Raw genomic sequence first — 230,686 nt, 5'->3', positions numbered from 1 at the left:
TTAGAATAACAAGAGTATATTTTTATTGTGGGGGCAAAATTTTGGATGTAAAGCAGTTAAAACAAGATATCATTGATTATGCGCATACTATTGGTATCGACAGTATAGGTTTTACTACTGCCGATCCTTTTGACGAATTAAAACAAAAACTAGAAGACTATCATGCTAAGGGATATGCATCTGGTTTTGAAGAGTCTGACATTGCACTAAGGACTGAACCCAAATTAAGTTTACCAACTGCAAGATCCATTATTGCAATTGCTGTAGGCTATCCAAATAAACTTAAAGGTGCACCTAAAAGTGTTCGTGGTGATAGACGTGGTATGTTTGCAAGAGCTTCTTGGGGACAAGACTACCATACAATTATGAGAAAGCGACTCGATCAACTAAGTGAGTATATAAGATCAGTTGTTCCAGATGTTGAGATTCAATCTATGGTAGATACTGGTGTATTATCTGATAGAGCGGTTGCAGAACGAGCTGGTTTAGGATTTGTAGGACGAAATGGATTTGTAATTAATCCAGATTTAGGTACGTGGACTTATTTAGGAGAAATGCTTGTTAGTATTCCATTTGAACCTGATGATCCATTAATTGATAGTTGTGGTGACTGTACTATTTGTGTTGATAGATGTCCCACTGAAGCATTAGTAGGTAATGGTCAATTAAATAGTCAAAAATGTATTAGCTTCTTAACGCAAACAAAAGGGTATTTAGATGATCAATATAGATATAAAATAGGTAATCGCTTATATGGTTGTGACACATGCCAACAAGTTTGTCCAAAAAATAAAGGAATCAATACGCAACATGATGATATAGTTTTAGAACCAGAAATATTGAAACCTCGATTAATACCATTATTACAAATGAGTAATAAAGAATTTAAAGCAACATATGGGCATTTAGCTGGTGCTTGGAGAGGAAAAAAACCAATTCAACGTAATGCTATTTTAGCTTTAGCACATTTTAATGAAGAAAGTGCTATACCTGAGTTAAAAGAAGTAGCATTAAATGATCCAAGACCTATGATAAGAGGAACAGCATTTTGGGCAATTGGACAAATTGATGGTGAAAATGCGCGTGAATTTATTCAAACACATTATCATGATGAATTAGAAGAAGTCCAAGTTGAAATGAAGAAAGGCTTGGAAATGAGGAGAGAAAAATAAATGACAAATCACATTGTTTTATTTCAACCTGAAATACCTGCCAATACTGGCAATATTGCTAGAACGTGTGCAGGTACCAATACACATTTACATTTAATTAAACCTTTAGGGTTTAGTACTGACGATAAAATGTTAAAAAGAGCAGGATTAGATTATTGGGAACATGTTAATATTACATACCATGAAAATATAGAATCATTTTTTGATGAAACTGAAGGAGATTATTATTTACTTACTAAATTTGGTAAACAAACATATAGTGATTTTGATTTTTCAAATACAAGTCACGATCATTACTTTATTTTCGGAAGAGAAACAACTGGGTTACCGGATTGGGTTAAAGAAAAATATCAAGAAACAGCATTACGTATACCTATGAGTGATAAAATTAGATCATTAAATCTTTCTAACACGGCAGCATTACTTATTTATGAAGCTTTAAGACAACAATCTTTCCCTGATTTATCTTAAAAAATGATAGATTAAGTTCAAAGTAGATGAAGGATATTATATCAACATGTTATATTTATTGATGAGAAAATAATATTCAATAAACATAGGTTAGTTTAACCTAAATATAATAAGGGTATAAATGAATTAATATTAACCATACTATTCTATGTATAGTAAACTAAGAGGAGTGTATTTTAATATGGCAATGAACTTTAAAGTATTCGAAGATAAACAAAGAGTAGCTGAATATACAGCAGACATTTTGAGAAAACAGTTTAACAACAATCCTATGACTATCGCTGGTGTTCACTTAACTAAAGACCATGCACCTGTATTAGATGAACTTAAAAAGAACGTTGAGTTACATGCAGTTGATTTTAGTCAAATCAACATTTTAGATTATGATGAAAATAATTCATACTATGAAGCTTTAGGCGTACCTCAAAGCCAAATTTATTCATTATCTTATAATCAAGATGCTAATGAATTTATTTCTGATAAAATTAAAACAAAAGAAAATAAAGGTAAATTAGTGTTACAAGTAGTTTCTATTGATGAGAATGGCAACCTTGATGTAAGCGTAAGACAAGGATTATTAGAAGCGCGTGAAATTTTCTTAGTTGTTACTGGTAGCAATAAACGCGAAGTAGTTGAAAAATTATATAATGAAAATGGTAAGTCTAATTATGAACCAGCAGATTTAAAAGCTCATCGCATGGTTAACGTTATTTTAGATAAAGAAGCAGCGGCTGGATTACCTGAAGATGTTAAAGAATACTTCACTGCTCGCTTTGCTTAATTACTAAGTGAAAAAGAGGTTCTATGTATGACACAAAATAAAGATTCTAAAACTAATTATCATGAAGAAGAAAATGCTATGGTAACTGATTTAGATGATTTAAAAGATTTAGGTAAAGAAATGGAACAAATTTCTGAGGAAAATGATGAAGATAAATTAAACCAATCACATGATTCAGATGTTCGTTCTGATTTAGAAGAATAATCATTAATCAAGCGCTTGTATTAGCATAGTCTACTACAAGCGCTTTTATTAATTGTATGATATTTTTACAATTTGTATTTCAAAAATGCATAAAATATCTACTTATATTATGATATGATATTGAATAGTCATATATATAAGGAGAACGTGTATGTTAGGAAAGTATTGGAAACATTTAATGATAGCTACGGTCATTATAAGTTTAATATCAATTAAAGCATTTCCATTAGCACTTGGCGCATTATATTTACCATTATTATTCAAAATCGTGCAATTGCAATTGAATCTTTCAAATGGCTTAATTGATGATGTCAATGCGCAAACTTTTATTAAGAGTAATCAATCTGGAATCATTATAAGTGTAATTTGTTGTTTAGCTATAACTGGAATTTTATACTACACATTAAATGATTTTTATAATGGTTTAACAGGCTTCTTGAGAATTTTAATTCAAATAAGTCCAGTTACAGTTATTTTAAGTGCGATATTGTATATTTTAACTGCAATTGCTACTGTTCAAGCAACAAAACAAAAATTTCAATAAAAAATAATAGAGTCTAGTTTCAACAGTTAAATAAAATTGTTGAAGCTAGATTTTTTTGTAAAATTTTATTATGTAAACGGTTTAGTTCTAAATTGATAAGGTAATTTAAATAGTGATATACTGGTATCAAACAATATAAATAAGGGGAGAATAAAATGTCAGTACGTATTGAACATGATACATTTGGAGAAATTGAAGTACCTGCAGATAAATATTGGGGTGCGCAAACAGAAAGAAGTAAACGTAATTTCCCAGTAGGTAAAGAAAAAATGCCTATTGAAGTAGTTTATGGTTTTGCACAATTAAAAAGAGGTGCTGCATTAGCTAATAAAGAATTAGGTAAACTTAGTGATGCTAAAAAAGACGCAATCGTATATGCATGCGATAAAATTTTAAATGGTGAGTTGGACGAACACTTTCCATTAGTAGTATGGCAAACAGGAAGCGGTACTCAAAGTAATATGAACGTTAACGAAGTCGTAAGTTATGTAGCTAATGAATATTTAAAAGAACATAATAGTGATGAATCAATTCATCCTAATGACGATGTTAATAAATCACAAAGTTCTAATGATACATTTCCAACTGCAATGCATGTCGCTTTGTATCACGAAGTTGAAACTAAATTAGAACCTGCATTAAAAAATTTACGTCAAACATTCAAACAAAAAGAAGATGAATTTGAATCTATCATAAAAATCGGACGTACACATTTACAAGATGCTACACCAATTAAATTAGGCCAAGAAATTAGCGGTTGGAGATACATGTTAGATAAATGTGAAACATTACTAAGTGAATCTAAAAAACATATATTAAACTTAGCTATTGGTGGTACAGCAGTAGGTACAGGAATTAATGCACATCCAGAATTTGGAGATAAAGTTGCTAAATTTATTTCAAAAAATACTGGTTATGAATTCGTATCTTCTGAAAATAAATTCCATGCTTTAACAGCACACGATGAAGTTGTCCAATTACATGGAACACTTAAAGCATTAGCAGCAGATTTAATGAAAATAGCTAATGACGTTAGATGGTTAGCTTCAGGTCCAAGAGCTGGTTTAGCTGAAATTTCTATACCAGAAAACGAACCAGGTTCTTCAATTATGCCGGGTAAAGTTAATCCAACACAATGTGAAATGTTAACTATGGTAGCTGTTCAAGTCATGGGTAATGATACTGCAGTCGGAATTGCAAGTTCTCAAGGTAACTTTGAATTAAATGTATTTAAACCCGTTATTTTACACAATACTTTACAATCAATTTATCTACTTGCAGATGGTATGCAAACATTTAATGATAATTGTGCAGTTGGAATTGAACCTATCGAAGAAAACATTAAAAATTATTTAAATCAATCATTAATGTTAGTTACTGCATTAAATCCTCATATTGGTTATGAAAAAGCAGCTCAAATTGCTAAAAAAGCACATAAAGAAGGATTAACGCTTAAAGAATCAGCAATACAGTCAGGCCATGTAACTGAAGAACAATTTGAAGAATGGATTAAACCAGAAGATATGGTAGATCCACATTAGAGGTATAAAAATTTCAAAAAGCTAGGTTGAATTATATTAATAATCAACCTAGCTTTTATTTATGAGATATCGTCATCTAAACTAACTGAAATGAATTCCTTAGTAAAAGGATGTTGCAGCTCAATTTTGTAGCTGTGTAATTCCAATTGTCTTAAAGTTGAATCACCATATAATGGATCACCAATAACAGGATGTCCAATTTCAGCCAAATGAACACGAATTTGATGAGTTCGACCAGTATCTAATTTAATTTCTAATTCACAAACATTTTCTTTAATCATATTTGATGAAAGTATATGAGTAATAGCACGTTGTCCAGTATTAGAAATACGTTTCTTATTTGGATGGAATTTGTCTTTACCGATTGGTTTATCGATAGTTTGTGGTTTAACTGGTAATAACGCTTTAACATGCGCTTTATAAATTCGTGTGATTTGATTTTCTTCAAGCATTCTATCTAGTATTTTCTTCATTATAGGATTTTTAGCTACAATTAATAAACCAACCGTTTCTTGGTCCAATCTATGAATAGGTTCAACATATTCGCTGTCAATCGTATATATAACATGATTCATTAATGTATTACTTTCTTTTAAGTCATTAGGATGTGTTTTGACACCTTTAGGTTTTAGGACGATTGCAAAATCATCATTTTCATAAAAAACTTGTGCATAACGATAACTAGGTAAATAATTACTTTTCTCATCAGGCGTAGGTATAAATATATGATCACCTGTATGTACTTTATTAGATAATTGGCTAGCTTTGTCATTAATGGTGATTTCTTTAGACATATTTAATAAATGTAAGTCCTTCTTAGGTAACTTCAAATCTTGGAAAATCTCTCTCAATGTATATTGATCATAATTTTCAGGTATTGTAAATTTCATAAAATCCTCCTATAGTTACTATTTATCATATCACAAAATATATGACAGCAATATAAAATTAATTGAAATCACAGTCCTTTAACTAATTGATAATTTAAAGAGTTTGGTGATATGTTTGTTTATATAATCTTAAACGCTATAATAGAATAGATATATATAAATTAAAATCGGAGGTAACTATGGAAAAACCAACACGTTTAGCACTCCTTAAAGAAATTGCTGAATTTTTAAATGAAGAAACAGAAGTGTATAGTATGATGCAAGGAGCAATTCAATATTTAATTGAGGGCAGCGATTTTACAACGGGTTGGATTTTCTTTATTGATGAAGCAGGTAATCACGAATTAGTATCGAGCGTAAATTTACCTGGGGCATTATCAAATAATCAATGTCACTATATGACAAACGGTTCATGTTGGTGTGTGAGATCTTATCATAATGGAAAATTAACAAAAGCATCTAATATTATTAATTGTTCTAGAATTAATTTAGCGAATCGTGCACACCATGAAGAAACAGATGGTATCACACATCACGCGACTGTACCACTAAGATCTGGGGAAGAACAATTTGGTTTATTAAACGTTGCGACACCACATAAAGTCCATTACAACGAAGAAGATTTAGCATTACTAGAATCTGTTGCTTTTCAAATAGGCTCAGCAATAAAACGAATTATGCTTACTGATAGAGAGAAAGAAAATGCTCGAATAAATGAAAGAAATAGATTAGCTCGAGATTTACATGATTCGGTAAATCAAATGTTATTTTCATTAAAATTAACTGCCCATGCAGCTTATGAGATATCAAATGAAGAAATATCTAAAAAAGCGTTTAAAACGATTGAAGAAACGAGTCAAAATGCCGTAAATGAAATGCGTGCCCTCATATGGCAATTAAAACCGGTCGGATTAGAACAAGGTATGTTACAAGCTTTGAATCAATATAGTAATGTACTACAACTTAATTTAACTGTACATGTGGACGGATTAGTAGATGTATCTAATCTAGTAGAGGAAAATGTATATCGCATGGTACAGGAATGCTTAAATAATGTAAGAAAACATGCTAATACTAAAGATGTCGAATTAATATTAAAACAAACTAAAGAAACGCTTATTGTAATTGTTCAAGATGAAGGCAAAGGCTTTGATAATAATCATCAATCCAAAGACAATTCAAATGGTCTTAAGCATCTTCAACAACGAACTGATTTATTAAAAGGACAATTACAAATAGAATCAAAAATAAATAAAGGTACGCGTATTAAAATTGAAATACCTTTGAACTAAGTTTTTAAGGGAGTATAACTATGCATAAAATTATATTAGTTGATGATCATCATATTGTGAGACAAGGTTTAGAATTTTTATTATCTACTGTAGATGATATTGAAGTAATTCAAGGATTTGCTGAAGGAAAATCATTTATACATTATTTAGAGAAAAATGAATTACCAGATATCGTTTTACTAGATTTAGTAATGCCTGATATGAATGGTATTGAAATTACAGAATATTTAAAGAAACATTATCCCAATATTAAAATTTTAGTGTTAACAAGCTATGTAGATGATGAACACGTGATATCAGCATTAGAAAAAGGTGCGGATGGTTATGAAATGAAGGATGTAGAACCTCAGAAACTTATTGAAACAATTCATAAAGTGCTTGACGGAGAAAAAATCATTCATCCCAATGCTAAACGTGTCATCGATACTATGAGTACAAAACCACATTTTACTAATAAGTTATCTAAGAGGGAAACTGAAGTATTAAAAGAAATGGTCAAAGGAAAAACAAATAAAGAAATCGCGAATACATTGTTTGTATCAGAAAAGACTATAAAAACCCATGTTAGTCACATATTTAGTAAATTACAAGTGAGCGATCGTACACAAGCAGCAATATATGCTATGGAAAATAAATTGATTTAATAAATGTAGTTTTAACCACTAAAAATCAAGCTCAATTTTTAATGTAAAAATAACTTTCTAACTATCAATAATGTTAAAAGTTTAATTATTTTGATAATTTTGCCTTTAATAAAAATACCGATAAAACAAAATTGACTCTTTTATTTTCTTTAAAAATATATTAAGATGTAATTTGTGTTTCAAGAAATGTGTATAATTGCAATTTCTTGTGTCCGGATATAAATTCTTTTCAAGAAAGGTAGATAATAGAATGGATAGACAGAGTTTTACAGATTTAATTCAAACAAAATTTAAAATGGTTCGTATAGAAGCAGGATATACACAAGATACAATGGCTCAAACAATTGGACTATCAAAGAAAACATTAGTTCAAATAGAAAAAGAACGCGTATTACCTAATTGGACAACATGTGTTTCTATTTGTGCTTTGTTTAGAGATTCTGATGTATTGAATAGTACATTTGGTTGTGATCCTTTAGAAATCGTACAAACTATTTCTAGAAACCACTGTGCTTACCCAAATCACTCAACTACTAGTGATATTTATTGGAATACAATCGAAACTAGAAGCGGTTATATTCTACAAAGTAATAAAGTAAGCAATATTTATCGTGTGTTAAATCCTGAAAAACAACCTATTTTTGGTACTTCAAAAATGAGAGAAGCAGAAACTTATTTCAATAGAAATGCTAAAGAAGAGTTAGTTCATATTTAATTTCTGTAAAAGTGACAGTAGAATCTTAAAACGATTTAATCACTTTTAAATAGTTAGAAGATGTTTTAGTTATTCGTTATACATATTAGCCTAGGTCATCGATTATGAAGACTTAGGCTTTTATTTATATAACCTGTAAGTTTTTAATAATTTTAATTATCTCTAATTAAATCAGTAACATGCTATAATGAATCATGATTTTTAAAAAGAAGGGAGTCTTTGTCATGCATGCTTTATTTATCATCTTATTTATGATGGTAGTCGGTGCTATTATTGGTGGTATAACTAATGTGATTGCAATAAAAATGTTGTTTCATCCATTTAATCCATATTATATTTTTAAAATGCGTATTCCATTCACACCTGGTTTAATTCCAAAAAGAAGAGATGAAATTGCTAATAAAATTGGGCAAGTCATAGAAGAACATTTACTCACTGAGGAGCTTATCAGACAAAAGTTGAATGATGGACAAGCTAAAGATGCGATAAATGAAATGATTATGAATCAATTAACTCAATTGAAGTCTGATGATATGACTATTTATAATATTGCTAATAAATTTGATTTTAATATAGATGATGTCATCGATCATCAAATGCCAGCAAAAGTAGAAAAGATACTGAATCAATATTATGAATCCAATCAACAAAAAGCTATCAAAGACATTGTGCCTCAAGAATTAATTAATCTTGTTGATGAGAGGTTAGATGAAGTAGGGGATTTAATTTGTGACCGTGCACGTGTTTATTTATCATCACCTAAAGGAACTCGTGATATAAATGAAATGTTAGATACTTTCTTTAATGAAAAAGGTAAGATAATAGGCTTATTACAAATGTTCATGACACGAGAAAGCATTGCTGATCGTATTCAACAAGAATTAATTCGTTTGACAAGACATCCAAAAGCTAAAAGCATTATTGAGCAAGTTATAAAAAATGAAGTTGAAACATTCAAAAATAAACGATTAGGTGAGCTAGTAGCAAATCATCAATTTAAACAAATGGCAACAACAACCTCTACATTAATCATCACACATTTCAATTTGCATGATAAAGCAAGACAACCAATAAATGACTTGGCACCTCAATTCATTAAATATATAGAAAATGAATTGTCAGGTAAACTCACTATGATAATTATCGACCAGTTATCAAGTAACTTATCAACTATCATGCGTAAAATTAATTTAAGACAACTTATAGAAGATCAGATTAATACGTTTGATTTAGACTATATTGAAAAAATTATTATAGATATAGCTAATAAAGAGTTAAAATTAATTATGTCTCTAGGATTCATACTTGGAGGAATAATAGGTATTTTCCAAGGAATAGTCGCAATCTTTGTCTAACTAAATAATATGTGTTACATTATTGAAGAGTGTTAAAACACAAATTAACTCAAAGGAGTGCAATTAACAATGGCAGTAAATTTATATGATTATGCAAACCAATTAGAACAAGCATTAAGAGATAGTGATGAATACAAAGCTATCAAAGATGCTTACGCTAAAGTAAAAGATAATGAAGAATCAAAAAAATTATTTGATGAATTCCGTGAAACTCAAATGAGTTTCCAACAAAAACAAATGCAAGGTGAAGAAATTCCTGAGGAAGACTTACAAAAAGCTCAAGAACAAGCTCAAGCAATCGAAAAAGATGAAAACATTTCAGCTTTAATGCAAGCTGAGCAAAAAATGAGTCAAGTATTCCAAGAAATCAATCAAATCATCGTTAAACCATTAGATGAAATTTACGCTGACTAATTAATCGCGTAATGATTTATACTAGCTACAGTACTGAGATAAGGTACTGTAGCTTATTTTTATGTAATTTACTAATAACATGGTTCTGCATCGACTGTAGCGTTTCACATATGGTAAAATGAGTAGATATAAAGGAAAATTATAAATAGTTATAACTTAATAATTAAAAAGATAATTCGTTTTTATAACTTTAACTACATTTTTTAATTAATGCAGTTATAAAGTGTCTTAAATAAGGAGAATAAAGCTTATGGTCAAATTTATACATTGTGCGGATTTACATTTAGACAGTCCTTTTAAATCTAAAAGCCATTTAAGTCCTAAAATTTTTGAGGATGTACAAAAAAGCGCATATGAAAGTTTCCAACAAATTGTTGACTTAGCATTACAAGAAGAAGTGGACTTTATTATTATTGCTGGAGATTTATTTGATAAAGAAAATCGTACATTACGAGCAGAAGTATTTTTAAAAGAACAGTTTGAACGTTTACAAAAAGAACAAATTTTTGTCTATATTTGTCATGGTAATCATGATCCATTATCTACTAAAATTTCATCAAATTGGCCTAAAAATGTTTCGGTATTCTCAAATCAAGTAGAAACATATCAAGCAATTACTAAAGATGGAGAAACAATCTTTATCCATGGTTTTAGTTACCAAAATGAGGCAAGCTATGAAAATAAAATTGATAGTTTCCCATCAAGTCAAGGTCAACAAGGAATACATATAGGTGTACTTCATGGAACTTATAGTAAATCATCAGTTAAAGATAGATATACTGAATTTAGATTAGAAGATTTAAATAATAAATTATATCACTATTGGGCATTAGGTCATATTCATGAACGCCAACAGTTAAGTGATATGCCTGTAATTAATTATCCTGGTAATATTCAAGGAAGACATTTTAATGAAAAAGGTGAAAAAGGTTGTCTACTTATACAAGGGGACAATTTAAAACTAAAAACTAAATTTTATCCGACACAATATATCAAATTTGAAGAAGCTACAATTGAAACGACACAAACTACAAAGCAAGGATTATATGAAGCAATACAATCTTTTAAAGATAAAGTACGCGATGAAGGTAAAGCATTCTATAGATTAAATGTCGTTATTAAGAGTGAAACGATGTTATCTCCTCAAGATGTATTACAAGTTGAAGAAATGATTTCAGACTATGAAGAACATGAAAAAGACTTTGTCTTTATTGAAGATTTGAACATCCAATATGCAACAAATGATGAACCTCCATTAGTCAAAGAGTTTTCAAAAGACCTATTAGATGACAGTTCTGTTTTTGATAAAGCTATGTCTGATTTATATTTAAATCCACGAGCATCTAAATATTTAGATGACTATACTTCATTTGATAAAACCGAATTAGTTAATCATGCTGAAGATTTATTAAAGGCAGACATGAGAGGTGAACATAATGATAATTAAATCACTTGAAATATATGGATATGGACAATTTGTTCAACGTACAATTGAGTTTAATCAGTCATTTACTGAGATTTTTGGTGATAATGAAACTGGGAAATCTACAATTCAAGCATTTATACATTCAATTTTATTCGGTTTTCCTACTAAAAAGTCTAAAGAACCTCGTTTAGAGCCTAGGTTAGGTAATCAATATGGCGGTAAACTGAAGCTTCAGTTAGATGATAATAGTATCGTTGAAGTTGAACGTATTAAAGGAAGCGCCCAAGGTGACGTTAAAGTTTATCTAGAAGATGGTACAGTTAGAGATGAAGAATGGCTTCAAAAGAAATTGAATTATATTTCTAAGAAAACGTATCAAGGTATCTTCTCTTTTGACGTTTTAGGCTTACAAGATATTCATCGCAATTTAGATGAAAAACAATTACAAGATTATTTGTTAGAAGCGGGTGCGTTAGGCTCAACTGAATTTACAAGTATGAGAGATACAATCAGCTTAAAAAAAGACGAATTGTATAAAAAATCTGGTAAAAATCCAATTATCAATCAACAAGTCGAACAATTGAAACAATTAGAAGCACAAATACGTGAAGAAGAAGCAAAGTTAGATACTTATCATAGATTAGTAGATGAAAAAGATAAGTCATCTCGAAGACTTGATAATCTAAAACAAAACTTAAATCAACTCTCTAAAATGCATGAAGCTAAGCAGAAAGAAGTAGCTTTACATGATCAAACTCAAGAATGGAAACAACTTGAACAAGCACTTAATATAGAACCATTACATTTTCCTGAAAAAGGTATCGATCGTTATGAAACTGCTAAAGCTCATAAACAATCCTTAGTAAGAGATATTGATTTAAGAGAACAACAATTATCACAAATTGAACAAGAAAATCAATCACTTCAACCGGTAAAACAATCTGATATTGATGCGTTTAATAGTTTATATCAACAAGAAAATGAGATTAAACAAAAAGAGTATGAATTAAGATCTATTGAAAAAGAAATTTCTGATAAACAACGTGATAAAGAAAGTATGCAGTCAAATATTGGGTGGAATGAAACGCATCACCAAGTAGATAGTTCCGAAGCTATGAAGAGTCACATTAGTGACCAAGTGAAGGATAAGCAAGAACAAGTTGCATATATTCAACAATTAGAAAGAAGTCTTGAAGATAATAAAATAGATCAGAGTGCGAATACTAATGAACTTGAACAATTAGAAAGTCAACTTGTTCCCGAAGAAACATTCGAGAAGAAAAAAGAACATAAACAACAAATCGTTGAATTAAGCGAAAAAGAAAACTTATATGAAAAATTAAAAGAGACATTTGAACTCGAACAAGAAAGAAAAAGTAAACGCCAGAATATATTACGATGGGTATTTATTTTATTAGCTATTGTAGGTGCAGCGTTAACTGTCTTTGCATTTATTTCTCAAAATATGTTGTTTGGTATTATTTTTGCAATCTTAACAGTAGTATTTATCGTAGGTATTTTCTTAGTGAAATCTAAAGAAGTTGATTATAGCGAAACAATTACTCAAGAAATTGATGATTTAGAAAATCAATTACAAGAATTGGAAAAAGATTATAATTTAGACTTCGATTTAGATGAACAATTTCGTATTCGTGACCATTGGCAACACGCTTTGAAAAATAAAGACGTTTTAGCTGAGAAGTCAAGCTATATAGAAAGTTCATTATCTAAAGCACAACAACGTTTAGAAGAAATCAATAATAGTATTGAAGTAGCTAAACAAGAGTTACATTTATCACCTAAAATATCAGATAATCTTATTGTTGAAAGTATTAGCACAATGAGTCAAATTAAGTCAAATGACCAATATTTAGATGATCTTAATAGCAAACGACATCAACTAGTAAATGATATAGAAGCTTTCTACAATCATGCTGAAGCAGTAACTCAATCTCAATTTACTTATTTCAATAAGATGTCATTCTTCCATGATGTCAAACAATGGTTAAAAAATGCAGAAGAAAATAATGAGAAATGGTATAAAAATAGTGAACAGAGCAAATTACTTAAAAATGAATTAACTCAATTACGTTCACATTTAGATGAAAGTAATAATACGATTAAAGAATTATTTAATCATATAAATGTTTCAAATGAAGAAGCTTTTTATAAACATCATGAAAATTACCAAACTTATACAAATCAAATGACACGTTTTAACGATTTAACTAAATATCTAGAAAATCAAAATTATTCTTATGAATCTAGTTCACAACTAAGTGAAAAAACTAGTGCACAATTAAACGAAGAAAATCAACTATTAGCGCAACAAGTAGATCAATATAATGAACAATATCTCGATATGCAAGCTGAAGTTAGTGATTTAAATGCGCAAATTAATAATATGGAAACAGATACGACACTAACTAATTTACGTCATGAATATCATAGCTTGAAAAATAGAATGAATGATATTGCTAAAGATTGGGCAAGTTTAAGCTACTTACAAAGTTTAGTAGAAGAGCATATTAAACAAATTAAAGATAAACGTTTGCCACAAGTCATCAATGAAGCGATTATTATTTTCAAAAATCTTACTAATCATGCTTATACAAATATTTATTACTCAGAAGAGGCAATTCAAGTGAAACATGAAAATGGCCAAATTTTCCAACCTGTAGAACTAAGTCAATCTACAAAAGAATTATTATATGTTGCACTTAGAATAAGTTTAATCAAAGTTTTAAAACCATATTATCCATTCCCAATTATAGTGGACGATGCATTTGTACATTTTGATAAAGCACGTAAAGAAAGAATGTTGAACTATTTAAGAGAATTATCTCAAGATTATCAAGTCTTATACTTTACATGTACAAATGATAATATCATTCCAAATAAAGAAATGATTACTTTAAATAAATTTGAGAAAGGCGGGAAATAATGAGAAATGTAGAAAAATTAAATCCCGGTGATTCGGTTAATCACTTCTTTTTAATTCATAGAGCAACGCAAGGTGTAACAGCTCAAGGTAAAGATTATATGACACTGTTCTTGCAAGATAAGAGTGGGGACATTGAAGCTAAATTATGGACTGCGACTAAAGAAGACATGCAAACATTAAAACCTGAAGAAATAGTGCATGTTAAAGGTGATGTTATTAATTATCGTGGTCGTAAACAAATGAAAGTAAATCAAATAAGACTAGCCACGCCTGAAGAAAATATGAATACACAAGATTTTGTTGATGGCGCACCAATGACACCAGCAGAAATTCAAGAAGCTCTTTCTCATTATATGCTTGATATTGAGAATGCCAGTTTACAACGCATAACAAGACATTTAATTAAAAAATATCAAGAAAGCTTCTTTACGTATCCGGCAGCAAGTTCCCATCATCATAATTTTGCTAGTGGTTTAAGTTATCATGTATTAACGATGTTACGTGTTGCTAAATCGATATGCGATATTTATCCATTATTAAATAGAAGTCTTTTATATAGTGCTATTATTTTACATGATTTAGGAAAAGTAAAAGAGCTTAGTGGACCAGTAGCAACTACTTATACTGTAGAAGGAAACTTATTAGGCCATATTTCTATTGCAAGTGATGAAGTAGCTGAAGCAGCTAAAGAGCTTGGTATTGATGGAGAAGAGGTAATGTTGCTTAGACATATGATTCTTGCTCATCATGGTAAATTAGAATTTGGATCACCTAAAATGCCTCATTTGAAAGAGGCTGAGATTTTATTTTTCATAGATAATATTGATGCTAAAATGAATATGTTTGAAAAAGCATTTAAGAAAACTGAAAAAGGTCAATTTACAGAACGAATTTTTGGACTTGAAAATAGACAATTTTACAATCCAACACAATTAGATTAGAAGTTCAGAAAAGGTGATATAGCTCAATGAAGAGCTACATCACCTTTTTAAATTATAAATATTTGTTATTCAAAAGTAATTTAAACTAAACAGACAATCTTTATATTTAAAATGTATTTTATGATGATATAATAATCATGTCGCCTATCTCTCAGGCGTCACTTCGACGATGAGAGGGGGTGTTCATTCCATGTCTGAAATCTTTGTTCATATTATGACTACTGTTATCAGTGGTTGTATTGTTACGTTGTTTGCACATTGGCTACGGCATCGTAACGATAAGTAAATAGGCGACAATTGTAGTCACACTAAAAAATCCCGTCACTACCGCAAATAGTGAGGGGATTGGTGTTTCCATACTGAAATCTTTGTTGATTACATTATAACATGCGTTTGTACTATTGCAAAATGTTACATTTAAAAAAGATTTTAGTGAAGATATATCTTAAGAACCAGTCATTCCAGTTGCACCTTGTTGTGAACTAGCGCCACCTTGAGAAGACTGTTGTTGCTGTTGTTTTATTTTGTCTGGATCTAAAATAGTATCATCAACTGCTTTTTTAATATCTCTATCTTTATAGTCTACATTATATTCGTCTAATATATCTTTATAAGCATCAGTTAATAATTTAGGATTTTTTTGAATTTTTTGTTCTAAAATTTTAGATTTAAGGTTAGATTTTTCAGAGTTAAAGTCTGTTTCTTTATCTGCTTTAATAATATGATAACCGTAGTCTGTTTTAACTACTTTAGATACTTCGCCTTCTTTAAGTTTGAATAGTGCTTTATCGAAGCTATCCATCATTTGGCCCTTAGTTACATAACCAAGAGAACCATCTTTTTTGGCACTTGATTTATCCATAGATTCTTTTTTAGCGATTTCTCCAAATTTACTTGGATCTTTAGATACTTCTTTTTGAATTTCTTCAGCTTTTTGTTTTGCTTTTTTATCTGATAAACCTTCTTTGTCACTATCTTTAGATTTTACTTTAATCAAGATATGAGAGGCTTTTTTAGTATTGTCTTTGATTTCTTTATCTGACACTTTAACTTTATCATTCAATAGTTCTTTTTGATAAGCTGATAAACGTTTTTGTTCTTTATAATCATCCATAGACATTCCTTGTTGTTTTAAGACACTTTCAAATTGATCTTTACCGCCATATTGTTTTTCTTCTTTTTTAATATCTTTTTCGATATCTTTAGTATCCACTTTGTCTTTATATTTATCTGCAAGAATTTTATCTAATACAATACTAAAGGATTTACTAGCGATTTGGTCTTTACCAATTTTCTTCATCACATCTTCTACTTTAACATCGCCAGCTTTTGATGAAATAAGAGTATTTTCTTTAGAATCAGTTGCATCAGATCCACATGCGCCTAATAAAAGGGCACTTGCAGTTACAGGTATCATAATTTTATTAAATGCTTTCATAAGTTGTTAACTCCTTTATGTATATAATCAAGTAAAATATAACATATAAAATGAGGCGTACCAATTCATAACCCTCTCTTTAGGACTATAGTACTAGTTTTATTAAAAAACATATGAATAATTTTGTTATATAAAATAAAAATTGGACCATATGAGAGGGTCCAATTTTAATATAAAGATCATTATACTGTTGTAACAAATTTCTCTTTCTTTAATATGTGGATACCAGATCGGTGTTCCTCAATATAATTTCCATAATTAGAGAAAATAAGTATCTTTAAATACATTAAATCTAAAATAGAAAAACCAAAGTTAAGTGCCAATAAAAACATAAAATAATGTCCATATTGCGGGAACTTCACACACAAAGCGATGAACAACATTGATATTAAAATGAAAGGTAAAATCAAATTAATACAAAAATAAATTTTATGAATAGGTGTATTAACGTAAGTATTAAAATATGGAATCCATTTTCTTCGCGTTAATTTATGTACTCTAAAAGATTTATAATAAGGAATAAAAAATAACAGATGTACACTTTTATGTAGTGGATACATAAAGAATGTAATTGCTAAAACAATAAGAAAATGTTTGTCAGATAATGGTGTATCACTAAAGAAATACATGATTTCATAACTAACTAAAAACATTATAATAGTACCAACAATACTCATGAAGGCAATTCTAGGTATGCCAAAACGTTCATGAATATCAATTTGTCTTGTACATAAAAACATGAGTCATGCCTCACTTCTTAATCAATATATGATTCGTATTATCTATTGAAATTTGTATGAAGTCAATATCTATTTGCAGATTAGATTAAATGAACATTCTTAATTTAATACTTATGTTCCAAAGTTATTAATAAAATAAAAACCCCTATCCAAATAATTATTCTTGAATAGGGGGAAACATTATAGTACAAAAAATTATTTCTCTTTAGAAAATGTATTACTAATTTCTTCGCCACGATTTTGTAAATTTTCAATATGAGATTGTAATTTTTCGATATTAGGGTTGATATCAGATTTGAAGTTACCAATTAAAGTTTTGATTTCGTCACCAATTGAACTACCAAATTCAGTACCTTCATTTTTAATTTGTGAACTATAATTTAAAATATCGTTAAATGATTGTTTCATAGTTTCAAGTTCACGTTGTAACTCAGATTGAGCGCCAGTAGGTTGGCTACCATCAATAGTATTGTTCTTAACGCTTTGGTCATCACGATTTCTTAAAGATACTGCGAAACCTGCGGCAACACCTACGCCAATACCAAATAATACGCGTGTTACTTTCATTATAATTCTCCTCACTTTTATATCTCGGATAATAGTATTATTCATCTTATACCCATTTTAATACAGATTATGCATGATTATTCGAAATGGGCTTGAATTTGAGCAGCAATTTCTTTTTTAGCATCATCATTTAATTCATCTTCATGTGTTTCCCATTTATAACCGAAACCATCAATATCATTTTCATATCTAGGAATTAAGTGAAAATGTAAGTGGAATACAGATTGATCAGCAAACTCACCATTATTTTGAATAATATTAAGACCATCAGGATTAAATGCTTTTTTAATTGCATTCGCTACTTTAGGTAGCGCAACGCCAATATGTTTCATTGTTTCTTCATCAGTTTCAAAAATATTTGCAGAAGCTTTTTTAGGAATTAATAAAGTGTGTCCTTTTGTAACTTGAGAAATATCTAAAAATGCATAGACATAGTCATTTTCATATATTTTAAAGCTTGGTATTTCACCAGTAATAATTTTACTGAAAATTGTTTCAGACATTTTGATAACACTCCTCTTCGTTTCATCTTAAAATACATTATAGCATTACTTAGGAAAAAACGTCATTCTTCATAGCTAATTTTAGGAGTAAAACATAATTTTTGGTACAATAGTTTTCGTGGAGGTGCCTTATGACAGTAAAAGTAGAACATCTAACAGGTGGTTATGGAAAACGACCAGTTATTAAAGATATCAATTTTGAATTAAATAAAGGTGAGATAGTTGGATTGATAGGTTTAAATGGGGCTGGAAAGAGTACTACAATTAAACATATGTTAGGATTATTAACGCCTTCATCAGGGTCACTATCAATTTCAGAAACAAATATAAATGACAATATAGAAGAATATCGTAGAAAACTTTCATATATTCCAGAATCACCAGTAATATATGAAGAATTGACTTTACAAGAACATATAGAAATGACTGCGATGGCTTATGGTCTTACACATGAAGTAGCAATGGAAAGGGCAAAGCCTTTATTAAAAGTATTTAGACTTGAAGATGAATTAAAAGTTTTTCCAAGTCATTTTTCAAAAGGTATGAAACAAAAAGTCATGATTATATGTGCATTTATTGTGAATCCTGAATTATACATTATCGATGAACCATTTCTAGGATTGGATCCATTAGGTATACAATCAATGCTCGATTTAATGGTAGAAAAGAAAAATGAAGGACGTACAGTTCTTATGAGTACACATATTTTAGCTACTGCAGAGCGTTATTGTGATCGATTTATTATCTTAGATAAAGGTGAAGTTGTAGCATTTGGTAATTTAGAAGAGTTAAGAGAACAAACAGGATTGAAAGAACACACACTAGATGATATTTATATTCACGTCACTCAAGGTGGAAATGCCAATGATTAATGAGGCAACTACATTATTCAGGAAACGTCAGAAAGCGATTCGAAAGGAAAAGAATTATTATAATAAATTCATTTTCAATGGTCACTTTACAGTATTTTTATTAATATTATTTGGTGCTTTTATAATGGGGTATGGCGAATGGTTGAAGCATATACCTCAACATATTGATTATGCTTTGATTACAAGTATTATTATCGCCTTGTTATCATTATTTCCATTAAGAACATTATTAAAAGAAGCAGACCAAATTTTTCTATTACCATTTGAAAAATATATGAAACGATACATGACATTAAGTATTAATTATAGTTATTTCACTAGAATAATGATGTTATTACTTATTCTTATTGTTCCCTTCCCATTATTCTATCAATTAAGTGAAAGTAATATTCAATATTATATTGCATTTGCGTTAGTTGCCTTATTAACACCATATATAGTATTGCATTTAAGATGGTGTTTATATCAATTAGGTGTATCTACTTGGATAGTTAATGTGAGTTTTTTCATTATTTTAAGCCTTAATTTTTATATAATATTAGGCTTACATTCTTATTTAGGGATATTAATTACGATTGCAATGGCAGTGTTAATTGTTGTACTAAAAGGTAAGGTAGCTAAACAATTATACCCGTGGGAAAGAATGATTGCGATTGAGCAAAGACATCATACGAATTATTATAAATTCGTGAATATGTTTACAGATGTTAAACATTTAAGAGAGACAGCAGTACGTCGTAGTTATTTAGATTTTATTTTACCAGTACCAAAAGGCAAAAAATTTAATGCCAATCAAATGTACTTATATTTATTTATGAGAAGTTTTGTAAGAGGGAGAGATGCTTTTAGCATTATAATAAGATTAATGTTAATCGCAGTTGTATTAATCATATGGCTTTCTCACCCTATTGTAGGTATTTTAATAGGAAGTTTATTTATGTATATCACGCTATTGCAAATGTCACAGTTTTATACGCAACAAGCTTATGGTCTCTGGCCTCAAGTTTGGCCAGCACCAGATACTATTGTAATTAAAGGATACGAAAAATTTCTTTATAGACTTATGATAGTTATAGGTGTGGTATTCACAATAGCATTTTCAATTATGAATCCTACATTATTCTTTTTCTCAATTGTATTTTTCTTAGTAGGCTATTTGACTATTAGAAGTACAATTAAAAAACTAAAATATCAAGAAACGTTATTACGAGATTAAAAAAGTTGTCCTATTTGCGAAATTGAATTACTTCGCTATAGGACAACCTTTTTTATTATTGATGATCTACAGGATATAAGTAACGTTCGAAATAACTTGAATGTTGACCACTATATCCAAAGAATTGATTTAAAGCAGTTTTAGAAAAGTGCTCCTGGAATAAATCTGATGATTTGAAATCTTCATAAGCACTTCTATTTGCAAAACCAAAATATAATTTATAAGTATTACCTTCTAATGGTCTCAATAATCGATAACTTTTGAAACCACCAAAGTTATCAAATGGAGCACCAAAATGAAGAAGTTGTTTTTCTAATTGATTTTTATGATCTTCAGATGAAGGTATGAAGAGCGCAGAATAGAAATGTTCTTCATTAAATTCACCCACGCTATATAAAACTTCATAAGCACTTGGATGCTTCAGTACAGATTTGCCTTCAGTTTCTTCTAAAATAACAGATGTATCTGAAGCAGGATATTGAAATAGATTATGATCTGGATTATTAATTTGAATTTGATTTAAAAAACCATAAGTACCATACGATGTATATAAATTCATGATCCTTACCTCCCTTGTTTTAATTAATTATACGATTATAAATTTCTATTTTCTACCTTCAAAGTCTTAATTTTGAAATAAATGTATAAAAATGGATTGATTTTTTACAAATTAAACTAAAATTAATTGCTATTAATTTATATCATTACTATTAAATGTTTAATTATAATACTAATACACTTTAACAAAACGAAAAATTATGAGATAAGCTATGTAGATACAAATAATTTATAAAACATTTTACTATGTCTTTTTTATGACATTTAAGCACATTAAAATACGAAATAACTAAGTATATGCTATTATAGATAAGAATGATTTTAATTTAGGAGGACTATATGGTACATAGTAAGAATGATACTATTTTAAAAATGATTAAAGGTGAAAAGACCTCTCATACACCAGTCTGGTTTATGCGTCAGGCAGGGCGATCTCAACCTGAATATCGTAAATTAAAAGAGAAATATTCACTGTTTGAAATTACTCATCAACCTGAACTATGTGCTTATGTGACACATTTACCAGTTGATAATTACAATACGGATGCAGCAATTTTATATAAAGACATTATGACACCTTTAAAACCTATTGGTGTAGATGTAGAAATTAAATCTGGAATAGGTCCAGTTATTCAAAATCCAATCAAAACAGTCCAAGACGTGGAAAAGTTATCACAGATAGATCCGAAAAGAGATGTGCCATATGTTTTAGATACAATCAAACTGTTAACTGAAGAAAAATTAAATGTACCTTTAATTGGATTTACTGGCGCACCATTTACACTAGCCTCATATATGATAGAAGGTGGCCCTTCTAAAAACTATAATCAAACAAAAGCTATGATGTACAGTGATGAAGCGACTTGGTTTGCTTTAATGGATCATTTAGTAGCGGTTTCGATAGATTATGCTAATGCACAAGTAGAAGCTGGTGCTGAATTAATTCAAATTTTTGATTCATGGGTCGGCGCATTAAATGTTCAAGACTATAGAAAATATATTAAACCAGGTATGGACAAGTTAGTTAAAGGCATTAAATTAAAACATGATGTTCCAGTTATTTTGTTCGGAGTGGGTGCTAGTCATTTAATCAATGAATGGAATGATTTACCTATAGATGTATTGGGACTTGATTGGAGAACATCAATACAACAAGCACAACAGCTTGGTGTAACTAAGACGCTACAAGGTAATTTAGATCCTTCATTATTATTAGCACCATGGGATGTAATAGAAGAAAGATTAAAAGATATCTTAGATCAAGGCATGGAAAGAGGACAACATATTTTCAACCTTGGACACGGTGTGTTCCCAGAAGTTCAACCAGAAACTTTACGTAAAGTAAGCCAATTCGTTCACGACTATACACATCAGTAATTTAGCATTATGAATTTCAATAGATTAAGTAACAGCAATAGACTAAAGGGTGGTTTTATAAATGAGTAAAACAATAGGTTTATTAGTAATGGCATATGGTACACCTTATAAAGAAAGTGACATTGAGCCATATTATACTGACATTAGACATGGTAAAAAACCAACAGATGACGAGCTACAAGATTTAAAAGATCGTTATGAATTTATTGGGGGATTATCTCCATTAGCTGGAACAACAGACAGACAAGCAGAAGCATTAAGAGATGCATTAAATGAATCTTATGAAGATGTAGAGTTTAAATTATATTTAGGGCTAAAACATATTTCACCGTATATAGAAGAAGCGGTTGAATCTATGCATAAAGATGGAATTACTGAAGCGGTCACTGTTGTATTAGCACCGCATTATTCAAGTTTTTCAGTAGGATCTTATGATGAACGTGCAGAAGAAGAAGCTGAAAAATATGGTATTCAATTACATCATGTAAAACATTATTACCATCAACCTAAATTCTTAGAGTTTTGGACTAATCAAATCAATCACACATTAGAACAAATTCCTGCAGACGAACATGATGACACTGTATTAGTAGTATCAGCTCATAGCTTACCAAAAGGTTTAATTGAGAAAAATAATGATCCTTATCCAAATGAATTACATGATACTGCTGTACAATTAAAAGAGCAATCAAATATTATCCACGTAGCAGAAGGTTGGCAATCAGAAGGTAATACAGGTACACCGTGGTTAGGACCTGATGTTCAAGATTTAACAAGAGATTTATTTAATGAACATGGATATAAACATTTTATTTATACGCCAGTAGGATTTGTATGTGAACACCTTGAAGTGTTATATGACAATGACCATGAATGTAAAGTAGTATGCGATGAAATAGGTGCAAACTACTATCGTCCAGAGATGCCTAATACACATCCATTATTTATTGGTGCGATTGTAGACGAAATTAAAACAGTATTTTAATAGAAGGAAGCGTGAATGATTTTGAGTAAGAATGTAGCAATCATCGGAGCAGGTATAACCGGTTTAACAAGTGCCTACTATATGAAAAAACAAAATCCTAACTTAAATGTTACTATCTATGAGGCAAGTAATCGTCCAGGTGGTAAAATTCAAACGTATCGTAAAGATGGTTATACTATTGAATTAGGACCCGAATCATACTTAGGTAGAAAAACTATTATGACTGATATAGCTAAGGAGATTGGATTAGGCGATGATTTGATTACGAATACTACAGGTCAATCATACATTTATGCTAAAAATAAATTATATCCTATCCCAGGTGGTTCTATTATGGGAATACCTACGGATATAAAACCTTTTATAAAAACAAAATTGATTTCTCCATTAGGTAAGTTACGAGCAGGTCTAGATCTATTTAAAAAGCCTATAGAGATTGAAGATGACATTTCAGTAGGTGACTTTTTTAGACAGCGTTTAGGTGATGAAGTACTTGAAAATTTAATTGAGCCACTAATGGGTGGCATTTATGGTACAAATATTGATGATTTAAGTTTGATGAGTACTTTCCCTAATTTTAAAGAAAAAGAAGAAGCTTTTGGTAGTTTAATCAAAGGCATGAAAGATGAGAAGGAACAACGTATTAAACAACTCCAACTATATCCAGGTGCCCCTAAAGGTCAATTTAAGCAATTTAGACACGGACTTAGTTCGTTCATAGAGGCTTTAGTTGAAGCTGTAACAAAACAAGGTGTCAATATTGAATATAATACAGAGGTTGAAGATATTATTATATCTCAAACTGACTATCAAGTAATTGTCGATGGCAAAAAAGAATTTTATGATGGGGTATTAGTAACAACACCACAACAAGTCTTTATGGACTGGTTTAACCATGATCCAGCATTTGATTATTTCAATACAATGGATTCAACGACAGTAGCAACAGTGGTACTTGCATTTGATGAAAAGGATATTGAAAATACTTATGATGGAACAGGTTTCGTTATTGCTAGAACAAGTAATACAAGCATAACAGCATGTACATGGACTTCAAAAAAATGGCCATTTACAACTCCAGAAGGAAAAGTGTTAATCCGAGCTTATGTTGGTAAACCAGGAGATACAGTTGTTGATGACCATACAGATGAAGAAATTGTATCTATTGTACGTCAAGATTTACAACAGATGATGACGTTCAAAGGTGACCCAGAATTTACCATTGTTAATCGTTTGCCTAAGAGTATGCCTCAATACCATGTAGGTCATATTAAGCAAATTAGAGAAATACAACAGCATATTAAACGAACTTATCCACGTTTAAAAATTACTGGTGCACCATTTGAAGCAGTTGGACTACCAGATTGTATTCAACAAGGACATAATGCAGTTGATGAAATGCTAGAAGAATTAAAGTTGATCAATTAACAAATCAATTAAGCACTTTGAAGGGATAAATATATCTTTTTAAAGTGCTTTTATTATAAAATAAAGTAAAATGAGTCATGATTATTTTTTAAATTATATAATGTGAGGTTTGATAATAATGACAGACGTAATAATAGTTCATTCAAGTGTAGGCAATGCACATAACCATTGGTATGAATGGTTAGGACATAATTTAACATTAGAAGGTTATGAGGTTACATTATTTAATTTAGAAGCAGATACACCTGCTAATCTAGACATGTGGGTAACACAAATGCAACATCAAATAAATGTTAGGAAAAAAGATACATATTTTGTGACACATGGATTTGGAACAATCGCAAGTTTGAAATTTATTGAAAGTTTGAATCAAAATATTGAAGGTTTATTCAGTATTGCTGGATTTAGAGACGATGCTCAAGATATTGATGAAAATATAGATTTACAAGATGTAACCATAGATTATGATACTATCAAAAATAAAGTAGACTACTTTTATGGACTTTGTTCAAAGAGTGACAAGCATGTTTCGTATAAAGAAACAAAAAGACTTATGGATACACTAGAAGGTCATATTCGTGTTGTTGAAGAAGGCGGTCATTTCATGGAAGAAGATGGTTTTACGACGTTTACCGCTTTACAAGATCGTATGCAAGGACTAATGACACAATAATTTGATTAGCACAGGGGAGGAGAGGTATTTATAAAGTTTAATCAGATATAAACAATAAGAGTTTTGTTATCGGTGTTAATATAGTGCTAAAAGATAACTAAACATGAATATTAAACCAATGTTAGTAGGATTTATTTGAAGGAATGTTCCAGTAGATACGTCGCAAAATCAATAAGCTTTATTAAGAAATGTTTCTTTTTAAGATTTATAACATGTGTAAAAAGTTTAATTTGATGATGTTGGCAAGTGATTTTGTGACCATTTGCACACTTTTGTTATAAAATGATTTAACTAGTTAATTATTACACATTTTAATTGTAAATAATTATTGACTATTAGTTTTAAAATTAATATACTAATAAAGTGTTAAGCGAGAGCGATTTAAAGCTAATTTGATGTATCAAACATTTTGAAATTTAAGAGATTGTAAATTTAAATTAAAAAATGTATTGACTTTGTTAAGTTAATAATGGTACAATAATCAAGTAGTCAAAAATAATATTAACGCGGGATGGAGCAGTTCGGTAGCTCGTCGGGCTCATAACCCGAAGGTCGGTGGTTCAAATCCGCCTCCCGCAATACATAGTTTTAATAGGTCTCGTAGTGTAGCGGTTAACACGCCTGCCTGTCACGCAGGAGATCGCGGGTTCGATTCCCGTCGAGACCGCCATTATTATTGTGGTTCAGTAGCTCAGTTGGTAGAGCAATGGATTGAAGCTCCATGTGTCGGCAGTTCGACTCTGTCCTGAACCATTCGTCATTTATGGCGGTTGTGGCGAAGTGGTTAACGCATCGGATTGTGGTTCCGACATTCGAGGGTTCGATTCCCTTCAACCGCCCCATAATCGTATTACATTTCACATTTTATATGCGGGTGTAGTTTAATGGCAAAACCTCAGCCTTCCAAGCTGATGTTGTGGGTTCGATTCCCATCACCCGCTCCATAATTATTCCACAGTAGCTCAGTGGTAGAGCTATCGGCTGTTAACCGATCGGTCGTAGGTTCGAGTCCTACCTGCGGAGCCATGGCTCCTTGGTCAAGCGGTTAAGACACCGCCCTTTCACGGCGGTAACACGGGTTCGAGTCCCGTAGGAGTCATACAAACAGAAGTGAAATATCGCTTCTGTTTTTTTATTTATCATATTATATATTATGGAGAGTTGTCCGAGTTGGCCGAAGGAGCACGCCTGGAAAGTGTGTAGGCGCCACAAGCGTCTCGAGGGTTCGAATCCCTCACTCTCCGTACATACGTAAAAATCAGTGAAAATCTGATAAGCTAAAAGTAGGGGGAACGTTGTTAAATCAACGTTCTTTTTTATTTTGGTGAAAATTTGTAACAATCTGTTTTGAAATAAAACCGTCAACTAGGTCGACAACATTTCAAAAATTATTGAATATTGTCGGTTTGTTTGTCAGTTTGACCGTTAAACTCCTAGAACGATGCTAGTTTCGCATCTAAACTTTTTTCTTCTTTTTCTTTTAATTCATCTAATAAATGACTATATACTCTCCAAGTAATTTCTATATTTGAATGACCTAATCTTTTACTTACATATTGAACACTAAATCCTTTTGTTAATAACATAGATGCAATTGTATCTGTAAGTTTGAAAAAATTTAAATCTAATTTAATATTACTCTTCATCATCATCTAGTAAATCAGTTATATTTACTATGATTTCTTTCGTATTAGTATCAATCGATAGTTCATTGCTATAGCCAATAGATTTTACTTTAATGATGTCACTATCTGATTTTAAAACTAATTCAGCGTGTTGGTTTCTCTCCAAAATAAGAAAAGTTTCATTATTACTTATGATTTCATGTCTAGAATTTAAACCATTAATTATAATATTCCAATTATTGAATTTCATTAAAAAACACTCCTTTAATTTAGTTTTTTATAAAGAAAATCCTAGAATCATACCCAAAGGTAAATTCTAGGATTAATTTATATAGGTCTTACATTGTTATGTCCTTAGATGAATAAATGTAGTTTATTTATTTTCAAATAAACCTTTGAAAAATTCTACTGCTTTTTTGATGATAGCTGTGATATTTTCCATTACTATTCACCTCCTATGTAAGCTACTTTTAATATAAATCATTTTTAATTATCATAGATTATTTATTCTTATTTTATAAATTTATTTTCATAAACGTAACATTTCTCTGCGAAATTAGACAGTTATGAATTCAAATGTGTTAACAAAGAGTGATATATCTTATTATTAAATTCAAATTTCTAAATTCAAGCTTTAATCACTGATAGAATGCGTTAAAATCGTTATAATTATCTTTGTAATGATAATTGGAGGAATGACTTGTGAACTTCTGGTTAAAAGATCAATCAGTAAAAAATAAAGATAAAATAGCTGTTACAGATGGCGCACATCAAATGACATTTAAGGAATTATATGATGATGCATTTCATTTAGCACAGCAAACTACAAAACCTTAATCAAACGAGAATAGGGGTACATATAAATAATCGTATTGAATCTTTAGTATTGATACATGCATGTTGGATCGCCAATATCGAAATTGCTATGATAAATACACGATTAACAAAGAATGAAATTATTGCTCAAATGAATTCTATACAAGTGAGCACAATAGTAACGACAACTACACTCGAAATGGATCAATTTGATATATATACGCTTGAGGATATTCAAAATTTATCTCCTCAAAATATAAATTCTAATGTATTTCAATTAGAAAACATTGCTTCTATCATGTTTACATCTGGCACTACTGGTCCTCAAAAAGCTGTCCCTCAAACTTTTGAAAATCATCTCGCAAGTGCAATAGGTTGTAAGGAAAGTTTAGGTTATAATCAGCAGACGATTTGGTTATCTGTATTACCGATATATCATATATCAGGTCTGAGTGTCATTTTAAGAAGTGTTATAGAAGGATTTACAGTACGTATTTTAGAAAAGTATAATACTGATACAATGCTTCAAATTATTCAAAATGAAAATATTACGCATGTTTCTCTTGTACCACAAACTTTAAAATGGTTAATGGATGCTGGATTACAGAGTCCATATCAATTAGAAAAAATCTTATTGGGTGGTGCAAAGCTATCAGCAAATTTAATTCAACAAGCTTTAAACTACAAACTACCTATTTATAATTCATTTGGTATGACTGAAACGTGTTCACAATTTTTAACAGCAACGCCAGATATGTTAGCACAACGTTATGATACTGTAGGGGTGCCTAGTGATAATGTAGAAGTGAAAATTAAGCAGCCTAATCAAAATGGACATGGTGAATTATTAATTAAAGGAAATAACGTAATGAATGGCTATTTATATCCTGTTAATTTAACAGATACATTTGAAGATGGCTTTTTCAAAACAGGGGATATAGCTGAAATAGATGAAGATGGTTTTGTTATGATTTATGATCGACGTAAGGATTTAATTATCAGTGGTGGCGAAAATATATATCCTTATCAAATTGAATCTATAGCTAAATATTATCCAAACATTGAAGATGCTGTTTGTATTGGTCAATCAGATGATACGTGGGGACAAGTACCTATATTATATTATATTGCCGATACACAAATTAATGAAATCGAATTAAAACAATATATGTTGGATCATTTAGCAAAATACAAAGTACCAAAGTCTTTTTATCAAGTTGAAGAATTGCCATATACTTCTACAGGTAAACTCCAAAGAAATAAAATGATACAAAAGGAAGAAAAAAATGATTATTAATCAATTAAATTTTTACTTATATAATCAGCCTTTTAAATCACCAATTGTAACGCCTAAAGTAAAATTAGAAACAAGAAAAACATTAGTCATTGAATTCATTGATAATCACGGGGATGCATATTTTGGAGAATGTAATGCATTTCAAACTCAATGGTATGATAATGAAACTATTGATTCCGTAAAAGAAAACATTAAACAATGGTATGATCGTATAAAGAATAAAGAAATGTCAACTTTTAAAGAATGGCAATCATCACTCGAGCTTTTAAATGATTATCCAGCAGCAAGATGTACAATTATGATGGCTATCTATCAAAAATATTATAAACTTGAATCATTTAAAGTTCCGTATGGTGCAACTGTAAACGGTATGACTGAAATACAATTAAATCGTTTGGCTCAAACACAACCTAAGCGAATTAAATTAAAGTATTCAAATCAATTAATTTCAGACATCGATAATTTACAATCACTTAGTTTTAGTTTTGATTTGGCTATAGATGCCAATGAATCCCTTAATCTGACACAATATCAATCTATTATAGAAAATATAGACCATGATATTCTTTATATTGAAGAACCATTTCAATCATTAGATGATATCAAACGCATTAATGGAAAACCTTATCCACCTATTGCTCTTGATGAAAAGGCCACTTCCACTCAAGAAATCAAAAATATTATATCTGAATATCCAATAGAGGTAGTTATATTGAAACCATTTAGACTTGGTGGTATTGATCGAGTATTAGATGCAATACAAACCCTTCATAAAGAAGGGGTGAAAGTTGTGATTGGTGGTATGTATGAATATGGGTTAAGCCGATATTTTACTGCAATGTTAGCTCAACATGGGGATTATCCTGGAGATGTGACACCAACGGGTTATTATTTTGAAAATGATTTTGTAGAAAATGAAGGTATATTAAAAGAGGGAATGATAGAATTCAATCCCCCTGTAGTTAATCGTACAAAATTAGAATGTATTAATGATGATTGTGTTTAGCATGATGTGATTTCGATTTGTTTTTTGCAAGTGGCACTGGATCGTATCCCCCTTTGTGTAAAGGATGACATTTTAATATTCGACGTATGCCTAAGTATAATCCTTTGAATGCACCATGATATTGTATCGCTTCTCGTGTATATTCTGAACATGTTGGATAGAATCGACACGTTGGTGGCGTTAATGGCGAGATAAAACGTTGATAAAAATGTATTAAGGCAAGAAATAATTTTTTCATAATAATGCCTCCGAGCAAATTTTAGAATATAGGTATTTTAACATATTATAAAGGGATGTGATGTACATGAAGTTTTTAGATAAAGACCAAAGAGAGGTACACCTAACATATAAAACAAATAAAGATGTTCCTACGGGTAATCATGTACTTGCTATTCCAGTATTTCAACATCAATTATTGTTTACTTGTCATAAAATTAGAGGTATTGAATTTCCTGGTGGCAAAAGAGAACTCAATGAAACTAGTATTGATGCTATACGGAGAGAATTGTATGAAGAAACTGGTGCACATGCTATCGATATTAAATATATAGCACAATATAAAGTTGAAACAAATAGTAATATAGATTTTGTGAAAGATGTATATTTTATACAAGTTGATACGCTAAAAGAACAATCTGACTATCTAGAAACAGATGGTCCATGTTTATTTCAATCAGTTGAATCAATTCCTGATAATAAAAAAAGCTTTTTACTTAAAGATGATGCTATCTTGCATTGTTATGAAAGGGTGAAGGCACTTGGATTTTATTAAAGTTAAAAAAATGCCAATAGAGATGAGGACACATCATTTTGATGAAATAACCTACCAAGTTGATCATCTTAATGTCAAAGCTTTAATGATGACACCTTACAAAGAAGTAAAACGCATTGTTATCTATCTGCGTGGTGGTAAAGGACAAGTAGGGCGTGTCAGAGCTGCAAGGCTCATGCAATTCGCTAATGATGAAACTCTAGTTATAGGTCCATATTATAGAGGGAACAATGGTAGTGAAGGCAAAGATGAATTTTATCGTGGAGATTTAAATGATGTCACAGAACTTATTCGTCTACTACATTCAAAATATCCAAAAGCTTTTGTACATATGATTGGTTTTTCACGTGGTGGTTTACAAGGATTATTAACTTTTCAAGATTTACCTGTAAATAGTTATATAATATGGGGTGGAGTATCTGATGTTCATTTAATGTATGAGGAACGTGTTGATTTGAGAGGGATGTTAAGACGAATGGTTGGACATCCTATTAAAGATGCTCAAAATTATACTGATAGAGAGGCAATACATAACATTACGCCACAAAGCCCGCCAATACTTATCGTTCATGGTGGAAATGATAAGCAAGTTGGTATACATCAAGCTTATTATTTAGAACGACGCTTAAATGAGATTGGAGCATACTTTGATACTTTTTATCAAATGAAAGAAGGACATGTACCACGCCCGTTTGCTTTGAAAGAAACTCTTGAACATATTCATCAATGGATGAATCAAATTGAAAATGATAAAGATAACGAAAGCGCAACAGAATGAATTTTCTGTCGCGCTTTTTACCATTATTTATTAAATGCACCTTTATCTGAAATATGTTCTACTTCAGAGCCGAATTTTTTGAAGTTTTCTTCAAAACGTTGAATTAAGTCATTAGCTTGTGCTTTATATTTTTCAGGGTCACTCCATGCATTAATTGGATTTAAGATAGTTTTAGGAACATCTTCTACTTCCACTGGAATATTTAATCCAAATGAAGCATCTTTAGTATATTCTGCATTTTTTAATTTACCTGAAATAGCCTGGTTAACCATTTGACGTGTATAATGTAAACTTATTCTTCTACCAACGCCATATTTACCCCCTGTCCATCCTGTGTTAACAAGGTAAACGTCAACTTCATGCTTATCAATTAATTCACCTAATAAATCAGCATAAACTGTAGGATGTAATGGTAAGAATGGTGCACCAAAGCAAGTAGAGAATGATGGTTCTGGTTCAGTAACGCCACGTTCTGTACCAGCTAATTTAGATGTGAATCCACTTAAGAAGTGATACATTGCTTGGTCTTTAGTTAATTTTGAAATTGGAGGAATGACACCAAAAGCATCCGCTGTTAAAAAGATAATTGTATTAGGATGAGCTGCTTTGGAAGGTAATACAATATTATCTATATGGTGAATAGGGTATGCCGCTCTTGTGTTTTCAGTGAATTTATTATCATCAAAATCAACCGTGCCATCATTTTTGACAACAGTATTTTCTAAAATGGTACCATATTTAATTGCATCGAAAATTTGTGGTTCTTTTTCTTTTGAAAGGTTGATTGCTTTAGCGTAGCAACCTCCTTCGATATTGAACACACCATTTTTATTCCAGCCGTGTTCGTCATCTCCAATTAATTTTCTATCAGGATCAGCTGATAATGTTGTTTTACCAGTACCTGATAAACCAAAGAATAATGCTACGTCACCTTTATTACCAACATTTGCTGAGCAATGCATACTCATAATATCTTGCATTGGTAATAAATAGTTCATAACTGAGAATATACCTTTTTTCATTTCGCCAGCATATTCAGTACCACCAATTAAAATGACTTTATGTTTGAATGAAACGATAACAAAAGTTTCTGTTTTTGTACCATCGACTTCTGGGTCAGCTTTAAAATGAGGTGCTGATACAATGGTAAAGTCTGATTTGATTGATTTAGCTTCTTCTTTTGATTCAGGACGTATAAACATATTATGTGCAAAAAGATTATGCCAAGCTAATTCATTAATTACAGTTAGTTTTAAGCGTGAATCTTTGTCACTTCCAGCGTAACCATTAAATACGTATAGTTCATCTTTCTTACCTAAATAATTTAATACTTTGTTATAAAGTTTTAAAAATGTTTCTTCATCTATCGGCTGATTAACGTCTCCCCAATCAACATTATCTCTATATGAAGGTTCTGTAACGATAAACTTATCTTTAGGTGAACGCCCAGTGTATTTACCGGTACTTGCATTAATAGCGCCCAACTCAGTAAGTTCACCTTCATTATTATCTAAGATTTTATTGTAAAGTTGAGTTGTAGATAATTGAAACTGTGTAGATGGTTTTTCTAATAATTGTTTGATTTTAATAGTTTCAGAGTATGTATCGATCGACATACTTAATCCCTCCAGATAGTTGTAATGTAAGCCTTTACATTTCAATAGTATAACATATTAAGTTAATTAATCCACCGTAAATTTTCATTAAAATAACTTAATTCTAAAATTGACATTAATTCGCTAATTATGTAGTATTAATTTTAACGGATTCTCTTATCCTGAGTGGTGGAGGGACATGGACCCAATGAAACCCAGCAACCTCTTTTTTGTATAGAAAAGAAAGGTGCCAAACCGTTTGCAGACCTATATTGTCTGAACGATAAGAGCGAATGGACGTATAAGAGCCTTCTCTCTATCTAGATACTAGTTAGCAGAAGGCTCTTTTATTTAGCTCAAATAAAAGAGAATTATCGTAATAAATTTTTAAAAGGAGCAAAATATGACTAACAATAAACGATTATTCACGTCAGAATCAGTAACTGAAGGACACCCGGATAAAATAGCCGATCAAGTTTCCGATGCCATTTTAGACGAAATTCTTAAAGATGACCCTAATGCGCGTGTAGCATGTGAAACAACAGTAACTACAGGTATGGCTTTAATTTCTGGTGAAATTTCAACAACAACTTATGTTGATATCCCTAAAGTAGTAAGAGAAACAATTAAAGAAATTGGTTACACACGTGCAAAATATGGTTATGATTCACAAACAATGGCTGTATTAACAGCAATTGATGAACAATCACCAGATATTGCGCAAGGTGTAGATAAAGCATTAGAATATCGCGATGATATTACTGAAGAAGAAATTGAAGCAACAGGTGCAGGAGATCAAGGTTTAATGTTTGGTTATGCAACTAACGAAACAGATACGTATATGCCTTTACCAATTTTCTTATCACACCAGCTAGCTAAACGTTTATCAGATGTTCGTAAAGATAAAATACTAGATTATTTACGTCCAGATGGTAAAGTTCAAGTAACAGTAGAATATGATGAAAATGACAAACCAAAACGTATTGATACAATTGTTGTTTCAACACAACATGCTGAAGATAAAACATTAGAAGATATTCAAAATGACATTAAAGAACATGTCATTTATCCTACTGTTCCAGAAAATTTACTAGATGATCAAACAAAATTCTATATCAATCCAACAGGAAGATTTGTAATTGGTGGACCTCAAGGTGATGCAGGATTAACAGGTCGTAAAATTATCGTTGACACTTATGGTGGATATGCTAGACATGGTGGAGGATGCTTCAGTGGTAAAGATCCAACTAAAGTAGACCGTTCTGCCGCATACGCAGCAAGATACGTTGCTAAAAATATTGTTGCAGCTGAATTAGCTGAACAATGTGAAGTACAACTTGCATACGCTATTGGTGTAGCTGAACCTGTGTCAATCTCAATTGATACATTTGGTACAGGTAAAGTCAGTGAAACAGAATTAGTAGAAGCAGTTAGAGAGAACTTTGACTTAAGACCTGCAGGAATTATTAAAATGTTAGAGTTGAAACAACCTATTTATAAACAAACTGCTGCGTACGGTCATTTCGGACGTACTGATGTTTTATTACCTTGGGAAAAATTAGATAAAGTCAACGTTTTGAAAGATTTAATAAACCAAGCCTAAAATAATTAAAATATTTGGGATAGGTAAAATATAATCAATTAAATTATAACGAAATGTCGAAAATATCATAGTTATGATTTATAATTGATTGTATTGATAATTTAAAAGGAGCGTTGATGTGATGAGTTTATCTTCACCCATTGGAATAGGATTAATCGTTGCAGTAGTGATTGCAATTATCTTTTTTGTGTTATTTTTAATCACGTTAAATAAAAAGAAAAAGATAAAGAAACAAACTGAAGAAGAATATCAACAAAAAGAACAGAACCTAAAAGCATCTCATGAGGAAACATTAGAAAAAGAACGTATAGAAAACAAAAAGACAGTCACTAAACAAAAAGAAGATTATGAAGCTACAGTAAGTAGTAAAGAAAGAGAAATAGATGCGTTAAAATTATTCTCTAAAAATCATAGTGAATATGTTACAGACATGAGATTAATTGGTATTCGTGAACGTCTTGTAAATGAAAAGCGTATTCGCCCAGAAGATATGCATATAATGGCAAATATTTTCTTGCCAACTAATGAATTTAATAATATTGAAAGAATTAGTCACCTAGTATTAACACGAACTGGTTTATACATCATTGATTCTCAATTATTAAAAGGTCATGTTTATAATGGTATTAGTGGCGCACAATTTTCAGAGTTACCAACTATGGAACAAGTATTTAATACTTTAGATTTAGATAAAACTACGCCACAAACATTGGTATTAGATCAAAATGATGATCAAAAATCATTATCATTTGTTAACTATTCAGATAAAATTCAGCAAATACAACAATTAGCTGGAGATTTACAAAATAAATTGAATACTAAATACACACCAACTTCTATTTTATACTTTAATCCTAAAAATGAAGATGATGTAACGATTTCAAATTATGCTCAGAATAGTAATGTAAAAGTATTAGTTGGACCTGAACAACTTAACGAATTCTTTAATAAATTTGTATTCCATGGACGTATTCAATATAACGTCGATGATTTACAAGATATTATGGATAAAATTGAATCATTTAACTAATTATTTTAGCTAGTAGGGTGTATGACACTTTACTAGCTTTTTTGTAATATTGAATTTTAATCAACGGATACGGGTATAGATAATGGATAAATATTTTTATATGTAAGGAGTGAAAATCCATGGATAAAATTAAATTTTATAATGGTCATGAAATGCCAAGAGTAGGACTAGGTACGTTTAGAGTCGAAAATAATGATGATTGTACTAAGGCTGTTAAACATGCTATAGAGAATGGTTATAGAAGCATTGATACAGCAAAAGTTTACGGTAATGAAGAAAAAGTAGGACAAGGTATTAAAGAAGGATTAGAAACTACAGGTCTAAAACGAGAAGACTTATTTATTACTTCAAAATTATGGTTAGAAGATTATGGTAGAACTAATGTAGAGGATGCGTATGAAAGTAGCTTAAAAAGATTAGGCTTAGATTATCTAGATTTATATTTAATGCACTGGCCAGGTACTAACGAAGCACTAATGATAGATACATGGCAAGGGATGGAAGATTTATATAAACAAGACCGTGTTAAAAATATCGGTGTAAGCAATTTTAATGTAGACCATTTTGAAGCACTACTAGCACAAGTATCAATAAAGCCTGTCATCAATCAAGTTGAATTTCATCCATATTTAACACAAAGTTCATTAAGACAATATATGGAAGTTCAAAATATTGTTATGGAATCATGGTCACCATTAATGAACGCACAAATTTTAGATGATGACACTGTTAATGCTATTGCAAAAGAAATTGATCAATCACCTGCACAAGTGATTATTCGTTGGAATTATCAACATGATGTAGTAGTTATCCCTAAATCAGTAACACCACATCGTATAGATGAAAATTTAGATATTCTAAACTTCAAACTTAACGAAGATCAAATGAATCGTCTTGACCAATTAAATGAAGATAGAAGAATTGGTCCTGATCCTGCAGAATTTAACGGACAATAAATTCAATTAAAGCCACGTTTCTCATAAAGAGGACGTGGCTTTAAAAGTATCTTCTTCTATTTTTTAAATAAGGTGATAAGCTAAATAACAGCTTAAGAATGATCCTATGAATTGAATAGTAGAATATACAATAAACAATGTAGGTTTGAATTTAGGTGATAACATTCCGACGAGTTCATTAGAGAGGGTAGAAAATGTAGTTAAACCTCCTAATATACCTGTGATTAAAAAAGGGTTTATCCATTGTATATGTAATGATAAACCAGATAGGGTACCAATGAATATACAACCTACAATATTAACTATAAGCGTACCTATTGGCAACACAGATTGAAACTGATTGAAATAGTTAGAAATACTAGCACGTAGAATTGCTCCAATACCTCCACCTAACATGACTAACAAAATTGTAGTAATCATAAACGTTCACCTAATTTCTTACCTAATAAACATAATAAAATACAAAGAATATAACTAATCACTGCATAAATAATTAATAACATCCAGTTTTGTTGATTGTACATTTGAACTAATTCAAATTGAAAAGTAGAAAATGTAGTTAAAGCTCCCATGAAACCTGTTGTTATAGCTTTTTTAAATAGGGGATGTGATTGAAATAATTTAATAGATAGTGCTGTGAAAAATCCCATTAAAAAAGCACCGATGATATTTGCTGTTAATGTACCTATTGGTAATTGGTGACCATGATTAAAAAATGATAATAAATATCTTAATAAAGCACCAAACGCACCACCTACAAAAATGTATAAATATTGCAAAGTAATAACTCCTTTAAAAAACATTTACTTAAATAAAAGAACCACTTCAATCTGAAATGGCTCTAACAAATAAAGTATACGTCAATAAATTTTAAGAAAGGAATCCGTAAGTATTTAATGACGACACAATATGAATAATAATCACAATAAGAATAATAAATGGTAATAGTTTACTACCAATTCTAATCCAACCTTGTTTGTCTCGTGAATGTTTAATAGATTTGTCCGCAAATATGATTGAAATGATTAGAACAATGACATTAATGACACTACATGCAATAATTAATTTGACGAAAGAACCCAACACATTATTTAAAAATGGATTATTTGTATTAAAGAAAAAGCTTATCGCTAATAATAATAAAGTTATATAAAAGTAGAGTTTAGATTTTGACATGCGTAACCTCCTCGATGGATATCATTACAATATACTACCACTTTTTAGGATATGAGAATAGTATAAATGTATAGAAAATAAAATGTAAAATACAAAAATGCTTTTATATAGGCAAATAATTCGCTTACATTTCAAAAGCATGATATAAATTATTTATAAATGATTTGTTAACGAAAATAAAAACCAAAGATAAATCATATATGAATTTGATATTCAATACATTGGAAATCCAAATTTAGTATTGAAATTGAAGGAGGAATACATAGTGAGAAAACTAAAAGTAGAAGTATTTGCGGATGGAGCAGATATTGAAGAAATGAAAGCTGCTTATAAAAATAAACAGGTTGATGGATTTACAACTAACCCTAGTTTAATGGCTAAAGCAGGCGTAACAGATTATAAAGCATTTGCGGAAGAGGCTGTTCGAGAAATTCCTGACGCTTCTATTTCATTTGAAGTGTTCGCAGATGACTTAGAGACAATGGCTAAGGAAGCGGAAATTCTTAAACAATATGGTGACAATGTTTTTGTTAAGATTCCAATTGTTACTACTAATGGTACTTCAACAATTCCATTAATCAAAGAATTATCTGCAAAACAAGTACGTTTAAATGTCACTGCAGTTTATACAATTGAACAAGTTAAAGAAATTACTGAAGCTGTCACAGAAGGCGTACCAACATATGTGTCAGTATTTGCAGGACGTATTGCAGATACTGGTGTAGATCCATTACCATTAATGAAAGAATCAGTAGAGGTAACTCATAGTAAAAAAGGTGTTAAATTGTTATGGGCAAGTTGCCGCGAACTATTTAATGTTATTCAAGCAGATGAAATTGGTGCTGACATCATTACTTGTCCAGCCGATGTAGTTAAAAAGGTTAACAATAATTTAGGTAGAGACGTTGAAGAACTATCAATTGATACTGTTAAAGGTTTTGCTAAAGATATCCAAAGTTCAGGATTATCAATTTTATAATTGCTTTAATTAGTGTCTTTATCGGATTAAATTTAAAAGCCAAGCTAGTGTCACTATTAGAATTGATTGTCTATAGTGTACACAAGGTTGGCTTTTTATTAATATAATTTGAATATTTGAATTGATTGAATTAGAAATTTCATCTATGATGTAAAGATAATCAAATAGATATGAGGGGCAATTCTAGCTATGGATAAAAATTCGTTTAGTGCTAGAGTAAAAAAGCAGTTATGGTTCTTAAATAACAAAGAGAAAGCTCAATTAAATGATGAAATTAGTAAAGTTAATCATAATGATAGTGACACGCTGAATAAACCAATAAGGTTTTCAAATCAGTTTTTAAAAGATCATGTGTATAGCCAAAAACATATTAGTTCAGCTAGTTTATTTATATTATTGATTGGAATTGTATTTACATATGTCATTTTATTAGGTGGCTTTTTATTTGGCCTTATAACAAGTTTAACAGCTGTAAATTATTTCATTCATCCCCAGGTTAACTTATCAACTGTGACTGTTGTACTCATCATTATAGGCGCTATTATATTAATGTTAATAGCGATATTCTTAATTAAGAAAGTAACTGCATTTTTTACTAAAAAATTATTAGAATATAAATTTAATAAGAAGAATACGACTGTGTAATTAAATGGCAAAGAAGTAAACTTTCTTGCCATTTTTTTAATATAGCATGATAAGGTTCATCTACTAAAAGATGAGTAGCATTTGAAAACATAATTAATGTGCCATTATTTTTGGTTTGTTTACCAGTAATATGATAAGCGTTTATGTAATATTGAATGGGAGAACGACGATGTTTAAGAGGAAATAAAATGAGTTGATCACATACATAAATAGGAATTTTTTTGTTTATATGAAGTAAGCGTTTGGCGATTTTCTTTTGAAGAGGTAGTGTTTTTTGATGTAATTCTAACATGTAGTCTAACGTATTGTTGATTGAAATAGGGAGAGATATGTCATATTGCTTATATTGCCATTTAGTGGATAGCTTATCGCTTATTTCTGTTTGTATATATAGTAAGTTAGTAGTAGTTAAATGATTCATTGTTTCATTCCTTTTTAAGAGTATAATGTAAATGTTTTGAGATTTTAGATTGCACTGACTTCTTAATTTTTTTAATAGTTGTTAAAGATAGATGCATTCTTTCTGCAATTTCATATTGTTTATATCCAGATAATTTTAGTAATAGCCATTCCTTTTCTTTTGAGTTTAATAAATAATGAATATCTTGTATTAGTAGTGATTCATTATTGATGTGTTGAGATGGTTCTATTTCACTAGAAATATAATCATCAATATCACTAGTTTTAATTTTGTTACTTTCTTTTCTGAATATATCAATAAGATAGTAGTTTAATCTGATGAATAGATAAGAGGAAAATTTGTTGGATTTTGAGGGATTATAGTTATTCGATAAGTGCCACATTTGAATTAATAGTAATTGATAAAACTCGTCATAATTATAAGTGATTTGATACCTAGTTAACAAATAATGTATGATTTTGTTATACTTTTGATAAATAATATTAAATTCCAAGATTTACTCCAGTTTTATGTACATAAAAGTGTATATTTCCGGATACATTGAATTTAAAATAGATTGGGAAAATTTTCATTTGCTAAATTATTAAAATAGGTGTTAAATAGAAGTCATAGTAAATAAATATGTATTCAAAAACAACCAAAAACATGTCGTATTATTAATATAGAGCAAAATTTAATAGGAGGTACAAATGGATTACGCACACTTAAATTTAGAACATTTTTTCGCCCGTAATGATGATTTAGATAGAATTAAAGATCGTTCAGACTTTGTGATGATTAACAATTTCACTAATGAAATGAAGTATAGAGAAGGAAGTATTGAAGGAACAATAGACTTAAATCAATATTTTTATAAGAATAGATCACAAGCTGCAAGTTTCATAATGATGGATTATAAAAATCATAATAAATAAAAATGGGATGAGATTTAGACAATTTAATTGAATAGATATTGCTAAATGACAATAGTTAACATATTCAATACAGTTGATTGAAGTGTTAATCAATCTATTTAATGGATACAAAATCATGTCTATTTCTCTTTTTTTATACTCAAAAGTTTCAATTTTATTACTTTTTATTTATGAATTTGTAACAAAGTATATATTAAATTGTGATTCATAATTAATAATGTTAAACTTTATTATCGTAATACAAATGAAAAGTATAACAACATTGACCTAAGAGGTGTGAATATGACGAAGCACAAAAAGGGATCTATAGTTGCAATTTTAGGATTGCTTATCATATTTGCAGTAGGTGCTATTATCTTTTTCTCAATGGTTTCTGACCAAATATTCTTTAAACATGTTAAAGAACAACAAAAAGTTGAGAAATTAGATGTAACATTAGATAAAGCTGCGAAGAAACAAATAGACAACTATACGAGTCAACAAGTATCTAATAAAAATAATGATGCGTGGAGAGATGCATCATCAACTGAAATTAAAACAGCTATGGATAGTAGTCAATTTATTGACAATGACAAACAAAAGTATCAATTTTTAGATTTATCTAAATATCAAGGTATTGATGAAAAAAGAATTAAAAGAATGTTAATTGATAGACCAACTTTATTAAAACACACTGATGATTTTACAAAAGCAGCTAAAGAAAAACATGTAAATGAAGTTTACTTAATTTCACATGCTTTATTAGAAACAGGTTCTGCTAAAAGTGAATTGTCTAAAGGTGTAGAAATTGATGGTAAGAAATACTATAACTTCTATGGTGTTGGCGCATTAGATAGTGACCCTGTAAAAACAGGTGCAGAATATGCGAAGAAACATGGTTGGGATACACCGCAAAAAGCAATTTATGGTGGTGCAGATTTCATTCATAATCATTTCTTAAAACACGAAGATCAAGACACATTATATAGCATGAGATGGAATCCTAAAAATCCAGGTGAACATCAATATGCTACAGATATTAAATGGGCTGAAAGTAATGCCAGTATCATTGCTGATTTTTATAAAGACATGAAAACAGAAGGTAAATACTTCAAACTTTATGTGTATAAAGATGATAAAAGTCATTTAAAAGATAATAAATAATAATCTATTTGAATGTTTAATTTTCTAATAAGAATAAAATCAAGTTTGAATTTTAAATAAAAAAGGATATGTAATTTAACCTGCGGCATTTAATTGGCGCAGGTGTTTTTTATGTGCTGATTATTTGGCTTTGTTGTTTCTTGTTACCCAAGCAAATATAATAACTGTCAGAACTATGATTTTTGCAACTAATTTCATATCAATCACCTCATAAAGAAATTTTATCACAGATGATAAAAGATTAAACTTTGCCTGATTAGGATATATAAGAAATAATGTGAAATCAATAACAACAGTTATAAAATCTATGAAATATATATGTTGTTGTAATCAAATTAGAGATATAGAAATGAAAAAAGGATGATGTCATAATGCGTGTAGCTATAATTGGTATGGGCACTGCAGGTGTTAGTGTTTTACGACAACTTGTAAAACATGAACATTTTGAAAAATTAAAAGTAGATGTCTATGATGACCGTATAAATATGGGACAAGGAGTTCCATTCCAAAATGATAGTAGTGAATTATTAATCAATTTACCTTCTAAAAAGATGAGCTTGAATTTAGACGATGAAGAAGAATTTTGGAAATGGTATCAAGATCAAAATGAATTTGTATTCGATAATCCTACATATCTACCGAGATTTGTATTTGGACATTATATGAAATCATACTTGTCTCAATTTAATAATCAATATGAAAATATTACAATCATTAACAATAAAGTTCATGAAATTTTTACAAGTTCTAAAGTTGATGAAACGAATCTAAAATATTATGTTTGTACGTCAGATGATATGAAAGAATGGAGAGAATATGATTATTTATTCTTAACTTTTGGCACTTTTGCATATCATGATCCATATCGACTAAAAGGGATAGATGGGTTTAAACCGACACCTTATCCTACATATCATTCTCTCGATGATGTTAGTGAAAATGATAGTATTGCAATTATAGGAACTGGACTGGCAAGTTTAGATGTCATCAGATATGTTTCTGCTCACCATCCTAAATTGCCTATACTAATGACAAGTCGTTCAGCAAATTTACCTAGTGTAAGAGGTAAAATGGTTGATATAGAATTTACTCATTTAACTAAACAACGATTCAATGATATACAAGCTCAAAATTATGGCAATGTGCCTTTAGATACAGCAGTTGATTTATTTTTAAAAGAATGCAAAGATTATGGCATTAATTTTGAAAAACTAGTTAATAGAAGAACTGGAGACCACATTAAAGATTTACAATTTGATTTGGAACATGAAAAGGAAATTGGCATATTTCAAAGTATCGTTGAACTGTTAAAAGAGAATTTAAATTGGATTTGGAATAGTTTAAGTATTGAAGATCAACAAGAATTTAATCGTCGTTATACAAAAATAATTCAACTTAATTCCAATCCTATGCCTCCTAGAACTGCCCGTTTACTTATAGATTTATTAGAAAACGAAGCATTAATTATTCGTAAAAATTTAAAAAACATTTATCACGACGATGGATTATTCCATTTACAATATGAAGAGGAAAAAGATATTGAAGATTTTGATGTGGTTATTAACGCTACTGGTTCTAAAACTCATTTAAATGAACTGGATGAAGATGATCAATTAATACTAAATCTTGAAAATAGACAAATTGTTCAGGCACATCCAATGGGCGGTATTCAAATCATACCAGAGACAAACCAAGTGATTAGCCCTAGATTTGGTACACTAACGAATGTTATTGCTATAGGTCAAATGACTAATGGGGTTAATAAACTTAGAAACGGTGTCAAAATGATTGTGAATCAAGTAGCCAACGCTGTTGATAGATTATATGAAACACAACAAGATTTGGATAACCTTGATAAAGAGAATCATTAATCCTTAAATATCTAATAAAATTAAATACTTATCTGGTATTTGATTATAGTTAAAAATAAAATTTGATAATTAAAATTAAATCTATCTCTTTAATTAAGTACAATGTATAGTAATTGTTTTTTTGAAATAGGTGTAGTAGAATTTGAATTGTAGTCATTGAGATTACGATACTCAATTAACCTTTAACAATTTCATATTCAATTCTTTCGGGGCAGGGTGTAATTCCCAACCGGCAGTGATAAAGCCTGCGACCTGCTAACATATGTTAGTGGCTGATCTAGTGAGAATCTAGAGCCGACAGTTAAAGTCTGGATGGGAGAAAGAATGACGATTATCGACACTGACATATATTTGTATAAGTATGTGTTTAATGAAGTATGTTTATGTTAAGTATAAATATGCTTTTATAAAGATATATAAATTGCCTTATGCCTTGAAACAACAATTTTCAATGGTATAAGGTTTTTTAATTTTAGAGGTGATATATTGAGTAATTTTATGAATTATGCCATCCAACTTGCACAAATGGTTGATGGTCAAACTGGTGTAAATCCACCTGTAGGTTCTGTAGTAGTCAAAAATGGCAGAATTGTAGGTATTGGTGCACATTTGCGTAAAGGCGATAAACACGCTGAAGTTCAAGCCTTAGACATGGCGAAATCAGAAGCAAAAGGTGCAACAATATATGTATCATTAGAACCATGTACACATCATGGCTCTACTCCTCCTTGTGTAAATAAAATTATAGAAGCAGGAATTCAAAAAGTGATTTATGCTGTTAAAGATACAACATTAATATCACAAGGTGATGACATATTACAAAATGCAGGTATTGAAGTTGAATTTCAATATAACGCTGTAGCCGCACAACTATATCAAGATTTCTTTACTGCTAAACGTAATGAGATACCAGAATTAACAGTTAAAGTCTCAGCAAGCTTAGATGGGAAACAGTCTACAGATAATGGTGAAAGTAAATGGATTACTAACAAAGATGTTAAAAAGGATGTCTATCAATTACGTCATAACCACGATGCAGTATTAACAGGAAGAAAAACGATTGAGGCAGACGATCCTTTATATACTACTCGGATTGAAGATGGTAAACATCCTGTTCGTGTCATTTTAAGTAAAAGTGGTAAGTTGGATTTTCAACAACAACTTTTCAATGATGACTCATCTCCAATTTGGATTTACACAGAGAATAAAACGTTAACAACAGAAAAAAATAATATAACTATAATATATATGAATCAATGTGATATTGAGTCAATTTTGAAAGACTTATATCAAAAAGGTATCGGGAAATTGTTAGTCGAAGCAGGTCCCGAAATTACTTCAGAATTTCTCCAATCTGATCATCTAGATCACCTAGTACTTTATTTTGCCCCGAAAATAATAGGTGGTTCTGGTAAATATCAATTTTTCAAAACTGATAAAACGATAGCACTACCAGACACTACACAATTTGAAATTGTTAATTCCACGTTAATTAATCAAAATATTAAATTAATCTTGCGAAAGAAGTGATTGCAGGTGTTTACAGGCATCATTGAAGAAGTTGGTACTGTTCAACAAGTTCGTACTCAGCAATCAGTTAGAACTTTAGTTATTGCTGCAGACAAAATATTAGAAGATGTGCATGTTGGCGATTCAATTAGTGTAAACGGTGCATGTTTGACTGTTATAGATTTTGATGAACAATCGTTTTCAGTACAAGTGATTAGAGGTACAGAAAATAAAACCTATCTTGCTGACGTACAGCGTCATACCGAAGTGAACTTAGAACGTGCTATGAGTGGAAATGGACGTTTTGGTGGCCATTTTGTTTTAGGTCATGTTGATGACTTAGGCACAATAATAAAAATTAATGAATCTGCTAATTCTATGATTATTAAAATTCAAGCATCCAAGTCATTACTTAATCAAATGGTTAAGCAAGGATCTATAACTGTCGATGGAACAAGTTTAACTATTTTTGATCTCCATTCAGATGCTTTTGATATTCATCTGATTCCTGAAACAAGACGATCTACTATTTTATCGAATAAAAAGGTAGGAGATAAAGTTCATCTAGAATCAGATGTGCTCTTTAAATATGTAGAAAATATATTTAAGCAAAATAAATCTAATTTGACTGAAGAAAAACTAAAAGCATTTGGTTTTTAGGGGGAGGAAATAAAATATGGAATTCGACAAAATTGAACATGCATTAGACGCTTTAAAAAAAGGTGACAGTATAATTGTAGTTGATGACGAAGATAGGGAAAATGAAGGAGACCTTATTGCAATTACTGAATGGATGAAAGATGAAACTATTAATTTTATGGCTAAAGAAGCAAGAGGTTTAATTTGTTCACCAATTGGTTCAAGTATCAGTGATAAGTTATCTTTAAATCCAATGGAGACAAATAATTCAGATGTATTCGGGACTAATTTTACTGTAAGTGTTGATCATATTGATACAACAACAGGTATTAGTGCTCATGAAAGAACATTAACTGCGAGAGCTTTAATTAATGATGAATCTAAAGCTGAAGACTTTAATCGACCTGGCCATTTGTTCCCATTAATTGCTAAAGACAACGGCGTACTTGAAAGAAATGGCCATACAGAAGCGGCAGTAGATCTAGCAAAAATGACAGGTGCTAAACCTGCTGGTGTTATTTGTGAAATTATGAATGAAGATGGAACAATGGCAAAAGGCGAAGATCTTCAAGCTTTTAAAGAAAAACATGGTTTGGTAATGATTACTATAGAAAGTTTAATAGAGTATCGACGTATTAATGAATCACATGTGAATTTAAATGCAAAAGTTAAAATGCCGACAGACTTTGGTACTTTTGATATGTATGGTTTTACGACTGACTTTAGTGATGAAGAAATTGTTGTAGTGACTAAAGAAGAGGTTCGTCCTCATGAAAATGTTCGTATCCATTCAGCGTGTCTTACTGGAGATATTTTCCATAGTCAAAGATGTGACTGTGGAGCACAGCTTGAAGCTTCAATGGAATATATTGAACAACATGGTGGAATGATTATTTATTTACCTCAAGAAGGTCGAGGTATAGGCTTAATGAACAAATTACGAGCATATGAATTAATAGAAAAAGGCTATGATACTGTAACGGCTAATTTAGCTTTAGGATTTGATGATGATTTACGAGATTATAATATTGCTGCACAAATTCTTAAATACTTTAACGTTGAAAAAGTAAATTTGTTAAGTAATAATCCTAAGAAATTTGAAGGCTTAACAGAATACGGTATTAATATTCAAAAACGTATAGAACTTATAGTACCAGAAACTAAATATAATCATGAGTATATGACAACTAAAAAAGAAAAAATGGGACATTTAATTTAGGAGGATATTAAAATGAATTTTGAAGGTAAATTAATAGGTAAAGATTTAAAAGTAGCTATCGTAGTTAGTAGATTTAATGATTTTATCACTGGTAGATTATTAGAAGGTGCAAAAGATACATTTATTAGACATGATGTTGATGAAAGTAATATTGATGTTGCCTATGTACCAGGTGCATTTGAAATCCCTATGGTGGCAAGAAAACTAGCTCAAAAAGGTGATTATGATGCGGTTGTTACATTAGGATGTGTAATTAGAGGTGCAACATCACACTATGACTATGTTTGTAATGAAGTAGCAAAAGGCGTTTCCAAAGCAAATGAAGTAACAGATGTACCAGTCATATTTGGTATATTAACAACTGAAAGTATTGAACAAGCTGTTGAACGTGCAGGAACTAAAGCAGGTAATAAAGGTGCAGAAGCGGCAGTAAGCGCAATCGAAATGGCTAATTTAATAAAACAATTTTAATTATAAAAACTCGGTTGTTTTCAACCGAGTTTTTGTTTTCTTATTTACGAATATACTTTGAAATTAAGCCTAAAATAGAAGCGGATCCTAGTACAATTGCTGAAAATAATCCTGCTTTTTTAAGCGTTTCTGGCGTTGCGAATTCTTTTACAGCTAATGATAAGTTTTGAGGTCTTTCAGCTAATCTTCTCATAAAGTAAGCAAACCAATCATCACCATAAGGAACATAAACAGTGAAATGATAACCTTCATTTGCAATTGATTGGGCTAGGTCAGAACGGAAACCGTATAACATTTGGAATTCCATTTGATCTTTTTCAATATGATTTTCTTTCATAAATTGTTTTACATGGCTAATGATTTCATGATCATGAGTAGCAACTGACGTAAAATTTCTTGCGTTTAAAAGACGTTTTTCGATAATTTTAATATAGTTAGCATCGATGTCTTCTTTAGTTTGGTACGCAATTGTTTCATCTTCTTTATATGCGCCTTTAACTAATCTTAATCGTAAATTAGGGTATTTATCTATCAGTTTTTCGGCATCGTATAAATAACCTTGAATAACTGTTCCTACATTTTTAAATTCACTTTTTAATTTATCTAATACTTCTACAATTTGTTGAAGACTATCATATTTTTCAGTATCAATATTAATATGCATATTGTCATATTCGTTAGCTTTTAGTAAAATTTCTCTTAAATTTTGGTATGCAAGATCTAAATCGAAATTACTTCCTAGCAAACTTAATTTAACAGACATATGCGCGTCAACATTATATTGATTTATAGCTTCCATTATTTCAAGGATTTCTTCTTTAGCTTTTTGGCTTTCTTTCTCAGTCGTAACAAATTCCCCTAAATTGTCCACAGTAACTGAAATTTTATTTTCATTTAAATATTCAATTGTTTCTATCAATTGTGGAATTGTGTTCCCAGCAACAACTTTATTAGCACCCATTCTAGGACCGACTTGCTTAGCTGCGTCATTTAAATATTTGTTATTAGACAAAGCTATAAATATATTTTTAAAAACTCCCATCGTACATACCTCCATAACCCAATAACAATCTTTGTTTAAAAATAGTGTATCATGAAACATTTATTCAAGAAAGCGTTTACATAAAGAAATTAATAAAATTTATTGCAAAATTACATCAAAAGTAAATGGTTTGATACCAAATAAATAAGTTGATTATTTAATATGGCATTCAATTGTTATGTTTTGCTATAATTATGATACTAAAGACTATTGATAAAGGAGCAATTATAGAATGTGGAAGTGGGAAACTGAAAATGACGCGAAAGGCGTTGTTGTCATTGCTCATAATATATTAGAACATACAGGTCGATATGCTTATGTCATTACGATGTTAAGAAGAAATGGTTATCATGTTATTATGGGTGATTTACCTGGACAAGGACAGACATCTCGAGCAAATAAAGGTCAAATTGAAGATTTTAATGAATATCATGAAAATGTTCTAGAGTGGATTAAGATAGCCAATGAATATAAAATTCCAACATTTGTACTTGGAGTTGGTTTAGGTGGGTTAATCTTATTAAATTTACTTGAACGTGTTGAATTACCTATTGAAGGACTAATGTTAATTTCACCACTATTAGAATTTAATCAATCAGGCAAAGGTAGAAAGAATAAATTGCTTTCTAATGTTGGTAAAGCATCTAAAGATACTCGTTTTAAAATTGGTATCACAGCGCAAGATTTAACTCGTAATGATGAGGTCATTGAAGAAACTGAAAATGATGCTTTAATGTTAAAAAAAGTGACATATCATTGGTATAACTTAGTCAGTGAAACAATGAAAGAAACAATGGAACACATTAAAGATATTAAATCACTACCGACATTAATTATGTTTGGTACAGAAGATATTATTTCTGATATTTCTGCCACAAAAGAACTAAAAGATAAGCTTGCTACTAATGAATTATATTATAAAGTATGGAATGGTCTGTATCATGAAATACATAATGAACCAGAACGTGATCAAGTCATGCGTTATGTACTTACATTTTTAAATAATAGTGTTAACACAATGGGCTTCATCGTTGAGGAAGAAGAGATAGAAGATATATAAACACCTACTTAAATAGTAGGATATTAATTCACTTTTTTATAAGGTTGATAGGCAAAAATACGTAAAATGTTTTTTAATTTGTAGTTGCAATTTTATTGTAGTATTGATATATTTTGTTTGGATAAAAAATATAATTTTAATATGTAAAGAGGCTATGTGTATTAAAGTGTTTCTAATTTTACAAAATTATATTTTTATTTATAACTATGCATATGTCTCAGCTAATCATTTCATTTATTAAGCATTCAGTTAAATTTGTACAAGCTATAAAGCATATTTTTTGATTAACCGATAGCGTCATTTCGGGGATCGGTTACTTTAGGAAATATTAATTTATACTTGTAATTTGGGAGAGTTTACTATGAATCAAAGGGAAAATGAAAGAGTTTACGGTATTTTGCAATTAGACAAACTATTATCAGATGTTAGCTCTATTTTTGAAACTATTCAACGAGAATATGATATGTCAAAAGAAGAAATTTTAATTTTATTAAACTTATGGGAAAAAGGTTCAATGACGTTAAAAGAAATGGATGAGTTTGTTGAAATTAAGCCTTATAAACGAACAAGAACTTATAACAATTTAGTGAATTCAGAATGGATTTATAAAGAGCGTCCACAAGATGATGAACGTACAGTAATTATTCATTTCAACGAGAAACTTGCTAAACAAAAAGATGGATTGCTAGATTTTATTGCTAAGACGATTACAGGCAAATCAGAACATATGCAGACAAGTTTAAATTCAATTTTATCAGTTTAACATCTGAATAGTAAAAAAAGGGTCCGAAGTAACTTCGGATCCTTTTACTATATTAAACGTTAGCACGTTTTTCTAATGCACATATAAAAGGCGCATTGTTTCTTTGATTAATGAACTGATATTGTAAAACGTGCGCTTGATTTTGATCTATTTGTACTAAATAATCCATTAAGGCATCACGTTCAATCTTACCTTCATCATGTCCATGGTATATCACTAAAATAATAATACCTTCGTTACTTAAAATATCAAAAATATTATTAATAGCACTAATAGTTGTATTAGGTGTAGTGACTATCGATTTGTCACCTTTAGGTAAATAGCCAAGATTAAATATAGCTGCATCAATTTTACCAATATGTTCAGCCTTAATATATTGTTTTACATTGTTATGACTATCTTTAATTAATTTTACATTAGAAAATGTAGCTACTTTCTGCTCTGTATTTGTGATTGCTAATTGTTGAATATCAAAACCATAAACAAAGCCGTTAGGTACATTTTGTGCAAGAAATAAGGTATCATTACCGTTGCCACAAGTAGCATCTATAACCACACTTGATTCAGTGATATGGCTTTGAATTAAACTTTTAGAAAAAGGTAATATACGTTCTAATTTCATGAATTCACCTTTTGCACAAATTTTTTTCCTTGATAAGAATCACGACGTGCTAGTTCATTATCAATTTCATTTAAAACTTCCCATTTATTAACACTCCACATTGGACCTACCATTAAATCAATAGGGCCATCACCAGTAATTCGATGAATAATCATTTCTGGAGGTAAAATTTCAAGTTGATCACATACGAGATTAGTATAATCATCTTGTGACATAAACTCTAACATACCTTTTTCATATTGTTTCACCATTGGTGTACCTTTTAATAGGTGAAGTAAATGAATTTTGATACCTTGAACATCCATTTGTGCAACTTCTCGAGCAGTTTCCATCATCATTTCATAATCTTCTCCTGGTAAACCATTAATGATATGTGTACAAACATTAATATTGTGTTTACGTAGCTTAGCTACACCTTCATAATACGTTTGCATATCATGTGCACGATTTATTAAATCAGAAGTGGATTGATGAACAGTTTGTAATCCAAGCTCTACCCATAAATAAGTTCTCTCGTTTAATTCAGCTAAATATTCTACAACATCATCTGGTAAACAATCTGGACGTGTTGCAATTGATAAACCAACAACACCTTCTTCTTTTAATACTGGCTCATACTTTTCTTTTAATACTTCTACAGGTGCATGTGTATTTGTAAATGCTTGGAAATAGGCGATATATTGACCTTCGCTCCATTTTTCATGCATACGTTCTTTAATTTGTTGGAATTGAACTTCAATTGGGTCAGCACGATTTCCTGCAAAGTCGCCACTACCTGCAGCAGAACAGAATGTGCAACCACCATGTGCTACAGTGCCATCTCTATTGGGACAGTCAAATCCACCGTCTAAAGCTACTTTGAAAATTTTGCGACCAAATTTATTTTTCAAATGATAGTTCCAAGTATGATATCTTTTATCTTCAAAAGCATACGGGAAGTAATTACCCATAAGACATTTTCCTTTCTATTTTGTATCTAAGTAAAGATTTTAACATACTTTAATGTTATAGTGTCTATTATAGATTGAGAAAAATATAAAGAGGGGACTCAATAAATGAATATACCAAAATCAGTATGGTGGCTTGTAATTGGTATGGCTCTAAATATTACGGGCGCCAGCTTTTTGTGGCCATTAAATACGATTTACATGAAAGAAGAACTTAATAAAAGTTTAACAATTGCTGGTGTAGTTTTATTAATTAATTCTTTAGGTATGGTTGTAGGCAACCTACTTGGCGGTGTATTATTTGATAAACTTGGTGGTTATAAAACAATACTTATTGGTACATTTACATGTTTATTTAGTACGACGTTATTAAATTTATTCCATGGATGGCCTTGGTACGCTGTATGGCTTGTGTTGCTTGGGTTCGGTGGCGGTATGATTATACCCGCTATATATGCCATGGCCGGCGCTGTTTGGCCTAATGGTGGTAGACAAACCTTTAACGCAATATATTTAGCTCAAAATATCGGCGTAGCATTAGGTGCAGCGTTAGGTGGATTTGTTGCTGAATTTAGTTTTAATTATATTTTTATGGCAAATTTAATTATGTATGTTCTATTTGCATTAGTTGCAATCACACAATTTAATTTAGAAATAAATGCTAAACTTAAGCGACAAGATAATATTGATTTGAAAAATCAAGAGAACGTTAGCCGATTTGTTTCATTAATTTTAGTTTGTGTTGTCTTTGCTATTTGTTGGATTGGTTATATTCAATGGGAAACAACTATAGCGTCATTCACACAATCTATCCATATTTCTATGTCGCAATATAGTGTGTTATGGACAATAAACGGTATTATGATTTTAGTTGCACAACCATTAATTAGACCAGTAATCGTTCTTTTAAAAGGTAATTTAAAAAAGCAAATGTTTGTTGGTATTATTATTTTTATGTGTTCATTTTTAGTTACTAGTTTTGCGCATCAATTTTCTATATTTGTTATAGGTATGGTTATTTTAACGTTTGGTGAAATGTTTGTATGGCCGGCTGTTCCAACGATAGCTAATCAATTAGCTCCAGAAGGCAAAGTGGGACAATATCAAGGTATAGTCAATTCAGCTTCTACAGTTGGTAAAGCACTTGGACCATTATTTGGTGGGGTGTTAGTAGATATGTTTAATATGAGAATAATGTTTTTAACAATCATTTTATTACTTGGTATTTCAATTATTATTTTAAGTTTATTTACTAAAAGTAAAGCAGCTAAAAAATATCTGGATTATTAATATATCTACATTAATTAAAAATTAGTAGTAACCTCTTGCAATCGAACGCATAATCACATACTATTAATTTGTAATAACATGTTATTAGACGCTTTTCTACAGAGAACTAGTGTGGTGAGAACTAGTGTTAAGGACTAAAATAACATTATAAAATATAACGAATTTAATTATGACATCTCTTACTATTGAATGAAGTGCGCTGAAAATGCGAAAAAGGGTGGTAACGCGGCTTAGGTCGTCCCTTTATCATTAGTGAGAGGTGTCTTTTTATTGAATAGGAGGAAACGTATTGAATTACAATCACAAAGAAATTGAGAAGAAATGGCAACAATATTGGGAAGAGAATAAAACGTTTAAAACACAGGATAATTTAGGTCAAAAGAAATTTTATGCATTAGATATGTTTCCTTATCCATCAGGTGCAGGTCTACATGTAGGTCATCCTGAAGGTTATACTGCAACTGATATTATTTCACGCTATAAACGAATGCAAGGATATAATGTGCTTCATCCGATGGGATGGGATGCATTCGGATTACCTGCTGAACAATATGCATTAGACACAGGTAATGATCCTCGCGAATTCACTCAACAAAACATTCAAACATTTAAACGTCAAATACAAGAATTAGGCTTTAGTTATGATTGGGATAGAGAAGTTAATACAACTGACCCAGAATATTATAAATGGACACAATGGATATTTATACAATTGTATAACAAAGGTTTAGCTTACGTTGATGAAGTAGCTGTAAACTGGTGCCCAGCTTTAGGTACTGTTTTATCAAATGAAGAAGTTGTGGATGGTGTATCTGAACGAGGAGGTCATCCAGTTTATAGAAAGCCTATGAAACAATGGGTACTAAAAATTACAGAATATGCGGATCGTTTATTAGAAGATTTAGAGGATTTAGATTGGCCTGAATCAATTAAAGATATGCAACGTAACTGGATTGGACGTTCAGAAGGCGCTAAAGTTTCATTTGATGTTAAAGGTATTAATGAAAAAATTGAAGTTTTTACAACTAGACCAGATACAATTTACGGAACTTCATTTTTAGTATTAAGTCCAGAGCATGAACTAGTTAATAAAATTACTAGTGATGATAAAGAAGAAGAAATCAAAGCTTATCAAAAAGAAGCTTCAAAAAAATCTGATTTAGAACGTACAGATTTAGCTAAAGGAAAGACAGGTGTGTTTACAGGCGCTTATGCAATCAATCCTATTTCTGGTGATCAACTACCAATTTGGATTGCAGATTATGTTCTATCTACGTATGGCACAGGTGCAGTTATGGCAGTACCAGGTCATGACGAACGTGATTATGAATTTGCTGAGAAATTCGAATTACCTATCATTGAAGTGATTGAAGGTGGAGATGTTCAAACTGAAGCATACACTGGCAATGGTCCACATGTTAACTCCGGTGAACTTAATGGATTATATAATGAAGAAGCAATTTCTAAAGCTATTGAATTATTAGAAAATCATCATGCAGGAGAAAAGAAAGTTAATTATAAATTACGTGATTGGTTATTTAGTAGACAACGTTATTGGGGTGAACCAATACCAATTATCCATTGGGAAGACGGTTCTATGTCTACAGTACCTGAAGAAGAACTGCCATTATTACTTCCAGAAACTGACGAAATCAAACCATCAGGTACTGGTGAATCTCCATTAGCTAATATAGATGAGTTTGTAAATGTTGTTGATGAACAGACTGGAATGAAAGGTCGTCGTGAAACGAATACTATGCCTCAGTGGGCAGGTAGTTGTTGGTATTATTTAAGATATATTGATCCTAAAAACGATAAAATGATTGCTGATCCTGAAAAATTAAAACACTGGTTACCAGTAGATTTATATATTGGTGGCGTAGAACATGCAGTATTGCATTTATTATATGCAAGATTCTGGCATAAAGTACTTTACGATTTAGGTGTTGTCCCTACAAAAGAACCATTCCAAAAATTATATAACCAAGGAATGATTTTAGGTGAAGGTAATGAAAAAATGAGTAAATCTAAAGGAAATGTTATTAACCCTGATGATATAGTGAATTCTCATGGTGCTGATACATTACGTTTATATGAAATGTTTATGGGACCATTAGATGCAGCTATAGCATGGAGTGATAAGGGACTAGATGGTTCACGTCGCTTTCTAGATAGAGTATGGCGTTTAATTGTTAAAGAAGACGGCACTTTATCTGACAAAATTGTTGACACTAATAATAAATCTTTAGATAAATCATATAACCAAACTGTTAAAAAAGTAACAGAAGATTTTGATAGCCTAGGTTTCAACACTGCTATTAGTCAATTAATGGTATTTATCAATGATTGTTACAAAGCAGAAGAAATTTACAAACCTTATATTGAAGGATTTGTAACTATGTTAGCACCAATAGCCCCTCATATCGGAGAAGAGCTATGGTCAAGATTAGGTCATACTGATACTATTACTTATCAACCTTGGCCAACTTATAATGAATCGCTACTAGTCGATGATGAAGTAGAAATCGTGGTCCAAGTTAATGGAAAATTAAGAGCAAAAATTGAAATTCCTAAAGACTTATCTAAAGAAGAAATGCAAGATTTAGCATTAGCAAATGATAATGTTAAAATGAGTATTGAAGGTAAAGAAATTAAAAAAATAATTGCTGTACCACAAAAATTAGTCAACATTGTTGCTAAATAGAATATTTTAAAAGGAGTTTTAATAATGGAATCAATTACAATTGATGAGTTGAAAGAAAAAATATTGGATTCAAATCCAATTAATATTGTAGATGTACGTAATGATAATGAAACTGCAATGGGGATTATTCCTGGTGCAAAGACTATTCCTATGAATGAAATTCCTGATAACTTAAAAGAATTCGATTCAAATCAAACTTATTATATAATTTGTGCAGCTGGCGCACGCAGTGCTAGAGTTGTTGAATATTTAGAAAATAATGATATTCATGCTGTTAATGTAGAAGGTGGCATGAATGAATGGGGAACAGAAGGATTAGAAATTAAAAACATTTAATATTGGAAAGTGATTTTTAAGAGTTAGATTTTGAATGCCTTTTATATTAAGGTATTCAAATCTAACTCTTTTTTTATGAAATCTTATTTGATAACGTTGAAATATTTACATGACAAATATGTTAAAAATAAATTAAAACGTGTACTATAATATTTAATTTATGTATACTAGAATTTGAATAAAATTGATGATAAAATCAAAGTGAATATCAATTCATTATATTGGTTAAAATAGCAAATTGATTCATTTAATACATATGCATCATAAACGCTCATTAATTATAAACAACAAAGACGATACAACTAGGAGGAACAATTAATGAATTTATTTAGGAAACAGAAATTCAGTATTAGAAAGTTTAACATAGGTATTTTTTCAACAATTATTGGTACTACACTTTTTTTAAGTCAAACTCATCAAGCATTAGCAGAAGAGAATAAATTAAATACCAATAGTGATACGCCTAATACTGCACTTACAGGTGAAACAAATACTAATGAATTAACAACTGCTAATCAAAATAATGTGACAAATAATAATGTCGCTAATACATCAGATGGTACGATAGACAATCAAGTTAATGATAATCAACGTAATGCAAATGACTTACTAGGAAATGAATCTATCTCTGAAACAAATCCTGATTTAAGTAAAGAACAGTCGACTGAATCATCAACAAATAGTAATTTTGACCCTAGCACAAACAATTCAACAAAACTTCAACTCGATAGCATAAATAATGATATTGTATTACCTGAAAATTTAGTGAATGGAGAAACTCAACAAAATCAACCTAAATTAGTAACAGAATCAAGGCCTAAAGCAGATAGACCTAAGAAAAGAAGTCGACGTGCAGTTGTTGATAATAATGCAGGTGGTACAGTTAATTCAACCACTGTGATTGATCCAAAAATAAATAATACTGGTCCTAACGCAATCAACGAGGTATTAACTTTTGATGATATTGGGGTCACTCCAAGTAAAAGTAGAAACAACCCTACAGTTACTATTGTTGAACAATTACCCGGATTTAATCTTATAAACGGAGGTAAAGTTGGTGTTATAAGTCATACTTTGGTTAGGTCTGGTATGTTTAATTCAAGTGACGAAAAAAATTACCAAGCTCAAAACAATGTCATTGTTTTAGGTAGAGCCAATGGTGCTGATCCTAATGATCATGGAGATTTTAATGGAATTGAGAAAACTTTAACAGTCAATCCAAATTCTGAATTAGTCTTTGATTTTTCTACAATGTTAACTAAAAAAAGGCAAGGTGCTGTAAATATTGTTATTAGAAATGCTGATGACGATAATATAATTGGAGAAAAAACAGTATCAACAAGAGCTCAATCGAGATTATTTAAAGTACCTGATAATGTTACACATTTAAAAATTCAATTTATACCTAATAACGATGCTATCACTGATATTGCAGGTGTTTATCAACTCAAAGATGGCTATAAATATTATGATTTTATAGATAATGTAGGTCTATTTTCTGGTTCGCATATATATGTTGAAAATAGAAATATAGAAACAAAGGCAGTAAATAATAGAGAATTCAATGTTTCAACTTCATTGAAAAACGATGGTGATTTTGCAGCCTCAATGAATACGAACGAATTTGTTTATACTATTCATTTACCAGAAGGTATAGAATATGTCGACCAATCACTTACTACAGAATTGCCATTTGGTAATGGTTCAGGAAATATGTTAAATCCGATGATTACTACATATGACCCAACAACTCGTACAATCACTATAAAAAGTAATGGAGATGAAACAAATTCAAATAACGCATCATTAATGCCTAATAAAAATTTGAACATTAACTATAAATTACGTGTTAATAATGTTCCAACACCAAGACAAGTTACTTTCCAAGATAATTTAGTATATAAAACTTTTGCTGAAGAATATTTCGATACGCCTCCAACACCGAGTGATGTCAATTTAGAACCTTATAATATAGATATTGTTATGAATAAAGATGAATTACAACGAGCTGTAGATACTAAAGTCATAGCTTCGAATTATACCATTGCTTCTGTAGATGAATATAATACGTTAAAAGCAAGAGCTCAAACCATCTTAGATGAATCTAGAAATAATGTTCCAATCAATCAGAGAATCTCTCAAGCAGACATTGATCAATTAACTTATCAATTGCAACATACTTTAATTAGTAGAGTAGAAGCGGCTCGAGCAGTTAATAACAAAGCCGATGATATGACAGATACTGTTAATCAGGATAATGAACTAACAGATGAAGAAAAAGAAGCGGCAATTAATAAAATTGAACAAGATAGAGATAATGCTATCAATAATATTGATGATCAAACAACTGATGATGGTGTGACAAATGAAAAAAATGCAGGTTTAAATATATTAAATGGAGATACAGGAACACCTATAGCAAAACCTAATGCAAGACAGGCTGTAAACGATAAAGCTACTGAACAAAGAGCATTGATTAATCAAGATACAGTTGCTACAACTGAAGAAAAAGAAGCGGCCTTAGAAGAATTAGATAATGATGTAGCTACTGCTTTAGCTAATATTGATAATGCTCAAAACAACGCACAGGTAGAAGCAGCTAAAAATAATGCAATTAATAAGATTAATACAGATAGACCAGCTGATATTTATAAAGCCAACGCAAAAGCTGAAATTAACCAAGCAACAATAGCGAAACGTCAAGAAATTAATCAAAATAATGAAGCTACTTTAGAAGAAAAAGAGGCTGCACTTAATGAACTTAATCAAACAACTAATCAAGCTATAGGTGAAATTGATAATAGTGTATCAAATAGCGACGTAGATCAAGCAAAAGATAATGGTGTAAATGCAATTAATATCATTAATCCAGTTACCATAGTTAAACAAAATGCTCGTGATGCAGTTGCTAATGTAGCACAACAAAAGAAGGATGAAATTAATGCCAATACAGATGCAACGTTAGAAGAAAGACAAGCTGCAATTCAAGCAGTTGACCAAGCTTTAACAGAAGCTAATACAAATATTACGAATGCAAATACAAATGATGAAGTTGACCAAGCTAAAAATAATTCTATAAATACAATTCAAAGCATTCAACCAGAAACACAAGTAAAAACAAATGCTAAAAATTTATTGAATTTAAAAGCACAAGAACAACTTAATATAATTGCAAATAATAACGATGCAACTATAGAAGAACAACAAGCAGCACAACAAATACTTGATACAGAACTTAATCAAGGTATTCAAAATATAGAAAACGCGGATACTAATCAAGAAGTTGAAAATGCAAAAGATACGTCTATACAAAATATTCAAAGTATTCAACCAGCCACAAAGGTAAAATCAGATGCTAGAACGGCAGTTAATGAAAAAGCAACAGAAGTAATTAATAATATTAACGCCACACCAGGTGCTACTAAGGAAGAAAGAGATGAAGCTATTGCACAAGTAAACACACTATTAAATAGAGTAATAAATGATATTAATACATCAAGTACTACACCTATGGTTGAAGCTTTAAGAGATGCAGCAATTAATGATTTAGGAAATATTCAACCACATGTTACTAAAAAGCAAGAAGCAATAGCGATATTAAACCAATTAGCTACTGATAAAAAACAAGACATAAATCAAAATATTAATGCAACTACTGAAGAAAAAGTAGCCGCAATTAATGAAGTAGATACACAACTAGCAGATGCACTTAATCATATTGATCAAGCAGACACTAACGCTCAAGTAGATGAAGCACAACAAAATGGAACGGCAGCGATTAACAATATACAAGAACAAATCGTTAAAAAACCTGATGCTCGTAATGAAATTAATCAACATTATAATGATAAATTATCTCAAATTAATCAAACACCCGATGCAACGACTGACGAGAAAGCAGCTGCAATTCAATTACTAGACGAGCAAAAGAAACAGGCTCTAGAAGCTATAAACCAAGCACAAACTAACAACGATGTAGATCAAGCCAAAGAACAAGCTATTCAAAACATAGATGCTGTTCAAGTTGATGTAGTGGTGAAACCAGATGCGAGACATTCGTTAGAGTCTGCAAAAAATGCACAACAACAAGTGATTAATGCAACACCTGATGCAACTGTTGAAGAAATTAATACAGCATTACAAAAATTAAATCAAATATTCAATCAAGCAAATAATGCTATTAATCATGCGCAAACAAATCAACAAGTAACAGATGCTATTCAGCAATCAATTGAAATGATTCATAATACATTACCTGAGACAACAGTGAAAACTAATGCAAGAAATAATATAGAAAATCAATCTAATAAACAAACTCAGCTCATTCAAAATAGTGATGAATCCACGGTTGAAGAGAAAAATGAGGCACAAGAATTGGTGAATCAAGCCAAAGAACAATCAATTAAAAATATAGATCAAGCTCATACAAATCAAGAGGTGGAAACGGCATATAATAGTGGCATACAAAGTATACAACAAATATCGCCATCTACTGCTATTAAGACTAATGCAAGACAAACTATATCTAAAGCCATTCAAGATAAAGAGAAACCAGTACTTGAAAATCAAGAAGCTACACAAGAAGAAAAAAATCAATTTATGACTAAAATGAATACGTTATTAAATGATTTGAATCAACAAATTACAAAAGACACTACAAATCAAGAAGTAGCAAATACTAAAGATAATGGATTAGTAAGTATTGAGCAGTCTGTTTTTCAACCAACTGTAAAACAAGATGCAAGAATTAAAATACAAGAATTTGCTGAAAAGCAAACGGAATTAATTAATCATAGTGAAGATGCTACAAATGAAGAAAAAAATAATGCTTTAGAAAAACTTAAAGCTACTGTTGAAAATATTATTAACCAAATCAATACTGCGACAATGAATAGTCAAGTTAATCTGGCACAAAATAATGGAGAATCTGCAATTTCTATTATTTTGCCTAAAATTGTAGTTAAAGAAGAAGCAAGAACTCAAATTAACCAAGCCATCAATAATCAAGATGAAGTTAATAGTAAAGTTCAAGATGCAACGCAAGAAGAAAAAGATGAAGCTAATGATGAAGTTAATCGTTTGGCAAATCAGGCAATCAATGACATCAACAATCTAAGAAATAATAATCAAGTAGAAGTAGCAAAAGATGAAGCTATCAATAAGATCCAACAAATATTGCCATCTACTGCAGTTAAAACTAATGCAAGACAATTATTAAATGAAACTAGTCAAAATAAGATTAAAAATATAAAAGAGACGTTAAACGCCACTACCAATGAAATTGAAGCAGCAATTTCAGAAATCGAGAAAATTTTAGAACAAGCATTAAGTCAAATTAACCAAGATATAACGACACAACAAGTAAATAAAACAAAAGAACAAGGGGTTCAAGCTATTAATGATGTTCAAGTTAAAGTGGTTAAAAAACCAGAAGCAAATGAACTTCTTTCACAAGTTGCGAATAATCAAGAACAATTAATTAACCAAATAAATGAAGCGACAAAAGAAGAGAAAGAATTGGCTATTACTAAAGTGCTAAAAGAATTAGAAAAGGCTAAAGAACTTATTAATAATGCATTGTCAAACAGTGAAGTGGATCAAGTTTATATAGATGCAGCTAAGATCATTGAATCAATTAAACCTAATATAGAAGTTAAACCTCAAGCAAATAAAGATATCAATCAAGTAGCTGATGAAGTTAAAAATCAAATTAAACTTTTAAGAAATGTTGATTCCAATGCTGTAAATAATGCTATGAGAAAAATCGCGTCAATATTAGAAGAAGCAGATATAAGAATCAAACAAGCAAAAACAAATGATGAAGTTAGCCAAATTGTTATTGAAACGATAGAAAAATTAAAAGGAATTAAAATATCGCCACTTAAATCTAATATCAAAATAGATACGGTTAGATCAATGACTAATTGTAAGAATTATATAGAAAAACAGATTTCATCATCTGGTTCTAAATTAAATAGTGAATTACCAGATACTGGCTTAAGTCAAAATCATTTACCTTTAGCTGGATTCACATTTACTTTTGGAATTTGGTTATATTTAAGAAGTTTAAAACTAAGAGATTATAAAAAATAAAAAGTTTGATACTTCATCAATTAATTTTGATAAAGATAGATAAAACATACCTAATTCTTCATGCTATAAATATTTAATTATTATTAAATAAGTATATTTTTATACTAAATTTATAATTAGGTTGATGATAAAATAATTATTAAATTTAATAGGTTGTGCATATTACAAAGTTGTGCAACCTATTTGAAATCTAAATATAATTCTAATGTTTTACATCATGAAATTACACCTAGGAGGACAATCATTATGAATTTATTTAAACAACAAAAGTTTAGTATTCGAAAATTTAATGTTGGTATTTTCTCAGCATTAATTGCTACAGTAGCATTTTTAGGCGTAAATACTAATAGTGCTGAAGCATCAGAAGTAGAGAATGGGGTTGCTAATAACCAAGTCGATAACGCTGTCGTTAATCAAGAGCAAACTAATAATGTAGACAGCCAATTCAGTGACACAAATCAAGTAGTTGACCCTAACGTTAATCAAGCTACTACTGAGAATAATAACCAAGACGCAACAACTGAAAATATTAATAATCCTGTTGTGAATAGTGGGGAAGGCGTTAGTAATCAAGATAATACTACTACAAATGATGAAGTTAATACCCCAGCCGTAGAAGTTGTACAACCTGCTGTTTCGTTAGATGACTTACAAACACCAAAATTACCAACTGAATTAAATAATGATAATCAAAATAGTAAAGTACCAACGGAAGGTTTAAACAAACCTGTCGCAACAGTAGAAACAAATCAGTCTCCTAAGAAAAGAAGTAAACGTGACGTGGGAGATAGTACAAACGATAATAATGTAGTAGCTAATAACCAAGTGGATAATGCTCAAAATCAAACATTAAATAATGCTAAACAAGTCGCTACTAATGAAATTAATCAAAAAGCTACTGAGAAAAACCAATCAATTAATACTACTGCAGAAGCCACACAAGAGGAAAAGCAAGTTGCATTAACAGACGTTGAGCACCAACAATTTAATGCTAATAATAATATTCAACAAGCTGCATCTGAAAACGATGTTACTACAGCAAAAAATAATGGTTTAACTGCTATTGATAATATTACTGTACAAACACATGCTAAAGAAGCTGCACGTAATGCGATTGTTCAAAAGGTAGCTGATCAAATCTTAAATATTAATAATAACCAAAATGCTACAAATGAAGAAAAAGCAGAAGCAGTAAACCAAGTTCATAATGTTGAACACCAGGCCTTAAAAAACATCAATGGTGCTAATACACAAGATGAAATAAATAATATTCAAAATCAAAATGTTACATCAATTGGAAAAGTTGAACCTACTACAACTGTGAAACCAACTGCTATTTCTGAAGTTAATCAAGCTGCAACTGAACATAATAGTACTATTGATGGAAATAGTGGTGCTACAACAGAAGAAAAAGCGAAGGCAAAAGAAAAAGTAAATGGATTAGCAGGGGTTACAACTTATAACATTAATCATTCTTCTTCAAATCAAGAAGTTAATCAAGCTAAAGAATTAGGTATAAATCAAATTAATGCAATTACGCCAGAAACGGCCGTAAAAGATTCGGCGAATGACGAAATTAATCAAGCAGCACAACAACAAAAAGAACATAATAATAATAACTATGCAGATGCTACGACAGAAGAAAAAACAGAAGCTAATAATTTAGTAGATAGTTTAGCCAATGAGGCACATACTGACATTGCAGCTGCTAATACAACAGACGAAGTAAATAATGTGAAAAATAATACTGTACAAGCCTTACAAAATGCTAGCACTGTTGTTGCAAAGAAACCAGCTGCAAGAGACCAAATTAATCAAGCACTAAGTGATAAAAAACAAGCGATTAATAATTCAAATCAATCAACAACAGAAGAAAAAGCTGACGCAATTAATCAATTAGATCCGAAAAAAGCTGAAATTGATAATAATATCAATCAAGCTACAACTAATGATGAAGTGTCAACTGCTGTAACAAATGGTTTAAATGAACTCAATAATATTGAACCTGCAACTGTTAAAAAGCAACAAGCAAAAACAACTATTGCTCAAGATGCAGATAATCAAAAGCAACTTATCAATCAAGATACTAATTCAACTACTGAAGAACATGATGCAGCTAACGCTAAGATAGATCAAGCAGTTGCAAAAGCCAATAATGATATTGACCAAGCAGCTACTAATAATGATGTAGATAATGCTGTTGCAACTAACCAAACAGAGATTAACCAAATACAACAAGATGCTCAAGTCAAACCTGCTGCAAAAGCAGAAATTGCTCAAAAAGTTACTGAACAAGAAACGGTTATACAAGCAACTCGAGGTACAACTACTGAAGAAATTAATGAAGCACTTCAAGCCTTACAAACAGCTAAAACTCAAGCTGACCAAGCTATAGATGCAGCACAGTCAAATGCGGATGTAGAAAATGTTAAAAATGAAGAAATAGCTAAAATAGCTTCAATTTTACCATCACAAGAATACAAAAATAATGCTATGGCTGAAATAGAAAATTTAGGTGAACAACGCAAAGTAGAACTAACTCAAAATCCTGATATGACTAGAGAAGAACGTGATGATACTGTTGATTCAGTAGATAGAGCAGTAGGTCAAGGTACTAATAATGTTTACCAAGCTTTGAGTAAACAATCCGTTGATAATGCTAAAAATGATGCGATTACTAACATCAACCAAGTTAGAGCATTTGTGAATGTAAAACAAGATGCGAGAGACGCAATCAGCCAAGTAGCTGATCAACGTAAACAAACTTTCCCTAATGATGTTCATGAACTGATGAAGAAAAACAAGAAGCTTCAAATAATGTTGATGCAATTGTTACAAAAGCAAATGAACAAATTAACCAAGCTACTACTGATGCACAGGTAGCGCAAGTTAAAAATCAAGCCATTCAAGATATAGATTTAGTAGTACCACAAAGTAATGCTAAAACGACAGCTTTATCAAATATTCAAACTAAACAGGAACAACAAACATATATTATAAACAACGAACCAAATGCTACTTCAGAGGAAAAAGCGATTGCTTTACAAGAGTTAAATCAAGTAGTTACAAACGCCAATAATGAAGTTAATGCGGCTACTACAAATGCACAAGTGGCTACAGCTGAACAAAATGGTATTACAGCTATTAGTAACACACTTCCAGCAACACAGACTAAAGGTGATGCTAAAGCTGCATTAGATCAAGCTGCTACAAATCAAAAAGCATTAGTAGGTCAAAATCAAGATGCAACTACTGAAGAAAAAGATGCGGCAAATCAATTAATCGATCGAGCTCTTAATAATGCGAAACAATCTGTTACTGATGTAGATAGTGCTATAGATGTTGAAACTAAAAAGAATGAAGGTATCGACAATATCAATCAAATAACTGCAGATACAGGTGTTAAAACTGCTGTAAAACAAGATTTACAAAATCAAGCTAATGCTAAAAAGCAAGAAATTGCTAATAGTCCTTTATCTACTGAAGAAGAAAAACAAGCAGCAAATACAAAAGTTGATAATGCATTACAACAAGGTTTAACTGATGTTACTAACGCTCAAAGTATTGTAGACGTTAATAATGCAGTTAAAACTAACGATGAAACCATTCAAGCCATTCAACCAGAAACTACAGTCAAAGATAATGCTAAAAAAGAAGCTTTAAACATCTTGAATCAACAAAAAGATACAATTTATCAAAATGCCAATGCTACTGCTGAAGAAAAGCAATTAGCTGGTGATAAATTAGATCAATTAGCTTCTAAAGTTATCAATAATATTAATCAAGCAAACACTAACAATGATGTAGATCAAGCTAAAACAAATGCAATAACAGAAATCAATCAATTTACACCATCAATTGTTAAGAAAGAAAATGCTAATGAAGAATTAACAGATGCGGCAGATTTAAAACAAGCTGAGTTAGATAAATCTCAAAATAATAGTCAAGAAGATATTGATGATGCTAAACAAACAGTACAAGCTATTTTATCTAAAGCTAAAGAACAAGTGAACCAAGCACAAACTAATCAACAAGTTGATGAAGCTAAAGCTAATGGAATTAATGCATTACAAAATGTTCAACCAATAGGTGGATTAAGACGAGATGCATTAAAAGAAGTTAATGATGTTTACAATGATAAAGTTAATGAAATACAAGATGCTGTGAATGGTACACAAGAAGAAATTACAGCTACATTGAATAATTTAAATAACATAAAAGCTCAAGATGACACAGCGATTAACCAAGCTACAAATGTACAACAATTAACAACTGCCAAAGACCAAGCTTTAAGTGATATTAATAGTTTTGAATTCACATTTACTAAAAAGTCAGATGCCATTACAGAAATTCGTGATGCTTTATCAGCTAAAGAAAATTCTATTAATGAAAATAACAAAGCAACTTCTCAAGAAAAAGATAATGCTATAAATAGTGCTAGAGAACAAGCAAATATTGCATTTATTAACATTAATAACGCTGATACAAATCAACAAGTTGATGATGCAGTGTCAAACGGTAAAGCAGAAATTGATCAGGTCACTCCAGAAGTTGTAACTAAACCAAATGCGATTGAATCTATTAATCAACTTGCTGATCAATTAAAAGAAACATTTGGACAAACATTAGGCGCTACACTTGATGAATCTGAAGAAGCTGCACAAAAAGTAGATACTATTGTTAATAACGCTAACAATGAAATTGAAAATGCAGCATCTGACATTGATGTAGCTCAAATCAAAGCGAATGCTATGAATGATTTAAATCAAGTTGTCATTAATGTTGAACAAATTTCTAATGCAGCAAAAGCATTAAGAGAAGAAGCGGATAAAGTTAAAGAAACAATTGATTCAAATGAAGATGCAGTAGAAAGTGAAAAATTAGCTGCTAAAGAAAATTTGAATAATATTTTAGAAAAAGGTTTAGCTGTATTAAATGTACAAAATACTAATGAAGAAGTAGCGAATGCAAAATCAAACTTTATAGATCAAATTAAAGCTATCAAAGTGGATACAGTTGTTAAACCTAGAGCTATATCAGAAGTAACGAAATTTGTTAATAACCAAGTTGCATTAATTCAAAGTTCAACAAAAGCTACTACTGACGAAAAAGAAGACGCAATTAATAGAGTGAAAGCAATTGAAGATGAATCATTAGCATCAATAAAAAATGCCAATAATAGTAATGACATTAACGAAGTGGTTGAAAATGCTCAATTAAAATTAGGATCAGTGAATGTTAAAGCTATAATTAAAGAAGAAACAATCAAAGCATTAGATGATAAGATTGCAGAACAAAAAGAAAAGATTAATAATTCACAAGCAAATCAAGAACAAAAAGATAAAGCATTGAGTCAATTAGGCCAGCTTACTTCTAAAATTGGTGAACAAGTAGATCAAGCCCAATCAAATGAAGATGTGTTAAAAGTTAAAGAAGAAACAATCAAACAAATTGAAGCGATTGTTCCAAAAGTAACTCAAAAATCACCTCAAAAAGATCCAAACCAAGAACCGGTAAAAACACCTCAAAAAGACAAAGATAATGATAATGATGTTCCAACTCAACAAACAACAGTCACTGGAAGCAAAACTGATGAAGATAATACTCCTATAAAAAATGGAGAAAACATCGATGAACAAGTTACTTCATCAACAGTTGAACAAAGTGAAGAGAACGACAATAACTCAACATCAGAAGCTAAACAATTACCAGAAACTGGACAAAACGATAGTCACATACCAGTGGCAGGAATTGCCTTTGCGGCTGGTGCTGCTATAGTTAGCAGACGACTAAGTCAAAAGAAAGATAAATCAGAATAAAATAGTTAAACTGTAAGTTTGATCCAATAAAATCATAAATAAAACAGAGTTTAGGTATTAATCCTAAACTCTGTTTTTATATACAAATATTTATAATAAATTATCATATTTTCCAGCATTTAAACCTGCTACGTGACCAGTAACTAATGCACTTGTAATATTATATCCACCAGTATAACCGTGGATATCTAACACTTCACCACATAAGAAAAGGCCTTTAGACAATTTCGACATCATAGTCTTAGGTTCTATCTCTTTTAAAGAAACACCGCCACCAGTTACGAACGCCTTATCAATTGGTAAAGTTCCATTAACATTAAATGAAAATCCTTTTAATAACTTAACTATTGTATTTAATTGTTGATTTGAAAGATGATGTGATGTTGTTTCATTATCAATTTCAGCTTGTTCTAAAATAAATAACAAATATCTTTCTTCAATTAACCCATGTAGACTGTTTTTAATATATTTATCAGGTTCATCTTTTAATAATTTTCTAATATGTTGTGAAAGTTCATCTTCGTTCATAGTTGGAAAGACATCAAGTGCCATTTTTATATCTTGTTTCTTTTGATTTTTTTGTTCTTTATAAACAAATTGACTACATCTTAATGCAGCTGGTCCACTGACACCAAAATGTGTAAAAATCATATCCATTTGATGACTAATTCTTTTTTTGCCATTCTTTTTTAATACGGATAATTCTACATCTTTGAGACTTAGTCCTTTCAATGTTTTATCTTTAATAAAACGTTCAGGAGAAGTGATAGGTACTTCGGTAGGGAACAATTCTGTAATAGAATGGCCTAGCGATTTTGCAAAAGTATATCCGTCACCAGTCGAACCTGTTTGGGGTACACTCGTACCACCAGTTGCTATAATTAAACTTTTAGATTTATAAGTTTGTTGTGCAGTTTCAACTGAAAAAATACCCTCATTATCTTGTGATACATTAAGAACAGTGGTTTCTTCCTTAACTGTAACATTTTGTTTATTAATCGTATCAACTAAAGTATCAACGACGTCTTGCGCTTTATTTGATACAGGGAACATGCGCCCATGATCTTCTTCTTTGAGTTTTACGCCACGACTCTCAAAAAAATGAATAATAGATTCATTATCAAAAACAGAGAAGGGACTATATAAAAATTTTCCATTTCCAGGAATGTTTTTAATAATTTCTTCATAAGGTAAGCGATTGGTTACATTGCAACGACCACCACCTGAAATTTTTAATTTTCTACCAAGTCCTTTCTTTTTTTCTAACAAGAGAACTTGGTTACTACTAGAGCTAGCGGCAACAGCAGCCATTAGTCCGCTGGGGCCACCACCGATGATGATTGTTTGATACATTTTAACTGCCTCCAATAAATATTCATCACTATTGTATCTGAATAGAAAAATATATGCTATAGAAGTTGTATAATTAGATGACAATGAATAAAATGAGAATTATAATAGGAAACTTGAAGTATCATACATAAAAATCGACTAGCTAAGATTTGAGATTGCTTTTTATTTTATCAAAAGCGTGTTTACTAATAAAAATATGATAAAATCAATTAACACAAATAGTTTTTGTGATATATTTTATATTAATGTAAGCTAATGATAATGAATAAGATATGAAGTTAAATAACTTTAATAAACTTTTAAAGATAGGAAGATAGTTAATGAGCGAAAGTAAAGAAATGGTTCGTGGGACCTTCTTAATTACATTTAGTATATTAATTACGAAAGTTCTAGGTGTTCTATTTATTATTCCGTTTAACCATTTAATTGGTGGACAAGAAAATATGGCACCGTTTACTTATGCCTATGCGCCATATAATATTGCAATAGCTGTAGCAACAGCTGGCGTACCGTTAGCAGCTTCAAAATATGTTGCTAAATACAATGCTTTAGGTGCATACAAAGTAAGTCAGAAGTTTTATAAATCAAGTTTTATAGTGATGAGTATAACTGGTATTCTAGGATTTTTACTATTATACTTCCTAGCACCATATATTTCAGAATTAACACTATCACGTAATGCATCAGATAAAAATGGTTGGTCAGTTGCTGATATTACATGGATTATTAGAATTATAAGTATGGTTGTTATATTTATACCAGTACTAGCAACTTGGAGAGGTATATTCCAAGGTTATAAATCTATGGGACCAACAGCAGTATCTGAAGTTACAGAACAGATTGCACGTGTGATTTTCATTTTAGTCGGAAGTTACTTAGTATTAAATGTCTTTAATGGTACTGTATTAATGGCTAATGGTATAGCTACGTTTGCAGCAGCTATTGGTGCGATTACAGGTATTTTCACATTATGGTATTACTGGAGAAAACGTAAGAAACATATTGATGAAATGGTTTTATCAGATAACACAGATATAAATGTATCTTACGGAAATATGTATAAAGAAATTATAAAATATAGTATTCCATTTGTAATTGTAAGTTTAAACTTCCCGTTATTTAATTTAGTCGATCAATTTACACATAATGGAGCTTTATCAATTGTAGGCGTATCTTCTCAGTTACAAGATATTTTCTTTAATATGTTGAATATGTCAACAAATAAAATAGTAATGATTCCTACGTCTTTAAGTGCTGGTTTTGCAGTAAGTTTAATACCTTATATTACTAAGACATACGAAGAAGGTCGATTGCATGAAATGCATAGACAGATAAGAACATCTATTGGAGTGCTTATGTTTATTACTGTTCCTGCTAGTATAGGAATTATGGCATTAGCTCAACCATTATTTACAGTTTTCTATGGCTACGATCCAGTTGTTCAAGGTCATGACCCTAACTTTGATGGTAGTAGATTGTTATTCATATATGCTCCAGTAGCAATTTTAATTTCATTATTAAGTGTGACGGCTTCAATGTTACAAGGTATTGATAAACAGAAGTTAACTGTATATGTGATCTTGGGTGCAGTGGCTATTAAGTTGATATTAAACTATCCTCTAATTATGTTATTACGTACACCAGGTGCAGTACTTAGTACGTCAATTGCATTATTATTCGCAATTGGTTGCAACTTCTTTATCTTAAAGAAATATGCCAAATTTAAGTTCAGCTATAGTTGGATTCATTTTGGAAAAATATTCTTGTATTCATTCATTATGATGATAGGTGTAGAACTTGTCTTCTTTATTGGTAAGCTATTCTTAGCACCAAGTAAAGTAGGATATCTAATTATTATTATTGCTGGTGTTATCGTAGGTGCTGCAATTTATGGTGGAATTACAATAAAAACAAAATTTGCTGATGAATTTTTAGGGGAAATACCTGAAAAAATTAGACGTAAAGTTGGGTTCTTACGATGAGAATTGATAAATTTTTAGCTAATATGGGTATTGGCACACGTAACGAAGTTAAACAAAACTTGAAAAAAGGTCATGTGAAAGTTAATGATAGCGTGACTAAATCACCAAAAACTCATATTAATCCTGAAGTAGATATAGTTAAAGTCAATGAGGAAGTTATTAAATATATTGATAAAATTTATATTATGTTAAATAAACCAAGTGGTGTCATTTCTGCCACTGAAGATGACAAAGATAAAACCGTCATTGATTTAATCCCTGAGTATCAACACTTGGGGATTTTCCCTGTCGGTAGATTAGATAAAGATACAGAAGGTTTATTGCTGATTACTAATGATGGGCAATTTAATCATGATTTGATGAGTCCTCATAAACACGTCCCTAAAACTTATGAAGTTGTGTCTCAAAATTCCATATCGGAAAATGATATTAAATTATTCGAAAAAGGTATAGAACTTTCTGATGGAAAGGTGAAGCCAGCTCAATTAGAAATAATTGAAAACAAGCTCTCACGTGTTACGATATATGAAGGTAAATACCACCAAGTAAAAAGAATGTTTCATGAGATAGAAAATGAGGTATTAAAATTAAAACGTATTAAAATAGCTAATTTAGAGTTAGATGAAACACTCGAATTAGGAGAATATCGTTTATTAACAGAAAATGATTTTAAATTATTGTTAAACTAAAGAAAGAGAAGGTGTAATTTATGGCAAAAGGTACAAATTTATTTAGAGTAGTTCTAGGTTTAGGCGGCGCTGCAGCAGCAGTATTATTATCTCGTAAAGAAAGTAGAGATAAATTAAAAGAACAGTATAATCAATATAAAGAAGATCCAGAATCATACAAAGCAAATGCTAAAGATTTAGCTAATCAATTAAGTACGAAAGCTAATGAAACAATTCAAGACGTGAAAAACGATCCTAAAGGTTATGCAGAAAGATTAAAAAATGACCCTAAAGCTTTCTTAGAAGAAGAAAAAACTAAATTCACAAACTTAGATGATAAAAAAGAAGACGACCTAGACGAAGGTAAGTTTGATGATGAAGGTGGCGCAACAGTAAATAATAATTTACGTGTCGTTTCAGAAGATGACTTAAAAAATAATAAAAATGCGTTAGATGATAACAAATAATATTGGTTAACTTGAAACCCTATGTACTATTTCCAATAAGAGATAGTACATAGGGTTTTATTTAGTTATAAAAATTTAGAAAATTTCGTAATATTTCTGACGTCTTACTGTAGTTTCCTTGTAACTTCATGTAAAATAGTAAATAACTTATAAAAAAGGAAGTCGAATTCGAATGTGGAAAGAAAAAGTTCAAGAATACGAAAACCAAATAATTGAAGATTTAAAAGGTTTGTTGTCGATTGAAAGTGTAAGAGATGACAGTAAAGCTAGTGATGATGCGCCTGTAGGACCTGGACCTAGAGAAGCATTAGACTATATGTATAAATTGGCTGAAAGAGATGGATTTTCTACTCATGACGTAGAGCATATTGCCGGACGTATAGAAGCGGGTAACGGTGACGATCTCTTAGGTATTCTTTGCCACGTCGACGTAGTACCTGCTGGTGACGGTTGGGATTCAAACCCATTTAACCCAGTTGTTACAGACCAGTCAATCATAGCAAGGGGTACACTAGATGATAAAGGACCTACAATAGCAGCTTATTATGCAGTTAAGATTTTAAATGATATGAAGGTCGACTGGAAGAAACGAATTCATATTATTATTGGAACTGATGAAGAATCAGATTGGAAATGTACAGACCGTTATTTCCAAACAGAGGAAATGCCTGCACTAGGATTTGCACCAGATGCTGAATTTCCTGCTATTCATGGTGAGAAAGGTATCACTACATTTGATTTAGTTCAAAATGAAATGGCTGAAGATGTAGATGAACCAGATTATGAATTAATTTCATTTAATTCTGGACAACGTTATAACATGGTACCAGATCATGCTGAAGCTAAAGTTTTAGTTAAAGAAAACATGACTGATGTTATTCAAAACTTTGAATATTTTATAGAATCAAATCAATTACAAGGTGAAAGTACAGTTGACAGTGGAATTCTTATTTTAACTGTTGAAGGTAAAGCTGTTCATGGTATGGATCCTTCATTAGGTGTAAATGCTGGCTTATATCTATTAGAATTTTTAGCTACACTAAACTTAAATAAAAGTGCTAAAGACTTTGTAAACTTCAGTAATCAATATTTACATGTATCTCATTTTGGTGAAAAAATGGGTATGAAATTCCATACTGATATTATGGGCGAAGTTACTACTAATATAGGTGTTATCAATTATGATAATGAAAATGCTGGCCGATTTGGAATAAATTTAAGATATCCGCAAGGTTTTGAATTTGAAGAAGCTATAGAACGTTTTACTAATGAAATTAAACCATTAGGATTTAGAGTAGAAATGGGTAAAGTTCAAAAACCACACTATGTAGATAAAAATGATCCTTTTGTTCAAAAATTAGTAACAGCATATAGAAACCAAACTGGAGATATGACAGAGCCATACACAATAGGTGGAGGCACATACGCCAGAAACCTAGACAAAGGTGTCGCTTTTGGGGCAATGTTTAATGATTCAGAAGACTTAATGCATCAGAAAAATGAATACATCACGAAAAAACAACTATTTAATGCAACGAGTATTTACCTCGAAGCGTTATACTCATTATGTGTGGAGGGATAATTTATGACAAAAGTTTTTATTAATGGTGAATTTTTAAATCAAGATGAAGCTAAAGTATCATACGAAGATAGAGGATATGTTTTTGGTGACGGAATTTACGAATATATTCGTGCTTACGAAGGTAAGCTATTTACTGTAAAAGAACATTTCGAGAGATTTTTAAGAAGTGCTAACGAAATTGGATTAGATCTTACTTATACAGTTGATGAATTAATTGAATTAGTTCGTAAACTCTTAGAAGTAAATGATGTTAAAAATGGCGGTATTTATATTCAAGCTACACGTGGTGTTGCACCTCGTGAACATTCATTCCCAACACCACCAGTAAAACCGGTTATCATGGCATTTACGAAAAGTTATGATAGACCATATGAAGATTTAGAAAATGGTATTTATACTATGACAACAGAAGATATTCGTTGGTTACGTTGTGATATTAAAAGTTTAAACCTATTAGGTAATGTTTTAGCTAAAGAATTTGCTGTTAAATACAATGCTAGTGAAGCGATTCAACATCGTGGAGAAACTGTAACAGAAGGTGCTTCAAGTAACGTATACGCCATTAAAGATGGAAAAATATATACACATCCTATAAATAATTTTATTTTAAACGGAATTACGAGAAGAGTCATTAAATGGATTTCTGAAGATAAAAATATTCCATTTATTGAAGAAACGTTTACTGTTGATTTCTTAAAAAATGCAGATGAAGTTATTATTTCAAGTACGTCTGCTGAAGTTATGCCAGTAGTTAAAATTGATGGGGAAGATGTCGGAGATGGTAAAGTAGGCACTGTTACGCGACAATTACAAGAAGGATTCAATCAGTATATAGAAACACATAGTATATAAGTTGAATATTTATCAAAATTTCCACAACTATCTCACTCTAAATATGTTATAATCTAATTCAAAGTAGTTTTATAAATATTTAATGAGCGGACTAGTAAAATGTGTCTTTTAGTTTCTCATTTTTAGTTGAAATATGATGGTAAAAATTATAAAATCTTCTATGAGTGATATTAAATGAGGACGCAATTTTCAAGCGTATTTTTAGGGACAAAAATATACGAAATAGCCAACTCACAAAAACTGTAAAATAAATTTTAACAAGCGTGTAGAGCGACTATACGGTTTATATAAATTAGAATATATGGCTCTTGAAAACATATTTCTGGAGCCATTTTCTAATTGAAAGTGAGGTGAACGTGTTGGAGCAGTTTTATCAGTTAGGGTGGACATTAGATTCAGCTGGAGGCGCTTCTGGAGAGGCCTATATGGCTGAACAAGATGGACAAAAGTTGTTTTTAAAACGAAATACGAATCCTTTTATTGCAGCTTTATCTGCAGAGGGTATTGTACCTAAACTTGTTTGGACAAAAAGAATAGAAACCGGCGAAGTAGTTACGGCGCAGCATTGGAAAAACGGTCGCGAATTAAGTGCGAACGAAATGCATCAACCTAGAGTAGCCAAAATATTAAAAAAAATCCACAATTCTAAACCATTACTTACAATGTTAAAAAGAATGGAAATGGAACCTATTACGCCAGAGATTATGCTTAATAAAATTAATGCCTCTTTATCTAGAGAAGTGTTAACACATCATGTTGTTAGAAAAGCATTAACATATTTAGAAGAGCATATACCAAATTTAGATTCTCGTTTCTTTACTGTCGTACATGGTGATGTTAATCATAATAATTGGTTGTTATCTGATAGAGACGAACTATTTTTAGTAGACTGGGAAGGTGCAATGATTGCAGATCCAGCTATTGATATCGGAATGCTGCTTTACAATTACGTTCCCGAGAAGAAATGGTCTAAATGGTTCGAAACTTACGGCGTACAAGAAAGTTTGAACTTGAATAAACGTATGAAATGGTACACTGTGATTCAATCAATTGGTATGGTTCAATGGTATGAAGAACAGAAACGTTTTAAAGATATGAATACATGGCTTGAATTTTTAAATGAAGTTATGAATAGTAACTTATTTATTTAAGGAGATTTGATTATGAGAGTTCGCTACAAACCATGGGCGGAAGATTATTTAAAGGACCATCCAGATTTAGTAGATATGGATGGTTCACATGCTGGACATATAGAAGAATGGTTTGATAAGAAGCAACCTATTTATATAGAAATTGGCTCCGGTATGGGACAATTTATCACTACACTTGCCGCACAACATCCAGAGATTAACTTTATTTCAATGGAACGTGAAAAGAGTGTTATGTATAAAGTGCTTGATAAAGTAAAAGAGCAAAACTTAACAAATCTCAAAATGATTTGTAATGATGCGATAGAACTTAATGAATATTTTAAAGATGGGGAAGTTTCTAGAATATATCTAAACTTTTCTGATCCTTGGCCAAAAAGACGTCATGCTAAACGTAGATTGACTTATCATACATATCTAGCGCTTTATAAACAAATTTTAATTGATGATGGTGAAATTCACTTTAAAACTGATAATAGAGGTCTTTTTGCCTTTAGTTTAGAAAGTATGTCTCAATTCGGAATGTACTTTACAAAGATGAATTTAAACCTTCACGAAGAAGACGATGAGGATAATATCCTTACCGAATACGAACAGAAGTTTTCGGATAAGGGTTCTAGAATATATCGAATGGAAGCAAAATTTCATAATAATATTCAGCCAAATACTGATAATATATGATTATAAGCCTGAGACATTTATTGATGTCTCAGGTTTTATTTTGTCCAAGTTTAATTATTCAAATTAATACTAGCGACATTATTTTAGTTATTAGGATAAATTTCATTAATATTATTTTAACTTTTTAAAAAAATTGACTTTCAAAATTTTGTAATATCTTTTCGACAAATAAGTGAATAATTTCACAAAAGTAATTGATAATGATTATTATTTAGTATAATTAAAAGTGATCAAGGGAGGAATAAAAATGATTAATAAAGATACAATTGTTGCTGACGTCGTAACTGACATGCCATTAAGTTCCGATATTTTCAGAAAATATGGTATTGATTTTTGTTGTGGAGGCAATATTTCAATTGAGCAAGCCGTTGAAAATAAAAAAGTTGATGTACAAACTATCTTAGATGAAATTAACCAGTTACCTAATGAATCACAAGGTAATATCAATGTTAAATATCTTGATGTGCCATCATTAATTCAATATATACAGTCTCGTTATCATGAAACGATGCGTGAGGAATTTAAAAATCTATCTCCATACGTTACAAAAGTAGCTAAGGTACATGGACCTAACCATCCATTTTTAATTGAATTGCAAAATTTATATCGTCAATATAGAGATGGAATGCTTGAGCATATGGATGAAGAAGATAATCACGACTTTCCAGCATTAATCAAAATTTCACGAGGGGAACACGTTGATGATGCTTCGAAAATTATAGAAAGCCTAGTTAATGACCATACACAAACTGGACAATTATTAGAGGATATGAGAGAACTAACTAATCAATATCAAGCACCTAGTGAAGCGTGCCAAACTTGGAGACTCGTATATAATCGTCTTGAAAATTTAGAGCGTGAAACACATGAACATGTTCATCTTGAAAACCATGTCTTATTTAATAAATTTTAATTAATGAAAGGGTGTTTAATATATGGTAAAAAAGTAGCAGGTCACACATTTTTAGCTCAACTCGGGAAAAAACGTTTACGTCCAGGTGGAATTTTAGCTACCAATTGGTTAATTGATAAAGGTTGTTTTTCAAATGATAAACGTGTTTTAGAAGTTGCATGTAATATGTGTACAACGTCTATTGAATTAGCTCAAAAATACCAATGCCAAATTGAAGCAGTTGACTTAAATAAAGCAGCATTACAAGTTGGCCAACAAAACGTAGATAAAAACGATTTAAATGACTATATTCATCTAACACAAGCAAATGCGATGGATTTACCTTTTGAAGATGAAAGTTTCGATATTATTTTAAACGAAGCAATGCTAACAATGTTACCTTATAAGGTTAAAGAAAAAGTATTAAAAGAATATTATCGTGTACTTAAACCTAATGGAATTGTACTTACACACGATATTGCTATTATAAATCGAGATAATGAGGACGTTATAGTTAATGAATTGAGTAAAGCAATCAATATGAAAGTGACGCCTTTAACGCCAGAAATTTGGTATAGTTTATTTAAAGATGCAGGATTTTCACAAGTTGAATCAAAAATAGGACCATTATCATTGATGTCACCAGTTGGCATGTTAAGAGATGAGGGTTTACTAGGAACTTTAAAAATTTTAAAAAATGCATTTAAAAAAGAAAACCGTCATATGTTTATAACTATGTTTAAAACAATGCGCAAACATAAATCAAATATGAATTATATTGTTCATGCTATTAAAAAATAGTTAAAATTAAAACGATTGATAACCTTAACATAGATAAAGATGTAAGGTTAAAGAAATCATTTAAAATAAGACAAAACCCATCAAAAGGGTCTTGTCTTATTTTTTACTTTTTAAGAACATCATACTTATGAATGGTATTAAATTGGACAAGATGATAATGTTATAACCTAAATTTGATGAAACAATTGACGTTGAATAAATAAGAATGAGTTCAATAATAATAAAAATTGTCGTAAACAACAGAATAATCTTATTATGTTTATATTGCATTATTGTCCTCCATATATTTAATTGCTTTAAAATGCGCAATAAGAACTTTAACATTAATTGCTATATATACGTTATTGTATTAAATTTGTTAATAAGAGTAAATTTAGTAAATGAGTGGGAAGGTGTCTTTTTATGAAATTAGGAGAATTAACTATTAACGATATTAATGGGGGTAATACTCATATTGATGGAGGTGCCATATTTGGCGTTGTACCTAAACCATTATGGACTAGAAAGTATAGTGTGAATGATAAGAATCAAGTTCATACACCAACACATCCAATTCTTATTCAACATCCTCAATATAATATTTTAATCGATGCAGGTGTAGGTAATGGTAAATTAACTGACAAACAAAAAAGAAATTATGGCGTAACTCAAGAAGGCTTTATAAAAGAAGAATTACAATATTTTGGTTTAACGCTTGATGATATTGATATTGTGTTAATGACACATTTACACTATGATCATGCTGCTGGACTAACTGATTCAAATGGAAATGCACGATTCAAAAATGCTACTCATTATATTCAACAAGATGAATGGCATGAATTCTTAGCGCCTAATATACGTAGTAAAGCGACGTATTGGGAAAAGAATCAAGGTGATTATCAGGACAATATTATTTTATTTGATAAAGAGATTGAACCGGTATCAGGAATTAAAATGATACACACTGGTGGTCATAGCTTTGGTCACTCTATAGTTACTATTGAAAGTGAAGGAGAAAAAGCTGTGCATATGGCTGACATCTTCCCAACAGTAGCACACCAAAATCCATTATGGGTTACCGCGTACGATGATTACCCAATGACTTCAATTCGTGAAAAAGAAAGACTCATACCTTATTATGTTTTAAATGATTACTGGTTCCTCTATTATCATGACGAAAACTATTTCGCAGTTAAATATAATCACAAGGATCATTCAATTACATCATCTATCAAACGTTCATATCGTCAGTATTAAGTTGAAAAAAGGTTATAGTTTAGTTCATTAAGAAAAGTGATACTATAATGAACTAACTATAACCTATCATTTTTATGTAAATTTTAATTTTATAATTCGATAATATTTAAAACTTCACCAGTATATGCATCAGCATAAAAATCATAATCTACTAATTTACCATTTTTAGTTGCGGAGATACCGCCAAGATAAATAGGTTTATTAGCATTAATATTAGGATCGTTAAGAGGTTGTTGTACAATATATGAACCTTTGACATCCATAAAGTATGTTTTGACTTCTTCTAATAACTTATCGGGATTATAAAATTTTTTCTTATTTAGGTAAACAATTACGCCAGCTGATAAAATGACTACCGTACAAGCACCTACAATTAATATATTTTTACAATTTAAACATTTCATTAATGTATCTCCCTTTTCCATGATTCATATTATTAGTTTACCATAATGAAGATGATATAATAAATTATAAGGAGTGAAACATCAAATGACTATTGAAGAGAGTAAAACATTAGAACGCATGGAACATCTGACAGAATTACATGGTGCACCAGGATTTGAAGATGATGTTAAAACATATATGAAAGAACAAATGACACCTTATGTAGATCATTTTGTAGATAATAAAATGGGTGGGTTTTATGGTGTGAAAAAATCACCTAAAGCTAATGCTAAACGTGTAATGATAGCAGCCCATATGGATGAGATTGGATTTATGATTACGCATATCACAGATAATGGTATGATCCAATTTACTAATTTAGGCGGTGTAGCAAATGATATATGGCAGGGACAAAGATTAAAAGTAAAAAATAGAAAAAACGAAGAAATCATTGGTGTCGTTGCCAATATTCCAAAACATTTTAGAACTGGTAATGAAGCAGCACCTCAAATTAAAGATTTAATGTTAGATATAGGTGCAAGTTCGAGTGAAGAAGTTAGACAAAAAGGTATTGAAATTGGCGACACAATTGTACCTGCTACGCCATTTACTCAGTTATCAGAATATAGATATAGTGCAAAAGCGTGGGATAATCGATATGGTTGTCTCATTGCTATTGAAATATTAGAATTACTGAAAGATACAGAATTAGAAGTTGATTTATATGTTGGTGCCAATGTACAAGAAGAAGTAGGCTTAAGAGGCGCTAAAGCATCAGCAGAATTAATTCAACCGGATATTGCATTTGTAGCAGACTGTTCTCCTGCAAATGATATAAAAGGTAAGCAACAATTATCTGGTGCGTTAGGGGAGGGGACATTAATTCGTATCAAAGATGGTACGATGATACTCAGACCTACTTTTAGAGATTATTTATTAAATTTAGTAAAACAATATGATATTCCGCATCAATATTATATGTCACCAGGAGGAACAGATGGCGGTGAAATCCATAAAGCAAATGATGGTATTCCTACAGCAGTAATAGGAGTATGTGCACGTTATATTCATAGTACAGATGCTGTTTTTGATATCCGTGATTATTATGCCGCTCGTCAATTATTAAAAGCATCAATTACGAATTTATATGAAGAACAAATACAACGATTACAATATCAGTAATATAGGAGTGAAAAACATGATACAACTTGAAACAGAACAACAATTTGAAGAATTAAAGCAAGGAAATACAGTTTTTGAATTTACAGCAGGATGGTGCCCCGATTGTAAGGTAATCGAACCAGAATTGCCACAATTAGAAGAGAAATATCAATCTTTTAAATTTGTATCAGTAGATAGAGACCAATTTTTAGATATTTGTATAGAAAATGGTATTATGGGTATCCCAAGTTTCTTAGTTTATAGAGACGGAGAATTACTAGGAAGTTATATTGGTAAAGAAAGAAAATCCATTGAACAAATAGATCAATTTTTAGCACAATATATTTAATTGAATAGTTGAAAAATATATTTAAAAACTTGTTTTTTTCTGTTACTATCCTTTGATTTATTGTAAACTATTAAAAGGTGCGAAATAGGAGTGATATGAATGAATGTCTTTCAAATGAGAGATAAAATTAAACAGCGTTTGAATCATTTAGATGTAAATTATAAATTCAATCGTGAAGACGAAACATTAAGAATTTATAGAAAAGACAATCATAAAGGTGTCACAATTAAATTAAACGCTATTGTCGCAAAATATGAAGAAAAAGAAGAAAAAATTGTAGATGAAATTATATATTATATAGATGAAGCAATTGCTCAAATGGCTGATCAAGGTATAGAACAACTTGATGAAATTAAAATTATGCCGGTGATTCGTGCTACAAGTTTTGATAAAAAGACTAAAGAAGGCCATGCATTCATTTATGAAAATCATACTGCTGAAACTAATATCTATTACGCATTAGATTTAGGAAAGTCATATAGACTTATTGATGCAAGTATGTTAGAAACATTGAAAATGACAGAACAACAGATTAAAGAAATGTCACTTTTTAATGTAAGAAAGCTTGACAATAAATATAGTACCGATGAAGTGAAAGGTAATATATTCTATTTTATTAATTCTAATGATGGTTATGATGCAAGTCGCATACTTAATACATCATTTTTAAATGATATACAAGATCAATGTGAAGGCGAAATGTTAGTAGCAGTGCCTCATCAAGATGTTTTAGTCATTGCTGATATACGCAACAAAACAGGCTATGATGTGATGGCTCATTTAACTATGGAGTTTTTCACAAAAGGACTTGTCCCTATTACTTCTTTATCTTTTGGATACGACAAAGGTCATCTTGAACCAATATTCATATTAGGGAAAAACAATAAACAAAAAAGAGACCCTAACGTCATACAAAGATTAGAAGCTAATCGTAAAAAATTTAATGATAAAAATAAATAATGATAAAGGAGATATATACAATGAATTTATTCTTTAATCCAAATGGTGTAGGAGATGTTGCATTCTTACAAATCGACCCTACAGAAGGCGAATTCAATTATAAAAAGAATAACGACGTAGTAGAAATAACTAACGAAGATAACGAAGTAGTTGGGTATAATTTCTTTAATATATCTACTCATATACAATTAGAAGGTAATGGACACATTAAATTAACTGAAGAAATCGTTAATCAATTACAACAAATGATTAAAAATAATGGTTTCACATATGAATTGAATGCTGATTTATCTCCAAAATTTGTTGTAGGTTATGTAGAAACAAAAGAAAAACACCCTGACGCTGATAAATTAAGTGTACTTAATGTCAATGTAGGTAATGATACATTGCAAATTGTTTGTGGCGCACCAAATGTCGAACAAGGACAAAAAGTAGTTGTAGCAAAAGTGGGCGCAGTAATGCCAAGTGGTATGGTAATCAAAGATGCAGAACTTAGAGGCGTTGCATCTAGCGGTATGATTTGTTCAATGAAAGAATTAGATTTACCAAATGCTCCTAAAGAAAAAGGTATTATGGTGCTAGATGATAGCTATGATATTGGACAAGCATTTTTTGAATAACAAAGGAAGGTCGTGAAAGTATGAGCTGGTTTGATAAATTATTTGGCGAAGATAATGATTCAAATGAAGATATATTAAGAAATAAAAATAAAAGACGCCAGGCAACTCAATCGAATGATTCTAATCATGACTCATTACTGCCACAAAATAATGATATCTATCATCGACCAAAAGGTAAATTCCGATTTCCTATTAATGGTTTTGAATCAGAAAATGTGGAGTCTGAATATACATCTGTGAATGATGGGGAACAATCTTATGTGAAAAATGATGATAATGAAACTTTAACTTCTCAAGAAAGTAAGAGACATCGTCGTAGAAGGAATCATGCCAATGACGATGAGTATGTGAACTCGTCTCGACAATCTAATTCAAATAAAACTAGAAGAAAACAAGTAACAAATCCTTATGTCACTAAATCAACTCACCGCCAAATTTCTCCTACTTCATTAGGAGATAACAAATCTAATAATGGTGCTACATCTTCAAAATCACAACCAAGAATGAAATTACAATCCGAACGTTTTAAATCAAATTATAAAACGCAACCGGAGTATACATATCACAAAAGTGATTTTAAAGCTTCAGAAGTACCATCAGCCATTTTTGGTACGATGAAAAGACGACCAATTGAAAACGGCATGATACCTCCTAAAGACAATGAAGAAGAAACTAATAATAAAATGAGTTCAAATGTTAATCATTCTAGTGACAACGATGGATACACTGCCGAAAGATCCCAAAGCAACTTTAGAAGTAATCAACAATCGAATGATGTAAAAGAAACTAGTACAAATAGTAATTCAAAACATGATGAGAATATAAATCAACAAACATCGTCAGTGGGAGATGAAAAAGCAATTAACTCAACTCCTAACCATTCAACTAAAGATAATACTATTAATATTAACAATATCTATGCATCTCAAATTGTTGAAGAAATTCGAAGAGAACGTGAACGAAAAGTGCTTCAAAAGCGTCGATTTAAAAAAGCATTGCAAGAAAAAAGACAACAAAATAAAGAGACCAATGAAGATAGTATACAAAAAGCAATTGATGAAATGTATGCCAAACAAGCACAACAATATGTTGGTGAAAGTTCATTAGATATGGAATCTCAAGATGATAGCAATGCTATGATTAACGAGCATGACAATAATGAAACAATAAATCAAACAGATGCAATTGAAAATTCAGACCTAGATCAACAAGAAACATCTCATTACAATTATGAAGAAATCGATTTATCTGATATTAAACCAAGACATCAAGTAAATGATGACGATGTTACTGTGACTGATTTAACAGAACAAGATGATGGCTCAGAAACAACTGATACTAACTATGTTTCATCTCAATCCATATATGATGATCGAACAACTACCGTCCAGAAAGACTCTGAATCTAGTCAAAGTGACTCTACAATTAGTTCAGAAAATGCAAAACATCATTACAGTGATAAAACATCAATATCAGAAAATGAAGATAATAATATAGATGATGCAGATTATCGAGAATTAGATGATAGTGAGCAACCAACAACATATTCTACTTCAGAACATACATCTTCATCTCTATATGATAGTGAGACATCAAAACTTAATGATCATAAGCACTTGAATAGAAGAAGTGGTCATAATGCAGTTACTCAAAGCGTCGATCATGAAACGGAATATGCTAAAAAGCGAAATCCACATATTCAAGATAGCAATTTAGGTAATAGTGATAAAACAATGTCAACATCAGAATCAGTATTAGAAAGTGATGAATCATTAAGTGATAGTTTCATCTCTAATAATAGTAATGAAACATCTGAATTTGTCGCTTCATCTTATGATAATACTCAAAACTTAAGTAGTTCAGAAAATAGCTATTCTGAATCTATAAATGATAATCAATCAGAAAGTTCTGATCAGAATTTTGATAAAGTTAATAGTGAAAATAAAGGCGTAGAAACTAATCAGCATCTACATTCTGGACAAACTAGCAAGCCATTAAAAGGTAGTAAGCCATTTAATGTTGTTATGACGCCTTCAGATAAAAAACGTATGATAGATAAGAAAAAATCTCGCACAGTTCATGTTCCAAATCTAACGCCTGAACGTCAATCAAATTCGACACAATCAAATAATATTAAGCAAGCATCGTCAGAGCAATACAATACATCAGAACACTCTGAATCAAATCAACAATCAAACAATATAAGTGAAAGTGAAGCGCCTTCAGCTGATCGTACAAATGAACTAAATCAAACAACATATGAAAGTGACTCAAATTCAACTGCAAGTGAACATAGCCTAAGTGCAAATGACGTTGTCAATAATGAGAATGTGCAAATGGCTCAGAGCGATTATAATGTTGGAATTAATCAAAATATGGAAGATGATAGTTCGTCTATGCAACATGCTTCCAATGATGTTAATGAAAATGATTCAGATAATCGCAATGAAGACAAACGAGAGAATACTCATGCATCTACATCTAAGGTTACATCTGGAGAAGTGGATAATAATGAAAATATTAAAGTTCAAAAGCCCACTATAAGAAAAGGTCCAAATATTAATTTACCTAGTATGGAATTGCTTGAATCACCAGAACCACATGAAGTAAATGAAGAGTGGATTGATGATAAAAAGCAAGAATTAAATGATGCATTATATTATTTCAATGTTCCTGCAGAAGTTCAAAATGTTACTGAAGGTCCAAGTGTGACCCGTTTTGAATTATCAGTTGAAAAAGGTGTTAAAGTATCAAGAATTACTGCTTTACAAGACGATATTAAAATGGCGTTAGCAGCCAAAGATATACGTATCGAAGCGCCGATACCAGGTACAAGTTTAGTAGGTATCGAGGTACCTAATCAAAACCCTGCCAAAGTCAATTTGAGATCAATTGTAGATTCAGATCAATTTAAAAATGCTGAATCTAAATTGACAGTTGCAATGGGTTATCGCATCAACAATGAACCATTACTTATGGACATTGCTAAAACACCTCATGCTTTAATTGCAGGTGCAACAGGTTCAGGTAAATCAGTGTGCATTAATAGTATTTTAATGTCGCTATTGTATAAAAATCATCCGGAAGAATTAAGATTATTATTAATTGATCCAAAAATGGTTGAATTAGCACCATATAATGATTTGCCACATCTTGTGTCACCAGTAATTACAGATGTTAAAGCAGCCACACAAAGTTTAAAATGGGCTGTTGAAGAAATGGAACGTCGATATAAATTATTTGCTCAATATCACGTTAGAAATATTACAGCATTCAATAAGAAAGCTTCTTATGAACAAAGAATGCCAAAAATTGTTATAGTAATAGATGAATTAGCCGATTTAATGATGATGGCGCCACAAGAAGTAGAACAATCCATCGCGAGAATAGCTCAAAAAGCGCGTGCTTGTGGTATTCATATGCTTGTTGCCACACAAAGACCATCAGTTAATGTTATTACCGGTTTAATTAAAGCTAATATCCCAACTAGAATTGCATTTATGGTATCATCAAGTGTAGATTCTAGAACTATTCTTGATAGCGGAGGAGCAGAACGACTATTAGGATATGGCGACATGTTATATCTTGGTGGCGGTATGAATAAACCTATCCGTGTTCAAGGTACATTTGTTTCAGATGAAGAAATTGACGACGTTGTAGATTTTATTAAACAACAGCGTGAACCTGATTATTTATTTGAAGAAAAAGAATTATTAAAGAAAACACAAACTCAAGCACAAGATGATTTATTTGATGATGTGTGTGAGTTCATGATTAATGAAGGACATATTTCTACTTCGTTAGTACAAAGACATTTCCAAATTGGGTATAATAGAGCAGCGAGAATCATAGATCAATTAGAACAACTAGGTTATATATCTGGAGCGAACGGTTCTAAACCTAGAGATGTTTATATTACTGAGGCGGATTTGAATCAAGATTAAAAATTAGTAAGGAGTTTTATAATGACACACTATCATTTTGTCGGAATTAAGGGTTCTGGCATGAGTTCATTGGCACAAATCATGCATGATCTTGGGCATGAAGTGCAAGGCTCAGATATTGAAACTTATGTTTTTACAGAAGTTGCTCTAAGAAATAAAGGTATAACTATCTTACCGTTTGATAGTAACAATATTAAAGAAGATATGGTAATTATACAGGGTAATGCTTTCCCTGATACACATGAAGAGATAGTCAAAGCACATCAACTTAAATTAGATGTGATTAGATATCATGATTTTCTTGGCCATGTAATTAACCAATATACTTCGGTAGCAGTTACTGGTGCACATGGTAAAACATCAACAACTGGATTGTTATCTCATGTGATGAATGGAGATAAAAAGACTTCATTCCTTATAGGTGACGGTACAGGAATGGGTTTACCTGGCAGTGACTATTTTGCATTCGAAGCTTGCGAATATCGACGTCACTTTTTAAGTTATGATCCTGACTATGCAATTATGACAAATATTGACTTTGACCATCCTGATTATTTCAGAGATGTTGATGACGTTTTTGATGCATTCCAAGAAATGGCTCAAAATGTAAAAAAAGCTATCATTGCATGGGGCGACGATGAATATCTTAGAAAATTAGAAGCGGATGTACCCATTTATTACTATGGTTTAAAAGAAACTGATGACGTATATGCTAAAAATATACAAATCACTGAACAAGGTACACAATTTGATGTTTATATTAATGGAGAATTTTATGATCAATTCCTATCACCACAATATGGTGACCATAATATTCTAAATACATTAGCTGTTGTAACTATTAGTTATTTAGAAAAAATGAATGTTGATAATATAAAAGAAGCATTAGAAACATTTGGTGGTGTAAAACGTCGATTTAATGAAACAAAAGTATCAAATCAAGTATTAGTAGACGATTATGCTCACCATCCAAGAGAAATTAATGCTACAATTGAAACAGCTAGAAAAAAATATCCACAAAAAGAAGTTATTGCTGTATTCCAACCACATACATTCTCAAGAACTCAAGCATTCTTAGAAGAATTTGCAACAAGTTTAAGCGCAGCTGACCATGTTTTCTTATGTGAAATTTTTGGTTCTATTAGAGAAAACACTGGTGAATTGACGATTCAAGACTTGATTGATCGTATTGATGGATCAGCATTAATTGATGAAAATAGTATAGATGTATTAGAGAAATTTGATAATGCTGTAATATTATTTATGGGCGCTGGAGATATTCAAAAAATCCAAAAAGCGTACTTAAATAAATTAGGTATAAAAAAAGATTTCTAATATGTTTATAATGATTTCTCAAGGGTATTAAATATTAATGAATTTTATAATTAGGTATTTAGGAGGCGTTTTTAATGGATTGGATTTTACCAATTGCTGGAATTATCGCTGCGATAGCGTTCTTAATTTTATGTATCGGTATCGTTGTAGTGTTAATTTCTGTTAAGAAAAATTTAGATCACGTGGCTAAAACACTTGATGGTGTTGAAGGTCAAGTACAAGGTATTACAAGAGAATCTACTGATTTACTTCATAAAGTTAACCGTTTAACTGAAGATATTCAAGGTAAAGTTGATCGTTTGAATTCTGTAGTTGATGCTGTTAAAGGTATTGGTGACTCAGTTCAAACATTAAATGGTTCAGTTGACCGTGTAACTAATTCTATTACACACAACGTATCTCAAAATGAAGATAAAATTTCTCAAGTAGTACAATGGTCAAATGTGGCAATGGAAATTGCTGACAAATGGCAAAATAGACACTACCGTCGAGGAAGTGCAAATTACAAAGCAAACACAGTAGCAAATGATACAGATCATAGCTATACTACACGTGTTGACAAATAATTAATAAGAATGAACTAAATGCACTTAAATGAGGTTGTTACTTGTTTAAGTGCATTTGTTATAGGGAGGAATAAATCATGGAACACTATAATCGTGATGATTTTGAAAGAAATAATACTGGAAATGATTTATACAGCCGTCATACTCGTATAAATAATCAAACACCACAACGTAAAGATTTTGTTGTAAGCTTTATTACCGGTGCTTTAGTAGGTTCAGCTTTAGGGTTATATTACAAATTGAAAGTTTTCGAAAAAGCTGATCAAGCGATTGCCAAAGAAAAAGAACTACGTGAAAAAGCATTAAATTACAAATCTCAAGCAGAACGACATTTTGAATCTGTTAAAAACCAAGTTGAAAACTTCAGAAATAAATCAAAAGATGGTATCTCATCTGATGAATTATCAGCACAAAAAGTCGCAATCCAAAGAGAAGTAAGCGACAATAATTTAGCAGATCAATCACCAGAAGCTAGAGATATTCAAGAAGCAAAATTAGAAGCAGAAGGAAATTCTGGATCAGATGCTTCAGCTGCAGAATTAGCAGCACAACAAAACGCAATTCAAGCTGAAACAAATAAAGATAGTTTAGCAGATCAGTTGCCACAAGCACGTGAAATACAACAAGCTAAACAAGAAACACAAAATAAAGAACAACAATCTAGTACAACACCATCAGCTACAGAATTAGCAGCACAACAAAATGCAATTCAAGCTGAAACAAATAAAGATAGCTTAGCAGACCAATCACCACAAGCACGTAAAATTCAAGAAGCTAAGGAAGAAAGTCAGAATGAGGAACAACAATCTCATATAAATAGTAATCAACACGTATCATCTGAAGAAGTTGTAATGGCAAAATCTGCTATTAAAGAAGAATCTTCACTATCTGATCCATCAAAAGAAAAAGCTAGCAAATCAACACAATCTAATGCAGATAAATTAGCAAGTGCAGCTAAAACGAAGAAAACAAAATTAGATAATGATGCTAATGTATCAGCTAATACTAAAGCTTTAACAAAAGAACAGGGTGTAGCCAAAAATAATAAACAATCTACACCAAATTTAGTAACTAAAACTGAAGAACAATCAACAAAAAATAATGATGGCTCATTTGCTAATAGACTAGCAAGTGCAGCTAAAACTAAAAAAAGTAAATTAACTAAAGGTTCTAAAGAATCTCAATTAACTAAAGCATTACTTGAAGAAGCACCAATTGCAAAATCAACGATGACTAAAGTACCTAATTTAGTTACTAAAACAACAACAAAATCTAACCAAAATAATAAATCAGCACAATCATCATCTAAACAATCTAGTACTAAGCAACCAACAAAAAAACAAAGTAAAGCACAGTTTGATAAAGGTGTCGTAACAAGACAAAATAATAATCAATCAACTAAAAAATCTAATAGTCAAGCTAAAGCAACAACAAAATCAACTAAAAAAAATAGTAATCAAACAACAGCACAAACAAAATCAACTAAGAAAACAACAAAATCATCTAATCAAAATAAAGCACAACAAGATAAAACAAAATCTACTCAACAAAAAGTAGAAAAAACAACTAGTAAAATCGAAAAACGTACTTTTAATGACTAATTAGTTTGTATTTAATATAAGTTAATATTATGATATTAATATAAGCACTCATTGGTTAGTATTTGATTTTAGTGGTTAAAATTAAATGTATAACATATTAGAGTGGAACCCATCATTCATTTACAGTAGGATGTATGACGTTCTGCTCTTTTTCTTTTTTAAAATATGTGTTCATAAATGGGAATATGATAATACTATCATATTTTTAGAAAATTTAATCAATTCCGACAATTATAACTTGAACAATAAAATGTTAATTGTTAGAATGATTCGTAAATACATTTATTTTATCGCTTTAAAGTGATACATATAATGTGCAACTAATAGTATAGAGGTGGAATGACTATGGGTAATAAATTAGATAGCTACAGACAAGAAATTGTCTCATTAAACGATCAGATTTTAGAGTTATTATCTCGACGTGGTGAACTAGCTCAAAAAATTGGAGAAGAAAAAATTAAACAGGGTACACGTGTATATGACCCTCAACGTGAAAAGGAAATGATTAACGATCTTTTAGATAAGAATAATGGTCCGTTCAATGATAATGTGATTAAACAATTATTTAAAGAAATTTTTAAAGCCTCTACAGATTTACAAAAATCAGAGAATGAAAAACATTTATACGTATCTAGAAAATTAAAACCTGAAGATACAATTGTTCATTTTGATAATGGAGGTAAATTTGGAGAAGGTTATAAATCATTTGTTTTTGGTCCATGTTCAGTAGAATCGCAAGAACAAGTAGATACAGTTGCTGCTGATTTACAAGCAAAAGGTGAGAAATTTATACGTGGTGGAGCGTTTAAACCACGTACGTCCCCATATGATTTCCAAGGTTTAGGTGTTGAAGGTCTTAAAATCTTAAAAAATGTTAAAGATAAATATAATTTAAATGTCATTAGTGAAATCGTAAATCCAAATGATTTTGAAGTTGCAGATGAATATCTTGATGTTTTCCAAATTGGTGCACGTAATATGCAAAACTTTGAACTTTTAAAAGAAGCTGGTCGTACAAATAAACCAATTTTATTAAAACGTGGATTATCAGCAACAATTGAAGAATTCACATATGCTGCAGAATATATCGCATCTCAAGGTAATAGAAATATTATCTTATGTGAGCGTGGAATTAGAACATATGAAAAAGCAACTAGAAACACATTAGATATTTCTGCTGTACCAATATTAAAACAAGGTACACATTTACCTGTGATGGTCGATGTAACACACAGTACTGGTAGAAAAGACATTATGTTACCGACTGCAAAAGCTGCACTTGCTGTAGGAGCAGATGGCGTTATGGCAGAAGTACATCCAGATCCTTCAGTAGCATTAAGTGATGCAGGACAACAAATGGATTTAAAAGAATTTAATAAATTTTATAATGAATTAAAACCACTAGCAGACTTATATAACCAAAAGAAATTAAAATAATCGATAATGAAATTAAAGCTACTTCATTGAACAAAAGGTATTTTGTAAAGAAGTAGCTATTTTTGGTTTGAATTTAATTTATTTGTACAAAATATATCTTTTAATATGCATCATTAGAAATTTTGTTTTAAAGTGAATATAATTTAAATCTACAATTTTTCTGACAGAAATGTGAACAACAAAACAAATTTATTTCACTGCATCTTTAAATATGGTAAACTTTGAAAATAATATGAAAACACGGTATAATAGCGTATAAAACGCTTGCAAGGAGGAAATTATGACAGTAACAATTTATGATGTGGCAAGAGAAGCCAGAGTGTCGATGGCAACTGTTTCTCGTGTTGTTAATGGTAACCAAAACGTAAAGCCTGAAACTCGAAATAAAGTGAATGAAGTAATTAAAAAATTAAACTATCGTCCAAATGCAGTTGCACGTGGGCTTGCTAGTAAACGAACTACGACTGTAGGTGTGATTATTCCTGATATTTCAAACGTTTATTATTCACAACTTGCACGTGGTTTAGAAGATATTGCTACAATGTATAAATATCATTCAATCATTTCAAATTCAGATAATGATCCTGAAAAAGAAAAAGAAATTTTTAACAATCTTTTAAGTAAACAAGTAGATGGTATTATATTCTTAGGAGGTACAATTTCAGAAGAAATCAAAGAATTAATCAACCAATCATCAGTACCAGTCGTTGTATCAGGTACGAATGGTAAAGATGATCATGTTGCTTCTGTTAACATTGATTTTGAAAAAGCTGCTCAAGAAGTAACACAACATTTAATTGACCAAGGTGCTAAGAAATTTGCATTAGTTGGTGGTGATTATTCTAAGAAAGCCCAAGAAGATGTTTTAGATGGTTTAAATACAGTGCTATATGATAATAATCTAATATTAGAAGATGCGCTTCATTTAACAGGGGCTGAAAGTTACAAAGAAGGCATGAAAGTTTTTGATGAAATGAAAGATAACTTACCTGATGCTGTATTATCAATCAGTGATGAACAAGCGATCGGTGTGTTACACGGCGCATTAGATTCAGGTATAAAAGTTCCTGAAGATTTACAAATCGTTAGTTTTAATAATACGCGTTTAGTAGAAATGGTTAGACCACAACTTTCAAGTGTAATACAACCATTATATGATATTGGTGCTGTTGGAATGAGATTATTAACTAAGTATATGAATGAAGAGGAAATTGAAGAACCTAATGTGATTTTACCTCATAGAATTGAATATCGTGGTACGACAAAATAATTAAATAATATACGTACTATGTAATAAACACCCCATAAATTAGACTGATAACTAATTTATGGGGTGAAATTATTTGGATGTAAAATCATACCAACTTGCTATTAAATCTGCTACACGTGCATTTTTTTCTGAAATTTCATCAGTTCTAGGTATATACGTATAATCATTCAAACGGTCTTCCCATCTTTTTGGAAGTGTCACTGAGCTATAATGTTTCCATTTATTAATCCAAGTTAATGGTAAATAACCTTTTTGAATAGGCTCATTAATTAAACTTAAATATAAATGACTCCAGGCACGAGGCACAACTCTCCATAAATTATAACCTCCGCCACCAAACATAATTATTTTATTATGAGTATATTTTTCAGCAAGTGCTTTAATTATATAAGGTAGTTGATATAAAGAATTTAAAGTACAACTTATATGTGTTAGCGGATCTCTGTAATGAATATCCACTCCATTGACGCTTAAAATGATATCAGATTTAAATGCTGCAATGACAGGTTCAACTGTAGATTTAAATGAGCGCAAGAATGATTCATCTTCTGTATAAGGTTCTAATGGTACATTGACTGAATAACCATAACCGATATCTTCACCACGTTCAGTATAATGTCCAGAACCAGGAAATAAAAACTTACCAGTTTCATGGATAGAATAGGTTAATACATCATTGCTCGTATAAAAACTCCACTGAGTACCATCTCCATGATGTGCGTCTGTATCAATAATCATTTGCACGACCTGGTAAAGCATGATGCAAGCCACCACCTAAATGACAACCATTTGTATAAGTACCGTCCATAATCTTATCTGCTAAGTTTAAAGCACCACCTACAATACGAGAACAATGACGATGCATATGTCTAAATGGAACTGTATCATCATTAAAACCATATTTTTTAGCTTCTTCAGAACTTAAGATGCCATGTGATGCATGTTTAATCGCTTGTATATAATCATAACGATGTATCAAAGCGAGTTCATCTTCTGTAGCAATTCGAGGTGTTAAAATATTTTCATTAGATAAAAACTGTGCATCTATTAAAAGTTCAGTTGTTAATTTTAAACGCATTTGATTAAAAGGATGCTCATTATTAAATCTATATTTTAAAATATCATCTGAGTATACATAACCTGTTTTATTTTTATTACTCATAAGCTCATTCCTTTCAATCTGCTAATAAAAGAAGCGGTTTTGAAATCTAATATCGTCGAAAGCATGTTGTTGATCTAAACTAATTCTTTTACCAATTCTAGCCATTAAACAATTTGCTGGATGACTTGTAATTTCTGGATCATCTGTAGCAAAGACTTCTAAACCGCCTTTTTGCATTAATTTTTGCATTAACCGTTTATATTCAAATACATCTAGTTGGGCATGTTTTAAGTCCCAATGCCAATAATATTCAGTTGTTAAGACAATATAATCTTCAAATTCATCAGCTGATAAACTGATTTGAATTAATCTCCCACCTAAATGTAAATGACGGTAACCTTTGCTTAACTCGATTGCACCAAGCTCAATTAAATAGGGGAGTTGGCCAGTAGACCATCTTTCTAATTCATCTGGATAATGATACATAACATAACCTATAATATGTTTGTCTCTCCGAATAATATAAACTCTACCTTCAGGTAACGTAGTAATTTCTAATAAAGCTTCAAATTGTTCATTGTAGGATCTAAATGCATTTAATCCATCGTTGAAAGTAAGCGTTTTCAAAAAAGAATATGAAACAGGGCCTTCTATTATAAAATGCTGATCTTCTAAGTATATATTCTCTTTAATATAAGATTTTATATGTTGCATATCTTCACCTCCTAATTAAAACCTCCTTGTTCTTTATACTTATTATACTTTTCTTGATGTAAAATGACAAAAATGATGTCAATTATAATTAAATGTTTTGAATAATGTGACAATTATATGTATAATTCACTATAAAGAAAGCGATTTCATAAATCGAAGGGGGATTTTCTTATGAAAGTTGAAGTATATAAAAGTGAACCTGGAAATTATAATTTGCAAGATTATGAACAAACGTATAATAACTTTGATTGGAAAGATGTTGAAAAGGCATTCTCTTGGAATAAGACAGGAAAAATCAACATGGCTTATGAATGTATAGATAGACATGTTGATGAGGGTAAGGGAGAAAAGATAGCATTAAACTATAAAGACGAACGTCGTCATGAATCATACACATTTGAAGAGATGAAAAAATACTCAAATAAAGCAGCCAATGTTTTAAAAAATAAAGCTAATGTTCAAAAAGGGGATAGAGTATTTATTTTCATGTCAAGAACACCAGAATTGTATTTCGCTTTCTTAGGTATTTTAAAAATTGGTGCAATTGTTGGACCACTATTTGAAGCATTTATGGAAAAAGCTGTGGCAGACAGACTTGAAAATAGTGATGCTAAAGTCATTGTTACAAATAAAGCATTATTACCACGAATTCCAAAAGATAAATTACCTAACTTGGAAACAATTGTTGTAGTAGATGACGATGTGGATGAGGCATATGTTGACTTTAATACTGAATTTAAAAAAGCTAGTGATGAGTTTGATATTGAATGGTTAAATGAAGACGATGGCTTAATTTTACATTATACATCTGGCTCTACCGGTCAACCTAAAGGTGTACTACATGTTCAAAAAGCAATGTTAGTTCACTATATTTCTGGAAAATATGTATTAGATTTACAAGAGGATGATGTTTATTGGTGTACAGCAGATCCAGGTTGGGTAACTGGAACGTCATATGGTGTCTTTGCTCCATGGTTAAATGGTGTTACAAACTGTATTGTTGGTGGTCGATTCTCTCCAGAACAATGGTACAAAATGATTCAAGACTTTAAAGTAACAATTTGGTACACTGCACCAACGGCTTTACGTATGTTAATGAGTGCTGGTGACGATATTGTAGAAAAATATGATTTGTCATCATTACGTTCAATCTTGTCTGTTGGTGAACCACTCAATCCAGAAGTTATCAAATGGTCTAAAGACGTTTTCCATAAACGTGTCTTAGATACTTGGTGGATGACTGAAACTGGTGGACATATGATTGTTAACTATCCTGCCATGGACATTAAATTAGGTTCAATGGGTAAACCATTACCTGGCATCGAAGCAGCTATAGTAGATGATGAAGGTAAAGAATTGCCACCTAATAGAATGGGTAACTTAGCAATCAAAAAAGGATGGCCATCTATGATGCATTCTATCTGGAAAAATCCAGAAAAATATGATTCTTACTTTATCGGAGATTGGTACGTTTCAGGGGATTCTGCATATAAAGATGAAGACGGATATTATTGGTTCCAAGGACGTGTAGATGATGTGATTATGACTGCTGGTGAACGTGTAGGCCCATTTGAAGTTGAATCTAAGTTAGTAGAACATGAAGCAGTGGCTGAAGCAGGTGTCATCGGTAAACCAGATCCTGTACGTGGTGAAATTATTAAAGCATTCGTAGCACTGAGACAAGGTTATGAACCAACTGATGAATTAAAAAATGATATTCGCCAATTTGTAAAAGAAGGATTGTCTGCACACTCTGCACCACGAGAAATTGAGTTTAAAGATAAACTACCTAAAACACGTTCAGGTAAGATTATGAGACGTGTATTAAAAGCTTGGGAATTAGATTTAGATGCTGGTGACTTAAGTACAATGGAAGATTAATAATTGACATTAGAAAAATGCATTTACAAAACTCTATTTTCACACATTAACGTCAATAAGTAACTAAAAGGACCTAATTATTTTTAGGTCCTTTTTATGTGTAGAATTCGATGGCGTTTTTGAAAACGCTATCAAATATTCGACATCAATAAATAAGTCGGTTATTATTAAAGATGTAAGAGCAATTGAATCATGTACATAACTGATTCTTACACTTATTTTTATAATTTTATAAATATTTATAAGGGGTTGAAATAAGTTGGCACATTTATCAGATTTAGAAATTGCAAACCAATCAAAATTAAGACCTATTAGTGAAATTGCTAATGAGGCAGGAATTTCAGATGAAGCTTTAGAACAATATGGACATTATAAAGCTAAAATTGATATAAACCAAATTAAACCTAAAGACAATAAAGGTAAGGTAGTATTAGTAACTGCAATGAGTCCAACTCCAGCTGGAGAGGGTAAATCAACAGTAACAGTAGGATTATCAGATGCTTTCCATGAACTAAAGAAAAGTGTCATGGTAGCTTTACGTGAACCTGCTTTAGGACCTACTTTTGGTATTAAAGGTGGCGCAACAGGCGGCGGTTATGCACAAGTATTACCAATGGAAGATATTAACTTACATTTTAATGGTGATTTCCATGCTATTACTACTGCAAATAATGCTTTATCTGCTTTCATAGATAACCATATACACCAAGGTAATGACTTAGGCATAGATCAACGTAGAATTGAATGGAAACGTGTTCTAGACATGAATGATCGTGCACTACGTCATGTAAACGTTGGTTTAGGTGGTCCAACTAACGGTGTGCCACGTGAAGATGGATTTAATATTACTGTTGCCTCAGAAATTATGGCTATTTTATGTTTAAGTCGTAATATTAAAGATTTAAGAGAAAAAATAAGTAAAATAACAATTGGATATACACGCGATCGTAAACCAGTTACCGTTGCAGATTTAAAAGTTGAAGGCGCATTAGCTATGATTTTAAAAGATGCAATTAAACCTAACTTAGTACAGACAATTGAAGGTACACCTGCATTAGTTCATGGTGGCCCATTCGCTAACATTGCACATGGTTGTAATTCTATTTTAGCTACAGAAACAGCGAGAGACTTAGCTGATATTGTTGTCACAGAAGCAGGCTTTGGTTCAGATTTAGGTGCTGAGAAATTTATGGATATCAAAGCCCGTGAAGCTGGTTTCGAACCTTCAGCTGTCGTCTTAGTGGCAACAGTTCGTGCTTTAAAAATGCATGGCGGAGTCACTAAGGATAACTTGAAAGAAGAAAATGTAGATGCAGTTAAAGCTGGTATTGTTAACTTAGAACGACACGTTAATAATATTAAAAAATTTGGTGTAGAACCAATTATTGCAATTAATGCATTCATTCATGATACAGATGCTGAAGTAGAATTTGTTAAATCATGGGCAAAAGAAAATGGCGTAAGAATTGCTCTAACTGAAGTTTGGGAAAAAGGTGGCAAAGGCGGAGTTGACCTCGCTAATGAAGTTCTAGAAGTTCTAGATCAACCACAAAATTTCAAACCACTTTATGAATTAGAACAACCACTAGAAGATAAAATTGAAACAATTGTTAAAGAAATTTATGGCGGTTCAAAAGTAACATTCACTAGTAAAGCTCAAAAACAATTAAAACAATTTAAAGATAATGGTTGGGATCATTACCCAATTTGTATGGCTAAAACACAATACTCATTTAGTGATGATCAAACAGCATTAGGAGCACCAAGTGATTTCGAAATCACAATCCGTGAATTAGAAGCTAAAACTGGTGCAGGATTTATCGTTGCATTGACAGGTGCAATTATGACAATGCCAGGTTTACCTAAAAAACCTGCTGCATTAAACATGGACGTAACTGATGATGGACATGCAATAGGATTATTCTAAAATATATAGTTAACCCCTTGATAATTTATTGAATATTATCAAGGGGTTATTTTTAATTTGATGATTTTTTAGGTTTAGTTAATAAATGAGTTTTAATATTATATTGTTTTGCTTTTTGATATTCTGCCTTTGTAATTTTTTCTTCTACTAGCATACGTTTTAGAACATAATGTTGTCTTTGTATGCTATATTCAATTTCATTTGCAGGTTTTAAGTTACCATTTTCGTCATAGGGTGTATAACCATATGGACTTTGTAATAACCCAATAAGATAAGCGGATTGAGCGATATTTAAATGTTCCGCTGAAACACCGAATAAACTATAAGATGCAGATGAAATACCAGTGATATTAGCACCGTTATAATCTCGTCCAAATGGAACAATATTTAAATAGGTGTAGATAATTTCCTTTTTGCTTAATATATCTTCAAGTCGTTGAGCTAGTATAATTTCATTAGCCTTACGACTATATGTTTTTTCATTAGTTAACACTTGATTTTTAACTAATTGTTGTGTAATGGTGCTGCCACCAGAACTATGTTCTTTCTGAGATAAATCTTGAAACATTGCTCTTAAAATGGCTTTTGGAAGAATGCCGTTATGCTGGAAAAATAAAGTATCTTCTGAAGACGTTAGCGCTTTAATAACATCTGGATTCACATGTTTAGGACCTACTATTAATGGATTAAGTGAATGATCATATTCATATAAGATGTCCTTGTTTTTATAATTAATTAAATCATCTCCAGCAAAGTGAATGACTTTATGTTTTAATGCATTATCACTTATTGATGATGCTTCTTTAGTTAGTTGGTGAAAATAAACTAGGGCAGCTAATAAGATAATAAGTGTAAACACTACACCGATTATAAAAACTGAAACAATGATGTGTTTAATTCGTTTATATAATTTTTCAAATCGAAACAAATTATCATGTTGCCGATGTTGTTTCATATTATCCATAGCAAACCTCCTTATTTTAGCTTATTATATCATACTCGGTAAGTTGACTTTTAAAATAATGTTAACTATAATTAGATTCAAATACATAGGTTTCAGATGAAGGACAAGTAGCTTTGTAGAGAATTTCAGAGAGTTAGTGGTTGCTGTGAACTAATATTTTCTATTTTGTGAATACACCTTTTTATTACAAGTCTGACGTTTGATTAATGAACGTATCATTAAGAGAGATATTAGGTTAAAGAATATCCAACAATTTTGGACACTTAGATAACTAAACGTTTGAGTATTATACCAAATGAATTAGTTTTAGAATTGTGGATGATTCACTTATGAAGCCTAAATTTAAGTATGGTGGTACCGTGCAAATGCGCCCTTACATTGATGAAATGTAGGGGCATTTTTTTGTTTAATTGTATATCTAATACACTTTTGATGATAGTATCTTTAAAAGTTATTGATATTTAGATATTCAGTAAAATATGATATGAACCATTTAAACTTAAAAGGCTTATCTTTCAATCACACTTACATCTAAACTTATGATAATAAAAGAATATTTTTAGGAGGAATTGAATAATGTCAAATGCATTAATTGAAGATTTAAAATGGCGTGGACTTATATATCAACAAACTGATGAAGCGGGAATTGAAGAATTATTAAATAAAGAACAAGTAGCTTTATATTGTGGTGCAGACCCAACAGCAGATAGTTTACACATTGGTCATTTGCTTCCATTTCTAACTTTAAGACGTTTTCAAGAGCATGGTCATCGTCCGATTGTATTAATCGGTGGTGGTACAGGTATGATTGGTGATCCATCTGGTAAATCAGAAGAACGTGTATTACAAACCGAAGAACAAGTAGAAGCTAATGTACAAGGTATTAGTCAACAAATGCATAAACTATTTGAGTTCGGTACAGATAAAGGTGCAACTTTAGTTAACAATAAAGATTGGTTGGGGCAAATCTCGTTAATTAGCTTTTTACGTGACTATGGTAAACATGTTGGTGTTAACTATATGCTAGGAAAAGATTCTATCCAAACAAGATTAGAACATGGTATTTCTTATACAGAGTTCACATATACTATTTTACAAGCAATTGACTTTGGTCATTTGAACCGTGAATTAAATTGTAAAATCCAAGTAGGTGGTTCAGATCAATGGGGTAATATTACAAGTGGTATCGAATTAATGAGACGTATGTATGGACAAACTGAAGCATATGGTTTAACTATTCCACTAGTAACTAAATCTGATGGTAAGAAATTTGGTAAATCAGAATCTGGTGCTGTTTGGTTAGATGCAGAAAAGACAAGTCCATACGAGTTTTATCAATTTTGGATAAACCAATCAGATGAAGATGTAATAAAATTCTTAAAATACTTTACTTTCTTAAGTAAGGAAGAGATTGATCAATTAGAACAATCAAAAGAGGAAGCACCACATAAACGTGAAGCACAAAAAGCATTAGCTGAAAATGTAACTCGTTTTATCCATGGTGAGGCTGCTTTAAACGATGCCATTAGAATTTCACAAGCATTATTTAGTGGAGATTTAAAATCATTATCAGCTAAAGAATTAAAAGAAGGTTTCAAAGATGTACCTCAAGTTGAATTATCTAAAGAAACTACAAATATTATTGAAGCGTTAATTGAAACAGGAATTGCTACTTCAAAACGTCAAGCGCGTGAAGATGTTAATAATGGCGCAATTTATATTAATGGTGAACGTCAACAAGATGTAAATTATGAACTTTCAGATCAAGACAAAATCGAAGACGAATTTACTATTATTCGTAGAGGTAAAAAGAAATACTTTATGGTTAATTACAAATAAATTATTTAAGATCTTGAATCAATTACCTAAAGATCTAAATTGGTGTGTGGGAGGTTAAAACTTGAATAAAGAAGAAGTCATCATGAGAGGGTTGCGAAACATGTTTAATAAAATTGCATGGCTAAATAAAGATGAAATGCAAGAAGCGCTAAAAGAATACAAATCAAGTGAAGTTCATTGTATTGAAGCCATACATGACTTAAAAAACCCTAATGTTAAAAGTTTAACTGAACAATTATTTATGACAAGAGGTGCCATAAGTAAATTGACAAAACGTCTTCAAACAAAATCGTTGATTGAAAGTTATCGAAGCGATAGTAATAAAAAAGAAATATATTTTCGACTTACACCAAAAGGTCAACAAGTTTATAACACACATCAGCAACTACATGCTAAGTTTGAAGCAAGAGATCGAGTGGTATTCGACAATTTATCACAAGAAGAATTTGATAGTATATATCAATTTATTGAAAGATATAATAACCATTTAGATGATGAAATTAAGAAAAATGAATTACAACTTTAAATAAATTTAGAAAGTTATAGTTTCGAGAATGAGGCATTATTGATGCCTCATTTTTATTTTTCAAATTTTTATTGTTGACAAGGAAACAAAATAGGCGTAAATTTGTTGACGTAGAAACAAAAAGGAGTCAATTTATGTCAGAATATAAAGCACAAAGTCAACAAATTCCAAAAGAAACGATGCATGCAGCATGGGCTATTGCTATAGGTGCTATCGCTCCAATGTTAGATTCAACGATGATCAACATTGGTATCAAACAATTAAACCAAACATTTCATACTAGTATTGATATTGTTCAATGGGGAATTACAGGATATATTCTAGCTTTAGCTATTGCTATTCCATTCTCTGGTTGGTTAATGAATCAATTCAATAGTAAAAATGTATTTATAATAGCAATGTCATTATTCGGTTTAACTTCATTAATGGTTGGACTTAGTAATTCAGTTAACGTATTTATTCTATTTAGAATTGTTCAAGGTTTTAGTGCACGTGTTATCACTTCTCTTATGTTTACTTTATTAGTTAAGACTGCAGGTCAAGAAAATATAGGTAAGGTAATGGCTATTGTAAGCACCCCAATGATCTTTGGACCTATATTAGGACCTACGTTAGGTGGTTTTATTATTCACTTTGCATCTTGGAGATGGATGTTTTTTATTAATATATTAGTAACTGTTATTTCGGTACCACTTATGATGAAATACGTACCATCTTTTAAACCATTTAACAAAGATAAATCGTTAGACGCTATAGGAATTGCAATGTTAGGAATTATTAGTACAAGTTTAATATATGGTATCACCGAAGCAGGAGATAAAGGTACATTTTTGGATCCTTTAGCAGTCTTTTGTATAACTGTAGGTGTGATATTTATTGTTGGTTATGTCATTTATAATTTAAGAAATCAATTTAATACGATATTACCTATTAACTTATTTAAAAGTAAAACTTACTCAGCTTCAATGTTAGGATTACTTTTGGCTAATATAGGTATTATGGGACCAATGGTTATACTGCCGTTATTCTTTCAATCTTTTAAACATTATTCTGCAATCGAAGCAGCTTTAGCATTAATACCTCAAGGGGTAGGGATGTTGATCACACGTCCATATATAGGTAAATATATTGATAGAATAGGTGCAAAATACGTTATTATGATAAGTATTGTGATTGCTATTATCGGCACTTTACCATTAGCTTTTGTAGATCAACATACATCTATCTGGTGGATATCTCTAATATTATTTATTAGAGGATGTAGCGTGGGTGGTATAAATCTTGGATTGATGGCAGATGCATATAAAGGTGTGTCAGAATCACAATTATCAGAGGCTGGTGTTGGCATCAATATGATAGAGAATGTTGGTGCTAGTTTTGGAACAGCCATTATCGCAACTGTAGTCGCTTCTAACATTTCAAAATCTGCTATGCATGATGTTATCAGTAAGCAATTAACAGGATTTCATGAAGGATTTGTGGTTTCTGTGATAGCTATTTTATTTATATTAATTCCAGCGTTATTTTTAACCAAAAATAAACAAGGTATTGATGAATCTTAATTTCATTAATACCTTGTTTTACTATTATTGTGCAAATTGACTTTGTCTTTCTGAAGATGACTGTGTAGATGTTTGTGTTTGTTTTTTTAATTTAACATCAATACTTTTAGTTTTACCATCTCGGATAACTGTTAATTTAATATGCTCTCCGGGTTTCTTATGTTCATATAAATAAGTTCTTAGATCAGTATCTTCTTTAACAGTTTTACTATCAACTTTTGTTATAATATCACCTTTTTTAAGGTTACTATCATGGCTGACTTTCGCAACATAAACACCAGATTGACTATCGGTATTCATTTCTTTTCTGTATGATTCAGGGATATCTTGTAAATTGATTAATCCTATACCAATAGATGGACGTTCGATTTTCCCATGCTTAACTAATTGCTCAATTGTAACTTTTACTTCATTACTAGGAATAGCAAATCCAATTCCTTCGACTTGTTCAGATGCAATTTTCATTGAGTTGATACCAACTAAATTACCATTAATATCTACAAGTGCACCACCAGAATTACCTGGGTTGATCGCTGCATCAGTTTGAAGTACATTTACTTTTGTATTGCCACCAGTCGTATTAGCATCAATTGTGCGTTCATTTGCAGAAATAATACCAGATGTGACTGAATTTGCAAATTCTAAACCGAGTGGGTTACCCATTGCAAACACGCTATCTCCTGTTTGAACTTTTGATGAATTTGCAAAATCGATTGATTTGATACCTTTAGTATTATCTATTTTTAATACAGCAATGTCTGTAACAGCATCTTTGCCGACAAGTTTAGCTTTAACTTGTTTTGAATTGTGTAATTGTACTTTTATCTCAGATGCACCATCAATAACATGGTTATTTGTTACGATATAAGCAGAACCGTCACTAATTTGATAAATAACACCTGAACCTATACCAGCTTCTTCTGGTTTAGAAGTTTTTCCTTTTAATAAATCATCAAGGTTATTTGATTTTTGCATATTAATAACTCCAACAATAGCTGGAGAAACATCTTTAATCATCTCATGGACAGAATCATATTTATCACTTTTTCCATCTAATTGATTACCGCCTTTACTATTTGACGCTTCATTAACCGTTGCACCATCATGATTTAATACAGTTTGATTAAGTATCTTACCAATTCCAAGAACGAGTAAGGCACCAATAATACCTGCAATTAATGCAACTAAAATGGTTTTAAACCACGGAAACTTAGGTTTATTATATCGAGATGGTTGTTGTTGAGAATCATAAGATTGATTCGATTGTGTATAATCTGACATATTTGACCTCCAATTTTAATAATCTCTACTCTTAATTATGTAATTTTTTTCACAAAAACGCTAGTCTTCTGCTATCAGACTTTAGACTTATTTAGAAGTTATCTTGTTCATATTGCAGGTAAATGATAAAATCTATATGTTAAATAGAAAACTATATAAGTAGGTGTAACGATGTATAAAGTGATAAGTAGTATTTTATATTTTATTTTAGTTAAATTAGGCAAATCACTATTTGTTATTGGTAAAGAAAACATTCCCAAAGACAATAATTATGTTGTGACTTGTACACATGAAAGTTATAACGAGGTTATAATGTTAGGTATGGCAATTTATCCAAATCAAATTAACTATATGGCTAAGAAAGAATTATTTAGTAATAAATGGGGCGGGAAATTCCTGAGCTCATTAAATGCGTTTCCTGTTGATAGAGAAAACCCAGGTCCAAGTACATTGAAACGACCAATTAAATTACTAAAAGAAAATAAAACTGTAGGCATATTCCCAACAGGTCATAGAACATCAATGGAAGGTGCACCATTAAAAAGAGGTGCAGCTACAATAGCTATGTTAGGTAAAGCACCTATTTTACCAGCTGCATATGTAGGACCTAAAGCATTACATGGATTAGTGACTGGGCAAGCTTTACTTAAATTTGGAGAGCCAATTGATACAAGTGATATTCCTAAAGAGTTAAAGAGAAATGAAAAAGTAGAATATTTAACTAAAGAAATTGAACGTAGAACAACTGCGCTTCAAAAAGAATTAAATGAAATAGCTAAAAATTTATAGTAAAACAATAAAGGTTGGATAATGATTCAAGTACGAATAAATCATTATCCAACCTTTTAATTTTCAGTGATATTAATAAAATAAATAAGTACTAACAATTGTAAAACTAAACTTATTGTTTAATTTTCTCGAATTTATCTTCACTGTCTGGTTTGTCATTAGGTGAATCTAAGGCATAGATTGCTTTCTTTCCTACTTTTAAATAGCCTGTTTCACCACTTAGATTAATCTTAGCTAAATGTTTATGTTCTTTATCATCTTTAATAGACCCTTCAAGTGACATACCACCACTAGTGACTTTGAGTGATTCACCTTTAATCGTAATGATGTCTCCATCACTATTTTGCCATTTTCCTTCAGCTTGTTTAGTAGGGCTACTAGAACATGCTACTAATAATATACTTAAAATTGAAATTAAAACTAAAAACTTTTTCACGTTGCACCATCCTCCTTAAATATTGACTTTATTTTATCAAACAAACAAAAAGTTGTGTATAATACATTTTGTATAATTTATTTTAAATGAATTAATATAAAGTTAAATATTAAGCTATTTATAGATGTATTTAATATCTTTTTTTTCGAATTAAAATGAAAGATTTCAAAAAATCACTAATTAAATATCTTGAAAAGTTCATAATTAGAGCGTATTAGCAATTTTAATTATCTTCTTATTCTGATACAATATTTAAGGATAATAATTGATGTGACGGCATTTAAGAACGCTTTCATTAAATATTAACTATAAATAACATTGAATTATATAGTTTTGGATATCAAATACATAATTGTTGTAATTCAATCGAAAAGGGGAGAATTGAATGTATAAATTTTTTCAGAACTTAGGTCGTTCATTAATGCTTCCTGTTGCTGTCTTACCTGCTGCAGCGATTATAGTAGGGATTGGTAACGCACTTAATGCATTACATGTATTACCTCAAGTAGCTCTATTTTTTGTAGCAGTGGGTACAACTATTTTAGGACAATTGGGAATACTATTTGCCATTGGTGTAGCAATTGGTATGGCTAAGAAAAATGATGGTGCCGTTGCACTTGCCGCAGCATTAGGTTTCTTTGTTGTTACACAAGTACTATCACCTAAAAATTTAGCACCTATTTTACATATGAAACAAAGTTCCATAGATTTATCATTTGAAAAAATGGATAATGCTAATGTTTTTGTAGGTATTATTATTGGTTTAATTGCAGCATATACCTATAATAAATTTAGTGACACTGAATTACCAGTTGCATTATCGTTCTTTAGTGGGAAACGTTTAGTTCCAATACTAACAGCCTTTTTCTGTACTTTCTTAGCAATTATATTATTATTTGTTTGGCCAGTTGTATATGGTGCAATCATGACATTTGGAACATGGATTGTCGGAATGGGACCTTTTGGTGCATTTATTTATGGTGTAGCGAATCGACTATTAATTCCAACTGGTCTACATCATGCATTAAACACTGTATTTTGGTTTGATACAATTGGCATTAATGATATCGGTAAATTCCAAACTGGTAAAGATGCTGTTCATGGTATAACAGGTCGATATCAAGCTGGTTTCTTCCCAATTATGATGTTTGGTATGCCAGCAGCGGCATTAGCGATGTATCATACTGCTAAAACTTCACAACAAAAGCAAGTTTATGGTTGGTTTTTAGGAAGTGCTATTGCTGCATTCTTCGTTGGTGTCACTGAACCTATTGAATTTGCGTTTATGTTTGTAGCACCTGTATTATATGTTATTCATGCTTTCTTAACAGGTCTATCACTATTTATTGCAGCACTTTTCCATTGGACAGCAGGATTCTCATTTAGCGCTGGTCTTATAGATTATCTATTATCATTAATTAATCCAGTATCTAATCATCCACTCATGTTACTAGTACAAGGTGTTGTATTCTTTATCTTATATTACGTCATCTTTAGATTTGTTATACAAGTATTTAACTTAAATACTATTGGTCGTGGAGATAATGAATTAGCTGATCCAACAGACGAAGATGCTATTGAAAAAGAAAATGATAATGGTAAACCAACTAAAACAAGTAAATATACTAAGTCAGCTTCACAAATACTGGAAGGTTTAGGTGGTAGCCAAAATATTACTACCTTAACTAATTGCGCAACAAGACTAAGACTCGAACTTAAAGACAATTCAAACATTGATGAACAAAAAATCAAGAACGCTGGAGCTGTTGGTGTAACTAAAAGTGGTCAACATTCTACGCAAGTGATTATAGGTACACATGTTCAACAAGTAGCAGATGAAATTGAAAAACAAATGGAACAATAATATTAAAGTAGAGCAAATTCATTTTTGAATTTGCTCTATTTATTTTCACCATGTATATTATATAGTATCAGAATTTTCTGAAAGGGAGTAAGATAGATGAAGTCAGTTTTATTTGATGTTGATGGTGTATTTTTAAGTGAAGAAAGATGTTTTGATGTTTCGGCATTAACAGTATATGAATTGCTAATGGATAATAATTATTTAGGTTTGGATAATAACAATAATTTAAACCATCTTGATGATGACATAATTTCAAATGTAAGGTCTAACATCTTTGTGAATGATAAAGTATTGCATCAATTAAAATCATTAGGTCTTAATTCTAATTGGGATATGCTCTATATTGTATTTTGTCTACATTTTATTAAAATCTTAAAGCTACTGCCATTAGACAAGATTGAAAATGTATTACAAACAAAGTCTATAAAACCATCGCAATTACAATTAATAGGTCAGTCTATAACCAAAGATTATCAAATTGATTATAATTTACCACTTACTTTTTTAAATTCGGTTGATAGTGGGAAAGAGAATATTTTTGCATCTTTACAGGAATTTGCTAAAAGTGAGCTTAGTGTGAGTAATGTATCACTATTTGAATTTAAAAGTTCATTATGGTATTTAACGCAATCTATATATCAAGAATGGTATTTAGGATCAACCCTATTCGAGACTGTTGAAGGTCAACCAGCATATAATAGTGATAAAACTGGCTTTATACATCAAGAAATTGTCATTCGTCCAGTTGAAGAATTGCAAAATTTGTTTAATGATTTGAAAAATGCAGGCTATCGTATTGCAATAGCAACAGGTAGATCTAGAACTGAAACGCTTGTGCCTTTTGAATCATTAGAATTATTACCATACTTCGACAATAATCACATTGTGACAGCAAGTGAAGTGATGAAGGCAGAGAATTTATATCCTAATTATAAGCCATTAGGTAAACCTAATCCTTTTAGTTATATTGCTACATTAAATGGTAATAAAGAAGAAGAATATTATAAATATGCTTCGGTACAGAATGATATTGTAAATAAAGAAGATGTTTTTATAGTAGGGGATTCTTTAGCAGATTTATTAAGTGCTAAGAAAATTGGTGCTACTTTTATAGGAACATTAACAGGATTAAAAGGTAAGCAAGCTAAATCAGAATTAGAGTCATATGAAGCGGATTATATTATTAATCATGTTGGTGAATTAAGACAAATTTTATTATAAAAATAAGCTACAGAATACATGAGTGATGTACTGGATACAACATTCATATATTTCTGTAGCTTTAATTACTTTAAGGTTTAAATCGTTAGCTTGGTACTTATAATTTTATTAAATGGTACGACTTGATTTAACTCTTCAATAATTTGTTGAGGTGCTTGTTGATCAATAGAGAGAATCATTAATGCCTGTCCACCTTCATCAGTTCTTCCTAAAGTCATTGACGCAATATTTATACCTTTAGAACCTAATAAGTTTCCAGTTTTACCTACAATGCCAGGTTGGTCATTATGACATGTAACAATTTGATATTGATTAGGCTTAAAATCTAAAGAGAAGTTATTAATTCTAACAATTCTAGGACCGAATCCGGCTAATACTGTACCACCGATTTTAATTGAATCTTTATCATTAGATAATGATAATTCTATATAATTACTGAAACCAGAATCATTTTTATTCTTTTCAATATTGTAAGATACATCTTGTTTATTTAATAAAGCAAGTGCATTTATAATATTAACTTCATCTGCAAAATCTTCTTTTAATATATGAGTAACTATAGTTCTTGTAATTAGACTTGTATCTGCTTTGGCAACATCACCGTCATACGTCATTGTAATTTTACTTGGTGCACCACTTAATAATTGTATTCCAAATTCTCCAAGTGTTGTAGCTAAAGATAAATAATCTTTAACGTTTTGATCTACGTTATTCATATCCATCTTAGGTGCATTAACGGCATTTTTGACAGTACCATTTGTAAGAATATCTTTCATTTCATTAGAAACTGATATAGCTACTTTTTCTTGAGCTTCTACCGTTGAAGCTCCTAAATGAGGTGTCACTATAATCTTATCGTGTTCAATTAGTGGTGAATCTGTAGGCGGTTCATGTTCAAAAACATCAATTGCTGCCCTAGAAATAAGTGACTGATCTAATGCATTTACAAGTGCTTGTTCATCAATAATACCGCCTCTTGCAACATTTATAATTTGTAAGTTTGGCGTAGCTTTTTTGAAAAATGCCTCACCTACAATACCTTTCGTTTTAGGTGTAAGTGGCGTATGGACTGTGACAAAGTCGGCATTTTCAGCAATTTCGTCAACTGTTGCTAATTTAATGTCTAATGTTTTTGCTTTATCTTCGGTTAAATAAGGGTCAAAAGCTAAGATATTCATACCAAAACTTTGCGCACGTTTGGCTACACCTAAACCAATACGACCTGCACCAATAACACCTAATGTTTTGTTATATAATTCAGTACCACGAAACGCTTTACGGTTCCATTCACCTGAGTTTAAAGATTGATGCGCTTGAGGAATATTTCGAGCCATAGCTAAAATCATTGCGATTGAATGTTCGGTTGCAGATATTGTATTACCGTCTGGTGCATTGATTACTAAAATCCCTTTTAAAGTAGCTGAGTCGATGTCGATATTATCTACGCCCACGCCAGCTCTTGCAATTACTTTTAAGTTTGAAGCGGCTAGAATGATTTTATTCGTAACTTGTGTTTGACTGCGTACAATTAATCCTTCATATTCGGGAATAATATTGATTAAGTCATCTTCTGATAAATCGGTTTTGATATCAACTTCAAATTGTTCATCTTCCAATAAACTCTTTATACCCTCATTTGAAATAGGGTCGGACACTAAAATTTTATGACTCATGATGAATCACCTCCATGAATTTAGATATACCTGTTCCGATATAATTAGTTTTTCTTGCTTCAGTAAGGATTAGTTCTAAAGCTGATACGACGGATAATATATCAAATGGAGAAATCTTACCCATATGTCCTATTCTTAGGATTTTCCCTTTTAAATGTCCTTGTCCTCCGGCAATTGTAATATTAAATCGGGATTTAAGTTGGTTTTTAATTAATGATAGTTCATCTTTTGTATTAGGAATGAAAGCTGTGACAGTAGGGGAAGCTACATCATCATCATCAACTAATAATTTAAGGTTTAAGGCTGTTAAAGCAGCACGGAGAGCATCTCTTATAAGATAGTGTCTTTCAATAACATGGTTGAAGCCCTCATGTTTAACCAAATCAACATATGCATTAACGCCTCTAAATAGCGCAACATTAGGTGTAAAAGGCGTTGAGTGATTATTTGCTGAATCAATATATTTATTTAAATCAAGATAGAATCTAGGTGTAGTTACTTCGTTAAATCTTTGCTTTGCTCTATCATTATAAGCTACAAATGCCAATCCAGGAGGTAGCATAATAGCTTTCTGACTACCTGAAACTAAGACATCTATATTGTCTTTGACTAAATCTACTTCAACAGCTCCAATACAGCTAACGCCATCCACTACAAAAAAGATATCTTTATCATATGTTTTAAGTGATTTTCCTAGTTTATGGATAGGGTGTAAAACGCCAGTTGATGTTTCACAAAATTGAGAGAACACAGCTGTTATTTTTACATTTAGTGATTTGATATAGTCTATAAACTGGTCAACATTAACTGATTTTCCCCAAGTAACCTCAAAGACGTGCACATTGCTATAATACGTTTCAGCTATTTGTTTGAACCGATTACCAAATGCACCTGAAACTATAATGACAATATGATCGTCAGGGTTAGCGATATTTAACATACTTGCTTCAAGTGCGCTTGTACCACTTGAAGTTAATATTATAATATCGTTTTGTGCGCCAAATATCGGTTTTAAGCCGCTAAATGCTTCTTCAGCAATCGTCTCAAAATCGGGAGAACGATGACCTACCATAGGTAATTGAATTTGAGCCATAATTTCATCAGGTACAGGGGTTGGTCCAGGTGTAAGTAAAAGGGGTTGATAATAATGCATAAAATATTCCTCCAACTGTAAGATTTAATTATTTTAACAAATATTCTGAAAATTTAAAAGATAAAATTAAAAGCTACCAGTCCGATTACTATTAATCACAAAAGAACTGATAGCTAGAATGTATTATTTAATTGTTGGTTTAATATGTACAGCAACGTTATTGCGAATTGAGTTAGAGATCATACAGTTATTGTCAGCAATTTTTAACAATTTAGGTAATCGATTTTCAAGACTTTCTCTATTATGTGGTGCAACTTCGATTTCAGGATAATGCGTAATGGAATCCATTCTGAATTTAACATTTTCAAATATAGCAGTGCCTATAGATGATTGTGTTATAGAAATATCATCGTAACCTGCTCTTTCAAGTGTAGCTGCTAATGAAATAATGTAACATGAAGAGGCAGCACTAACTAATAATTCGTCTGGATTCGTACCGACACCATTTCCGCCAAGTGTACTAGGTATAGATATTTGCTCATTAATAATATCACCTGTAACGTTGCCAACTTCATTTCTACCACCATGCCATTTTGTTTGAACTTTAAAATCATGTTGAACCATTTAAATTGACCTCCTGTGTCATTATGGTAATTTAAGTTTAGAATATATCTAAACAAATTAAAAGAAAGGTGACTTTCATGACAATTGAACGACCAAACCAATCATTCAAGTTAATCGCGCATAGAGGATTACCTAAAGATTATCCAGAAAATACATTGATTGGGTATCAACATGCGTTAGATTTACCGATTGATATGTTAGAAATTGATTTGCATTATACTAAAGATAAAAAACTAGTTGTAATTCATGATGATACAATTGATCGTACTTCTAATGGAAAGGGAAAAGTAAAAGATTATACACTAGCTGAGTTAAGACAATTTGATTTCGGATCAAATCATGATGGTCAACCGAATCATATACCCATTCCCACATTTGATGAAGTGTTACAATTACATTCAAATAGTTCTAAAACATTACTTATTGAAATTAAAAAGCCAAGTCAATACCCAGGTATTGAAACAATGATTGTAGACAAACTTAAAGAATATAAAGTTCCAACTAAAAAAGTGATTTTACAATCATTTGATTTTAATAGTGTGAAAAAACTTTCAGATATGAAAATAGAATATGAATTAGGAGTATTAATTAGTAAGAAAAAATATTGGTATAAGTTACCTAACTTTAAAGAAATCGCTCAAGTAGCCAATTATGTAAATCCTAACTTTAGTCTCGTAAATAAACATTTTATGGACAAAGCACATAGCGAATATTTAAAGGTTATGCCTTATACAGTTAATGAGACGAAAGATGCAAATCATCTTATCAACTTAAAAGTGGATGGCATTATAACAGATATACCAGATAAATTGTAAATAGAAGAGGAGAAACAAACGTAACGTTAGTTTCTCCTTTTTTAAAGATTAAAAGATATAAAAAAACACCCAATCTCCAAATGGAAATTGGGTGGAAAATATAAACCAATTATCTTGAGTAATACTCAACGATTAATTGTTCATTGATTTCAGCTGGTAACTCGCTACGTTCAGGGAAACGAACGAAAGTTCCTTTTAAGTTGTCAGCATCAAAGTTTAAATATTCAGGTACGAAGTTGTTGATTTCAACAGACTCAGTAATGATATCTAATTTTTGTGATTTTTCACGAACGCTGATTTCTTGACCAGGTTTTAATGAATATGATGGGATGTCTACGCGACGGCCATCAACTTCAATGTGACCATGGTTAACTAATTGACGTGCTTGACGACGAGTACGTGCTAAACCTAATGAATAAACTACTGCGTCTAAACGATTTGCAAGTAAAATCATGAAGTTTTCACCGTGTACACCGTATTGTTTAGCAGCGATGTCAAAAGTGTTACGGAATTGACGTTCTGTCATTCCATATAAATAACGTAATTTTTGTTTTTCACGTAATTGTAAACCATATTCTGATAATTTTTTACGTTGGTTTGGACCATGTTGTCCTGGTGCGTAAGGACGTTTTTCTAATTCTTTACCTGTACCGCTTAATGAAATACCTAAGCGACGAGATTTTTTCCAGTTTGAACCTCTGAATCGAGCCATAATAAGACTCCTCCTTTTTCTTTTTTGTTGTTATGAATAAACAAAAAAGAGTGTTATATGCTTATTAAGATATGTTGTTTTATGTGTCTTCACCTTATAGCGACAGTTACACGACACGTCCACATTGGGAACAACATAGCGCTCAATAATATACAACTGCTATTTTCGTTAATTCACACAAATTTCATTGTACCAGTTTATATAAAAGAGTCAATACTTTTATACTAAATTAGTTATATTTGATTTTCTATAATCGAAACGATTTTTTCCAATCCTATTCTATCTTGATCATTAAATCTATTTTTTATTGGCGCATCAATATCTAAAACGCCTATAATTTTGCCATCCTTATGAATTGGTACAACAATTTCTGAATTACTATTTGCATCACAAGCAATGTGACCTGGAAATTGATGGACATCTTTCACAACTTGTGTTTCATTAGTAGAGACTGCAGTTCCGCATACACCTTTTCCGATTTGAATGTGGACACAAGCAGGATGACCTTGAAAAGGACCTAAGATAAGTTCGTTTTCCTCTATTAAATAGAAGCCGACCCAATTAATTTTATCCATATTGTCATTAATAAGCGCAGAGGCATTACTTAATATAGCAATTAAATTAGTTTCATCTTCTATTAGACTAGAGAGCTGTTTTTGTAATAAGTCATAATTTGTATTTTTAATGTCTATCATAACCTGTCCCCTTAAATAATATTTTACAATAGTATAAGGTGTTTAAAATATTCTATCAATAAATACATTTTCTGATTTAATGAAACGATAAATTACGTTATAATAATGAATGATAACATAGGAGGAGAAGTACATATGGTGTTATATATCATTTTAGCAATAATTGTTATTATACTGATTGCTGTAGGTATAATGTTTTATTTGCGCTCGAACAAACGACAGCTCATTGAAAAGGCTGAAGAACGTAAAGTTGAAATTGAAACTCTACCTTTTGACCAAAACATTAAAAAATTATCAAGCTTAAACTTGAAAGGTGAAACTAAAACTAAATACGACGCAATGAAAAAAGACAACTTAGAAAATACTAATAATTACTTAGCTCCTGTTGAGGAAAAAATTCACAATGCTGAGGAGTTATTAGATAAGTTTAATTTTTCAGGTGCTCAAGCTGAAATCGATGATGCTCACGAATTAATGGATCAATATGAAGCTAGTTATAATAACCAAGTTTCACAAGTAGATGAGATTTTAGCACTACATAAAGATAATGAATCGTTATATGAAAAGTGCAAAGTTGATCATCGTGAAATGAAAAGGGATATTTTAGCTAATCGTCATCAATATGGTGAAGCTGCAAATCCATTGGAAACAGAAATTGAAAATTTTGAACCTAAATTATCTCAATATGAAGTATTAAAAGCTGATGGCAATTATGTGCAAGCACACAATCATATTTCAGCATTACATGAAGAGATGCAAAGTTTAAAAGAATATATGGAAGAAATTCCAGAATTAATCCGTGAAGCACAAAAAGAATTACCTGGTCAATTCCAAGACTTGAAATATGGTTGCAGAGATCTAAAAGTAGAAGGATACGATTTAGACCATGTCAAAGTTGATGGAACAGTTCAAAGCTTGAAAACAGAATTAAGTTTTGTTGAACCTATGATTAGTAGATTAGAATTAAACGAAGCAAATGATAAACTTGAATATATCAATGATAAATTAGATGAAATGTATGATTTAATTGAACATGAAGTTAAGGCTAAAAATGAAGTAGAAGAAACTAAAGATGTTATCACTGATGATTTATTTAAAGCCAAAGACATGAATTATACATTGAAAACAGAAATTGAATATGTTCGTGAAAATTATTATATTAATGAATCAGATGTTCAAAGCGTAAGACAATTTGAAAATGAAATTCAAAATCTTATCTCTGTATATGATGAAATTCTTAAAGAAATGTCTAAATCTGCAGTTCGCTATAGTGAAGTACAAGATAATTTACAATATCTAGAAGATCACGTGAGCGTTATTAATGAAAAACAAGATAAACTACAAAATCATTTAATTCAATTACGTGAAGATGAAGCAGAAGCTGAAGATAATTTAATTCGCGTACAATCTAAAAAAGAAGAAGTTTATCGCCGATTACTTGCTTCTAACTTGCCAAGTGTTCCGGAAAGATTCATTATTATGAAAAATGAAATAGATTATGAAGTTCGTGAAGTAGATGAACAATTTAGTGATAGACCAATACATGTAAAACAATTAAAAGACAAAGTTGCTAAAATTGTTATTCAGATGAACACATTTGAAGATGAAGCTAATGATGTATTAGTTAATGCAGTTTACGCTGAAAAACTAATCCAATACGGTAATAGATATCGTAAAGATTACCAAAGCATTGATAAAAGCTTAAACGAAGCGGAACGTTTATTTAAAAACAACCGTTACAAACGTTCAATCGAAATTTCAGAACAAGCACTTGAAAGTGTAGAACCAGGAATTACTAAGCATATTGAAGAACAAGTAATTAAAGAATAATTGATATTAATTAATAGAGACATGATTTCCATATAATTGGAAGTCATGTCTTTTATTTTTATAAAAAAATAGTATAATGCTTGAGTATGCTTATTTAGAATATTAAATGGTAAAATACCTCAATAATACATAATAATTATTAATATAAATAAACGAGATAAAACGCTATAAAAAATAGAAATGATTATCCTAAATGTTTAGATTAAACTTAAAAATTTTCAAGAAAGAGAAGTGTTATCAATGATTTATTTAGATAATGCAGCTACTACAAAAGTTGATTCAAGTGTAATGAATTCTTTTGTGAAAGTTAATGAATCACTTTATTTCAATCCCAATAGTCCTCATCAAGCAGGTCTTCAAGCTGAAAAACTATTACAACAAGCAAAAGAGCAAATCAATCAAGCACTTAAATTAAATCATTTATATGATATTATTTTCACAAGTGGTGCAACTGAATCGAACAATATGGCTTTGAAAGGTATAGCTTATCGTAAAAAAGATACTGCTAATGAAATTATCACGTCAGTATTAGAGCATCCTTCTGTATTAGAAGTTGTAAGATATTTAGCTGAAAAAGAAGGATTCATATTAAAATATGTCAATGTTAAACCTAATGGACAAATAGATATTGAACATTTCAAAGCATTGATGAATGATCGTGTAGGGCTTGTAACATGTATGTATCTGAATAATATTATGGGACAAATTCAACCTATTAAACAAATTGTAAACATATTAAAAGAATATCCGAAAGCTCATTTTCACGTTGATGCCGTACAAGCACTAGGAAAAATCCCGTTAAATATAGACGGAATTGATAGTTTAAGTTTAAGTGGGCACAAATTTAACGGACTTAAAGGGCAAGGTTTATTAATTACTAGAACAGCTCATAATCTCGAACCAATTATTCATGGCGGTGGACAAGAATTTGGTGTTCGTAGCGGCACAGTCAATTTACCGATGGCGGTATCAATGGTTAAAGCAATCAATCAAGCTGTTCAACAAACTGAACAATTAAACCAAACATTATCTTCTTATCAACAACAAATAAGAGAAATGGTTGAAACTTATCCTGGTGTGAAAATAAACTCTCCAGAAGATGCAGCGCCACAAATCATTAATATAGGTTTCCCTGGTGTAAAAGGCGAAGTATTAGTTAATGCATTTTCTAAACAAGATATAATGGTTTCTACTACGAGTGCATGTTCCTCTAAAAGAGGAAAACTGAATGAAGTATTATTAGCTATGGGAATACCGGAAAAACAAATCGAAGGCAGTATCCGATTATCAATGGGTCAAACTACCACACAAGCTGATATTGATACATTTAAAGAAAAATTTGAACTAATATATAAAGAAATCAAGGAGTTGTTGAAATAATGAAATACGACCATTTAATCGTAAGATATGGTGAGTTAACGCTTAAAGGTTCTAACCGTAAAAAGTTTGTTAACCAATTAAAAACCAATGTGACTAGAGCGTTAAAACCTCTAGAAGGATTTCATATCAAAGGTAAAAGAGACCGTATGTATATTGAATTATCAGATGAAGCTGATATTGATGAAATCATTGACCGTTTATCAAAAGTATATGGTATCAAATCAATCAGTCCAGTATTAAAAACAGAAAAAAATGATCAAGCAATTGCTGAAGTAGCTGTTCGTTTAGCACAATCATTTGAAAAAGGTTCTACATTTAAAATTGACGTCAAAAGATCTGATAAATCGTACCACAAAGACACTTATGAATTACAACGTGAAATTGGTGGCGAAGTATTAAAAAATGTTGAAGGTTTAACAGTAGATGTTAAACGTCCACAACATGAAATTCGAGTAGAAGTTCGATTAGATGCGATTTATTTATATGTAGATGTTATACAAGGATCAGGTGGTTTACCTGTAGGTACTGGTGGTAAGACGTTATTGATGCTATCAGGAGGTATAGATTCACCTGTTGCTGGTATGGAAGTTATGAAACGTGGCGTAACTATTGAAGCCATTCATTTCCATAGTCCACCATTCACAAGTGAAAAGGCTAAGGAAAAAGTCATTGAATTAACACGTATTTTATCAGAACGTGTGGGTCCAATTAAGTTGCATATTGTACCTTTTACTGAATTACAGAAGCAAATTAATAAATCAGTTCATCCAAGATATACAATGACATCTACAAGACGTTTGATGATGAGAGTGGCTGATCAATTAGTTCATAAAATTGGTGCGTTGGGTATTGTAAACGGTGAAAACTTAGGTCAAGTGGCTAGTCAAACATTAAATAGTATGTATGCCATAAACCATGTTACGTCAACACCGGTGTTACGACCATTGTTAACACTTGATAAAGAAGACATTGTTAAAAAAGCAAAAGACATTGGTACGTTTGAGGTGTCTATACAACCATATGAAGATTGTTGTACGATTTTCACACCTAAAAATCCTGTTACAGAACCTGATTTTGATAAAGTTGTAGAATATGAAAGTGTATTTAATTTCGATGATATGGTTGACGAAGCAGTTGAAAATATTGAAATGATAACTATAGATAAAAATTATAAATCTGAAAAAGATAAAACAACTGATGCTTTAATTGAAGATTTGTTTTAATAGATTAGCGTAAAGGGGTCATGTCATGGGATGGGATGTATACGTTATATTAATCATAGTTTTATTTGGCTTTTTAGCTGCATTTATTGATTCGGTTGTAGGCGGTGGAGGTTTAATTTCAACCCCTGCACTATTAGCAATAGGGCTACCACCTGCAGTTGCATTAGGTACAAATAAATTAGCTAGTTCTTTTGGAACACTAACGAGTACAATAAAATTCGTTAGGTCAGGCAATGTAGATTTAAAGATTGTAGCGAAATTATTTCCTTTTGTACTTGTGGCTTCAGTTGGCGGGGCATATTTAGCAACAATGCTTCCTGCACAATTGCTAAAACCATTAATCATAGTCGCTTTGTCATTGGTATTTATATATACGCTTGTTAAAAAGGACTGGGGATCAGTACGTACCTTTACTTCTTTTACACCTATAAAAGCAACTATGTTTGTTATTGCTTATCTCATCATTGGTTTTTATGATGGATTTATTGGTGGTGGCACAGGCTCTTTTATGTTATTTGTATTACTTATGTTTGGTTTTGATTTTTTAAGTGCTGCAGGTAATGCTAAAGTACTTAATTTTGCATCGAACATAGGTGCACTTATATTATTTATGTCATTAGGACAAGTAAATTATTTTTATGGAATGATTATGGCGATAAGTATGATAGTAGGTTCATATGTTGGAGCCCAATTTGCAATAAGTAAAGGCGTAGGTTACGTAAAAGTGTTATTTATAATCGTTACAGCAGTTTTAATTGTTAAAAATGCATATGATTATATTATACATCTGCTTACAAATTAAATAACTATAATAAAGCAAATCAAGGATGGTATTAATGCACATTGTATTAAAATATCTTTTGATTTGCTTTTTTATTTTCAATAAAATAAGTGGGGATAAGATATTCATGATTAACACACGTAATGACACGGATAAATTTTAAAAATATAAAAGTTTAAAATTGAATTTAGTCTTACTGTTATCGTATGATATAAATGTATGAAAATTATTTATAGGAGGTCATAACAATGACTGAAATTACTTTTAGTAACAATCCAGTAACATTATCAGGACAACAAGTGAATGTAGGAGATATTGCACCTGATTTTACAGTATTAGATAATGATTTAAATCAAAAATCATTAGATGACTATGCTAATAAGAAAAAATTAATTAGTGTTGTACCATCAATTGATACAGGTGTATGTGACCAACAAACTCGTAAATTCAACGAAGAAGCTTCACAAGAAGATGGTGTTGTATTAACAATTTCAGTTGACCTACCATTTGCACAAAAAAGATGGTGCGCTTCTAATGGTTTAGAAAATGTTGTTACATTAAGCGACCATAGAGACTTATCATTTGGTGAGAACTTTGGTGTAGTAATGGAAGGAATGAGATTATTAGCTCGTTCTGTATTCGTACTAGATCAAGATAATAAAGTGGTTTATAAAGAAATTGTGAGTGAAGGAACAAACTTCCCAGATTTTGATAAAGCTTTAGAAGCATATAAAAATTTATAAGAATTAAATTTTAGATACCGATTTGAATAGTAAGTGCCCATCTTTTTAAAAGTGATAAAATGATAAAATATTGATTTTCACTATCGAAATGATGGGCACTTTTTATAGAGAGGGAATTAAAATGACTGAAGAAAATACGATTATGGAAAAGTTATTCCAGCACTTAGATGAAAAAGCTAAAACTTTAAATCAAGAAAATGGGCAAAGTTTTATAGAAAATCTAGGTTTAGCTATGGAAGACGTTTATACAAGCCAACGAGAAATGTTGGAACAAGCAACATTGCAAGATCGAAGAAAAGCTTTCCAATTTGCATATTTAAGTTTAATGCAAGAGGAAAATATTCAAGCGAACCATCAAATCACACCAGATTCTATTGGACTTATTTTAGGATTCTTGGTACAACGATTTACGCAAAATAAAGAAGAGATGCATGTTGTCGATATTGCTAGTGGTGCTGGACATTTAAGTGCGGCTGTTAAAGAAGTATTAACCGATAAAACAATTATGCATCATCTTATAGAAGTGGATCCTGTATTATCAAGAGTTAGTGTGCATTTAGCAAATTATCTTGAAATCCCGTTTGATGTTTACCCACAAGACGCTATTATGCCATTACCACTAGAAGAAGCAGATATCATTATTGGTGACTTACCAATTGGGTATTATCCAGTTGACGAACGTAGTAAAGAAATGAAATTAGGTTTCGAAGAGGGACATAGTTACTCACACTATTTACTTATTGAACAAGCTGTAAATGCATTAAAAGGGGCAGGATATGCATTTTTAGTTGTTCCAAGTGAATTATTTTCAGGAGAACATGTGAAACAGTTAGAAAAATTCATTACTACAGAAACAGAGATGCAAGCATTTCTTAATTTACCATCAACATTATTTAAAAATGAGAAAGCTCGTAAATCTATATTGATTTTACAAAAGAAAGAAAATGGTGTTACAAAACCAGTTGAAGTATTTTTAGCTAATATTCCTGATTTCAAAAATCCACAACAATTCCAAGGTTTTATGTCTGAATTAAATCAGTGGATGGACACAAATCATACAAAAAAATAATCTGTAACAGTATAGAATTCAAACTGTGTTAATGATAAAATAAACTATGAAAAATATAATTAAACAAACGATGGAGGACAAAATATTATGTCAAAATTAATTTTGGCGATTAATGCTGGTAGCTCTTCTTTGAAGTTCCAGCTTATTAGAATGCCTGAAGAAAAAACAGTTACCAAAGGCGTTGTTGAAAGAATTGGTATGAAAGATTCAATTTTTACAATCTTAGTTGAAGGGGAAAAACTAACCGAAGTCAAAGATATCAAAGACCATGAAGAAGCGGTAGATATTATGTTGGCGAAATTCAAAGAACATAATATTATTCAAGATATCTATGAAATTCAAGGAACAGGACATCGAGTTGTACACGGTGGCGAAACATTTCCTTCATCAGCTGTAGTAACTGACGAAGTTGAAGAACAAATTGAGGCATTGAGTGAGCTAGCACCATTGCATAACCCAGCTAACTTGATGGGTATTAGAGCATTTAGAAAGCTTTTACCAGAAATACCACATGTAGCGGTTTTCGATACATCATTCCACCAAACTATGCCTGAACAGGCTTATTTATATAGTTTACCTTATCGTTATTATGAAGATTACGGAATTCGTAAATATGGTTTCCATGGTACTAGTCATAAATATGTTTCACGTCGTGCAGCAGAAATCTTAGGTAAACCAATTGAAGATTTACGCATTATTTCATGTCATATTGGTAATGGTGCATCAGTTGCTGCGATAGATGGAGGAGAATCAATTGATACTTCAATGGGATTCACTCCATTAGCAGGAGTAACTATGGGTACACGTTCAGGTAACCTTGACCCAGCGTTAATTCCATATATTATGGAGAAAACTGGTAAAAATGCTGATGAAGTGTTAAATATTCTTAATAAAGAGTCTGGATTATTAGGCCTAACAGGTACTTCAAGTGACTTACGTGATTTAACAGAAGAAGCTAAACATGGACGTCATAGATCACGTGTTGCATTAGATTTATTCGCTTCAAAAATCCATAAATATATCGGTTCTTATGCAGCAAGAATGCATGGCGTAGATGTAATTGTGTTTACTGCTGGTATAGGTGAAAACTCACATATCATTCGTGGTAAAGTGTTAGAAGGACTAGAGTTTATGGGCGTTTATTGGGATCCTAAGAAAAATGAAAATCTTCATGGTGAAGAAGGCGAAATCAATTACCCACATTCACCTGTTAAAGTACTCGTTGTACCAACAGATGAAGAAGTTATGATTTCAAGAGACGTAGTTAAATATGGTGGCTTATCTGTAGAAGAAGAATCATCAGAAAATGCTGAGTCAAAATAAAAAATTAAGTGTAACTAAAAATACCACTATCTAAAGTTAGATAGTGGTATTTTTTCTAACTAATGTTCTTTTTCAGCGTATTTAACTATAAAACAAATAAAAAACTCACCTTAATTAAAAGGTGAGTCTATATAACCTAAACTAATATTAATTAGAATATCTTTCACGTAATTGTGGAGTTGCAACTTGTGGTTGGAAGTCATTTGGAATTTCTTCTGTTCTTACAACTAAAACATCACAAGGTGCGTGTCTAACGATAGCTTCAGAAACAGAACCAACGATGAATCGTTCAACTGCATTAAGACCTGAAGTACCACTCATAATTAAGTCAGCACCAACTTCTGGTGCAATTTTTTTAGGGATAATCGCTTTAGGTGAACCAAATTCTAAACGCGTTTCAACGTTTGTAACACCAGCATTTGCTGCAACTTCTTTGTAACCTTTTAATAATTCTTCAGAGAAGTGTTTAGATTTTTCAGTAAATTGAGCATCATATACCTCATAAGAAGAATATGTTCTAGAGTCAATAACATTAACAATTGTAAGTTTTGCGTCGTTACGTTTAGCAACCCCAACTGCTTTGTTAAAGGCCCATTCTGCTTCGTGTGAACCGTCGACTGCGATTAAAATATTTTTGTAAGTAATCATAGTCAGTACCCCTTTCATCTTTTCTTAATTTTATTTTAACATACTTTTCAGAATTTTTAACTCGAAAAATTAACAATTTTGTGTATTTTTGTAGGCGCTTTCATTTGAGTTTTAGTAGTGTTTAGGGTTAATATGATAGTGGAGGTGTGAGGAATGAAAATAGGTATTCCTAAAGAGATAAAAAATAATGAAAACAGAGTGAGTCTATCACCAAGTGGTGTACATGCATTGGTTGAACAAGGACACACTGTATTAGTTGAAACAAATGCTGGAATGGGCTCTTACTTTGAAGACATAGATTACAAAGAAGCAGGGGCTGACATCGTTTCAGAGGCTTCTCAAGTTTGGGATGTTGATATGGTTGTTAAAGTAAAAGAACCATTAGAAGAAGAATATCAATATTTCAAAGAAGGACTCATTTTATTCACTTATCTACACTTGGCTAATGAAGAAAAATTAACAAAAGCGCTTGTAGATAACAAAGTGATTGGTATTGCGTATGAAACAGTACAATTACCTGATCGCTCATTACCTTTATTAAGTCCAATGAGTGAAGTTGCTGGAAGAATGGCAACTCAAATTGGCGCTGAATTTTTACAAAAATTTAATGGTGGTATGGGAATTTTACTTGGTGGCGTACCAGGTGTTCCTAAAGGAAAAGTAACAATTATCGGTGGCGGTCAAGCTGGCACAAATGCTGCTAAAATAGCATTAGGTTTAGGTGCAGATGTCACTGTTTTAGATGTGAATCCTAAAAGATTACAAGAATTAGACGATCAATTTAATGGTAGAATTCATACTATTATGTCTAATCCTTTAAATATTGAAACATATGTTAAGGAAAGTGATTTAGTGATTGGTGCAGTATTAATTCCAGGAGCTAAAGCACCTAATCTTGTAACTGAAGATATGATTAAAGAAATGAAAAATGGTTCAGTGATCGTTGATATTGCAATCGACCAAGGCGGAATTTTTGAAACAACTGATAAAATCTCAACTCACGATGATCCGACTTATATTAAACATGGTGTTGTTCACTATGCTGTTGCCAATATGCCAGGGGCAGTACCTCGAACATCAACTTTAGCACTTAATAATGCAACATTACCGTTTGCTCAAACATTAGCTAATAAAGGCTATAAAGAAGCATTTAAATCAAATCATGCATTATCATTAGGTTTAAACACATATAAAGGTCATGTTACACATCAAGGTGTAGCAGAAGCGTTTGATATGCCTTATACTTCTGTAGAAGATGCATTAAAATCATAATTTATAATTAAATAAAAATGATATATAAATAATCCCTCAAATGGAGAATCATTTGAGGGATTATTATTGTTATTGTGAACAATAATTATTTTGTGTAATGCGTTAAAATTTCACAACCATTTTCAGTAACTAAAATATCATCTTCGATACGCACACCGGCTACACCCGGAACATAAATACCAGGTTCAATAGTAATCACCATACCCGCTTCTAAAATATTATCATTAGTACTAGAAACATCTTGATATTCATGTTCTTCAAGTCCTAAACCATGTCCAAGACGATGAGGGAAGTACTGTCCATAACCTGCATTATCAATAATATCTCTAGCGATTTTATCTATATCTTTTAATTTAACGCCTGGACGAATTGCAGCTATCGCAGATTCCTCTGCATCTAATACAATGTTGTATATATCTAAAGCTTCTTTAGAAGGTGTTCCAAATTGTACCGTTCTAGTCATATCACTACAATAATGCTCATAAATAACGCCTAAATCGAAAAGAACAAGTTCATTCTTTTGCAGTTTACGATTACCAGGTACACCATGAGGTGATGCGGCATGATCACCAAATAAAACCATAGTATCGAAACTCATCTCATTTACACCATATTTCTTAATTTCGTTTTCAATATGGTTAACGACTTCTCTTTCGCTAATGCCTTCTTTTAAATAAGCGACACCTATTTCAATACATTTGTCCGCAAGATTAGCAGCATGTTTTATTTTCTTAATTTCATCAATAGATTTAATATTTCTTAAATCTTTAATAACTTGATCTATATCGCCATAATGCTCTATTTGAAATGCATTCGTCAATTCACGTTGACGTTTTACTGTTAAATGTTCACTTTCTATAAGTATTTGTTTAAATGATTGTTGGTATAAATCAAACGGATTTTCTGTATCTAAATATCCTATAATTTTTCCTTCATAAGGTGACTGTTTAACTTCTTCAACTTCCATTTTAGGGCAAAATAAAACAGTTTCACCATTTGATTGAATTAACAGTGCAAATAATCTTTCATGTGGTTCACTACGGTAACCAGTAAAGTAATATATATTTAAGGGTGTAGTAATCCATGCAGCATCTACATTTTCTTTTTGTAAATAATTGACGATATCATTAATTTTTGACATGAAATTGACCTCCTATACAAGATTAAGTTAATTTTATTCCAAATAATCATATATTTCAAAGTTTCATATTATTAAATACCAAACGTGTTATAAAAATGGTGAGCTAGGGTATAATAAATACATAATTATTTAGGAGGGCTATAATAATGAAACTATCATTTCATGGTCAATCAACAATTTATTTTGAAGGCAACGGTAAGAAAGTAATCGTAGATCCATTTATCTCAGGTAATGATAAATGTGATTTAGATGAACAAAGATTAGCAGTTGATTATATTATTTTAACGCATGGTCACGAAGATCATTTTGGCGATGTTGTAGAATTAGCTAATAGAAATCACGCTACAGTGATAGGTAGTGCAGAAATAGCTGGATATTTATCTACTTATTATGGTGTCGAAAATGTACGTGGAATGAACATTGGCGGTAAAGCTGAATTAGATTTCGGTAGCGTTAAATATGTTCAAGCATTCCATAGTTCTAGTTATACACATGAAAATGGTATTCCAGTATATCTTGGTATGCCAATGGGTATTGTTATTGAAGCAGAAGGTAAAACAATTTATCATACTGGTGACACAGGATTATTCAGCGATATGGAATTAATAGCTAAACGTCATCCAGTTGATGTATGTTTCGTTCCAATCGGTGACAACTTTACTATGGGTATAGATGATGCAGCATATGCAGTTAATGAATTTATTAAACCAAGTATCTCAGTTCCTGTACACTACAATACTTTCCCATTAATTGAACAAGATCCTCAACAATTTAAAGACGCTGTAAATGTTGGTGAAGTTCAAATATTAGAACCTGGTCAAGAAGTTCAATTTTAATTATAGATATAAAAACATCCTTGGTATGAATGCCAAGGATGTTTTATAGTATGACGTTATTAACTACGCATTTATATTGAAATAAATATTAGCAAATTAATACATGTTATTTAACGATAAGTACTGGGACAGTTGCACGTTTAGCAACTTTGTGACTTACGCTACCAAGTACAAATTTTTTCTTTTCTTCTGCTTTGCGGTTACTAACGACAACAATGTCATACTTACCACTGTTAGCATGTTTTACTAGTTCTTCTTTTGCATTACCACGTACAATGATTTGATCATAATCAATACCATAATCTTCTAAAATGTGACGTGTTTTTTCTAAACGTTTGCTACGTTCTTCAGTGATTTTATCCAAATGCACACCAGCTTTAATTGACGCTTGAGCATCTTGTTCATTGATGGCATTTAAAATAGTTACAACAGTATCATCACCTGCAAGTTTAGAAACAGCTTCTAAAGCTTTTTCATTTTTAATATGAGTATCTACACCTAATAATATATTTTTATACATAAGTCTATCCCTCCTTATCTCCATTCTAATAAAAATAGGGGAATATTTCCATTTAAATTAAAAGTAATTTTAATAAAATTATCTTTTCACAAAAGATGTTAATTTATAATAGAAGTTTTATAAATTCGAAAGTGCGCTTCAATGATTTTTTCTCGTTAAAAAGTTATAATAAGCATAACATTGTTCTAAGAAGAGGTAACGTTATGACTAAACATGAACAAATTTTAAAACACATTGAATCGCTAGCGATCGGTTCGAAAATTTCAGTAAGAAAAATAGCGAAAGATTTAACTGTTTCAGAGGGTACAGCTTATAGAGCTATTAAAGATGCGGGCCAACTTGGTTTAGTAACAACAATAGATAGAGTTGGTACAGTTAGAATTGAAAAGCGAAATCGTGATGAAATTGATAATTTAACATTTAATGAAATTGCTAATATTATTGAAGGTCAAATTATTGCAGGTAAAAACGGTGTTAATAAAACAGTCTCAAATTTTGCAATTGGTGCTATGGAGTTAAAGGACATATTAAGATATATTGGTCCACAAACATTACTCATTATTGGAAACCGTGAACAAGTTCAGCTTGAAGTGATGAAAAGAGGAACAGCAATATTAATTACTGGTGGATTTTATCCAAGTAAAGAAGTGATAAAATATGCTGACGAACATGATTTACCTATTCTTTCTTCTAGCTACGATACATTTTTAGTTGCAAATATTATTAACCGTGCGATGTTTAATCAAAAAATTCGTAAAGAAATCTTAGTAGTTGAAGATATTGTTAAGCCTATTAATGAGCTTTCAGTTTTAATGAACTCTATGACTTTACAAGACTATAAACAAATTGCAAATGAAACAGGACATACACGTTTTCCAGTTGTGAATAATGATTATAAACTAGTTGGTATTGTCACTAGTAGAGAAATGATAAATATGAATGAAAATGATTTAATTGAAGACGTTATGACTAAAAATCCAATTAGTGTTAAGTTATCAAATACTGTGGCTAGTTGTGCACACTTATTAATTTGGGAAGGTATTGAACTCTTACCAGTTACAGATAATAATAAAAAAGCAGTTGGTGTTATAAATAGGCAAGATGTTTTAAAATCTATGCAATTATTAGGACGACAACCTCAAATTGGTGAGACGATTAACGATCAAATTGCGAAACATATTACAATTAACCATGACAGTATTCAGACGGATGTGTCGCCGCTATTAACTAATCATTATGGCACACTAAGTAAAGCCGTATTTGTCGGTATTATAGAAGAAACTTTACGTCATGAAATGAGAAAGTATAAAAAAGGCAATGTCATGATTGAAAGTTTGAATATTATTTATTTAAAAACTGTGCCAATTGAAACTGGTATCGATGTTGAGTACGAAATGCTAGATGTGGGAAGATATTTTGCTAAATTAGAAGTTACAATGTTTTGTCAAAATGAAAAAGTTGCTAATGCATCAGTCATTTGTCAAATGTTTGAAGGATATTAATCAATGATATAAAAGAGGGGTCAATATAAATGGAAATACTAATGAATGATATTATGAAAGAAATAGAATCAACAGACAAAGTTATCATACACAGACATGTGAGACCAGATCCAGACGCATACGGTTCTCAATTAGGTTTGAAATATTATTTAAAACTTAAATTTCCTGATAAAGAAATTTATGCAGTAGGTGAAGCAGAAGAGTCACTTAATTTTATTGGAACATTTGATCAAGTTGAAGATGAAACTTATCAAGATGCACTTGTAATTGTTTGTGATACAGCCAATGCGCCTCGTATTGATGATCAACGATATGCATTAGGTGCGAGAGTGTTAAAAATTGATCATCACCCTGCTGTTGATCAATATGGAGAAATTAATTTAGTAAATACTAATGCGTCTTCTACAAGTGAGATTATTTATGATATGATCCTGCACTTTAATGACGAAAGCATCATCAATGCGGACGTTGCACGTGTGCTTTATTTAGGTATTGTAGGGGATACAGGAAGATTCTTATTTAATAATACGACACAACACACAATGGAAATTGCTGGAAGACTAATTGGATTCCCATTTGATCATAATGCTGAGCTTAATAAAATGTCTGAAAAAGACCCTAGATTAATGCCATTCCAAGGTTATGTTTTACAAAACTTTGAGTTATTTGAAGATGGCTATTGTCAAGTGCGTATAACTAAAGATGATTTAGAACAGTTTAATATTAAATCTAATGAAGCGTCACAGTTCGTCAATACCATTGCTGATATCCGTGGTCTTAAAATCTGGATGTTCGGTGTAGATGAAGGAGATCAAATTCGTTGTCGTCTACGTTCTAAAGGACAATTTGTCATAAATGATGTTGCCAGTGATTTTGGCGGTGGAGGCCATCCTAATGCTTCTGGCGTTTCTGTTTATAGTTGGGAAGAATTTGATTTGCTAGCCAAAGCTTTACGTCAAAAATTATAAGTACAATCACTTAAAGAAAGGAGTCATACAAACATGGTTGCATATTTAAATATTCATACGGCCTATGATTTATTAAACTCCAGTTTGAAAATTACAGACGCAGTTGAAAAGGCCAAAAGAGAAGGTGTAGATACACTTGCAATTACAGATACAAATGTTTTGTATGGCTATCCTAAGTTTTATGATGCTTGTATCGAAGCGGGTATTCATCCTGTATTTGGGATGACTGTATTATTAACTGATGGTTTATATCAAATAGAAACAGTATTATTAGCTCAAAATAATGATGGTTTAAAAGATTTATATCAATTATCTTCAGCGATAAAAATGAAAGAGAAAGTAGATATTTCAATTGATTGGTTAAAACGATACGAAGCAAATTTAATTATTATTTTTAAAAATGCAGAAGAACAACATCAACAATTAATTGAGTCTTTTGATTTTAAGCAACATGTTTACATAAATCAAAATTCAGTCCAAATAAACAATAGAGAGTGTGTATGGTTAAATACTGCACGTTATTTAAATAAAGAAGATGCAGATACAATAACTGCATTACAAGCAATTAAAGATAATAGTAAGCTTGATTTAGTAGGGGAACAGGAAGATTTTGACGAGCATTTTTACACTTCGGAAGAAATACATAATCTTGGTTTAGATACATCCATTTTTAGAAAAACTGATGAAATAGCTCAATTATGTACTGCAGAACTCAATTATCACCAATCACTACTACCGCAATTTGAAACACCTAATGGTGAAACTTCAAAAAAATATCTATGGATGAAGTTAGAAGAACAACTAAAAAATTGGAATCTTAATCATCCTCATTATATAGACAGATTAAAACACGAATATGCCATTATTACGAATATGGGATTTGAAGATTACTTCCTTATTGTAAGTGACTTAATTCATTATGCTAAAACACATAATGTAATGGTTGGACCTGGTCGTGGTTCATCTGCTGGTTCACTAGTAAGTTATTTATTAGGAATTACTACAATTGACCCAATAAAATTCAATTTACTTTTTGAAAGATTTTTAAATCCTGAACGTGTAACAATGCCTGATATTGATATTGACTTTGAAGATACAAGACGTGAAAAAGTTATTCAATACGTCCAAGAAAAATATGGTCAACTTCATGTTTCTGGAATAGTGACATTTGGACATTTATTAGCTAGAGCTGTGGCTAGAGATGTAGGCCGTATTATGGGATTTGATGAAATAACATTAAATGAAATTTCTAAACTCATTCCACATAAATTAGGGATAACTTTAGATGAAGCATATCAAAATGACGATTTTAAACAATTCGTTCATAGAAATTATCGACATGAACGTTGGTTTGATTTGTGTAAAAAATTAGAAGGACTCCCACGTCATACCTCAACTCATGCAGCAGGTATTATTATTAATGATCACGCACTTTATGAATATGCGCCATTGACATTAGGGGATACTGGATTGCTTACACAATGGACAATGACTGAGGCAGAACGTATTGGTCTATTGAAAATCGACTTTTTAGGACTTAGAAATCTATCAATTATACATCAAATTCTGAACCAAGTGAAAAAAGATTTGAACATTGATATAGATATTGAACAAATTCCATTTAATGATAATAAAGTGTTTGAATTATTATCCCAAGGTGATACGACAGGTATTTTCCAATTAGAATCTGATGGTGTTAGAAGTGTATTGAAAAAATTGAAGCCCGAACATTTCGAAGACATTGTTGCCGTCACATCATTATATAGACCTGGGCCGATGGAAGAGATCCCTACATACATTACACGCAGACATGATCCTTCTAAAGTTCAGTATCTACATGAAGATTTAGCACCCATTTTAAAAAGTACTTATGGCGTAATCATTTATCAAGAACAAATAATGCAAATAGCAAGTAAGTTCGCAAACTTCAGTTATGGCGAAGCAGATATTTTAAGACGTGCTATGAGTAAGAAAAATAGAGCAGTGCTAGAAAGTGAAAGACAACACTTTGTTGATGGTGCGTTACAAAATGGGTATGACGAATATATGAGTAAACAAATATTCGATTTAATATTGAAATTTGCTGACTATGGTTTCCCAAGAGCACATGCCGTTAGTTACTCTAAAATTGCATATATTATGAGTTATCTAAAAGTTCATTATCCAAATTACTTTTACGCTAATATATTGAGTAATGTTATTGGTAGTGAGAAAAAAACGTCAGCAATGATTGATGAAGCGAAGCATCAAAATATTAAGATATTGCCTCCTAATATCAATGAAAGTCATTGGTTCTATAAAGCAACATCTGACGGAATTTATTTATCGTTAGGTGCTATTAAAGGTGTTGGATATCAAAGCGTTAAACTTATTGTTGACGAACGATATCAAAACGGTGAATTTAAAGATTTCTTTGATTTTGCCAGAAGATTACCTAAACGAGTCAAAACTAGGAAATTATTAGAGTCATTGATTTTAGTAGGTGCGTTTGACACATTTGGTAAAAACCGTGCTACGTTATTACAGTCCATTGACCAAGTTATTGATCAAGTTACTGATATTGAACAAGATGATATGTTATTTGATTTCTTCACGCCTAAACAAGATTATGAAGAAAAAGATGAATTACCAGACAAACTAATCAGCGAATATGAGAAAGAATATTTAGGTTTTTATATTTCGAAACATCCAGTAGAAAAAGAATTTAATAAAAAGCAATATTTAACTATTTACAGATTGAATAACGCTCAAAATTACCATCCTATATTAGTGCAATTTGATCAAATTAAGCGTATCAGAACAAAAAATGGGCAAAATATGGCTTTTGTGACATTAAATGATGGTCTACATTTGATGGATGGAGTTATCTTCCCAGATCAATTTAAAAAATATGAACTTGAGTTGTCAGAAGAACACATTTATGTCATACAAGGGAAATTTGATAAAAGAAATGGTAAGAATCAGCTTATTATTAATGACATATACAGTGAAGAAGCGTTTGAGACACATAAACTCACACATTCAAATCAAATTATCGTAAGACATATTGAACAAGCAAAAGGATTTGAACAATATATTGACCAAGAAAAGACAAAACAAACTATTGAAGTACAAGCATATGATGATGAATCTAAGCGAATGTCACGTATAGGATTTATTAATAAAAATTCTGAAAATATGAGGGAACTAATACAGTTATTCAAACCTAGTGATATCCGATTTATATAACTTTTAACTACTATTAAATTATGATATAGTAAACTGATGATTTATATTTTAATCATCAGTTTATTTTTGTAATTGTTTTTTGTACTATTTGTTTGTAATTGTCATTATCTTATACATAAAATAATGATAAAATATGAATGATCAGCAGAAAAAATAATTATAAAAGTAACGAAGAAATGTTGATTCAAAGTTTAGCTAGTTGCTAAATTTTTGACATTTTTAAATACATTTTAAAAGTACATTGTTAATGCAATCTGTTTACAGTTAAAAATGATGGATAATTGTTTACTCAGTTAATTCTAAAAAAATAAATAGGGGTTGAATAGCATGTCTTTAAGAGATGAAGCATTAGAAATGCATAAAAAGAATCAAGGTAAATTAGAAGTAACACCTAATGTCAAAGTTACAAACAAAGATGAATTAAGTTTAGCTTATTCACCTGGTGTAGCCGAACCTTGTAAAGAAATACATGAAGATAAAAGAAAAGTTTATGACTATACTATAAAAGGTAATACAGTTGCTGTAGTAACAGATGGTACTGCTGTTTTAGGATTAGGGAATATCGGTCCGGAAGCAAGTATTCCAGTTATGGAAGGTAAAGCAGTATTATTCAAAAGTTTTGCTGGTGTTAATGGTGTTCCAATTGCGCTTAATACAACAGATACTGATGAGATTATTAATACTGTAAAATTACTTCAACCTAACTATGGAGGCATCAATTTAGAGGATATTTCAGCGCCGCGTTGTTTTGAAATTGAGGAAAGATTAAAAAAAGAAACTAATATTCCTGTTTTTCACGACGATCAACACGGTACAGCTATTGTAACTACAGCAGGCTTGATTAATGCCTTAAGAATTGTAGATAAAGATTTAGCCGACATTAAAGTTGTCCTCAACGGAGCTGGTGCAGCAGGTATTGCAATTGTAAAACTGTTATATTCATACGGTGTGAGAAATATGGTTATGTGTGATTCTAGAGGTGCCATATTTGAAGGCAGAAGTTATGGTATGAATGATACTAAAGAATATGTAGCTAAGTGGACTAATAAAGACAAAATAGAAGGCGAATTGAGTGAAGTTATTCAAGATGCAGATGTCTTCATTGGTGTTTCTATTGCAGATTTATTATCTAAAGAAATGGTAGAAAGTATGGCTAAAGATCCAATAATCTTTGCAATGGCTAACCCTAACCCAGAAATCAATCCTAATGATGCTAAAGAAGCTGGAGCTAAAGTAGTTGGAACAGGTCGTTCAGATTATCCTAACCAAATCAATAACGTATTAGCATTCCCTGGTATTTTTAGAGGTGCTTTAGATACTGAGGCAACACATATTAATGAAGAAATGAAAAAAGCTGCCGTAGAAGCTATTGCAGACTTAATTCAAAGTGATGAATTAGAGCCAAATTATTGTATTCCTGGTCCATTTGATAAACGTGTAGCGCCATCTGTAGCTAGAGAAGTTGCTAAAGCGGCTATGGAATCAGGTGTTGCTAGAATTGAAGTTGACCCACAAGATGTGTATGATAAAACAATGAAATTAACAGACTTAAAATAATTATAGTTGTAATGAGAGTGGGAGATTAATAAACATGTCATACTAAAAAAATAGTTGTATATGTTTTAAGAAAAATGTAAAACGGTATCGTTTTAACTAGGTTAAAGATGATAATATACCTAATCATATTCAAAAGTAGTTTTATATTTTTCTCTCTCACTTTTGTTATAATTTATTCATTTTATACATAACAATATAATCTACATGAAAAAATTAAGCCTAATAAGGGTCAAAGGTTTTTGGAGGTTTCCCTATGTTTAAAGATTTTTTTAATCGAACAAAGAAAAAGAAATATTTAACGGTTCAAGACTCAAAACAAAATGACGTACCAGCAGGAATCATGACTAAATGTCCAAAATGTAAAAAAATTATGTATACCAAAGAATTAGATGAAAACCTAAATGTATGCTTTAATTGTGACCATCATATTTCTTTATCTGCATATAAACGCATTGAAGCGATTTCTGATGAAGGTACATTTAATGAATTTGATAAAGGGATGACTTCTGCAAATCCATTAGATTTCCCTGGATACATTGAAAAAATTGAAAAAGATCAGAAAAAAACTGACTTAAATGAAGCTGTAGTAACAGGTACTGCCGAATTAGATGGTGTTAAGTATGGTGTGGCAGTTATGGATGCTCGTTTTAGAATGGGAAGTATGGGGTCAGTTGTTGGTGAGAAGATTTGTCGAATTATTGATTTTTGCACAGAACAACGTTTACCATTTATTTTATTCTCTGCCAGTGGTGGTGCCCGTATGCAAGAGGGTATTATTTCTTTAATGCAAATGGGTAAAACAAGTGTTTCACTAAAGAAACATTCAGATGCAGGTTTACTTTATATTTCTTATATCACTAATCCTACTACAGGTGGTGTATCTGCTAGTTTTGCATCAGTTGGTGATATCAATCTAAGTGAACCAAAAGCACTAATAGGCTTTGCAGGACGTCGAGTAATTGAACAAACAATTAATGAAAAATTACCTGAAGATTTCCAAACAGCAGAATTTTTATTAGAGCATGGTCAACTAGATAAAGTGATACATCGAAAAGATATGAGAACTACACTTGCTAATATTTTAAATCTACATCAAGAGGTGAGAAACTAATGCTTGATTTTGAAAAGCCACTTTTTGAAATAAGAAAGAAAATTGATTCATTAAAAGAATCTCAAGAAAAAAACGATGTTGATTTGCAAGAAGAAATCGATATGTTAGAAGCTTCTTTAGAACGCGAAACTAAAAAAGTGTATACAAATTTGAAACCGTGGGATAGAGTTCAAATTGCAAGGTTGCAAGAAAGACCTACGTCATTAGATTATATACCAAAGATTTTTGATTCATTTATAGAATTACATGGCGATCGTAATTTTAGAGATGACCCAGCAATGATTGGTGGTATTGGTTATTTAAATGGTAAAGCTGTTACTGTAGTTGGACAGCAAAGAGGTAAAGATACCAAAGATAATATTTATCGTAATTTTGGTATGGCACATCCAGAAGGCTATCGAAAAGCATTACGCTTGATGAAACAAGCAGAAAAATTTAACAGACCTATTTTTACATTTATTGATACTAAAGGAGCGTATCCTGGTAAAGCAGCAGAAGAAAGAGGACAAAGTGAATCAATTGCTACCAATTTGATTGAGATGGCCTCACTCAAAGTGCCTGTCATTGCAATAGTCATCGGTGAAGGTGGTAGTGGTGGTGCGCTAGGTATCGGTATTGCTAATAGAGTATTAATGCTTGAAAATAGTACATACTCTGTTATATCTCCTGAAGGAGCTGCTGCATTATTATGGAAAGATAGCAATTTAGCCAAAATAGCTGCAGAAACAATGAAAATTACGGCGAATGATTTACACCAACTTGATGTTATAGATGACGTAATTAAAGAACCTTTAGGCGGTGCGCACAAAGAAGTTGAAGAACAAGCTCAAACTATTAAAGAGGCTTTTGTGGCACATTTAGATGAATTAGAAAAACTTAATAAAGATGAATTAGCAGAAGATCGTTTTAATAAATTTAGAAATATTGGATCTTATGTAGAATAAATATTAGATAGAGTGATAGTTAAAATGAAGACTATTGCTCTATTTTTATTATTGTTAATATAAAATTCATAATTAAAAACGTTTACATCTACATAAGTACTTTCTTTTGATGGAAGAAGTAAAAAATTTATGGTAATTTAGAGTTGAAGATAAAACTAGATATAGGAAGGTATGTCGTCATGAAGAAAATTGCAGTTTTGACTAGCGGTGGAGATTCACCGGGGATGAATGCTGCTGTTAGAGCAGTTGTACGTACAGCAATTTACAATAATATTGAAGTTTATGGTGTATATCATGGTTATCAAGGTTTAGTTGAAGACGATATTCATAAACTTGAATTAGGCTCAGTTGGAGATACAATTCAACGTGGTGGGACATTCTTATTCTCAGCAAGATGTCCAGAATTCAAAGAAGAAGATGTACGTAAAGTAGCAATCGAGAATCTACGTAAAAGAGAAATTGAAGGTTTAGTAGTAATCGGTGGAGACGGAAGTTACCGTGGTGCTCAACGCATTAGCGAAGAGTGTAAAGAAATACAAACAATCGGTATTCCTGGAACGATTGATAATGATATTAACGGTACTGACTTTACTATTGGATTTGATACTGCGCTTAATACAATTATTGATTCAGTCGATAAAATTAGAGATACAGCTTCAAGTCATGCTAGAACATTTATCGTTGAAGTAATGGGACGTGATTGTGGTGACTTAGCACTTTGGGCTGGCTTATCTGTTGGTGCAGAAACAATTGTTGTACCAGAAGTTAATACAGAAATTAAAGAAGTGGCTGAGAAGATTGAACAAGGAATTAAACGAGGTAAAAAACATTCAATCGTTATGGTTGCTGAAGGTTGTATGAGCGGACAAGAATGTGCTGAAGAATTAAGTAAATATATAAATATTGATACTAGAGTGTCAGTATTGGGTCACATTCAACGTGGCGGTAGCCCATCTGGTGCTGATCGTGTATTAGCATCACGATTAGGTGGACATGCGGTTGAATTATTAATGAGTGGTGAAACAGCTAAAGGTGTTGGTATTAAACATAACCAATTAACTGCGACACCATTTGATGAAATCTTTGGTCATTCTGATCATAAATTTGATAAACAAATTTACCAACTAGCTAAAGAGTTATCTATATAAATTTCAGGAGGATTATAAAATGAGAAAAACTAAAATTGTATGTACTATTGGACCAGCATCTGAATCAGAAGAAATGATTGAAAAATTAATTAACGCTGGTATGAACGTGGCACGTTTAAACTTTTCACATGGTAGTCATGAAGAACATAAAGGTAGAATTGATACAATTCGTAAAGTGGCTAAACGTTTAAATAAAACTGTAGCTATTCTTTTAGATACTAAAGGACCAGAAATTCGTACTCATAACATGAAAGATGGCGTTATCGAATTAGAAAAAGGTAAAGAAGTTATTGTAAGTATGAGTGAAGTAGAAGGTACACCTAAAAAGTTCTCTGTAACTTACGACAACTTAATTAATGATGTACAAGTAGGATCATACATTTTATTAGACGATGGTTTAGTAGAATTACAAGTTAAAGATATTGATCATGATAATGGTGAAGTAAAATGTGACATTTTAAACACTGGTGAACTAAAAAATAAAAAAGGTGTTAACTTACCAGGTGTTAAAGTAAATTTACCAGGTATCACTGATAAAGATGCTGATGATATTAGATTCGGTATCAAAGAAGATGTAGACTTTATCGCAGCAAGCTTTGTTCGTCGTCCAAGTGACGTATTAGATATCCGTGAAATCTTAGAACAAGAAAAAGCTAATATTACAATCTTCCCTAAAATTGAAAACCAAGAAGGTATTGACAATATTGAAGAAATTCTTGAAGTATCTGATGGTTTAATGGTTGCTCGTGGTGACATGGGTGTTGAAATTCCACCTGAAAAAGTACCTATGGTTCAAAAAGATTTAATTAGAAAATGTAACAAATTAGGTAAACCAGTTATTACTGCAACACAAATGTTAGATTCAATGCAACGTAACCCACGTGCAACACGTGCAGAAGCTAGTGACGTTGCAAATGCTATTTATGATGGTACAGACGCAGTAATGTTATCTGGTGAAACAGCTGCAGGTTTATATCCTGAAGAAGCAGTTAAAACTATGAGAAACATTGCAGTATCTGCAGAAGCAGCACAAGATTATAAAAAATTATTATCTGATAGAACTAAATTAGTTGAAACTTCACTAGTAAATGCTATTGGTATTTCAGTAGCTCATACAGCTCTAAACTTAAATGTTAAAGCAATTGTAGCTGCAACAGAAAGTGGTTCAACTGCACGTACTATTTCTAAATATCGTCCACATTCAGATATTATTGCTGTTACTCCTAGTGAAAAAACAGCTCGTCAATGTGCGATTGTATGGGGTGTTTATCCTGTAGTTAAAGAAGGACGTAAGAACACAGATGCATTATTAAATAATGCAGTAGCAACTGCTGTTGAAACAGAAAGAGTACAAAATGGTGACTTAATCATTATTACTGCAGGTGTTCCAACAGGTGAAAAAGGTACAACAAATATGATGAAAATCCATTTAGTTGGTGACGAAATTGCTAAAGGGCAAGGTGTTGGCCGTGGATCAGTTGTAGGTACTGCTATTGTTGCTGATTCAGCAAGTGATTTAAAAGATGTTGATTTAAGCGACAAAATCATCGTTACAAACTCTGTAGATGAAACATTAGTACCATATGTAGACCAAGCTATCGGTTTAATTACAGAAGAAAATGGTATTACATCACCTAGTGCAATCGTTGGCCTTGAAAAAGGTATTCCAACAGTTGTAGGTGTTGAAAATGCTACTAAAGAAATTAAAAATGATATGTTAGTTACTGTAGATGCTGCAAACGGTAAAGTATTCGAAGGTTATGCTAACGTACTATAATATATAAAGTTATCGTCTAGATAATTGAAAATGCAAAAAGGATTGTAACAACTAAGTATTTTAACTTGGTAGTTACGATCCTTTTTAATATGTATAGGTAAATTAAAATAAAATAATTATACAAAAAAGTCAGTAAATGAATTTATAAAACTCATTTACTGACTCTTTTAAGTTTAAAACTCAACTCAATGATAAATTAATCATTCAGTTTTTGAGATTCTTTTTTATATCTCCAATACATGAAACCTAACAATATGAACCATAAAGGCGTTAAGTAAATTGCACGTCTAGTTGTTTCATTAACAAATAATAACCCAAATACTAAGATGAAGAATATTAAAATCACATAGCCCATATATTTACCACCAGGTAATTTATATATAGATTCTTTATGTAATTTTGGATTCTTTCTACTGTAATTAATATAAGCGACAATAATTAATGCCCATACGATTAAGAATAATACAGTCGATAAAGTAGTAACATAAGTAAATACTAATGTTGCATCTGGGAAGATATAATTTAATAATGCTGCAATTAGTAATAATGCTGATGAACCAATGATTGCTACATGAGGCACACCATTTTTATTAGTTTTACTAAAAGCAGGTGGCGCTTGCTTTTTATCTGATAAACCAAATAACATTCTACTATTTGAGAATATACCACTATTACAAGATGACGCTGCTGCAGTTAATACTACAAAGTTGATTAATCCAGCTGCAAATGGAATACCAATTAAAGTAAATAACTTAACGAATGGACTGTTATCAGGATCAACCTTATCCCAAGGAATAATTGACATGATAACAGCTAGGGCACCTACGTAAAATACTAGAATACGAATAGGTACACTATTTATTGCCTTAGGAATTGTTGATTCAGGATCTTTTGTTTCACCAGCAGTTACACCTATCATTTCTATACCAACGAAAGAGAATACTGCCATTTGGAATGACATAAAGAAGCCTGATGCACCTTTAGGGAATATTCCATGACTATATAAATTAGTTAAACTTGCATGACCAAACTGAGTTTTGTATGCAAATAAAATCATGACGGCACCTACAACAATTAAACCTAAAATAGTGACGATTTTAATGATAGAGAACCAAAATTCTAATTCTCCAAATAATTTAGCACTAAGCAAGTTAAATGACATTAGAACTAAAACGCAAAATAATGCGCTTATCCAATTGGGAACTGCAGGGAACCAAAAACTAACATATTTAGCTACAGCAGTTACTTCTGCCATACCTGTTATAATCCAACATAGCCAATAAGTCCAACCTGTAACAAATCCAGCAAATGGTCCAATGTATTTGTTAGTTACGTCTGCAAAAGATTTAAAATTAGTATTTTGAATTATAATTTCGCCTAACCCACGCATAAACATGAAAAGCATGAATCCAATAAAGATATACGTGAGTAATATTGAGGGACCCGTCATAGCAATCGTTTGTCCAGCACCCAGGAATAATCCTGTCCCAATAGCGCCACCGATGGCAATTAATTGCACATGACGATTGCTCAATTCTCTTTGTAGATTTTCAGCCATAAGACCTCTCCCTTACTTTTTATATAATTATATTATGCACTTATATTGGTTTTTATACAATTCATTTAATAAAAAAGTGTCGAAATACACTGCCTTATAATTAGAAATTTGTAATCATACACGATAACCAAATAAAAACTTTCTTATCTATTTAGAATCTCATACAAATTTATGTTTTGAAATACTGATATAAAGCCATTTCAAGAGCTATTCGACCATAGTGAAACCATTGGGCAATAGTAATTATTCATGATTTAAGAGATTTATTTGTTTCACAAAATCTTAATAATTAGCTATAATACTATTTGAAAGCCATTTCATAAAGAAATAGTAAAGGGGAAATTTATCATGGCAGAATTACAAAGAGGTTTGGAAGGGGTAATTGCAGCTGAAACTAAAATCAGTTCAATTATAGATAGCCAATTAACTTATGCAGGATATGATATTGATGATCTTGCTGAAAATGCCCAATTCGAAGAAATTATTTTTTTATTATGGAATTATAGACTTCCAAATAAAGAAGAACTACAAGAACTTAAGTCTAAATTATATGAGTATATGACTCTAAATCCAAGAGTATACAAACACTTTGAAGAATATGTAACTGATAAAGTACATCCAATGACAGCTTTACGTACTTCAGTTTCATACATTGCTCATTTTGATCCAGATGCTGAAGATGAATCTGATGATAAGAAATATGAAAGAGCTATTCGTATTCAAGCAAAAGTAGCTTCATTAGTAACTGCATTTTCACGAGTACGTGAAGGTAAAGAACCACTTAAACCAAATTCTGATTTAAGTTATGCAGCGAACTTCTTATATATGCTTAAAGGTGAACTACCTACAGATATCGAAGAAGAAGCATTTAATAAAGCATTAATCTTACATGCTGATCATGAGTTAAACGCATCTGCATTTACTGCTCGTTGTGCAGTATCTTCATTATCAGATATGTATTCTGGTATTGTTGCTGCTGTAGGTTCATTAAAAGGACCTTTACATGGTGGTGCTAATGAACGTGTAATGGCAATGTTACAAGAAGTAGGTTCTTTAGATAATGTAGACAAGTATTTAGATGAAAAATTTGCTAATAAAGAAAAAATTATGGGATTTGGTCACCGTGTATATAAAGAAGGAGATCCACGTGCCAAATATTTACGCGAAATGAGTAGAAAAATCACTGAAGAAACTGGTAAAAGTGAATTATATGAAATGTCATTAGCTATTGAAAAACGTATTAAAGAAGAAAAAGGATTAATTCCAAATGTTGACTTCTTTAGTGCTACTGTATATCACAGTATGGATATTCCACATGACTTATTCACACCAATTTTCGCAGTAAGTCGTACATCAGGCTGGATTGCGCATATCTTAGAACAATATAGAGATAATAGAATTATGCGTCCAAGAGCTAATTATATTGGTGAAACTGATCGCAAATATCTACCTATTGAAGAAAGATAATTAATCATTTATATTGTAAAATGAATTTTATTAAAATTACTTGGAGGTCAAATGTATGACAGCAGAAAAAATTACTAAAACTAACGACGGTTTAAATGTACCTAACGAACCAATTATTCCGTTTATTATTGGTGACGGAATCGGACCAGATATTTGGAATGCAGCTAGCCGCGTGATTGACGCAGCAGTTGAAAAAGCTTATAACGGTGAAAAACGTATTGAGTGGAAAGAAGTACTAGCTGGACAAAAAGCATATGACAATACTGGAGAATGGTTACCTAAAGAAACTTTAGATACAATTAAAGAATATTTAATTGCTGTTAAAGGTCCTTTAACAACTCCAATCGGCGGAGGTATTCGTTCATTAAACGTTGCTTTAAGACAAGAGTTAGATTTATTTACATGCTTACGTCCTGTACGTTGGTTCCAAGGTGTACCATCACCAGTTAAACGTCCACAAGATGTTGATATGGTTATTTTCCGTGAAAATACAGAAGATATTTATGCTGGTATTGAATTTAAAGAAGGTACTCCAGAAGTTAAAAAAGTAATTGATTTCTTACAAGACGAAATGGGCGCAACAAATATTCGTTTCCCTGAAACTTCAGGTATTGGTATTAAACCAGTTTCAAAAGAAGGTACTGAAAGATTAGTAAGAGCGGCGATTCAATACGCTATCGATAATAATCGTAAAGCAGTAACTTTAGTTCATAAAGGTAATATCATGAAATTCACTGAAGGTTCATTCAAACAATGGGGTTATGATTTAGCTCATAACGAATTTGGTGATCAAGTATTTACTTGGCAACAATATGATAAAATTGTTGAAAAAGAAGGTAAAGACGCTGCTAATGAAGCACAATCAAAAGCGGAACAAGAAGGTAAAATTATTGTTAAAGATTCAATCGCTGATATCTTCTTACAACAAATTTTAACTCGTCCTTCAGAACATGAAGTAGTTGCTACAATGAACTTAAACGGTGACTATATTTCAGATGCATTAGCTGCACAAGTTGGTGGTATTGGTATCGCACCAGGCGCTAACATTAACTATGAAACTGGTCATGCTATTTTCGAAGCAACACATGGTACTGCTCCTAAATATGCTGGATTAAATAAAGTAAATCCATCATCTGAATTATTAAGTTCAGTATTAATGTTAGAACATTTAGGTTGGCAAGAAGCTGCTGATAAGATTACAGAATCTATCGAAGCAACAATTGCTTCTAAAATTGTTACTTATGACTTTGCACGTTTAATGGATGGTGCAAAAGAAGTTTCAACTTCAGAATTTGCTGATGAATTAATTAAAAACTTAAAATAATAAGATACAAGAAAAGACGGATTGGGAAACCAATTCGTCTTTTTATTAAGATTTTGTAAATTATTAGTTTTTAATATCATTTCTTATAAAAAAATGATAGCTTAATTAATGAAAAGACAATATTTTTCATATATTAGCTTAATAAAAGCTTTGTATTAATTTAATTGTTAAGTTTATGTAAATTTGATGTATAGGTATATTATTTCTATTTAAACATCAGTTATAATAAACATGTAATTTAAACGGGGAGGCACACCATGTCACAAAAAGTATTAGTCGTTGACGATGAACAATCAATCGTTACTTTACTCAAATATAATTTAGAAACAGCCGGATACATAGTAGAAGTAGCCTATGACGGTGAAGAAGCATTACAAAAAGTTGAATCATCTCAACCGGATTTAATTGTATTAGATGTTATGTTACCTAAAAAAGATGGTATTGAGGTTTGTAAAACGATTAGATCTGATAAAAATTTAGTACCTATTCTTATGCTAACAGCTAAAGATGATGAATTTGATAGAGTGTTAGGTTTAGAACTTGGTGCTGATGATTATATGACTAAACCTTTCTCACCAAGAGAGGTAGTGGCAAGAGTGAAGGCTATTTTAAGACGCTCTCAATTTGTAAATGAAATAGAACAGAGTGAAGGCGATGAGGAAGATATCATTATCGACTCTATTCGAATTAGACCAGAATTTTTTGAAGTTTATAAAGATGATGAATTATTAGAATTAACGCCTAAAGAATTTGAGTTATTACTTTATCTGATTGAACGACAAGGACGAGTAATCACTAGAGAGCATATGTTAAATTCTGTGTGGAATTATGAGTTTGCTGGCGATTCACGTATCGTTGATGTTCATATTAGTCATTTAAGAGACAAATTAGAAGAAAACCCTAAACAACCTAAATTAATTAAAACTGTACGAGGATTAGGATATAAATTGGAGCGTCCTAAAAGATAATGTTAAAGTTTTATCATCGCATATTACTTTTAATTAGTACTATCACAATCATTAGCTTTATAGGTTTGGGTGCTATTGTCCACAACATGATTTATCAAACATTAACTCAAAGTCAGACTAAAGAACTTGAAAAAGAATCACGCAACTATATTAGTATGTATAATAGTGATAAACAGAATGAAATTAAAAATATTGCAAACAATCAAAAAAATTTAATTGTCATTAAGAAAAATGAAAAAACTATTTTTACAACTGATAAAAATAGTTCATTAGATGGACGGATAGATAACGAAGCAAATCCTTCCAATTTAATTCATAAAAATACAAAACTAGGGTTAAAATATACATTTAAAAGTCAAATTGGAGATAAAACTGTATACATAAGTGGTATTAATGATGAAATAATAGATTTACAAAAAGAAATGTGGAAGTACTTATCAATTGTAGGGATTATAGTATTAATCACTGAATATCTAGCAAGTAGAAGTATTCATCGTACATATATAAGACCTATTAATGAAGTAACCTATGCAACTTCTCTTTTAGCTGATGGCCATTATCATGTACGTGTACCAGAAAGTAACGTTAAAGAAACAAAAGCATTATTTGTTACAACAAATGAACTCGCAAGACGTTTACAAAAATTGAATAACAGACAAAAAATACAATCTAATAGACTGAAAACAACTTTAGAAAACATTCCTAGTTCTGTACTTATGATAGATAAACATGGAGATATAGTTGTAGCTAATTCAGCTTATTATGAAGTGTTTAGTCCTGAACAAAGTGTTGAAAATAAAAGTTATATTGGTTTTATTAACGATCCAATTGAGAAATTAATACTAGAAAGTTTTAGAACAGAGAAAGTTATTTATGAACAAATTGAAGTAGATATCAATAACGTACATACAAAGTATTTTGATGTTTCTTGTGTACCGATACTCTCAAAATCTAAAAAGAAACTTCAAGGTATGGTAGTTGTATTACATGATATTACTAATATCCAAAAATTGGAGAATTTGCGTCGTGAATTTGTTGCTAATGTGTCACATGAACTTAAAACGCCTATCACTTCAATTAAAGGGTTTGCAGAAACGCTAATAGAAGGCGCTAAAAATGATGAAGAATCATTAAATATGTTCCTAAATATCATTTTAAAAGAATCAAATAGAATTGAGTCACTTGTGATGGATTTACTAGACTTATCGCATATTGAGCAACAAACAGATATCGCAACCAGTTATTTAAATCTTTCTGAACTAGCTTATACAACAATTGAACATTTACAAAATCAAGCACAAAGTAAAAATATCGACATCATACCAGAAATAGAAAATGATGTTATTTTTAAAGCGAATGAAGATAAAATAGCTCAAGTTATAACTAATTTATTATCTAATGCAATTAACTATTCAACAAATGATAGTGAAGTAATTGTAAAGGTATATCGTCAAGGTAAGAAAGTAAATTTACAAATTCAAGATTTTGGTATAGGAATTACTCAGGAAGAACAAAAGCATATTTTCGAAAGATTTTATAGAGTAGATAAAGCTCGAAGTAGAGATTCTGGAGGCACTGGTTTAGGTTTATCTATAACTAAACACATTGTCGAAGCACATAATGGTAGAATTAGTGTTGATAGTCAATTAAATAAAGGGTCTACATTTAAAGTATCTTTTATTGATGAAGATTAAATCAATTATAATGAAACATCCTAATGTGGGTTAACGCTCATATTAGGATGTTTTTTAATATGTAGAAATAGCAGAAACTGAATAACGGTACTTAATATTTATTGACAGTACCTTGTTTATGATAAAATATATTTAAATATGTGCTGGAGGTTTAGATAGTGAATAAATTAGTATTAATTGATGGTAATAGTTTAAGTTTTAGAGCATTCTATGCTTTGCCATTACTTTCAAATAAGGCAGGCATACATACAAATGCAGTATATGGCTTTGCAATGTTACTAGAGAAAATTCTAAAAGAAGAACAACCCAATCACTTTTTAGTGGCGTTTGACGCAGGAAAGACAACTTTCAGACATTCTAAATATAGTGAATATAAAGGTGGAAGACAAAAAACGCCAGCAGAACTAAGTGAGCAATTCCCATACATCCGTCAATTATTGGACGCTTACCATATTAAAAGATATGAGTTAGAAAATTATGAAGTCGATGATATTATAGGAACATTGAGCCGCGAAGCTGATGAAGCTGGCTTTGAAACGATAATTATTACCGGCGATCGAGATTTAACTCAACTTGCTACTGATCATGTAACTATTTACTATACAAAAAAAGGTGTTACAGATGTTGATCATTATACTCCAGAGTTTATTGCAGAAAAATATAATGGTTTAACACCTAACCAAATTATTGATATGAAAGGTTTAATGGGTGATACATCTGATAATATACCAGGCGTGGCAGGTGTTGGTGAAAAGACAGCGATTAAGCTACTTAATCAATTTAATACTGTAGAAGGTGTATACGATCATTTAGATGATGTATCAGGTAAAAAATTAAAAGAAAAGCTCGAAAATAGTAAAGAAGACGCTTTAATGAGTAAAGATTTAGCTACAATTAATATTGAAAGTCCAATTGAAGTTAAATTAGCAGATACTAAAATGGATTCTGAAGTAGATGAATCAGATAAAATTGAGCTCTTTAAAAAGCTAGAATTTAAGCAACTACTTGCAGATATTGGAGATGTAGAGGCTACTGAGGAACAGAAAGATAAGGAATTTGATATTGAACCAAATTTTGAACATGTTGATTTTTCAAATTTAGAAGAAGCAACCATTCATTTTGAATTAGAAAATAGTAACTACTTAAGAGATAATATCCTTAAGTTTGGTTTCCATACTGGAGATTTACATGTTGTTATTGATGCAAATGAAATTTCACAATATAAAAATTTAGTACAATGGTTGGAAAATCCTAATACAAAGAAAATAGTATACGATGCTAAGAAAACTTATGTTGTTGCTCATAGATTAAACATTGACATACAAAATATTGAATTTGACGTAATGCTAGCGAGTTATATTATAGATCCATCTAGAACAATTGACGATGTGAACTCAGTAGTTACACATTACGGTCAACATTATGTTCAAGATAATATAACGATTTATGGTAAAGGTAAAAAGCATCATGTTCCTGACAATGCTATTCTTAATAAGCATGTGGCATCGATTATAGAAGCTATTTTTGCCTCTAAAACTGAAATGGAAAGTCAGTTAAAAGAATACAACCAAGTATCTCTTTTAGCAGATATAGAATTACCTTTAGCCCGTATTTTAAGCCAAATGGAAGAAATAGGTATTTATACTGATGCAAAAGATTTACAACAAATGGAAAAAGAAATTCAAGAAAAATTAGATATACTAATTAAAAACATACATGAAGCTGCTGGAGAAGAGTTTAATATCAATTCACCAAAACAGTTAGGTGTAGTATTATTCGAGACACTTCAATTACCAGTAATTAAAAAAACTAAAACAGGCTATTCAACTGCAGTTGATGTTTTAGAACAATTACAAGGGCAACATCCAATAATCGATTATATTTTAGATTATCGCCAGTTATCTAAGTTACAATCGACTTATGTTGAAGGGTTACAAAAAGTAATCAGTGATGACAAACGTATTCATACACGTTTTAATCAAACATTAGCTCAAACTGGAAGATTATCTAGTATTGATCCTAATTTACAAAATATACCAGTCCGTCTAGAAGAAGGTAGAAAAATTAGAAAAGCATTCAAACCTACGTCATCTGATAGTGTTATTTTATCTGCCGACTATTCACAAATTGAATTAAGAGTACTAGCTCATATTACTCAAGATGAAAGTATGAAAGAAGCATTTATAAATGGACATGATATTCATACAGCGACTGCTATGAAAGTGTTTGATGTAGAAGCGGACGAAGTAGACAGTCTGATGAGAAGACAAGCAAAAGCTGTTAATTTCGGAATCGTTTATGGTATTAGTGATTACGGATTGAGTCAAAGTTTAGGTATAACTCGTAAAAAAGCAAAAATCTTTATCGATGATTATTTAGATAGTTTTCCTGGTGTGAAACAATATATGTCAGATATTGTTAAAGATGCTAAAGCACAAGGCTATGTAGAAACACTATTACATCGCCGTAGATATATTCCAGATATTACAAGCCGTAACTTCAATTTAAGAAGTTTTGCGGAAAGAACTGCTATGAATACGCCAATCCAAGGTAGTGCTGCTGATATTATTAAACTTGCAATGGTTAAATTTGATGAAGAAGTACAGTCAACCAATTATCACGCAAAATTATTATTGCAAGTACACGATGAATTGATATTTGAAGTACCAAAAGAAGAAGTAGATTCATTTAGTCAATTTGTTGAAGATACTATGGAATCAGCACTTGATTTAGATGTGCCTTTAAAGGTAGATTCTAGTTATGGTGAAACTTGGTATGACGCAAAATAAAGGAAGGTATTAATATGCCAGAATTACCTGAGGTAGAACATGTTAAACGAGGTATTGAACCATACGCCATTAATACAATTATTGATAAAGTAAAATTCTCAGAAAGTGTTATTAATGGAAAAAAGAATGGTAGAGAAACCATAATCAAGGGAATCGAACTTGATAGTTTTAAACGTTTAACTGAAGGATATAAAATTATAAAAATCGACAGAAGAAGTAAATACATCGTCTTTTATATTCAACAAAATGATGAGAATCGTATTTTAATTAGTCATTTAGGTATGGCTGGTGGATTCTTCATTGTAGATGATTTAGAACAAATTACTGCACCTAATTATCGAAAACATTGGCAAGTGATATTTGAACTAAACAATGGCAAAAAATTAGTTTATTCAGATATAAGACGTTTTGGAGAGATAAGAAATGTTAGCAGTTTTGAGTCCTATCCATCATTTTTAAAAATAGCTCCAGAACCATTTGATGATGATGCATTACAACATTTTTTAGATTGTACAAATAAAAAAAGTTATATTAAAAAACCGATTAAACAGGTTATTCTAGATCATAAAGTCATTTCTGGTTGTGGAAATATTTATGCTTGTGAGGCTTTATTTAGAGCAGGTATAAAACCACATCGACTAACTCAAAGTTTAACTGACCAAGAAAAAGAAATGGTATTTTATCATGTTCGTTCAGTACTAAATGAGGGTATAAAATACGGTGGTACCAGCATTTCGGATTATCGACATGCTGATGGAAAAACAGGTGAAATGCAGCTACATCTTAATGTATACAAACAAAAATATTGCAAGGTATGTGGGCATCCAATCGAAACTGAAGTCATTGCATCAAGAAATAGTCACTATTGCCCGACTTGTCAGAAATAAAGGAAGCGTGAAAATATGTCAAAAGTAATAGGACTTACTGGTGGTATTGCATCAGGCAAATCTACTGTATCTGAATTATTAACTGCATTTGGATTTAAAGTGATTGATGCAGATACAGCTGCAAGAGAAGCAGTTGCTAAAGGTACAACAGGTTTAGAAAAGGTAAGAGAAACATTCGGAGAAGAAGCTATCGATGAAAATGGTGAAATGGATAGGAAGTATATGGGAGACTTAGTCTTTAATAATCCTGATCAACGATTAGTGCTAAATGAAATTGTACATCCGATTGTTAGAGAAATTATGGATGAAAAGAAACAACAATATATTGAAGAAGGCCATAATGTCATAATGGATATCCCGCTTCTATTTGAAAATGAATTACAAGATACTGTAGACGAAGTATGGCTTGTTTATACTTCTGAAAGTATTCAAATTGATCGTTTAATGGAGCGAAATGACTTAACCCAAGAAGAAGCAAAAGCACGTGTTTATAGTCAAATTTCTATAGATAAAAAAAGTAGAATGGCTGACCATGTCATTGATAATTTAGGAGATAAATTAGAATTAAAGCAAAATCTAGAGAAATTACTTAGCGAACAAGGTTTCATAGAAAAGTAAATTATCATTTTAAACTCAATGTCTTTTAAGGGCATTGAGTTTTTATTTTGATAATGTTTGCTTATTACATATGATTATAAAAATATTTTGTAAAGTTTAAGTAAACGCTTTCAAAATGATGTTATTATGTTATACTAATGCCATAAAGTATAACATATAAATAAATGATCAAGGGGTGATTTAAATGGCGACAAATATTGCAATTAATGGAATGGGTAGAATTGGTAGAATGGTGTTAAGAATTGCTTTACAAAATGATAACTTAAATGTAAAGGCAATTAATGCTAGTTACCCACCTGAAACAATTGCACATCTTATCAATTATGATACAACACATGGTAAATATAATGAAAAAGTAGAAGCTATTGAGGATGGTATTAGATATAAGGACCAAGACATTAAATTAGTTTCAGATAGAAATCCTGAAAATTTACCATGGAAAGACTTAGATATAGATGTTGTCATCGAAGCGACTGGTAAATTTAATCATGGTGATAAAGCAATCGCACACATTAATGCAGGTGCTAAAAAAGTATTATTAACTGGACCTTCTAAAGGTGGACATGTACAAATGATAGTTAAAGGTGTCAACGACGATAAATTAGACGTAAATGAATTTGACATCTTTAGTAATGCATCTTGTACAACAAATTGTATCGGACCAGTTGCCAAAGTTTTAAATGATGAATTTGGTATAGTAAATGGTCTAATGACTACAGTTCACGCTATTACGAATGATCAAAAAAATATTGATAACCCACATAAAGATTTACGCAGAGCGCGTTCATGTAATGAAAGTATCATTCCGACTTCAACTGGTGCAGCAAAAGCATTAAAAGAAGTGCTACCTGAAGTTGAAGGTAAATTACATGGTATGGCTTTAAGAGTACCAACTAAAAACGTATCACTTGTGGATTTAGTTGTAGATTTAGAAAAAAATGTTACTGTTGATGAAGTAAATCAAGCTTTCAAAAATGCTAATCTAGATGGTGTGTTAGATGTAGAAACTGAACCACTTGTTTCAGTAGATTTCAATACTAATCCAAACTCTGCTGTTATTGATGCACAATCAACAATGGTTATGGGAGATAATAAAGTTAAAGTAATTGCTTGGTATGATAATGAATGGGGTTACTCAAATAGAGTTGTTGAAGTAGCTGAACAAATTGGTAAATTAATTGATTCACAAAGTGCAGTAGAAGCGGTTTAAAATTGGTAAAAATAAATATATTGAAGCTGTCAATCAAATCCAAACATAAGGATTAGGTTGGCAGTTTTAATTTTTTATAGAAAGCTTTAGAATAATAATTTAGATGTTTCTATTTTCATTAGACAAATTGTTAAATGAAGAGAAATTTAAGTATATTTGTTTTCATTTTTAAGTTAATATAGCCACTTTTTAAAAATAGGTTACACATTTTGAACCATTTATCTCAAATGCGCTTTCTTTTTTAACGTATGATTTTATAGTATAATTGAGAATAATTAAAATAGAAAAGGGTGACAATTATGAAATGCCCAAAATGTAATTCAACGCATTCTAGAGTAGTCGATTCTCGTCACGCAGACGACGCAAATGCAATTCGTCGAAGAAGAGAATGCGAAAATTGTGGTACAAGATTCACAACATTTGAACATATAGAGGTAAGTCCTTTAATTGTAGTAAAAAAAGACGGAACAAGAGAACAATTTTTAAGGGAAAAAATATTAAACGGTTTGGTTAGATCATGTGAAAAACGCCCTGTAAGATATCAACAACTTGAAGATATAACTAATAAAGTTGAATGGCAACTTAAAGATGAAGGTCACACAGAAATATCATCAAGAGAAATAGGGGAACATGTTATGAATTTACTTATGCATGTTGATCAAGTATCATATGTTCGATTTGCTTCAGTATATAAAGAATTTAAAGATATAGATCAATTATTAGCTTCAATGCAAGGGATTTTGAATGATAATAAACGGAGTGATTTATAAATGGGATTACAATCCTTTGAATTTGGATTAAGACCACAAGACAGTTTTGAAGTTATACAAAATTTCCATTTAAATTCACAACATCTAGAGATACTTAATCGTCTTTTCACACCGTTAATTGGACAACAAGCCATTGGTTTATATCATTTTATGCACCAATTTTCCAATGATAATGAACAAGCTTTAACTCACTATGTAATTATGAACGAATTAAAAGAAAATTTATTAGAATTTAGAAATCAAATGGATTTACTAGAAGCGATCGGATTAATGAAATCATTTGTTAAGCATGAAGAACAACAAACTCATTTTGTTTATCAACTTGTCCAACCTCCTTCTGCATATCAATTTTTTAATGATCCTATGTTATCAGTATTTCTTTACAGTGAGGTTGATAAAAAAAGATATCAAATTTTAAAAAAGCATTTTGAACAAGAAAATAAAGATTTATCGAATTATCAACAAACGACAAGAAAATTTACAGATGTATTTCATGTTCCTAATAAAATAATAGATGTCGATACTCAAAATATACCTCAATCAGGAGAATATGCTGGTATCGATTTATCGAATGAATCATTTGATTTTGAAATGTTAAAATCCATGTTGCATAATCATTTTATTTCAAGTGAAATAGTGACTAAAGATGCTAAAGCTTTAATCATGCAACTTGCAACACTTTATGGATTAACAGTAGATGCAATGAAACATATTATTTTAAATTCGATTACTAGTGCACAACAATTATCATTTGAAGAAATGCGTAAACAAGCTCGTTCATATTATTTAATAGAACATGATAATCAATTACCTAAATTAGAACTAAATCAGAATATTAAACAAAACAATACGGCAACACAAAATAAAGAAGATAAAGATCCTGAAAATGATACAGATGCTTGGTTAGATTTATTAGAACAAACAAGTCCTATTGATATGTTAGCTTCTTGGTCAGAATCTGAACCAACTTTATCACAAAAAAATATGATTGAAGAATTAATTCATAGAGAGAAAATGAATTTTGGTGTGATTAATATCTTGCTACAATTCGTAATGCTTAAAGAAGATATGAAATTACCTAAATCGTATATTTTTGAGATTGCTTCTAATTGGAAGAAAAAAGGGATTACTACAGCCAAACAGGCTTATGAATATGCCTTGAAGGTAAACCAACCTAAACCAACATATGAATCAAAATCTAATTCCTATCAAGGATATAATAGAAAAAGTAAATTAGTCTCTAGAGAAAAAACACCTAAATGGTTAGAAGAAAGAGACAATCCAAATGCTGCAGAACATTCAAAAGATGAAACTGATGATCAATTTGAAAAAGATCGACAAGCATTTCTAGAACAATTAAATAAAGATTGGGAGGAGGATTAGATGGAAAGTTTTAAGCAAATTGTTGGGTCAAATAAAGATTTCGGAAAAAGAATTGCAAAAATACGTCAACAAGTAGTTAATGATCCTGACGTTAAGACATTTTTAAATGAACATCAATCAGAGATAACAAATGCTATTATTGATGAGGATTTAAATGTTTTACAAGAATATAAAGATCAACAAAAACATTATGACGGTCATAGTTATAACGAATGCCCAAATTTTGTTAAAGGTCATGTACCAGAATTATATGTAGAAAATGAACGTATAAAAATTCGTTATTTACCTTGTCCTTGTAAAATTAAATATGATGAAGAACGTCTTAATTCTCAATTAATTACATCACATCATATGCAACGTGATACATTAAACGCTAAAATAAAAGACATTTATACGACTGGACGTAATCGATTAGACTTAGCAATGCAAGTTAATGATATTTGTAAAAAATTGATTAATAACGAAGATGTTAAAGGTTTATATTTATATGGTCCTTTTGGTACTGGAAAATCATTTATTCTAGGTGCTATAGCTAACCAACTTAAGGCTAAAAAAGTACCATCTACTATTGTCTATCTGCCAGAATATATTAGAACATTAAAAGGTGGTTTCAAAGATGGTAGTTATGAAAGAAAATTACAAAGAATACGTGAAGCTAATATTTTAATGTTAGACGATATCGGAGCAGAAGAAGTTACGCCATGGGTTAGAGATGAAGTGATAGGACCATTGTTACATTATAGAATGGTTCATGAATTACCTACATTTTTCACTTCAAACTTAAGTTATGAAGAATTAGAGCATCATTTATCAATGACACGTGAAGGCGCTGAAAAAACTAAGGCTGCTAGAATTATTGAAAGAATTAAAACATTATCAACACCATATTTCTTAAAGGGAGAAAACTTTAGAAACAATTGATATTTTTAAATAATATTGTATAATTGACTTAAATCTAAATCGTTGAAACTGTTGAAGATAAGATAATTTAATCACTATTACACAGAAAGCCATTACTTGATGAGAATATGGTTAATATATTAAATTATTACTACTTTAATGTATGGCATTTGTAATGAATGCTCGGCTCAAGACCGTTATCTTATGTAGAGAAGACGTTGAATGTAATCTTTTGGTTATATTTTGACGTTCAACTAGGGTGGTACCACGACGATCTCGTCCCTGTATTAGGGGCGGGATTTTTTTATTTTCTCACATTCGTTACAACTTGATATTTATTCAATAAGTCAACGATATGATTTTCATATTTTAGGAGGTTATAGTATGGATCAAATTAATATTCAATTCCCAGATGGCAATTCAAAAGCATTTGATAAAGGCACTACTACAGAAGATATAGCGCAATCAATAAGTCCTGGATTACGTAAAAAAGCAGTAGCAGGAAAATTTAATGGGCAAATGGTAGATTTAACACGTCCATTAGAAACAGATGGTGAGATTGAAATTGTAACACCAGGTAGCGAAGAAGCTTTAGAAGTTTTACGTCATTCAACTGCTCATTTAATGGCACAAGCTTTAAAAAGATTATATGGTGACGTTAAATTTGGCGTAGGTCCAGTTATTGAAGGTGGATTCTACTATGATTTTGATACTGAAGAAAAAATCTCATCTGACGATTTTGAAAAAATTGAAAAAACAATGAAACAAATAGTGGATGAAAATCATAAAATAGAACGTAAAGTTGTATCAAGAGATGAAGCTAAAGATTTCTTCAAAGACGATCCATACAAGTTAGAATTAATTGATGCGATTCCAGAGGATGAAAATGTAACATTATATTCTCAAGGCGAGTTTACTGATTTATGTAGAGGTGTACATGTACCTTCTACTTCAAAAATTAAAGAATTCAAATTACTTTCTACAGCTGGTGCATATTGGCGTGGCGATAGTAACAATAAAATGTTACAACGTATCTACGGTACAGCATTTTTCGATAAAAAAGATCTAAAAGCACATCTTCAAATGTTAGAAGAACGTCGCGAACGTGATCACCGTAAAATTGGTAAAGAATTAGACTTATTCGCAAATAATCAACTTGTAGGTGCGGGTTTACCATTATGGTTACCAAATGGTGCTACAATTCGCCGTGAAATCGAGAGATATATCGTTGATAAAGAAGTAAGTATGGGCTATGACCATGTTTATACACCAGTTATCGCTAACGTAGATTTATATAAAACATCAGGTCACTGGGATCATTATCAAGAGGATATGTTTCCAACAATGAAATTAGATGAGACAGAAGAAATGGTACTACGTCCTATGAACTGCCCACACCATATGATGGTTTATAATAACAAACCACATTCTTATCGTGAATTACCAATTCGTATTGCTGAATTAGGTACTATGCATAGATATGAAGCTAGTGGTGCAGTATCTGGATTACAACGTGTAAGAGGTATGACATTAAATGACGCTCATATTTTCGTAAGACCTGACCAAATTAAAGAAGAATTTAAACGTGTTGTTAATTTAATTCAAGATGTATACAAAGATTTTGGATTTGAAGATTATACTTTCAGATTAAGTTATCGTGATCCAGAAGATAAAGAAAAATATTTCGATGATGACGAAATGTGGGTAAAAGCTGAAAAAATGATTAAAGAAGCTTCTGATGAGTTAGGACTTACTTATGAAGAAGCAATTGGCGAAGCGGCATTCTATGGTCCTAAATTAGACGTTCAAGTTAAAACAGCTATGGGTAAAGAAGAAACTTTATCAACTGCACAATTAGACTTCTTATTGCCAGAACGCTTTGAATTAACTTATATTGGCCAAGATGGAGAACAACATAGACCAGTGGTTATTCACCGTGGTGTTGTATCTACAATGGAAAGATTTGTAGCATTCTTAACAGAAGAAACAAAAGGGGCGTTCCCAACATGGTTAGCACCTAAACAAGTAGAAATCATTCCAGTAAATGTTGATTTACATTATGACTATGCTAGATTAATTCAAGACGAATTAAAATCTCAAGGTGTACGTGTAGAAATCGATGACCGTAATGAAAAAATGGGATATAAAATTCGTGAAGCACAAATGCAAAAAACCCCTTACCAAATAGTAGTGGGAGATAAAGAAGTAGAAAATAAAGAAGTAAATGTGCGTCAATATGGTTCACAAGATCAAGAAACTTTAGAAAAAGATGAATTCATTTGGAATTTAGTTGATGAAATTCGTTTGAAAAAACATAGATAAACTTGAAATTAACAGTCAGTTCATGTATATTACAAGGTAGTTAAAATAAAAGTTGAGTTAGAGGTTGCAATATTAAATAGTAGCTTGTCAGAAGTTGTATGGAACGAATGTTGAACAAGTCAAAGGTAATATTGCCGAAACAAACGTTAACCATAATAGACGTTTGTTGGGACAGTTGTCGAAAGAAACTGTACTGTCACTTAATGTGATGTGCTACCTAATATAGATAAAAGCAAAGTGGTTGCATATCTTAAAGGTATGTAGTCACTTTTTTATTTGCAATGATAAAGTTAATTATTGAATGAAACTAACAATTTTAACGAAAGTCATGCATTTAGTTTTGCTTTGAAAAAGTAACATTGAAGCCTCTAAATACAAGGAAAGGATTCTTCTATGAGTAAAAATCAAAATCAGAATGAAGGCGTTCAACGAGGTTTAAAAGATCGACATCTTTCCATGATAGCAATAGGAGGGTGTATCGGTACTGGACTATTTATGACTTCTGGTGGTGCTATTCATAGTGCTGGTGCGTTAGGTGCACTATTAGCATACGCCATTATTGGTGCCATGGTCTTTTTCTTAATGACATCATTAGGAGAAATGGCAACATATTTACCAGTTTCTGGTTCATTTAGTACATATGCAACACGTTTTGTTGATCCATCATTAGGATTCGCATTAGGTTGGAATTACTGGTTTAACTGGGTTATTACAGTAGCTGCAGACGTTACAATTGCAGCACAAGTGATTCAATATTGGTCACCAATGCAAGGTGTACCAGCATGGATTTGGAGTTGTATATTCCTTGTTATTATCTTTGCATTGAATTCACTATCGGTTAGAGTATACGGAGAAAGCGAATACTGGTTTGCATTAATTAAAGTTGTAACTGTTATCATATTTATCATTATAGGTTTATTAACTATTGTCGGAATCATGGGCGGTAAATTTGTAGGCTTTGAAACATTTACAAAAGGCGAAGGCCCAATATTAGGTGGTAATTTAGGCGGTAGTTTATTATCAATTTTAGGTGTATTCTTAGTTGCAGGGTTCTCTTTCCAAGGTACTGAGTTAATAGGAATCACAGCAGGAGAATCTGAAAATCCAGAAAGAGCTGTACCTAAAGCAATTAAACAAGTGTTTTGGAGAATATTACTATTTTACATTCTAGCGATATTTATTATAGGTATGTTAATTCCTTATGATAGCAATGCATTAATGGGAGGAGATAGCAGCGTATCAACGTCTCCATTTACATTAGTATTCCAAAATGCAGGCTTAGCATTTGCAGCATCATTTATGAATGCTGTTATATTAACTTCCGTATTATCCGCAGGTAACTCAGGTATGTACGCTTCTACAAGAATGTTATATTCTATGAGTAAAGATAAATTAGCATATGCATCATTCTCAAAAACTAATAGAAATGGTGTACCTTATATTTCTCTAGCAATCACTGGAATAATTGTAATTATTATCTTTTTATTACAACATTTAAGTGGTGATGCTTATGACTATATTGTAGCTGCTAGTGGTATGACTGGCTTTATCGCGTGGGTAGGTATTGCAGTCAGTCATTATAGATTTAGACGCGCATTTGATAAACAAAATTATGATAAGTCTAAATTGAAATATAAAGCTAAATTATTCCCATTTGGTCCAATATTTGCTGGATTCTTATGTGTTATTGTTATTTTAGGTCAAGATGTTGATTTCATTAAGACTGGTGATTTTGATATCAATAGATTTATCATTACTTATATGGGTATCCCAGTATTTTTAGCATTCTTTATTTATCATAAAGTAAGATATAAAACTAAAAAAATTCCATTAGAAAAAGTGGATTTACGTCAAGATGTGTCTATGGAAGAAGTAAGACATCATGATTAAATAAAAAAATAGTTGACGAATACATTAATAGTTGGTATGATTAGTAACGTTGAATACGAAACGAACCAAGTAGAAGCTCCCGCTTCTCACCTGTAGCGACGCTGTAAGCAGTTGGCAGGTTAATCATGTTACACAATTAATGTGTGAAGAAGAGCGGGTAGTGATACTCGCTCTTCTTTTTGCTTGGGACAATTTCGTAAAATACTGGGAGGTGTCAACCATAGCAAAAGATCAAACTCAAATTAATGAGAAAATTCGCGCGAAAGAACTTCGTTTAGTAGGTCAAGATGGTGAACAAATTGGTGTCAAATCAAAACAAGAAGCTTTAGAAATGGCTGAACGTGTTGATTTAGATTTAGTAATCGTAGCACCAAATGCTAAACCACCTGTTGCTAGAATTATGGATTACGGTAAATTCAAATTCGAACAACAGAAAAAAGAAAAAGAAATGAAGAAGAAACAAAAAACAATTAACGTTAAAGAAATTCGTTTAAGTCCAACAATTGAGGAACACGATTTCCAAACAAAATTGAAAAATGGACGTAAATTCCTTTCTAAAGGCGATAAATGTAAAGTTTCAATTCGTTTCAGAGGTCGTGCAATTACGCATAAAGAAATTGGTCAACGCCAATTAGAAAAATTTGCTGAAGAATGTAAAGACCTTGCTACTGTAGAACAGAAGCCTAAAATGGAAGGCCGTCAAATGTTCCTTATGTTAGCACCAATTAATGAAAAATAATTAAATTAATTTCTAGGAGGAAATGAATCATGCCTAAAATGAAAACTCACCGTGGAGCAGCAAAACGTGTTAAAAGAACTGGTTCAGGTCAATTAAAACGTTCAAGAGCTTTCACATCTCACTTATTCGCAAACAAAAACACTAAACAGAAACGTCAATTACGTAAAAGTAGATTAGTTTCTAAAAGTGATATGAAACGCGTAAAACAATTATTATCTTATAAAAAATAATGAAATTAACGATTATCGATTAATAACGTAGATAGAATCTAAGGAGGAATTTAATATGCCACGAGTAAAAGGTGGAACAGTAACAAGAGCACGTCGTAAAAAAACGATTAAATTAGCTAAAGGTTACTTCGGTTCAAAACATACATTATATAAAGTAGCTAAACAACAAGTCATGAAATCAGGTCAATATGCATTCCGTGACCGTCGTCAACGTAAACGTGATTTCCGTAAATTATGGATTACACGTATCAATGCAGCAGCTCGTAAACATGACATGAGCTATTCAAAATTAATGAACGGCTTGAAAAAAGCTGACATCGATATTAACCGTAAAATGTTATCTGAAATTGCTATTTCAGACGACAAAGCTTTCGGTGAATTAGTATCAAAAGCTAAAGACGCTTTAAAATAAATTAATCTTTGATAAGATAGGAAAACCTTTCTAATCTTTATCAAATTATAAAAGCTGAGACATTTTATGATGTCCCAGCTTTTATTTATATTTCTTCGACCAAATATTATATTTAACTATAATTTTATAAAACAATGAAAAGTTATAAATCGCGATTTGAAAATAAGTTTGATAGAATGAATTCATAAAAGTAAGTATAAAGGAGAAAAGTATGTCTAAATTTGATGAGCAAATTATTGTAGTACCAAGAACAACTCTTTTTGACAATGAAACAAATGCGTTTAATGGCTTTCTATCGAAAAGTGATGTAAAAGGCGATAATATTTTTAATTCATTAAGTCATTATGAAGTTAAACGTAGAGGAGATATGGAAGAAAACCCAGACTATAAACAACTTATCTCATATTGTCTTTTAGAAAACCAAAATGGCGAAATTCTCGTTTATGAACGCCTATCTGGTGGAGGAGAAGAACGTTTACATGGACAATCATCTATAGGTGTAGGTGGACACATGAATGATGTTGTCGGAGCAGATTCAATCAATGAAGTATTACGAGTCAACGCTCAAAGAGAATTAGAAGAAGAAGTAGGTCTATCTACAGAAGATTCTCAAAATATGGAATATATTGGATTCATAAATGACGATAATAACGACGTTGGCAAAGTTCACATGGGTGTTGTTTTTAAAATCACTGTGAATTCTAACGATGTAGAAGCTAAAGAAACAGACACTTTAAGAATTAAATGGATTGAAAAAGGAAAAATTGAATCTTATGATGACTTTGAGACATGGAGTGCATTAATTCTTCAAGATTTATAATAATTGAGGTGCAAAATGAATGTCAGATATCATTCCGTTTCCATTATCAGAGGGAAAATTAAAAAAAGAAATCAAACAAGCTGAGTTAACGCAAAATTTTGATGAAATGTATAATCTATTTGAACAATATGAAAGTCAATTCGATTTAGATGAAAATTTGGCTATGACAAAATGCAACATGTTATATCAAATGAATGCATTTTTAGAATTGAGAGAAGAAGCAATCATCTTATTAAAAAAAGGTTTAAACAGATATGATGATTTAATGATTTATTACGTTAAAAGTTTAAATGGATTAGAACAATACTATGAAGCTGTTGAAGTCATAAATCAAATTATAGATGAAGTGCGTGATCATAAGACAAGAATGGAGTTATTTCCTTTAAAAGAATATGCACAAGCTCAGTTACAATCTCATAAACAACAACTTTCACAATCTTTAACTGAATTTAATCACTTAAGTACCAGAGAACAAACTCATATCTTACTTCAATTAATAGATAATGGACATTTTGACTTTAAAGAATCGATAAATTATTTATTAAACAATTATTCCTTTGAAAATAATATTATAAGTTTAATGATAGAGTATTTAAGATTCGCTCAATCAGAGGAGCCTATAAGAATTGATAAATACGGTTATACATCAGAAATTAAACCAAAAGATTTAAAAGGTCTTGAACATACAACTATGAAAACTCGAATTATACCTGAAGTGATTAATCAATTAGAAGACGGTGCTTTACATATTGTAGACGAGGCGAACCACATTATGAACAATCATTCTATATTATTATATCCTCTTAATATAGAAGAAATATTTACCATTGATGAATGGACAAACGCATATGATGTTTATTTTAAAGGAATGATTGGTATAGAAAAGAATGTGGTGAAAGAAGAGGCATTAACTTTTATAAAACAATTAGAAAGTTGAATTCGAATTTAATTTCTTGCAAAAGAGAAATAAATCATTTAACGTGAAATTTAATTGAAATAAGTAGTAAATAATTTCACAAACGTTGCAATTTCAATGTTTGTGTACGTAATTGACCTATGCTATAATAGGGAAGTTGAAAAAATAAAATAGTTATTCATGGAGGTATTTATACATGACAGCAACTTGGGAAAAAAAGGAAGGTAACGAAGGATTATTAACAGTTACTGTTCCAGCAGAAAAAGTAGATAAAGCATTAGATCAAGCATTTAAAAAAGTAGTTAAACAAATTAATGTACCTGGATTCCGTAAAGGTAAAGTGCCTCGTCCAATTTTCGAACAACGTTTTGGCGTTGAAGCGTTATATCAAGACGCAGTAGACATTTTATTACCTGAAGCTTATGGTGAAGCAATTGATGAAACAGATATTAAACCTGTTGCTCAACCTGAAGTTAATGTAACTCAAATTGAAAAAGGTAAAGATTTCATTTTTGAAGCTACTGTAACTGTTGAACCAGAAGTTAAATTAGGTGACTACAAAGGTTTAGAAATTGAAAAACAAGAAACTGAATTAACTGATGAAGAATTAGAAGAATCAATTAACCATAGTTTAAGTCATATGGCTGAAATGGTTGTTAAAGAAGATGGCGCTGTTGAAAATGGCGACACTGTTAATATTGATTTCAGCGGATCAGTTGATGGTGAAGAATTTGAAGGTGGACAAGCTGAAGGTTACGACCTAGAAGTTGGTTCAGGTTCATTTATCCCAGGTTTCGAAGAGCAATTAGAAGGTATGAAAACTGGAGAAGAAAAAGATGTAGTAGTCACTTTCCCAGAAGAATACCATGCTGAAGAATTAGCTGGCAAAGAAGCTACGTTCAAAACAAAAGTAAATGAAATTAAATATAAAGAAGTACCTGAATTAGACGATGAAGTAGCTAATGAATTAGATTCTGAAGCAAATTCAGTTGATGAATACAAAGAAAATTTACGTAAACGTTTAGCTGAACAAAAAGCAACAGAAGCTGAAAACACTGAAAAAGAAGAAGCTATTAACAAAGCAACTGAAAATGCTACTATCGACATTCCTCAAGCAATGATCGATACAGAATTAGATCGTATGGTTCAAGAATTTGGCCAAAGAATTCAACAACAAGGTCTAGACTTACAAACTTACTTCCAAATTTCAGGTCAAAATGAATCTCAATTAAGAGAACAAATGAAAGACGATGCAGAACAACGTGTTAAAACAAACTTAACATTAACTGCAATTGCTGATGCTGAAAATATCGAAGTTACTGACGAAGATATCGATAAAGAATTAGAAAAAATGAGCGAACAATTTAATATCTCTGTAGAAGATATTAAAAACACATTAGGTAATACTGATATCGTGAAAAACGATGTTCGTATTCAAAAAGTAATTGACTTATTAAAAGATAATGCAAAATTAGTTGAAGGTAGTAAAGAAGACTAATTTATAGATATCCTCTACAGCAACAAACATTTAATATTATTATTCTTATATTAATAATTGGAAGGTTTAATAAGATAATCTATCTTGTGGGGTGGGGCCATGAGTTCAATCTATAACAGTTTGAATTCAGTCCCACTCTTTCCTATTTTTTAAGCAAATAAATTGAATGTTATTATGTTGCATTATAGAATGCTATCTAGTATAGTCTTTATGGAATAGGGGTGTAGAAAAGAATGTTCAAATTCAATGAAGATGAAGAAAATTTAAAATGCTCTTTCTGCGGTAAAGATCAAGATCAAGTTAAGAAATTAGTTGCAGGAAGTGGCGTGTATATTTGTAATGAGTGTATTGAACTATGCTCAGAAATCGTTGAAGAAGAATTAGCACAAAATTCTTCAGAAGAATTAACAGAATTACCAACTCCTAAAGAGATTATGGACCATTTAAATGAATATGTAATCGGTCAAGAAAAGGCTAAAAAAGCTTTATCTGTAGCTGTATATAATCACTATAAACGTATTCAACAACTAGGCCCTAATGAAGATGATGTTGAATTACAAAAAAGTAACATTGCATTAATCGGACCAACAGGTAGTGGTAAGACATTATTAGCACAAACATTAGCTAAAACATTAAATGTTCCATTTGCAATTGCAGATGCTACTAGTTTAACTGAAGCTGGCTATGTTGGTGACGACGTTGAAAATATCTTATTACGCTTAATTCAAGCAGCAGACTTTGATATAGACAAAGCTGAAAAAGGTATTATATACGTTGATGAAATTGACAAAATTGCAAGAAAATCTGAAAACACATCAATTACACGAGATGTTTCCGGTGAAGGTGTTCAACAAGCACTATTAAAAATCTTAGAAGGTACGACTGCTAGTGTACCTCCTCAAGGTGGACGTAAGCATCCGAACCAAGAATTGATTCAAATTGATACTACAAATATCTTATTCATCCTTGGTGGTGCATTTGATGGTATCGATGAAGTAATTAAACGTCGTTTAGGTGAAAAAGTAATTGGATTTGCTAGTAATGAAGCAGACAAATATGATGAAGAAGCATTACTAGAACAAATTAGACCAGAAGATTTACAGTCTTATGGTTTAATTCCAGAATTTATCGGTCGTGTTCCAATTGTAGCTAACTTAGAAACGCTAGATGTAGATGCACTTAAAAATATATTAACTCAACCTAAAAATGCATTAGTTAAACAATATACTAAAATGCTTGAATTAGATAACGTTGAATTAGTATTTAGCGATGAATCTTTATCTGCTATTAGTGAAAAAGCTATTGCACGTAAAACAGGGGCACGTGGTCTTCGTTCAATAATTGAAGAAGCACTAATTGATATTATGTACGATGTACCATCATCAGAAGATGTTACTAAAGTCGTCATTACCGAAAAAACAATCAATGATGAAGTTGAACCTGAATTATATGATTCAGAAGGTAATCTAATTAATGATAGTAAAACATCAGCATAAATAACGTTTAAATAGAGTCACATGTTTGTGGCTCTATTTTTTTGTTTAGAAAATGAGTGATTTACTTCTATTTGAAAATGTAGGATGACATTAATATAGGAGTAATGGTAAAGTGTTAATGTGAGAAATAAGTAAAGAGAGGATCACCAATGAAAATTAATCCTAATAATATAGATTTAATTATAAGTGCTGTCAAAGAAGAACAGTACCCAGAAACAGAAGTACCAGAAGTTGCATTAAGCGGACGTTCAAATGTGGGGAAATCATCATTTATTAATAGTATGATAGGTCGTAAAAACATGGCAAGAACTTCACAACAACCTGGTAAAACTCAAACATTAAATTTCTTTAATATCGATGACCAGCTTGTGTTTGTAGATGTGCCCGGTTACGGATATGCGAAAGTAAGTAAAGTACAACGTGAAAAATTCGGCAAAATGATTGAAGAATATTTAACAACACGTCAAAAATTACAACTCGTTATCCAACTTGTTGATTTGAGACATAATCCAACTGAAGATGACGTGCTCATGTATAATTATTTAAAACACTTTGATATACCGACGCTAATTATATGTACTAAAGAAGATAAAATTCCTAAAGGGAAAGTACAAAAGCATTTAATTAATATTAAACATAAATTAGATTTAGAAGATGGCGATACGATTGTAAGTTATTCTTCTGTCAAAAATAATAAACAACAACAAATTTGGGATCTTATCGAGTCTTATTTATAATTACTTTAAATATTCACAGAAACATTTCAATATATACAATATTTTTATGAGGTATAAAGAAATTAGTAACAATTTTGACAAAAAATTGAATGTAGATTAGAATCTTTCTAATTTATTTGAGCAATCGACTTAATAAAAGATTCAAATGTGTTATACTTGTGTTATTGTAAGTATATGGAGGGCGTTATAAATGCATTTTATAGCAATAAGCATTAATCATCGAACTGCTGATGTAGCACTAAGAGAGCAGGTTGCTTTTAGAGATGATGCCTTACGATTAGCCCATGAAGATTTATATGAAACTAAATCCATCTTAGAAGATGTTATTTTATCTACATGCAATCGTACTGAAGTATACGCCGTTGTTGATCAAATCCATACAGGTCGTTATTACGTCCAAAGATTTTTAGCACGTAAATTTGGATTTGAAGTAGATGATATTAAAGATATGTCAGAAGTTAAAGTGGGGGACGAAGCAGTAGAACATCTATTGCGAGTTACTTCTGGATTAGATTCTATTGTACTTGGTGAAACACAAATTCTTGGTCAAATGCGAGATGCATTTTTCTTAGCTCAAGAAACAGGTACAACAGGAACAATTTTTAATCATTTATTTAAACAGGCTATTACTTTTGCTAAAAAAGCGCATAGTGAAACTGATATTGCAGATAATGCTGTTAGTGTTTCATATGCTGCAGTTGAATTAGCTAAAAAGGTATTCGGAAAACTAAAACACAAACAAGCTGTCATTATTGGTGCAGGGGAAATGAGTGAATTATCACTCTTAAATCTTTTAGGATCAGGAATTACAGATATAACTATTGTTAATAGAACTTTGAGTAAAGCTAAAATCTTAGCTGAAAAACATCAAGTCAACTATCAATCTTTAGATGAATTACCAACTTTATTACAACATGCTGATATTGTCATCAGTTCTACAAGCTCAGAATCATATATCATTACCAACGATATGATTGAATCTATTGCTAATCATCGTAAATTAGATTCTTTATTACTCGTTGATATTGCAGTTCCACGAGACATAGAACCAGGTATTGATGCCATTAACAATATTTTCAACTACGACGTAGATGATTTAAAAGGACTCGTAGATGCGAACTTAAGAGAACGTCAGTTAGCTGCACAAACTATTGTTGAGCAAATACCTAGTGAAATTGAAACTCATAATGACTGGGTAAATATGTTAGGTGTGGTACCAGTTATTAGAGCATTACGTGAAAAAGCAATGAATATTCAATCTGAGACTATGGAAAGTATTGATAGAAAGTTACCTGATTTATCAGAAAGAGAAAGAAAAATCATTTCTAAACATACGAAAAGTATTATTAACCAAATGTTAAAAGATCCTATTAAGCAGGCTAAAGAATTAAGTAGTGATAAGAAAAGTAACGAAAAATTAGAGCTCTTTCAAAGCATTTTTGACATAGTAGCTGAAAATCCTTATGAACAAGCAAGACAGCACAAAGAAAGTAAGGCTAAAGAAATTTCGGCTCGTCGAATTTTTAGTTTTGAATAAGCATATTAATATGGTGATGATATGCAAGAAAACCTGTTTATTAGATTTCATGAAATAATATTAATTATATATTTGATAAGCATTGTTTGCTATTTTCTAGATTTTGTACGTAAAAGTCATAAGATTAGAGTATTTGGCATGTATACATTAGGGATTGTTTGGGTTTTACAAACAATCTCTTTATCTGTTTTTATTATACAAACAAAACATGTGCCATTAGGTTCTTTATTCGACGTATTTTTCTCGTTGACGTGGATTATTATTTCAATATCACTGATTTTGAATTTAATAAAAACATTAAATTTTTCTGTTTTCTTTTTAAATTTAATTGGTTTTATCCTTATGGCAATGATTACGTTTGAACCTAACAGATATCATAGCCAAGTTCAGCAAATTGCAGTAATCAATGAATTATTACTTGTTCATATAGGTTTAGCTATATTGAGTTATGCCTTTTTTGCACTAGCATTCGTAAATTGTTTACTTTATATCATTCAATATCGTAATTTAAAAGAAAAGAATTTTGATCAAAAATACTTTAGAATCGGAAGTGTAGCCACACTTGAATCTATTGTATTTTTTACAACTTTAGCAGGTTGGATTATACTCATAATTAGTATTATTTTAGGCGCTCAATGGGGTGTTTTCTCTGTAGGAGAACGAATCTTTATTGATCCTAAAGTTATCTTTTCAACTATCATTACAATATTGTATGGTATTTATTTAATATTTAGAGTGAGAAAAGTTTTCATTCAAAGATATCTTATATACTTTAATATTATTTTATTCTGTTTATGCATGATTAATTTGTTTTTTACTACTCATTTCTCATAATTAATAGTAGTTAAAATTAATAGCATTGAAATATATAATAAGATTGAGTGATTGTTTAGGAGGCAGCAAAATGCGTAAGTTAGTGGTTGGATCTCGAAGAAGTAAACTAGCCTTAACACAAAGTCAACAATTTATAGATAAATTGAAACAAGTACGACCTGACTTAGATATAGAAATTAAAGAAATAGTAACTAAAGGCGACCGTATTGTTGATAAACAGTTATCTAAAGTTGGTGGCAAAGGTTTATTTGTTAAAGAAATCCAAAACGAATTATTCAATAAAGAAATAGATATGGCTATACATTCTTTAAAAGACGTTCCAAGTATTATTCCAGAAGGACTGACATTAGGATGTATTCCTGATAGAGAAATTCCATTTGATGCATATATTTCTAAAGATCATACTCCTCTAAGAGAGTTGCCAGAAGGAAGCATCGTTGGAACAAGTTCGTTAAGAAGAGGTGCTCAAATTTTAGCCAAATATCCACATTTAGAAATAAAATGGATTAGAGGTAATATTGATACACGTCTAAAAAAATTAGAAACCGAAGATTATGATGCAATTATACTTGCCGCTGCTGGATTAAAACGTATGGGTTGGTCAGATGATATAGTGACAACTTATTTAGATAAAGATATTTTACTTCCAGCCATTGGTCAAGGTGCATTAGGTATTGAATGTAGAAGCGATGATGCTGAATTGTTAGAGCTTTTAAAAGAAGTTCATAACGAAGATGTAGAAAAATGTGTGACTGCTGAAAGAACATTTTTAGCTGAGATGGATGGTAGTTGCCAAGTTCCTATCGGTGGCTATGCTACGATTAATGGCAGTAAACAAATAGAATTCACAGGATTAATCATGACACCTGATGGTACTGAACGATATGAACATACTGCTATAGGTACTTCTCCAGTAGAACTTGGTAGAGAAGTTAGTCGTGTTTTAAAAGAACAAGGTGCTTATGAAATTATTAGGAAATTAAATGAAGAACAATAATCTTCGAGGTGACACTTAAAAATGAGACCAGTTGTAGTTATGACACAAACAAGTAAATTTCAAAGTGATTTGGTTGAGATTATTCATAAACCATTTATAGAAATACAATCACTTTATTTTGATGAAAACTTGTTAAAAAATAACTATGACTGGCTTATTTTTTCGTCTAAAAATGCAGTCAAATATTTTTTAAAATATATGAATTTGGTAAATTATCAAAAGGTAGCTGCAATAGGTAAAAAAACTGCTGAATATTGTCAATCATTAGATATATCAGTAGATTTCATTCCAATTGATTATTCACAAGAAGGATTTATAAATCAATTCTCAGAACACAATCAAAAGATACTTTTACCTTCAAGTAAACAAGCTAGACCGTATTTATATGATGAGTTATCAAAAACAAATGATGTAGTTAAAATTGATTTGTATGAACCTATACCTAATTATCAAAATATCAAAGAAGTGAAATCTCTAATCAATAATCACAAAATTGATGCTTTAACATTTTCAAGTTCGTCTTCAGTGCGTTATTATTTTAATGAAGACCCGATACCTAAGTTTGATCATTACTTTGCAATTGGTAAGCAAACGGCTGAAACACTTCATTCTTTTAATCAAACAGTAAAGATTGCAAATAAACAAACATTAGCGTCGATAATAGATAAAATATTAGAAAGTAGGGACAAAAATGAAATTTGATAGACATAGAAGATTACGTTCTTCTCGAACAATGCGAGATATGGTGCGAGAAACACATGTTAGAAAAGAAGATTTAATTTATCCTATATTTGTAGTTGAAAAAGATGACGTGAAAAGTGAAATTAAATCACTACCAGGTATATATCAAATAAGCTTGAATTTATTACACGAAGAAATAAAAGAAGCTTATGATTTAGGTATTAGAGCAATTATGTTCTTCGGTGTACCTAATGAAAAAGATGATGTTGGTTCTGGTGCATATGATCATAATGGTGTTATTCAAGAAGCAACTAGAATAGCTAAAAAAATGTACAGTGATTTATTAATCGTTGCAGACACATGTTTATGTGAATATACAGACCATGGCCATTGTGGCGTCATTGATGATCATACTCATGATGTTGATAATGATAAATCATTACCTTTATTAGTTAAAACAGCTATTTCTCAAGTAGAAGCAGGTGCAGACATCATAGCACCAAGTAATATGATGGATGGCTTTGTAGCAGAAATTAGACAAGGATTAGATGATGCAGGATATCAAAATGTACCAATTATGAGTTATGGTATTAAATATGCATCAAGTTTCTTCGGTCCGTTTAGAGATGCAGCTGATTCTGCTCCTTCATTTGGAGACCGTAAGACATATCAAATGGATCCTGCCAATCGTTTAGAAGCACTTAGAGAATTAGAAAGTGATTTAAAAGAAGGTTGTGACATGATGATTGTTAAACCAGCTTTAAGTTACTTAGATATTGTTCGCGATGTTAGAAATAATACTAATATTCCTGTTGTTGCATATAATGTAAGTGGGGAATATAGTATGACAAAAGCAGCTGCTTTAAATGGTTGGATTGATGAAGAAAAAGTAGTTATGGAACAAATGGTTTCAATGAAACGTGCTGGTGCAGATATGATTATTACTTACTTTGCTAAAGATATTTGCCAGTATTTAGATAAATAACCAAATGATTAATAAAGAGGAGGCAAATACAATGGGATATGAAAAATCAATTAAAGCAATGGAAGTTGCTGAAGACTTAATGCCAGGTGGTGTTAATAGCCCGGTTCGTGCTTTTAAATCAGTAGATACACCAGCTATTTTTATGGATCATGCAGAAGGTTCAAAAATTTACGATATAGATGGTAATGAATATATCGACTATGTACTTAGTTGGGGACCACTTATTTTAGGTCATAAAAATAAACAAGTTATTGAAAATCTTCACAAAGCTGTAGATAATGGTACGAGCTTCGGTGCTTCAACATTACAAGAAAATAAATTAGCGCAATTAGTAATTGATCGAGTTCCATCAATTGAAAAAGTTAGAATGGTATCATCAGGAACTGAAGCAACATTAGATACGTTAAGATTAGCACGTGGTTTTACAGGACGTAATAAAATAGTTAAATTTGAAGGATGCTATCATGGACATAGTGATTCATTATTAATTAAAGCAGGGTCAGGCGTTGCTACATTAGGTTTACCAGATTCACCTGGTGTTCCAGAAGGTATCGCTAAAAATACTATCACAGTTCCTTATAATGATCTTGAATCTTTACGTCTTGCTTTTGAAAAATATGGTGATGACATTGCGGGTATCATCGTTGAACCAGTAGCAGGTAATATGGGTGTTGTTCCTCCAGTTGAAGGATTTTTACAAGGTCTAAGAGATATAACTAATGAATATGGTTCTCTGTTGATATTTGATGAAGTTATGACTGGTTTTAGAGTAGGTTATAATTGTGCTCAAGGATATTTTGGTGTAACACCTGATTTAACATGTTTAGGTAAAGTTATTGGTGGAGGTTTACCAGTAGGCGCATTTGGTGGTAAAAAAGAAATAATGGATCAAATAGCTCCTGTAGGAAATATTTATCAAGCGGGTACTTTATCAGGTAATCCTTTAGCAATGACAAGTGGCTACGAAACTTTAAGTCAATTAAGACCAGAATCATATGATTATTTCAATGAATTAGGTGACTTACTTGAAAAAGGACTAAAAGAAGTGTTTGCAAAACATAATGTTCCAATTACTGTTAACCGCGCAGGTTCAATGATTGGATACTTCCTAAATGAAGGTCCAGTTACAAACTTCGAACAAGCAAATAAAAGTGACTTAAAATTATTTAGTGAGATGTATAGAGAAATGGCAAAAGAAGGCGTATTCTTACCACCATCTCAATTTGAAGGTACATTTTTATCAACTGCACACACTCAAGAAGATATTGAAAAAACAATTCAAGCCTTTGATAACTCATTAAGTCGAATTGTAAAATAACTAACTATTTAAAATAGAAATTGATGTTTTGAATTATATTAAAAGAGCCATACTTTTTGCTAAGCAAATGAGTATGGCTCGTTTAATATATAGCTAGTATTGGTATAATAAAATAACGTAATTATAATAAATCCTGATACTTTAATAAAGGTAGTGTGTGAATGAAAACAATATATATAAATAACCTGATAATATTGGTATTATCTGTGTTGATAAGTTTGCTTCTAAAAGTATCACATATCTTATTGCCATTTATGTTCGGTCCTATCATAGCCGCCATTTTATGTATTAAAGTATTTAAATTAGATATAAAATGGCCATTTTGGTTAAGCCAAATCGGATTGATTTGTTTAGGTGTACAAATTGGTTCTACTTTTACTAGAACTGTAATAAAAGATATTCAAGCAAGCTGGTTTTCAATTGTATTAGTGTCAGTATTATTATTAGTTTTAGCATTATTAATTGCTTATTTCTTTAAAAAATAGCTAAAGTTAATACTGAAACGGCTATATTGAGTGTGATTCCAGGAGCATTGAGCCAAATGTTAGTCATGGCTGAAGAAGATAAAAAAGCGAACATACTGGTAGTGAGTTTAACACAAACATCACGTATTATATTTGTAGTCATCTTAGTCCCATTAATTTCATATTTCTTTAAAAACGATCAAAGTAGTGAAGGACATATAGTTAAAGCACAACCGCTAACTCATGTACTAAATTTTTGGCAAGTTTGTATATTAATTGTCTCCATTATTTTAGTATATTGGCTAATGACAAAAATTAATTTTCCTACAAAACAGTTATTAGCAACAATTGTTGTATTAATTATATGGAATATATCTACTGATATTACTTTTGCATTAGACAACTGGTTACTCGCTTCTGCACAAGTAATCTATATGATTAGAATAGGATTACAAATTGCAAGACTACTTTCAGATTTAAAGGGAAGAATTGAGGTTGCTATTGCATTTCAAAATATAATGCTCATTATAGCTGCATTTATAATGGTATGTGTATTACATCTATTCACGCATGATTCTATTAATGAATTATTCCTAGGGGCTGCCCCAGGAGGTATGAGTCAAATAGTGTTGGTTGCTATTGAAACTGGTGCAGATGTAGCTATGATTTCAAGTTATCATATATTTAGAATCTTTTTTATATTATTTTTAATAGCGCCTTTAATCAATTATTTCCTAAAATATAGAGCTAGACAGCAATAAATTATAATAAGCGCATATAAATGGTGTGATTGTATACCAATTATATGCGCTTATATTATAGCCAGTTAATGCTTAGGTTTTTGAGGGCAGTCTTTTAAATGTGCATCATATAGACCTGCAGCTTCTAAAAATGAAAATACTGTGACTGGACCTAGAAATTTAAATCCGTATTTCTTTAAATCTTTAGAAAGTTGAGTTGCACGTTCATCAACGGTAATTCGATCTTCAGGTACTTCATATCCCAAATCTATAGGTTTACCATCAACATATGACCATAAATAGTCACTAAAGCTACCATAATCTTGTTCAATTTTTAAATAACCTTTAGCTTGGCCAATAATAGCTTCTATTTTTTTACGGTTATGAATAATATTAGGAAAATCCATTAATCTATCGACATCATCTTCAGTCATTGATGCAACTTTTTCAGGTTCAAATTGATAAAAAGCTTCCTCATACGATGCTTTCTTTTTTAATATAGTAAGCCAGGACAGTCCAGCATGTTGAGATTCTAAGGCTAATAATTTAAATAAATCTTTGCTATCATACATGGGTTGTCCCCATACTTGATCATGATATTCAATATAAATAGGATCTTTAGTACCAAAGGCACAAGGGTTCATAAAATTCCTCCTAATAGATTGACTTATGTGAATTTCCATTATACTATAATTAAGTAAATGAATATAATGTTTGGGAAGAGTAGGTTTTAATTACTTATTAGAGAGTGTATGGTTGGTGAAAATACATAGATAATTGTTACTGAAGGTAGCCCACTAAGTTCTTTTGCTGAATAATTGTATCGATAGTAGGCAAAAGCGTGTTTGAGCGTTAATCAATTCTAGAGTGCTCGAAAGTATAGGATAAGATAAAATCTTAATCTAAAATACTTTCTTGAATATAGGTGGTACCACGGAACATCCGTCCTATGATAATAGGAAGGGTGTTCTTTTTTATTTTTTGAGGAGGAAACAACAATATGGAAATGAAACCAAAATATAATCCACGCGAAGTAGAAGCGGGAAGATATGATGAATGGGTGAAAAATGGTTACTTTAAACCATCAGAAGATACAAATAAAGAAACTTACACAATAGTAATTCCACCACCTAATGTGACCGGTAAATTACATTTAGGTCATGCTTGGGATACTACATTACAAGATATTATTACACGTATGAAACGTATGCAAGGATATGACACGTTATATTTACCAGGTATGGACCATGCCGGAATTGCTACTCAAGCTAAAGTTGAAGCTAAACTTAATGAACAAGGTATTTCTCGTCATGATATCGGTCGTGAGAAATTTTTAGAACAAGCTTGGGATTGGAAAGAAGAATATGCTTCATTTATTCGCCAACAATGGTCTAAATTAGGACTTGGACTTGATTATAGTAGAGAACGTTTTACTTTAGATGATGGCTTAAGTAAAGCTGTTAAAAAAGTATTCGTAGATCTTTATAATAAAGGTATTATCTATAGAGGAGAACGTATTATTAACTGGGATCCTCAAGCGCGTACTGCATTATCTGATATTGAAGTTATCCATGAAGATGTTCAAGGTGCGTTTTATCATTTTAAATATCCATATGCAGACGGCGATGGATATATTGAAATTGCAACGACTCGACCAGAAACAATGTTAGGTGATACAGCGATTGTTGTTAACCCTAATGATGAAAGATATAAAGATGTTATAGGGAAAAAAGTTATATTACCAATTGTGGGAAGAGAACTACCTATTTTAGCAGATGAATATGTCGATATTGAATTTGGTTCTGGTGCAATGAAAGTAACACCTGCACATGATCCTAATGACTTCGAAATTGGGCAACGTCATGATTTAGAAAACATCATCGTTATGGATGAAAAAGGTCATATGAATGATAAAGCTGGAAAATATGAAGGACTTGAAAGATTCGAATGTCGTAAACAACTAGTTGAAGATTTAAAAGAGCAAGATTTAGTTATTAAAATTGAAGAGCACGAACATTCAGTAGGACATTCTGAAAGATCTGGTGCTGTAGTCGAACCATATTTATCAACACAATGGTTTGTAAAAATGAAGCCATTAGCACAACGTGCGTTAGATAATCAAAAAACTGATAATCGTATCGATTTTTATCCTCCTAGATTTGAAAATACTTTTAATCGTTGGATGGAAGAAATTCGTGATTGGACTATTTCAAGACAATTATGGTGGGGCCACCAAATTCCTGCTTGGTATCATAAAGAAACAGGTGAAATTTTTGTAGGTGAAAGTGCGCCAGAAGATATTGAGAACTGGACTCAAGATGAAGATGTTTTAGATACATGGTTCTCAAGTGCGCTATGGCCGTTTTCAACTTTAGGTTGGCCAGATACTGATGCTGATGATTTTAAACGTTATTTCCCTACCAATGCGCTTGTAACTGGTTATGATATTATTTTCTTCTGGGTAGCTCGTATGATTTTCCAAGGTCTTGAATTCACAGATCGTAGACCTTTTAATGATGTTCTATTACATGGTTTAGTTAGAGCAGAAGATGGACGCAAAATGAGTAAGTCTCTTGGTAATGGTGTAGACCCAATGGATGTTATCGATGAATATGGGGCAGACAGTTTAAGATACTTCCTAGCTACTGGTTCAGCACCAGGTCAAGATTTGCGTTATTCAACAGAAAAAGTTGAATCTGTGTGGAATTTTATTAATAAAATTTGGAATGCAGCACGATTTAGTTTAATGAATATTGGGGAAGAATTTAATGTTGAAGATATCGATTTATCTGGTAACTTATCTTTAGCAGATAAATGGATTTTAACTAGATTAAATGAAACGATTGCGACAGTGACTGATTTAAGTGATAAATATGAATTCGGTGAAGTAGGTCGTGCGTTATATAACTTCATTTGGGATGAGTTCTGTGATTGGTATATTGAAATGAGTAAAATACCAATGAATGGTGAAGATGAAGAACAAAAACAAACAACACGTTCTGTACTAAGTTATGTATTAGATCGTATTATGAGAATGTTGCATCCATTTATGCCATTTGTTACTGAAAAAATTTGGCAAAGCTTGCCTCATGAAGGAGAAACAATTGTTAATGCAGCATGGCCTACAGTAAACCAAGAATTAATGTTTGATGATAGTAAACAAACGATGCAACAACTAGTTGAGATTATTAAATCAGTAAGACAATCACGAGTTGAAGTTAATACACCTTTATCTAAAGCGATACCAATTATGATTCAAGCTAAAGATGAAAATATTAAATCAACACTTACTGAAAATGCTGATTACATTGAACGATTCTGTCATCCTAGTGAATTAAATATAGATGTGAATATCGAAATTCCTGAAAAAGCTATGACTTCTGTAGTATTAGCAGGCAAAGTCATTTTACCTTTAGAAGGATTAATTGATATGGATAAAGAAATTGCTCGTTTAGAAAAAGAATTAGATAAATTGCAAAGTGAACTTGACCGAGTAGATAAGAAATTAGCCAACGAAAACTTTGTAAATAAAGCACCCGAAAAAATTATTAATGAAGAAAAAGAAAAGCAAAAGCATTATAAAGAAAAATATGATGGTGTTAAAGCAAGAATTGAACAATTAAAATCATAGGAGTATGTGTCATGAATTACCTTGAAAGCCTTTATTGGATACATGAAAGAACGAAGTTTGGCATCAAACCAGGCGTGAAACGTATGGAATGGATGTTAGAAAAACTAAATAATCCTCAAGATAATATAAAAGGAATACATGTTGGTGGTACGAATGGCAAAGGTTCAACTGTGGCTTATTTAAGATCAGCATTGGTTGAGAATAATTATGAAGTAGGGACTTTTACTTCTCCTTATATCGAAACATTTAATGAGCGTATAAGTTTAAATGGCCAACCAATTACAAATGACGAGATTGTTGAACTTGTCTCTCGTGTAAAACCTGTAAGTGAAACTTTAGAACTAGAAACTGAGCTTGGTAATGCAACAGAATTTGAAATTATTACAACGATGATGTTTTTATATTTTGGAGAAATACACCCTGTTGATTTTGTTATTATCGAAGCGGGCTTAGGTATAAAAAATGATTCAACGAATGTATTTAATCCAATTATTTCTATTTTAACGAGTATAGGTTTAGATCATACTGATATTTTAGGAAATAGTTATTTAGATATAGCTAAAGATAAAGGTGATATCATTAAACCTAATACACCGATAATATATTCTGTGAAAAACGAAGATGCTTTGAAATATATTCGTGACTATGCAGTTGAACAAAATGCAACACCTATTGAACTGGATAGAGAAATTGTTGTAGTTTCTCAAGACGATGAATTTACTTATAGATATAAAGATTATGAATTAGAAACTATCATTTTAAATATGCTAGGTGATCATCAGAAAGAAAATGCTGCATTAGCAATAACTGCACTAATTGAATTAAATGAAGCAGGCATTATTGAATTAGACTTTAACAAAATGATAGATGGCATCGAAAATGTAAACTGGGTAGGCAGAATTGAACAAGTTAAAGATCAACCTTTAATGATTATTGATGGTGCCCATAATAATGAAAGTGTAGAAGCATTAATTGATACTATTAAATATTATTATGGCAGAGATCAAATTGATATATTATTTTCAGCAATTAAAGGTAAACCTATTAGTGACATGTTAGATAAATTGGAAGAAATTGCTTCTAAATTTTACGTGACTGATTTTAATTTTCCTAAAGCTTTAGCAAAAGAAGAAATCATCGAGAATAAAAACATTGAAAATGTTGAATTAGTTGATGATTATACGAAGTTTATTGAAAATTATAATGGACATGGTCTCGTCATTACTGGTAGTTTATATTTAATAAGTGAAGTTAAAGCTAGATTAAATTTTGAATAAATAAGTAAGTTGCAGTATTACCCTTATATTTTAAGAGGCTTTATTAAACTGTCGATACAAATTAAAAATTGTATCGACAGTTTTTTGTATATTAATTTTATAGAGGTTGGTTATGAATTATATAACAATTAAATATTATTTACTTATTTTATTGTTGTGATATAATGTATTTGAAAGGGGTGCTTAATGTTAGTTTATGCTTTTTTCTCTTCGATACTATTTAGTTTTTTATATCAGTTCTCGACGATAGATAAAGTAAAATTACAATATTTAATATCAAGATCAACATGTGATTATTGCAAAACAACTATTAAATATATTGATTTAATTCCAATTTTTAGTTTCCTCATACTTAGAGGTACTTCAAGGTGCTGCCATAAACGTTTGAAATATAATTATATAATTGGTGAGATCCTAGCACTGCTTCCCATACCATTGATTTATTACAATGTAATCCATACTAATCCCCAAATATATTTAACAATCTATCTATTTTTATTAATTATGTCTCTCAATGATATAGATTATTTCTCTATTAATATTCATTTTTTGATTACGTTCTTACTTATATTGTTCTTCACAAATCACACTTTTCCACATTCATTCTTTTTAACTTTTATCATTAGTCATATTTGCTATTTAATTATCCATCAATATATTGGATATGGTGACATTCTTCTTTTTAATATATTCTCTTTATTTTTACCTATTGAATATATATTTTACATTGTACTTTTCACTTTCATAATTGGAGGATTCATTTCAATCTTCATTAAAATCTTCTTGAATCCCAATATCACTCGCATTCCGCTTATTCCATTTATATTTTTATCATTTATTTTTGTATCTAGTTACTTTCCACTATTGAATGATTTTTTAGGAGGAATATTTATATGAAAATCAAAGAAATGGCAACATCAGAGAAACCTAGAGAACGTTTACTTACTTATGGTACTGACACTCTATCAAATTCTGAATTGTTAGCTATATTAATTAATACTGGTAGAAAAGGATTTTCAAGTATTGATATAGCAAATGAATTATTAAGTCATACATCGTCACTTAAAGATTTAAAAAAACTTTCTATTAAAGACTTAATTAAAGTGAAGGGGATAGGTTATTATAAAGCGATTACTTTGAAAGCAGCATTTGAATTAGGTGAAAGAATGAATCGTTTATCTCATCATGAATCCGTAAAAATAACTTGTCCAAGTGATGTAGCAGATTTAATGATGTCTAAATTAAAGGATTTAGAACAGGAACATTTTTATGTTTTATTGTTAAATTCAAAAAACGTGGTTATTAAGCAAAAATGTGTTTTTATAGGAACTTTGAACAGTTCTATCATACATCCTAGAGAAATATTTAATGTTGCAATTAAAGAATCGTGCAATGCTATGATAGTTGTTCATAATCATCCGTCAGGTGATGTGTTAACCATAGTATAATAAATAATAGTAGTTAAAGTAGTTTAAGAGGAGAGATTAAAGGGATATTTTACTTTAAATAAAAATTAACAAGGTTTATAATTTGTAGTAGTTAAAGTGTTTAAAGAGGTGGGAACATGTGAAGGTTCAAAGGATAGAAGTGGAGAATAAGCCGTATCCATTGTATTTATTACTAGATAAAGAATACCAGCTAATAGAACCAGTAATGAAATTTATTAAATACTTAGATAATACTGGTAAGTCTCCTAATACCATTAAAGCATACTGCTATCATTTAAAGTTGCTGTACGAGTTCATGGAACAGAGAGGTGTTATTCTTAATGATATTAACTTTGAGTTGTTAGCAGACTTCGTAGGTTGGTTGAGATATCCTTCAGCATCAAATGTAATTGATCTTCAGTCAAAAAAAGCCATAAGAGAAGAAACGACAGTGAATACAATTTTAAATGCAGTTATGAGTTTTCTTGATTATTTAAGTAGATTAGGAAAATTTAAATCAATTGATGTATTTAAACAAGCAAAGGGAAGAAATTTCAAAGGATTTTTACATCATGTTAATAAGGGTAGATACCAAAAGAATGTCTTAAAGTTAAGGGTTAAAAAGAAACAGATAAGAACATTGAGATCAGAGGAAGTTAAGCAAATTATTGATGCTTGTCATACTAAAAGAGATAAATTAATTTTTATGCTTATGTATGAGGGTGGTTTAAGAATCGGTGAAGTGTTATCGCTTAGGCTTGAAGATATTGCCACTTGGGACAATCAAATCCATTTAACACCTAGAGATGTTAATGTTAATGAAGCTTATATTAAATTAAGGAAGGAAAGAACAATACATGTGAGTAAAGAACTTATGTCACTTTATACAGATTACTTGGTATATGAGTATAGTGAGGAATTGGAGCATGATTATGTTTTTATTTCCTTAAAAGAAGGCTATTTTGGGAAACCACTAAAGTACCAAAGTGTTCTTGATCTAGTTAGAAGAATAGTTAAAAGGACTGGAATAGAATTTACATCGCATATGCTTCGCCACACTCACGCAACGCAGCTAATTAGGGAAGGATGGGATGTTGCGTTCGTTCAAAAGAGATTAGGTCACGCACATGTTCAGACAACGTTAAATACCTATGTTCATCTTTCAGATCAGGATATGAAAAATGAGTTTAATAAATACCTCGAGAGAAAGGAGCATAAGAAATGAATGCTTCTAGTAAAAGGAAAATTATTAGTCAGAGTGAGATTAGCAAAAAAATAGCTGTAATGAATGAAGAAATGCAGGGGTTTTGGGCTAATAATAGTTGGGATATAAGAAAATGTCCACATCCTTCTGCCATAGAATTAAGTAAGAATCCTGCTTTAAGGAATCGTTGGGTTCGTTTTGAACGTGTTAAAAATCTGTGGTTAAGAACAGAATTGAAATATTTTTATTTTTACCATTTAAACAATGGAATATGGAATGCAAAAACTGTCTGGATTAGAAAAGGAACAGTAATTAATAAAATGTTAGATTTCTTAGATTTAAATTATCCTAGCATTACTTCAATTACTGAAGTTCCTATTGAAAAAGCAATGACGGAGTATAGAACATATTTGACAAAACGGGGTGTTAGAATTACCACTACTAATTATAAGATTACTGCTAATCAAGAAAAAACACCTGTAAAAGCTAATTCCTACTATGTTACTAATCTAAAACAATTTATGGAGTTTTATGAGAACTTTTATTTTGATGGAGAGGAGTGGGATAAAGACGTTTGGGATAGACGTAACTTACCTTTGCCAGATGATAAGGTTAACCCAACACAATATGAATATACAATTAACTTTAAAGGGTTTCGGAATACATATTTTAAACAACTTGTAAAAAGATATTGTAAGTTGAGATTGAACATGGATAGCTTTTCCTATGTAAGTGATATTGCCCAAAGACTTAAAGAGTTCTTTAATTTTCTGGACATGAAATTTAAACAAGTTCAGAGAGTACACCAATTAACGAGAGTGGAAATTGAAGCATATTTAAGTGAACTAAACATGATGGGAATAAAACCTAGTACAATAACTGGGAGGATCTCTATATTGGAAGGACTATTTAGTACCCTTCTTAGGCTAGAATGGGATGATGTTCCTTCCAAAATATTAATTTATTCTGAGGACTATCCGAAAATACCAAGAGCAAAACCACGCTTTATAGATGAATTCGTTCTAGAGCAATTGAACAGTCATCTTGATAAATTACCCGAATATATAGCTACGATGACTATGATTGTTCAAGAATGTGGAATGAGGATAAGTGAATTGTGCACCTTGAAAAAAGGCTGTCTATTAGAGGACAAAGATGGAGATTTCTTTTTAAAGTATTATCAATGGAAAATGAAAAAGGAGCATATAGTTCCAATATCTAAAGAGGTAGCTTTACTTATTAAAGTTCGGGAAGATAAAGTTTCAGAGGAATTTCCAGATAGTGAATACCTCTTTCCAAGAAAAGATGGATCGCCATTAAAACAAGAAACATTTAGAGGTGAGTTAAATAAATTAGCTTATGAGCAAAATATAGAGGATAAATCAGGTGAGATTTATAGATTCCATGCCCATGCCTTTCGCCATACAGTAGGAACAAGAATGATTAACAACGGGGTGCCCCAGCATATTGTGCAGAAATTTTTGGGGCATGAAAGCCCAGAAATGACAAGCAGATACGCTCATATCTTTGATGAAACTCTAAAAAATGAATTTACTAAATTTCAGGAAAAACTGGTTACCAATAATGGAGATGTGCTTGATCTAGATGATGATAATGAAGTCGATGATGTAGAGCTTCAATGGTTCAAGAAAAATATAAACGCACAAGTGCTTCCAAATGGTTATTGTAGATTGCCAGTAGTAGCAGGTGGTTGTCCACATGCGAATGCATGCTTAGATTGCACTCACTTCTGTACCAGTAAGCAATTCTTACCACAGCACGAAGAACAGTTAGAGCGTACAGAAGAGTTATTAGCCATAGCTAAGGATAAACAATGGCAAAGACAAGTAGAGACTAATAGCCGTGTTAAAGAGCGTTTAGAACAAATCATTGGAAGTTTGACGGGGTAATTATCAATGGATAAACAAGTTAGAAATACAACAGAAATTGTACGTTTGGCGAAGCAGAAATCAAAAAAGACAAGGGAAAAAGTAGATAAAGCCATTTCTAAATTTTCGATTGAAGGTAAAGCTATTAATTTTAATTCAATAGCAAAGGAAGCTAATGTTTCTAAATCATGGCTTTATAAGGAACACGATATTAGGCAAAGAATCGAATCCCTTCGTGAGCGTCAAATAACATCAAATGTAGTCTCAAAACCCAAGAAAAGTTCTCGTTCGGAGGAAATCCTTATTAAAACCTTAAAAAGAAGAGTAATGGAATTAGAAAAAGAAAATAAAAAATTACAGAACCAAATTCAAAAATTATATGGAGATCTGTATAATAAAGAATAATTATTAATCTGTAGACAGATTGTGAAAGGATGTACTTAAACGCTAACGGTCAGCTTTATTGAACAGTCATTTAGGTATATGTCCAATCTAGGGTAAGTAAATTGAGTACCAATATAAACTTTATATGAACATAATCAGTTACGAGGTGAAATCATGAGCAATTTGATTAACGGAAAAATACCAAATCAAGCGATTCAAACATTAAAAATCGTAAAAGATTTATTTGGAAGTTCAATAGTTGGAGTATATCTATTTGGTTCAGCAGTAAATGGTGGTTTACGCATTAACAGCGATGTAGATGTTCTAGTCGTCGTGAATCATAGTTTACCTCAATTAACTCGAAAAAAACTAACAGAAAGACTAATGACTATATCAGGAAAGATTGGAAATACGGATTCTGTTAGACCACTTGAAGTTACGGTTATAAATAGGAGTGAAGTTGTCCCTTGGCAATATCCGCCAAAAAGAGAATTTATCTACGGTGAGTGGCTCAGGGTTGAGTTTGAGAATGGACAAAATCAGGAACCAAGCTATGATCCTGATTTGGCTATTGTTTTAGCACAAGCAAGAAAGAATAGTATTTCTCTATTTGGTCCTGATGCTTCAAATATACTTGTCCCCGTGCCTTTGACAGATATTCGAAGAGCAATTAAGGATTCTTTGCCAGAGCTGATTGAGGGGATCAAAGGTGATGAGCGTAATGTAATTTTAACCCTAGCTCGAATGTGGCAAACAGTGACTATCGGTGAAATATTCTCGAAAGATGTCGCTGCAGAATGGGCTATACCTCTTTTGCCTAAAGAGCATGCAACTTTACTGGATATAGCTAGAAAAGGCTATCGGGGAGAGTGTGATGATAAGTGGGAAGGACTAAATTCAAAGGTGAAAGCACTCGTTAAGTATATGAAGAATTCTATAGAAACTTCTCTCAATTAGGCTAATTTTATTGCAATAACAGGTGCTTACTTTTAAAACAACTGATTTATTAATAAATATTGAACATTTTTTGGGAAGAATAAAGCGTCCTCTTGTGAAATTAGAGAACGCTTTATTACTTTAATCTAGTGAAACAATTTGTAACTATTGAAAATAGAAAGAAATTGTTCCTTCGATAGTTTATTAATATTAGTGACATTTGCATGCTTCAAGGCCTGTCGGAATTGGTTTTTAGTGAAAAGAACACGATATTCACGGTTTACCCACTTATAAACAAAAGATTGATACTTTTTGTAGTCCTTCTTTGAAATCAATGGTTGATGTCGTTCAAGAACAATCAATACAGAGTCTACATTCGGTTTAGGGTGGAAATGTGCTCGTGGCACTTTTTTGAGGATTTTTATGTCCATTTCCACCATCAATAGCAAACCTAAAGCTCGTTTCGTATTTTGTAATCTATTTGCAAAACCATTCTCCACAATAAGATAACTATATTTCGACTGGCTTTCAAAAGCGATTTTTTTGACAATATCAGTACTGATGTTAAAGGGAACATTACCAAATATTTTATATTCTTTGTTTTTGGGGAAGTTAAATTTGAGAATATCCGTATGGATAACGTTTATATTCTTAAAAGGCTTCACCGCTTTTTGGGTGACTTCACACAAGCCCTCATCAATTTCTATAGAATCCACGCATCGGCTTATTTTGACAAGCTCTTTGGTAAAATGACCTTTTCCTGATCCAATTTCTATTACATTATCTTGTTTATTGATATTCGTACGATACAATATCTCTTTTACATGCTTTTTAGAAGTAATAAAATTTTGTGTGTCCTTTGGGTTTTTCTGGTTCATTATAACCTTCTCCTTACTGGTTCATTATAACCTTCTCCTTACTGGTTGATAATGAACCTTATTAATGACACATATAGAAAAAATACCCATACTTTTATCTCCTTTCCATTTTTTATTATGAATGAGATAAAGTATTATCTACTACTGCGATACTGGTGCACATAATTGAAACCTCCTTATGTAACTGAATATGATTGTATCATCTTTTCATTTTAGAATAAACCTCTATATGTAATTTTGCACTTGACACTTCAGATGGACGTTTTCTTCAAAATAATATGTTTTGAAACTTAATAAGAGAAGCCACTGTCTTTACTAAAAAGTAAAGGCTGCGATAAAGGACAGTGACTTTAATAAAGTTGCACTGTTGTATTGTCTTCGGATAAAATTGTCTAAAGGGAAGTTTTATCCCCAACGAAAAAACATCTAAAGTGGTAAGTAATGAAAGAATGTCGATAAAGTAGGAATGAGGATCTTTTTGAATACAATAGAATCACAGTTTGATAAGGTTGCAGAAGAATACGATTTCGTGAATGAGCTTTTGAATGATGATTCATTCTTTGTGTCTAATATGTCTCCAAAGAAAGGCAGAGCATTAGATATCGGATGTGGCTCGGGTTTGTTAGTGGAGAAATTAGCAAGTTATTATGATGAAGTGGTAGGGATTGATATTTCTAATCAAATGCTCGATCTTGCCAAATCTAAACGTCAACTAACAAATACGGTCTATCTGAATATGAATGCAGAACAACTTAATTTTAATGAGAAGTTTGATTTTATTGTAAGCCGAACAACCTTTCATCATTTGGATGATATAACCAGCGTAATACAGCAAATGAAGGAACTGTTGAATGAGGAAGGAAGAATAGTTATTCTTGATAATGTATCTGAAGTCGAGACACCGCCTACCTATGTTTATAAATTAGGGGCAATCCAAGAGTTTTTACCGCATTGTTTCAAATTTGGAATAAAAAATGCGATTAGAATTTATAATCACAACACATCTAAATCATGGCTTGAGCATTTAGCTTCAGATAAGTACCTATCTGAACAAAATTATTACGATTTATATGGAAAGTTGTTGCCTGGATGCCAATTCCATAAAATGGGTTGGGCAATGGGGGTTGTCTGGACAAAATAACTTAAAGCTGTGGCTTTGAAAAGTTGAATTTGTGATTGTTTTCAGAGCTATCGGGTGCTTTAGTATAAATAACAATGAATAAAAATCAGCCTGTATCTTATGTTACTATTAAGTAATTTAAGATACAGGTTTTACTATTTTTGAAATAAGTACCTTCCACTTCAAATACATGTATTCAAAGTGAAAGTATTGATTTAAATGATTCTTTTGTAATTTACTCTTGATAAGATGTTACACCTTCAGAAGAAGATATTAATACTACGTTTAGATTAAGGGAATGTGGTGTGATTTTAGGAATACATTTATTAGACCATATTATTATTGGTGATAACCAGTTCACAAGTTTAGTAGAGTTAGGGTATTTTGAAGAAGAATAAACTGTTTCTAGAATTAATTTTTAATGAATAGTATAATAAGAGAAAAGATAAGCCAGGAGGTCATTTAAATGACTATATTTCTTATAATTGGTGTATTGATTCCAATTATATTTATTATGCGATTAAATGCTAAAAACCAAGCTATGAATTTGAAATTATTTTTACACACAATTGGTTATTCTGTAGTCGGAATAGTAATTACAACAACTATCGGAACAATGGTAACGAAATCACACAACTCCATTTTACTTGTCATTATTGGATCTATTATAGTTGGTGTAATTTGGGGAGTATTACTTGCATTAAGTTATATTTTCTTTAATTTTTTATCAAATACGTTTAAAAAATAACTTAAAAAAATAAGCTATGAAGATTGAACATCACAATAAAACTGTTCATTTTCATAGCTTTTATATTATTGAATATAAGCGATTAAATTATCATAATTATCCATAAGCCATACAATACCTTGATAAACAAGATACAAACATAAAATGATAATACCAGCTGATATTAAAAATCTTAATATAGATACACCTACTCTAAAGAGTAAGATAACAAGTAATACAATCAGTATGATTGATAATAAACTCATAAAGGAAACCTCCTAACAGCATGAAACTCATATTTATATCATAATAAATTTTAATAAATAAGACATCAGTCTATAGATATATCTATGATACAACCCTAGCCCTATATATTTTTACGTTGTGATTATATATAATAGTTTAAATGGAAAGGGAGGATATATAATGAGATTCATATTTAGCATAATAAAAAACATTATAGCAGTCATTGCCATTTTAATCATTATTTATATCGCATTAAAGTATGCGCCATTTTTAAGAGATCAAGAATGGAACCCTATAAGTAATCCTCCAAATCAAACAGAAAGAAATATGGATAACCCTGTTAATAATTCTAAACAACCACAACATGGTAAGCGTTATTCACTCGAAGATAATGATATTATTAAAAACGTACCGACAAGTCAAATAAAGAATGTATTTAATATGATAGATAAAAAAGAATTTATGTCAGTATCAGGTATAGGTAGAATGGGCTACAATGATGAATATTTAGCAGGCCAAAGAGGAGACGAATTTATTATATATAAATTTGGATCTGATTCTATCAGAGTTTATAATAATGAATTTGAAATGCAACAAGATTTACATGAATTAGGTCAAAATATTGAATTGAAAAATAATCAAGCTTATTAACATTAATTGTAGTGTATGTTTGAAATCATGCTCCAAATGAGTTAGCCTTTATATATAGAGTAATAAAAAGGTTGGTGTGGACAATGGTCGAAAAATCTAAAGAACAACGTGCCAACGAACAAACTAAAGCTCAAAATCTATTTGCTCGTTGGAGAAAAGAAGAAACATTATATAGTGAAGATGAGAAAAAAGAACGTAAAGAACAAGAAAAACAAGCAAAACAACAAAAAATAATGAGTAATTAATTAGAAATAATTTGCTTTTAAGCTGCTGGCTTTAATTAAGTTAGTAGCTTTTTTATTATTTTTAACTAATAATTGGCTTGAAATATTATGTATAGAAGAAAAATGAGTTACATACCGTTTTATATACAAACTAATCAATGTTAACAAACATTAAAAAGACTAAAGCTAGAGCAAAACGCATCTTGAGAGATTTATTTTATTTTTTTAATCTTACGCATTAATAAAATTACTTTTTAATGAGAGTTAGTGCTTTATTTCATTTCAGCAGTAATATAGAATAGTAAAGAAGAATAAATTTTTAAAGTATTATAAGAGGTGTTATGGGTGCTTAAATTTTTCAAAAATAACAAACTCATTGTTGTTTTATGTGCAATAATTGTTTTTATTGCATTAATTGGTTTGTCTATTCGCTCTCAATCTCAATCACCTCCCGAGCAATATGTAGGGGATTCTGTATCTTTCGGGCAACGACTGATAAGTTATCCTGTGAATTTTGTTACTGGAGCTATTGGTAATTTTTTTAATCAGGGTGAATCAAAGGAAACGAAGAATAAAATTAAACAATTAGAAGCCAAAAATCAACAATTAGAGGCTGAAAATAAGAAGTTTAAAAAAGAACTAGATATGAAAGATATATCTAAATATGATCCGATATCTACAACAGTTATTTCTAGAAATCCGGATCAATGGATGAATACGATTGTAATTGATAAAGGATCAAAAGCTGGAATTAAAAATAACATGGCAGTTATGACTTCAGAAGGACTTGTTGGTAGAACAACTAAAGTTAACCAATTTTCTTCACAAGTAGATTTAATATCAACAAATACACGTGCTGGTAAACTATCTGTGAATATTCAACATAAATCTAAAAATGTATTTGGATTAATCGATCACTATGATGCAAAAAACGAAGAGCTAGTTATTAGTGATATCAATAATAAAGATAGTATCTCTAAGGGAGATAAAGTAGTCACTAGTGGTTTAGCCGATCAACTTCCAAGCAGTTTATACATAGGAGAAGTTACAAGTGTTGAAAATGACCAATATGGTTTAGCAAAAGAAGTAAGAGTGAAAACAGGTGCAGATTTATCTGATTTAAATCATGTATATGTTGCAAAACGTGATGCTTCAACAATTCCCGATGACGAAAGCGGGGATAACTAATGCGGGGAATTTATTATTTCTTAATTGGGATTATTTTATTCTATATAGATACAGTGATAGGAATAGTAATCCCAATACATTTCGGTAAAATTGACGTGATATTTGTGCCACACTTAACTTTAATGTATTTATTAATTTTAACGATATACCGAGGTTTTGGTGTAGCTGTTATACTTGCGATATTCTTCGGCCTTATTACTGACTTGTATTTAGGAAGCATTTACGGATTGTATATGTTTGGTTACATTTTAGCAGTAGTAATTATGGATAGACTCTTTAAAATATTTTACAGAGACACAGTGATGTTGTTCATTGTAATTCTATTAAGTACTATATTTTTAGAAATTTATGTTGCCATTATTTATGGTGTAATAGGGTTTATCCAATTTAACCTATTGGAGTTCTTATTATTAAGATTACTACCAACATTCATTCTTAATTTAATATTGTTAATTATTTTGTATCCTATTATGTTAAAGTTTATGAGAAAAATTCAAAACAAGATTGACAGTAGAATATAACTAATGGTAAGATGCAGTAGTTGAGTAGTTTCAAGCTACATACAACCGCTCAAATATAGGTTTAAGTACAAATTGATTTGAAGTGAAGTGAACGCTTTACTCAAGTTAAAAGTCATTAGAAAGAAAGCGATTGACAATCGAGGCGTTGAAATAAGTGAGAGATGAGTTTATTTAGATAAATGATTCGAATCACGAATGAAACAACGAAGAGTGCGAACGCTTTACTTAATGACAATGTCACCTATATATGGCGTGACTTATAATATAGGAGGTGCAAAGTATGTTTGCTATTATTGAAACAGGTGGAAAACAAATCAAAGTAGAAGAAGGACAAGAAATTTACGTTGAAAAATTAGACGTAAACGAAGGTGATTCTTTCACATTTGATAAAGTATTATTTGTAGGTGGAGATTCAGTTAAAGTTGGTGCGCCAACTGTTGAAGGTGCTACTGTTACAGCTACTGTTAATAAAAACGGTCGCGGTAAAAAAATCACTGTATTCACTTACAAACGTCGTAAAGACTCTAAACGTAAAAAAGGCCATCGTCAACCATATACTAAATTAACTATCGATAAAATTAACGCGTAATTATGATTACTGTTGATATTACAGTTAATGATGAAGGCAAAGTAACAGATGTCGTTATGGATGGCCATGCTGATCATGGTGAATATGGTCATGACATCGTCTGTGCTGGAGCTTCAGCAGTATTATTTGGTAGTGTTAATGCTATTATGGGATTGACTACTGAAAAGCCAGATATCGATTATGACGATGATGGTGGTCATTTTCATATAAGAAGTGTTGATACAGATAACGATGAAGCACAATTAATTCTTAAAGCAATGCTTGTATCTTTACAAACAATTGAAGAAGAATATAATGAAAATATCAGATTAAATTATAAGTGAGGTGTATCCCGATGTTAAAATTAAACTTACAGTTCTTCGCATCTAAAAAAGGGGTAAGTTCTACAAAAAACGGACGTGACTCTGAATCAAAACGTTTAGGTGCTAAACGTGCTGACGGTCAATACGTTACAGGTGGTTCAATTCTTTATCGCCAACGTGGTACTAAAATTTACCCTGGTGAAAATGTAGGTCGTGGTGGCGATGATACATTATTCGCTAAAATCGACGGCGTTGTTAAATTTGAACGCAAAGGTCGCGACAAAAAACAAGTTTCTGTATATACAGTAGCTGAATAATTTTGTCTAGATAACACCAGAAGTGAAGACTTCTGGTGTTTTATTTTGTTTAAAAAGTCAATTTTTGGTAGAACTAAAATTTTTCTACAAATACACTTAATGATATAATTAAAAAGATAATGAAAACTAATTTAAGTAAAAGAGGTGAGATATATGTTTGTCGATCAGGTCAAAATATCTCTTAAAGCAGGAGATGGCGGTAATGGTATTACTGCATATAGAAGAGAAAAATACGTACCATTGGGTGGACCAGCAGGTGGAGACGGCGGCAAAGGTGCTTCAGTAATATTTGAAGTAGATGAAGGTTTAAGAACTTTATTAGACTTTAGATATCAAACACACTTTAAAGCAAAAAAAGGTGAGAATGGTCAAAGCAGTAATATGCACGGTAGAAATGCTGAAGATTTGGTTTTAAAAGTACCACCTGGCACTATTGTTAAAAGCATAGAAACTGAAGAAGTACTTGCAGACCTTGTAGAAGATGGTCAAAGAGCAATTGTAGCTAAAGGTGGTCGTGGTGGTCGTGGGAATTCGCGATTTGCTACACCTAGAAACCCAGCACCAGACTTCAGTGAAAAAGGTGAACCTGGTGAAGAAATTGATGTAACTTTAGAACTGAAGTTACTAGCAGACGTTGGTCTAGTCGGTTTCCCTAGTGTAGGAAAATCAACATTGCTATCAATTGTATCTAAAGCTAAACCTAAAATTGGCGCGTATCATTTTACAACAATTAAACCTAATTTAGGTGTTGTATCAACACCAGATAACAGAAGTTTCGTTATGGCAGATTTACCTGGTTTAATAGAAGGTGCGTCAGACGGAGTTGGATTAGGTCATCAATTTTTACGTCATGTTGAACGAACTAAAGTTATCGTTCATATGATTGATATGAGTGGTTCGGAAGGCAGAGATCCTGTTGAGGACTATCATGTGATAAACAAAGAATTAGTTGCATATAAACAACGTTTAGAAGATAGACCACAAATTATTGTTGCTAATAAAATGGATATGCCAGATGCTGAAGATAATTTAGAGTTATTTAAAGAAGAAGTAGGTACTGAACACACGATTATCCCACTTTCAGCTGTTTCTAGAAATAACATCGATCAATTACTTTATACAATTGCTGATCAATTAGATAAAGTGAAAGATATTGATTTCTCAGTTGAAGAAGATGACAATGTCGGTGTTAACAGAGTTGTATATAAACATACTCCTTCTCAAGATACATTCACTATTACTAGAGATGATGATGGTGCTTATGTTGTTAGTGGCAATGCTATTGAAAGAACATTCAAGATGACAGACTTTAATAGTGATCCAGCCGTACGTAGATTTGCTAGACAAATGCGTTCTATGGGTATTGATGATGCACTTAGAGCAAGAGGTTGTAGTAATGGAGATATTGTAAGAATTCTTGGTGGAGAATTTGAATTTATAGAATAGGAGTGCGAAAGATGGACAATAAAGAATATAAGAAATTTTATCTTATTCGCGAAGACGTTTTACCAGAATCAGTAATTAAAACGCTGAAAATTAAAGATGCTTTGAAAAATAATTCTGAGTTGTCCATCTATGATGCTGTAAAACAATACGGTTTATCAAGAAGTGCTTTCTATAAGTATAGAGAAACTATATTTCCAGTTGATGAAAAATTATTAGATCATCGAGAATTTACATTAATTTTATATGTTAATGATATTGTTGGAATGTTGGCTCAAGTATTAAATACAATTTCTCAATTAGAATTATCAGTACTTACAATTCACCAAAGTGTACCTATGGAAGATAAAGCGACGATTACTCTATCATTAAATGCGTCTTCATCTGAACTTATGATTGATGATGTAATAAAAGCATTAAGAGAAATCGAACATGTTTCCAAAGTTGAATTGATAAGCATGAGTATGTAAATAAGGAAGTGATAAAATGTACGCGTATATTAAAGGGCAGTTAACACAGTTGTTCCCAACACATGTTGTTGTTGATGTAAACGGAGTAGGTTATGAGATTCAGACACCTAATTCATACCGTTTTCAAAAATATTTAGATAATGAAGTTCAAATATATACGTCATTAATTGTTAGAGAAGACGCTCAATTACTTTATGGTTTCATTAATGAAGAAGAGAAAGATATGTTCTTAAGTTTAATTAAGGTGACTGGTATTGGTCCTAAGTCAGCATTAGCTATACTTGCTACTAGTACGCCTAATGAAGTAAAACAAGCAATTGAAAACGAAAATGATACGTATTTAACTAAGTTTCCAGGCATTGGTAAAAAAACTGCTCGACAAATCGTGTTAGATTTAAAAGGTAAAGTTCAAATCACTGAAGAAAATAGTGAAACATTATTGAACATTACTTCTAACTCTACAGATAATGAACCTATGATTAAGGAAGCAATGTTGGCTTTAGAAGCATTAGGTTACTCAAAACGTGAATTATCTAAAGTAGAAAAGGTTTTAAAACAATCTAATATCAATTCTGTTGATGAAGCAGTTAAAATCGGTCTACAAACGTTGGTTTCTTAATTACCTAATTTAACAAATGAAAGGGGGAAATGATATGGATGAAAGAATGGTCGATCAATCTGTACATAGTGAAGAATCTGACTTCGAATTATCTTTACGACCTACGAAATTAAAACAATATATTGGTCAATCTTCTATCAAAAGTAATTTAGAGGTATTTATAAAAGCAGCTAAATTAAGAGAAGAACCTTTAGATCATGTTCTATTATATGGTCCCCCAGGATTAGGTAAAACTACGTTATCTAATATTATTGCTAATGAAATGGAAGTTAATATTAGAACGGTTTCTGGACCTTCTTTAGAACGTCCAGGGGATCTGGCTGCTATTCTTTCTGGTTTACAACCAGGAGATGTACTTTTTATAGACGAAATACATCGTTTAAGTAGTGTAGTTGAAGAAGTATTGTATCCGGCCATGGAAGATTTTTTCCTAGATATTATTATAGGAAAAGGTGATGAAGCACGTAGTATACGTATCGATTTACCGCCGTTTACACTCGTAGGTGCGACTACAAGAGCAGGTAGTTTAACAGGTCCGCTAAGAGATCGATTTGGAGTACATTTAAGATTAGAATACTATAATGAAGCAGATTTGAAGGAAATCATTATAAGAACAGCTGAGGTACTAGGAACAGACATTGATAATGAAAGTGCCATTGAATTAGCTAAGCGTTCTAGAGGTACACCTCGTGTAGCAAACCGTTTATTAAAAAGAGTAAGAGATTTCCAACAAGTTAATGAAGATGATCAAATATATATTGAAACTACAAAACGCGCATTAAAATTATTACAAGTAGATGATTATGGCTTAGATTATATTGATCATAAGATGATGAACTGTATTTTAAATCAATATAAAGGTGGACCAGTGGGCTTAGATACGATTGCTGTCTCTATTGGAGAAGAACGTATTACTATAGAAGATGTATATGAACCTTTCTTAATTCAAAAAGGATTTTTAGAACGTACACCACGCGGTAGAAAAGCAACACCTTTAGCGCATGAACATTTTAGTCATAATAATGAAATGAGGGAGTAAGTTGAATATTGAAGATTTCGACTATGATTTACCTGAATCTCTAATTGCGCAAACACCTTTAAAAAATAGAGACCAAAGTAGATTATTAGTTTTAGATAGAAATACCGGTGACATGGAACATCTTCACTTCAGAGATGTAATCAATTATTTTGAACCAGGAGATACGTTAGTATTAAACGATACTAGAGTAATGCCAGCCAGACTTTTTGGTTTGAAAGAAGAAACTGGTGCCAAAGTTGAAATGCTTATGTTAACGCAAATTGAAGATAATGATTGGGAAGTTCTATTAAAACCAGCTAAGCGTATTAAAGTTGGAAATAAACTTAACTTTGGAGAAGGCAAAATTATAGCTGAGTGTATTGAAGAGTTAGAACAAGGTGGCAGAATTATGCGCTTGCATTATGATGGCATTTTACAAGAACGATTGGATGAACTTGGTGAGATGCCTTTACCACCTTATATTAAGGAACGCTTAGATGATCCAAACAGATATCAAACTGTTTATGCTAAAGAAAGCGGTTCTGCTGCAGCGCCAACTGCCGGGTTACACTTTACTGATAGTTTATTAGAAGCTATCAAAGAAAAAGGTGTGAATATAGCATTTATCACTTTGCATGTTGGACTTGGAACATTTAGACCAGTTAGTGTAGATAATATCGATGATCACGAAATGCATAGTGAATATTATCAAATGACACAGCAAACTGCAGATTTATTAAATGAGACAAAAGCAAAAGGTCATCGAATCATTTCTGTTGGAACGACTTCAACCAGAACACTAGAAACAATACGTAGAGATCACTCTGAATTTGTAGAAAAAAGTGGTTGGACAGATATCTTTATCTATCCTGGATTTGAATACAAAGCTATAGATGGTCTGATCACTAACTTCCATTTACCAAAATCAACGCTAGTCATGTTAGTATCAGCGTTTAGTAGTAGACAGTACATTTTGAATGCATACAAAAAAGCAGTAGAAATGGAATATAGATTCTTTAGTTTTGGAGATGCAATGTTAATTATATAAAAGAATGTGAGGATATATTTTATGCCTGCAGTAACATATGAACATATTAAAACTTGTAAACAATCAGGTGCAAGATTAGGTATTGTACATACGCCACATGGCTCATTTGAAACACCTATGTTTATGCCAGTTGGTACTAAAGCTACCGTTAAAACTATGAGTCCAGAAGAATTGCGTCAAATAGAGGCTCAGATTATTTTAGGAAATACCTATCATTTGTGGTTGCAACCTGGAAATGATATCATCAAACACGCTGGGGGACTCCATAAATTCATGAATTGGAATGGTCCTATTTTAACTGATTCTGGAGGATTCCAAGTTTTTAGTTTAAGTAATTTACGTAAAATTTCAGAAGAAGGCGTTGAATTTAGACATCATACAAATGGTTCTAAATTATTTTTAAGTCCTGAAAAATCAATGCAAATTCAAAATGATTTAGGTTCAGACATCATGATGGCGTTTGATGAATGTCCACCTATGCCTTCTGAATATGAATATGTAAAAAATTCTATTGAAAGAACTACACGTTGGGCAGAAAGATGTTTAAAAGCACATGCTCGTCCTGAAGAACAATCACTTTTTGGAATTATCCAAGGTGGTGAATATAAGGATTTACGTGAACAAAGCGCTAAAGAGCTTGTCGAATTAGATTTTCCTGGATATGCAATTGGTGGCCTTTCAGTAGGAGAACCTAAGCCAGTTATGTACGAGATGGTTGAACATACAGAACAATTCATGCCTAAAGATAAACCTAGATATTTAATGGGTGTGGGATCACCAGACGCATTGATTGAATGTAGTATTCGTGGAATGGATATGTTTGACTGCGTACTACCAACTCGTATAGCTAGAAATGGTACATGTATGACTTCAAATGGACGTTTAGTTATTAAGAATGCTAAATTTGCAGATGATTTAAGACCATTAGATGAAAATTGTGATTGTTATACATGTAAAAATTATTCTAGAGCATATATAAGACACTTAATCAAAGCAGAAGAAACTTTTGGTATACGTCTTACTACTATTCATAATTTACATTTTCTGCTAAAATTAATGGAAGATATTAGACAAGCCATTCGAGAAGATAGACTTTTAGATTTTAAAGCAGAATTCTTCGAACAGTATGGATTAAATGTAGATAACCCTAAAAACTTTTAAAGAGGAGAATGTAACATGCAATTTACATCATTGATATTACCGATCTTATTATTGGCTCTAATGTATTTCTTCTTAATTAGACCACAACAAAAACGTGCTAAAGAGCATCGTGAAATGATCAGTCGTGTTGAAGCTGGCCAAAGAATTACTACAATCGGTGGAATTAAAGGTACAGTTAAAGCAGTTGACGAAACAACAGTAGTCGTAACAGTAAATGGACACGGTACTGAAATGACTTTTGAAAAACCAGCTATTAAACAAGTTGATCCTTCATAAAGTAAAATAAAAAATGTTAGTTTAATTGTTATTAATTATAAATACTGGTGCTATCAATTTAGGTAGTATCAGTATTTTTATTTTTATCCAAAATTATATATATTTTAATTCATTAAGCGAATTTTATAGTGAACTAAATAGCTTACTTTCTTTAAGTTTACAAATCAATTCCTAATAAGAAAGTATCCAATAATTTCGCTCTAAAGTGTAGTATGTTAATATGAATAGGTCGTAAAAAGTTAATCTTTTGATTCCGACTTGCAAATATTAGGATTTTTCGAGTATTCTAGTATCAAAAGTACATAATGAGGTGTTCATGTGAAGAAAAGTAGTAGACTGATTGCATTCTTACTACTGGTAGTCCTTCTGTTCGCAGGTATGGGTCTTACATACAAGAATGTAATTAAGAATGTTAACTTAGGCCTTGATTTACAAGGTGGCTTCGAGGTACTTTATCAAGTTGATCCATTACATAAGGGTGATAAAATTGATAAAAATGCGTTGCAATCAACAGCGCAAACCCTAGAAAACCGTGTTAACGTATTAGGTGTTTCTGAACCTAAAATCCAAGTTGAAGATCCTAATAGGATAAGAGTACAACTTGCAGGGGTTAAAGATCAGAAAGAAGCAAGAAAGATTTTATCATCTCAAGCTAATTTAACGATTCGTGATGCAGATGATAAAGTTAAATTAAGCGGTGCAGATATTAAACAAGGGTCTGCTAAGCAAGAATTTAAACAAAATACAAATGACCCAACAGTTACTTTTAAAGTCAAAGATAAAAACAAATTTAAGAAAGTAACTGAAGAAATATCTAAAAAGCAAAATAATGTGATGGTTGTTTGGTTAGACTTCAAAAAAGGCGATAGCTATAAAAAAGAAGCTAACAAAAAAGATCCTAAATTCGTATCAGCTGCAAATGTTGATCAACCAATTAATTCCGACAGTGTAGAAATTTCTGGTGGATTCCATGGTCAAGAAGGCGTTAAAAAAGCTAAGCAAATTTCAGAGCTATTAAATGCCGGTTCTTTACCAGTTGATCTTAAAGAAATTTATTCTAACTCAGTAGGTGCGGAATTTGGTCAAGACGCTTTAGATAAAACAATCTTTGCTTCAGTAGTTGGGGTAGCACTAATTTACCTATTTATGTTAGGTTTCTATAGATTACCAGGTTTAGTGGCAATTATTGCATTAACAACATATATTTATCTAACTCTAGTAGCATTTAACTTTATATCAGGTGTCCTTACATTACCTGGTCTAGCAGCGTTAGTATTAGGTGTCGGAATGGCAGTAGATGCTAATATCATCATGTACGAGCGGATTAAAGATGAGTTGAGAATAGGTAGGACGCTTAAACAAGCATATTCCAAAGCAAATAAAAGTTCATTCTTAACTATCTTCGATTCAAACTTAACAACTGTAATTGCCGCAGCAGTATTATTCTTCTTCGGTGAAAGCTCAGTTAAAGGTTTCGCGACAATGCTGTTACTTGGTATATTGATGATCTTCGTAACTGCAGTATTCTTATCTAGATTACTATTATCATTACTTGTTTATTCAAATCTATTTAAGAAAAAATTCTGGTTATTCGGTGTTAAGAAACAAGATAGACATGATATTAGTGAAGGTAAAGATGTGCATGATTTAAAAACTTCATTTGAAAAATGGAATTTTGTTAAATTAGCTAAACCACTCATTAGTTTAAGTATTTTAATCGTTGTTGTAGGTTTGGTTATTCTGTACATTTTCAAATTGAACTTAGGAATTGATTTCTCTGCAGGTACACGTGTTGATTTACAATCAAAAGAACCATTAACGCAATCCAAAGTTGAAAAAGTAGTGAAAGATGTCGGACTAGAAGCAGATCAAATTCAAATTAATGGATCTGGTAGTAAAAATGCGACAATTCAGTTCAAACAAGATTTATCTCAAGCCAAAGATAATCAATTAAGTGACAAAATGAAATCCGAATTTGGTGATACTCCACAAATTAATACAGTTTCACCACTTATTGGACAAGAATTAGCCAAAAATGCAATGCTTGCATTAGTTTATGCTGCATTAGGTATTATTATCTATGTGTCACTGCGATTTGAATGGAGAATGGGATTATCTTCTGTTTTAGCATTATTACATGACGTATTTATCATAGTTGCTGTATTTAGTTTATTACGTTTAGAAGTTGACTTAACGTTTATCGCAGCAATTTTAACGATAGTTGGTTATTCAATTAACGATACAATTGTTACGTTTGACCGTGTACGTGAAAACCTTCATAAAATTAAGGTCATCACTACATCAGAACAAATCGATGATATTGTTAATAGATCAATTAGACAAACAATGACACGTTCAATTAATACCGTATTAACAGTAGTCGTTGTTGTTGTGGCAATCCTTTTATTAGGAGCACCAACAATATTTAATTTCTCATTAGCATTATTAATTGGATTAATTTCAGGTGTATTCTCATCTGTATTCATTGCTGTTCCTCTATGGGGAATTATGAAAAAACGTCAATTGAAAAAATCATCTAATCATAAACTAGTTGTTTATAAAGAGAAAAAATCAAATGATGAAAAAATAGTAGTATAATTAACTAAAGGTTGAGCATAAATGTTGGATATAATCTGCAATAGATTTTCCCAACAAAGGCTCAACCTTTTTATTTTCTTCAATTTTAGATATAATGACATTTGGAAATGAGGAAGGTTACTTATGATTAAATCTAAATATAATTGGAATTTAAATAACCCAACTGAATATATAACTGATGATATTGTTAAACGATTAAAACTATCACCTATTATTAAGAAAATTTTAGAAAGTAAACATATTGTTGACGAAGAAGGCATTCAACAAACACTAAATGGTGTGGAAATAGATCATGAAACCTCTCTTTTAAGTGATATCGACAAAACAGTTGAACGAATTAATCAAGCCATCGATAAAAATGAACGCATTCTTGTGTATGGAGATTATGATGCTGATGGCGTTACTTCTACAACAATATTAGTACATACACTTCAAAAGTTAGGAGCTCAAGTAGGATGGTATATTCCAAACCGTTTTACAGAAGGATATGGACCTAATGAAATGGCCTTCCAAAATGCCTATGATGAAGGCGTATCACTAATTATTACAGTGGATAATGGTATACAAGGTCATAATGAAATTAAAATGGTACAAGATTTAGGTGTAGATGTGATTGTGACCGATCATCATGAAATAGGTCGTACCTTACCTGAAGCATATGCTATCGTACACCCAATGCATCCAGAATTTGATTATCCATTTAAATATTTATGTGGTGCAGGAGTAGCATACAAACTAGCACAAACATTGTTAGATAATGTACCAAATTATTTTAAAGCGTACGCTGCGATTGGAACAATTGCGGATTTAGTATCTTTAACAGATGAGAATCGTTCGATTGTTCAAAATGGGTTGCGAGTAATGAATGAAAGTTGTCCTATAGCAATAAAAGCGTTATTGAATCAAGCAAGTTTCAATGATGAAATTTCAGAAGAAACAATAGGATTTATTATTGGTCCAAGATTAAACGCAGTAGGAAGATTGGAAGATGCATCTTTAGCTGCTGAGCTATTGATGTCAGATAGTCCAGAAGAAGCGGAATTCTTGGCAGAACAAGTAGAGCATTTTAATCAAGAACGTAAAGATATTGTCGCTTCTATAACAGAAGAAGCACTTGCAATGGCAGAAGACTATGTTAAGCAAGGTCACCAATTTCTATTGTTAGCTAAAGAAGATTGGCACGAAGGTGTATTAGGTATCGTTGCTTCTAAAATTGTAGAAACATATAGTTTGCCAACGTTAATATTAAATATTGATTATGAACAGAATCATGCTAAAGGGTCAGCAAGATCAATTGAACAAGTATCAATGTTCGAAATATTAAGTGCGCACCAAGATTTAATTAGCAAGTTTGGTGGCCATCATATGGCTGCAGGAATGACGATGGACATTGATAATATAGATGAGTTACGCACTGGCTTAAATGATTGGATGGCGCGTTTAAGTGAAACAACATCGCTAGAGCCAAGTAAGAATGTTGATGTATTACTAGATGAATCTGATATTACAATTAAAAATATTAGAGATATTCAAAAATTAAGACCTTTTGGTACGGATTTCACTTCTCCGTTATTTGAAATAAGAGATATTGCTATTAAATCTCTTAAAGCAATAGGAAAAGAACAGAATCATTTAAAAATGACATTAGGTGAATCAAATTTAGTTTCATTGTTTTGGCAAAATGGTGCATATGCATCTCAATTAGAAATTGATCAACCTGTAAATTTAATTGGTAATCTTCAAATTAATGAGTGGAACGGTAATCAAACACCTCAATTTATGGTTCAAGATATTGCTATGGATACATTGCAAATATTGGACTACCGAAGTAAAAGTAAAAATACAGATTTCTTAAATAATGATGAAACTACTGCTTTTATGATTCAATCTAAAGCACAAAAATTAAATGAAAATGAATTTTATTATGGTGAAACTGTACCTGATCATTTTGAGAAAATGGTATTAAGAGATTTACCCATGACGCTTGATGAGCTAAAACTTACTTTACAACAAACGCAAATCTCTCAAGTTTATATCGTATTCCAACATAAAGCTTCAATTTATTTTGAAGGTATGCCTAGCAAAGAATTATTTAAAAAATGTTATAAAGCTTTAATTAATAAAAAAGAAATGAATTTAGCAAATGAAGGTATGATGTTATGCGAATTTCTCAATATTAAAGCAAATATACTAAAATTTATGTTAAAAGTATTTTTAGAATTAGGATTTATTAACGAAGATGATGGTATAATAACGATTGCGACTCAACCTAGTAAACAGGACATAGAATCAAGTCAGATGTATCAAAGTAGGTTGTCTAGAATAGAAGTTGAAAAATTATTATTATACGATGATTTTACGCATTTAAATCAATGGATAAAATCACATTTGGGAGATAATTATTAGGAGGAAATTTTAAAATGGATTTAAAACAATATGTATCTGAAGTTCCAGATTGGCCGAAACCGGGAGTTAGTTTTAAAGATATTACAACAATTATGGATAATGGTAAAGCTTATGGTTATGCCACAGACCAAATTGTAGAGTATGCAAGAGAAAAAGACGTGGACGTAGTAGTTGGACCAGAGGCTCGCGGATTTATTATTGGTTGTCCTGTAGCATATTCTATGGGTATTGGATTTGCACCAGTTCGTAAAGAAGGAAAGTTACCTCGCGAAGTTATCAAATATGAGTATAACTTAGAATATGGAACAAATGTCTTAACAATGCATAAAGATGCTATTAGACCAGGACAAAGAGTATTAATCACTGACGATTTATTAGCCACTGGTGGTACTATCGAAGCTGCTATTAAACTTGTTGAAAAATTAGGCGGCATCGTAGTTGGCATTGCATTCATTATAGAATTAAAATATTTAAACGGTATTGAAAAAATTAAAGATTATGATGTAATGAGTTTAATTTCTTACGATGAATAGTATTAATTTAAAACTTGTAAACTAAAGAATATAAGCTAGTTCTCACACTTATTAACATATTATCGTTAATAATATGATATATGAGAACTAGTTTTTTGCATTTATGGAATTAATAGATCAGTCAAATGTGTTTATATAAAAAGTGAAGATAAAATTAATGTAGGATTGCTTTACAATATAATTGAGATTCATTTATTTATTCAAAAAATTGTAGTATCATATAGCTAATATTATATTTTAATTCATGATAGATAGCTTATCAGTACCTATAAATTTTGATAAAATAAAAGCAATTCAAAATTGTTGAGTCACATGGCTATTTTGTTTTCTTTTTAAATTTGAGCCATTAGTTACATTTAATGATTATTTATTATATAAAGTCATTTAAATGTTTTTTAGATAAGCCTTCACTAAATGAGTTAGTTAAATTTAATTTGCATAAATTCTTATCATCATTTTTAATTTTAGGGCATAATACATAACAATCGATAATAAAGTTCAGAGATAGAAATATAATCAATAAGTGGGGTGTCTATATTGAATAACGAGTATCCTTATAGTGCTGACGAAGTGCTTTACAAGGCAAAGTCCTATTTAAGTGAAAGTGAATATCAATATGTTTTAAAAAGTTATCATATTGCTTATGAAGCACATCAAGGGCAATTCAGAAAAAATGGCCTGCCATATATCATGCATCCTATACAAGTAGCGGGAATTCTTACTGAAATGAGATTAGACGGACCCACGATAGTTGCAGGTTTCTTACATGATGTCATTGAAGATACGCCGTATACATTTGATGACGTCAAAAATATGTTTAATGAAGAAGTTGCAAGAATTGTAGACGGTGTTACAAAATTAAAAAAAGTAAAATATCGTTCTAAGGAAGAACAACAAGCAGAAAATCACCGTAAATTGTTTATAGCCATTGCCAAAGATGTGCGTGTTATTCTAGTTAAATTAGCAGATAGATTACATAATATGAGAACGCTTAAAGCAATGCCTAGAGAAAAACAAATTAGAATTTCTAAAGAAACCCTAGAAATTTATGCCCCATTAGCTCATAGACTAGGTATTAATACAATTAAATGGGAATTAGAAGATACTGCCTTAAGATACATTGATAGCGTGCAATATTTCCGCATCGTTAATTTAATGAAGAAAAAACGTAGTGAACGTGAAGCATATATTGAAAATGCTATTGGTCAAATTCAAGGTGAAATGGATAAAATGAGTATTGTTGGTGAAATCAACGGTCGACCAAAGCATATATATAGTATTTATAGAAAAATGATGAAACAGAAAAAGCAATTCGATCAAATATTTGATTTACTTGCTGTACGAATCATTGTTAATACTATTAATGATTGTTATGCAATTTTAGGTCTTGTACATACGTTATGGAAACCTATGCCAGGACGTTTTAAAGATTATATAGCAATGCCTAAACAAAATATGTACCAATCATTACATACAACTGTAGTTGGTCCTAATGGCGATCCGCTAGAAATACAAATTCGTACTTACGAAATGCATGAAATTGCTGAACATGGTGTAGCAGCACATTGGGCATACAAAGAAGGTAAAACTGTAAATGAGAAAACACAGGATTTTCAAAATAAATTAAATTGGTTAAAAGACTTAGCTGAAACAGACCATACGTCATCTGACGCACAAGAATTTATGGAATCTTTAAAATACGATTTACAAAGTGATAAAGTCTATGCATTTACACCTGCAAGTGATGTTATAGAATTGCCATATGGTGCGGTACCAATTGATTTTGCATATGCGATTCATAGTGAAGTAGGAAATAAAATGATTGGTGCTAAAGTAAATGGAAAAATCGTACCAATTGATTATATTCTTCAAACTGGTGATATCATTGAAATTAGAACCAGTAAACATTCTTATGGACCAAGTAGAGACTGGCTAAAAATTGTTAAATCATCAAGCGCTAAGAGTAAAATTAAAAGTTTCTTTAAAAAGCAAGACCGTTCTTCAAATATTGAAAAGGGCAAATTCATGGTTGAAGCGGAAATTAAAGAACAAGGATTTAGAGTTGATGATATTCTTACTGAAAAAAATATAGAAGTAGTAAATGAAAAATATCATTTTGCAAATGAAGATGACTTGTATGCTGCAGTTGGTTTTGGTGGTGTAACTGCAGTTCAAATTGTTAATAAATTGACTGAACGTCAAAGAATATTAGATAAACAAAAAGCACTAAACGAAGCACAAGAGGTAACTAAATCTGTACCAATAAAAGAAGATATTATCACTGATAGTGGTGTTTATGTTGAAGGACTAGAAAATGTTCTAATTAAACTATCAAAATGTTGTAATCCTATACCAGGTGATGATATTGTAGGTTATATCACCAAAGGTCACGGTATTAAAGTGCATAGAACAGATTGTCCTAATATAAAAAATGAAACAGAAAGATTAATTTCGGTTGAATGGGTTAAATCAAAAGATTCGACCCAACGTTATCAAGTTGATCTTGAAGTTACTGCATATGATCGTAATGGTCTATTAAATGAAGTGTTACAAGCAGTCAATTCAACTGCAGGTAGTTTAATAAAGGTTTCTGGCCGTTCCGATATTGATAAAAATGCAGTTATTAATATTAGTGTCATGGTTAAAAATGTAAATGATGTTTACCGTGTAGTTGAAAAGATTAAACAGTTAGGTGATGTATATACTGTTACAAGAGTATGGAACTAGAACTTAAGAGGTGCAAAGAAAAATGAGAGTAGTTGTACAAAGAGTTTCAGAAGCTTCTGTATCAAATGACAACATTCACAATTCTATTAAAAAGGGTTATTGCTTATTAGTAAGTGTTGGTAAATCATCAACAGAAGCTGATGTGCAAGCAGTTGCCAAGAAGATTGCGAATGCTAGATTATTTGAAGATGAAAATGACAAACTGAATTTTAATATTCAACAAATTGAAGGAGAAATATTATCTATTTCACAATTCACTTTATATGCTGATGTGAAAAAAGGTAATCGTCCTGGCTTTTCAAATTCTAAATCACCTGATGAAGCAAATGAATTATATGAATCGTTCAATGAGGCATTAAGATCATATGGATTAAATGTGAAAACAGGTGAATTTGGAACACATATGAATGTAGAAATTCATAATGATGGTCCTGTTACAATCATTTATGAGAGTCAGGATGGCAAAGTAATATGAACAACTTGAGTAAATGGTTAACTAAAAGTTGGCAAAATAATCGCCTTACATTTATTGTTGTCATTTGTTTTGTGTTGTTTCTAATATTATTATTTATGTTCTTAAATTATAATGATGAAGATAATGGCACAATATCTATTACTGAAAGCGCAGAGTTGAGAACAGGACCAAATGCTGCTTATCCTGTTATCTATAAAATTGAAAAAGGCGATACTTTTGAAAAGATAGGTAAATCTGGGAAATGGATAGAAGTGAAGAATAAAGCTGGAGACAAAAAAGGTTGGGTTGCTGGTTGGCATACTAACTTAAATATCCATGCCGATAATTCTAAAAAATCTAATCCATTAAAAGGGAAAACGATTGTACTTGACCCTGGTCACGGTGGACGTGATCAGGGAGCTTCAAGTAATACTTCCTCAAAAAGTTTAGAAAAAGTATATACATTAAAAACTGCAAAAGAGTTAAAAGCATTACTTGAAAAAGAAGGTGCTCATGTAAAAATGACACGTTCTGATGATACATATGTGTCTTTGGATGATAGGAATATCAAAGGAGACGCTTTTATAAGCATACATAATGACTCGCTAGATTCCCCAAACGCTAACGGTGTAACTGTATATTGGTTACAAGATAACCAAGAATCACTAGCCCAAACACTTAGTAGTAGCATCCAAAAGAAATCCCTCCTTACAAATAAAGAAGCAAGGCAACAAAACTATCAAGTATTAAGACAAACGAATATTCCTGCAGTATTGTTAGAATTAGGTTATATTAGCAATCCAACAGATGAAGTTATGGTTAGAGATAAGTTACATAGACAAATTGTTGAAGAAGCAGTTGTTGACGGTCTAAAACAATATTTCTCATCATAGAACTTGCAAATCATTAGAAAACTCGTTATCATAATAATTGAATTATAAATAATAAACCGATTGTATTCTTGAAAGAATAAACAAAAGAGGTAGTATATAAATATATACGTAGAAATGTAACCCATAAGGCTGAAAGGTTACACTGAGTAGTTTATGACTTTGAACACAAGAAGAGGTGCTTTATTCCAAAGTAAAGCCGGGTAACGTACGTTAAACGTTTTGAGTGGATTTGAGACAATTATGTCTAAATCAATTAGGGTGGCAACACGGATATTCGTCCCTTGTGTAGTATTAAATACTATGCAAGGGCTTTTTTATTTAATTTTTTAAATTTATAACGAAATAAACGTGCTCAGTATTAGTAAAGGAGATAAAATATGATTAAAATTCCAAGAGGAACACAAGATATATTACCTGAAGATTCAATCAAATGGCGTTATATTGAGAACAAACTTGATCAATTAATGGAACTATACAACTATCAAGAAATTAGAACGCCTATTTTTGAAAGCACTGAACTTTTTGCTAGAGGTGTGGGAGATTCTACCGACGTCGTTCAAAAAGAAATGTACACATTTAAAGATAAAGGTGACCGTAGTATTACATTAAGACCTGAAGGAACAGCTGGTGTAGTTCGTTCTTATATTGAACATAAAATGCAAGGTAACCCAAATCAACCTGTGAAGTTATATTATAATGGACCGATGTTCCGATATGAACGTAAACAAAAAGGTCGTTATCGTCAATTTAACCAATTTGGTGTTGAGGCAATTGGTTCAGAAAATCCAAGTATTGATGCTGAAGTATTAGCGATGGTTATGCATATATATGAATCTTTTGGTTTAAAACATTTGAAGTTAGCGATTAATAGTATTGGTGATAGTGATTCTCGTAAAGAATATAACGAAGCGTTAGTAAAACATTTCGAACCAGTTATCGGTGACTTTTGTCAAGATTGTCAATCACGATTACACTCTAACCCAATGAGAATATTGGATTGTAAAGTTGATAGAGACAAAGAGGCAGTTAAAAACGCTCCACGTATTACTGATTTTTTAAACGAGGACTCTAAAGCATATTATGAGCAAGTTAAAAAACATTTAGATGATTTAGGTATTCCTTACGTAGAAGATCCTAATTTAGTACGTGGATTAGATTATTATACTCATACCGCATTTGAATTGATGATGGATAACCCTAATTATGACGGTGCAATTACAACGCTTTGTGGCGGCGGACGTTATAATGGTCTTCTTGAATTATTAGGTGGACCAAGCCAAACAGGTATTGGGTTTGCATTAAGTATTGAAAGATTACTTCTAGCATTGGAAGAAGAAGACATTGAACTAGATGTTGAAAATGAATTTGATTTATTTGTAGTAACTATGGGAGAAGCTGCAGATCGATATGCAGTTAAGTTACTTAATCAGCTACGTAAAAATGGTGTTAAAGCAGATAAAGATTATATGAACAGAAAAATTAAAGGACAAATGAAACAAGCTGACCGATTAAATGCGAAATATACTATTGTAATTGGTGATCAAGAATTGGAAAACAATCAAATTGATATTAAAAATATGGAAACCGGTGAATCTGAATCAATACAATTAGATCAAATTGTTGATTATTTTCATAAATAGAAAGGGAGTTTTAAAATGAGTAAGCGAACAACATATTGTGGATTAGTTACAGAGAACTTATTAAACGAAAAAGTAACTTTAAAGGGATGGGTTCATAACAGACGTGACTTAGGTGGATTAATTTTTATTGATTTAAGAGATAGAGAAGGTATAGTACAAATTGTGTTTAATCCAGACTTTTCTCAAGAAGCATTAAATATTGCAGAAACTGTTAGATCAGAATATATCGTAGAAGTACAAGGTGTAGTTACTAAACGTGATGCTGAAACAGTAAACCCTAAAATAAAAACAGGTCAAGTGGAAGTGCAGGTTGAAAATATTGAAATTATCAATAAATCTGAAACACCACCATTTTCAATTAATGAAGAAAATACAAATGTAGATGAAAATATAAAATTAAAATATAGATATTTAGATTTACGTCGACAAGAACTAGCACAAACTTTTAAAATGAGACATCAAACAACACGTTCAATTCGTCAATACCTAGATGAAAGTGGATTCTATGATATTGAAACACCAGTTTTAACAAAATCAACGCCAGAAGGTGCAAGAGACTATTTAGTACCTTCTCGTGTACATGATGGTGAATTTTATGCATTACCACAATCACCACAGCTATTTAAACAATTATTAATGATTAGTGGTTTTGACAAATATTATCAAATCGTAAAATGTTTCCGTGATGAAGATTTACGTGCTGACCGTCAACCTGAGTTCACTCAAGTCGATATAGAAATGAGTTTTGTTGATCAAGAAGATGTTATGGCTATGGGTGAAGAAATGTTACGTAAAGTCGTAAAAGATGTTAAAGGTATTGATGTTGAAGGCCCATTCCCACGCATGACTTATGAAGAAGCGATGAATCGTTATGGATCAGATAAACCTGATACACGTTTTGATATGGAATTAATTAATGTTTCACAATTAGGTCATGAAATGGACTTTAAAGTATTTAAAGATACAGTTGAAAACAATGGAGAAATAAAATCTATTGTAGCTAAAGGTGCTGCAGAACAATATACTCGTAAAGATATGGATGCATTAACAGAGTTTGTTAACATATACGGTGCTAAAGGATTAGCTTGGGTTAAAGTAACGGAAGAAGGTTTAACAGGACCTATTGCACGTTTCTTTGAAGACAAAGATGCTGAATTATTAAAATCACTTACTGATGCAGAAGCTGGAGACCTAGTTATGTTTGTAGCTGACAAACCTGAAGTGGTAGCTCAAAGTTTAGGTGCATTACGTATTAAACTTGCAAAAGAATTAGGCTTGATTGATGAAACGAAATTAAACTTCTTATGGGTAACTGATTGGCCATTATTAGAATATGATGATGAAAGCAAACGTTATGTAGCAGCGCATCATCCATTCACATCACCTAAGAAAGAAGATATTGATAAATTAGATTCTGAACCTGAAAATGCCCAAGCTAATGCATATGATATTGTATTAAATGGATATGAATTAGGCGGAGGTTCTATTAGAATTCACAACGGTGAATTACAAGAAAAAATGTTTGAAGTATTAGGATTTACCAAAGAACAAGCGCAAGAACAATTTGGTTTCTTACTTGATGCATTCAAATATGGTGCACCACCACATGGCGGTATTGCGTTAGGTTTAGATAGATTAGTTATGCTATTAACTAATAGAACTAATCTTAGAGATACAATTGCTTTCCCTAAAACAGCGTCAGCTACTTGTTTATTAACAGATGCTCCGGGAGAAGTGTCAGATAAACAATTAGAAGAATTATCACTACGTATTAGACATTAATTGATAAACTATTAAGATTTATCATTTATCGTTTATGTCTAATTATTGACTTAACAAAAATGATTAAAAAAATACGAAGTTGATTAATTCCTTTATCATGAGATTTGTGGTAATATAATGACATAAGATAGTCATCTGTGATGTTCGTAAGTTTGCTTTTTATTTGGGCCTAACACTCTTTGATCAGGGAGCCCAATAGGTTTTCATGCAGCGCACACGCCTCATTTGGAGGACTTGCAAAACATGAAACAGGGCACCCACCTGTATAAAACAGGCCGAATGATCAAGCTATTTATAACTACGGCATCTACGGACTCTATCGGTACGCAAGACTTAGGTCTTGCGTATTTTTATTTTTAAATTAAAATAATATATACATAACATAAAAGTAGATTGTTTAGTTAAAGGAGATTAAAATGAAACATCAATTTTCTAGAAATGAATTAGCTGTAGGACAAGAAGGACTTGAATTATTAAAAAGTAAAACAGTAGCCGTATTAGGCGTTGGTGGAGTAGGGTCTTTCGCTGCTGAAGCATTAGCCAGAACAAATATTGGTCATATCATTTTAATTGATAAAGATGATGTTGATATTACAAATGTCAATCGTCAAATTCATGCACTTACATCTACAATTGGACAAAGTAAAGTAACACTTATGGAAGAACGAATTAAGCAAATTAATCCAGACTGTAAGGTAACTTCACTACATATGTTCTACACTGAAGAAACTTATGAAGAGATTTTTAATAATTATGATATAGATTACTTTATTGATGCGAGTGATACAATTATTTATAAAGTACATTTAATGAAAGAGTGCCTTGAAAGAGGTATCGACATGATTTCCAGCATGGGTGCGGCTAATAAAATTGATCCAACTCGTTTCCAAATAGCAGATATTTCTAAGACACATACTGATCCAATGGCAAAGGTAATTAGAAATAGATTAAAACGACTTGGGATTCGTAGTGGAATTAAAGTCGTCTTTTCAGATGAAAGTCCGATAGTTATACGTGAAGATGTAAAAGAAACAGTTGGCGATAAAAATGCAATTAATAGAAAAGGGCAAATGCCACCATCATCAAATGCATATGTACCTAGTGTAGTTGGGTTAATATGTTCAAGCTACGTTATTAACGATATTTTAAAAGATATTCCATTGAGACGTATTAAAGATAAAGGACAATACTAATAATCGTATTAGGTATAAAATAAAAAGATAGCTCATTCATACGTAATTAATACGTTGAAGAAGAGCTATCTTTTTTGTTTATTTTGACTGATTCAATAAATTTTCATAAATGGCTTTAAATTGTTGTTCGCTTTTAGAGGTAGTTTTAGGTTCATAATAAATTCGATTTTTAAGTATATCAGGTAAATACTGTTGTACAACATGACCGTTTTCATAATTGTGCGGATATTTGTATCCAGTTGCACGTCCTAATTCTTTTGCACCAGCATAATGACCATCTTTTAAGTAATCGGGGATTTGACCTACTTTACCTTGTCTAATATCACTTAATGCTTTATCAATTGCAGATATACCTGAGTTAGATTTAGGTGATAAACATAATTCAATCACAGCTTGGCTTAATGGTATTCTTGCTTCAGGAAAACCTAAACGTTCAGCTGATTGAATTGCAGCTAATGTTCGGTGACCCGCATTAGGTGAAGCAAGTCCTACATCTTCATAACTTATAACTAAAAGTCGTCTTACAATTGTTGGTAAATCACCAGCTTCAATAAGACGTGCTAGATAATGTAATGCCGCATTGACATCACTACCCCGAATAGATTTTTGAAATGCACTCATAACATCATAGTGCATATCGCCATCTTTATCACTTACAAATGCACCTTTTTGTAAACAATCTTTAGCATCTTGCAAAGTTATATGACGTGATCCGTCTTTTTCAGAAGCACTTAAAACCGCTAATTCTAATGCATTTAATGCACTTCTAACATCGCCTTGACTCTGAGTTGAAAAGTATGTCATTGCATCCTCATCTACAATAGGAGAATAAGACTTAAGGCCTCTCTCTTTATCTTCTAACGCTCTATTCAAAGCGATATGAACATCATCATCGTTCAATGGATAAAGTTCAAAAATTTGAGCTCTAGAACGTATTGCTGGATTGATGGCATGATATGGATTTGAAGTTGTAGCACCAATCAAGACAATTTTCCCATTTTCTAAATGAGGTAATAGAAAATCTTGTTTTGCTTTATCTAAACGATGGATTTCATCTAATAACAAAATCACTTGTCCAGACATTTTTGCTTCATCAACAACCATTTGCATATCTTTTTTAGTGTTTGTTACAGCATTTAATTGTCTAAATTTATATTGAGTACTACCGGCAATAGCTTTAGCAATACTTGTTTTTCCTATTCCAGGAGGACCATAAAAAATCATTGAAGAAAGTCGTTTAGTATCAACCATCCTTCTTATGATACCTGTTGGTCCAACTAAATGTTGTTGTGATATAATTTCATCTATATTAGTAGGTCTCATCCTAGACGCTAAAGGTTCAGTATTCACATTTGTCACACCTTTCTATTATAATCTTAACGTAAAAAATGGTAAAATGGGAATAAATAATTCGAATTAAGTGAGGTTATACAATGAAAATATCAACAAAAGGGAGATATGGTTTAACTTTAATGATTTCTCTTGCTAAAAGAGAAGGACAAGGGTGTGTATCATTAAAAACCATTGCGGAAGAAAATAATTTAAGTGATTTATATTTAGAACAACTTGTGGGACCCTTAAGAAATGCTGGATTAATTCGAAGCGTTCGTGGTGCTAAAGGTGGTTATCAATTAAGACTACCATCAGAAGAAATTACAGCTGGTGATATAATCAGATTGCTAGAAGGGCCTATTACTTTTGTGGAAAGTATTGAATCAGAACCACCAGCACAAAAACAATTATGGATCAGAATGAGAGATGCAGTTCGTGACGTATTAGATAATACAACACTTCAATACCTAGCGGAATACAAAGAAACCGACCAAAACCTCGACGGTTATATGTTTTATATATAGGGACCCAGCAGAGAGAAACTGACGTGTCAGTTTCAACAAGCAAAGCCAGCTGGGCAAGGGACCCTTCACAAAGAAATTGGTAAAACCAATTTCAACGAGCAAAGCAAGAAGGGCAAGGGACCCACCAAAGAATTTTTCAAAAACATACATGAAACAGTGATTACCTATACTCTATAATCCGAATGTTACTTATAAGAAACAAAATGTATAATCTGAGTTTCTTATATAATAAGTCTTATCTTTCGAACCAAAATCTAAAAAAATATAAATTTTTTGGTTTTATATGTTTAGTTCTATAAACAAGTGGTATTTATGGAATATACATCACATAAGTTGTTGAATTAATTAAATTAACAACATATAAGATGTATTTAAGTTAAAATTAAACTTTTAACAAAATACAAATTTGTTCAAAATCGAAAGGAGCTTTTATTTATGGGATTCATGGATAAAGCAAAAGACGCAGCAGAAAAATTCAAAAACAGTGATAATGAACAAGTAAACAAAGCGAAAGACACTATTAACGAGTATACTGATACTGGTAAAGGTGACAAAGATAAAAAAGAAGACAAAGACGATAAATAATCGTTTAAAATATTTTTTAGAGATAGCATTCAATGCTATCTCTTTTTTTATAGAAAAAAGGAGTAAGGCAAATCTAAAATGCCTTACTCCTTATGAATTTATATTACATTGCATCAATAATATGTTTGAATTTTTGATATGAATAATATTGTTTTTGTTGATCGTAAATATAACTTACACCCATAATTTCATCAATATCTCCATAGTAATCAATGAAATCTTTAAGTTTTTGTTTAACTGTGCTTTCAGACCCAATTAAAGAGGATTTAATTCTTTGTTTGGCCATTTCTAATTCTCTTGGTGTTAAAATTTGATCTAATTCATTTGTTGGTGGTTGAACAGGTTGCATTTTACCTCTCGTAATACTAACCATAACCTGAGCCATTGAAGTAGCTAGATACTCAGCTTCTTCATCAGTATCACCTATAATTACGTTTAATCCTATAATGACATAAGGTTCACTTAATACATCAGATGGTTCAAACAATTCTTTATAAATTTCAATAGCTTCTTTCATCTGTTGTGGTGCAAAATGACCTGCAAATACATAAGGTAATCCTCTTCTAGCTGCAACATGTGCAGAATCAGTAGATGATCCAAGTATATAAAGAGGGACATTTTTATTAACTGCTGGATAAGCACGTACATATGCTTGTTGATTTGCTGGACCAAAATATGTTTGTAATTGATCTACTTCTTCTGGAAATTGATATACGCCATTATGTTGGTCTCGACGTAGCGCGCTTGCTGTCATCATATCAGTACCCGGCGCTCTACCTAAACCTAAATCAACTCGATTTGGAAATAAAGTAGCCATCGTACCAAATTGTTCTGCGACTATGAGTGGTGCATGGTTAGGTAACATAATGCCACCAGAACCAACTTTTATAGATTGAGTATGCTCTAAAGTATGTTGGATTAATAATGCTGTGGCAGAACTTACTAAATTTGGTGCGTTATGATGTTCTGCTATCCAATAGCGTTCATAACCAAAATCTTCCAATTGTTGTGCCAATGAAATCATATCATTTAAAGCTTCTCTATCTTCTTGTCCTTCTCTGATAGGGACAAGGTTTAATGCGGAAACCTTTAAGTTATTCAAATTGATCATGCCTCCATAGTAAAAATAGTATATGAAGTATAACAATGTTTATTTGATTAAAATAATAAACTGCTCATATGTATTTTAGTCTCTTGATTTTGATTGAAAAATAGAATATTAATGATTCATAAATATCATGGGTAGTATACGTAATAATAATTTCAACTAATTATGGATAATGTTAAAATTAAAGTAACTATTAATCAAACAGATAGGTAGAAAAATAGTTTTCTAGGTGCTATTATAGGAACATTGATAATTTTGTGAGGAGTGTCAAAACATGGAAGTATATGCAGATTATGCTGCAACAACCCCAGTTAAACCTGAAGTAGTAGATTCTATGATGAACATATATCAAACTCATTATGGGAATCCATCTTCTATTCATTCAATTGGTAGAGATGCCCGTAAATATTTAGATGAGTCTCGCCGAACAGTAGCACAATGTTTAGGTGCAAAAGCTAACGAAGTGATTTTTACTAGTGGTGCAACGGAATCTAATAATACTGCAATAAAAGGGCTAGTAAAAGCTAATGAGCACATTGGTAATCATTTAATTACAACAAAAATTGAGCATCACTCCGTACTAAATGTATTTGAACAATTAGAACGAGAAGGATATGACGTAACATATTTAGACGTTGATGATACTGGTGCAATAGATTTAGATCAATTAGAAGAAGTGATTACAGATAAGACAATTCTAGTGTCTATCATGTTTGTTAACAACGAAGTAGGTACTGTTCAACAAATGTATGATATAGAAGATATTGTTACAGCTACAAATGCATTATTCCATGTAGATGCAGTTCAAGCAATCGGTCATTTAGATATTAATTTTGACGATTTTAAATTTGATACAATGAGTGTCACTGGTCATAAATTTGGTGGACCTAAAGGTGTTGGTGCGCTATTAGTTAGAGAGAATACTCCGATACAGTATAGTCAACTTGGAGGAGAACAAGAAACTAAACGTCGTGCTGGTACAGAAAACTTAGCGCAAATTGTCGGCTTTGCAAAAGCAATTGAACTTGCTGAACAACATAGAGATGAAAATAATATTCATTTAATGAATTTAAAAGAATTATTTTTAGTTAGCTTACAAGAACGTGCTATTCCATTTGAACTTAATGGTTCAATGGTAGATACAACGGGTCATATTATAAATTTATATTTTCCATTTATTGATGTTGAAACAATGTTAACTTTATTAGACTTAAGTCAGATTTATGTATCATCTGGCTCAGCTTGTACAGCAGGTTCAACTACTCCGTCACATGTATTAGCTGCAATGTACGAAGATGAAGAACGTGCTAAACATTCTGTAAGATTTAGCTTTAACGAAATGACTACCGAACAAGAAGTCAAATATATAGTTGCAGAAATTCATAAAATATACCATAAATTTAAGGAGGAATAGTAGTGACAAATAAAGATACTCGCGTAGTCGTTGGTATGTCTGGTGGCGTAGATAGTTCAGTAACAGCATATCTGTTAAAAGAACAAGGCTATGATGTTATAGGTATTTTCATGAAAAATTGGGACGATACCGATGAAAATGGTGTATGTACTGCAACAGAAGATTATAATGATGTCATTGAAGTTTGTAATCAAATTGGCATTCCATATTATGCAGTTAACTTTGAACAAGAGTATTGGGATAAAGTGTTCACCTACTTTTTAGATGAATATAAAAAAGGGCGTACACCAAATCCTGACGTTATGTGTAATAAAGAAATTAAATTCAAAGCCTTTCTAGAACATGCACTGAAATTAGGTGCAGATTATGTAGCAACAGGTCATTATGCAAGAATAAGAAGACATGACGATGGACATGTTGAAATGTTAAGAGGCGTTGATAATAATAAAGATCAAACTTATTTCTTAAATCAACTTTCACAACAACAGCTTTCAAAAGTGATGTTCCCAATAGGTGATATTGAAAAAAAACGCGTGCGTGAAATTGCTGAAGAACAAAACTTAGCTACAGCTAAAAAGAAAGATTCTACAGGAATTTGTTTTATAGGTGAAAGAAACTTCAAAACATTCTTATCACAATATTTACCAGCTCAATCAGGTGATATGGTGACATTAGATGGTAAAAAAATGGGTACGCATAGTGGATTAATGTACTACACTATCGGTCAACGACATGGTTTAGGTATCGGTGGAGACGGTGATCCATGGTTTGTAGTAGGTAAAAATTTAGAAAATAATGTCCTTTATGTAGAACAAGGATTCCATCATGAGGCATTATACAGTGACTATTTAATTGCTTCAGATGTTTCATTTGTTAATGAAAATGAAATTGATTTAGAACAAGGATTTTACTGTACTGCTAAATTTAGATACCGTCAAAAAGATACAAAAGTATTTGTACAACGTGAAAATGACGAAGCCATTAGAGTAACTTTCAATGAACCAGTTAGAGCTATCACACCTGGTCAAGCAGTTGTATTTTATAAAGAAGAAGTTTGTCTTGGTGGTGCAACAATTGATGATGTATATAAAACATCAGGTCAATTAAGTTATGTTGTGTAAAAATCAGCCATTAATTCATAGAAATGTTTCTTTGAATTAGTGGCTTTTTAATATGAATGATTATGGTAGTGTTCGACCATTTGAGAACATGACTATTCATTTATATAAAAATACATAAAGTGGTAAAATATGATTAAAATAAAAGTTTGAACTTGAAATGAAATCTTATAATACCTATATCATTATTTAAGAATTAAGGAGATGTAATTTTAAATATGATAGATCAAAAAACGATATATCAATTTATCAAAGAAGGCCAATTAGAAGAAGCATTAAAAGCTTTGTTTGATAATATAGAAGAAGATCCATCAATTACTGAAAATTATATTAATGCTGGTATTGTATTGGCAGATGTTGGTGAAATTGAGAAATCTGAGCGATTTTTTCAAAAAGCAATAACGATTGATTCAGAAAATGGAGCAATATATTATAATTTAGGTAACGTATATTACAATCAAGGTAGATATAATGAAGCGATTAAGTTATACCAACAAGCTATGAAATATGATGTGGAACCTGTAGATTGTAACTATATGATTGGAATGGCTTTTAATCAATTAAATGCTCATAAAGAGGCACTACCATTTTTAATGACAGCAGCCGAAAAAGATCAACAACACGATACAGAAGTACAGTTTCAGTATGGATTAGTATTGTGTCAGCTAGAAATGTTTGATGCTGCAATAACACAATTAAACTATGTGTTGTCATTGGATTCATCACATGTAGATGCGATTTACAATCTAGGACTGGCTACTTACATGAAGAATGAAGATATAAATGAAGCGATAGCATATTTTAAGCAAGCAGTTGAGATTGATCCAGAACATTTACTAAGTCAACATGCTTTAAAAACATTTTCAACTATGCAAGAAGAGGAGGAGTAATATGACTGACCCTACACTATTTGATTATTCAATGATAAAAGGCACTGTAGAAGCGATTTTGTTTCAAAATAGTGATAATTACTATACAGTTTTGAAGGTGGATACCATTGAGACAAACGAATCATTTGATACAATGCCAACAGTGGTAGGGTTTCTTCCTAATGTTGTTGAAGGTGATGTATATACATTTAAAGGACAAACGGTTGAGCATCCAAGATATGGTAAACAATTAAAAGCCGAAACATTCGAAAAAGAATTACCACAAACTAAAGATGCAATCATCAGTTACTTATCAAGTGATTTATTTAAAGGAATAGGTAAAAAAACAGCACAAAACATCGTAAATACTTTAGGTGAAAATGCGATTAATGACATTTTAAACGACGCTAGTGTTCTTGAAAAAGTACCTAGCTTGCCTAAGAAAAAGCAAAAGCAAATTGCTGAACAAATTGCTTCTAATCAAGAATCTGAAAAAGTCATGATTAGATTACATGATTTAGGTTTTGGTCCAAAATTAGCTAGTTCTATTTATCAATATTACGGTGCAGAAACGTTAAGTGTATTAGACAAAAATCCATATCAACTTGTCTATGATATTAAAGGCATTGGTTTTAGTAAAGCTGATCAATTAGCACAAAAAATAGGAATTAAATTTGATGACCCTGAACGTTTAAAAGCAGGTTTATTATTTACGTTAGAGGAAGAATGTATTAAACAAGGACATACTTATATACCTAATGATCAAATTATTGCAGCAACTTTTAATGTTTTAACACAAAATAATAATAATGATGATAACCAATTTAATCATGAGCATTTACAAACAATGTTATTACAACTGAATGAAGAAAAAAGATTAATTGTAGATAAAGAAAAAATATCGATTCCAAGTCTTTACTATTCAGAATTAAAAAGTGTTCAAAACTTATATAGAATTAAAACTCATACTACAAAATTAAAAGAAATTGAACAATCAGATTTACAATTACATATAGGTGATATCGAAACAAATAATGAAGTGAGCTATGCTGCTTCACAAAAAGATGCATTACAAACGGCTATAAATTCTAAAATTATGTTACTAACTGGTGGACCGGGAACAGGGAAGACAACAGTTATAAAAGGAATAGTGGAATTATATGCAGAGGTGCACGGAATATCTTTAGACTATGATGACTACCAAGAAGATGATTATCCAGTAGTACTAGCAGCACCAACAGGTAGAGCTTCAAAAAGACTACAAGAATCTACTGGATTAGAAGCCATGACGATTCATAGATTGATTGGATGGAATCAAGATACCCAACCTGAAGATATTTTGGATAATGAAATTAATGCGCGTTTGATTATAATTGATGAAATGTCAATGGTTGATACTTGGCTATTCCATCAATTCTTAAGTGCAGTGCCATTAGATGCTCAAATTATTCTTGTAGGAGATGAAGACCAACTTCCTTCTGTTGGACCTGGACAAGTCTTTAAAGATTTAATAGACTCAAATACGATTCCAAGGGTTAATTTAACTGAGGTATATAGACAACAAGATGGATCTAGTATTATAGAATTGGCACATCGCATGAAGTTAGGACAACCAATTGATATTACACAACGATTCCATGACAGAAGTTTTATTAATTGTGGTACAGAACAAATACCTAATGTAGTTGAGAAAGTCGTAAACAGTGCGGTAAATAAAGGATATGACATGAGTGATATTCAAGTACTAGCACCAATGTATAAAGGTAATGCAGGTATTAAAAGGTTAAATCAAATATTACAATCTATTCTAAATCCAAAAGAAAAAGATACTAGAGAAATCGAATTTGGCGATGTTGTCTTTAGAAAAGGAGATAAAGTTCTACAATTAGTTAATCGTCCTAATGATAATATCTTTAACGGGGACATTGGCGTAATTGTTGGTATTTTCTGGGCAAAAGAAAATGCTTTAAACAAGGATGTACTAGTCGTAGACTTTGATGGAAATGAAATTACTTTTACAAGACAGGATATGCTCGAATTAACCCATGCATACTGTACATCTATCCATAAATCTCAAGGTTCAGAATTTCCAATCGTGATTATGCCTATAGTTAAACAATATTTTAGAATGCTACAAAGACCTATTTTATATACTGGTTTAACAAGAGCGAAACAATCATTAGTATTACTAGGGGATCCCCAAGCATTTGATATCGGTCTTAACACAAACGGTCAGAAAAGATTAACGCAATTATTTACTTTATTAAAACAATACTTTACTGAAGAAAAATCCTATGATTTATCTTTAACTGAAGAGAATAATGAGTCAAATGATTCACAAGGTATACATTATGAAGATGATGTTTCAGATGAAAATGATGAAAATGATTCAGACAAGGCTATGACTATAGAATTAACTGAAGAAACAATATATCAAATTGATCCTATGATTAATATGGGAGAAACTTCACCGTATGATTTCGCTAATCGTTGACATTTGAAAACAATAAAATTAAAATAAACTTAAGTTCGCATAAAGACGAGTAAACAATTTTGAATTTTAAGAGATGTGCTGGTTGGTGGAAAGCACAATTAAAATTGTTGAACGCTACTTTGTGTCAATTTAAATATGTGACTAAAGTGATAAGTAAAGGTTAGCATGGAATAATTGATTAAAATTCATATTCTAATAAATGCAGTATTAATCCTAACCGTAATAACTTATAACTAGGGTGGTACCGCGACAACGTTCGTCCCTTTTGTGGATGAACGTTTTTTGTTTACCTTATAACACTAGTGTCCAATATAAACTTAATAAAAATGTGTATGAACTAAATATAGGGAGTGTACGTGGATGAAAAATTTAAAAGCAAGCGAAATTAGACAAAAATATTTAGACTTCTTTGTTGAAAAAGGTCATATGGTTGAACCATCTGCACCATTAGTACCTATCGATGATGATAGTTTACTTTGGATTAACTCTGGAGTTGCAACTTTAAAAAAATATTTCGATGGTCGAGAAACACCTAAGAAACCAAGAATTGTTAACTCACAAAAGGCTATTCGTACGAATGATATTGAAAATGTAGGTTTCACAGCAAGACACCATACTTTCTTTGAAATGCTAGGTAATTTCTCAATTGGTGACTATTTTAAGAAAGAAGCTATAGAATTTGCATGGGAATTTTTAACAAGCGATAAATGGATGGGTATGGAGCCAGAAAAATTATACGTCACAATACATCCAGAAGATACAGAAGCTTATAAAATTTGGAACGAACAAATTGGCTTAGAAGAAAGTCGAATTATTCGTATAGAAGGTAACTTTTGGGATATTGGTGAAGGACCTTCTGGACCTAATACTGAAATTTTCTATGATCGCGGTAATGATTTTGGCCAAGATGATCCAGAAGAGGAAATGTATCCAGGTGGAGAAAACGAACGCTATTTAGAAGTGTGGAATTTAGTGTTTAGTGAATTTAATCATAATAAAGATCATACTTATACACCACTTCCAAATAAAAATATTGATACCGGCATGGGATTAGAACGTATGACTTCTATCTCACAAAATGTACGTACAAATTATGAAACAGATTTATTTATGCCAATAATTAATGAAGTCGAAGAAGTGTCAGGTAAAAAATACCTTCAAAAAGATGAGCAAGATGTAGCGTTTAAAGTTATAGCTGACCATATTAGAACTATTTCATTTGCAATTGCTGATGGTGCTTTACCAGCAAATGAAGGACGTGGCTATGTATTACGTAGATTATTGCGTAGAGCAGTAAGATTTAGCCAAACATTAGATATCAATGAGCCATTTATGTATAAATTAGTTGATATTGTTGCGGATATCATGGAACCTTATTATCCAAATGTCAAAGATAAAAGTGATTTTATTAAACGCGTTATCAAATCAGAAGAAGAAAGATTCCATGAAACACTTGAAGAAGGTCTTTCAATTTTAAATGGATTTATTAGTAAAGCCAAAGAAACTAATAATGAAATTAATGGTAAAGATGCTTTTAAATTATATGATACGTATGGCTTCCCAATTGAACTTACTGAAGAGTTAGCAATTCAAGAAGGTTTAACTGTTGATATGGCTACATTTGAAGCAGAAATGCAACAACAACGTGATAGAGCACGTCAAGCTCGCCAAAATTCACAATCTATGCAAGTTCAAAGTGAAGTATTAAAAAATATTACTACTGAAAGTCACTTTGTTGGTTATGATACTACAGATTATCAAACAGAATTGATTCACCTTATTGAAAATGGAGAAGAAGTTGAAAAAGCAGATGCTGGTGAAACAATTTACTTCATGTTAAAAGACACACCATTTTATGCAGTGAGTGGTGGACAAGTAGCTGATAATGGTACTGTTAGTAATGAGCATTTTGAAATTTTAGTGACTGAAGTTACTAAGGCACCTAATGGTCAAAATTTACACAAAGGTGAAATTCAATTTGGTCAAGTAACAAAAGGTGCACAAGTTGATGCTAGTGTGAACAAAGATGAACGTCGTTCTATCCAAAAAAACCATAGTGCCACACACTTATTGCACGCTGCTTTAAAAGAAGTTTTAGGTGACCATGTTAACCAAGCAGGTTCATTAGTAGCACCAGACCGTTTAAGATTCGACTTCTCTCATTTTGGACAAATGACTCAAGATGAAATTGATCAGGTTGAAAGACGTGTCAATGAAGAAATCTGGAGAGGTATTTCTGTTCATATTCAAGAAATGGGAATTAATGAAGCTAAAGAAATGGGTGCAATGGCACTGTTTGGTGAAAAATATGGTGATATTGTAAGAGTCGTTAATATGGCACCATTTTCAATAGAATTATGTGGTGGTATTCACGTAGACAATACTGCTGAAATTGGTTTATTCAAAATTGTTAGTGAATCTGGTACTGGTGCAGGTGTTAGACGTATCGAAGCATTAACAGGAAAATCAGCGTTCTTATATTTAGAACATATCCAAACTCAATTCAATATTATTAAAGATCAAGTTAAAGTGAAAACAGATGATCAAGTTGTAGACAAAATTACTCAATTACAAGAAGAAGAAAAGAACTTATTAAAACGTTTAGAACAACGTGATAAAGAAATTACAAATCTTAAAATGGGTAATATCGAAGATCAAGTAGAAACAATAAATGGTTTTAAAGTATTGGCAACAGAAGTTGAAGTACCTAATGCTAAAGCAATTCGCTCAACTATGGACGACTTTAAATCAAAATTACAAGACACTATTATCGTCTTAGCAAGTAATGTAGATGGTAAAGTTTCTATTATAGCTACAGTTCCTAAAACTCATACAGATCAAATTAAAGCAGGTGACATCATTAAAAATATGGCACCAATCGTTGGTGGTAAAGGTGGTGGCCGTCCAGATATGGCTCAAGGTGGCGGTACTCAACCTGAAAATATCACAGAATCATTACGCTTTATTAAAGATTACATTAAAAATATGTAATTTTAGTTACAGTTCGTGTAGAATAAAATGGAATCAATTTATGAATTGAAGGAGTGACGAAATGGAAAACTTTGATAAAACAATGAAATTTAAATATGAAGATATTCCAGAAGAAGATGTCAAATCAGTATTAGAGAATGTCCACCGAACACTAGAAGAACGCGGATACAATGCAGTAAATCAAATCGTAGGATATTTATTATCAGGTGATCCTGCTTACATTCCACGTCAAAATGAAGCTAGAAATCAAATTCGTCACATTGATAGAGATGTGATTATGGAAGAACTCGTATCTAATTATTTAGCTGAGTCTAAAGAATAGTATCAATGTTAAAGCATAAAATACTTGGTTTAGACGTAGGTAGTAAAACAGTAGGAATAGCGATTAGTGATTTAATGGGTTGGACTGCTCAAGGTTTAGACACACTCCATATCGATGAACAAAATAATGAATTAGGCATCGAACAATTAGTTGAAATCATCAAGAAAAATGATGTCGGTACAGTTGTAATCGGTTTGCCCAAAAACATGAACAATTCTATTGGATTTCGTGGAGAGGCTTCGTTACAATACAAAGAGAAACTTCAAGAAGCATTACCATCTATTGAGATTGTCATGTGGGATGAAAGACTTAGCACGATGGCAGCTGAAAAGTCATTACTAGAAGCAGATGTTTCAAGACAAAAAAGAAAAAAAGTAATAGATAAAATGGCAGCCGTATTTATATTACAAGGCTACCTAGACTCTATTTAATAAAAGGAGAAATAAAATGACTGAACATAATCACGATGCAGAATTAAAAATTAACAATGAAGAAGAATTATTGACATTATATGATGAAGATGGAAATGAAGTTCTTTATCGTAAAATGCTTGAATTCTATCATCCTGAATTCAAAAAAGAATATGTAGTACTTGCTGAAGAAGGCGCACAATCTGATGAAGACGACATGATTGAATTAGTACCAATGATAAATGAACCTGATGAATCAGGTGACGGTGGTAAATTAGTCCCAATCGAAACAGATGAAGAATGGGATATGATTGAAGAAGTAGTTAATACTGAAATTGATGAATAATCTTAGAATAAATATTTAAATTTTACTCCTTATGTAACGATATCTATTGAATATCTGACATAAGGAGTTTTTCTATATATGATTTGTTCAAAGTTTGTTTACATACATGCTTATCATTTAGATTTATACTTATATTCACAAAGAATTTATGGTAAAATATTTGGAGTTAAATATTTTATATATCGTTATGTAACATAACGTTTAAAATACTTGTACGTAGTTACAATCAGTCAAAGCCATTGGTTACTTTACTAATCAATATTGTGACTGATTTATTTTATTACCTTTTTAAATTGTAGTTATTTTACACAAAGGAAGTCGTTGTATAATGGATAATAATGAAAGTTATATTCTCAATTTACATAAAACTAATGATAATGACATTGAACTTTTAAGAGAATATGCAAATACAAATCAAGTGCCGATCGTGGATCGTAATACACTAGAAATAATCAAACAAATTATACGTATTCATCAAACTAAACGGATTATAGAAATTGGTACGGCTATAGGATACAGTTCAATGCAATTTGCTTCAGTGTCTAAAGATATACATGTAACTACAATAGAAAGAGACCCAGAAATGATAGACCAAGCGAAACATAATATCACTTCTAATCAATTTACTAATCAAATTGAGTTAATTGAAGGTGATGCATTAGAACAATTTGATAAAGTTAAATCTCAAACGTTTGACATGTTATTTATTGATGCTGCGAAAGCACAATCGAAGAAATTTTTTGAACTATATACGCCTTTACTTAAAAAGGGTGGCATTGTTGTGACAGATAACGTTTTATATCATGGTTTTGTCTCAAATATCGATATAGTTCGTTCACGTAACGTACGTCAAATGGTTAAAAAAGTACAACAATTTAATGAATGGTTAATGCAAAATGAACAATATACAACTAACTTTTTAAATATGGACGATGGTTTAGCAATATCTATTAAAGGAGAATGACTATGACAGAATTACTAGTTACTCCTAAGTCAATAACACATATGGAAACACTAATAGAAATAGGTGCAGATGCATTTGTTATTGGTGAGCAAAAATTTGGTTTACGACTTCCAGGAGAATTTAATCGAGAAGACATGGAAAAAGCAGTAACATTAGCCCATGAGAATGATAAGAAAGTGTATGCTGCAGTTAATGGTTTGTTTCATAATTATCATTTAGCAGCAGTAGAAGATTATATTCAATTTTTACATCAAATTGGTGTGGATAGAATTATTTTTGGTGACCCAGCTGTTGTGATGTATGTTAAACAACAAAATAATCCTATTCCATTACATTGGGATGCAGAAACACTTGTTACTAACTATTTTCAGTGTAACTATTGGGGACAAAAAGGTGCTACAAGAGCAGTATTAGCGAGAGAATTAAGTCTGGAAGAAATTATAAATATAAAAGAATATGCTGACGTGGAAATAGAAGTTCAAGTTCATGGCATGACATGTATGTTTCAATCTAAAAGAATGTTATTAGGCAACTATTATACATTCCAAGATAGACAAATGAAAATTCAACGTAATGAAAATCAAAATGATTTATTATTATATGATGAAGAACGCGAAAATAAATATCCTGTTTTTGAAGATTATAATGGTACACATATTATGTCACCAAATGATATGTGCCTTATAGAAGAATTAGAACCGTTTTTTGAAGCAGGTATTGATTCATTTAAAATTGACGGCATATTACAGACAGAAGAATATATCAATGTTGTTACACAACAATACAGAGAAGCAATAGATTTATATAATGAAGATCCTGAAACTTATGAAGATGAAAAATTTATGCTTGTAGATCCTATCGAAGACATTCAACCAGAACATCGACCATTTGATGAAGGTTTCTTATTTAAGCATACGGTATATTAGGAGGCTGAATCATGAAGACATTAGAAGAAGTTAAACAAACTTCAAATACTAAAATGAAGAAGCCAGAATTACTTGCTCCAGCTGGTAACTTAGAAAAGTTAAAAATTGCTGTACATTATGGCGCAGATGCAGTTTTTTTAGGCGGACAAGAATATGGTTTAAGATCAAATGCTGATAACTTCACAATGGAAGAAATTGCTGAAGGTGTTGAGTTTGCAAACCGTTATGGTGCAAAAATTTATGTTACGACTAATATTATTGCGCATGACGATAATATGGAAGGGTTAGACGATTATCTTATTAATCTTGAAGCGACAGGTGCAACAGGTATTATTGTTGCTGACCCCCTTATTATTGAAACTTGCAAAAAGGTAGCACCAAAATTAGAAATTCATTTATCCACACAACAATCTTTATCTAATTATAAAGCAGTTGAATTTTGGAAAGAAGAAGGATTAGATCGTGTAGTTCTAGCTCGAGAAACAGGAGCTATGGAAATGAAAGAAATGAAAGAAAAAGTTGATATTGAAATAGAAGCCTTCATTCATGGTGCTATGTGTATTGCTTACTCTGGTAGATGTACATTAAGTAACCACATGACAGCACGTGATTCCAATAGAGGTGGCTGTTGTCAAAGTTGTCGTTGGGATTATGATTTACTACAAGTAGATGAAGATGGTGAACTTGATTTATTTTATGAAGATGGACAAATCGTCCCATTTGCAATGAGTCCGAAAGACTTAAAATTAATCGAATCAATCCCACAAATGATGGATTTAGGTATTGATTCGTTAAAAATAGAAGGCAGAATGAAATCAATTCATTATATAGCTACTGTTGTGTCAGTATATCGTAAAGTAATTGATGCATATGCTGAAGACCCAGACAATTTTAAAATTCAACCTGAATGGTTAATGGAATTAGATAAATGTGCTAATAGAGATACAGCACCAGCATTCTTTGAAGGTACTCCAGGATATGAGGAACAAATGTTTGGAGAACAACAATCGAAAAAGTCTCCTTATAATTTCTGTGGCTTAGTTTTAGATTATGATCAGGATACAAAAATTGCTACAATTCAACAAAGAAATCACTTTAAACCTGGACAAGAAATTGAATTTTTTGGTCCGGAAATTGAAAGTTTTAAACAAGTTGTTGATACCATTTATGATGAAGAAGGTAATGAGCTTGACGCTGCGCGCCATCCATTACAAATTGTACAAATTAAAGTTGATCGTCCAATCTATGCAAACAACTTGATGAGAAAGGAAATCGGTTAATGACACAAACGACGATTATAGGAATTGCTGGAGGCTCTGGCTCTGGTAAAACGACAGTCACAAATGAAATTATGAAAAATCTTGAAGGTCATAGTATTGCATTATTAGCGCAAGACTATTATTATAAAGACCAATCACATTTAACTTTTGAAGAACGTTTGGAGACAAACTATGATCATCCATTTGCATTTGATAACGATTTGTTAATTCAAAATCTAAGAGATTTACGAAATGGCAAAGCAGTTAAAGTACCAACATACGATTATGCTAATCATACAAGAAGCGATCAAACGATTGCATTTGAACCGAAAGATGTTATCATCGTAGAAGGTATCTTCGCTTTAGAGAATAAAACGTTACGTGATATGATGGATGTTAAAATATATGTCGACACTGATGCAGACTTAAGAATTTTACGTCGTCTTAAAAGAGACACTCATGAGCGAGGACGTTCTATGGATTCGGTTATCAATCAATACTTAAATGTGGTGCGACCTATGCACGTGCAATTTATTGAACCAACTAAGAAACATGCTGACATCATCATTCCAGAAGGTGGTAGTAACAAAGTAGCCATAGATATTATGACTACTAAGATTCAATCTTTAGTTAGTAAACAATAGTATTTAAAAGTAAAGGAAGATGACATAATGGAAAATCAAAAACAATATCCAATGACTCAAGAAGGGTACGAAAAATTAGAGCAAGAATTAGAAGAATTAAAAACAGTTAAAAGACCTGAAGTAGTTGAAAAAATTAAAGTTGCACGTTCTTTCGGCGATTTATCTGAGAACTCAGAGTATGATGCAGCTAAAGATGAACAAGGTTTTATTGAACAAGATATCCAACGTATTGAACATATGATTAGAAACGCTTTAATCATTGAAGATACAGGCGATAATAATACAGTACAAATTGGTAAAACTGTTACGTTTATCGAACTACCAGGAGACGAAGAAGAAAGTTACCAAATCGTAGGTTCAGCTGAAGCGGATGCATTTAAAGGTAAAATCTCAAACGAATCACCAATGGCGTCAGCATTAATTGGTAAAGAATTAGACGATGAAGTTCGTGTACCACTACCAAACGGTGGAGAAATCAACGTTAAAATTGTAGATATAAAATAATTAACTATTCTAAAAATAGTCGCAACAGCCTGGGACAAAAATCAGTGTCTCAGGCTACAATTATATATAGGCAGTAG

Annotated in this window: 203 protein-coding genes, 8 tRNA genes, 1 other RNA gene, 7 pseudogenes, 3 riboswitches and 3 other annotated features; of the genes and pseudogenes, 179 read left to right on the top strand and 40 right to left on the bottom strand. The window is 31.2% G+C overall.

Translation table 11 applies throughout. From position 1 onward, the window contains the following. Nucleotides 1-41 precede the first annotated feature (41 nt). The 6 genes from queG to fumC all read left to right on the top strand — a co-directional run bounded on the left by queG (nt 42) and on the right by fumC (nt 4,713). Nucleotides 42-1,172, top strand: a complete 1,131-nt coding sequence (gene queG, locus HMPREF3125_RS12280; RefSeq protein ID WP_070454067.1) for a tRNA epoxyqueuosine(34) reductase QueG — start codon at nt 42-44, stop codon at nt 1,170-1,172. Further along, complete coding sequence (gene trmL, locus HMPREF3125_RS12275) at nt 1,173-1,643, top strand: tRNA (uridine(34)/cytosine(34)/5-carboxymethylaminomethyluridine(34)-2'-O)-methyltransferase TrmL (protein WP_070454065.1); 471 nt, start codon at nt 1,173-1,175, stop codon at nt 1,641-1,643. Between the two features lie 181 nt (nt 1,644-1,824). Continuing rightward, nucleotides 1,825-2,424, top strand: a complete 600-nt coding sequence (locus HMPREF3125_RS12270) for a 6-phosphogluconolactonase (RefSeq protein ID WP_070454063.1) — start codon at nt 1,825-1,827, stop codon at nt 2,422-2,424. A 27-nt stretch (nt 2,425-2,451) separates the two neighbouring features. Next, entirely contained in the window at nt 2,452-2,628 is a 177-nt protein-coding gene (locus HMPREF3125_RS12740; protein ID WP_017638030.1) for an SAS053 family DNA gyrase inhibitor, read from the top strand. A 151-nt stretch (nt 2,629-2,779) separates the two neighbouring features. After that, a complete protein-coding gene (locus tag HMPREF3125_RS12265) occupies nt 2,780-3,172 on the top strand; it encodes a hypothetical protein (RefSeq protein WP_017638031.1) in 393 nt (130 codons plus the stop codon). A gap of 155 nt (nt 3,173-3,327) precedes the next feature. After that, a complete protein-coding gene (gene fumC, locus HMPREF3125_RS12260) occupies nt 3,328-4,713 on the top strand; it encodes a class II fumarate hydratase (protein ID WP_070454060.1) in 1,386 nt (461 codons plus the stop codon). A 59-nt stretch (nt 4,714-4,772) separates the two neighbouring features. Here fumC and HMPREF3125_RS12255 read toward each other — a convergent pair whose 3' ends face one another. Next, nucleotides 4,773-5,603: an RluA family pseudouridine synthase gene (locus tag HMPREF3125_RS12255; RefSeq protein WP_070454058.1), complete on the bottom strand. Its 831-nt coding sequence runs from the start codon at nt 5,601-5,603 to the stop codon at nt 4,773-4,775. Nucleotides 5,604-5,782: 179 nt separating this feature from the next. Between HMPREF3125_RS12255 and HMPREF3125_RS12250 the strand changes: the two genes are divergently transcribed. From HMPREF3125_RS12250 to HMPREF3125_RS12735, 9 genes are all read left to right on the top strand, one after another. Further along, complete coding sequence (locus HMPREF3125_RS12250; protein WP_029056288.1) at nt 5,783-6,895, top strand: GAF domain-containing sensor histidine kinase; 1,113 nt, start codon at nt 5,783-5,785, stop codon at nt 6,893-6,895. Nucleotides 6,896-6,915: 20 nt separating this feature from the next. After that, entirely contained in the window at nt 6,916-7,539 is a 624-nt protein-coding gene (locus HMPREF3125_RS12245; protein WP_029056287.1) for a response regulator, read from the top strand. A gap of 250 nt (nt 7,540-7,789) precedes the next feature. Next, nucleotides 7,790-8,254 (top strand): XRE family transcriptional regulator XdrA, encoded by a 465-nt coding sequence (locus HMPREF3125_RS12240; protein WP_002452105.1) that lies wholly within the window; start codon nt 7,790-7,792, stop codon nt 8,252-8,254. Between the two features lie 224 nt (nt 8,255-8,478). After that, nucleotides 8,479-9,609 (top strand): DUF445 domain-containing protein, encoded by a 1,131-nt coding sequence (locus tag HMPREF3125_RS12235; protein WP_070454055.1) that lies wholly within the window; start codon nt 8,479-8,481, stop codon nt 9,607-9,609. Between the two features lie 69 nt (nt 9,610-9,678). Beyond that, nucleotides 9,679-10,023 carry a YlbF/YmcA family competence regulator gene (locus tag HMPREF3125_RS12230; protein WP_017638037.1) on the top strand — a complete coding sequence of 115 codons (345 nt, stop codon included), beginning with the start codon at nt 9,679-9,681 and terminating at the stop codon, nt 10,021-10,023. Between the two features lie 250 nt (nt 10,024-10,273). Beyond that, nucleotides 10,274-11,470, top strand: coding sequence for a metallophosphoesterase family protein (locus HMPREF3125_RS12225; protein ID WP_017638038.1), 1,197 nt, complete (start codon nt 10,274-10,276; stop codon nt 11,468-11,470). Further along, nucleotides 11,460-14,393: an ATP-binding protein gene (locus tag HMPREF3125_RS12220; protein ID WP_070454053.1), complete on the top strand. Its 2,934-nt coding sequence runs from the start codon at nt 11,460-11,462 to the stop codon at nt 14,391-14,393. The genes HMPREF3125_RS12225 and HMPREF3125_RS12220 overlap by 11 nt, the downstream gene beginning before the upstream one ends. After that, the gene (gene yhaM / locus HMPREF3125_RS12215; protein ID WP_017638040.1) at nt 14,393-15,334 is read left to right on the top strand and encodes a 3'-5' exoribonuclease YhaM; all 942 of its coding nucleotides are present in this window, start codon (nt 14,393-14,395) and stop codon (nt 15,332-15,334) included. Before HMPREF3125_RS12220 ends, yhaM begins: the two co-directional genes overlap by 1 nt. Before the next feature lie 190 nt (nt 15,335-15,524). After that, complete coding sequence (locus tag HMPREF3125_RS12735; RefSeq protein ID WP_107999723.1) at nt 15,525-15,620, top strand: type I toxin-antitoxin system Fst family toxin; 96 nt, start codon at nt 15,525-15,527, stop codon at nt 15,618-15,620. A 159-nt stretch (nt 15,621-15,779) separates the two neighbouring features. On the opposite strand, the gene HMPREF3125_RS12210 is transcribed toward HMPREF3125_RS12735, so the two are convergent. The 4 genes from HMPREF3125_RS12210 to HMPREF3125_RS12195 all read right to left on the bottom strand — a co-directional run bounded on the left by HMPREF3125_RS12210 (nt 15,780) and on the right by HMPREF3125_RS12195 (nt 18,582). Next, a complete protein-coding gene (locus HMPREF3125_RS12210) occupies nt 15,780-16,772 on the bottom strand; it encodes a peptidylprolyl isomerase PrsA (protein ID WP_029056284.1) in 993 nt (330 codons plus the stop codon). 182 nt (nt 16,773-16,954) lie between these two features. Next, nucleotides 16,955-17,512 carry a DUF3267 domain-containing protein gene (locus HMPREF3125_RS12205; protein WP_029056283.1) on the bottom strand — a complete coding sequence of 186 codons (558 nt, stop codon included), beginning with the start codon at nt 17,510-17,512 and terminating at the stop codon, nt 16,955-16,957. A gap of 195 nt (nt 17,513-17,707) precedes the next feature. Then, nucleotides 17,708-18,079: a YtxH domain-containing protein gene (locus HMPREF3125_RS12200; protein ID WP_017638293.1), complete on the bottom strand. Its 372-nt coding sequence runs from the start codon at nt 18,077-18,079 to the stop codon at nt 17,708-17,710. A 77-nt stretch (nt 18,080-18,156) separates the two neighbouring features. Next, entirely contained in the window at nt 18,157-18,582 is a 426-nt protein-coding gene (locus HMPREF3125_RS12195; RefSeq protein WP_017638294.1) for an HIT family protein, read from the bottom strand. Nucleotides 18,583-18,713: 131 nt separating this feature from the next. Here HMPREF3125_RS12195 and HMPREF3125_RS12190 point away from each other — a divergent pair, with 131 nt between their 5' ends. Together HMPREF3125_RS12190 and HMPREF3125_RS12185 are read left to right on the top strand one after the other, a co-directional pair. Further along, the gene (locus tag HMPREF3125_RS12190; RefSeq protein WP_070454050.1) at nt 18,714-19,454 is read left to right on the top strand and encodes an ABC transporter ATP-binding protein EcsA; all 741 of its coding nucleotides are present in this window, start codon (nt 18,714-18,716) and stop codon (nt 19,452-19,454) included. Further along, nucleotides 19,447-20,670: an ABC transporter permease EcsB gene (locus HMPREF3125_RS12185; protein WP_029056282.1), complete on the top strand. Its 1,224-nt coding sequence runs from the start codon at nt 19,447-19,449 to the stop codon at nt 20,668-20,670. The genes HMPREF3125_RS12190 and HMPREF3125_RS12185 overlap by 8 nt, the downstream gene beginning before the upstream one ends. Nucleotides 20,671-20,725: 55 nt before the next feature. Here HMPREF3125_RS12185 and traP read toward each other — a convergent pair whose 3' ends face one another. Then, nucleotides 20,726-21,229 (bottom strand): signal transduction protein TRAP, encoded by a 504-nt coding sequence (gene traP, locus HMPREF3125_RS12180; protein WP_070454049.1) that lies wholly within the window; start codon nt 21,227-21,229, stop codon nt 20,726-20,728. Between the two features lie 338 nt (nt 21,230-21,567). On the opposite strand from traP, the gene hemE reads away from it, so the two are divergent. The 12 genes from hemE (at nt 21,568) to HMPREF3125_RS12120 (ending at nt 26,935) form a co-directional block, all read left to right on the top strand. Then, nucleotides 21,568-22,605, top strand: coding sequence for a uroporphyrinogen decarboxylase (gene hemE, locus HMPREF3125_RS12175; RefSeq protein ID WP_017638298.1), 1,038 nt, complete (start codon nt 21,568-21,570; stop codon nt 22,603-22,605). Nucleotides 22,606-22,666: 61 nt separating this feature from the next. Beyond that, nucleotides 22,667-23,590 (top strand): ferrochelatase, encoded by a 924-nt coding sequence (gene hemH, locus HMPREF3125_RS12170; RefSeq protein WP_070454046.1) that lies wholly within the window; start codon nt 22,667-22,669, stop codon nt 23,588-23,590. Between the two features lie 21 nt (nt 23,591-23,611). Continuing rightward, nucleotides 23,612-25,018: a protoporphyrinogen oxidase gene (hemY, locus tag HMPREF3125_RS12165; protein WP_176745298.1), complete on the top strand. Its 1,407-nt coding sequence runs from the start codon at nt 23,612-23,614 to the stop codon at nt 25,016-25,018. Nucleotides 25,019-25,136: 118 nt separating this feature from the next. Continuing rightward, the gene (locus HMPREF3125_RS12160) at nt 25,137-25,691 is read left to right on the top strand and encodes an RBBP9/YdeN family alpha/beta hydrolase (RefSeq protein ID WP_070454043.1); all 555 of its coding nucleotides are present in this window, start codon (nt 25,137-25,139) and stop codon (nt 25,689-25,691) included. A 505-nt stretch (nt 25,692-26,196) separates the two neighbouring features. Further along, nucleotides 26,197-26,270, top strand: a tRNA-Met gene (locus HMPREF3125_RS12155). A gap of 15 nt (nt 26,271-26,285) precedes the next feature. Next, nucleotides 26,286-26,361, top strand: a tRNA-Asp gene (locus tag HMPREF3125_RS12150). A 10-nt stretch (nt 26,362-26,371) separates the two neighbouring features. Then, nucleotides 26,372-26,444 (top strand) — tRNA-Phe (locus HMPREF3125_RS12145). A gap of 13 nt (nt 26,445-26,457) precedes the next feature. Next, nucleotides 26,458-26,533, top strand: a tRNA-His gene (locus HMPREF3125_RS12140). Nucleotides 26,534-26,561: 28 nt separating this feature from the next. Then, nucleotides 26,562-26,635, top strand: a tRNA-Gly gene (locus tag HMPREF3125_RS12135). A gap of 7 nt (nt 26,636-26,642) precedes the next feature. Continuing rightward, a tRNA-Asn gene (locus tag HMPREF3125_RS12130) sits at nt 26,643-26,717 on the top strand. A gap of 1 nt (nt 26,718) precedes the next feature. Then, a tRNA-Glu gene (locus HMPREF3125_RS12125) sits at nt 26,719-26,790 on the top strand. A gap of 56 nt (nt 26,791-26,846) precedes the next feature. Continuing rightward, nucleotides 26,847-26,935: transfer RNA gene (locus tag HMPREF3125_RS12120), tRNA-Ser, on the top strand. A 189-nt stretch (nt 26,936-27,124) separates the two neighbouring features. Here the strand turns inward: HMPREF3125_RS12120 and HMPREF3125_RS12115 are convergent. Together HMPREF3125_RS12115 and HMPREF3125_RS12110 are read right to left on the bottom strand one after the other, a co-directional pair. Continuing rightward, nucleotides 27,125-27,337: a tyrosine-type recombinase/integrase gene (locus HMPREF3125_RS12115; protein WP_046466845.1), complete on the bottom strand. Its 213-nt coding sequence runs from the start codon at nt 27,335-27,337 to the stop codon at nt 27,125-27,127. Further along, nucleotides 27,327-27,566 (bottom strand): hypothetical protein, encoded by a 240-nt coding sequence (locus HMPREF3125_RS12110; RefSeq protein ID WP_070454041.1) that lies wholly within the window; start codon nt 27,564-27,566, stop codon nt 27,327-27,329. The genes HMPREF3125_RS12115 and HMPREF3125_RS12110 overlap by 11 nt, the downstream gene beginning before the upstream one ends. Nucleotides 27,567-28,018: 452 nt before the next feature. On the opposite strand from HMPREF3125_RS12110, the pseudogene menE reads away from it, so the two are divergent. Continuing rightward, nucleotides 28,019-29,429: pseudogene (gene menE / locus HMPREF3125_RS12105) on the top strand (o-succinylbenzoate--CoA ligase). Beyond that, nucleotides 29,419-30,435, top strand: a complete 1,017-nt coding sequence (gene menC / locus HMPREF3125_RS12100; protein WP_070454039.1) for an o-succinylbenzoate synthase — start codon at nt 29,419-29,421, stop codon at nt 30,433-30,435. Before menE ends, menC begins: the two are co-directional and overlap by 11 nt. Here the strand turns inward: menC and yidD are convergent. Next, nucleotides 30,416-30,673 carry a membrane protein insertion efficiency factor YidD gene (yidD, locus tag HMPREF3125_RS12095; RefSeq protein WP_017637320.1) on the bottom strand — a complete coding sequence of 86 codons (258 nt, stop codon included), beginning with the start codon at nt 30,671-30,673 and terminating at the stop codon, nt 30,416-30,418. The two genes, menC and yidD, sit on opposite strands and share 20 nt — an antisense overlap. A gap of 66 nt (nt 30,674-30,739) precedes the next feature. Here yidD and ytkD point away from each other — a divergent pair, with 66 nt between their 5' ends. Together ytkD and HMPREF3125_RS12085 are read left to right on the top strand one after the other, a co-directional pair. Continuing rightward, nucleotides 30,740-31,207, top strand: a complete 468-nt coding sequence (gene ytkD, locus HMPREF3125_RS12090) for an RNA deprotection pyrophosphohydrolase (protein ID WP_070454038.1) — start codon at nt 30,740-30,742, stop codon at nt 31,205-31,207. Next, nucleotides 31,194-31,985 carry an alpha/beta hydrolase family protein gene (locus tag HMPREF3125_RS12085; protein ID WP_070454036.1) on the top strand — a complete coding sequence of 264 codons (792 nt, stop codon included), beginning with the start codon at nt 31,194-31,196 and terminating at the stop codon, nt 31,983-31,985. Before ytkD ends, HMPREF3125_RS12085 begins: the two co-directional genes overlap by 14 nt. 23 nt (nt 31,986-32,008) lie before the next feature. Here the strand turns inward: HMPREF3125_RS12085 and pckA are convergent, their stop codons facing one another. Then, nucleotides 32,009-33,601, bottom strand: a complete 1,593-nt coding sequence (pckA, locus tag HMPREF3125_RS12080; RefSeq protein WP_017637317.1) for a phosphoenolpyruvate carboxykinase (ATP) — start codon at nt 33,599-33,601, stop codon at nt 32,009-32,011. A 153-nt stretch (nt 33,602-33,754) separates the two neighbouring features. Further along, a riboswitch (SAM riboswitch) is annotated at nt 33,755-33,870 on the top strand. 113 nt (nt 33,871-33,983) lie between these two features. Here pckA and metK point away from each other — a divergent pair. The 3 genes from metK (at nt 33,984) to HMPREF3125_RS12065 (ending at nt 37,169) form a co-directional block, all read left to right on the top strand. After that, nucleotides 33,984-35,183: a methionine adenosyltransferase gene (gene metK, locus HMPREF3125_RS12075; protein ID WP_070454034.1), complete on the top strand. Its 1,200-nt coding sequence runs from the start codon at nt 33,984-33,986 to the stop codon at nt 35,181-35,183. Nucleotides 35,184-35,304: 121 nt separating this feature from the next. After that, nucleotides 35,305-36,213 (top strand): nuclease-related domain-containing protein, encoded by a 909-nt coding sequence (locus tag HMPREF3125_RS12070; RefSeq protein ID WP_070454032.1) that lies wholly within the window; start codon nt 35,305-35,307, stop codon nt 36,211-36,213. Between the two features lie 119 nt (nt 36,214-36,332). Beyond that, on the top strand, nt 36,333-37,169 hold the full coding sequence (locus tag HMPREF3125_RS12065) for an aldo/keto reductase (protein ID WP_070454030.1): 837 nt from the start codon (nt 36,333-36,335) through the stop codon (nt 37,167-37,169). A gap of 63 nt (nt 37,170-37,232) precedes the next feature. Here the strand turns inward: HMPREF3125_RS12065 and HMPREF3125_RS12060 are convergent, their stop codons facing one another. From HMPREF3125_RS12060 to HMPREF3125_RS12050, 3 genes are all read right to left on the bottom strand, one after another. Then, a complete protein-coding gene (locus HMPREF3125_RS12060; protein ID WP_017637313.1) occupies nt 37,233-37,589 on the bottom strand; it encodes a fluoride efflux transporter FluC in 357 nt (118 codons plus the stop codon). Continuing rightward, complete coding sequence (gene crcB, locus HMPREF3125_RS12055; RefSeq protein ID WP_017637312.1) at nt 37,586-37,948, bottom strand: fluoride efflux transporter CrcB; 363 nt, start codon at nt 37,946-37,948, stop codon at nt 37,586-37,588. The genes HMPREF3125_RS12060 and crcB overlap by 4 nt, the downstream gene beginning before the upstream one ends. Nucleotides 37,949-38,039: 91 nt before the next feature. Beyond that, entirely contained in the window at nt 38,040-38,345 is a 306-nt protein-coding gene (locus HMPREF3125_RS12050) for a hypothetical protein (RefSeq protein WP_017638160.1), read from the bottom strand. A gap of 265 nt (nt 38,346-38,610) precedes the next feature. Here HMPREF3125_RS12050 and HMPREF3125_RS12045 point away from each other — a divergent pair, with 265 nt between their 5' ends. Then, the gene (locus tag HMPREF3125_RS12045) at nt 38,611-39,324 is read left to right on the top strand and encodes a transaldolase (RefSeq protein ID WP_070454028.1); all 714 of its coding nucleotides are present in this window, start codon (nt 38,611-38,613) and stop codon (nt 39,322-39,324) included. A 189-nt stretch (nt 39,325-39,513) separates the two neighbouring features. Further along, entirely contained in the window at nt 39,514-39,969 is a 456-nt protein-coding gene (locus HMPREF3125_RS12040; protein WP_070454026.1) for a hypothetical protein, read from the top strand. Here the strand turns inward: HMPREF3125_RS12040 and HMPREF3125_RS12035 are convergent. Both HMPREF3125_RS12035 and HMPREF3125_RS12030 read right to left on the bottom strand, forming a co-directional pair. Beyond that, a complete protein-coding gene (locus HMPREF3125_RS12035) occupies nt 39,944-40,390 on the bottom strand; it encodes a competence protein ComK (RefSeq protein ID WP_070454024.1) in 447 nt (148 codons plus the stop codon). The two genes, HMPREF3125_RS12040 and HMPREF3125_RS12035, sit on opposite strands and share 26 nt — an antisense overlap. A 4-nt stretch (nt 40,391-40,394) precedes the next feature. Continuing rightward, the gene (locus HMPREF3125_RS12030) at nt 40,395-40,883 is read right to left on the bottom strand and encodes a sigma-70 family RNA polymerase sigma factor (RefSeq protein ID WP_070454022.1); all 489 of its coding nucleotides are present in this window, start codon (nt 40,881-40,883) and stop codon (nt 40,395-40,397) included. A gap of 196 nt (nt 40,884-41,079) precedes the next feature. On the opposite strand from HMPREF3125_RS12030, the gene HMPREF3125_RS12025 reads away from it, so the two are divergent. The 7 genes from HMPREF3125_RS12025 to ribE (HMPREF3125_RS11995) all read left to right on the top strand — a co-directional run bounded on the left by HMPREF3125_RS12025 (nt 41,080) and on the right by ribE (HMPREF3125_RS11995) (nt 48,156). After that, nucleotides 41,080-41,304, top strand: coding sequence for a hypothetical protein (locus HMPREF3125_RS12025; RefSeq protein WP_029055630.1), 225 nt, complete (start codon nt 41,080-41,082; stop codon nt 41,302-41,304). 282 nt (nt 41,305-41,586) lie between these two features. After that, a complete protein-coding gene (locus HMPREF3125_RS12020) occupies nt 41,587-42,447 on the top strand; it encodes a peptidoglycan release complex glucosaminidase SagB (RefSeq protein WP_017638292.1) in 861 nt (286 codons plus the stop codon). 371 nt (nt 42,448-42,818) lie between these two features. Then, nucleotides 42,819-44,318 carry an FAD/NAD(P)-binding protein gene (locus HMPREF3125_RS12015; RefSeq protein WP_029055631.1) on the top strand — a complete coding sequence of 500 codons (1,500 nt, stop codon included), beginning with the start codon at nt 42,819-42,821 and terminating at the stop codon, nt 44,316-44,318. A 198-nt stretch (nt 44,319-44,516) separates the two neighbouring features. Continuing rightward, a riboswitch (FMN riboswitch) is annotated at nt 44,517-44,646 on the top strand. A gap of 158 nt (nt 44,647-44,804) precedes the next feature. Further along, nucleotides 44,805-45,848, top strand: a complete 1,044-nt coding sequence (gene ribD, locus HMPREF3125_RS12010) for a bifunctional diaminohydroxyphosphoribosylaminopyrimidine deaminase/5-amino-6-(5-phosphoribosylamino)uracil reductase RibD (protein ID WP_070454020.1) — start codon at nt 44,805-44,807, stop codon at nt 45,846-45,848. A gap of 6 nt (nt 45,849-45,854) precedes the next feature. Continuing rightward, on the top strand, nt 45,855-46,487 hold the full coding sequence (gene ribE, locus HMPREF3125_RS12005; RefSeq protein WP_070454018.1) for a riboflavin synthase: 633 nt from the start codon (nt 45,855-45,857) through the stop codon (nt 46,485-46,487). Nucleotides 46,488-46,503: 16 nt separating this feature from the next. Next, nucleotides 46,504-47,685, top strand: a complete 1,182-nt coding sequence (locus HMPREF3125_RS12000; protein ID WP_070454016.1) for a bifunctional 3,4-dihydroxy-2-butanone-4-phosphate synthase/GTP cyclohydrolase II — start codon at nt 46,504-46,506, stop codon at nt 47,683-47,685. A 12-nt stretch (nt 47,686-47,697) separates the two neighbouring features. Continuing rightward, nucleotides 47,698-48,156, top strand: coding sequence for a 6,7-dimethyl-8-ribityllumazine synthase (ribE, locus tag HMPREF3125_RS11995; RefSeq protein WP_070454014.1), 459 nt, complete (start codon nt 47,698-47,700; stop codon nt 48,154-48,156). A gap of 40 nt (nt 48,157-48,196) precedes the next feature. Here the strand turns inward: ribE (HMPREF3125_RS11995) and HMPREF3125_RS11990 are convergent, their stop codons facing one another. Then, nucleotides 48,197-49,198 carry a proline dehydrogenase family protein gene (locus HMPREF3125_RS11990; RefSeq protein WP_070454013.1) on the bottom strand — a complete coding sequence of 334 codons (1,002 nt, stop codon included), beginning with the start codon at nt 49,196-49,198 and terminating at the stop codon, nt 48,197-48,199. Nucleotides 49,199-49,430: 232 nt separating this feature from the next. Between HMPREF3125_RS11990 and HMPREF3125_RS11985 the strand changes: the two genes are divergently transcribed. Further along, nucleotides 49,431-50,258 carry an alpha/beta fold hydrolase gene (locus HMPREF3125_RS11985; protein ID WP_017638285.1) on the top strand — a complete coding sequence of 276 codons (828 nt, stop codon included), beginning with the start codon at nt 49,431-49,433 and terminating at the stop codon, nt 50,256-50,258. Between the two features lie 361 nt (nt 50,259-50,619). After that, the gene (locus HMPREF3125_RS11980; protein ID WP_017638284.1) at nt 50,620-51,021 is read left to right on the top strand and encodes a transcriptional regulator, SarA/Rot family; all 402 of its coding nucleotides are present in this window, start codon (nt 50,620-50,622) and stop codon (nt 51,019-51,021) included. Between the two features lie 52 nt (nt 51,022-51,073). Here HMPREF3125_RS11980 and HMPREF3125_RS11975 read toward each other — a convergent pair whose 3' ends face one another. Next, complete coding sequence (locus tag HMPREF3125_RS11975; protein WP_070454011.1) at nt 51,074-51,643, bottom strand: tRNA 5-(aminomethyl)-2-thiouridylate-methyltransferase MnmM; 570 nt, start codon at nt 51,641-51,643, stop codon at nt 51,074-51,076. After that, nucleotides 51,640-52,593 (bottom strand): tRNA modification radical SAM protein MnmL/YtqA, encoded by a 954-nt coding sequence (locus tag HMPREF3125_RS11970; RefSeq protein WP_017638282.1) that lies wholly within the window; start codon nt 52,591-52,593, stop codon nt 51,640-51,642. The genes HMPREF3125_RS11975 and HMPREF3125_RS11970 overlap by 4 nt, the downstream gene beginning before the upstream one ends. A 105-nt stretch (nt 52,594-52,698) precedes the next feature. Here HMPREF3125_RS11970 and HMPREF3125_RS11965 point away from each other — a divergent pair, with 105 nt between their 5' ends. The 8 genes and pseudogenes from HMPREF3125_RS11965 (at nt 52,699) to HMPREF3125_RS13130 (ending at nt 68,832) form a co-directional block, all read left to right on the top strand. Further along, nucleotides 52,699-53,880 carry an MDR family MFS transporter gene (locus HMPREF3125_RS11965; RefSeq protein ID WP_017638281.1) on the top strand — a complete coding sequence of 394 codons (1,182 nt, stop codon included), beginning with the start codon at nt 52,699-52,701 and terminating at the stop codon, nt 53,878-53,880. 289 nt (nt 53,881-54,169) lie between these two features. Then, nucleotides 54,170-56,584, top strand: coding sequence for a leucine--tRNA ligase (gene leuS / locus HMPREF3125_RS11960; protein ID WP_070454009.1), 2,415 nt, complete (start codon nt 54,170-54,172; stop codon nt 56,582-56,584). 24 nt (nt 56,585-56,608) lie between these two features. Beyond that, complete coding sequence (locus HMPREF3125_RS11955; RefSeq protein ID WP_046466833.1) at nt 56,609-56,920, top strand: rhodanese-like domain-containing protein; 312 nt, start codon at nt 56,609-56,611, stop codon at nt 56,918-56,920. Between the two features lie 318 nt (nt 56,921-57,238). Further along, nucleotides 57,239-63,013 carry a SasC/FmtB family protein gene (locus HMPREF3125_RS11950; protein ID WP_070454007.1) on the top strand — a complete coding sequence of 1,925 codons (5,775 nt, stop codon included), beginning with the start codon at nt 57,239-57,241 and terminating at the stop codon, nt 63,011-63,013. 246 nt (nt 63,014-63,259) lie between these two features. Beyond that, nucleotides 63,260-63,347, top strand: a pseudogene (locus tag HMPREF3125_RS13255) (YSIRK-type signal peptide-containing protein); the annotation flags it as partial. A 209-nt stretch (nt 63,348-63,556) separates the two neighbouring features. After that, on the top strand, nt 63,557-65,896 hold the full coding sequence (locus tag HMPREF3125_RS13135; protein WP_371106456.1) for a DUF1542 domain-containing protein: 2,340 nt from the start codon (nt 63,557-63,559) through the stop codon (nt 65,894-65,896). Further along, nucleotides 65,842-66,123, top strand: a pseudogene (locus HMPREF3125_RS13250) (DUF1542 domain-containing protein); the annotation flags it as partial. The gene HMPREF3125_RS13135 and the pseudogene HMPREF3125_RS13250, both read left to right, overlap by 55 nt. After that, nucleotides 66,124-68,832 (top strand): DUF1542 domain-containing protein, encoded by a 2,709-nt coding sequence (locus HMPREF3125_RS13130; protein ID WP_371106453.1) that lies wholly within the window; start codon nt 66,124-66,126, stop codon nt 68,830-68,832. It begins immediately after the preceding pseudogene. Between the two features lie 90 nt (nt 68,833-68,922). On the opposite strand, the gene HMPREF3125_RS11940 is transcribed toward HMPREF3125_RS13130, so the two are convergent. Next, nucleotides 68,923-70,185, bottom strand: coding sequence for a BaiN/RdsA family NAD(P)/FAD-dependent oxidoreductase (locus tag HMPREF3125_RS11940; RefSeq protein WP_070454005.1), 1,263 nt, complete (start codon nt 70,183-70,185; stop codon nt 68,923-68,925). A gap of 320 nt (nt 70,186-70,505) precedes the next feature. On the opposite strand from HMPREF3125_RS11940, the gene HMPREF3125_RS11935 reads away from it, so the two are divergent. From HMPREF3125_RS11935 to HMPREF3125_RS11890, 10 genes are all read left to right on the top strand, one after another. Continuing rightward, complete coding sequence (locus tag HMPREF3125_RS11935; protein WP_070454004.1) at nt 70,506-72,167, top strand: putative polysaccharide biosynthesis protein; 1,662 nt, start codon at nt 70,506-70,508, stop codon at nt 72,165-72,167. Next, nucleotides 72,164-72,856, top strand: coding sequence for a pseudouridine synthase (locus tag HMPREF3125_RS11930; protein ID WP_046466830.1), 693 nt, complete (start codon nt 72,164-72,166; stop codon nt 72,854-72,856). Before HMPREF3125_RS11935 ends, HMPREF3125_RS11930 begins: the two co-directional genes overlap by 4 nt. A gap of 20 nt (nt 72,857-72,876) precedes the next feature. Next, nucleotides 72,877-73,302 (top strand): YtxH domain-containing protein, encoded by a 426-nt coding sequence (locus tag HMPREF3125_RS11925; protein WP_017638273.1) that lies wholly within the window; start codon nt 72,877-72,879, stop codon nt 73,300-73,302. 172 nt (nt 73,303-73,474) lie between these two features. Further along, nucleotides 73,475-74,884 (top strand): dipeptidase PepV, encoded by a 1,410-nt coding sequence (gene pepV / locus HMPREF3125_RS11920; RefSeq protein ID WP_070454002.1) that lies wholly within the window; start codon nt 73,475-73,477, stop codon nt 74,882-74,884. A 3-nt stretch (nt 74,885-74,887) separates the two neighbouring features. Further along, nucleotides 74,888-75,736 (top strand): D-amino-acid transaminase, encoded by an 849-nt coding sequence (gene dat, locus HMPREF3125_RS11915; protein ID WP_017638271.1) that lies wholly within the window; start codon nt 74,888-74,890, stop codon nt 75,734-75,736. Nucleotides 75,737-76,095: 359 nt separating this feature from the next. Further along, nucleotides 76,096-76,887 carry a phosphotransferase family protein gene (locus tag HMPREF3125_RS11910; protein WP_017638270.1) on the top strand — a complete coding sequence of 264 codons (792 nt, stop codon included), beginning with the start codon at nt 76,096-76,098 and terminating at the stop codon, nt 76,885-76,887. A gap of 12 nt (nt 76,888-76,899) precedes the next feature. After that, entirely contained in the window at nt 76,900-77,565 is a 666-nt protein-coding gene (trmB, locus tag HMPREF3125_RS11905; RefSeq protein ID WP_017638269.1) for a tRNA (guanosine(46)-N7)-methyltransferase TrmB, read from the top strand. 247 nt (nt 77,566-77,812) lie between these two features. Further along, nucleotides 77,813-78,478, top strand: a complete 666-nt coding sequence (gene scdA / locus HMPREF3125_RS11900) for an iron-sulfur cluster repair di-iron protein ScdA (RefSeq protein WP_017638268.1) — start codon at nt 77,813-77,815, stop codon at nt 78,476-78,478. A 3-nt stretch (nt 78,479-78,481) separates the two neighbouring features. After that, nucleotides 78,482-79,258 carry a class I SAM-dependent methyltransferase gene (locus tag HMPREF3125_RS11895; RefSeq protein WP_070454000.1) on the top strand — a complete coding sequence of 259 codons (777 nt, stop codon included), beginning with the start codon at nt 78,482-78,484 and terminating at the stop codon, nt 79,256-79,258. 402 nt (nt 79,259-79,660) lie between these two features. Then, complete coding sequence (locus HMPREF3125_RS11890) at nt 79,661-80,497, top strand: YtnP family quorum-quenching lactonase (RefSeq protein ID WP_046466826.1); 837 nt, start codon at nt 79,661-79,663, stop codon at nt 80,495-80,497. An 89-nt stretch (nt 80,498-80,586) separates the two neighbouring features. On the opposite strand, the gene HMPREF3125_RS11885 is transcribed toward HMPREF3125_RS11890, so the two are convergent. Then, the gene (locus HMPREF3125_RS11885) at nt 80,587-80,901 is read right to left on the bottom strand and encodes a PepSY domain-containing protein (RefSeq protein ID WP_017638265.1); all 315 of its coding nucleotides are present in this window, start codon (nt 80,899-80,901) and stop codon (nt 80,587-80,589) included. Nucleotides 80,902-80,986: 85 nt separating this feature from the next. Here HMPREF3125_RS11885 and HMPREF3125_RS11880 point away from each other — a divergent pair, with 85 nt between their 5' ends. The 10 genes from HMPREF3125_RS11880 to ccpA all read left to right on the top strand — a co-directional run bounded on the left by HMPREF3125_RS11880 (nt 80,987) and on the right by ccpA (nt 94,124). Further along, nucleotides 80,987-82,063 (top strand): M42 family metallopeptidase, encoded by a 1,077-nt coding sequence (locus HMPREF3125_RS11880; RefSeq protein ID WP_070453998.1) that lies wholly within the window; start codon nt 80,987-80,989, stop codon nt 82,061-82,063. A 16-nt stretch (nt 82,064-82,079) separates the two neighbouring features. Beyond that, on the top strand, nt 82,080-82,391 hold the full coding sequence (locus tag HMPREF3125_RS11875) for a thioredoxin family protein (protein ID WP_046466823.1): 312 nt from the start codon (nt 82,080-82,082) through the stop codon (nt 82,389-82,391). A 99-nt stretch (nt 82,392-82,490) separates the two neighbouring features. Then, entirely contained in the window at nt 82,491-83,351 is an 861-nt protein-coding gene (locus tag HMPREF3125_RS11870; RefSeq protein WP_046466822.1) for a DUF1444 domain-containing protein, read from the top strand. A 20-nt stretch (nt 83,352-83,371) separates the two neighbouring features. Next, the gene (ytpR, locus tag HMPREF3125_RS11865) at nt 83,372-83,971 is read left to right on the top strand and encodes a YtpR family tRNA-binding protein (RefSeq protein ID WP_017638261.1); all 600 of its coding nucleotides are present in this window, start codon (nt 83,372-83,374) and stop codon (nt 83,969-83,971) included. Nucleotides 83,972-83,991: 20 nt separating this feature from the next. Further along, nucleotides 83,992-87,915: a DNA translocase FtsK gene (locus HMPREF3125_RS11860; protein ID WP_070453996.1), complete on the top strand. Its 3,924-nt coding sequence runs from the start codon at nt 83,992-83,994 to the stop codon at nt 87,913-87,915. 21 nt (nt 87,916-87,936) lie between these two features. Next, a complete protein-coding gene (gene murC / locus HMPREF3125_RS11855) occupies nt 87,937-89,250 on the top strand; it encodes a UDP-N-acetylmuramate--L-alanine ligase (protein WP_017638259.1) in 1,314 nt (437 codons plus the stop codon). A gap of 74 nt (nt 89,251-89,324) precedes the next feature. Further along, on the top strand, nt 89,325-89,816 hold the full coding sequence (locus tag HMPREF3125_RS11850; RefSeq protein WP_002467416.1) for a DUF948 domain-containing protein: 492 nt from the start codon (nt 89,325-89,327) through the stop codon (nt 89,814-89,816). Between the two features lie 77 nt (nt 89,817-89,893). Continuing rightward, entirely contained in the window at nt 89,894-91,417 is a 1,524-nt protein-coding gene (locus HMPREF3125_RS11845) for a coiled-coil domain-containing protein (RefSeq protein ID WP_070453994.1), read from the top strand. A 345-nt stretch (nt 91,418-91,762) separates the two neighbouring features. Further along, the gene (locus tag HMPREF3125_RS11840; protein ID WP_017638257.1) at nt 91,763-92,854 is read left to right on the top strand and encodes a bifunctional 3-deoxy-7-phosphoheptulonate synthase/chorismate mutase; all 1,092 of its coding nucleotides are present in this window, start codon (nt 91,763-91,765) and stop codon (nt 92,852-92,854) included. A 280-nt stretch (nt 92,855-93,134) separates the two neighbouring features. Continuing rightward, a complete protein-coding gene (gene ccpA, locus HMPREF3125_RS11835) occupies nt 93,135-94,124 on the top strand; it encodes a catabolite control protein A (protein WP_070453992.1) in 990 nt (329 codons plus the stop codon). A gap of 69 nt (nt 94,125-94,193) precedes the next feature. Here ccpA and HMPREF3125_RS11830 read toward each other — a convergent pair. Continuing rightward, nucleotides 94,194-95,286: pseudogene (locus tag HMPREF3125_RS11830) on the bottom strand (acetoin utilization protein AcuC). Nucleotides 95,287-95,307: 21 nt separating this feature from the next. Then, on the bottom strand, nt 95,308-95,940 hold the full coding sequence (locus HMPREF3125_RS11825; RefSeq protein WP_070453989.1) for a GNAT family N-acetyltransferase: 633 nt from the start codon (nt 95,938-95,940) through the stop codon (nt 95,308-95,310). A gap of 171 nt (nt 95,941-96,111) precedes the next feature. On the opposite strand from HMPREF3125_RS11825, the gene acsA reads away from it, so the two are divergent. Both acsA and HMPREF3125_RS11815 read left to right on the top strand, forming a co-directional pair. Further along, nucleotides 96,112-97,821 carry an acetate--CoA ligase gene (acsA, locus tag HMPREF3125_RS11820; protein WP_070453988.1) on the top strand — a complete coding sequence of 570 codons (1,710 nt, stop codon included), beginning with the start codon at nt 96,112-96,114 and terminating at the stop codon, nt 97,819-97,821. A gap of 259 nt (nt 97,822-98,080) precedes the next feature. Then, complete coding sequence (locus HMPREF3125_RS11815; protein WP_029055653.1) at nt 98,081-99,748, top strand: formate--tetrahydrofolate ligase; 1,668 nt, start codon at nt 98,081-98,083, stop codon at nt 99,746-99,748. A 52-nt stretch (nt 99,749-99,800) separates the two neighbouring features. Here the strand turns inward: HMPREF3125_RS11815 and HMPREF3125_RS11810 are convergent, their stop codons facing one another. Next, the gene (locus HMPREF3125_RS11810) at nt 99,801-100,712 is read right to left on the bottom strand and encodes a transglycosylase domain-containing protein (protein ID WP_029055654.1); all 912 of its coding nucleotides are present in this window, start codon (nt 100,710-100,712) and stop codon (nt 99,801-99,803) included. Between the two features lie 576 nt (nt 100,713-101,288). Between HMPREF3125_RS11810 and tyrS the strand changes: the two genes are divergently transcribed. The 3 genes from tyrS (at nt 101,289) to HMPREF3125_RS11795 (ending at nt 104,639) form a co-directional block, all read left to right on the top strand. Further along, nucleotides 101,289-102,551 carry a tyrosine--tRNA ligase gene (tyrS, locus tag HMPREF3125_RS11805; protein WP_017638250.1) on the top strand — a complete coding sequence of 421 codons (1,263 nt, stop codon included), beginning with the start codon at nt 101,289-101,291 and terminating at the stop codon, nt 102,549-102,551. Nucleotides 102,552-102,612: 61 nt separating this feature from the next. Continuing rightward, on the top strand, nt 102,613-103,077 hold the full coding sequence (locus tag HMPREF3125_RS11800; protein ID WP_070453986.1) for a MarR family transcriptional regulator: 465 nt from the start codon (nt 102,613-102,615) through the stop codon (nt 103,075-103,077). Between the two features lie 134 nt (nt 103,078-103,211). Continuing rightward, nucleotides 103,212-104,639, top strand: a complete 1,428-nt coding sequence (locus HMPREF3125_RS11795) for a DHA2 family efflux MFS transporter permease subunit (RefSeq protein WP_070453984.1) — start codon at nt 103,212-103,214, stop codon at nt 104,637-104,639. 24 nt (nt 104,640-104,663) lie between these two features. Here HMPREF3125_RS11795 and HMPREF3125_RS11790 read toward each other — a convergent pair whose 3' ends face one another. Continuing rightward, nucleotides 104,664-105,920, bottom strand: a complete 1,257-nt coding sequence (locus HMPREF3125_RS11790) for a S1C family serine protease (RefSeq protein ID WP_070453982.1) — start codon at nt 105,918-105,920, stop codon at nt 104,664-104,666. Nucleotides 105,921-106,091: 171 nt separating this feature from the next. On the opposite strand from HMPREF3125_RS11790, the gene HMPREF3125_RS11785 reads away from it, so the two are divergent. Beyond that, nucleotides 106,092-106,709, top strand: coding sequence for a lysophospholipid acyltransferase family protein (locus tag HMPREF3125_RS11785; protein ID WP_017638246.1), 618 nt, complete (start codon nt 106,092-106,094; stop codon nt 106,707-106,709). Nucleotides 106,710-106,821: 112 nt separating this feature from the next. Here the strand turns inward: HMPREF3125_RS11785 and HMPREF3125_RS11780 are convergent, their stop codons facing one another. Further along, entirely contained in the window at nt 106,822-107,145 is a 324-nt protein-coding gene (locus HMPREF3125_RS11780) for a DUF2147 domain-containing protein (protein ID WP_046466811.1), read from the bottom strand. Nucleotides 107,146-107,530: 385 nt separating this feature from the next. Between HMPREF3125_RS11780 and nagE the strand changes: the two genes are divergently transcribed. Both nagE and HMPREF3125_RS11770 read left to right on the top strand, forming a co-directional pair. Beyond that, nucleotides 107,531-109,009 carry an N-acetylglucosamine-specific PTS transporter subunit IIBC gene (gene nagE, locus HMPREF3125_RS11775; RefSeq protein ID WP_046466810.1) on the top strand — a complete coding sequence of 493 codons (1,479 nt, stop codon included), beginning with the start codon at nt 107,531-107,533 and terminating at the stop codon, nt 109,007-109,009. A gap of 96 nt (nt 109,010-109,105) precedes the next feature. Continuing rightward, nucleotides 109,106-110,230, top strand: coding sequence for an HAD family hydrolase (locus HMPREF3125_RS11770; RefSeq protein ID WP_070453980.1), 1,125 nt, complete (start codon nt 109,106-109,108; stop codon nt 110,228-110,230). A 77-nt stretch (nt 110,231-110,307) separates the two neighbouring features. Here the strand turns inward: HMPREF3125_RS11770 and serA are convergent, their stop codons facing one another. The 3 genes from serA to HMPREF3125_RS11755 all read right to left on the bottom strand — a co-directional run bounded on the left by serA (nt 110,308) and on the right by HMPREF3125_RS11755 (nt 113,620). After that, nucleotides 110,308-111,903 carry a phosphoglycerate dehydrogenase gene (gene serA, locus HMPREF3125_RS11765; RefSeq protein WP_070453978.1) on the bottom strand — a complete coding sequence of 532 codons (1,596 nt, stop codon included), beginning with the start codon at nt 111,901-111,903 and terminating at the stop codon, nt 110,308-110,310. Beyond that, nucleotides 111,893-113,056 carry a pyridoxal-phosphate-dependent aminotransferase family protein gene (locus tag HMPREF3125_RS11760; protein ID WP_070453977.1) on the bottom strand — a complete coding sequence of 388 codons (1,164 nt, stop codon included), beginning with the start codon at nt 113,054-113,056 and terminating at the stop codon, nt 111,893-111,895. Before HMPREF3125_RS11760 ends, serA begins: the two co-directional genes overlap by 11 nt. Before the next feature lie 123 nt (nt 113,057-113,179). Beyond that, complete coding sequence (locus HMPREF3125_RS11755) at nt 113,180-113,620, bottom strand: OsmC family protein (RefSeq protein ID WP_017638240.1); 441 nt, start codon at nt 113,618-113,620, stop codon at nt 113,180-113,182. A 77-nt stretch (nt 113,621-113,697) separates the two neighbouring features. On the opposite strand from HMPREF3125_RS11755, the gene HMPREF3125_RS11750 reads away from it, so the two are divergent. Continuing rightward, on the top strand, nt 113,698-114,435 hold the full coding sequence (locus HMPREF3125_RS11750; RefSeq protein ID WP_070453975.1) for a glycerophosphodiester phosphodiesterase: 738 nt from the start codon (nt 113,698-113,700) through the stop codon (nt 114,433-114,435). 109 nt (nt 114,436-114,544) lie between these two features. On the opposite strand, the gene rpsD is transcribed toward HMPREF3125_RS11750, so the two are convergent. Both rpsD and HMPREF3125_RS11740 read right to left on the bottom strand, forming a co-directional pair. Then, a complete protein-coding gene (rpsD, locus tag HMPREF3125_RS11745; protein ID WP_070453973.1) occupies nt 114,545-115,147 on the bottom strand; it encodes a 30S ribosomal protein S4 in 603 nt (200 codons plus the stop codon). Between the two features lie 233 nt (nt 115,148-115,380). Beyond that, the gene (locus tag HMPREF3125_RS11740; RefSeq protein WP_029055661.1) at nt 115,381-115,842 is read right to left on the bottom strand and encodes a GAF domain-containing protein; all 462 of its coding nucleotides are present in this window, start codon (nt 115,840-115,842) and stop codon (nt 115,381-115,383) included. A 135-nt stretch (nt 115,843-115,977) separates the two neighbouring features. Between HMPREF3125_RS11740 and ezrA the strand changes: the two genes are divergently transcribed. From ezrA to HMPREF3125_RS11705, 7 genes are all read left to right on the top strand, one after another. After that, a complete protein-coding gene (ezrA, locus tag HMPREF3125_RS11735; RefSeq protein WP_017638236.1) occupies nt 115,978-117,672 on the top strand; it encodes a septation ring formation regulator EzrA in 1,695 nt (564 codons plus the stop codon). 240 nt (nt 117,673-117,912) lie between these two features. Then, complete coding sequence (locus HMPREF3125_RS11730; RefSeq protein ID WP_070453971.1) at nt 117,913-119,052, top strand: cysteine desulfurase family protein; 1,140 nt, start codon at nt 117,913-117,915, stop codon at nt 119,050-119,052. After that, complete coding sequence (gene thiI, locus HMPREF3125_RS11725; protein ID WP_070453969.1) at nt 119,052-120,275, top strand: tRNA uracil 4-sulfurtransferase ThiI; 1,224 nt, start codon at nt 119,052-119,054, stop codon at nt 120,273-120,275. The genes HMPREF3125_RS11730 and thiI overlap by 1 nt, the downstream gene beginning before the upstream one ends. Before the next feature lie 25 nt (nt 120,276-120,300). Then, nucleotides 120,301-121,077 carry a TSUP family transporter gene (locus HMPREF3125_RS11720; protein ID WP_017638233.1) on the top strand — a complete coding sequence of 259 codons (777 nt, stop codon included), beginning with the start codon at nt 120,301-120,303 and terminating at the stop codon, nt 121,075-121,077. Between the two features lie 227 nt (nt 121,078-121,304). Further along, nucleotides 121,305-121,799, top strand: a complete 495-nt coding sequence (tpx, locus tag HMPREF3125_RS11715; protein WP_029055664.1) for a thiol peroxidase — start codon at nt 121,305-121,307, stop codon at nt 121,797-121,799. A gap of 121 nt (nt 121,800-121,920) precedes the next feature. Beyond that, the gene (locus tag HMPREF3125_RS11710; RefSeq protein ID WP_046466803.1) at nt 121,921-122,868 is read left to right on the top strand and encodes a class I SAM-dependent methyltransferase; all 948 of its coding nucleotides are present in this window, start codon (nt 121,921-121,923) and stop codon (nt 122,866-122,868) included. Nucleotides 122,869-122,955: 87 nt separating this feature from the next. Then, nucleotides 122,956-124,191, top strand: coding sequence for an acetate kinase (locus HMPREF3125_RS11705; protein WP_017638230.1), 1,236 nt, complete (start codon nt 122,956-122,958; stop codon nt 124,189-124,191). 147 nt (nt 124,192-124,338) lie between these two features. Here HMPREF3125_RS11705 and HMPREF3125_RS11700 read toward each other — a convergent pair whose 3' ends face one another. Further along, entirely contained in the window at nt 124,339-124,839 is a 501-nt protein-coding gene (locus HMPREF3125_RS11700; protein WP_017638229.1) for a universal stress protein, read from the bottom strand. 153 nt (nt 124,840-124,992) lie between these two features. Here HMPREF3125_RS11700 and ald point away from each other — a divergent pair, with 153 nt between their 5' ends. After that, complete coding sequence (gene ald, locus HMPREF3125_RS11695; RefSeq protein ID WP_046466802.1) at nt 124,993-126,111, top strand: alanine dehydrogenase; 1,119 nt, start codon at nt 124,993-124,995, stop codon at nt 126,109-126,111. Between the two features lie 85 nt (nt 126,112-126,196). Here the strand turns inward: ald and HMPREF3125_RS11690 are convergent, their stop codons facing one another. Further along, nucleotides 126,197-127,252 (bottom strand): M24 family metallopeptidase, encoded by a 1,056-nt coding sequence (locus tag HMPREF3125_RS11690; protein ID WP_046466801.1) that lies wholly within the window; start codon nt 127,250-127,252, stop codon nt 126,197-126,199. A 146-nt stretch (nt 127,253-127,398) separates the two neighbouring features. Between HMPREF3125_RS11690 and HMPREF3125_RS11685 the strand changes: the two genes are divergently transcribed. Beyond that, nucleotides 127,399-128,088, top strand: a complete 690-nt coding sequence (locus tag HMPREF3125_RS11685; RefSeq protein ID WP_017638226.1) for a metal-dependent hydrolase — start codon at nt 127,399-127,401, stop codon at nt 128,086-128,088. Between the two features lie 106 nt (nt 128,089-128,194). Here the strand turns inward: HMPREF3125_RS11685 and HMPREF3125_RS11680 are convergent, their stop codons facing one another. After that, nucleotides 128,195-128,608, bottom strand: a complete 414-nt coding sequence (locus tag HMPREF3125_RS11680) for a universal stress protein (RefSeq protein ID WP_017638225.1) — start codon at nt 128,606-128,608, stop codon at nt 128,195-128,197. A 203-nt stretch (nt 128,609-128,811) separates the two neighbouring features. On the opposite strand from HMPREF3125_RS11680, the gene HMPREF3125_RS11675 reads away from it, so the two are divergent. The 8 genes from HMPREF3125_RS11675 (at nt 128,812) to pyk (ending at nt 140,843) form a co-directional block, all read left to right on the top strand. After that, a complete protein-coding gene (locus tag HMPREF3125_RS11675) occupies nt 128,812-130,110 on the top strand; it encodes a DRTGG domain-containing protein (protein ID WP_017638224.1) in 1,299 nt (432 codons plus the stop codon). Between the two features lie 29 nt (nt 130,111-130,139). After that, nucleotides 130,140-131,078, top strand: a complete 939-nt coding sequence (locus HMPREF3125_RS11670) for a DHH family phosphoesterase (protein WP_070453967.1) — start codon at nt 130,140-130,142, stop codon at nt 131,076-131,078. A gap of 33 nt (nt 131,079-131,111) precedes the next feature. Continuing rightward, nucleotides 131,112-134,306 carry a DNA polymerase III subunit alpha gene (locus HMPREF3125_RS11665; protein WP_070453965.1) on the top strand — a complete coding sequence of 1,065 codons (3,195 nt, stop codon included), beginning with the start codon at nt 131,112-131,114 and terminating at the stop codon, nt 134,304-134,306. Between the two features lie 327 nt (nt 134,307-134,633). Then, nucleotides 134,634-135,863 (top strand): NADP-dependent malic enzyme, encoded by a 1,230-nt coding sequence (locus HMPREF3125_RS11660; protein WP_029055670.1) that lies wholly within the window; start codon nt 134,634-134,636, stop codon nt 135,861-135,863. A gap of 253 nt (nt 135,864-136,116) precedes the next feature. Then, on the top strand, nt 136,117-136,974 hold the full coding sequence (gene accD / locus HMPREF3125_RS11655) for an acetyl-CoA carboxylase, carboxyltransferase subunit beta (RefSeq protein WP_070453963.1): 858 nt from the start codon (nt 136,117-136,119) through the stop codon (nt 136,972-136,974). Next, nucleotides 136,974-137,918, top strand: a complete 945-nt coding sequence (locus tag HMPREF3125_RS11650; RefSeq protein ID WP_017638219.1) for an acetyl-CoA carboxylase carboxyltransferase subunit alpha — start codon at nt 136,974-136,976, stop codon at nt 137,916-137,918. The genes accD and HMPREF3125_RS11650 overlap by 1 nt, the downstream gene beginning before the upstream one ends. 179 nt (nt 137,919-138,097) lie before the next feature. Beyond that, on the top strand, nt 138,098-139,066 hold the full coding sequence (pfkA, locus tag HMPREF3125_RS11645) for a 6-phosphofructokinase (RefSeq protein WP_017638218.1): 969 nt from the start codon (nt 138,098-138,100) through the stop codon (nt 139,064-139,066). A gap of 19 nt (nt 139,067-139,085) precedes the next feature. Continuing rightward, nucleotides 139,086-140,843 carry a pyruvate kinase gene (pyk, locus tag HMPREF3125_RS11640; RefSeq protein WP_070453962.1) on the top strand — a complete coding sequence of 586 codons (1,758 nt, stop codon included), beginning with the start codon at nt 139,086-139,088 and terminating at the stop codon, nt 140,841-140,843. 196 nt (nt 140,844-141,039) lie between these two features. Here the strand turns inward: pyk and HMPREF3125_RS11635 are convergent, their stop codons facing one another. After that, nucleotides 141,040-142,401, bottom strand: a complete 1,362-nt coding sequence (locus tag HMPREF3125_RS11635) for an amino acid permease (RefSeq protein ID WP_017638216.1) — start codon at nt 142,399-142,401, stop codon at nt 141,040-141,042. Between the two features lie 348 nt (nt 142,402-142,749). Here HMPREF3125_RS11635 and HMPREF3125_RS11630 point away from each other — a divergent pair, with 348 nt between their 5' ends. From HMPREF3125_RS11630 to HMPREF3125_RS11495, 28 genes and pseudogenes are all read left to right on the top strand, one after another. Further along, on the top strand, nt 142,750-143,868 hold the full coding sequence (locus HMPREF3125_RS11630; protein WP_017638215.1) for a citrate synthase: 1,119 nt from the start codon (nt 142,750-142,752) through the stop codon (nt 143,866-143,868). Nucleotides 143,869-143,923: 55 nt separating this feature from the next. Further along, complete coding sequence (icd, locus tag HMPREF3125_RS11625) at nt 143,924-145,192, top strand: NADP-dependent isocitrate dehydrogenase (protein WP_070453960.1); 1,269 nt, start codon at nt 143,924-143,926, stop codon at nt 145,190-145,192. Between the two features lie 257 nt (nt 145,193-145,449). After that, entirely contained in the window at nt 145,450-146,160 is a 711-nt protein-coding gene (locus tag HMPREF3125_RS11620) for a response regulator transcription factor (protein ID WP_017638213.1), read from the top strand. Then, entirely contained in the window at nt 146,160-147,854 is a 1,695-nt protein-coding gene (gene pnpS, locus HMPREF3125_RS11615; RefSeq protein WP_070453957.1) for a two-component system histidine kinase PnpS, read from the top strand. Before HMPREF3125_RS11620 ends, pnpS begins: the two co-directional genes overlap by 1 nt. A 158-nt stretch (nt 147,855-148,012) precedes the next feature. After that, nucleotides 148,013-150,643: a DNA polymerase I gene (gene polA, locus HMPREF3125_RS11610; RefSeq protein WP_070453955.1), complete on the top strand. Its 2,631-nt coding sequence runs from the start codon at nt 148,013-148,015 to the stop codon at nt 150,641-150,643. Between the two features lie 14 nt (nt 150,644-150,657). Next, on the top strand, nt 150,658-151,530 hold the full coding sequence (gene mutM, locus HMPREF3125_RS11605; protein WP_017638210.1) for a bifunctional DNA-formamidopyrimidine glycosylase/DNA-(apurinic or apyrimidinic site) lyase: 873 nt from the start codon (nt 150,658-150,660) through the stop codon (nt 151,528-151,530). A 15-nt stretch (nt 151,531-151,545) separates the two neighbouring features. Further along, nucleotides 151,546-152,148 carry a dephospho-CoA kinase gene (coaE, locus tag HMPREF3125_RS11600; protein WP_017638209.1) on the top strand — a complete coding sequence of 201 codons (603 nt, stop codon included), beginning with the start codon at nt 151,546-151,548 and terminating at the stop codon, nt 152,146-152,148. Between the two features lie 184 nt (nt 152,149-152,332). Further along, nucleotides 152,333-153,358 (top strand): type I glyceraldehyde-3-phosphate dehydrogenase, encoded by a 1,026-nt coding sequence (gene gap, locus HMPREF3125_RS11595; RefSeq protein ID WP_017638208.1) that lies wholly within the window; start codon nt 152,333-152,335, stop codon nt 153,356-153,358. Between the two features lie 299 nt (nt 153,359-153,657). Continuing rightward, nucleotides 153,658-154,128, top strand: coding sequence for a transcriptional regulator NrdR (gene nrdR, locus HMPREF3125_RS11590; RefSeq protein WP_070453953.1), 471 nt, complete (start codon nt 153,658-153,660; stop codon nt 154,126-154,128). Then, nucleotides 154,129-155,511, top strand: coding sequence for a replication initiation and membrane attachment family protein (locus HMPREF3125_RS11585; RefSeq protein ID WP_017638206.1), 1,383 nt, complete (start codon nt 154,129-154,131; stop codon nt 155,509-155,511). Continuing rightward, a complete protein-coding gene (gene dnaI / locus HMPREF3125_RS11580; protein ID WP_017638205.1) occupies nt 155,512-156,432 on the top strand; it encodes a primosomal protein DnaI in 921 nt (306 codons plus the stop codon). Between the two features lie 363 nt (nt 156,433-156,795). Beyond that, the gene (gene thrS / locus HMPREF3125_RS11575; protein ID WP_070453951.1) at nt 156,796-158,733 is read left to right on the top strand and encodes a threonine--tRNA ligase; all 1,938 of its coding nucleotides are present in this window, start codon (nt 156,796-156,798) and stop codon (nt 158,731-158,733) included. Nucleotides 158,734-158,783: 50 nt separating this feature from the next. Further along, nucleotides 158,784-158,957, top strand: a riboswitch (Lysine riboswitch). 169 nt (nt 158,958-159,126) lie between these two features. Further along, a complete protein-coding gene (locus HMPREF3125_RS11570) occupies nt 159,127-160,623 on the top strand; it encodes an amino acid permease (RefSeq protein ID WP_046466789.1) in 1,497 nt (498 codons plus the stop codon). A 61-nt stretch (nt 160,624-160,684) separates the two neighbouring features. Beyond that, nucleotides 160,685-160,808: a sequence feature (ribosomal protein L20 leader region), on the top strand. 26 nt (nt 160,809-160,834) lie between these two features. Continuing rightward, nucleotides 160,835-161,362, top strand: coding sequence for a translation initiation factor IF-3 (gene infC / locus HMPREF3125_RS11565; protein ID WP_026083528.1), 528 nt, complete (start codon nt 160,835-160,837; stop codon nt 161,360-161,362). A 29-nt stretch (nt 161,363-161,391) separates the two neighbouring features. Then, a complete protein-coding gene (gene rpmI / locus HMPREF3125_RS11560; protein ID WP_002451769.1) occupies nt 161,392-161,592 on the top strand; it encodes a 50S ribosomal protein L35 in 201 nt (66 codons plus the stop codon). A 55-nt stretch (nt 161,593-161,647) separates the two neighbouring features. Next, the gene (gene rplT / locus HMPREF3125_RS11555; protein ID WP_017638201.1) at nt 161,648-162,004 is read left to right on the top strand and encodes a 50S ribosomal protein L20; all 357 of its coding nucleotides are present in this window, start codon (nt 161,648-161,650) and stop codon (nt 162,002-162,004) included. A gap of 211 nt (nt 162,005-162,215) precedes the next feature. Further along, a complete protein-coding gene (locus HMPREF3125_RS11550) occupies nt 162,216-162,824 on the top strand; it encodes an NUDIX domain-containing protein (RefSeq protein WP_017638200.1) in 609 nt (202 codons plus the stop codon). A gap of 19 nt (nt 162,825-162,843) precedes the next feature. Then, the gene (locus tag HMPREF3125_RS11545; RefSeq protein ID WP_070453949.1) at nt 162,844-163,761 is read left to right on the top strand and encodes a hypothetical protein; all 918 of its coding nucleotides are present in this window, start codon (nt 162,844-162,846) and stop codon (nt 163,759-163,761) included. 175 nt (nt 163,762-163,936) lie between these two features. Then, a complete protein-coding gene (gene tig, locus HMPREF3125_RS11540) occupies nt 163,937-165,238 on the top strand; it encodes a trigger factor (protein ID WP_029055679.1) in 1,302 nt (433 codons plus the stop codon). A 233-nt stretch (nt 165,239-165,471) separates the two neighbouring features. Then, nucleotides 165,472-166,734, top strand: a complete 1,263-nt coding sequence (clpX, locus tag HMPREF3125_RS11535) for an ATP-dependent Clp protease ATP-binding subunit ClpX (protein ID WP_017638198.1) — start codon at nt 165,472-165,474, stop codon at nt 166,732-166,734. A gap of 149 nt (nt 166,735-166,883) precedes the next feature. After that, nucleotides 166,884-167,471 (top strand): ribosome biogenesis GTP-binding protein YihA/YsxC, encoded by a 588-nt coding sequence (gene yihA / locus HMPREF3125_RS11530; RefSeq protein WP_017638197.1) that lies wholly within the window; start codon nt 166,884-166,886, stop codon nt 167,469-167,471. 190 nt (nt 167,472-167,661) lie between these two features. Next, complete coding sequence (gene hemA, locus HMPREF3125_RS11525; RefSeq protein ID WP_070453947.1) at nt 167,662-169,008, top strand: glutamyl-tRNA reductase; 1,347 nt, start codon at nt 167,662-167,664, stop codon at nt 169,006-169,008. Nucleotides 169,009-169,029: 21 nt separating this feature from the next. Further along, nucleotides 169,030-169,842 carry a cytochrome c biogenesis protein gene (gene ccsA / locus HMPREF3125_RS11520; RefSeq protein WP_026083527.1) on the top strand — a complete coding sequence of 271 codons (813 nt, stop codon included), beginning with the start codon at nt 169,030-169,032 and terminating at the stop codon, nt 169,840-169,842. A gap of 70 nt (nt 169,843-169,912) precedes the next feature. Beyond that, entirely contained in the window at nt 169,913-170,839 is a 927-nt protein-coding gene (gene hemC / locus HMPREF3125_RS11515; RefSeq protein WP_070453945.1) for a hydroxymethylbilane synthase, read from the top strand. Between the two features lie 21 nt (nt 170,840-170,860). Beyond that, nucleotides 170,861-171,541, top strand: a complete 681-nt coding sequence (locus HMPREF3125_RS11510) for a uroporphyrinogen-III synthase (protein WP_029055681.1) — start codon at nt 170,861-170,863, stop codon at nt 171,539-171,541. Continuing rightward, nucleotides 171,531-172,505 (top strand): porphobilinogen synthase, encoded by a 975-nt coding sequence (hemB, locus tag HMPREF3125_RS11505; RefSeq protein WP_070453943.1) that lies wholly within the window; start codon nt 171,531-171,533, stop codon nt 172,503-172,505. Before HMPREF3125_RS11510 ends, hemB begins: the two co-directional genes overlap by 11 nt. Before the next feature lie 31 nt (nt 172,506-172,536). After that, nucleotides 172,537-173,823: a glutamate-1-semialdehyde 2,1-aminomutase gene (gene hemL, locus HMPREF3125_RS11500; RefSeq protein ID WP_070453941.1), complete on the top strand. Its 1,287-nt coding sequence runs from the start codon at nt 172,537-172,539 to the stop codon at nt 173,821-173,823. 161 nt (nt 173,824-173,984) lie between these two features. Continuing rightward, a pseudogene (locus HMPREF3125_RS11495) lies at nt 173,985-175,048 on the top strand (AbrB family transcriptional regulator). A 65-nt stretch (nt 175,049-175,113) separates the two neighbouring features. Here the strand turns inward: HMPREF3125_RS11495 and HMPREF3125_RS11490 are convergent. Further along, nucleotides 175,114-175,671 (bottom strand): DNA-3-methyladenine glycosylase I, encoded by a 558-nt coding sequence (locus tag HMPREF3125_RS11490; RefSeq protein ID WP_029055685.1) that lies wholly within the window; start codon nt 175,669-175,671, stop codon nt 175,114-175,116. Between the two features lie 57 nt (nt 175,672-175,728). After that, nucleotides 175,729-175,980, top strand: a binding site (T-box leader). Between the two features lie 47 nt (nt 175,981-176,027). Here HMPREF3125_RS11490 and HMPREF3125_RS11485 point away from each other — a divergent pair. The 8 genes and pseudogenes from HMPREF3125_RS11485 (at nt 176,028) to ant(9) (ending at nt 185,796) form a co-directional block, all read left to right on the top strand. Beyond that, the gene (locus tag HMPREF3125_RS11485; RefSeq protein WP_070453939.1) at nt 176,028-178,658 is read left to right on the top strand and encodes a valine--tRNA ligase; all 2,631 of its coding nucleotides are present in this window, start codon (nt 176,028-176,030) and stop codon (nt 178,656-178,658) included. A gap of 11 nt (nt 178,659-178,669) precedes the next feature. Then, the gene (locus tag HMPREF3125_RS11480) at nt 178,670-179,935 is read left to right on the top strand and encodes a bifunctional folylpolyglutamate synthase/dihydrofolate synthase (RefSeq protein WP_070453937.1); all 1,266 of its coding nucleotides are present in this window, start codon (nt 178,670-178,672) and stop codon (nt 179,933-179,935) included. Between the two features lie 186 nt (nt 179,936-180,121). Beyond that, the gene (locus HMPREF3125_RS12590) at nt 180,122-180,832 is read left to right on the top strand and encodes a prepilin peptidase (RefSeq protein ID WP_083279991.1); all 711 of its coding nucleotides are present in this window, start codon (nt 180,122-180,124) and stop codon (nt 180,830-180,832) included. Continuing rightward, nucleotides 180,829-181,368, top strand: a pseudogene (radC, locus tag HMPREF3125_RS11475) (DNA repair protein RadC); the annotation flags it as partial. The gene HMPREF3125_RS12590 and the pseudogene radC, both read left to right, overlap by 4 nt. 133 nt (nt 181,369-181,501) lie before the next feature. Then, a complete protein-coding gene (locus HMPREF3125_RS11470) occupies nt 181,502-182,587 on the top strand; it encodes a tyrosine-type recombinase/integrase (RefSeq protein WP_070453935.1) in 1,086 nt (361 codons plus the stop codon). Further along, complete coding sequence (locus HMPREF3125_RS11465; protein ID WP_070453933.1) at nt 182,584-184,476, top strand: site-specific integrase; 1,893 nt, start codon at nt 182,584-182,586, stop codon at nt 184,474-184,476. The genes HMPREF3125_RS11470 and HMPREF3125_RS11465 overlap by 4 nt, the downstream gene beginning before the upstream one ends. A 6-nt stretch (nt 184,477-184,482) precedes the next feature. Continuing rightward, nucleotides 184,483-184,860 (top strand): DUF6262 family protein, encoded by a 378-nt coding sequence (locus HMPREF3125_RS11460; RefSeq protein ID WP_070453931.1) that lies wholly within the window; start codon nt 184,483-184,485, stop codon nt 184,858-184,860. A 153-nt stretch (nt 184,861-185,013) separates the two neighbouring features. Next, a complete protein-coding gene (gene ant(9), locus HMPREF3125_RS11455) occupies nt 185,014-185,796 on the top strand; it encodes an aminoglycoside nucleotidyltransferase ANT(9) (protein WP_070453929.1) in 783 nt (260 codons plus the stop codon). A 125-nt stretch (nt 185,797-185,921) separates the two neighbouring features. Here ant(9) and erm(A) read toward each other — a convergent pair whose 3' ends face one another. Together erm(A) and HMPREF3125_RS13245 are read right to left on the bottom strand one after the other, a co-directional pair. Beyond that, nucleotides 185,922-186,653 (bottom strand): 23S rRNA (adenine(2058)-N(6))-methyltransferase Erm(A), encoded by a 732-nt coding sequence (gene erm(A) / locus HMPREF3125_RS11450; protein WP_070453928.1) that lies wholly within the window; start codon nt 186,651-186,653, stop codon nt 185,922-185,924. A gap of 24 nt (nt 186,654-186,677) precedes the next feature. Beyond that, nucleotides 186,678-186,743 (bottom strand): erythromycin resistance leader peptide, encoded by a 66-nt coding sequence (locus HMPREF3125_RS13245; protein WP_176745297.1) that lies wholly within the window; start codon nt 186,741-186,743, stop codon nt 186,678-186,680. A 388-nt stretch (nt 186,744-187,131) separates the two neighbouring features. Here HMPREF3125_RS13245 and HMPREF3125_RS11445 point away from each other — a divergent pair, with 388 nt between their 5' ends. The 3 genes and pseudogenes from HMPREF3125_RS11445 (at nt 187,132) to HMPREF3125_RS11440 (ending at nt 188,521) form a co-directional block, all read left to right on the top strand. Further along, nucleotides 187,132-187,794: a class I SAM-dependent methyltransferase gene (locus tag HMPREF3125_RS11445; RefSeq protein WP_070453926.1), complete on the top strand. Its 663-nt coding sequence runs from the start codon at nt 187,132-187,134 to the stop codon at nt 187,792-187,794. Between the two features lie 227 nt (nt 187,795-188,021). Continuing rightward, a pseudogene (locus tag HMPREF3125_RS12580) lies at nt 188,022-188,171 on the top strand (JAB domain-containing protein); the annotation flags it as partial. A 68-nt stretch (nt 188,172-188,239) separates the two neighbouring features. Further along, nucleotides 188,240-188,521: a hypothetical protein gene (locus HMPREF3125_RS11440; RefSeq protein ID WP_070453924.1), complete on the top strand. Its 282-nt coding sequence runs from the start codon at nt 188,240-188,242 to the stop codon at nt 188,519-188,521. A 65-nt stretch (nt 188,522-188,586) separates the two neighbouring features. Here HMPREF3125_RS11440 and HMPREF3125_RS11435 read toward each other — a convergent pair whose 3' ends face one another. Continuing rightward, the gene (locus tag HMPREF3125_RS11435) at nt 188,587-188,766 is read right to left on the bottom strand and encodes a hypothetical protein (protein ID WP_029055694.1); all 180 of its coding nucleotides are present in this window, start codon (nt 188,764-188,766) and stop codon (nt 188,587-188,589) included. Nucleotides 188,767-188,926: 160 nt separating this feature from the next. On the opposite strand from HMPREF3125_RS11435, the gene HMPREF3125_RS11430 reads away from it, so the two are divergent. From HMPREF3125_RS11430 to HMPREF3125_RS11320, 24 genes are all read left to right on the top strand, one after another. Continuing rightward, on the top strand, nt 188,927-189,397 hold the full coding sequence (locus tag HMPREF3125_RS11430) for a DUF4930 family protein (protein ID WP_017637049.1): 471 nt from the start codon (nt 188,927-188,929) through the stop codon (nt 189,395-189,397). A gap of 83 nt (nt 189,398-189,480) precedes the next feature. Next, a complete protein-coding gene (locus HMPREF3125_RS12870) occupies nt 189,481-189,642 on the top strand; it encodes a hypothetical protein (protein WP_176745295.1) in 162 nt (53 codons plus the stop codon). Between the two features lie 324 nt (nt 189,643-189,966). After that, nucleotides 189,967-190,809: a rod shape-determining protein MreC gene (gene mreC, locus HMPREF3125_RS11425; protein WP_029055695.1), complete on the top strand. Its 843-nt coding sequence runs from the start codon at nt 189,967-189,969 to the stop codon at nt 190,807-190,809. Beyond that, nucleotides 190,809-191,330 carry a rod shape-determining protein MreD gene (gene mreD / locus HMPREF3125_RS11420; protein ID WP_017637052.1) on the top strand — a complete coding sequence of 174 codons (522 nt, stop codon included), beginning with the start codon at nt 190,809-190,811 and terminating at the stop codon, nt 191,328-191,330. Before mreC ends, mreD begins: the two co-directional genes overlap by 1 nt. 33 nt (nt 191,331-191,363) lie before the next feature. Then, nucleotides 191,364-191,598: a sequence feature (ribosomal protein L21 leader region), on the top strand. 12 nt (nt 191,599-191,610) lie between these two features. After that, on the top strand, nt 191,611-191,919 hold the full coding sequence (gene rplU, locus HMPREF3125_RS11415) for a 50S ribosomal protein L21 (RefSeq protein WP_002451794.1): 309 nt from the start codon (nt 191,611-191,613) through the stop codon (nt 191,917-191,919). A 2-nt stretch (nt 191,920-191,921) separates the two neighbouring features. Beyond that, nucleotides 191,922-192,242, top strand: a complete 321-nt coding sequence (locus tag HMPREF3125_RS11410; protein ID WP_029055696.1) for a ribosomal-processing cysteine protease Prp — start codon at nt 191,922-191,924, stop codon at nt 192,240-192,242. An 11-nt stretch (nt 192,243-192,253) separates the two neighbouring features. Further along, on the top strand, nt 192,254-192,538 hold the full coding sequence (gene rpmA, locus HMPREF3125_RS11405; RefSeq protein ID WP_017637055.1) for a 50S ribosomal protein L27: 285 nt from the start codon (nt 192,254-192,256) through the stop codon (nt 192,536-192,538). A 153-nt stretch (nt 192,539-192,691) separates the two neighbouring features. After that, complete coding sequence (obgE, locus tag HMPREF3125_RS11400) at nt 192,692-193,984, top strand: GTPase ObgE (RefSeq protein ID WP_070453922.1); 1,293 nt, start codon at nt 192,692-192,694, stop codon at nt 193,982-193,984. 11 nt (nt 193,985-193,995) lie between these two features. Continuing rightward, nucleotides 193,996-194,451, top strand: a complete 456-nt coding sequence (locus HMPREF3125_RS11395; protein WP_017637057.1) for an ACT domain-containing protein — start codon at nt 193,996-193,998, stop codon at nt 194,449-194,451. A gap of 16 nt (nt 194,452-194,467) precedes the next feature. Continuing rightward, nucleotides 194,468-195,070, top strand: coding sequence for a Holliday junction branch migration protein RuvA (gene ruvA / locus HMPREF3125_RS11390; protein ID WP_017637058.1), 603 nt, complete (start codon nt 194,468-194,470; stop codon nt 195,068-195,070). A 34-nt stretch (nt 195,071-195,104) separates the two neighbouring features. Next, on the top strand, nt 195,105-196,109 hold the full coding sequence (gene ruvB, locus HMPREF3125_RS11385; RefSeq protein ID WP_017637059.1) for a Holliday junction branch migration DNA helicase RuvB: 1,005 nt from the start codon (nt 195,105-195,107) through the stop codon (nt 196,107-196,109). A 1-nt stretch (nt 196,110) separates the two neighbouring features. After that, entirely contained in the window at nt 196,111-197,136 is a 1,026-nt protein-coding gene (gene queA, locus HMPREF3125_RS11380) for a tRNA preQ1(34) S-adenosylmethionine ribosyltransferase-isomerase QueA (protein ID WP_017637060.1), read from the top strand. A 21-nt stretch (nt 197,137-197,157) separates the two neighbouring features. Then, a complete protein-coding gene (gene tgt, locus HMPREF3125_RS11375; RefSeq protein ID WP_017637061.1) occupies nt 197,158-198,297 on the top strand; it encodes a tRNA guanosine(34) transglycosylase Tgt in 1,140 nt (379 codons plus the stop codon). 15 nt (nt 198,298-198,312) lie between these two features. Further along, complete coding sequence (gene yajC / locus HMPREF3125_RS11370; RefSeq protein ID WP_017637062.1) at nt 198,313-198,573, top strand: preprotein translocase subunit YajC; 261 nt, start codon at nt 198,313-198,315, stop codon at nt 198,571-198,573. Between the two features lie 318 nt (nt 198,574-198,891). Next, nucleotides 198,892-201,171: a protein translocase subunit SecDF gene (gene secDF, locus HMPREF3125_RS11365; protein WP_070453921.1), complete on the top strand. Its 2,280-nt coding sequence runs from the start codon at nt 198,892-198,894 to the stop codon at nt 201,169-201,171. 123 nt (nt 201,172-201,294) lie between these two features. Continuing rightward, nucleotides 201,295-203,577, top strand: a complete 2,283-nt coding sequence (gene recJ / locus HMPREF3125_RS11360) for a single-stranded-DNA-specific exonuclease RecJ (RefSeq protein WP_070453919.1) — start codon at nt 201,295-201,297, stop codon at nt 203,575-203,577. A 14-nt stretch (nt 203,578-203,591) separates the two neighbouring features. Beyond that, nucleotides 203,592-204,110, top strand: a complete 519-nt coding sequence (locus HMPREF3125_RS11355) for an adenine phosphoribosyltransferase (protein ID WP_029055702.1) — start codon at nt 203,592-203,594, stop codon at nt 204,108-204,110. 537 nt (nt 204,111-204,647) lie between these two features. Continuing rightward, nucleotides 204,648-206,837, top strand: coding sequence for a RelA/SpoT family protein (locus HMPREF3125_RS11350; protein WP_017637066.1), 2,190 nt, complete (start codon nt 204,648-204,650; stop codon nt 206,835-206,837). Nucleotides 206,838-206,859: 22 nt separating this feature from the next. Continuing rightward, a complete protein-coding gene (gene dtd / locus HMPREF3125_RS11345) occupies nt 206,860-207,312 on the top strand; it encodes a D-aminoacyl-tRNA deacylase (protein WP_070453917.1) in 453 nt (150 codons plus the stop codon). Further along, the gene (locus HMPREF3125_RS11340) at nt 207,309-208,184 is read left to right on the top strand and encodes an N-acetylmuramoyl-L-alanine amidase family protein (protein WP_017637068.1); all 876 of its coding nucleotides are present in this window, start codon (nt 207,309-207,311) and stop codon (nt 208,182-208,184) included. Before dtd ends, HMPREF3125_RS11340 begins: the two co-directional genes overlap by 4 nt. 377 nt (nt 208,185-208,561) lie before the next feature. Further along, a complete protein-coding gene (gene hisS, locus HMPREF3125_RS11335) occupies nt 208,562-209,824 on the top strand; it encodes a histidine--tRNA ligase (protein ID WP_070453915.1) in 1,263 nt (420 codons plus the stop codon). A gap of 15 nt (nt 209,825-209,839) precedes the next feature. Then, nucleotides 209,840-211,606 (top strand): aspartate--tRNA ligase, encoded by a 1,767-nt coding sequence (gene aspS, locus HMPREF3125_RS11330; RefSeq protein WP_070453913.1) that lies wholly within the window; start codon nt 209,840-209,842, stop codon nt 211,604-211,606. A 129-nt stretch (nt 211,607-211,735) separates the two neighbouring features. Further along, nucleotides 211,736-211,926: non-coding RNA, 6S RNA (ssrS, locus tag HMPREF3125_RS11325), on the top strand. A gap of 96 nt (nt 211,927-212,022) precedes the next feature. Continuing rightward, nucleotides 212,023-212,799 carry a tRNA threonylcarbamoyladenosine dehydratase gene (locus tag HMPREF3125_RS11320; protein WP_017637071.1) on the top strand — a complete coding sequence of 259 codons (777 nt, stop codon included), beginning with the start codon at nt 212,023-212,025 and terminating at the stop codon, nt 212,797-212,799. Between the two features lie 78 nt (nt 212,800-212,877). Here the strand turns inward: HMPREF3125_RS11320 and HMPREF3125_RS11315 are convergent, their stop codons facing one another. Beyond that, nucleotides 212,878-214,149 carry a replication-associated recombination protein A gene (locus HMPREF3125_RS11315; RefSeq protein ID WP_017637072.1) on the bottom strand — a complete coding sequence of 424 codons (1,272 nt, stop codon included), beginning with the start codon at nt 214,147-214,149 and terminating at the stop codon, nt 212,878-212,880. An 83-nt stretch (nt 214,150-214,232) separates the two neighbouring features. Here HMPREF3125_RS11315 and cymR point away from each other — a divergent pair, with 83 nt between their 5' ends. Both cymR and HMPREF3125_RS12720 read left to right on the top strand, forming a co-directional pair. Further along, nucleotides 214,233-214,655, top strand: coding sequence for a cysteine metabolism transcriptional regulator CymR (gene cymR / locus HMPREF3125_RS11310; RefSeq protein ID WP_017637073.1), 423 nt, complete (start codon nt 214,233-214,235; stop codon nt 214,653-214,655). A gap of 435 nt (nt 214,656-215,090) precedes the next feature. Continuing rightward, nucleotides 215,091-215,240, top strand: coding sequence for an SAS049 family protein (locus HMPREF3125_RS12720; protein ID WP_002451815.1), 150 nt, complete (start codon nt 215,091-215,093; stop codon nt 215,238-215,240). Between the two features lie 103 nt (nt 215,241-215,343). Here the strand turns inward: HMPREF3125_RS12720 and HMPREF3125_RS11305 are convergent, their stop codons facing one another. Beyond that, entirely contained in the window at nt 215,344-216,351 is a 1,008-nt protein-coding gene (locus HMPREF3125_RS11305; RefSeq protein WP_176745294.1) for an LLM class flavin-dependent oxidoreductase, read from the bottom strand. A gap of 271 nt (nt 216,352-216,622) precedes the next feature. On the opposite strand from HMPREF3125_RS11305, the gene HMPREF3125_RS11300 reads away from it, so the two are divergent. The 13 genes from HMPREF3125_RS11300 (at nt 216,623) to greA (ending at nt 230,609) form a co-directional block, all read left to right on the top strand. Continuing rightward, nucleotides 216,623-217,762 (top strand): cysteine desulfurase family protein, encoded by a 1,140-nt coding sequence (locus HMPREF3125_RS11300; RefSeq protein ID WP_017637075.1) that lies wholly within the window; start codon nt 216,623-216,625, stop codon nt 217,760-217,762. Nucleotides 217,763-217,764: 2 nt separating this feature from the next. Beyond that, complete coding sequence (gene mnmA / locus HMPREF3125_RS11295; RefSeq protein WP_070453909.1) at nt 217,765-218,883, top strand: tRNA 2-thiouridine(34) synthase MnmA; 1,119 nt, start codon at nt 217,765-217,767, stop codon at nt 218,881-218,883. Between the two features lie 215 nt (nt 218,884-219,098). Next, on the top strand, nt 219,099-219,770 hold the full coding sequence (locus HMPREF3125_RS11290) for a tetratricopeptide repeat protein (RefSeq protein WP_070453907.1): 672 nt from the start codon (nt 219,099-219,101) through the stop codon (nt 219,768-219,770). A 1-nt stretch (nt 219,771) separates the two neighbouring features. Continuing rightward, nucleotides 219,772-222,243, top strand: a complete 2,472-nt coding sequence (locus HMPREF3125_RS11285) for an SF1B family DNA helicase RecD2 (RefSeq protein ID WP_070453905.1) — start codon at nt 219,772-219,774, stop codon at nt 222,241-222,243. A 360-nt stretch (nt 222,244-222,603) separates the two neighbouring features. Then, the gene (gene alaS, locus HMPREF3125_RS11280) at nt 222,604-225,234 is read left to right on the top strand and encodes an alanine--tRNA ligase (protein WP_017637079.1); all 2,631 of its coding nucleotides are present in this window, start codon (nt 222,604-222,606) and stop codon (nt 225,232-225,234) included. Between the two features lie 61 nt (nt 225,235-225,295). After that, complete coding sequence (locus HMPREF3125_RS11275) at nt 225,296-225,556, top strand: IreB family regulatory phosphoprotein (protein ID WP_017637080.1); 261 nt, start codon at nt 225,296-225,298, stop codon at nt 225,554-225,556. A 5-nt stretch (nt 225,557-225,561) separates the two neighbouring features. After that, nucleotides 225,562-225,987, top strand: a complete 426-nt coding sequence (gene ruvX / locus HMPREF3125_RS11270; protein ID WP_046466759.1) for a Holliday junction resolvase RuvX — start codon at nt 225,562-225,564, stop codon at nt 225,985-225,987. A 16-nt stretch (nt 225,988-226,003) separates the two neighbouring features. Beyond that, entirely contained in the window at nt 226,004-226,312 is a 309-nt protein-coding gene (locus HMPREF3125_RS11265; protein ID WP_017637082.1) for a DUF1292 domain-containing protein, read from the top strand. Between the two features lie 328 nt (nt 226,313-226,640). Continuing rightward, on the top strand, nt 226,641-227,276 hold the full coding sequence (locus HMPREF3125_RS11260) for an O-methyltransferase (protein WP_017637083.1): 636 nt from the start codon (nt 226,641-226,643) through the stop codon (nt 227,274-227,276). Between the two features lie 2 nt (nt 227,277-227,278). Continuing rightward, nucleotides 227,279-228,202 (top strand): peptidase U32 family protein, encoded by a 924-nt coding sequence (locus tag HMPREF3125_RS11255; RefSeq protein WP_017637084.1) that lies wholly within the window; start codon nt 227,279-227,281, stop codon nt 228,200-228,202. Nucleotides 228,203-228,213: 11 nt separating this feature from the next. Continuing rightward, nucleotides 228,214-229,482: a peptidase U32 family protein gene (locus tag HMPREF3125_RS11250; protein WP_070453903.1), complete on the top strand. Its 1,269-nt coding sequence runs from the start codon at nt 228,214-228,216 to the stop codon at nt 229,480-229,482. Beyond that, complete coding sequence (udk, locus tag HMPREF3125_RS11245) at nt 229,482-230,105, top strand: uridine kinase (RefSeq protein WP_017637086.1); 624 nt, start codon at nt 229,482-229,484, stop codon at nt 230,103-230,105. The genes HMPREF3125_RS11250 and udk overlap by 1 nt, the downstream gene beginning before the upstream one ends. Nucleotides 230,106-230,132: 27 nt before the next feature. Then, the gene (gene greA / locus HMPREF3125_RS11240; protein ID WP_017637087.1) at nt 230,133-230,609 is read left to right on the top strand and encodes a transcription elongation factor GreA; all 477 of its coding nucleotides are present in this window, start codon (nt 230,133-230,135) and stop codon (nt 230,607-230,609) included. The last annotated feature ends 77 nt before the right edge of the window (nt 230,610-230,686 follow it).

It is taken from the genome of Staphylococcus sp. HMSC13A10 (genome assembly GCF_001808005.1).
Taxonomy (GTDB): Bacteria; Bacillota; Bacilli; order Staphylococcales; family Staphylococcaceae; genus Staphylococcus; species Staphylococcus pasteuri.
This window is presented reverse-complemented; position numbering and strand designations above follow the sequence as displayed.

What these genes read in the sequence shown, in the direction of transcription:
- trmL (WP_070454065.1), top strand. Translation starts at nt 1,173, where the DNA reads ATGACAAATCACATTGTTTTATTTCAACCTGAAATACCTGCCAATACT.
- HMPREF3125_RS12270 (WP_070454063.1), top strand. Translation starts at nt 1,825, where the DNA reads ATGGCAATGAACTTTAAAGTATTCGAAGATAAACAAAGAGTAGCTGAA.
- HMPREF3125_RS12740 (WP_017638030.1), top strand. Translation starts at nt 2,452, where the DNA reads ATGACACAAAATAAAGATTCTAAAACTAATTATCATGAAGAAGAAAAT.
- HMPREF3125_RS12265 (WP_017638031.1), top strand. Translation starts at nt 2,780, where the DNA reads ATGTTAGGAAAGTATTGGAAACATTTAATGATAGCTACGGTCATTATA.
- fumC (WP_070454060.1), top strand. Translation starts at nt 3,328, where the DNA reads ATGTCAGTACGTATTGAACATGATACATTTGGAGAAATTGAAGTACCT.
- HMPREF3125_RS12255 (WP_070454058.1), bottom strand. Translation starts at nt 5,603, where the DNA reads ATGAAATTTACAATACCTGAAAATTATGATCAATATACATTGAGAGAG.
- HMPREF3125_RS12250 (WP_029056288.1), top strand. Translation starts at nt 5,783, where the DNA reads ATGGAAAAACCAACACGTTTAGCACTCCTTAAAGAAATTGCTGAATTT.
- HMPREF3125_RS12245 (WP_029056287.1), top strand. Translation starts at nt 6,916, where the DNA reads ATGCATAAAATTATATTAGTTGATGATCATCATATTGTGAGACAAGGT.
- HMPREF3125_RS12240 (WP_002452105.1), top strand. Translation starts at nt 7,790, where the DNA reads ATGGATAGACAGAGTTTTACAGATTTAATTCAAACAAAATTTAAAATG.
- HMPREF3125_RS12235 (WP_070454055.1), top strand. Translation starts at nt 8,479, where the DNA reads ATGCATGCTTTATTTATCATCTTATTTATGATGGTAGTCGGTGCTATT.
- HMPREF3125_RS12230 (WP_017638037.1), top strand. Translation starts at nt 9,679, where the DNA reads ATGGCAGTAAATTTATATGATTATGCAAACCAATTAGAACAAGCATTA.
- HMPREF3125_RS12225 (WP_017638038.1), top strand. Translation starts at nt 10,274, where the DNA reads ATGGTCAAATTTATACATTGTGCGGATTTACATTTAGACAGTCCTTTT.
- HMPREF3125_RS12220 (WP_070454053.1), top strand. Translation starts at nt 11,460, where the DNA reads ATGATAATTAAATCACTTGAAATATATGGATATGGACAATTTGTTCAA.
- yhaM (WP_017638040.1), top strand. Translation starts at nt 14,393, where the DNA reads ATGAGAAATGTAGAAAAATTAAATCCCGGTGATTCGGTTAATCACTTC.
- HMPREF3125_RS12735 (WP_107999723.1), top strand. Translation starts at nt 15,525, where the DNA reads ATGTCTGAAATCTTTGTTCATATTATGACTACTGTTATCAGTGGTTGT.
- HMPREF3125_RS12210 (WP_029056284.1), bottom strand. Translation starts at nt 16,772, where the DNA reads ATGAAAGCATTTAATAAAATTATGATACCTGTAACTGCAAGTGCCCTT.
- HMPREF3125_RS12205 (WP_029056283.1), bottom strand. Translation starts at nt 17,512, where the DNA reads ATGTTTTTATGTACAAGACAAATTGATATTCATGAACGTTTTGGCATA.
- HMPREF3125_RS12200 (WP_017638293.1), bottom strand. Translation starts at nt 18,079, where the DNA reads ATGAAAGTAACACGCGTATTATTTGGTATTGGCGTAGGTGTTGCCGCA.
- HMPREF3125_RS12195 (WP_017638294.1), bottom strand. Translation starts at nt 18,582, where the DNA reads ATGTCTGAAACAATTTTCAGTAAAATTATTACTGGTGAAATACCAAGC.
- HMPREF3125_RS12190 (WP_070454050.1), top strand. Translation starts at nt 18,714, where the DNA reads ATGACAGTAAAAGTAGAACATCTAACAGGTGGTTATGGAAAACGACCA.
- HMPREF3125_RS12185 (WP_029056282.1), top strand. Translation starts at nt 19,447, where the DNA reads ATGATTAATGAGGCAACTACATTATTCAGGAAACGTCAGAAAGCGATT.
- traP (WP_070454049.1), bottom strand. Translation starts at nt 21,229, where the DNA reads ATGAATTTATATACATCGTATGGTACTTATGGTTTTTTAAATCAAATT.
- hemE (WP_017638298.1), top strand. Translation starts at nt 21,568, where the DNA reads ATGGTACATAGTAAGAATGATACTATTTTAAAAATGATTAAAGGTGAA.
- hemH (WP_070454046.1), top strand. Translation starts at nt 22,667, where the DNA reads ATGAGTAAAACAATAGGTTTATTAGTAATGGCATATGGTACACCTTAT.
- HMPREF3125_RS12160 (WP_070454043.1), top strand. Translation starts at nt 25,137, where the DNA reads ATGACAGACGTAATAATAGTTCATTCAAGTGTAGGCAATGCACATAAC.
- HMPREF3125_RS12115 (WP_046466845.1), bottom strand. Translation starts at nt 27,337, where the DNA reads ATGAAGAGTAATATTAAATTAGATTTAAATTTTTTCAAACTTACAGAT.
- HMPREF3125_RS12110 (WP_070454041.1), bottom strand. Translation starts at nt 27,566, where the DNA reads ATGAAATTCAATAATTGGAATATTATAATTAATGGTTTAAATTCTAGA.
- menC (WP_070454039.1), top strand. Translation starts at nt 29,419, where the DNA reads ATGATTATTAATCAATTAAATTTTTACTTATATAATCAGCCTTTTAAA.
- yidD (WP_017637320.1), bottom strand. Translation starts at nt 30,673, where the DNA reads ATGAAAAAATTATTTCTTGCCTTAATACATTTTTATCAACGTTTTATC.
- ytkD (WP_070454038.1), top strand. Translation starts at nt 30,740, where the DNA reads ATGAAGTTTTTAGATAAAGACCAAAGAGAGGTACACCTAACATATAAA.
- pckA (WP_017637317.1), bottom strand. Translation starts at nt 33,601, where the DNA reads ATGTCGATCGATACATACTCTGAAACTATTAAAATCAAACAATTATTA.
- metK (WP_070454034.1), top strand. Translation starts at nt 33,984, where the DNA reads ATGACTAACAATAAACGATTATTCACGTCAGAATCAGTAACTGAAGGA.
- HMPREF3125_RS12070 (WP_070454032.1), top strand. Translation starts at nt 35,305, where the DNA reads ATGAGTTTATCTTCACCCATTGGAATAGGATTAATCGTTGCAGTAGTG.
- HMPREF3125_RS12065 (WP_070454030.1), top strand. Translation starts at nt 36,333, where the DNA reads ATGGATAAAATTAAATTTTATAATGGTCATGAAATGCCAAGAGTAGGA.
- HMPREF3125_RS12060 (WP_017637313.1), bottom strand. Translation starts at nt 37,589, where the DNA reads ATGATTACTACAATTTTGTTAGTCATGTTAGGTGGAGGTATTGGAGCA.
- HMPREF3125_RS12050 (WP_017638160.1), bottom strand. Translation starts at nt 38,345, where the DNA reads ATGTCAAAATCTAAACTCTACTTTTATATAACTTTATTATTATTAGCG.
- HMPREF3125_RS12040 (WP_070454026.1), top strand. Translation starts at nt 39,514, where the DNA reads ATGGATAAAAATTCGTTTAGTGCTAGAGTAAAAAAGCAGTTATGGTTC.
- HMPREF3125_RS12035 (WP_070454024.1), bottom strand. Translation starts at nt 40,390, where the DNA reads ATGAATCATTTAACTACTACTAACTTACTATATATACAAACAGAAATA.
- HMPREF3125_RS12025 (WP_029055630.1), top strand. Translation starts at nt 41,080, where the DNA reads ATGGATTACGCACACTTAAATTTAGAACATTTTTTCGCCCGTAATGAT.
- HMPREF3125_RS12020 (WP_017638292.1), top strand. Translation starts at nt 41,587, where the DNA reads ATGACGAAGCACAAAAAGGGATCTATAGTTGCAATTTTAGGATTGCTT.
- HMPREF3125_RS12015 (WP_029055631.1), top strand. Translation starts at nt 42,819, where the DNA reads ATGCGTGTAGCTATAATTGGTATGGGCACTGCAGGTGTTAGTGTTTTA.
- HMPREF3125_RS12000 (WP_070454016.1), top strand. Translation starts at nt 46,504, where the DNA reads ATGGAATTCGACAAAATTGAACATGCATTAGACGCTTTAAAAAAAGGT.
- ribE (WP_070454014.1), top strand. Translation starts at nt 47,698, where the DNA reads ATGAATTTTGAAGGTAAATTAATAGGTAAAGATTTAAAAGTAGCTATC.
- HMPREF3125_RS11990 (WP_070454013.1), bottom strand. Translation starts at nt 49,198, where the DNA reads ATGGGAGTTTTTAAAAATATATTTATAGCTTTGTCTAATAACAAATAT.
- HMPREF3125_RS11985 (WP_017638285.1), top strand. Translation starts at nt 49,431, where the DNA reads ATGTGGAAGTGGGAAACTGAAAATGACGCGAAAGGCGTTGTTGTCATT.
- HMPREF3125_RS11980 (WP_017638284.1), top strand. Translation starts at nt 50,620, where the DNA reads ATGAATCAAAGGGAAAATGAAAGAGTTTACGGTATTTTGCAATTAGAC.
- HMPREF3125_RS11975 (WP_070454011.1), bottom strand. Translation starts at nt 51,643, where the DNA reads ATGAAATTAGAACGTATATTACCTTTTTCTAAAAGTTTAATTCAAAGC.
- HMPREF3125_RS11970 (WP_017638282.1), bottom strand. Translation starts at nt 52,593, where the DNA reads ATGGGTAATTACTTCCCGTATGCTTTTGAAGATAAAAGATATCATACT.
- HMPREF3125_RS11965 (WP_017638281.1), top strand. Translation starts at nt 52,699, where the DNA reads ATGAATATACCAAAATCAGTATGGTGGCTTGTAATTGGTATGGCTCTA.
- HMPREF3125_RS11955 (WP_046466833.1), top strand. Translation starts at nt 56,609, where the DNA reads ATGGAATCAATTACAATTGATGAGTTGAAAGAAAAAATATTGGATTCA.
- HMPREF3125_RS11950 (WP_070454007.1), top strand. Translation starts at nt 57,239, where the DNA reads ATGAATTTATTTAGGAAACAGAAATTCAGTATTAGAAAGTTTAACATA.
- HMPREF3125_RS11940 (WP_070454005.1), bottom strand. Translation starts at nt 70,185, where the DNA reads ATGTATCAAACAATCATCATCGGTGGTGGCCCCAGCGGACTAATGGCT.
- HMPREF3125_RS11935 (WP_070454004.1), top strand. Translation starts at nt 70,506, where the DNA reads ATGAGCGAAAGTAAAGAAATGGTTCGTGGGACCTTCTTAATTACATTT.
- HMPREF3125_RS11930 (WP_046466830.1), top strand. Translation starts at nt 72,164, where the DNA reads ATGAGAATTGATAAATTTTTAGCTAATATGGGTATTGGCACACGTAAC.
- HMPREF3125_RS11925 (WP_017638273.1), top strand. Translation starts at nt 72,877, where the DNA reads ATGGCAAAAGGTACAAATTTATTTAGAGTAGTTCTAGGTTTAGGCGGC.
- pepV (WP_070454002.1), top strand. Translation starts at nt 73,475, where the DNA reads ATGTGGAAAGAAAAAGTTCAAGAATACGAAAACCAAATAATTGAAGAT.
- dat (WP_017638271.1), top strand. Translation starts at nt 74,888, where the DNA reads ATGACAAAAGTTTTTATTAATGGTGAATTTTTAAATCAAGATGAAGCT.
- trmB (WP_017638269.1), top strand. Translation starts at nt 76,900, where the DNA reads ATGAGAGTTCGCTACAAACCATGGGCGGAAGATTATTTAAAGGACCAT.
- scdA (WP_017638268.1), top strand. Translation starts at nt 77,813, where the DNA reads ATGATTAATAAAGATACAATTGTTGCTGACGTCGTAACTGACATGCCA.
- HMPREF3125_RS11895 (WP_070454000.1), top strand. Translation starts at nt 78,482, where the DNA reads ATGAAAGGGTGTTTAATATATGGTAAAAAAGTAGCAGGTCACACATTT.
- HMPREF3125_RS11890 (WP_046466826.1), top strand. Translation starts at nt 79,661, where the DNA reads ATGAAATTAGGAGAATTAACTATTAACGATATTAATGGGGGTAATACT.
- HMPREF3125_RS11885 (WP_017638265.1), bottom strand. Translation starts at nt 80,901, where the DNA reads ATGAAATGTTTAAATTGTAAAAATATATTAATTGTAGGTGCTTGTACG.
- HMPREF3125_RS11880 (WP_070453998.1), top strand. Translation starts at nt 80,987, where the DNA reads ATGACTATTGAAGAGAGTAAAACATTAGAACGCATGGAACATCTGACA.
- HMPREF3125_RS11875 (WP_046466823.1), top strand. Translation starts at nt 82,080, where the DNA reads ATGATACAACTTGAAACAGAACAACAATTTGAAGAATTAAAGCAAGGA.
- HMPREF3125_RS11870 (WP_046466822.1), top strand. Translation starts at nt 82,491, where the DNA reads ATGAATGTCTTTCAAATGAGAGATAAAATTAAACAGCGTTTGAATCAT.
- ytpR (WP_017638261.1), top strand. Translation starts at nt 83,372, where the DNA reads ATGAATTTATTCTTTAATCCAAATGGTGTAGGAGATGTTGCATTCTTA.
- HMPREF3125_RS11860 (WP_070453996.1), top strand. Translation starts at nt 83,992, where the DNA reads ATGAGCTGGTTTGATAAATTATTTGGCGAAGATAATGATTCAAATGAA.
- murC (WP_017638259.1), top strand. Translation starts at nt 87,937, where the DNA reads ATGACACACTATCATTTTGTCGGAATTAAGGGTTCTGGCATGAGTTCA.
- HMPREF3125_RS11850 (WP_002467416.1), top strand. Translation starts at nt 89,325, where the DNA reads ATGGATTGGATTTTACCAATTGCTGGAATTATCGCTGCGATAGCGTTC.
- HMPREF3125_RS11845 (WP_070453994.1), top strand. Translation starts at nt 89,894, where the DNA reads ATGGAACACTATAATCGTGATGATTTTGAAAGAAATAATACTGGAAAT.
- HMPREF3125_RS11840 (WP_017638257.1), top strand. Translation starts at nt 91,763, where the DNA reads ATGGGTAATAAATTAGATAGCTACAGACAAGAAATTGTCTCATTAAAC.
- ccpA (WP_070453992.1), top strand. Translation starts at nt 93,135, where the DNA reads ATGACAGTAACAATTTATGATGTGGCAAGAGAAGCCAGAGTGTCGATG.
- HMPREF3125_RS11825 (WP_070453989.1), bottom strand. Translation starts at nt 95,940, where the DNA reads ATGCAACATATAAAATCTTATATTAAAGAGAATATATACTTAGAAGAT.
- acsA (WP_070453988.1), top strand. Translation starts at nt 96,112, where the DNA reads ATGAAAGTTGAAGTATATAAAAGTGAACCTGGAAATTATAATTTGCAA.
- HMPREF3125_RS11810 (WP_029055654.1), bottom strand. Translation starts at nt 100,712, where the DNA reads ATGGATAATATGAAACAACATCGGCAACATGATAATTTGTTTCGATTT.
- tyrS (WP_017638250.1), top strand. Translation starts at nt 101,289, where the DNA reads ATGTCAAATGCATTAATTGAAGATTTAAAATGGCGTGGACTTATATAT.
- HMPREF3125_RS11795 (WP_070453984.1), top strand. Translation starts at nt 103,212, where the DNA reads ATGTCAGAATATAAAGCACAAAGTCAACAAATTCCAAAAGAAACGATG.
- HMPREF3125_RS11790 (WP_070453982.1), bottom strand. Translation starts at nt 105,920, where the DNA reads ATGTCAGATTATACACAATCGAATCAATCTTATGATTCTCAACAACAA.
- HMPREF3125_RS11785 (WP_017638246.1), top strand. Translation starts at nt 106,092, where the DNA reads ATGTATAAAGTGATAAGTAGTATTTTATATTTTATTTTAGTTAAATTA.
- nagE (WP_046466810.1), top strand. Translation starts at nt 107,531, where the DNA reads ATGTATAAATTTTTTCAGAACTTAGGTCGTTCATTAATGCTTCCTGTT.
- HMPREF3125_RS11770 (WP_070453980.1), top strand. Translation starts at nt 109,106, where the DNA reads ATGAAGTCAGTTTTATTTGATGTTGATGGTGTATTTTTAAGTGAAGAA.
- serA (WP_070453978.1), bottom strand. Translation starts at nt 111,903, where the DNA reads ATGAGTCATAAAATTTTAGTGTCCGACCCTATTTCAAATGAGGGTATA.
- HMPREF3125_RS11760 (WP_070453977.1), bottom strand. Translation starts at nt 113,056, where the DNA reads ATGCATTATTATCAACCCCTTTTACTTACACCTGGACCAACCCCTGTA.
- HMPREF3125_RS11755 (WP_017638240.1), bottom strand. Translation starts at nt 113,620, where the DNA reads ATGGTTCAACATGATTTTAAAGTTCAAACAAAATGGCATGGTGGTAGA.
- HMPREF3125_RS11750 (WP_070453975.1), top strand. Translation starts at nt 113,698, where the DNA reads ATGACAATTGAACGACCAAACCAATCATTCAAGTTAATCGCGCATAGA.
- rpsD (WP_070453973.1), bottom strand. Translation starts at nt 115,147, where the DNA reads ATGGCTCGATTCAGAGGTTCAAACTGGAAAAAATCTCGTCGCTTAGGT.
- HMPREF3125_RS11740 (WP_029055661.1), bottom strand. Translation starts at nt 115,842, where the DNA reads ATGATAGACATTAAAAATACAAATTATGACTTATTACAAAAACAGCTC.
- ezrA (WP_017638236.1), top strand. Translation starts at nt 115,978, where the DNA reads ATGGTGTTATATATCATTTTAGCAATAATTGTTATTATACTGATTGCT.
- HMPREF3125_RS11730 (WP_070453971.1), top strand. Translation starts at nt 117,913, where the DNA reads ATGATTTATTTAGATAATGCAGCTACTACAAAAGTTGATTCAAGTGTA.
- thiI (WP_070453969.1), top strand. Translation starts at nt 119,052, where the DNA reads ATGAAATACGACCATTTAATCGTAAGATATGGTGAGTTAACGCTTAAA.
- HMPREF3125_RS11720 (WP_017638233.1), top strand. Translation starts at nt 120,301, where the DNA reads ATGGGATGGGATGTATACGTTATATTAATCATAGTTTTATTTGGCTTT.
- tpx (WP_029055664.1), top strand. Translation starts at nt 121,305, where the DNA reads ATGACTGAAATTACTTTTAGTAACAATCCAGTAACATTATCAGGACAA.
- HMPREF3125_RS11710 (WP_046466803.1), top strand. Translation starts at nt 121,921, where the DNA reads ATGACTGAAGAAAATACGATTATGGAAAAGTTATTCCAGCACTTAGAT.
- HMPREF3125_RS11705 (WP_017638230.1), top strand. Translation starts at nt 122,956, where the DNA reads ATGTCAAAATTAATTTTGGCGATTAATGCTGGTAGCTCTTCTTTGAAG.
- HMPREF3125_RS11700 (WP_017638229.1), bottom strand. Translation starts at nt 124,839, where the DNA reads ATGATTACTTACAAAAATATTTTAATCGCAGTCGACGGTTCACACGAA.
- ald (WP_046466802.1), top strand. Translation starts at nt 124,993, where the DNA reads ATGAAAATAGGTATTCCTAAAGAGATAAAAAATAATGAAAACAGAGTG.
- HMPREF3125_RS11690 (WP_046466801.1), bottom strand. Translation starts at nt 127,252, where the DNA reads ATGTCAAAAATTAATGATATCGTCAATTATTTACAAAAAGAAAATGTA.
- HMPREF3125_RS11685 (WP_017638226.1), top strand. Translation starts at nt 127,399, where the DNA reads ATGAAACTATCATTTCATGGTCAATCAACAATTTATTTTGAAGGCAAC.
- HMPREF3125_RS11680 (WP_017638225.1), bottom strand. Translation starts at nt 128,608, where the DNA reads ATGTATAAAAATATATTATTAGGTGTAGATACTCATATTAAAAATGAA.
- HMPREF3125_RS11675 (WP_017638224.1), top strand. Translation starts at nt 128,812, where the DNA reads ATGACTAAACATGAACAAATTTTAAAACACATTGAATCGCTAGCGATC.
- HMPREF3125_RS11670 (WP_070453967.1), top strand. Translation starts at nt 130,140, where the DNA reads ATGGAAATACTAATGAATGATATTATGAAAGAAATAGAATCAACAGAC.
- HMPREF3125_RS11665 (WP_070453965.1), top strand. Translation starts at nt 131,112, where the DNA reads ATGGTTGCATATTTAAATATTCATACGGCCTATGATTTATTAAACTCC.
- HMPREF3125_RS11660 (WP_029055670.1), top strand. Translation starts at nt 134,634, where the DNA reads ATGTCTTTAAGAGATGAAGCATTAGAAATGCATAAAAAGAATCAAGGT.
- accD (WP_070453963.1), top strand. Translation starts at nt 136,117, where the DNA reads ATGTTTAAAGATTTTTTTAATCGAACAAAGAAAAAGAAATATTTAACG.
- HMPREF3125_RS11650 (WP_017638219.1), top strand. Translation starts at nt 136,974, where the DNA reads ATGCTTGATTTTGAAAAGCCACTTTTTGAAATAAGAAAGAAAATTGAT.
- pfkA (WP_017638218.1), top strand. Translation starts at nt 138,098, where the DNA reads ATGAAGAAAATTGCAGTTTTGACTAGCGGTGGAGATTCACCGGGGATG.
- pyk (WP_070453962.1), top strand. Translation starts at nt 139,086, where the DNA reads ATGAGAAAAACTAAAATTGTATGTACTATTGGACCAGCATCTGAATCA.
- HMPREF3125_RS11635 (WP_017638216.1), bottom strand. Translation starts at nt 142,401, where the DNA reads ATGGCTGAAAATCTACAAAGAGAATTGAGCAATCGTCATGTGCAATTA.
- HMPREF3125_RS11630 (WP_017638215.1), top strand. Translation starts at nt 142,750, where the DNA reads ATGGCAGAATTACAAAGAGGTTTGGAAGGGGTAATTGCAGCTGAAACT.
- icd (WP_070453960.1), top strand. Translation starts at nt 143,924, where the DNA reads ATGACAGCAGAAAAAATTACTAAAACTAACGACGGTTTAAATGTACCT.
- HMPREF3125_RS11620 (WP_017638213.1), top strand. Translation starts at nt 145,450, where the DNA reads ATGTCACAAAAAGTATTAGTCGTTGACGATGAACAATCAATCGTTACT.
- pnpS (WP_070453957.1), top strand. Translation starts at nt 146,160, where the DNA reads ATGTTAAAGTTTTATCATCGCATATTACTTTTAATTAGTACTATCACA.
- mutM (WP_017638210.1), top strand. Translation starts at nt 150,658, where the DNA reads ATGCCAGAATTACCTGAGGTAGAACATGTTAAACGAGGTATTGAACCA.
- coaE (WP_017638209.1), top strand. Translation starts at nt 151,546, where the DNA reads ATGTCAAAAGTAATAGGACTTACTGGTGGTATTGCATCAGGCAAATCT.
- gap (WP_017638208.1), top strand. Translation starts at nt 152,333, where the DNA reads ATGGCGACAAATATTGCAATTAATGGAATGGGTAGAATTGGTAGAATG.
- nrdR (WP_070453953.1), top strand. Translation starts at nt 153,658, where the DNA reads ATGAAATGCCCAAAATGTAATTCAACGCATTCTAGAGTAGTCGATTCT.
- HMPREF3125_RS11585 (WP_017638206.1), top strand. Translation starts at nt 154,129, where the DNA reads ATGGGATTACAATCCTTTGAATTTGGATTAAGACCACAAGACAGTTTT.
- dnaI (WP_017638205.1), top strand. Translation starts at nt 155,512, where the DNA reads ATGGAAAGTTTTAAGCAAATTGTTGGGTCAAATAAAGATTTCGGAAAA.
- thrS (WP_070453951.1), top strand. Translation starts at nt 156,796, where the DNA reads ATGGATCAAATTAATATTCAATTCCCAGATGGCAATTCAAAAGCATTT.
- HMPREF3125_RS11570 (WP_046466789.1), top strand. Translation starts at nt 159,127, where the DNA reads ATGAGTAAAAATCAAAATCAGAATGAAGGCGTTCAACGAGGTTTAAAA.
- rpmI (WP_002451769.1), top strand. Translation starts at nt 161,392, where the DNA reads ATGCCTAAAATGAAAACTCACCGTGGAGCAGCAAAACGTGTTAAAAGA.
- rplT (WP_017638201.1), top strand. Translation starts at nt 161,648, where the DNA reads ATGCCACGAGTAAAAGGTGGAACAGTAACAAGAGCACGTCGTAAAAAA.
- HMPREF3125_RS11550 (WP_017638200.1), top strand. Translation starts at nt 162,216, where the DNA reads ATGTCTAAATTTGATGAGCAAATTATTGTAGTACCAAGAACAACTCTT.
- HMPREF3125_RS11545 (WP_070453949.1), top strand. Translation starts at nt 162,844, where the DNA reads ATGTCAGATATCATTCCGTTTCCATTATCAGAGGGAAAATTAAAAAAA.
- tig (WP_029055679.1), top strand. Translation starts at nt 163,937, where the DNA reads ATGACAGCAACTTGGGAAAAAAAGGAAGGTAACGAAGGATTATTAACA.
- clpX (WP_017638198.1), top strand. Translation starts at nt 165,472, where the DNA reads ATGTTCAAATTCAATGAAGATGAAGAAAATTTAAAATGCTCTTTCTGC.
- yihA (WP_017638197.1), top strand. Translation starts at nt 166,884, where the DNA reads ATGAAAATTAATCCTAATAATATAGATTTAATTATAAGTGCTGTCAAA.
- hemA (WP_070453947.1), top strand. Translation starts at nt 167,662, where the DNA reads ATGCATTTTATAGCAATAAGCATTAATCATCGAACTGCTGATGTAGCA.
- ccsA (WP_026083527.1), top strand. Translation starts at nt 169,030, where the DNA reads ATGCAAGAAAACCTGTTTATTAGATTTCATGAAATAATATTAATTATA.
- hemC (WP_070453945.1), top strand. Translation starts at nt 169,913, where the DNA reads ATGCGTAAGTTAGTGGTTGGATCTCGAAGAAGTAAACTAGCCTTAACA.
- HMPREF3125_RS11510 (WP_029055681.1), top strand. Translation starts at nt 170,861, where the DNA reads ATGAGACCAGTTGTAGTTATGACACAAACAAGTAAATTTCAAAGTGAT.
- hemB (WP_070453943.1), top strand. Translation starts at nt 171,531, where the DNA reads ATGAAATTTGATAGACATAGAAGATTACGTTCTTCTCGAACAATGCGA.
- hemL (WP_070453941.1), top strand. Translation starts at nt 172,537, where the DNA reads ATGGGATATGAAAAATCAATTAAAGCAATGGAAGTTGCTGAAGACTTA.
- HMPREF3125_RS11490 (WP_029055685.1), bottom strand. Translation starts at nt 175,671, where the DNA reads ATGAACCCTTGTGCCTTTGGTACTAAAGATCCTATTTATATTGAATAT.
- HMPREF3125_RS11485 (WP_070453939.1), top strand. Translation starts at nt 176,028, where the DNA reads ATGGAAATGAAACCAAAATATAATCCACGCGAAGTAGAAGCGGGAAGA.
- HMPREF3125_RS11480 (WP_070453937.1), top strand. Translation starts at nt 178,670, where the DNA reads ATGAATTACCTTGAAAGCCTTTATTGGATACATGAAAGAACGAAGTTT.
- HMPREF3125_RS12590 (WP_083279991.1), top strand. Translation starts at nt 180,122, where the DNA reads ATGTTAGTTTATGCTTTTTTCTCTTCGATACTATTTAGTTTTTTATAT.
- HMPREF3125_RS11465 (WP_070453933.1), top strand. Translation starts at nt 182,584, where the DNA reads ATGAATGCTTCTAGTAAAAGGAAAATTATTAGTCAGAGTGAGATTAGC.
- HMPREF3125_RS11460 (WP_070453931.1), top strand. Translation starts at nt 184,483, where the DNA reads ATGGATAAACAAGTTAGAAATACAACAGAAATTGTACGTTTGGCGAAG.
- HMPREF3125_RS11440 (WP_070453924.1), top strand. Translation starts at nt 188,240, where the DNA reads ATGACTATATTTCTTATAATTGGTGTATTGATTCCAATTATATTTATT.
- HMPREF3125_RS11435 (WP_029055694.1), bottom strand. Translation starts at nt 188,766, where the DNA reads ATGAGTTTATTATCAATCATACTGATTGTATTACTTGTTATCTTACTC.
- HMPREF3125_RS11430 (WP_017637049.1), top strand. Translation starts at nt 188,927, where the DNA reads ATGAGATTCATATTTAGCATAATAAAAAACATTATAGCAGTCATTGCC.
- HMPREF3125_RS12870 (WP_176745295.1), top strand. Translation starts at nt 189,481, where the DNA reads ATGGTCGAAAAATCTAAAGAACAACGTGCCAACGAACAAACTAAAGCT.
- mreD (WP_017637052.1), top strand. Translation starts at nt 190,809, where the DNA reads ATGCGGGGAATTTATTATTTCTTAATTGGGATTATTTTATTCTATATA.
- rplU (WP_002451794.1), top strand. Translation starts at nt 191,611, where the DNA reads ATGTTTGCTATTATTGAAACAGGTGGAAAACAAATCAAAGTAGAAGAA.
- HMPREF3125_RS11410 (WP_029055696.1), top strand. Translation starts at nt 191,922, where the DNA reads ATGATTACTGTTGATATTACAGTTAATGATGAAGGCAAAGTAACAGAT.
- rpmA (WP_017637055.1), top strand. Translation starts at nt 192,254, where the DNA reads ATGTTAAAATTAAACTTACAGTTCTTCGCATCTAAAAAAGGGGTAAGT.
- obgE (WP_070453922.1), top strand. Translation starts at nt 192,692, where the DNA reads ATGTTTGTCGATCAGGTCAAAATATCTCTTAAAGCAGGAGATGGCGGT.
- HMPREF3125_RS11395 (WP_017637057.1), top strand. Translation starts at nt 193,996, where the DNA reads ATGGACAATAAAGAATATAAGAAATTTTATCTTATTCGCGAAGACGTT.
- ruvA (WP_017637058.1), top strand. Translation starts at nt 194,468, where the DNA reads ATGTACGCGTATATTAAAGGGCAGTTAACACAGTTGTTCCCAACACAT.
- ruvB (WP_017637059.1), top strand. Translation starts at nt 195,105, where the DNA reads ATGGATGAAAGAATGGTCGATCAATCTGTACATAGTGAAGAATCTGAC.
- tgt (WP_017637061.1), top strand. Translation starts at nt 197,158, where the DNA reads ATGCCTGCAGTAACATATGAACATATTAAAACTTGTAAACAATCAGGT.
- yajC (WP_017637062.1), top strand. Translation starts at nt 198,313, where the DNA reads ATGCAATTTACATCATTGATATTACCGATCTTATTATTGGCTCTAATG.
- recJ (WP_070453919.1), top strand. Translation starts at nt 201,295, where the DNA reads ATGATTAAATCTAAATATAATTGGAATTTAAATAACCCAACTGAATAT.
- HMPREF3125_RS11355 (WP_029055702.1), top strand. Translation starts at nt 203,592, where the DNA reads ATGGATTTAAAACAATATGTATCTGAAGTTCCAGATTGGCCGAAACCG.
- dtd (WP_070453917.1), top strand. Translation starts at nt 206,860, where the DNA reads ATGAGAGTAGTTGTACAAAGAGTTTCAGAAGCTTCTGTATCAAATGAC.
- HMPREF3125_RS11340 (WP_017637068.1), top strand. Translation starts at nt 207,309, where the DNA reads ATGAACAACTTGAGTAAATGGTTAACTAAAAGTTGGCAAAATAATCGC.
- hisS (WP_070453915.1), top strand. Translation starts at nt 208,562, where the DNA reads ATGATTAAAATTCCAAGAGGAACACAAGATATATTACCTGAAGATTCA.
- aspS (WP_070453913.1), top strand. Translation starts at nt 209,840, where the DNA reads ATGAGTAAGCGAACAACATATTGTGGATTAGTTACAGAGAACTTATTA.
- HMPREF3125_RS11320 (WP_017637071.1), top strand. Translation starts at nt 212,023, where the DNA reads ATGAAACATCAATTTTCTAGAAATGAATTAGCTGTAGGACAAGAAGGA.
- cymR (WP_017637073.1), top strand. Translation starts at nt 214,233, where the DNA reads ATGAAAATATCAACAAAAGGGAGATATGGTTTAACTTTAATGATTTCT.
- HMPREF3125_RS12720 (WP_002451815.1), top strand. Translation starts at nt 215,091, where the DNA reads ATGGGATTCATGGATAAAGCAAAAGACGCAGCAGAAAAATTCAAAAAC.
- HMPREF3125_RS11305 (WP_176745294.1), bottom strand. Translation starts at nt 216,351, where the DNA reads ATGATCAATTTGAATAACTTAAAGGTTTCCGCATTAAACCTTGTCCCT.
- HMPREF3125_RS11300 (WP_017637075.1), top strand. Translation starts at nt 216,623, where the DNA reads ATGGAAGTATATGCAGATTATGCTGCAACAACCCCAGTTAAACCTGAA.
- HMPREF3125_RS11290 (WP_070453907.1), top strand. Translation starts at nt 219,099, where the DNA reads ATGATAGATCAAAAAACGATATATCAATTTATCAAAGAAGGCCAATTA.
- HMPREF3125_RS11285 (WP_070453905.1), top strand. Translation starts at nt 219,772, where the DNA reads ATGACTGACCCTACACTATTTGATTATTCAATGATAAAAGGCACTGTA.
- alaS (WP_017637079.1), top strand. Translation starts at nt 222,604, where the DNA reads ATGAAAAATTTAAAAGCAAGCGAAATTAGACAAAAATATTTAGACTTC.
- HMPREF3125_RS11275 (WP_017637080.1), top strand. Translation starts at nt 225,296, where the DNA reads ATGGAAAACTTTGATAAAACAATGAAATTTAAATATGAAGATATTCCA.
- ruvX (WP_046466759.1), top strand. Translation starts at nt 225,562, where the DNA reads ATGTTAAAGCATAAAATACTTGGTTTAGACGTAGGTAGTAAAACAGTA.
- HMPREF3125_RS11265 (WP_017637082.1), top strand. Translation starts at nt 226,004, where the DNA reads ATGACTGAACATAATCACGATGCAGAATTAAAAATTAACAATGAAGAA.
- HMPREF3125_RS11260 (WP_017637083.1), top strand. Translation starts at nt 226,641, where the DNA reads ATGGATAATAATGAAAGTTATATTCTCAATTTACATAAAACTAATGAT.
- HMPREF3125_RS11255 (WP_017637084.1), top strand. Translation starts at nt 227,279, where the DNA reads ATGACAGAATTACTAGTTACTCCTAAGTCAATAACACATATGGAAACA.
- HMPREF3125_RS11250 (WP_070453903.1), top strand. Translation starts at nt 228,214, where the DNA reads ATGAAGACATTAGAAGAAGTTAAACAAACTTCAAATACTAAAATGAAG.
- udk (WP_017637086.1), top strand. Translation starts at nt 229,482, where the DNA reads ATGACACAAACGACGATTATAGGAATTGCTGGAGGCTCTGGCTCTGGT.
- greA (WP_017637087.1), top strand. Translation starts at nt 230,133, where the DNA reads ATGGAAAATCAAAAACAATATCCAATGACTCAAGAAGGGTACGAAAAA.